This is a genomic window from Leptospira dzoumogneensis (assembly GCF_004770895.1).
Lineage (GTDB): Bacteria > Spirochaetota > Leptospiria > Leptospirales > Leptospiraceae > Leptospira_B > Leptospira_B dzoumogneensis.
The window spans coordinates 113721-336452 of the sequence record NZ_RQHS01000012.1; the positions used below are offsets into that span (position 1 = coordinate 113721).

The 222732-nt window shown below is 40.8% G+C and carries 204 protein-coding genes and 2 pseudogenes (1 of these 206 cut by a window edge); 98 read left to right on the forward strand and 108 right to left on the reverse strand.

Translation table 11 applies throughout. The features are described from left to right. The 14 genes from EHR06_RS08335 to EHR06_RS08400 all read left to right on the forward strand — a co-directional run. Positions 1-1444: the 3' portion of a methylmalonyl-CoA mutase family protein gene (locus EHR06_RS08335; RefSeq protein WP_135756569.1), read on the forward strand. Its footprint begins 434 nt before the window's first position; only the last 1444 of its 1878 coding nucleotides appear in the window; its start codon lies beyond the left edge, outside the window; it ends in the stop codon at positions 1442-1444. Further along, positions 1441-3618, forward strand: coding sequence for a methylmalonyl-CoA mutase (scpA, locus tag EHR06_RS08340; protein WP_135756570.1), 2178 nt, complete (start codon positions 1441-1443; stop codon positions 3616-3618). Before EHR06_RS08335 ends, scpA begins: the two co-directional genes overlap by 4 nt. A 7-nt stretch (positions 3619-3625) precedes the next feature. Continuing rightward, positions 3626-4669, forward strand: a complete 1044-nt coding sequence (meaB, locus tag EHR06_RS08345; protein WP_135756571.1) for a methylmalonyl Co-A mutase-associated GTPase MeaB — start codon at positions 3626-3628, stop codon at positions 4667-4669. Positions 4670-4901: 232 nt separating this feature from the next. Further along, positions 4902-5282 carry an LIC20211 family lipoprotein gene (locus EHR06_RS08350; RefSeq protein ID WP_135756572.1) on the forward strand — a complete coding sequence of 127 codons (381 nt, stop codon included), beginning with the start codon at positions 4902-4904 and terminating at the stop codon, positions 5280-5282. A 12-nt stretch (positions 5283-5294) separates the two neighbouring features. Then, on the forward strand, positions 5295-5702 hold the full coding sequence (locus EHR06_RS08355; RefSeq protein ID WP_135756573.1) for a hypothetical protein: 408 nt from the start codon (positions 5295-5297) through the stop codon (positions 5700-5702). Then, a complete protein-coding gene (locus tag EHR06_RS08360) occupies positions 5699-6040 on the forward strand; it encodes a hypothetical protein (RefSeq protein ID WP_135756574.1) in 342 nt (113 codons plus the stop codon). Before EHR06_RS08355 ends, EHR06_RS08360 begins: the two co-directional genes overlap by 4 nt. Further along, the gene (locus tag EHR06_RS08365) at positions 6037-8583 is read left to right on the forward strand and encodes a TonB-dependent receptor plug domain-containing protein (protein ID WP_135756575.1); all 2547 of its coding nucleotides are present in this window, start codon (positions 6037-6039) and stop codon (positions 8581-8583) included. The genes EHR06_RS08360 and EHR06_RS08365 overlap by 4 nt, the downstream gene beginning before the upstream one ends. Further along, positions 8583-9080, forward strand: coding sequence for a hypothetical protein (locus EHR06_RS08370; protein WP_135756576.1), 498 nt, complete (start codon positions 8583-8585; stop codon positions 9078-9080). The genes EHR06_RS08365 and EHR06_RS08370 overlap by 1 nt, the downstream gene beginning before the upstream one ends. A 78-nt stretch (positions 9081-9158) precedes the next feature. After that, positions 9159-9776 carry a MotA/TolQ/ExbB proton channel family protein gene (locus tag EHR06_RS08375; protein ID WP_135756577.1) on the forward strand — a complete coding sequence of 206 codons (618 nt, stop codon included), beginning with the start codon at positions 9159-9161 and terminating at the stop codon, positions 9774-9776. Between the two features lie 27 nt (positions 9777-9803). Beyond that, complete coding sequence (locus tag EHR06_RS08380; protein WP_100710793.1) at positions 9804-10208, forward strand: ExbD/TolR family protein; 405 nt, start codon at positions 9804-9806, stop codon at positions 10206-10208. A gap of 9 nt (positions 10209-10217) precedes the next feature. Beyond that, positions 10218-10874 (forward strand): energy transducer TonB, encoded by a 657-nt coding sequence (locus EHR06_RS08385; RefSeq protein ID WP_086445817.1) that lies wholly within the window; start codon positions 10218-10220, stop codon positions 10872-10874. Between the two features lie 171 nt (positions 10875-11045). Continuing rightward, complete coding sequence (locus EHR06_RS08390) at positions 11046-11597, forward strand: SCO family protein (RefSeq protein ID WP_244288545.1); 552 nt, start codon at positions 11046-11048, stop codon at positions 11595-11597. Positions 11598-11724: 127 nt separating this feature from the next. Next, positions 11725-12177 (forward strand): LIC_20196 family exoprotein, encoded by a 453-nt coding sequence (locus tag EHR06_RS08395; RefSeq protein WP_135756579.1) that lies wholly within the window; start codon positions 11725-11727, stop codon positions 12175-12177. An 11-nt stretch (positions 12178-12188) separates the two neighbouring features. Next, on the forward strand, positions 12189-14597 hold the full coding sequence (locus EHR06_RS08400; protein WP_135756580.1) for a C1 family peptidase: 2409 nt from the start codon (positions 12189-12191) through the stop codon (positions 14595-14597). A gap of 64 nt (positions 14598-14661) precedes the next feature. Here EHR06_RS08400 and EHR06_RS08405 read toward each other — a convergent pair whose 3' ends face one another. From EHR06_RS08405 to EHR06_RS08430, 6 genes are all read right to left on the reverse strand, one after another. After that, complete coding sequence (locus tag EHR06_RS08405) at positions 14662-16011, reverse strand: EAL domain-containing protein (protein ID WP_135756766.1); 1350 nt, start codon at positions 16009-16011, stop codon at positions 14662-14664. A gap of 79 nt (positions 16012-16090) precedes the next feature. Beyond that, positions 16091-17521, reverse strand: a complete 1431-nt coding sequence (locus tag EHR06_RS08410) for a UTP--glucose-1-phosphate uridylyltransferase (RefSeq protein WP_135756581.1) — start codon at positions 17519-17521, stop codon at positions 16091-16093. Continuing rightward, the gene (locus tag EHR06_RS08415; protein WP_135756582.1) at positions 17509-17916 is read right to left on the reverse strand and encodes a hypothetical protein; all 408 of its coding nucleotides are present in this window, start codon (positions 17914-17916) and stop codon (positions 17509-17511) included. Before EHR06_RS08415 ends, EHR06_RS08410 begins: the two co-directional genes overlap by 13 nt. A 109-nt stretch (positions 17917-18025) precedes the next feature. Next, on the reverse strand, positions 18026-18571 hold the full coding sequence (locus tag EHR06_RS08420; protein ID WP_135756583.1) for a CsgG/HfaB family protein: 546 nt from the start codon (positions 18569-18571) through the stop codon (positions 18026-18028). A gap of 13 nt (positions 18572-18584) precedes the next feature. After that, positions 18585-20726 carry a 7TM diverse intracellular signaling domain-containing protein gene (locus EHR06_RS08425; RefSeq protein ID WP_135756584.1) on the reverse strand — a complete coding sequence of 714 codons (2142 nt, stop codon included), beginning with the start codon at positions 20724-20726 and terminating at the stop codon, positions 18585-18587. A gap of 24 nt (positions 20727-20750) precedes the next feature. Beyond that, positions 20751-21947 carry a TraB/GumN family protein gene (locus tag EHR06_RS08430; RefSeq protein WP_135756585.1) on the reverse strand — a complete coding sequence of 399 codons (1197 nt, stop codon included), beginning with the start codon at positions 21945-21947 and terminating at the stop codon, positions 20751-20753. A 211-nt stretch (positions 21948-22158) separates the two neighbouring features. On the opposite strand from EHR06_RS08430, the gene EHR06_RS08435 reads away from it, so the two are divergent. The 4 genes from EHR06_RS08435 (at position 22159) to EHR06_RS08450 (ending at position 25244) form a co-directional block, all read left to right on the forward strand. Continuing rightward, positions 22159-22665 carry a chemotaxis protein CheD gene (locus tag EHR06_RS08435; protein WP_135756586.1) on the forward strand — a complete coding sequence of 169 codons (507 nt, stop codon included), beginning with the start codon at positions 22159-22161 and terminating at the stop codon, positions 22663-22665. A 4-nt stretch (positions 22666-22669) separates the two neighbouring features. Continuing rightward, complete coding sequence (locus EHR06_RS08440) at positions 22670-23521, forward strand: HDOD domain-containing protein (RefSeq protein WP_135756587.1); 852 nt, start codon at positions 22670-22672, stop codon at positions 23519-23521. Continuing rightward, on the forward strand, positions 23518-24057 hold the full coding sequence (locus tag EHR06_RS08445; protein ID WP_135756588.1) for a shikimate kinase: 540 nt from the start codon (positions 23518-23520) through the stop codon (positions 24055-24057). Before EHR06_RS08440 ends, EHR06_RS08445 begins: the two co-directional genes overlap by 4 nt. Before the next feature lie 293 nt (positions 24058-24350). Continuing rightward, positions 24351-25244, forward strand: coding sequence for a tyrosine-type recombinase/integrase (locus EHR06_RS08450; RefSeq protein ID WP_135756589.1), 894 nt, complete (start codon positions 24351-24353; stop codon positions 25242-25244). Positions 25245-25247: 3 nt separating this feature from the next. Here EHR06_RS08450 and EHR06_RS08455 read toward each other — a convergent pair whose 3' ends face one another. The 7 genes from EHR06_RS08455 to EHR06_RS08485 all read right to left on the reverse strand — a co-directional run bounded on the left by EHR06_RS08455 (position 25248) and on the right by EHR06_RS08485 (position 33353). Then, a complete protein-coding gene (locus tag EHR06_RS08455) occupies positions 25248-26660 on the reverse strand; it encodes an MFS transporter (protein WP_135756590.1) in 1413 nt (470 codons plus the stop codon). A 45-nt stretch (positions 26661-26705) separates the two neighbouring features. Then, entirely contained in the window at positions 26706-27995 is a 1290-nt protein-coding gene (locus tag EHR06_RS08460) for an alanine racemase (protein WP_135756591.1), read from the reverse strand. 45 nt (positions 27996-28040) lie between these two features. Further along, positions 28041-28661, reverse strand: coding sequence for a trimeric intracellular cation channel family protein (locus EHR06_RS08465; protein WP_135756592.1), 621 nt, complete (start codon positions 28659-28661; stop codon positions 28041-28043). 1 nt (position 28662) lies between these two features. Next, positions 28663-29469: an SDR family oxidoreductase gene (locus tag EHR06_RS08470; protein WP_135756593.1), complete on the reverse strand. Its 807-nt coding sequence runs from the start codon at positions 29467-29469 to the stop codon at positions 28663-28665. Between the two features lie 9 nt (positions 29470-29478). Beyond that, a complete protein-coding gene (locus tag EHR06_RS08475; RefSeq protein WP_135756594.1) occupies positions 29479-30585 on the reverse strand; it encodes an MBL fold metallo-hydrolase in 1107 nt (368 codons plus the stop codon). An 82-nt stretch (positions 30586-30667) separates the two neighbouring features. Then, the gene (locus tag EHR06_RS08480; protein WP_135626833.1) at positions 30668-31036 is read right to left on the reverse strand and encodes a hypothetical protein; all 369 of its coding nucleotides are present in this window, start codon (positions 31034-31036) and stop codon (positions 30668-30670) included. A 52-nt stretch (positions 31037-31088) separates the two neighbouring features. After that, entirely contained in the window at positions 31089-33353 is a 2265-nt protein-coding gene (locus tag EHR06_RS08485; protein ID WP_135756595.1) for an adenylate/guanylate cyclase domain-containing protein, read from the reverse strand. 127 nt (positions 33354-33480) lie between these two features. Here EHR06_RS08485 and EHR06_RS08490 point away from each other — a divergent pair, with 127 nt between their 5' ends. Further along, complete coding sequence (locus EHR06_RS08490; RefSeq protein WP_135756596.1) at positions 33481-33960, forward strand: peroxiredoxin; 480 nt, start codon at positions 33481-33483, stop codon at positions 33958-33960. Between the two features lie 3 nt (positions 33961-33963). Next, positions 33964-35730: a M61 family metallopeptidase gene (locus tag EHR06_RS08495; RefSeq protein ID WP_135756597.1), complete on the forward strand. Its 1767-nt coding sequence runs from the start codon at positions 33964-33966 to the stop codon at positions 35728-35730. On the opposite strand, the gene EHR06_RS08500 is transcribed toward EHR06_RS08495, so the two are convergent. Then, a complete protein-coding gene (locus EHR06_RS08500) occupies positions 35717-36433 on the reverse strand; it encodes an SDR family NAD(P)-dependent oxidoreductase (RefSeq protein WP_135756598.1) in 717 nt (238 codons plus the stop codon). The two genes, EHR06_RS08495 and EHR06_RS08500, sit on opposite strands and share 14 nt — an antisense overlap. Before the next feature lie 43 nt (positions 36434-36476). On the opposite strand from EHR06_RS08500, the gene argB reads away from it, so the two are divergent. Beyond that, entirely contained in the window at positions 36477-37349 is an 873-nt protein-coding gene (gene argB / locus EHR06_RS08505) for an acetylglutamate kinase (protein ID WP_135756599.1), read from the forward strand. Positions 37350-37448: 99 nt separating this feature from the next. Next, on the forward strand, positions 37449-39197 hold the full coding sequence (locus EHR06_RS08510) for a GAF domain-containing SpoIIE family protein phosphatase (protein ID WP_135756600.1): 1749 nt from the start codon (positions 37449-37451) through the stop codon (positions 39195-39197). A 70-nt stretch (positions 39198-39267) separates the two neighbouring features. Here EHR06_RS08510 and EHR06_RS08515 read toward each other — a convergent pair whose 3' ends face one another. After that, positions 39268-40563: an ATP-dependent 6-phosphofructokinase gene (locus EHR06_RS08515; protein WP_135756601.1), complete on the reverse strand. Its 1296-nt coding sequence runs from the start codon at positions 40561-40563 to the stop codon at positions 39268-39270. A gap of 219 nt (positions 40564-40782) precedes the next feature. Here EHR06_RS08515 and EHR06_RS08520 point away from each other — a divergent pair, with 219 nt between their 5' ends. Both EHR06_RS08520 and EHR06_RS08525 read left to right on the forward strand, forming a co-directional pair. Beyond that, positions 40783-41721 (forward strand): LIC_20087 family outer membrane protein, encoded by a 939-nt coding sequence (locus EHR06_RS08520; RefSeq protein WP_244288546.1) that lies wholly within the window; start codon positions 40783-40785, stop codon positions 41719-41721. Between the two features lie 67 nt (positions 41722-41788). After that, entirely contained in the window at positions 41789-42412 is a 624-nt protein-coding gene (locus tag EHR06_RS08525; protein WP_135756603.1) for a hypothetical protein, read from the forward strand. 111 nt (positions 42413-42523) lie between these two features. Here EHR06_RS08525 and EHR06_RS08530 read toward each other — a convergent pair whose 3' ends face one another. From EHR06_RS08530 to EHR06_RS08580, 11 genes are all read right to left on the reverse strand, one after another. Next, positions 42524-42838, reverse strand: a complete 315-nt coding sequence (locus EHR06_RS08530) for a hypothetical protein (RefSeq protein WP_135756604.1) — start codon at positions 42836-42838, stop codon at positions 42524-42526. A 6-nt stretch (positions 42839-42844) separates the two neighbouring features. Next, the gene (metH, locus tag EHR06_RS08535) at positions 42845-46582 is read right to left on the reverse strand and encodes a methionine synthase (protein WP_135756605.1); all 3738 of its coding nucleotides are present in this window, start codon (positions 46580-46582) and stop codon (positions 42845-42847) included. Continuing rightward, positions 46579-46878: a DUF362 domain-containing protein gene (locus EHR06_RS08540; protein ID WP_135756606.1), complete on the reverse strand. Its 300-nt coding sequence runs from the start codon at positions 46876-46878 to the stop codon at positions 46579-46581. Before EHR06_RS08540 ends, metH begins: the two co-directional genes overlap by 4 nt. A gap of 16 nt (positions 46879-46894) precedes the next feature. After that, complete coding sequence (gene ahcY, locus EHR06_RS08545; protein ID WP_135756607.1) at positions 46895-48208, reverse strand: adenosylhomocysteinase; 1314 nt, start codon at positions 48206-48208, stop codon at positions 46895-46897. Further along, entirely contained in the window at positions 48208-49248 is a 1041-nt protein-coding gene (locus tag EHR06_RS08550) for an ArsR/SmtB family transcription factor (RefSeq protein WP_135756608.1), read from the reverse strand. Before EHR06_RS08550 ends, ahcY begins: the two co-directional genes overlap by 1 nt. Positions 49249-49360: 112 nt before the next feature. Further along, positions 49361-49891: a DUF1564 family protein gene (locus tag EHR06_RS08555; protein ID WP_135756609.1), complete on the reverse strand. Its 531-nt coding sequence runs from the start codon at positions 49889-49891 to the stop codon at positions 49361-49363. Positions 49892-49966: 75 nt separating this feature from the next. Beyond that, positions 49967-50701 (reverse strand): FecR family protein, encoded by a 735-nt coding sequence (locus tag EHR06_RS08560; protein ID WP_135756610.1) that lies wholly within the window; start codon positions 50699-50701, stop codon positions 49967-49969. Positions 50702-50787: 86 nt separating this feature from the next. After that, positions 50788-51870, reverse strand: coding sequence for a DNA-methyltransferase (locus EHR06_RS08565; RefSeq protein WP_135756611.1), 1083 nt, complete (start codon positions 51868-51870; stop codon positions 50788-50790). A 101-nt stretch (positions 51871-51971) separates the two neighbouring features. After that, positions 51972-52535: a hypothetical protein gene (locus tag EHR06_RS08570; protein ID WP_135756612.1), complete on the reverse strand. Its 564-nt coding sequence runs from the start codon at positions 52533-52535 to the stop codon at positions 51972-51974. A 63-nt stretch (positions 52536-52598) separates the two neighbouring features. Then, positions 52599-53627, reverse strand: a complete 1029-nt coding sequence (locus tag EHR06_RS08575; protein WP_208757765.1) for a FecR domain-containing protein — start codon at positions 53625-53627, stop codon at positions 52599-52601. 24 nt (positions 53628-53651) lie between these two features. Further along, positions 53652-54176 (reverse strand): RNA polymerase sigma factor, encoded by a 525-nt coding sequence (locus EHR06_RS08580; protein ID WP_135756614.1) that lies wholly within the window; start codon positions 54174-54176, stop codon positions 53652-53654. Between the two features lie 544 nt (positions 54177-54720). Here EHR06_RS08580 and EHR06_RS19420 point away from each other — a divergent pair. Beyond that, a pseudogene (locus tag EHR06_RS19420) lies at positions 54721-54921 on the forward strand (hypothetical protein); the annotation flags it as partial. Between the two features lie 52 nt (positions 54922-54973). On the opposite strand, the gene EHR06_RS08590 reads toward EHR06_RS19420, so the two are convergent. The 4 genes from EHR06_RS08590 to EHR06_RS08605 all read right to left on the reverse strand — a co-directional run bounded on the left by EHR06_RS08590 (position 54974) and on the right by EHR06_RS08605 (position 59958). Further along, entirely contained in the window at positions 54974-55252 is a 279-nt protein-coding gene (locus EHR06_RS08590; protein ID WP_100723791.1) for a TIGR04454 family lipoprotein, read from the reverse strand. Between the two features lie 152 nt (positions 55253-55404). After that, positions 55405-57306, reverse strand: a complete 1902-nt coding sequence (locus EHR06_RS08595) for a glycoside hydrolase family 5 protein (protein WP_135756616.1) — start codon at positions 57304-57306, stop codon at positions 55405-55407. A gap of 6 nt (positions 57307-57312) precedes the next feature. After that, positions 57313-58197, reverse strand: a complete 885-nt coding sequence (locus EHR06_RS08600; RefSeq protein WP_008589263.1) for a patatin-like phospholipase family protein — start codon at positions 58195-58197, stop codon at positions 57313-57315. Between the two features lie 540 nt (positions 58198-58737). Beyond that, entirely contained in the window at positions 58738-59958 is a 1221-nt protein-coding gene (locus EHR06_RS08605) for an MFS transporter (RefSeq protein ID WP_135756617.1), read from the reverse strand. A gap of 310 nt (positions 59959-60268) precedes the next feature. On the opposite strand from EHR06_RS08605, the gene EHR06_RS08610 reads away from it, so the two are divergent. Beyond that, positions 60269-61384, forward strand: a complete 1116-nt coding sequence (locus EHR06_RS08610; RefSeq protein WP_135756618.1) for a GGDEF domain-containing protein — start codon at positions 60269-60271, stop codon at positions 61382-61384. Here the strand turns inward: EHR06_RS08610 and EHR06_RS08615 are convergent. From EHR06_RS08615 to EHR06_RS08630, 4 genes are all read right to left on the reverse strand, one after another. Then, positions 61349-62773, reverse strand: a complete 1425-nt coding sequence (locus tag EHR06_RS08615) for a high affinity choline transporter 1 (protein ID WP_135756619.1) — start codon at positions 62771-62773, stop codon at positions 61349-61351. The genes EHR06_RS08610 and EHR06_RS08615 overlap by 36 nt on opposite strands. A gap of 83 nt (positions 62774-62856) precedes the next feature. Next, complete coding sequence (locus tag EHR06_RS08620) at positions 62857-68115, reverse strand: trifunctional serine/threonine-protein kinase/ATP-binding protein/SpoIIE family protein phosphatase (RefSeq protein ID WP_244288547.1); 5259 nt, start codon at positions 68113-68115, stop codon at positions 62857-62859. Positions 68116-68192: 77 nt separating this feature from the next. Further along, positions 68193-68873 carry a transmembrane-type terpene cyclase gene (locus EHR06_RS08625; protein ID WP_135756621.1) on the reverse strand — a complete coding sequence of 227 codons (681 nt, stop codon included), beginning with the start codon at positions 68871-68873 and terminating at the stop codon, positions 68193-68195. 3 nt (positions 68874-68876) lie between these two features. Further along, positions 68877-70001, reverse strand: a complete 1125-nt coding sequence (locus EHR06_RS08630; protein ID WP_135756622.1) for an oxygenase MpaB family protein — start codon at positions 69999-70001, stop codon at positions 68877-68879. Positions 70002-70099: 98 nt separating this feature from the next. On the opposite strand from EHR06_RS08630, the gene EHR06_RS08635 reads away from it, so the two are divergent. Then, entirely contained in the window at positions 70100-71488 is a 1389-nt protein-coding gene (locus tag EHR06_RS08635) for an OmpP1/FadL family transporter (RefSeq protein WP_135756623.1), read from the forward strand. Here EHR06_RS08635 and EHR06_RS08640 read toward each other — a convergent pair. After that, on the reverse strand, positions 71485-71961 hold the full coding sequence (locus EHR06_RS08640) for a hypothetical protein (protein WP_135756624.1): 477 nt from the start codon (positions 71959-71961) through the stop codon (positions 71485-71487). The two genes, EHR06_RS08635 and EHR06_RS08640, sit on opposite strands and share 4 nt — an antisense overlap. Positions 71962-72079: 118 nt before the next feature. Here EHR06_RS08640 and EHR06_RS08645 point away from each other — a divergent pair, with 118 nt between their 5' ends. Further along, the gene (locus tag EHR06_RS08645) at positions 72080-72832 is read left to right on the forward strand and encodes an enoyl-CoA hydratase/isomerase family protein (protein WP_135756625.1); all 753 of its coding nucleotides are present in this window, start codon (positions 72080-72082) and stop codon (positions 72830-72832) included. On the opposite strand, the gene EHR06_RS08650 is transcribed toward EHR06_RS08645, so the two are convergent. The 5 genes from EHR06_RS08650 to EHR06_RS08670 form a co-directional block, all read right to left on the reverse strand. Beyond that, positions 72833-73732, reverse strand: a complete 900-nt coding sequence (locus EHR06_RS08650) for a haloalkane dehalogenase (RefSeq protein WP_135756626.1) — start codon at positions 73730-73732, stop codon at positions 72833-72835. It abuts the gene before it with no gap. A gap of 286 nt (positions 73733-74018) precedes the next feature. Further along, on the reverse strand, positions 74019-74630 hold the full coding sequence (locus tag EHR06_RS08655; RefSeq protein ID WP_135756627.1) for a LuxR C-terminal-related transcriptional regulator: 612 nt from the start codon (positions 74628-74630) through the stop codon (positions 74019-74021). A gap of 3 nt (positions 74631-74633) precedes the next feature. After that, complete coding sequence (locus tag EHR06_RS08660; RefSeq protein ID WP_135756628.1) at positions 74634-75827, reverse strand: sensor histidine kinase; 1194 nt, start codon at positions 75825-75827, stop codon at positions 74634-74636. A 393-nt stretch (positions 75828-76220) separates the two neighbouring features. Beyond that, a complete protein-coding gene (locus EHR06_RS08665; RefSeq protein ID WP_135756629.1) occupies positions 76221-76901 on the reverse strand; it encodes a methyltransferase domain-containing protein in 681 nt (226 codons plus the stop codon). Further along, entirely contained in the window at positions 76898-78229 is a 1332-nt protein-coding gene (locus tag EHR06_RS08670) for a hypothetical protein (RefSeq protein WP_135756630.1), read from the reverse strand. The genes EHR06_RS08665 and EHR06_RS08670 overlap by 4 nt, the downstream gene beginning before the upstream one ends. Positions 78230-78337: 108 nt before the next feature. Here EHR06_RS08670 and EHR06_RS08675 point away from each other — a divergent pair, with 108 nt between their 5' ends. The 6 genes from EHR06_RS08675 to EHR06_RS08700 all read left to right on the forward strand — a co-directional run bounded on the left by EHR06_RS08675 (position 78338) and on the right by EHR06_RS08700 (position 87592). Continuing rightward, positions 78338-80353 carry a protein meaA gene (locus EHR06_RS08675; RefSeq protein ID WP_135756631.1) on the forward strand — a complete coding sequence of 672 codons (2016 nt, stop codon included), beginning with the start codon at positions 78338-78340 and terminating at the stop codon, positions 80351-80353. A 3-nt stretch (positions 80354-80356) separates the two neighbouring features. After that, a complete protein-coding gene (locus tag EHR06_RS08680) occupies positions 80357-81310 on the forward strand; it encodes a P-loop NTPase family protein (protein WP_135756632.1) in 954 nt (317 codons plus the stop codon). A gap of 16 nt (positions 81311-81326) precedes the next feature. After that, positions 81327-83504: a dolichyl-phosphate-mannose--protein mannosyltransferase gene (locus tag EHR06_RS08685; RefSeq protein WP_135756633.1), complete on the forward strand. Its 2178-nt coding sequence runs from the start codon at positions 81327-81329 to the stop codon at positions 83502-83504. A gap of 64 nt (positions 83505-83568) precedes the next feature. Next, entirely contained in the window at positions 83569-85248 is a 1680-nt protein-coding gene (locus tag EHR06_RS08690) for an ArnT family glycosyltransferase (protein WP_135756634.1), read from the forward strand. Positions 85249-85325: 77 nt separating this feature from the next. Beyond that, positions 85326-86558 carry an ankyrin repeat domain-containing protein gene (locus EHR06_RS08695; protein WP_135756635.1) on the forward strand — a complete coding sequence of 411 codons (1233 nt, stop codon included), beginning with the start codon at positions 85326-85328 and terminating at the stop codon, positions 86556-86558. A gap of 227 nt (positions 86559-86785) precedes the next feature. Continuing rightward, a complete protein-coding gene (locus EHR06_RS08700; RefSeq protein WP_135756636.1) occupies positions 86786-87592 on the forward strand; it encodes an acyl-CoA desaturase in 807 nt (268 codons plus the stop codon). 53 nt (positions 87593-87645) lie between these two features. Here EHR06_RS08700 and EHR06_RS08705 read toward each other — a convergent pair whose 3' ends face one another. Continuing rightward, positions 87646-88125 carry a hypothetical protein gene (locus EHR06_RS08705; protein WP_135756637.1) on the reverse strand — a complete coding sequence of 160 codons (480 nt, stop codon included), beginning with the start codon at positions 88123-88125 and terminating at the stop codon, positions 87646-87648. 357 nt (positions 88126-88482) lie between these two features. On the opposite strand from EHR06_RS08705, the gene EHR06_RS08710 reads away from it, so the two are divergent. Genes EHR06_RS08710 through EHR06_RS08720 form a run of 3 tightly spaced genes read left to right on the forward strand, consistent with a single transcriptional unit; the run spans position 88483 to position 92154 of the window. Beyond that, positions 88483-90864 carry a SpoIIE family protein phosphatase gene (locus tag EHR06_RS08710; protein WP_135756638.1) on the forward strand — a complete coding sequence of 794 codons (2382 nt, stop codon included), beginning with the start codon at positions 88483-88485 and terminating at the stop codon, positions 90862-90864. A 47-nt stretch (positions 90865-90911) separates the two neighbouring features. Then, positions 90912-91814, forward strand: a complete 903-nt coding sequence (locus EHR06_RS08715; protein ID WP_135756639.1) for a diacylglycerol kinase catalytic domain-containing protein — start codon at positions 90912-90914, stop codon at positions 91812-91814. After that, positions 91807-92154, forward strand: a complete 348-nt coding sequence (locus EHR06_RS08720) for an STAS domain-containing protein (RefSeq protein ID WP_086445757.1) — start codon at positions 91807-91809, stop codon at positions 92152-92154. Before EHR06_RS08715 ends, EHR06_RS08720 begins: the two co-directional genes overlap by 8 nt. Here the strand turns inward: EHR06_RS08720 and EHR06_RS08725 are convergent. Next, positions 92151-93821 carry a PhoX family protein gene (locus EHR06_RS08725; protein WP_135756640.1) on the reverse strand — a complete coding sequence of 557 codons (1671 nt, stop codon included), beginning with the start codon at positions 93819-93821 and terminating at the stop codon, positions 92151-92153. The two genes, EHR06_RS08720 and EHR06_RS08725, sit on opposite strands and share 4 nt — an antisense overlap. Positions 93822-93930: 109 nt before the next feature. Here EHR06_RS08725 and EHR06_RS08730 point away from each other — a divergent pair, with 109 nt between their 5' ends. Then, complete coding sequence (locus EHR06_RS08730; protein ID WP_135756641.1) at positions 93931-94425, forward strand: hypothetical protein; 495 nt, start codon at positions 93931-93933, stop codon at positions 94423-94425. On the opposite strand, the gene EHR06_RS08735 is transcribed toward EHR06_RS08730, so the two are convergent. From EHR06_RS08735 to EHR06_RS08815, 18 genes and pseudogenes are all read right to left on the reverse strand, one after another. Then, complete coding sequence (locus tag EHR06_RS08735) at positions 94406-94930, reverse strand: hypothetical protein (protein WP_135756642.1); 525 nt, start codon at positions 94928-94930, stop codon at positions 94406-94408. The two genes, EHR06_RS08730 and EHR06_RS08735, sit on opposite strands and share 20 nt — an antisense overlap. Positions 94931-94987: 57 nt before the next feature. Continuing rightward, positions 94988-96817, reverse strand: a complete 1830-nt coding sequence (htpG, locus tag EHR06_RS08740) for a molecular chaperone HtpG (RefSeq protein ID WP_135756643.1) — start codon at positions 96815-96817, stop codon at positions 94988-94990. Next, positions 96814-98412: a BatD family protein gene (locus tag EHR06_RS08745; protein ID WP_135756644.1), complete on the reverse strand. Its 1599-nt coding sequence runs from the start codon at positions 98410-98412 to the stop codon at positions 96814-96816. The genes htpG and EHR06_RS08745 overlap by 4 nt, the downstream gene beginning before the upstream one ends. Further along, positions 98409-99110: a TPR repeat-containing protein BatC gene (gene batC, locus EHR06_RS19370; protein ID WP_341867504.1), complete on the reverse strand. Its 702-nt coding sequence runs from the start codon at positions 99108-99110 to the stop codon at positions 98409-98411. Before batC ends, EHR06_RS08745 begins: the two co-directional genes overlap by 4 nt. Before the next feature lie 9 nt (positions 99111-99119). Further along, positions 99120-100118, reverse strand: a pseudogene (gene batB / locus EHR06_RS19375) (VWA domain-containing protein BatB); the annotation flags it as partial. Further along, the gene (gene batA / locus EHR06_RS08755) at positions 100115-101059 is read right to left on the reverse strand and encodes a VWA domain-containing protein BatA (RefSeq protein WP_135756646.1); all 945 of its coding nucleotides are present in this window, start codon (positions 101057-101059) and stop codon (positions 100115-100117) included. The gene batA and the pseudogene batB, both read right to left, overlap by 4 nt. Beyond that, entirely contained in the window at positions 101056-101958 is a 903-nt protein-coding gene (locus EHR06_RS08760) for an LB_053 family protein (RefSeq protein ID WP_135756647.1), read from the reverse strand. Before EHR06_RS08760 ends, batA begins: the two co-directional genes overlap by 4 nt. Then, positions 101955-102779, reverse strand: coding sequence for a DUF58 domain-containing protein (locus EHR06_RS08765; RefSeq protein WP_135756648.1), 825 nt, complete (start codon positions 102777-102779; stop codon positions 101955-101957). The genes EHR06_RS08760 and EHR06_RS08765 overlap by 4 nt, the downstream gene beginning before the upstream one ends. 14 nt (positions 102780-102793) lie before the next feature. Further along, on the reverse strand, positions 102794-103804 hold the full coding sequence (locus EHR06_RS08770; protein ID WP_100723826.1) for an AAA family ATPase: 1011 nt from the start codon (positions 103802-103804) through the stop codon (positions 102794-102796). 11 nt (positions 103805-103815) lie between these two features. After that, positions 103816-104463, reverse strand: a complete 648-nt coding sequence (locus EHR06_RS08775; protein WP_135756649.1) for an LIC20036 family protein — start codon at positions 104461-104463, stop codon at positions 103816-103818. Between the two features lie 122 nt (positions 104464-104585). Continuing rightward, entirely contained in the window at positions 104586-105872 is a 1287-nt protein-coding gene (locus tag EHR06_RS08780) for an LIC20035 family adhesin (RefSeq protein ID WP_135756650.1), read from the reverse strand. 99 nt (positions 105873-105971) lie between these two features. After that, positions 105972-107060 (reverse strand): DUF1574 domain-containing protein, encoded by a 1089-nt coding sequence (locus tag EHR06_RS08785; RefSeq protein WP_135756651.1) that lies wholly within the window; start codon positions 107058-107060, stop codon positions 105972-105974. A gap of 44 nt (positions 107061-107104) precedes the next feature. Continuing rightward, positions 107105-107470 (reverse strand): PLU-1-like domain protein, encoded by a 366-nt coding sequence (locus EHR06_RS08790; protein ID WP_135756652.1) that lies wholly within the window; start codon positions 107468-107470, stop codon positions 107105-107107. A gap of 153 nt (positions 107471-107623) precedes the next feature. Continuing rightward, positions 107624-108046, reverse strand: a complete 423-nt coding sequence (locus EHR06_RS08795) for an SRPBCC family protein (RefSeq protein ID WP_135756653.1) — start codon at positions 108044-108046, stop codon at positions 107624-107626. 15 nt (positions 108047-108061) lie between these two features. Next, positions 108062-108874, reverse strand: coding sequence for an SDR family oxidoreductase (locus EHR06_RS08800; protein WP_135756654.1), 813 nt, complete (start codon positions 108872-108874; stop codon positions 108062-108064). A gap of 50 nt (positions 108875-108924) precedes the next feature. Next, positions 108925-110211 (reverse strand): NAD(P)/FAD-dependent oxidoreductase, encoded by a 1287-nt coding sequence (locus EHR06_RS08805; protein WP_135756655.1) that lies wholly within the window; start codon positions 110209-110211, stop codon positions 108925-108927. Next, positions 110204-110719, reverse strand: a complete 516-nt coding sequence (locus EHR06_RS08810; RefSeq protein ID WP_135756656.1) for a low molecular weight protein-tyrosine-phosphatase — start codon at positions 110717-110719, stop codon at positions 110204-110206. Before EHR06_RS08810 ends, EHR06_RS08805 begins: the two co-directional genes overlap by 8 nt. A gap of 12 nt (positions 110720-110731) precedes the next feature. Beyond that, positions 110732-111496 carry an SDR family NAD(P)-dependent oxidoreductase gene (locus EHR06_RS08815; protein ID WP_167492283.1) on the reverse strand — a complete coding sequence of 255 codons (765 nt, stop codon included), beginning with the start codon at positions 111494-111496 and terminating at the stop codon, positions 110732-110734. Positions 111497-111631: 135 nt separating this feature from the next. Between EHR06_RS08815 and EHR06_RS08820 the strand changes: the two genes are divergently transcribed. Next, positions 111632-112654, forward strand: coding sequence for a GGDEF domain-containing protein (locus tag EHR06_RS08820; protein ID WP_135756658.1), 1023 nt, complete (start codon positions 111632-111634; stop codon positions 112652-112654). Here EHR06_RS08820 and EHR06_RS08825 read toward each other — a convergent pair whose 3' ends face one another. From EHR06_RS08825 to EHR06_RS08840, 4 genes are all read right to left on the reverse strand, one after another. Then, on the reverse strand, positions 112655-113053 hold the full coding sequence (locus EHR06_RS08825; protein WP_135756659.1) for a cyclic nucleotide-binding domain-containing protein: 399 nt from the start codon (positions 113051-113053) through the stop codon (positions 112655-112657). A 216-nt stretch (positions 113054-113269) separates the two neighbouring features. Continuing rightward, a complete protein-coding gene (locus EHR06_RS08830; protein ID WP_135756660.1) occupies positions 113270-113875 on the reverse strand; it encodes an NADPH-dependent FMN reductase in 606 nt (201 codons plus the stop codon). 106 nt (positions 113876-113981) lie between these two features. After that, complete coding sequence (locus EHR06_RS08835; protein WP_008588776.1) at positions 113982-114683, reverse strand: ParB/RepB/Spo0J family partition protein; 702 nt, start codon at positions 114681-114683, stop codon at positions 113982-113984. After that, positions 114667-115593, reverse strand: a complete 927-nt coding sequence (locus tag EHR06_RS08840; RefSeq protein ID WP_135756661.1) for a ParA family protein — start codon at positions 115591-115593, stop codon at positions 114667-114669. The genes EHR06_RS08835 and EHR06_RS08840 overlap by 17 nt, the downstream gene beginning before the upstream one ends. Positions 115594-115780: 187 nt before the next feature. On the opposite strand from EHR06_RS08840, the gene EHR06_RS08845 reads away from it, so the two are divergent. The 7 genes from EHR06_RS08845 (at position 115781) to EHR06_RS08875 (ending at position 120887) form a co-directional block, all read left to right on the forward strand. Beyond that, positions 115781-116875: a putative porin gene (locus EHR06_RS08845; protein ID WP_135756662.1), complete on the forward strand. Its 1095-nt coding sequence runs from the start codon at positions 115781-115783 to the stop codon at positions 116873-116875. An 18-nt stretch (positions 116876-116893) separates the two neighbouring features. Next, positions 116894-118003 (forward strand): ferrochelatase, encoded by a 1110-nt coding sequence (gene hemH, locus EHR06_RS08850; RefSeq protein WP_135756663.1) that lies wholly within the window; start codon positions 116894-116896, stop codon positions 118001-118003. A 40-nt stretch (positions 118004-118043) separates the two neighbouring features. Then, positions 118044-118262: an antitoxin gene (locus EHR06_RS08855; protein ID WP_135756664.1), complete on the forward strand. Its 219-nt coding sequence runs from the start codon at positions 118044-118046 to the stop codon at positions 118260-118262. Further along, on the forward strand, positions 118252-118689 hold the full coding sequence (locus EHR06_RS08860; protein ID WP_135756665.1) for a PIN domain-containing protein: 438 nt from the start codon (positions 118252-118254) through the stop codon (positions 118687-118689). The genes EHR06_RS08855 and EHR06_RS08860 overlap by 11 nt, the downstream gene beginning before the upstream one ends. Before the next feature lie 162 nt (positions 118690-118851). After that, complete coding sequence (locus EHR06_RS08865) at positions 118852-119208, forward strand: YciI family protein (protein WP_135756666.1); 357 nt, start codon at positions 118852-118854, stop codon at positions 119206-119208. A gap of 25 nt (positions 119209-119233) precedes the next feature. Then, a complete protein-coding gene (locus EHR06_RS08870; RefSeq protein WP_135756667.1) occupies positions 119234-120466 on the forward strand; it encodes an RNA polymerase sigma factor in 1233 nt (410 codons plus the stop codon). Positions 120467-120470: 4 nt separating this feature from the next. Continuing rightward, entirely contained in the window at positions 120471-120887 is a 417-nt protein-coding gene (locus tag EHR06_RS08875) for an SRPBCC family protein (protein WP_135756668.1), read from the forward strand. Here the strand turns inward: EHR06_RS08875 and hemG are convergent, their stop codons facing one another. From hemG to EHR06_RS08935, 11 genes are all read right to left on the reverse strand, one after another. Continuing rightward, positions 120888-122192, reverse strand: a complete 1305-nt coding sequence (hemG, locus tag EHR06_RS08880) for a protoporphyrinogen oxidase (RefSeq protein WP_135756669.1) — start codon at positions 122190-122192, stop codon at positions 120888-120890. It lies immediately after the preceding gene. An 81-nt stretch (positions 122193-122273) separates the two neighbouring features. After that, positions 122274-123239 (reverse strand): LA_0442/LA_0875 N-terminal domain-containing protein, encoded by a 966-nt coding sequence (locus EHR06_RS08885; RefSeq protein ID WP_135756670.1) that lies wholly within the window; start codon positions 123237-123239, stop codon positions 122274-122276. 126 nt (positions 123240-123365) lie between these two features. Continuing rightward, on the reverse strand, positions 123366-124715 hold the full coding sequence (gene hemN / locus EHR06_RS08890) for an oxygen-independent coproporphyrinogen III oxidase (RefSeq protein WP_135756671.1): 1350 nt from the start codon (positions 124713-124715) through the stop codon (positions 123366-123368). Continuing rightward, the gene (locus EHR06_RS08895; protein WP_135756672.1) at positions 124712-125734 is read right to left on the reverse strand and encodes a uroporphyrinogen decarboxylase family protein; all 1023 of its coding nucleotides are present in this window, start codon (positions 125732-125734) and stop codon (positions 124712-124714) included. The genes hemN and EHR06_RS08895 overlap by 4 nt, the downstream gene beginning before the upstream one ends. Continuing rightward, positions 125727-126419: a response regulator transcription factor gene (locus EHR06_RS08900; protein ID WP_135756673.1), complete on the reverse strand. Its 693-nt coding sequence runs from the start codon at positions 126417-126419 to the stop codon at positions 125727-125729. The genes EHR06_RS08895 and EHR06_RS08900 overlap by 8 nt, the downstream gene beginning before the upstream one ends. Further along, a complete protein-coding gene (locus tag EHR06_RS08905; protein WP_135756674.1) occupies positions 126416-127345 on the reverse strand; it encodes a sensor histidine kinase in 930 nt (309 codons plus the stop codon). Before EHR06_RS08905 ends, EHR06_RS08900 begins: the two co-directional genes overlap by 4 nt. After that, entirely contained in the window at positions 127342-128637 is a 1296-nt protein-coding gene (hemL, locus tag EHR06_RS08910; protein ID WP_135756675.1) for a glutamate-1-semialdehyde 2,1-aminomutase, read from the reverse strand. Before hemL ends, EHR06_RS08905 begins: the two co-directional genes overlap by 4 nt. Continuing rightward, the gene (hemB, locus tag EHR06_RS08915; protein WP_135756676.1) at positions 128637-129602 is read right to left on the reverse strand and encodes a porphobilinogen synthase; all 966 of its coding nucleotides are present in this window, start codon (positions 129600-129602) and stop codon (positions 128637-128639) included. Before hemB ends, hemL begins: the two co-directional genes overlap by 1 nt. Next, positions 129599-131164, reverse strand: coding sequence for a hydroxymethylbilane synthase (locus tag EHR06_RS08920; protein ID WP_135756677.1), 1566 nt, complete (start codon positions 131162-131164; stop codon positions 129599-129601). The genes hemB and EHR06_RS08920 overlap by 4 nt, the downstream gene beginning before the upstream one ends. Then, complete coding sequence (locus tag EHR06_RS08925) at positions 131149-132036, reverse strand: glutamyl-tRNA reductase (protein WP_135756678.1); 888 nt, start codon at positions 132034-132036, stop codon at positions 131149-131151. The genes EHR06_RS08920 and EHR06_RS08925 overlap by 16 nt, the downstream gene beginning before the upstream one ends. A 302-nt stretch (positions 132037-132338) precedes the next feature. Further along, positions 132339-133166 carry a Cof-type HAD-IIB family hydrolase gene (locus tag EHR06_RS08935; protein ID WP_208757768.1) on the reverse strand — a complete coding sequence of 276 codons (828 nt, stop codon included), beginning with the start codon at positions 133164-133166 and terminating at the stop codon, positions 132339-132341. A gap of 165 nt (positions 133167-133331) precedes the next feature. On the opposite strand from EHR06_RS08935, the gene EHR06_RS08940 reads away from it, so the two are divergent. Beyond that, positions 133332-134159 carry a 1,4-dihydroxy-6-naphtoate synthase gene (locus EHR06_RS08940; RefSeq protein WP_167492280.1) on the forward strand — a complete coding sequence of 276 codons (828 nt, stop codon included), beginning with the start codon at positions 133332-133334 and terminating at the stop codon, positions 134157-134159. Here EHR06_RS08940 and metF read toward each other — a convergent pair. The 5 genes from metF to EHR06_RS08970 all read right to left on the reverse strand — a co-directional run bounded on the left by metF (position 134156) and on the right by EHR06_RS08970 (position 140454). Beyond that, the gene (gene metF, locus EHR06_RS08945) at positions 134156-135028 is read right to left on the reverse strand and encodes a methylenetetrahydrofolate reductase [NAD(P)H] (RefSeq protein ID WP_135756681.1); all 873 of its coding nucleotides are present in this window, start codon (positions 135026-135028) and stop codon (positions 134156-134158) included. The genes EHR06_RS08940 and metF overlap by 4 nt on opposite strands. A 33-nt stretch (positions 135029-135061) precedes the next feature. After that, a complete protein-coding gene (locus tag EHR06_RS08950; RefSeq protein ID WP_135756682.1) occupies positions 135062-137569 on the reverse strand; it encodes a discoidin domain-containing protein in 2508 nt (835 codons plus the stop codon). Between the two features lie 21 nt (positions 137570-137590). Then, positions 137591-138484, reverse strand: a complete 894-nt coding sequence (locus tag EHR06_RS08955) for a helix-turn-helix domain-containing protein (RefSeq protein ID WP_135756683.1) — start codon at positions 138482-138484, stop codon at positions 137591-137593. Positions 138485-138872: 388 nt separating this feature from the next. Then, positions 138873-139718: a ParB/RepB/Spo0J family partition protein gene (locus EHR06_RS08965; RefSeq protein ID WP_135756685.1), complete on the reverse strand. Its 846-nt coding sequence runs from the start codon at positions 139716-139718 to the stop codon at positions 138873-138875. Next, positions 139702-140454 (reverse strand): ParA family protein, encoded by a 753-nt coding sequence (locus tag EHR06_RS08970; RefSeq protein ID WP_135756686.1) that lies wholly within the window; start codon positions 140452-140454, stop codon positions 139702-139704. The genes EHR06_RS08965 and EHR06_RS08970 overlap by 17 nt, the downstream gene beginning before the upstream one ends. Positions 140455-140714: 260 nt before the next feature. Between EHR06_RS08970 and EHR06_RS08975 the strand changes: the two genes are divergently transcribed. The 6 genes from EHR06_RS08975 (at position 140715) to EHR06_RS09000 (ending at position 147158) form a co-directional block, all read left to right on the forward strand. Continuing rightward, positions 140715-142082 (forward strand): helix-turn-helix domain-containing protein, encoded by a 1368-nt coding sequence (locus EHR06_RS08975; protein WP_244288548.1) that lies wholly within the window; start codon positions 140715-140717, stop codon positions 142080-142082. Between the two features lie 4 nt (positions 142083-142086). Beyond that, positions 142087-143121, forward strand: a complete 1035-nt coding sequence (locus tag EHR06_RS08980) for a hypothetical protein (protein ID WP_135756688.1) — start codon at positions 142087-142089, stop codon at positions 143119-143121. A gap of 95 nt (positions 143122-143216) precedes the next feature. Then, positions 143217-144194: a hypothetical protein gene (locus EHR06_RS08985; RefSeq protein ID WP_244288549.1), complete on the forward strand. Its 978-nt coding sequence runs from the start codon at positions 143217-143219 to the stop codon at positions 144192-144194. Between the two features lie 5 nt (positions 144195-144199). After that, the gene (locus EHR06_RS08990) at positions 144200-144574 is read left to right on the forward strand and encodes a phosphatidylinositol phospholipase (protein ID WP_167492281.1); all 375 of its coding nucleotides are present in this window, start codon (positions 144200-144202) and stop codon (positions 144572-144574) included. Between the two features lie 823 nt (positions 144575-145397). After that, a complete protein-coding gene (locus EHR06_RS08995; RefSeq protein ID WP_086445707.1) occupies positions 145398-145613 on the forward strand; it encodes a hypothetical protein in 216 nt (71 codons plus the stop codon). A gap of 99 nt (positions 145614-145712) precedes the next feature. Next, entirely contained in the window at positions 145713-147158 is a 1446-nt protein-coding gene (locus EHR06_RS09000; RefSeq protein ID WP_135756691.1) for an MBOAT family O-acyltransferase, read from the forward strand. Here the strand turns inward: EHR06_RS09000 and EHR06_RS09005 are convergent. Beyond that, the gene (locus EHR06_RS09005; RefSeq protein WP_135756692.1) at positions 147143-148534 is read right to left on the reverse strand and encodes a hypothetical protein; all 1392 of its coding nucleotides are present in this window, start codon (positions 148532-148534) and stop codon (positions 147143-147145) included. The two genes, EHR06_RS09000 and EHR06_RS09005, sit on opposite strands and share 16 nt — an antisense overlap. Before the next feature lie 267 nt (positions 148535-148801). On the opposite strand from EHR06_RS09005, the gene EHR06_RS09010 reads away from it, so the two are divergent. From EHR06_RS09010 to pyk, 4 genes are all read left to right on the forward strand, one after another. Further along, entirely contained in the window at positions 148802-150256 is a 1455-nt protein-coding gene (locus EHR06_RS09010; RefSeq protein ID WP_244288550.1) for a hypothetical protein, read from the forward strand. A 77-nt stretch (positions 150257-150333) separates the two neighbouring features. Further along, on the forward strand, positions 150334-151380 hold the full coding sequence (gene asd / locus EHR06_RS09015) for an aspartate-semialdehyde dehydrogenase (protein WP_135756694.1): 1047 nt from the start codon (positions 150334-150336) through the stop codon (positions 151378-151380). A 16-nt stretch (positions 151381-151396) separates the two neighbouring features. After that, positions 151397-153367 carry a hypothetical protein gene (locus tag EHR06_RS09020; protein ID WP_135756695.1) on the forward strand — a complete coding sequence of 657 codons (1971 nt, stop codon included), beginning with the start codon at positions 151397-151399 and terminating at the stop codon, positions 153365-153367. A gap of 40 nt (positions 153368-153407) precedes the next feature. After that, complete coding sequence (gene pyk / locus EHR06_RS09025; protein ID WP_100707379.1) at positions 153408-154838, forward strand: pyruvate kinase; 1431 nt, start codon at positions 153408-153410, stop codon at positions 154836-154838. Between the two features lie 18 nt (positions 154839-154856). Here the strand turns inward: pyk and EHR06_RS09030 are convergent, their stop codons facing one another. From EHR06_RS09030 to EHR06_RS09040, 3 genes are read right to left on the reverse strand one after another with little or no spacing between them, the layout of a single operon-like run. Then, positions 154857-155129 carry a hypothetical protein gene (locus tag EHR06_RS09030; RefSeq protein WP_135756696.1) on the reverse strand — a complete coding sequence of 91 codons (273 nt, stop codon included), beginning with the start codon at positions 155127-155129 and terminating at the stop codon, positions 154857-154859. Positions 155130-155151: 22 nt separating this feature from the next. Then, the gene (locus EHR06_RS09035) at positions 155152-155535 is read right to left on the reverse strand and encodes an LBF_4227 family protein (protein WP_135756697.1); all 384 of its coding nucleotides are present in this window, start codon (positions 155533-155535) and stop codon (positions 155152-155154) included. Between the two features lie 13 nt (positions 155536-155548). After that, on the reverse strand, positions 155549-155827 hold the full coding sequence (locus EHR06_RS09040; protein WP_135756698.1) for a DUF883 family protein: 279 nt from the start codon (positions 155825-155827) through the stop codon (positions 155549-155551). 205 nt (positions 155828-156032) lie between these two features. On the opposite strand from EHR06_RS09040, the gene EHR06_RS09045 reads away from it, so the two are divergent. Together EHR06_RS09045 and EHR06_RS19425 are read left to right on the forward strand one after the other, a co-directional pair. After that, positions 156033-156446 (forward strand): TraB/GumN family protein, encoded by a 414-nt coding sequence (locus tag EHR06_RS09045; RefSeq protein WP_086445698.1) that lies wholly within the window; start codon positions 156033-156035, stop codon positions 156444-156446. A gap of 12 nt (positions 156447-156458) precedes the next feature. After that, entirely contained in the window at positions 156459-156764 is a 306-nt protein-coding gene (locus tag EHR06_RS19425; protein ID WP_135756699.1) for a 4a-hydroxytetrahydrobiopterin dehydratase, read from the forward strand. 23 nt (positions 156765-156787) lie between these two features. Here EHR06_RS19425 and EHR06_RS09055 read toward each other — a convergent pair whose 3' ends face one another. Both EHR06_RS09055 and EHR06_RS09060 read right to left on the reverse strand, forming a co-directional pair. Next, the gene (locus tag EHR06_RS09055; protein WP_135756700.1) at positions 156788-157336 is read right to left on the reverse strand and encodes a DUF1564 family protein; all 549 of its coding nucleotides are present in this window, start codon (positions 157334-157336) and stop codon (positions 156788-156790) included. Between the two features lie 155 nt (positions 157337-157491). After that, positions 157492-158217: a response regulator transcription factor gene (locus EHR06_RS09060; RefSeq protein ID WP_008588853.1), complete on the reverse strand. Its 726-nt coding sequence runs from the start codon at positions 158215-158217 to the stop codon at positions 157492-157494. Positions 158218-158443: 226 nt separating this feature from the next. Between EHR06_RS09060 and EHR06_RS09065 the strand changes: the two genes are divergently transcribed. From EHR06_RS09065 to EHR06_RS09090, 4 genes are all read left to right on the forward strand, one after another. After that, positions 158444-158884: a DUF4279 domain-containing protein gene (locus tag EHR06_RS09065; protein ID WP_135756701.1), complete on the forward strand. Its 441-nt coding sequence runs from the start codon at positions 158444-158446 to the stop codon at positions 158882-158884. Positions 158885-159248: 364 nt separating this feature from the next. Continuing rightward, on the forward strand, positions 159249-160193 hold the full coding sequence (gene epmA, locus EHR06_RS09075) for an EF-P lysine aminoacylase EpmA (protein ID WP_135756703.1): 945 nt from the start codon (positions 159249-159251) through the stop codon (positions 160191-160193). A 190-nt stretch (positions 160194-160383) separates the two neighbouring features. Further along, on the forward strand, positions 160384-161382 hold the full coding sequence (locus EHR06_RS09080) for an OmpA family protein (RefSeq protein ID WP_135756704.1): 999 nt from the start codon (positions 160384-160386) through the stop codon (positions 161380-161382). Positions 161383-161571: 189 nt separating this feature from the next. Next, the gene (locus EHR06_RS09090; protein ID WP_135756705.1) at positions 161572-163833 is read left to right on the forward strand and encodes an aconitate hydratase; all 2262 of its coding nucleotides are present in this window, start codon (positions 161572-161574) and stop codon (positions 163831-163833) included. A 46-nt stretch (positions 163834-163879) separates the two neighbouring features. On the opposite strand, the gene EHR06_RS09095 is transcribed toward EHR06_RS09090, so the two are convergent. Next, positions 163880-164563 (reverse strand): TetR/AcrR family transcriptional regulator, encoded by a 684-nt coding sequence (locus tag EHR06_RS09095; protein WP_135756706.1) that lies wholly within the window; start codon positions 164561-164563, stop codon positions 163880-163882. A gap of 192 nt (positions 164564-164755) precedes the next feature. Here EHR06_RS09095 and EHR06_RS09100 point away from each other — a divergent pair, with 192 nt between their 5' ends. Together EHR06_RS09100 and EHR06_RS09105 are read left to right on the forward strand one after the other, a co-directional pair. Next, positions 164756-166453: a phospholipid carrier-dependent glycosyltransferase gene (locus EHR06_RS09100; RefSeq protein WP_135756707.1), complete on the forward strand. Its 1698-nt coding sequence runs from the start codon at positions 164756-164758 to the stop codon at positions 166451-166453. Continuing rightward, positions 166450-166800, forward strand: coding sequence for a Cys-rich protein (locus EHR06_RS09105; RefSeq protein ID WP_135756708.1), 351 nt, complete (start codon positions 166450-166452; stop codon positions 166798-166800). The genes EHR06_RS09100 and EHR06_RS09105 overlap by 4 nt, the downstream gene beginning before the upstream one ends. A gap of 7 nt (positions 166801-166807) precedes the next feature. Here EHR06_RS09105 and EHR06_RS09110 read toward each other — a convergent pair whose 3' ends face one another. Next, positions 166808-167383: a lytic transglycosylase domain-containing protein gene (locus EHR06_RS09110; RefSeq protein ID WP_135756709.1), complete on the reverse strand. Its 576-nt coding sequence runs from the start codon at positions 167381-167383 to the stop codon at positions 166808-166810. Positions 167384-167545: 162 nt separating this feature from the next. Between EHR06_RS09110 and EHR06_RS09115 the strand changes: the two genes are divergently transcribed. Together EHR06_RS09115 and EHR06_RS09120 are read left to right on the forward strand one after the other, a co-directional pair. After that, positions 167546-169846 (forward strand): sensor histidine kinase, encoded by a 2301-nt coding sequence (locus EHR06_RS09115; protein ID WP_135756710.1) that lies wholly within the window; start codon positions 167546-167548, stop codon positions 169844-169846. Continuing rightward, the gene (locus EHR06_RS09120) at positions 169843-170517 is read left to right on the forward strand and encodes an LIC_20245 family lipoprotein (protein ID WP_135756711.1); all 675 of its coding nucleotides are present in this window, start codon (positions 169843-169845) and stop codon (positions 170515-170517) included. The genes EHR06_RS09115 and EHR06_RS09120 overlap by 4 nt, the downstream gene beginning before the upstream one ends. A 2-nt stretch (positions 170518-170519) precedes the next feature. Here the strand turns inward: EHR06_RS09120 and EHR06_RS09125 are convergent, their stop codons facing one another. From EHR06_RS09125 to alr, 4 genes are read right to left on the reverse strand one after another with little or no spacing between them, the layout of a single operon-like run. Beyond that, positions 170520-171284 carry a hypothetical protein gene (locus tag EHR06_RS09125; protein ID WP_135756712.1) on the reverse strand — a complete coding sequence of 255 codons (765 nt, stop codon included), beginning with the start codon at positions 171282-171284 and terminating at the stop codon, positions 170520-170522. Continuing rightward, positions 171281-172180, reverse strand: coding sequence for a hypothetical protein (locus tag EHR06_RS09130; RefSeq protein ID WP_135756713.1), 900 nt, complete (start codon positions 172178-172180; stop codon positions 171281-171283). Before EHR06_RS09130 ends, EHR06_RS09125 begins: the two co-directional genes overlap by 4 nt. Positions 172181-172190: 10 nt before the next feature. Further along, on the reverse strand, positions 172191-173330 hold the full coding sequence (locus EHR06_RS09135) for a 1-acyl-sn-glycerol-3-phosphate acyltransferase (RefSeq protein WP_135756714.1): 1140 nt from the start codon (positions 173328-173330) through the stop codon (positions 172191-172193). 19 nt (positions 173331-173349) lie between these two features. Next, complete coding sequence (alr, locus tag EHR06_RS09140; protein ID WP_135756715.1) at positions 173350-174483, reverse strand: alanine racemase; 1134 nt, start codon at positions 174481-174483, stop codon at positions 173350-173352. A gap of 161 nt (positions 174484-174644) precedes the next feature. Here alr and EHR06_RS09145 point away from each other — a divergent pair, with 161 nt between their 5' ends. Continuing rightward, a complete protein-coding gene (locus tag EHR06_RS09145) occupies positions 174645-175133 on the forward strand; it encodes a DUF2505 family protein (protein WP_135756716.1) in 489 nt (162 codons plus the stop codon). A gap of 225 nt (positions 175134-175358) precedes the next feature. On the opposite strand, the gene EHR06_RS09150 is transcribed toward EHR06_RS09145, so the two are convergent. Next, positions 175359-175769: a hypothetical protein gene (locus EHR06_RS09150; RefSeq protein WP_135756717.1), complete on the reverse strand. Its 411-nt coding sequence runs from the start codon at positions 175767-175769 to the stop codon at positions 175359-175361. Positions 175770-175999: 230 nt separating this feature from the next. Here EHR06_RS09150 and speD point away from each other — a divergent pair, with 230 nt between their 5' ends. The 4 genes from speD (at position 176000) to pyrF (ending at position 179028) form a co-directional block, all read left to right on the forward strand. Beyond that, entirely contained in the window at positions 176000-176386 is a 387-nt protein-coding gene (gene speD / locus EHR06_RS09155; RefSeq protein ID WP_008596834.1) for an adenosylmethionine decarboxylase, read from the forward strand. A 114-nt stretch (positions 176387-176500) separates the two neighbouring features. Continuing rightward, positions 176501-177367, forward strand: coding sequence for an S-adenosylmethionine decarboxylase (locus EHR06_RS09160; RefSeq protein ID WP_135756718.1), 867 nt, complete (start codon positions 176501-176503; stop codon positions 177365-177367). Between the two features lie 9 nt (positions 177368-177376). Further along, entirely contained in the window at positions 177377-178219 is an 843-nt protein-coding gene (speE, locus tag EHR06_RS09165; RefSeq protein WP_135756719.1) for a polyamine aminopropyltransferase, read from the forward strand. After that, on the forward strand, positions 178219-179028 hold the full coding sequence (gene pyrF, locus EHR06_RS09170) for an orotidine-5'-phosphate decarboxylase (RefSeq protein ID WP_135756720.1): 810 nt from the start codon (positions 178219-178221) through the stop codon (positions 179026-179028). Before speE ends, pyrF begins: the two co-directional genes overlap by 1 nt. Here the strand turns inward: pyrF and EHR06_RS09175 are convergent. Together EHR06_RS09175 and EHR06_RS09180 are read right to left on the reverse strand one after the other, a co-directional pair. Next, entirely contained in the window at positions 179025-180281 is a 1257-nt protein-coding gene (locus EHR06_RS09175) for a HAMP domain-containing protein (RefSeq protein WP_135756721.1), read from the reverse strand. The genes pyrF and EHR06_RS09175 overlap by 4 nt on opposite strands. Positions 180282-180390: 109 nt before the next feature. Then, on the reverse strand, positions 180391-181164 hold the full coding sequence (locus EHR06_RS09180; protein ID WP_135756722.1) for a hypothetical protein: 774 nt from the start codon (positions 181162-181164) through the stop codon (positions 180391-180393). Between the two features lie 113 nt (positions 181165-181277). On the opposite strand from EHR06_RS09180, the gene EHR06_RS09185 reads away from it, so the two are divergent. The 7 genes from EHR06_RS09185 (at position 181278) to EHR06_RS09215 (ending at position 187618) form a co-directional block, all read left to right on the forward strand. Beyond that, entirely contained in the window at positions 181278-181724 is a 447-nt protein-coding gene (locus tag EHR06_RS09185; RefSeq protein WP_135756723.1) for a YqaA family protein, read from the forward strand. A gap of 159 nt (positions 181725-181883) precedes the next feature. After that, positions 181884-183203 (forward strand): NAD(P)/FAD-dependent oxidoreductase, encoded by a 1320-nt coding sequence (locus EHR06_RS09190; RefSeq protein WP_135756724.1) that lies wholly within the window; start codon positions 181884-181886, stop codon positions 183201-183203. After that, complete coding sequence (locus EHR06_RS09195; protein ID WP_135756725.1) at positions 183194-183976, forward strand: DUF1365 domain-containing protein; 783 nt, start codon at positions 183194-183196, stop codon at positions 183974-183976. The genes EHR06_RS09190 and EHR06_RS09195 overlap by 10 nt, the downstream gene beginning before the upstream one ends. Continuing rightward, on the forward strand, positions 183963-185258 hold the full coding sequence (locus EHR06_RS09200) for an SAM-dependent methyltransferase (protein WP_135756726.1): 1296 nt from the start codon (positions 183963-183965) through the stop codon (positions 185256-185258). The genes EHR06_RS09195 and EHR06_RS09200 overlap by 14 nt, the downstream gene beginning before the upstream one ends. After that, complete coding sequence (locus tag EHR06_RS09205; protein ID WP_135756727.1) at positions 185255-185737, forward strand: DUF2062 domain-containing protein; 483 nt, start codon at positions 185255-185257, stop codon at positions 185735-185737. The genes EHR06_RS09200 and EHR06_RS09205 overlap by 4 nt, the downstream gene beginning before the upstream one ends. Before the next feature lie 26 nt (positions 185738-185763). Continuing rightward, the gene (locus tag EHR06_RS09210) at positions 185764-186555 is read left to right on the forward strand and encodes a DUF1295 domain-containing protein (RefSeq protein ID WP_135756728.1); all 792 of its coding nucleotides are present in this window, start codon (positions 185764-185766) and stop codon (positions 186553-186555) included. Positions 186556-186586: 31 nt separating this feature from the next. Then, the gene (locus EHR06_RS09215; RefSeq protein ID WP_135756729.1) at positions 186587-187618 is read left to right on the forward strand and encodes an SAM-dependent methyltransferase; all 1032 of its coding nucleotides are present in this window, start codon (positions 186587-186589) and stop codon (positions 187616-187618) included. A gap of 74 nt (positions 187619-187692) precedes the next feature. On the opposite strand, the gene EHR06_RS09220 is transcribed toward EHR06_RS09215, so the two are convergent. Further along, a complete protein-coding gene (locus tag EHR06_RS09220; protein ID WP_135756730.1) occupies positions 187693-188313 on the reverse strand; it encodes a TetR/AcrR family transcriptional regulator in 621 nt (206 codons plus the stop codon). An 85-nt stretch (positions 188314-188398) separates the two neighbouring features. On the opposite strand from EHR06_RS09220, the gene EHR06_RS09225 reads away from it, so the two are divergent. Both EHR06_RS09225 and EHR06_RS09230 read left to right on the forward strand, forming a co-directional pair. Next, on the forward strand, positions 188399-189982 hold the full coding sequence (locus EHR06_RS09225) for a phytoene desaturase family protein (RefSeq protein ID WP_135756731.1): 1584 nt from the start codon (positions 188399-188401) through the stop codon (positions 189980-189982). Between the two features lie 9 nt (positions 189983-189991). After that, complete coding sequence (locus tag EHR06_RS09230) at positions 189992-190747, forward strand: SGNH/GDSL hydrolase family protein (protein WP_135756732.1); 756 nt, start codon at positions 189992-189994, stop codon at positions 190745-190747. 244 nt (positions 190748-190991) lie between these two features. Here the strand turns inward: EHR06_RS09230 and EHR06_RS09235 are convergent, their stop codons facing one another. The 6 genes from EHR06_RS09235 to EHR06_RS09265 all read right to left on the reverse strand — a co-directional run bounded on the left by EHR06_RS09235 (position 190992) and on the right by EHR06_RS09265 (position 195289). Next, entirely contained in the window at positions 190992-191747 is a 756-nt protein-coding gene (locus EHR06_RS09235) for a hypothetical protein (protein ID WP_135756733.1), read from the reverse strand. Between the two features lie 48 nt (positions 191748-191795). Then, positions 191796-192002: a hypothetical protein gene (locus EHR06_RS09240; RefSeq protein ID WP_008589214.1), complete on the reverse strand. Its 207-nt coding sequence runs from the start codon at positions 192000-192002 to the stop codon at positions 191796-191798. Between the two features lie 78 nt (positions 192003-192080). Continuing rightward, positions 192081-192629, reverse strand: coding sequence for a hypothetical protein (locus EHR06_RS09245; RefSeq protein ID WP_135756734.1), 549 nt, complete (start codon positions 192627-192629; stop codon positions 192081-192083). Continuing rightward, on the reverse strand, positions 192613-193722 hold the full coding sequence (locus tag EHR06_RS09250) for a KamA family radical SAM protein (protein ID WP_135756735.1): 1110 nt from the start codon (positions 193720-193722) through the stop codon (positions 192613-192615). The genes EHR06_RS09245 and EHR06_RS09250 overlap by 17 nt, the downstream gene beginning before the upstream one ends. Before the next feature lie 272 nt (positions 193723-193994). Next, complete coding sequence (locus EHR06_RS09260; protein WP_135756736.1) at positions 193995-194315, reverse strand: hypothetical protein; 321 nt, start codon at positions 194313-194315, stop codon at positions 193995-193997. Positions 194316-194380: 65 nt separating this feature from the next. Further along, positions 194381-195289, reverse strand: coding sequence for a phosphate ABC transporter substrate-binding protein (locus EHR06_RS09265; protein WP_135756737.1), 909 nt, complete (start codon positions 195287-195289; stop codon positions 194381-194383). 179 nt (positions 195290-195468) lie between these two features. On the opposite strand from EHR06_RS09265, the gene efp reads away from it, so the two are divergent. The 4 genes from efp (at position 195469) to EHR06_RS09285 (ending at position 197993) form a co-directional block, all read left to right on the forward strand. Beyond that, complete coding sequence (efp, locus tag EHR06_RS09270) at positions 195469-196035, forward strand: elongation factor P (protein WP_100769266.1); 567 nt, start codon at positions 195469-195471, stop codon at positions 196033-196035. 97 nt (positions 196036-196132) lie between these two features. After that, entirely contained in the window at positions 196133-196666 is a 534-nt protein-coding gene (locus EHR06_RS09275; protein WP_135756738.1) for a 1,2-dihydroxy-3-keto-5-methylthiopentene dioxygenase, read from the forward strand. A 3-nt stretch (positions 196667-196669) separates the two neighbouring features. Beyond that, positions 196670-197305, forward strand: a complete 636-nt coding sequence (gene mtnB / locus EHR06_RS09280; protein WP_135756739.1) for a methylthioribulose 1-phosphate dehydratase — start codon at positions 196670-196672, stop codon at positions 197303-197305. Positions 197306-197309: 4 nt separating this feature from the next. After that, entirely contained in the window at positions 197310-197993 is a 684-nt protein-coding gene (locus EHR06_RS09285; protein WP_135756740.1) for an SDR family NAD(P)-dependent oxidoreductase, read from the forward strand. 3 nt (positions 197994-197996) lie between these two features. Here EHR06_RS09285 and EHR06_RS09290 read toward each other — a convergent pair whose 3' ends face one another. The 4 genes from EHR06_RS09290 to EHR06_RS09305 form a co-directional block, all read right to left on the reverse strand. Further along, positions 197997-198992, reverse strand: coding sequence for a response regulator (locus EHR06_RS09290; protein WP_135756741.1), 996 nt, complete (start codon positions 198990-198992; stop codon positions 197997-197999). 1 nt (position 198993) lies between these two features. Further along, entirely contained in the window at positions 198994-201972 is a 2979-nt protein-coding gene (locus EHR06_RS09295; protein WP_135756742.1) for an MHYT domain-containing protein, read from the reverse strand. Between the two features lie 6 nt (positions 201973-201978). Continuing rightward, positions 201979-204498 carry a histidine kinase N-terminal 7TM domain-containing protein gene (locus tag EHR06_RS09300; protein WP_135756743.1) on the reverse strand — a complete coding sequence of 840 codons (2520 nt, stop codon included), beginning with the start codon at positions 204496-204498 and terminating at the stop codon, positions 201979-201981. A gap of 143 nt (positions 204499-204641) precedes the next feature. Further along, on the reverse strand, positions 204642-207098 hold the full coding sequence (locus EHR06_RS09305) for a hybrid sensor histidine kinase/response regulator (protein WP_135756744.1): 2457 nt from the start codon (positions 207096-207098) through the stop codon (positions 204642-204644). A gap of 532 nt (positions 207099-207630) precedes the next feature. Here EHR06_RS09305 and EHR06_RS09310 point away from each other — a divergent pair. From EHR06_RS09310 to EHR06_RS09345, 8 genes are all read left to right on the forward strand, one after another. After that, positions 207631-208668 (forward strand): tyrosine-type recombinase/integrase, encoded by a 1038-nt coding sequence (locus EHR06_RS09310; protein ID WP_135756745.1) that lies wholly within the window; start codon positions 207631-207633, stop codon positions 208666-208668. A gap of 488 nt (positions 208669-209156) precedes the next feature. Then, entirely contained in the window at positions 209157-210224 is a 1068-nt protein-coding gene (locus tag EHR06_RS09315; protein WP_135756746.1) for a hypothetical protein, read from the forward strand. 163 nt (positions 210225-210387) lie between these two features. Then, a complete protein-coding gene (locus EHR06_RS09320) occupies positions 210388-211299 on the forward strand; it encodes a toll/interleukin-1 receptor domain-containing protein (protein ID WP_135756747.1) in 912 nt (303 codons plus the stop codon). Between the two features lie 247 nt (positions 211300-211546). Further along, positions 211547-212974, forward strand: a complete 1428-nt coding sequence (locus EHR06_RS09325; RefSeq protein ID WP_135756748.1) for an SIR2 family protein — start codon at positions 211547-211549, stop codon at positions 212972-212974. A 10-nt stretch (positions 212975-212984) separates the two neighbouring features. Next, a complete protein-coding gene (locus EHR06_RS09330) occupies positions 212985-213575 on the forward strand; it encodes a TIR domain-containing protein (protein ID WP_135756749.1) in 591 nt (196 codons plus the stop codon). A 214-nt stretch (positions 213576-213789) separates the two neighbouring features. Beyond that, a complete protein-coding gene (locus tag EHR06_RS09335) occupies positions 213790-214371 on the forward strand; it encodes a TIR domain-containing protein (RefSeq protein ID WP_135756750.1) in 582 nt (193 codons plus the stop codon). Beyond that, entirely contained in the window at positions 214368-214820 is a 453-nt protein-coding gene (locus tag EHR06_RS09340; RefSeq protein WP_244288552.1) for a hypothetical protein, read from the forward strand. Before EHR06_RS09335 ends, EHR06_RS09340 begins: the two co-directional genes overlap by 4 nt. Before the next feature lie 31 nt (positions 214821-214851). Continuing rightward, complete coding sequence (locus EHR06_RS09345) at positions 214852-215397, forward strand: toll/interleukin-1 receptor domain-containing protein (protein WP_135756751.1); 546 nt, start codon at positions 214852-214854, stop codon at positions 215395-215397. 136 nt (positions 215398-215533) lie between these two features. Here EHR06_RS09345 and EHR06_RS09350 read toward each other — a convergent pair whose 3' ends face one another. Continuing rightward, the gene (locus EHR06_RS09350; RefSeq protein ID WP_244288553.1) at positions 215534-215878 is read right to left on the reverse strand and encodes a helix-turn-helix transcriptional regulator; all 345 of its coding nucleotides are present in this window, start codon (positions 215876-215878) and stop codon (positions 215534-215536) included. A 105-nt stretch (positions 215879-215983) separates the two neighbouring features. Between EHR06_RS09350 and EHR06_RS09355 the strand changes: the two genes are divergently transcribed. The 3 genes from EHR06_RS09355 to EHR06_RS09365 all read left to right on the forward strand — a co-directional run bounded on the left by EHR06_RS09355 (position 215984) and on the right by EHR06_RS09365 (position 220464). Beyond that, positions 215984-216406 (forward strand): helix-turn-helix domain-containing protein, encoded by a 423-nt coding sequence (locus EHR06_RS09355; protein ID WP_135756753.1) that lies wholly within the window; start codon positions 215984-215986, stop codon positions 216404-216406. A gap of 259 nt (positions 216407-216665) precedes the next feature. Further along, positions 216666-217478 carry a Hachiman antiphage defense system protein HamA gene (locus EHR06_RS09360; RefSeq protein WP_135756754.1) on the forward strand — a complete coding sequence of 271 codons (813 nt, stop codon included), beginning with the start codon at positions 216666-216668 and terminating at the stop codon, positions 217476-217478. Next, positions 217468-220464, forward strand: a complete 2997-nt coding sequence (locus EHR06_RS09365; RefSeq protein ID WP_135756755.1) for a DEAD/DEAH box helicase — start codon at positions 217468-217470, stop codon at positions 220462-220464. Before EHR06_RS09360 ends, EHR06_RS09365 begins: the two co-directional genes overlap by 11 nt. Positions 220465-220571: 107 nt before the next feature. On the opposite strand, the gene EHR06_RS09370 is transcribed toward EHR06_RS09365, so the two are convergent. Then, on the reverse strand, positions 220572-220958 hold the full coding sequence (locus EHR06_RS09370; RefSeq protein ID WP_341867505.1) for a helix-turn-helix transcriptional regulator: 387 nt from the start codon (positions 220956-220958) through the stop codon (positions 220572-220574). Between the two features lie 54 nt (positions 220959-221012). Here EHR06_RS09370 and EHR06_RS09375 point away from each other — a divergent pair, with 54 nt between their 5' ends. Together EHR06_RS09375 and EHR06_RS09380 are read left to right on the forward strand one after the other, a co-directional pair. Further along, positions 221013-221231 carry a helix-turn-helix domain-containing protein gene (locus EHR06_RS09375; RefSeq protein WP_135756757.1) on the forward strand — a complete coding sequence of 73 codons (219 nt, stop codon included), beginning with the start codon at positions 221013-221015 and terminating at the stop codon, positions 221229-221231. A 320-nt stretch (positions 221232-221551) separates the two neighbouring features. Further along, complete coding sequence (locus EHR06_RS09380) at positions 221552-222049, forward strand: DUF4468 domain-containing protein (protein WP_135756758.1); 498 nt, start codon at positions 221552-221554, stop codon at positions 222047-222049. Positions 222050-222732: the final 683 nt, after the last annotated feature.

The window sequence follows — 222732 nt, forward strand, 5'->3', positions numbered from 1 at the left end:
TCTTCATTTTGTAGCGGAAGAAAAATCTCCCGAACTTTATTCCTGGCTTCCTAAGAACAAAACTCTTGTGGGAGGACTTGGGTACGATCCATATCGCATCCTTGCAAGACAAGGTCATTCAGGCGGACATGGTCCTGAAACTTTAAAACCGATCTTAACTGAACTTGCAGGTAAATGGAAAAATTTCAGGGCACTTACTGTCCACTCTTCCACATTCAGGGACAGCGGTTCTACAATTGTTCAGGAACTTGCATACACTCTCGCACTCGGTTCAGAATATTTGTATCGTTTGGGGGAATTAGGAATTTCTCCTGAGATAGTAAATTCTCAGACAATTTTCCAATTTACGATCGGTCCTGATTATTTCTTAGAGATCGCGAAGTTTAGAGCGGCAAGAACTCTTTGGGCGGAAATTTTTTCTTCTTATTCTTCCGATAAGGGAGAAGCTTCCCTTCCGTTTATCGAAGCGGAAACCGCAAGATACAATTACGGGATCTATGATCTTCATAATAATATTTTGAGAGGGACCACTGAGGCAATCTCCGCTGCAATCGGCGGCGCAGAAATTATCAATGTTCTTCCGTTCGATCATCTATTACAACCTGCGGATTCTTTCTCTCTTAGGATCGCAAGAAATGTTCAGTTACTTTTGAAACATGAATCTTATTTGGATAAGGTTGCCGATCCTTCTTCCGGTTCTTATTATATAGAAACAATCACCGATCAGATCACTGAACAGGCTTGGAAGCTGTTTACTGAAGTGGAGAAGGACGGCGGATTCTTAGAATGTCTGAAATCAGGTAAGATCCAATCTTCCATTTTAGGATCTAGAAAGAAGAAGGAAGAAAATTACTCTACTCGAAAAGAGATCTTCCTTGGAACGAACCAATATCCGAATTCTAATGATAAGATCCAAAACAAAGATCTGAACAAACATGTCCAGACTTCGGCACTTTCTTCCGCTTCCAACGAACTCAAAGTGACTTCTCTTCCTGAATTTTTTGCAGGAGATGCGATCGAAGAGATCCGTATGAAAACGGAAAATTACGAATCCAAAAATAAAACTTCCGTAAAAGTACTTCTTCTTCCTTTGGGAGACCTAAAAATGAAGAAGGCAAGAGCGATCTTCTCTCTCAACTTTTTAGGATGTGCAGGATTTAATGTAATCGACCCTGGAAGTTATGAAACTTCCGACGAGGCGATCGCAGGCATCCAAAAAGAAAATCCTCAGATGATCGTATTCTGTAGTTCGGATGAGGAAGTTTCCGCTTATGTGAAGGAAGTACTTCCTAAATTAAAATCCAAACCTATTGTTTATGCGGCAGGTTATCCAAAAGATATTCTTTCCGAACTGGAATCCGCGGGTGTGAACGGATTCATCCATGTTCGATCCAATCTATTAGAAACACTTTCCGATCTTCAAAAAAGGCTGGGAATCCAATGAAAAGACCTACATTCTCCCCCAACAGAACTCCGGTAACTGGAGATACTAAATTCGAATCCTGGTCCAAAGAAGCCTTGGACGAATTAGGACTTTCTAAATTAGAAGAAACGATCTGGAATACTCCTGAAAAAGTACCGGTCAAACCTGTGTATGTTCCTAAAGATGTGGAGTCCTTGGAACATTTGGATTACGCAGCAGGAATTCCTCCTTTTTTAAGAGGACCCTACTCTACTATGTATGTCCAACAACCTTGGACCATCCGTCAGTACGCAGGTTTCTCCACTGCAGAAGAATCAAACGCATTCTATCGTAGAAACTTAGCAGCAGGACAAAAAGGTCTTTCTGTTGCATTCGACCTCGCAACTCACAGAGGATACGACTCTGATCATGAAAGAGTTTTAGGAGACGTAGGAAAAGCGGGAGTTGCGATCGATTCTGTTCTGGATATGAAGATACTCTTCGACCAGATCCCTTTGGATCAGATGTCGGTCTCCATGACAATGAATGGAGCCGTAATTCCTACATTAGCTTTTTATATTGTAGCTGCAGAAGAACAAGGAGTAAAACCGGAACAACTTTCAGGTACCATCCAGAATGATATCTTAAAAGAGTTCATGGTAAGGAATACTTATATCTATCCTCCCGAACCTTCCATGAGGATTATCGCGGATATTTTTAAATATACCACCGACTTCATGCCTAAGTTCAACTCCATCTCCATCTCAGGATATCATATGCAGGAAGCGGGAGCTACTGCGGATATAGAACTTGCTTATACTTTGGCAGATGGGTTGGAATACCTACGCACTGGTATCAAAGCAGGAATGGACGTAGATAGTTTTGCACCTCGTCTTTCTTTCTTCTGGGCAATCGGGATGAACCATTTTATGGAAATTGCAAAGATGAGAGCAGGAAGACTTCTCTGGGCAAAACTTGTTAAAACATTTAATCCTAAAAATAGCAAATCTCTCGCTCTTAGAACCCATTGCCAAACTTCAGGTTGGAGTTTAACCGAACAGGATCCTTTCAATAACGTAGGAAGAACTTGTATAGAAGCTCTTGCCGCGGCACTCGGCCATACTCAATCTTTGCATACGAATGCACTCGACGAAGCAATTGCACTTCCTACGGACTTCTCCGCAAGGATCGCAAGAAACACTCAGATCTATTTGCAGGAAGAAACAAATATCCACAGAGTTGTGGATCCTTGGGGTGGTTCCTTCTATATAGAATCTTTAACTTCTCAACTTGCGGAAAGAGCTTGGGAACTGATCCAAGAAGTGGAAAAACTGGGCGGTATTGCAAAAGCGATCGAGACCGGAATTCCAAAAATGAGGATAGAAGAAGCCGCTGCCCGTAAACAGGCAAGGATCGACTCCGGCAGAGATGTGATCGTAGGTATCAACCGTTACCGTCCTTCTAAAGAAAATCCTTTGGATATTTTGGATATCGATAATACAGCGGTGAGAGAATCTCAGATCCGCAAACTAAACGAACTCAAGAAAAACAGAGACAATGCTTCAGTTACGGCCGCATTAGATGCGATCACTGAATGTGCTAAAACTGGAAATGGAAACCTGCTTGCACTTGCGGTAGATGCGGCCAGAAAAAGAGCAACCCTTGGCGAGATCTCTTTCGCTATGGAGAAAGTATTCGGCAGATATAAATCCGTCACTCATATGATCAAAGGAGTGTACTCGGAGGAAATCATGGATGATCCGGATTTCAAAAAGGCAAAAGAACTCTCTGCAAAATTTGCAAAGTTGGAAGGAAGACAGCCTAGGATCATGGTCGCTAAGATGGGACAGGACGGACATGATAGAGGTGCAAAAGTAATCTCCACAAGCTTTGCGGATATGGGATTCGACGTTGATATAGGTCCTCTATTCCAAACTCCTGGAGAAGCAGCAAAACAGGCCATAGAGAACGATGTGCATGTGCTCGGAGTTTCTAGTCTTGCAGCGGGTCATAAAACTTTAGTTCCTCAGGTAATCCAAGAACTCAAAAAACTAGGAAGAGAAGATATCCTAGTCATCGCAGGCGGAGTCATCCCTCAGCAGGATTATGATTATTTGTATAAAGCAGGAGTGAACGGGATTTTCGGACCTGGAACAAAAATCTCCAAAGCAGGCGCAGAAATCCTAGAACTTCTGATCAAGAGTGTAGAAGGTTAATCTTTTTATGCCCGAGACCGAGGGAAAAGAAGAAGCCCAGATCCGAGGCTCTATCAAAAAGAAGAGCCTTCCGGATGCGGAAACTTTTTCCAAAGGAATTCTCTCGGGAGATATAGTTCTATTAAGCAGAGCGATCACTTTAGTAGAGAGTACTCTCCCTTCTCACCAAGAATTGGCAGAAGCTATATTAGAAAAATGTTTACCTCATTCCGGTAAAAGTATCCGAGTTGGGATCACGGGAATTCCGGGTGTAGGTAAAAGTACATTCATCGAAACCTTCGGAAATCATCTGATAGAGCAAGGAAGAAAGATCGCAGTACTTGCGGTAGATCCTACATCACAATTATCTAAAGGATCCATTTTGGGAGACAAGACCAGAATGGAAACTCTCTCCCGTAAAAAAGAAGCATTCATCCGTCCTTCCCCTTCCGGAGATTCATTAGGTGGAGTCGCTCGTAAGACTAGAGAAACCATCTTTTTATGCGAGGCCGCAGGTTTCGATACTATCCTTGTAGAAACTGTCGGAGTTGGACAATCGGAGACAGCCGTTAATTCCATGGTGGATATCTTCCTTCTTCTTTTAATAGCAGGAGCGGGAGACGAATTACAAGGGATCAAACGTGGGATCATGGAAATGGCAGACCTGATCGCGATCACAAAAGCGGATGGTGAAAACATGGCCAGAGCAAATCGTGCAAAAGCGGAAACAATTTCTGCAGTTCATTTTCTTCCTTCTCATGAATCAGGTATTAAAACAGAAGTTAGAACATGCTCGGCGGTTACTGGAGAAGGGATCTCCGAGATCTGGACTGAAATTTTAAACTTCATACAAGCTATCAAAGACAAAGGTTACTTGGATAAAAAAAGAAAAGAACAGGCCAAACATTGGTTACACGAATCCGTTCAATCCATGCTGCTGGATGATTTCTTTTCTAAGCTAGGAAATGATTTCCAAAAGGCAGAAGAACTTGTAACCCAAGGACTGGCAGGCTCTTATCAAACTGCTCGCAGACTTGTGAAGTATTATAAGAACGAAGATACTCAAATTTAAACATCCAACGAAACCAAAGAATCATGGTTTTGTAATATATTCCCCTTCCTAAACGATGTTTGTCCCGACCACATCATAGTGATTCCGGTTCCGAATGGAATTTTTTTTCTTGGAAAATATGTCTTTTGGGAGATTGATGGTGGATACAAAAGATTGAACCTCAATCGCGAAACGCCTCTGTTTTAGCAAGAAATTGACTTAGACCGGAGTCGGTATTGGAAAAGGAAAAAACATGAAAACTCGTATTTCCGGACTAATCTTATCACTTGTATTAGCCGCTTCTATCATCTCTTGCGCTACTACTAGCGCTGGACTTGCAACGAGTACCGTTCCGGTAGCGGATAAAAAGTATAAAGTGATCGCTCCGGTTGAAGGAACAAAATACTGGTACACATTCGATATCGCAATCATCGGAATTCCATTAGGCGAACCTCCTATCGATCGACTATTGGAGGAATTGAAGAAGGAAAAAGAGGCGGATGCTCTAATCAATGTCCGCTACTGGACAGATAGATCCATCTTTATATTCTTAACTGTGAACCGTCTTCATATCTCCGCAGAAGCGATCAAATTCGAAGACGAGATCCCGGATCCTAGGAAGAAAGGCCGTTAATTCCAAGGCGATATGATTCTTCTCAGATCTATCATTCCGTTTTGTTTTTTAATTTTTACGATGTACTCATGCTCAGGCACTTTCAGTAGAGCGGATGTGGGGGGCAGAGTGACTAGTACGAATCTAATCGATTCTGCTACGATCATTCGTTCCAAAGATTACATGGAGTTGGGAGTTTCCAGCGGGGAAAGTTCGGTCTTCTTTTTGTTCGGACTTATCCCGGTAACCAATCCATTAAATTTGGATTATGCACTCAGCGAAGCAGTTCAAAAGATCCCCGGCGGGAAAAGTTTGATCAAAGTAAAATACTGGCACGAGACTCACCTATTTTTCCCTGTAGGAACAATAAGTGTACTAAAAGTAAAAGGCACCGTAATCGGTTCTCCTTCTACAACTCCTAACGAAGCGGGTAAAAAATGAAAACCCGCGTATTCGCTTTCAGCTTCTTTTGTATTCTATTGGTGGATTGTGTTCGGGAAGATACGGTTCCTCAGGGAGATGCAAACAGCCAGATCTATGCCGCAGCGGAATATCTTTCCAAAAAATGCGGAGATCCGATCCCGCAACATTTTCCGGTTGCGATCGGAGATGTGCAAAGAAGGAACCTGGATCTTTGTAGTATCGCGATCACAAAAGCGGACTGTCCTTTCATATCCTATCCGGCAGTCTGTCTTTGGATCTATTATGATAAACCTGCGGGAGAGATCCCTTGGTATTTGAATTTTAAAGATGTATTTGTGGATCCTAAATTGCCATGAAGTTAAAAAAAGTCCTGATCAAAATCGCTTTTCTCGCGGCAATCGCTCCATTGGATGTGTTTGCAGAAGTAACTTTTAAAGCCAGGTTATTCTCCAGACAAAAAAACCAAGGAGAAGCTAAAACCCAGGTTCTGCTTTTTGAGACCAAAAAGATCTATAGGACAGATGCGGAAGGTTATTTCGACGCTGTAGTACCTTCTCCCGGTATTTATACATTCAGAATTTTGAAAGTAGAAGATATGCAGGATATTAAAGGTAACGTAGAAGCTTCCGGCCAAACCGTTACCCTTTATACAGACGCAGGTGCGGATTCTTCCGTTGCATCCCCTAAAGCAAAGGTCCCTAAGGGCACGATCACAGTTGCTGCGGAAAGAGATAAACCTATACTTTCCAGGACAACGATCAAATATGAAGAGATCAAAAGGATGCCCGGAACTTTCGGTGAACCTTTGAGAGCATTGGAAACAATTCCAGGCGTGGTTCCTTCTGCGGCATTTGGCGGCGGCGCAAACAATTATGTGATCAGGGGTTCCGATCCGAACTCGAACTTATATTTAGTGGATGATCTTCCTATTTTGTATCCATTCCACTTCGATGGATTGAGTGCAGTGGTGAACGCAAACCTGATCAAATCAATCGACGTGTATACCGGTGTATTCCCTGCCAACTTCAATAACGCGTTGGGTGGGGTCATTCATATCGATACGGTGGATAAGGTAGACAAGTCTCAGAAGAACCTAATTATCTCCGCTTGGTCCAGTAGTATCAGTTATATGAGCCCTACTTTCGGCGGGAAAGGTTACTTAATCGCTTCTGCCCGAGTGGGATACTTGGATAGATTTGTACAAGGTTTGACTTCCGCTTTAGGCGCTGACTTTCCGGAAGGCTTACGACTTCCAAGATTCGTGGACTCTCAGGTTAAGTTCGTTCATAATTTTAACGAGCACCACCAGGTATCTTTCCATTCCTTCTATTCTAAAGATGATTTTGCAGCCAATCTTCCTGCGAAATACCAGAACGACCCTGCCAATGATGCGACTGCTGCATTTGCAGGTGCAAGTATTTCCTCAGGACAAGGATTCAGGACCCAAGCGTTACGTTATACTTGGAAGCCGATAGATACATTCTCCAATCGAGTAACATTCATCAGTTATGATCCGTTTACCGATTTTAACGTATCATTCGGTTCTATCCAAGGAAAGAACAGGGCCAGCGGCGCATACAACGGTGTACGCCAGGATGCATTCTGGGATCCGAGCAAATATTTCAGCGCTGAGTTCGGAACAGAATACAGATTATTAAATTATTATTCTACCGGTTCCAATATCATACAATCGGATCCGAATAATTTAAGTCCGAACCCTTATGATACCCAAAGTCCTGACTTCACTACTATTCCTACAAATATCACTGCGAAAGGATCCTACTATAACGGTTATCTGACCACTAAGATCCGTTTAGGAAATTTACATATAGAGCCGGGAGCACGTTACGACTATATTCCGTACGTAAACAATAGTGCTTTCGGTCCTAGAGCACAGGCATCTTATAAGTTTGAAGGTATCGGAAAAGGAACCACCATCTTTGGAGGCGGGGGTAATTTCTTCCGCTTCCCTCTGGACACTAAATTTAATAAGGACAGCGGGAACCCTCATTTGGATTTCGAAAAGGTATTCAAGTACGGTGGAGGGATAGAACAACTATTAGAAGGTGATTACCAGATCAAAGGAGAGATCTTTAAACAAGAATACTCCAGCCTGATCGTGGACGATCCTTATATCACAGAGCCTATCGGAACAAATCCTGATCCATATTCCAGGATCGCTCAACCTTTTATCACAAACAAAAAGTTGAACTTCTCTAATAGTGGAACCGGTTGGTCCAGAGGTTATGAATTAGTACTTCGTAAGAACTCCCGCCCGGGAACCAGGAACTGGTTCGGTTGGATTACCTACACTTGGTCCCAAACATTCAGAAATAATAATATATTCACCCCTGACCCTGGTTCCGCACCTTTATCTGCACAAGAGACCCAGATCGCCGCACAGTTTTATAAGAATTCTAAAGAGACATTATACGACTATGACAGGACCCATGTGATCAATATGGTCTTCGGTTGGAGATGGAGCCAGGAGTGGCAATTCGGCGCCAGATGGTCCTACCTGACGAGCAGGCCGTTTACTCCTATTGTAGGGGATGACGGGGGAAGGTTCAGTAACCCTGCAAACGGCCAAACCTATTGGGTGCCTCAATACGCCAATAACCCGGCCCTTGGAGAATATATCAATAGTCGTAGATTAAAGCCTTATCATCGACTTGACATCCGTTTCGATAGATTTTTCAATTATGAATGGGGGTATGTGAATACCTTCCTGGAGATAGTAAACGTATACCTGAGAGAGAACGTGGGTGGAGAAGATTTCGATAATACGAAACCTTACTCTAAAACGAACCCAAGTCCTAGTCCGACATTCGGAACAATTCCTTTGCCGGGCGGTGTGATCATTCCGTTCTTTAACGTAGGTATCGAGGTTAAGTTCTAATGCAAACCCGGAGTTTAGGAAAAGTATATACACATTGGTTCGGATTATTCTCCGCCCTAGTTATATTCTCTTACTGTTCCCAATATTCTCCGGAAGCGTCTAACGAAAGCACACTCGTCTTACAATCTCTCTTAAATTATTCCGCAAATCCATCTGCGGCATGTAAGTCTTCCATTCAAGAAGCGGAAGATTGTTTAAAAACTTCCCAAGATCTAAAAGGAAGCGGAGAAGTCGAAATTTCCGGACTATTCTCCGGAGGAACCGCTAAGAGTTATGAATCTTATTGCCGCCAATTATTGGCGCAAGAGCAGATGTCCGGTTTAAATTCCAAAATCCAAGAATGTGTTTTTAGTTGTAACGAGGCCTATTGGTCCAGGGTCGGATCTGAAAATGATTGCAGCGGAGAAGGTTCCGAACTCATTTCTAATTCCGGAGTAGAGACCCTAAATTGTGTCAGGAATTGCAAAGAACTTTATTCGCCAGAACCAGAACTTTAAGTCCGAAATTTCGGAACAAAAACAGAATGACTGGGATCGTATCAGACAAAAAAACAGAAATTAAGAAGGAACTATAAAATGAGTTTTGAAATTGCTATCGGGTACATGGAAACGGCGATCTTCGTGATCATGGCGATCGCGAGTGTTCTTGCAGTGGCCGTTGTAGTAGAAAGAGCGATCATATTCGTTAAAAATACGAAAGACTCCGCCTTCGTATTACCTGAAATCATCCAAACCGCGAGAAAGGGAGATCTAACTGGCGCTCCTAAATTTTCAGAAAATTATCCGGAGAACGTTTACGCAAGATTTGCGGACTTCTCCTCCGAACATTCCAAAGGTGGAAAAGAAAGCCTGGGCGAACTCATGGAAGGAAAGATGATCGGAGAAAGAGTCGGTTTCGAAACAAGACTTTCTATTTTGAACACATTAGGGAACAACGCTCCATTTATCGGACTATTAGGAACAGTATTCGGAGTAATCAGCGCATTCTATAAATTAGGAACTCTGGGGAACGCAGCAGGAGAAGTGGTAATGAGGACAATTTCACAAGCGTTACTCGCAACTGCTGTCGGTCTTGCCGTAGCGATCCCAGTGGTAATGGCGAATAACTACTTCACTAGAAAATTGAAAATTATCCAAGCTAATCTGGAAATTCTTTCCAAAGAATTTTTAGCAAGTCTGTCCCGAAAAGGTTAAACCGGGATTTCTAGAAAGGAGAGTATAATGGCAGGTCAAAGTTCTTCCGGTGACGGAGAAGAAATCGGCAGTATTAATATTACTCCGATGGTGGACGTAATTTTGGTTCTTTTGGTGATCTTTATGGTTACCGCAAACTTCTTAAAAAAAGAATCCATCAATATCAATCTTCCTAAAGCGGATGCGGTGGATGCGAATCTAGCCAAAACCGTTCAGGTGGCATTATCTAAAGACGGAAAAATTTTCTTAGAAGGAAATGAAACTGATTTTCCAAGACTCGAAGCTCAATTGCAAAGAGAGACTAAGATCCGTCCTAATATGAGGATCACGTTATCCGCCGATTCTTCCCTTCCTTATGGAAAAATAGCGGAGACTATGGGAAAGATCAAAAAGGCCGGCGTGCACCAAATCGCATTATCCGTTAAAAGGTGATCCGGAGAAATGAATCCTACTCTGGAAAAAGTAAAGACTGACGTAATCCAAAAACTCAAAGAACTTTCTCTTTGGGAGATTTGTGTTTACGGATCTCTTGCTTTTCACCTATTTCTGTTCTTAACTTATTACTACATCACTCACAAAGAAAAGGAATTCGTAGATTCCGAACAATTGGAAATGAATGTAGAAGTCGATATCCAAGACATTCCTCCCGAATTGCTCGGAGGAGAAACTTCTCCCACACATAAAGATCCGAACGAATGGGTAGAAGGCGCCAACGAAGAAGGAAAAGATCCAGATCCGAACGAGATCAAAGAGAATGAGATCAGCGGAGAAGGTACCGACAAAGACGGATTCTTATTCGCCTTTTATGGAGATAAGGCCCCTACTCCGATCATCGATTTTTCTTTGAGAGATTATTTTCCTGAGAATGCACGAGCACAAGGGATCTCCGACGCGATGATCTACTTAGAAGTGCAAGTGGATGAGAAAGGAAATCTGATCAATGCAAAGGTGATCAAATCCTCCATTCGTGGATACGGTTTCGAAGAAGCTGCAGTGAAAGTAATTCGATTGGCTCGTTGGAGTCCCGGTTACGCAAAAGGAAGACCCACTCGTATGAACCATAGGGTCCCAGTCCATTTCGAGTTGGACGATAACTAATCCCGACGATCTAAACCGACAAAATATTTCCATATTTTACATACCGGAAATATTTTTCTGAATAAGATTCCTTATATATTCAAATTCATTCCTCAAGAATATAGATGCGGTTTTCTCCCTAGTTTTCGTCCATTGTAATTAGAGATGGAATCCGGAGCTTGGAAATTCTTTTTGACCGGCGTAGCTGCCAGTCTGATCATCATGTTCTTCTTTTCTCATTCCGACCCAGGAATGATCCAAGCGGAGAAAGACGTTCCCCAAGAAATCTTAACTCTTGCGGATAAACAAGAGAATGTTTCAGTTCTATCGGTCTTCTCCGGAAAACAAAACTTTTTGTATTTCGGATCTTTAGACTCTTCCAAAAACGATCTAGAGGAAGTGAAGAAGTTCCTAAACTGGTTTGATAAATCCGGTCCCATCGATTCCCAATTTGTATTTATCAGTTTAACTCCTGAAAAAGACTCATACAAAGATCTAAAAGATAGATTCGGCAAACTAAGTGAGAAGGTAATCTTACTCAAACCTGCAAACTCGAGTGCAGCATTGGAACTTTCCAGAGCATTCGGGATCCAAGCATATATCCAACCTGAAAGTGGAAATATAAAGTATAAGACTGCACTCATCTGGGTGGATGACTCTCCTAAGATCAGAGGGATCTTTCCTAAAATTCCGGAAAAACCGGATTCAATAGATCTGCCTTCCCTGCTTGTACGAGCAAAATAAGTTCCCTAAAACTTTTAAAAATTTCCCGTTTTGTAAATTATTTTCCGGAAGGAAAATCCTTGAAAAAGGTCCCGGATCACCTAGAGTGGAAAGCCGCGTTAACAAATTGTTTCCGGAGTTATTCCAAATGCAAAGACGTTTCGTATCGGTCCTATTCGTACTGATCCTATTATTCATCTCGCCAATTTCAGCATTAACACCACCGCCTAGTCTGGAATCTCAGGTGAATTCTTCCAACTTTATCGCTTTGGCAAAACTTTCCAATGTGAAAGAAAGTAAGATCTCCTCCAATTCCATTTCAGTGACGGCAAATGTGGAAATCCTAAAATCCTTAAAGGGCGGGAAGGAATTCCCACAAAAATTCGATATCGCATTCTTAATATTCCCTGAATTATTCGGGAAATGGCTTAAGGCCGCTCCTCAAGAAGGAGACTATATACTTTTTCTAATTAAGAAAAAAGTAAAAGATAGCAAAGGTGTAGAATCCGAAGTGATCAGTCTATATGAACCTCATCCTTATGCATTCAGAGAATACACCAAACAACTAGAAGAAAATATTTTATCTCTAACTAAGAACTAAAGGACAGATAGATGAAACTAAATTTGCGTTTATTATCCGCTCTATTAATTTTACTCTCCGCGACTGGCTTATTCTCCCAAACACCTCCAGGTCTGGGAATGAAACAAGAACCTGCGGAACTTTTAGCTTCTTTCAAAGAAGCAAATCCGAATAGGATCTCTCATAGAGGACTTTCTTCTTCCGTTGATCTTTCCCAATACATGCCTCCTGTAGGTGACCAAGGACAGCAGAGTTCTTGCGTGGCTTGGTCTACCGCTTATGCCACTAAGTCTTTCCAAGAGTATATGGAGAGAAAAGACAGAGGTTGGAAATTAAGCGATCCTTCCGGAAGTCCGAACTATTCCAATATCTTCTCCCCTGCATTTATCTATAACCAGATCAATGGTGGAAGAGACAACGGTTCTTTGATCTCCGATGCAATGCGTATAGTCGTAGAAAAAGGAGCAGCTCCTTGGTCTTCCATGCCTTATAACGAAAGAGACTATCTCGCCCGTCCTCCTCAAGACGCTTTTAATGTGGCTTCTTCTTATAAAGCGAAAGAATTTTTAAGGATCAGACAAACAGATCCGAACGAACTAAAAAACCAGCTCGCAATTGGAAGACCTGTTGTAGCCGGTATCATTGTTTACGAAAACTTTATGAATTTAAAAGGAAAAGAAATTTATAAAGAAGGAGTCGGCAAAACCTACGGAGGACATGCGATCGCGATCGTAGGTTACGATGACTCCAAAGGTGCATTCAAATTTATCAACTCCTGGTCCACTCGGTGGGGAGATAATGGTTACGGTTATATTGATTACAGATGGTTCACGAAGGTTTGCCAATCCGCATTCGTTCTTGTGGATGATGTAGCTCCTGCAACTACGACTACCACGAACACAACAACCACTACTACACCTTCCACAGATGTAAAACCGGTTCCGCCTGAAAAAGTAAAACCAATAGCTCCAAAAGAGATCGCAGCTACACAAGGCTCTTTTTCTGATAAGGTAATTTTAACTTGGGCGTCCGTTCCACTTGCGATCGGATACGAGATCCACAGAAAGGGCCCCGGAGATTCTTCCTTTTCTAAAGTTGGACTTTCTCAGACGAATGGATTCACAGACGACGGTATCCAAAAGGATGTAGCTTATTCTTATAAGGTCGCCACTCTAACTGACACCGACTCTTCTGATCTATCAGATGGAGAAGCAATCGGTTACGCAAAAACGGAAGAAGCAAAGGCTCCTCCTAAAGTTGTGGGAGTCAAAGCAAGCCAGGGCCAATATCCAAACAAGATCGATCTTGCCTGGGAGCCTATCAGTGGAGTTTCCGATTACTACGTATATAAGTGGAACTCCAACCAGAAAAAATATCTCTCCGTTGGAAGAGTAAAGAATACGAACTACACTGATAATGCTGCCGCTAAGAACGGAGTGACCGAGTTTTATGTAATTGCCGCAATCAATAACGGCAAGACCGGAGATGCCTCCGACGCAGTTTCCGGATTCACTATGAAGGCAGAAGCTAAACCTCCAAAACCTTTCGGGCTTACCGCAACAAAAGGATTATATAATAGTAAAATAGAAGTACAATGGCAGAAGGTTTCAGGAGCTTCTAAATATCTGGTCTATCGTTATGACGTGAGCGGATTATTCGGAGGAGGAGCTTGGTCTAAAGTTGGAGAAGAAGCAAAAGAGGCATTCATTGACGAAAAGTTGAATGGCCAGTATGCATTCTATGCAGTAGCAGCAGTGAATAAGGACGGACAATCCGGACCATTCTCAGATTATGCTTATGGATACATAGATCCGAATAAACATAGAGCGGCAAAACTCCCTACACCTGCAAACTTGAAAGGAGCGCTCGATACCAAAACGGGAAAAATTTCCTTAAAATGGGACTCCGTAAAAGGAGCCAACGAGTACTATGTGTATCGTAAAAAAAGAGGAGCTTCTTCTTGGGATTTCGTATCTGGAACGAATGAAAAAACTACGACCTTCACTGCGGATGTTCCTGAAAAAGAAATTTTGTTCCTCTATTCTGTGACTTCCAAAACGGATCTAGGCGGAGAAAGTGATAAGGCAACTCCTGTTTCCGTGGTCCTTTCCCAAGCAAAACCCGCAAAGGTAATGCGTTCCTTCGGTGGAGATTCTAGTTTAGAAAAATTTAAAGGACCTTGGACAGCTATGTCTTGGGACGGTTCCAAAGGTGTGAACCAAGTTCTTCTGGAAATCGAAAGCCAAGACAACGTGAACTACGTTGTTAAGTTCAATAAACAGAAAATTTTCGAAGGAAGATATGTGGAGAATAGCCCTATCATCGACAAGGAAGGCAAGTTCCGAATTGAGATCGAGAATGCGGGAGATGCTCTGCAGGTGACTCTGAAAGATAATGGGATCATCAACCAGAAGGCGACTCTGAACTTCTTGAAGGAGTAATTTGCGGGGCGGCCCCCACCCAGAACAAGGGTGGGGCACCCTTGTTCTATTGGAATTCCTACAATTAAAACAGATCTACTTCTTTAGCTAGAACGAAAATATTCCCGACTTCTTTCAATCTTTGGGTAAGCTCGGAAGAACTCAGAATTTTTGTGATCGCAGTTTCCGGAAGTTTTTGCATTTCTTTAAAACGTTCCTGGTAATCTTGGATCCAGATCTTTTTGCAGAATAGATTGGCCTGGAAATAATACACTTGGTGGGTGATCAGGAAGTTTAAAGAATCAATATCTTCTAATGCTTCCGCAGTGATGATCGCTTCTCTGTTGTCCGAAAGTCTTCTGCAATAATCTATAAATGCAAGGTTGTCCAAGAACTTGGTCAAATCCTGGTCCGCTTTGAATTTAAAACTGATCGGATCCAGTTTAAATTCTTTGATCATCTCCCCCAGATCCAAAACCACCTGGTGACTCTGACTTTTTACTCCGAAGTCGTCCGCAGCAAAGCTGATCCCGAAATTCCAGAACCTTCTACATACGGACTTGAGAGTCGCCTCTCCTTCTTCGTACGGTTTTTCGATCAGCTCCATACGAACATTTTGAGGATTCAGGTTTTGTTTCAGAAGAAGTTCATGAAAGCGTGTGACCTTCTCATCCGTATCGAATGTATCTATGAGAGTTTGAGGGGAAATATTAAATTTGAGAAGTCCAGGAGAACCGTTGCAGGACATGATCAACTTCTCTAAGATCAGAAGTTCTATCCTGTTCAAGTCCTGATCGTGAGGAATATCTCGGATTAGATCCGCATAGCCTGCGTATGCTTCTCCGCCTACGAAAACCTCTCCACCTTTCATGGAGAATGTATGGTCCCTATGATTATAGTGAATGATCGGCTGGATAACCGCGTCTGCTCGTTCGCTTGCGAAATAATCGTTTACACGATTCAGATAAGTCCAACTCCAACGAACCAGATTGTCCTTTAGATTTTTTAAAGAAGAAGTTTCCAACTCTCTGAAGATCTCTTCCACATAGGAAATAAAATTACATTGGGTCCTTCCGATCCCGAAATCAAAATTGAGAGTTCCGGTTCGGACTGCTTGGTCGTGGAATCTTCCCATGGCTGCATCGAAATTAGCGAGACTGATAGGCCCAGAGTTATCCAGAGGGGCCACACCTATCAGTAGATTCTTTTTATCACCATAGGCATAATATCGAAATAGTTCACGATGAGAAGGTTCTATATCAGAGATCCTTTGAGGGATCAATTGTATGAATTCTACTAGAGAAACTGTGGAAATATTTTGAAATCTGAGGAGGAAGATTGGCTTTCCTCGATTTTCATTGATGAATACCGTCTTAAACTGCTCTAGATCCCCCATGTCAAAGGATCTTAATTTTAAGTTATAAGCATCGGTCATTTCGTTTGCGACATTGATCGGCATAGGGTGGGCCTACATACTCGAAAGCCCGTGGACTGGATTTTAAACGACTGTTGTTTTATGTAAAGCGGAAACGTAAACTATCGTTCGAGATTCGGTCCACACCTAATTCGGACAATTTTCTTTGTCCTGGTCCGGGGTTTACTAATATAACATCTCCTTCTAGAATTACTTTCTTATCAAACAAAATATCTCCTTCTACTTTCAAGGAGGTGCAGCGCACTAAAGAAGGAATGGCTTGTATACGATCGGTAAAATCTCTTACCTTCTTATAATATGTTTCATCTAAGGAGATAACTAATTCTCCGAGTCCCGCCTTCTTTCTTTCTTCCGACATAGTTACGGAGAAGTCCGGATTCAAAGAATATGCATCAGAACGTCTGACTAGATAGTCTTCGCATTTTTTTACCGGGGCAAAACGATCTCTTGGAATGATGAGACCTTTTGTATTGGAGAAATTTTGGATGGCAGATCCCATCGCAGTCTCTAACTGTAGGACTTCCTTCCCTTCTACCTTTTTAGGATTCACGATCAATGATAGTTTGAAAGAACCTTCGAGTAATTTTTCTTTTAATACATCTAATCTGATCCATAGGTTATTAGTGGAGAATGTTCTAAATTTGCCTAAGCCCTCAAATTCATGCATATGATCGGAAGGCACCTGAGCGGTTTCCAGCAGTTGTAAGTTCTTTTTTTCCCCACCTACAACTCTTCTAAAAATCGCTCCTCCTTTTTTATCAGCGAGAGTTTTAGGAGTCATCTCCATGCAGAAGTCCAGATTTTCTTTCAGAATATATTCTAATATTCCAGGATGAACGGTCGCACCTAGATTGTCTCCATTAGAGACGAATGCTACCTTGTATCCGTTCTCTAAAAGTCGATCTAATAGTCCTGTTTCTAAAAGTGTGAACCAAATATCTCCATGACCGGGAGGACACCATTCTTCCGAATTGCCTTTAGAAATTTCCAAAGGTTTCAGTTCCGGAACGACTAATCTTGGCACCTTATGCTGTAAAAAGCTCGTAGGATAATTTTGTGAAAATTTGATCTTTTTGAGTTCTTCTTGGCTTTCATCTTGGGTGCTGAAGCTATCCATCAAGATAAGAGGAACTTCTAAATTATATTTTTGTCGGATGTACTCTACTTGCCTGCAGACCACTTCCAAGAAGCTCATTCCATCCTTGATCTCTATCAAGGATTTAGGTCCGGAAAGCCCCATACTTGTCCCGAGACCTCCGTTCAGCTTGATCACTACCAATTCTTTTAAAAATTTAGGATCTCCCGGATATTCCGATTCGATTTTTTCTAAAGAGATCTCATCTTTGTTAGGGTCCAGGTCCCCTACTTCTTCCCATTTTACGATCCCGGTCTCACCGTTGCGAACTTCTTGGGTCTTAGAAATAAAATCGGAGATGAACTCTTCAGAGAGTCCTTCTCTCGACATTTTTTCTTTGATCAATTTTTCGGATTCTGCTATCAACGGATCCATCTTATAATTCCTTTCGCATCGTACATTTCGTCAAACTCACCCAATTCAATTGTATATTTTTCATCTTTGGAAGAAGGATCATAGATCAGCTTTAGTTTTACTTCTCTTCCGTTATCATTTATTTTTACAGGCTTCTCATTCTGCTCCGCATACAAAGGAAGGAATACTGTATAAGAATAGATGTACACCGATTTTTTTGAATTTTTCCTGTAATACAAAACCCCTTTTTCCGCAAGATCTCGTTTTAGTATTTTTGTATAAGCCACAGGGAAGTTCTTGTTCCAAGTAGCAAGAAGTGTCTTGTCCATCTCGGAATGTTTAGGCACCTCCGAATACAAATTGGTTACGGAAAAAAGAAAAATGCCTAATACCAGGAAACGAAAGAGGACTTTCATAAACTTACAGACAGATTAAGAATCAGTTGGTATTCTTCAAGTAATTACTTAAAAAACAAAGGACCTCTAACTATCACATCCCCTGTTACTTTTAGAAGAAGGATCCGATCTATTTAACGGATTCCTTATATTTGGAATAGGTTTCGTTATCCGAATCAAATACTATATCCGCAGTAGCGCAGATCACTCCTCCCAAGGAAACGATCCTGATATTCAGTAAAAATTCCTGGTCTTGGAAAACAAGCTGGCCTAAAGCCAAATACTCCGCCCCGGAAAGTTTTCCTATGGAGACTATCTGATCGTTCAATACGAGCCCGCTTGCTTGGAAGTCCTGCTCTCCTATAACCCGATTCAATCTATCTCTTTCCAGCAATTGGAATGTTTTAGGATCGAATAATTCCTTTCCAAGCCTATCCGTAACCAACCTTCCTAATTGGGAATTGGTCCCGTCTTCGTTGATTATATTTAAGATGGCGAGCCTTGCAGGAAGTTTCCCGCCTTGCGTTTTGAGAGAAGATAAAAATTGGTATCTAAGTTCGGAGGCAATCGTCGCCACTCCCGCATTCGGGTCCTTTGCTTTCTTTCTGATTTCTCCGGAAGAAACACAGGAACCCAATAATATTATAACTGTCGATAGGAAGATCCGGATTTTCATTTTCCCGCCTATATTAAAAATATTTAACTAATGTGACTTGGTTTCCGGTGCTGTTAAATTTCACCAGATCGAATGTAGCTAAAGTAAGTGTGAGCCCTCGTCCATGGGTGATCCCTTCCGAATTCAATTTTTCCATGCTGCTTTTTTGAAGCCTAGCATGATTAAAACCTTTTCCTTCGTCCGTGATCCTGACACCTATCCTATCTCTGGAAAGTGAATATTCCACTTTTACCTTTTTGGATTTATAATAAGGATCCTTCTGTCTTTCCTGAACGAATCTGAAATAATTTCCTTCCGACATTGCACGAGTTTTTTCCTCGAAGCTGATGTTAAGGTTCCCATGTTCGATTGCATTGATAATCATTTCTCTCAGACAATTTCTCATCGCAGTGATGGTAGAAGGATCCACAAATCTATACAAGTTCGCAGTCATTCTTTGGCTTAAGAGTTCTGCATTTTGAAGATAATTATTTGCAGTGTAGACGGTCTTCTCATCATCCACGTACCGCGACATTAAGTCTTGGTCAGGCTCGTAGGCTCTTCCTAAAATTTCTCTTTGACCCTCGTATTCCAAGATCTGGAACTGAACCTGTAACTCTTTAGGCTCTCTCAAATATTTCTGTAGGAATTCTCCTAAGAACCGAACTGGTTTTCCTTCGGAAGCAAGTTCTTCCAATTTTTCTAATACGTATAATTTCTTGTACGCGTCTTGTAATTCTCCCGCCTTATAGATCAGCTCCATAAAGTTTTTGCCGATCACTTCCTGGGGTTTGAACCCTATATGTTTGGATACGGATCTATTCGCTGCGAGAATATTCCAGTTTTGGTCCAAAGAGAATAAAAAGTCTTCTTCTACTTCGAATAAACTTCTGTATTTTGCTTCCGATTCTTCCGCGTAATTGCGGATATTCCCCAGCTCTTCTACTCTTTGTTTCAATTGATCGGATAATCTTTTGATCCTATCTGCGAGTCCCAAGGATAGAAGGCTCACTTCCATCACGGAACCTACTTGTATTCCCCACAAAGTGAAAAAGTTATTCGGAAGTATCCCGAAGGATTTTAGACCGAATAGAAAACTAAAGAATAAGAAAGAAGACCAGGCGAATAAAAAGTATTTCGCCTCTCTTCTTCCTGCGAACAAACATTGGATCCCGTTAGAGATCAAAAATCCTAATGTAAAGAACATTAGAACCAGACTGCTCATGATTGCGGTCCTATATTCCCAAATGAATAATGTAGAGATCATTCCTCCGAAGCTGAGAGTAAAAAGCAGATAATACAATTTAGAAGTTTTAGGAGTGTATTCGGGAGCGTTCAAAAAGGATCTGCTGAAAGCGCCTGCCGTTAAGATCACCGAAAAAATGGAAAAAGGCAGACTGTAATTTGCCCATAGAACGGAACTTCTCCACAAATATTGAAAGGAAAGCCCGTTCAATGTGAACTGAAAGAGTATATAAGTTAGTATATAAATAACGTAATATAGATAACTTTTATCTTTTGTGGAGAATAACAGAAATAGATTATACACCACCATGATCAGCATGGAGCCGTAATATAATCCGAGCGCAAGCTGCTCGGTGGAAGTATGTTCTATAAATTCGTTTTTGGAAAACGCCAGAAACGGTAACAAAATAGAACTGGAACTTGCGATCCTAAAATAGATCTCTCTTTTAGAACCGGGCTCTTCCGAAAAAGGATACGCAAAATTTCTATGTTCGATCGGGCGAGTACCGAACTCTCTTAGATCTCCCGAATGATTGATCGCAGAATCGGAAACCCTTCCGGCATATAGATCCACAAAATCCAAAAGTGCATAATCTATCTCTAAGATCCAATCTATCGATTTATTCGTTTGGTTTTCAGTCCGAAGACGTACCCAGATCGCAGATTTAGAATATCCTAAACTGTTTTGGGAGATCTTCTCGGATCCACCTTGATCAAAAATTTTTAATACTTCTTTAAAGGATTTTTTACCGGTCTCGTCCTGGTAAACGGAAAGATAAGGAAGAAGAGAAGTGCCGTCCATCTTCTCTTCTAAGAAGAAGCGGTCTTTTTTTTCATAGACCGGACCTTCTCCCCAAATTGGAAAAGAGAAGAAGATCATCAAAAGAAAACTAGAAAAAAATATAGATCGAGTCTTGATTTCCTTTCGCATGGGGCTACAGATCGTACGCAAATTTTAGAAAAAAGCGCCTACAAATTTTAGGATTTTATCAAAAATCTGTTTAGACACTATAAAGGTCCCGATGCTGCTTCCGATCTGAGGAAGCATAAATACTAAGAAGATACGAGTTACCTTATTCTTCCAATATCCGCTGAAAGTTTCCGTATCTTCTCCCAATCTTTCGAAATCTTCTACCAACGGTTTTCTAAACCAGGATTCGGAGAGAGCCGCTACCCAACCCGGTTTGATGATAGGATTAAAGTTCCCGATCGGAGCTGCGATAAATGCGAGAAGAATAGAGACCGGATGTGCAAGCGCGATAATTGCACCTATTGCAGCAAGTGTTCCCTTAACTAAGATCCATCTGATCAAAAATTCCTGGCCTTCTTCTTTTCCACCAAACCAATATAAGGCGGTAAACGCGGAGATTATGATCGCAGGAAATAATAAAGGACGAACTCTATCCCAGAAACCCTTAACAGGCTGGATATCCAGATGATCTATATCCTTATCTTCTACTATATGTTTTACGATACCTTCTAAATGTCCGGCACCTACTACTGCGAAAATTTTCTTACCTACCGCAGCTTGTTGTCTGATCCTTTGCGCTAAGTACGCATCTCTTTCGTCTATGATCACATTTTTGACTGACTGGTATCTGGAAGGAAGTTGAGAGAATAGATCCTTGAGCACGTCATCCGATTTCATCTCTTCTATTTTTTCCGGAGAGATCTCTTCCTTAACGATGAGTGAGCTAACCAAGGTGGAGAATAACATCATTCTGCTCCAGAAGCCCACATTCCACCAAGCTCTTTTGAGAGTGGTGGAAATCTCTCGGTCAACTGGTACGATCTTAGCGTGGATCTTATTTCCTTCTTCGATCGCTTTTCTCATTTCGTCTCCGGGACGAATGTTTCCGTAACCCAGTTTTTTCTGAAAAGAAGAAAGGATTAGGCTGGAAAGAAGGAGCCACATCTTCCTTTCCTTAAACACTTTGAAAATATCCAATTTTTTCCAATGATCCGGATCCTGAACGGATCTCATTCTGGAAGCGCAGAGTTCCACACAGACCGTGTCCGGTTTTTCTTCTTGGATAATTCTGGAAACTTCATCTATACTTTTTTGGCTAATATGAGCCGTTCCCAAAATAGTGATCTGGGAACCGTTTAATTCCAAGGTGCGGATCGGTTCTGAGGAGGCGATTGTTTGCAAGAGGGTCGATTTCCTTTCTTTACATACAGTTTCCTTTACGCTGGATGATATGAAACTCTATTTTTCCAAAAAGAGTGGGAATTCCTACGGGATTTTTAGAAGGTTAAATCGTCACATAATTCGATTCCGGCCCGGAGAAATTTCCGGGAAAAAAGATTTGAAGGAACTTGGATGATCCTAAAATACTACCCGGTTATTACTGACAGAAAGTATGCTCAATAAAGACGTAAAAATTATAAACGTCGGGATCGCGGATATACAGGGAGGCCAGTCCCCTTCCATGATCCGCACCACATTAGGTTCCTGTATCGGAGTCGTTTTCTATTCTCCGGAAAAGAAGGTAGGAGCCATGGCCCATATCATGCTCGCCAAAGATCCTTCCGGAAAAGATTCCTCCAAAAATCCCCATAAGTATGCAGAAACTGCTCTTCCGGAATTGGTAAAAAGAATGGCTGAGTTGGGCTGTAATAAGGGAGATTATTTCGCTCGTCTATTCGGAGGAGCTTCCATGTTCAAGGGAATGAATTCCAGTTTCTTGCAGAACATTGGTGACTTGAATGTGAGTGTCGCAAAAGAATTTTTAGATAAAGAAAAAATAACGTTACTCGTAGAAGATGTCGGGGGCCATGAAGGCAGAACGATTAGTCTCTATTTGGATGATGGCAGGATCCTTTTAAAGAAGGGCGGATTCGAAAAGTACCTTTATAAGGTCAGGTAACGGAATGAAAGAAAAGATAGATCAACTTTTTGAAAACGAAGCCCAGCTTCCTAAAATCTCCTCAGTAGTCAGCAAAGTAATGGAGATGGTAGGAAAACCGGATGTTGTCATCGCGGACCTAGCCAAGGAAATTTCCAAAGATCCTGGACTTACAGCCGCAGTGATCAAACTTTCCAACTCTGCCTATTTTCGCCCTGCTAAACCGGTAAAAACCGTACAAGAATCCTTGATGACTCTTGGAATTAAAACGGTACAAGAGATCGTTCTTCTGAACGAAACCAAAGGTATTCTCAAAAAAGAACTGAAAGGTTATCAGGTAGATGGAGAATCTAATTGGCTTCATTCCTTGATCGTGGCGGAACTTGCTAAAAGGATAGCTGTTCAGAAAAAACTAAAAGTGGATAAGGACGTAGTATTTACTGCGGGACTTCTTCATAATATCGGAAAAGTCATCCTAGCTGAGTTCTTTCCTGCAGTTCTTATGCAATTCAGGACAGAATTACAAACTTACCAAGGACCTTATACGGATCTGGAAGCTAAGTTCTTCGGATACACTCACCAAGAAGCTGGAGCAAAACTTTTGGCTAAATGGAATTTCCCGGAGGAATTGATAGAAGTAGCCAGATATTATACCGAACCTGAAAAGGCCACTCAGTTCCCTGAACTAGTATCTATCATTCATATCGCGAATTGTATCGTGATCTTAGGTGGAATGGGAATTGACATAGGCGGTTTGAAAATTCCACTCTCTTCTAAAGCCTTACAAAACGTAGGTGTGACAGAGGGAGATCTGCAAATGTATTACACTCTTTTACCGGAGATGGCTAAACATATCGAAGAGTTGATCTCGGTTTGAAAAACATCGCCCTGATCGGCCCTAGAGGTGTCGGAAAATCTAAAATCTCCCGTAAACTTTCCAAACTCACAGGCAAGCCTTTAATCTCTACGGACATGATAGCTGTCTACCTGACAGGTGGAGTGTCCATCCCAGACTTCGTAAAATCACATTCGGGAAATTGGAAACCTTTCCGTGATCTAGAATTCCAAATCTTAAAACAAGTTTCAGGCTCTCAAAATCTGATCTTGGATTGCGGCGGCGGGATATTATTCGACCAAGACGAATCAGGTAAGGAGATTGTAAGTGAAAGAAAGACAAATATACTAAAAGAAACTGCATTTGTGATCTCTCTTTCCAGAAAATCTGAATACTTAGTGGAGAAAATCCAGAACGATCCCACTCGCCCTCCTTTAAGTAGCGTTCTTTCTTATAAAACAATTTTGGAATCCAGACTTCCTCAATACAGGGCTCATTCTAATATCCAGATTGCCTTAGATGACCGCAGTACGGAAGAAGTCTGCGAGGAAATCCTACGCAGATCCGGCTGGGTCTAATACAAATAGGGCGTTCTGCCTTTTCCTTAAACGTCCAAATTTATAAGATATTATGAAAATCATAAATATCTTTACGACTTTCTAATGGAATTAGAATCTTCGTTATAACCGGATGAGAAAAATATCATTCTAAAAAGTTCAAACCCGATGTTGGAACTCCAACAAATCGGAGAATTTATTAGTGATACGCGTGTTGGAACTCCTATATCGCGGATCCATAAGATAAATAGGACTTTTAGAACATCCGGATACACAAAATATAAAAATGATACAGTTAGTACTAGAGGTCCGAGATGATAGATACGGAGGTCCCGAAGAAGAATAAGTCTTCCTTCGAGAAACTAGTAAAGGTAATTCGGCAAAGAAATTATAAAAAGGCGACCGAATACACTTACCTAAGATATAATTTGGACTTTCTTTTATTCGCGGATAAGCCCGCGGAAAAAGTAGTTACAAAGGATATTGAAAAGTACATAGAATATTTAAGGAAGAAGAAGGTTTCCTCTTCCACGATCCAGATAAATATCAGTTCTTTAAAAATGTTTTTTGAAGAAGTTCTGGATATGAACGTATTCGAAGACTTCAGAAGACCTGCCAGGGAATATAAAACCCCTAAGGTGCTGAGCCAAAAAGAGATTTCACTTCTGTTGGAGACTGCATCCGAGTCTCCTAGATCCCATCTTCTCTGCGCGTTAGCCTATTATGCAGGACTGCGAGTGGGAGAGATCATTCGTTTGAAATGGGGACAATTCGATCTTTCTAAAAAGACGATCAAAGTGGACTCCCCTATTCCAACTCAAAACAGAACCGTTTTGATGGATTCCGAATTACAAAAGATCTTGAAGAAGTTCGAAAAAGAAGTTGGAACCGAGAAATCCTCCTATTTGTTTCCGGGCAAATACCAAGGTACTCATTTGACTTCCAGGAACGTAGAACGTTTAGTCGGAGATCTGGCAAAGTACGCAGGGATCAAGGCACAGGTGACATTGTTCACTCTCAGACATAGTAGAGCGATCCACCAATTGGCGGAAGGAAAAAGTCTGGAAGATATCAGAGAGTTTTTAGGCCATAAAAGTCTTGCGACCACGGAAAGTTATCTTCCGATCCGCAAGAACCTAAGACCTCAGGTCAGACAAAAACATATCCAAGACGCTTTAAAAGAAATTAAGAAGAAGTACAAGTACTGAGACTTATCCGGCGGAGACGCCGGAACTTCTTCTTTTTTGAATATTCTTTTTTCTTGATAGAAGTTCCTGGATCTTCGCATGGACTTCTGAAGTCAGACCCATTCTAGTAAAGATCAAAGAAGCTAGAACGAATATACTTCCTACTACCGGTCCGAATAGTATTGTCAATCTCCAGCCAAGCTCAGGGTCTTGTGTTTGGGCTCCCGCTTGGTACCCGATCGCTTCCAATAAAAATCCTAAAAATGCAAAACCGATCGCACGTATGATCTTGGTCGCCATCTTCCAAAATCCGAAATAAGCACCTTCTCTCTTTTCTCCCATCAAAAGTTCATCATAGTCCACTACATCCGCTACCAATGAATCAAAAAGTAGAATGGATCCTGCAAATATCCCGCCGAGGAAAGCTGCAGCCAAAGGAGCCTCATAAGATCCTTGGGGCAAGATCGGATATAAAATGATTGTCATAACCCCGAGTAAAAAACTTCCCCAAAACGCCGGGCGCTTTTTACCGAATCTTTTCGCTAAGTACACCCAAAGCGGAATTGATATAGTAAGAAAGAATACGAAAGGAAGAAGGATACGGATCACCACTTGAGAATCCTCAAGCAGCAATCTTTCCTTATAATATAAAAGCCCCAAGGAAGAATTTAAAGTCCTCGCAGCGGTTGCCACTATAAATGCCAAAAGTAAAGGTAGAAAATAACGATTTTTTAATATAAAACCTGCGGATCGTAAGAATGATCGAATATTTGCAGAAACGGAGTTAGGCTCCGATCCTGATCTAAGATACGGAAAATCTCTTCCCTTGGTAAAAATATAAGAAGAATAAGATACAAAACATAATAAAACCCAGATACTCATCGAAGAAAAACTTCTGGAACTAAATCCATCCTCTCCTAAAGAACCCCAAATCGCAGGAAGAAGTAACCCAGCCAATAGACCTAGATTCGCAAAAAATAATCTCCAACCAAAGATCTTATTCCTTTCTCCGGATGTATGACCGATCTCTCCTCCCAAACTAATATGAGGAACTGCGATCATTGTCATGAATGTATTCGTAAGAAAGTAAGCGATTACCAAGTATAAAAATTTGGAAGTTTGGGTTTCCAATCCCGGAGGACTAAAAAGAAAGGTAGCTCCTAACCCTAATAAAAACCCTCCGATCAAAATATAAGGCCTTCTTCTTCCGTTTGTAAAACCGGTTCGATCCGAAATATATCCCATAATAGGATCACTGATCGCGTCCCATAAGATCGCGATCAACATTGCCAAACCGAATAAAGAAGGTTTTAATCCGACTTTAGAAACATAAAAATCCAGAAGATAGATCTGGGCCATGGTTTCCACAGCAGTGATCCCTACTTCTGCGGAAGCATAACCTGCCATAGTACGATTCGAAAGAGTTTGTTCTTTCATTGGATGGGTAGTTTTTCCAAGCGTTACGATAGAGGTTGTTTTATCTTAATTGATAAAAGTTTTCCAAGTCCCGATCAATTTCCCGGAACGGACCAGATGGATCTCTCCCATCTCCGCCATTACCTTCTCACTTTGGGTTGGCCTAAAGAATACATGATCATCCGGTTCTAAAGAAGTAGCCTTGGACCCGTTTAGAATACTTTGGTTGGTGCTTGTCCCAAATAGAGAATTATCTTCCAACCCTTTAGGAGATTCTTTTTTGGCGGAGAATGCTCCTCCATAAATAAAGTAAGTTATCTCTTGGTTTGGATTCCAAAGAGGAAATAGAGAAGATAAAGATTCTAAGAAAGGGATTTTGGTACCTTCTAATTTTTTCAAAACTGGGGTTGCGATAAATACGGCAGGACTATGCTCTTCTAAACTTTCCACATCAAAATCAGTAGGTTTTACAAGAGCGGAACCCAAGGATACATCATTGACTACTCCGGGATTTTTTTGATAGAAGCCGTATGTTTTACTTCCTCCCCCATTGAATACTAATTCTTTTTGGAATAAGTTCGGAAACTTCTCCTTTCCTAATTTTATAAAATTCGAATATTGATCCAAGGAATTCCGGACAGATTTTTCCATGGCAGAGATCTTATCTCCGAAAATGACGGGTACGGAAGCAACATGCGGTTCATAACCCATATATCCGGAGAGGTCCAAATTTTCAGGGTTCGTTTGCAGGAGTTCCAATGCGGACAAAGAATCTTCCGGTTTAGAAAATCCTCCCCTATGCAATCCTATATCGATTTCCAGACTTAGTTTTAATTTTAGATCCTTCTTCTTTGCAAATTCCAAGTATTGTTCTACACGCTGAGAGGTGTCCACCAACCACTGCACATTCTGAAAATTCTCTTTTTTAGTTTTAGAGTATATATTCTCTAAGGCAGCAATGGGCATCGGTTTTCCCAAAAGAATATCAAATTTTTGGAATTCTGGATCATTCAGCAGCATGATGATATCTCCCGAATGGAACACCATCAGTCTTTTGGAGCCTGTTGAGTTTACGATATACTTAAGCAAATCAATGGAAGGCAGAGACTTTACTACAACTCTATAAGATAAGGGAGGTTTGATCTTTTCTTTTAGAAGTTTCAAATTGGAATCCAAACGGTCCAAATCAAGTAATACGATCGGTTTTCCAGGACCATTTTGTTTGAGTTCAGTATTCAGTTCTTTAAAGTAAGAAGTGTAAGAAGCCCCGTTATCTTTGGGTTTTATATAAACAATCAATAAAAGTACGACTGCAAAGATCCAAAGTAATCCATGATTAGACCCTCTTCTATACATCTAGAATATTCCTCCGAAAACCAGATCGGATTTTAGAATATTAGACTATTCAGGCAAACGGAATTTCGGAAGTGATAGATTAAATCGGACAGCGACCATTCGGACTAGTATCACAAGCAAAGCGGAGACTGCAGTATTTAAACTTCCGTTCACTTCGTATTTGTCTAATACAATGTATAGGATTGCGCCTGCCAAACATGCAGTTGCGTAAATTTCTCTTCGGAAGATCATCGGGACTTCGTTGATTAAAGTATCTCGGATCACTCCTCCGAATACCGCGGATACCATTCCTAAGATCGCTGCCGCAAATGGATTTACTCCGCTTAGTAATGAGATCCTAGTTCCGATCACCGTATAAATTCCGATCCCAACAGTATCGAAAAAGAAAATCCCGGTTTTCATTCGGATCAAAAATCTAGGAAATACGAATGTGATCGCAAAACCCGCAAATATCGCCCAAAGAACATTAGAGTCGGATACCCAAGAAACGGGATAATTTCCGAGTGTTATATCCCTTAACGTTCCGCCGCCTATTGCAGTAATGAAGCCGGTGAAAAATACGCTGAATGCGTCCGCGTGATAGGTCTTTTTTTCCGCAGCGGCCAAGGCTCCGGACACCGCAAACACTGTGACCCCGGCCAAATTGAAAAAATAAGAAAGGTCCAACTTAAACCTTTTTATAGACCTTCTGCTTTTTTTTACCTTTACCTATGAGAGAAGGACTGAGTAACGCATTCAAACCAGGAAGAAAACTTCCTACCTTTGCCAAAAATCCTCTGGAACCCGGGATCAGAACTTCCATCGGTTTATTCGGGATCACTTTATTAAAGATGATATCTGTTACTTCTTCCGTTTTGAGATATCTATTTCCGGAGAATGTCATGGAAGCTTCTTCATAATCTTTTTGAAGATCCAGCATCGGTGTTTGGATCGCGTCAGGACAAACTACACTCACAAATACTTTTTTAGGTCTCAATTCTTGGGCGACTGCCAAGGAGAATCCTCTAACTGCAAATTTAGAAGTAGAATAAAGAGAGATCCCCGGGATAGGAGCAACTCCCGCCAATGATGCAATATTTATAATATGGCCCCCGCCTTGAGAGATCATTCGGATAGAAGCTTCTCTAGTTCCGTACATCAAACCTTTAGCATTGATATCTATATGTTTATCAATATCCTTAGGGCTTACATTTTCAATGTATCCAGGCAGAAGATAACCTGCCACATTCATTAGAATATCCAGTTTGCCCCATTTTTTGTAAGCAAGATCCATAACCTTCTTCCATTCGGAAGGAGAAGTCACATCCAATTTCGAAGTTAAAACCCTATTCTTATCAAACTTTTGTTTAGTAACGTAATCTTTCAGAGCTTTTTCATTCAGATTGGTCAGAAGTACATTATGACCTAAAGAGTAAGCCTTCTCTACCAGATTTTTTCCTAAACCGCCGCTTGCACCGGTAATGAGTATGTTCATTTATATTTCCTAATGGGTAATTATATTACCGAATTCTAATTGTCCAAATGAAAAAGTCGGACTTGTTCCCGGGAAAAGCCAAAACCCGCTCATCTCGGAAGAAGGCATAACATTATAAAATTCAGGGTTTCGTAAAGAAGGACCTGCAATCTCTTTTTCCAAGACCATGGAGATATATTGGTCAAGACCTATCTCCAAAGTATTTCCGTTTAAGATCACTTCCATACCTGTGTTTTTAGCATATTTACGCACTCCAGGAATGCGAGACTTGAGCGGATTATAATTATCAGCACTCACTCCATTCTCACTGGTTACAAAAATCCCTTCCGGAGTATTCGCTACCAAACTATGGTTCCCATACGTATGTCCAGGAGTTCTGATCAAGGCCACTCCACCGCCTAGTTCCGTATCAGAATCTAAAAGAACAACTCGATCCATGGAGATCCCACCGGAACCGTTCGGACAATACCAGTCTGATTGGGGAGGAAGAAGTCCTTGGATAGAATTCCATTCCTCTCTCATGACGAGTAACTTCGCGTTCGGAAAATATCCAGGCTGACCATTCGCCCCCAGCCATTTGCGCAGATCCTGAGTATGCAAATGATCGAAAGAAATATAATCCACCTTCTCCGGAGGAAGTCCTACTTGTTTCAAACATTCCTCTACTGTGTTTAGAGTGGGAGCCATGATCTTTCTGCCGATATTTTGAAAAGGCCCGAAACTTTGGGAAAGCCTTTTGAAAAAAGGAGTCTCCGCATTCGCATCCACATCGGATGGAGAAAATAACAGAGTTTTAATTCCTTCCGATGTTTTGTATTGGATGATGAATAATCGATTGATTATATGCAGAAACGGCGTAGGAAGACTGAATGCATTCAACAAAGCGTATTTAGTAGGGTAAGGAACCCGGACTAAATCAAAAGATTTATAATATACTACTTGCGGCCCTGATAAAAATTTATCTCTAAATCTTCTCGCTCTTTTGCGAACATCTTCCAAACGATCCACAGGTGCAGGAAGACTGCGGGAACCTAAAAAATCTTTGATCGGCTTTAGACTTGTGTCTTTTTTGGAAGACTGTTTTTTGACTGACTTGGAAACATTCACCTTTGCCATAAGTTCATCCCTTCACTTTATTTATTCTCCCATTTTCAAAAATGAAAATAGGAGTTTTATCTGGTAAAACTTTAATAAAAACTTAAAACGGTTTGTATAAGGCAAGATACGCGGAGAATGTACCAAGCACCGGAAGACCGAACCAAAGTATTTTTGCAAACTCAGGCTTTTTATAATACGCAGTCAATAATCCGCCAAAGATCAACCAGACCACAATCTTAGCGATCACCCAGCCAGGGAAACTGGTCAACAGTCCTATTCTCGCAAGCATTCCGAAGCCGCCCAATAGTATCAGCGTCATACCAATTCCATGAGCGGAAGCGATCAGTTTTTTAGGAGCGTTCTCTTTTGTGCCTCCTCCTAATACGTGAAGTGCAAGACCACCGTATGCGGAGAATAAGAATAAAATACCAAGGATATGAATGAGTTTGTACACCGGATAAGAAATCATAGGTGATCATTCTTATGATCCTTTGGTCTTATGGAAAGCGAAAAACGATTTTCTACTTTTCTAAAAGATGTTGTACTCCGACCCAATTTCCAACAGGTGGAGACTCTATATATTCTTGGCAGCGTTTTCTGTATAAGATAGCCACTATATCTTCCGGATACACTTTCAAGGCTTGTTCGAAATTTTGGAGTGCTTCCTTGAAATTTCCCACCTTATACAAAATGATGCCTCTGGAGATCAAAGCTAAAGTTGCATCTTTCAGCTTGCGAATATGAGGATCATCTGATTCGTAAATTTCGTATATGATGATTGGCTGGCTTTTTCCTTTAACCACTACTGAGTCCACTTCTCGGATCGCAAGTTCATCCGCAATCGTAAGACTAGACAAAGTTTGCTGAGTAATTAATATATCCGCCTTATATAAATTCGTAAGACTTTCCAAACGAGATGCAACGTTTACCGTGTCACCTATCACAGTTGTATCCAGTCTATGAGAAGAACCTACTGTACCGAGCATTAGGTTCCCGGTATTGATACCGATCCCGATCCGAACACCTTTTACATGTCCGTGATTGCCCTTTACTTCTTCTTCGAGTTCCCGAACCCTTCTTCTCATATCAATGGCTGCAAGGACTGCCCTGTCCGCGGCGGACTTACCTTCCCAATTATTCTCTGAATGGATCACTCTTTCAGCGGAGAATAGAGCGAGGATCGCATCTCCCATAAATTTATCCACAAAGCCCTCGTACTTTTGGATAAGAGGTTCCATTTTTGCCAAATAACCGTTGATAAATTTAAAATTTTCTTCCGGAGTCATCTTCTCCGAGATTGTAGTGAAAGAACGAATGTCTGTGAACAGAACGCTCATTTCACGTAATGCGGAATCTCCCAGATTTACATCCACTGCGGAGTCTTTTCCAAGTACACTTAAGAACTGCATCGGAACGAAGCGGAAGAATGCATTCTTCTGTCTAGCCAATTCTAGTTTTTGATGGCTGAGTTCTATGTTCAATTCTTCCGATTGTTTGTACAGATCGATGAACCTGTTTGCAAGTATGGTGGTTAAGGAAATTACGAATAATAAATACGCAAACTGAGTGAATCTGATCCCCGATTGAAAGAACATAGAATCCAACACATCGTAACCTGAAATGAATACGATGATGAACATGCTGATCGCCATGAGAGAAGCGTCTTTTTTACGCAGATAAACCGCTTTCCCCATAAAATACAATAGATAGATAAGAGAAGGCAGAATGGAGATCTGCCAAGCTCTCAAACTGATCATCAAATATTGGAATGGAGCGAAAAAAGAAAAGAAGAAGATGGAAAAACTCCACCCGGTGATCAGGAGTATCGCCTTATTCGGTAAAGTAGATCCGTAAAAATAATCATGAAGAAAGAGCAAGAATAAAGGGGCAAGCAGGGATACGGAACCATATTCAATTCTTGTAATCCAAGTACTATCCTCTATAAAATCGAATATGATCGTGGATCTACTCAAGGAGTAAACCGCCATAGAAATGGAAAAGATCCCGAAGTATAAATTATATTTGTCCGTTCTTCTTTTGGAAAAAATGAGAAGATGGTATAATCCGAAAAATATATAGATCGTATTTAGACTTAAATTGATCAAGATCCCGATCTTCTTGGAAAAATCGTATTCGATCCCTAAAGTATAATCTCCGTCCAAATAAAATCCAAGATCCACATTCGTTGGTGTAAATATCGGAGAAAGTGCAGGATATTCCTCTTCCGAAAGATGAAGGGCCGGTGCGTCTCCCAACATACGGAATACAAGTCTGTTCTCTCCCGCTTGCAAGAGACTCGAGTCCACCTGCACTTCCATATCTCGGAGAGTTTTTCGGATCCCCATTTTTCCATTCGAGTCCAAATGGATCTCTTTTTGGAGAAGATGTCCGTTCAGATAAATTTCCCAGTTCTCACCTATAAAATTTAAGTAAAGCCGGATCGGGCTCAAGAAAACTTGTGCCTTGGGATCAAAACCTAGATTAAATTTTGTCTGGATGGTGAACTCTTGGATCTTATCGGATACCGGAGTTTTGTAGAGTTGGTTTAGAACGATCGGGAATTTTTCTATTTTTAAATACCCAGATTCTGTTACATCGAAGCCTGATCTAAATTCAGGTTTAAATCCGCGTACGGATTCCCATTCTAATCTTTTTAGATCCAGGTCCTTCCAGCCTAGAATAGGCTCTTCTTCTTGAGAACCCAGAGAGTAAAAAGAGAATAAGAAAAAAGAAATGAAGATTAGAGATCTGAAAGGTAAAGCCGGAAATTTTTGTTTATGCACCATGCGTTATTCGACAGTAGTAATTGGATGAGAAAAACTGCAAGATTTCAACTTTTTTAACGGATTTTTCCTTTTCCCAAAAATGTTTTCGGTAGAAACTATCCGGAAGGGAAAATAGGAGGAAAACTTTATGTCCGACTCATGGGAAGGCAAAAAATTACCGGAAGTAAGTTTATCCAGTTCAGCAGGGAACACAGTAAATCTACCTAAGGATTCGGCAGGTTCCTGGACCTTATTGTATTTTTATCCGAAAGACGATACTCCGGGTTGTACAAAACAAGCCTGCTCTTATAGAGACAACTTAGAAAAGTTCACTCAGGCGGGAGCTAAGGTCTACGGGATCAGTTCGGATTCTTTGGATAGTCATAAACAATTTATTGACAAATTCAATTTGAGTTTCCCTCTTCTATCCGATCCGAAACAAACATTGAGCGGACCTCTAGGAGTTTATGGAGACCAAGAATGGCAAGGCAGAGTTTTTAAGGGACTTTCCAGAGACAGCTTTTTGGTAGGACCGGATGGGACCATCCGCAAAGTATGGAGAAAAGTGGATCCCACTAAAACGGTTGCAGAAACCTTAGAGGAGATCTTAAAAGAGGCCGGTGCCTAAGGCGTGATCGTAAAATACACTCTAGATACATACCAACCGCATAGACATTTATTAAAGGTGGAAATGGAAGTCCACCCAGACAAACAGGAAACATTTCTTTGTATTCCGAATTGGTCCCCGGGCTCTTATAAGATCCGGGATTATTCCAAATCAATCCACCAAGTCCAATTTACTCAGTCCAAACCGGGCTGGAACATAGAACAAACGGATCTAGACACTTGGAAAGTCTCCTCCAAGGGAGAAACATTCAAAATTTCTTATTTAGTGTATGGATTCGAACATACCGTAAGAACCAATTATTTCACCAGTGATTTTATTTTAGTTCATCCTCCTGCAACATTCTTATATCCAAAAGATCGTTTAGATCTAGAACCTGAGGTTAGTTGGAAAAACCTAACACCATTCCGTTTTTGTTATACGGGATTAAAGAAGAAGGAAGGTTCTAAACAAACCTGGAAAGCAAAGAATTTTGACGAATTTTTCGACTCCCCTATTCTTCTTACGAATGAAAAACAGATCACTTTTAGCGCAGAAGGATGCGAATTCGATCTAGTTATTTTAGGAGATATAGAAACAAAAGATAAGAAGAAGATCTCCAAAGATTTGGCAACGATCGTAGAAACACAGATCAAACTCATGGGTGGAACGGAGAATAAGTATTATCTTTTCGTTCTAGACATGAGCGATAATCTATACGGCGGATTGGAACATCTCAATTGTAGTATCAATCAATTCGATCCGAATGGATGGCCTAACCCTGATAATTATAGAACTCTTTTAGAACTTTTATCTCATGAATATTTTCATCATTGGAACGTGAAAAGAATTCGTCCGATCGCTCTTGGACCTTTTGATTACCAAAAACCGAATTTAACTAAAGAATTATGGATCGCAGAAGGAATTACGAGTTTTTTCGATGCATACTTTCTTCTTCTTTGCGGATCTTATACTCCCCAGCAATATTTGAACAAACTTTGGAAGGATATACAAGAGCTGGAAGAATCTTTAGGTGAATCCTGGATGAGCCTAGAAGATTCCAGTTTTACGGCTTGGACTAAATATTATAATCGCCCATTCGATCCGAATTTTTCGAATACCGGCATTTCCTATTATACGAAGGGTGCAATTCTGTCTTTAAGTATACATCTTTATATTCTGAAAGAAACCAAGGGTAGAAAATCCTTGGTGGATATTATGATTGCTTTGAACAAACAGTATCATCAAGAAAAGAAAAGAGGTTTTACCAAAGCTGAATTTTTTCAAACTGCGAAGAAGGTCACAGGCCTGGATCTGAAATTAGAATTCGACACTTATATCACGGAACCAAAACGTATTCCTGTTGAGAATTACTTACATTTGATCGGAGTGGAAAGAACCTCTTCTAAACCTAAAATAGAATCCGGATTTAGGGTGAAAGAAGAAAGAGGAAGAATGATCGTAAGTAAGATCCTTCTTTCCAAATCGGTAAAAGAAACCGATATCAATCTAGGTGATGAATGGATCGCTCTGGATGATAAAAGAATTCTACCGGGAAACTTTAAAGAATTATTAAGTCAGTACCAACCCGGCAAAAAAGCGGACCTTCTTCTTTCCAGAAGAGGGAAAATTCTAAAAAGAAAGATCAAATTCGATTCTTCTCCTTCTGGAAACGAACTATGGATCGATGAAAAAGCGAAAGATTCTGTCAAAGAATTGAGAGAAGTATTTTTACATTTAGGAAAAGAATCTGAAACTTCGAAACCTTCTGCCAAAAAAACTAGATCGAAGTAATTCCTCCGTCCACAGTCCAGTTCGCTCCGTTGATATAACCTGATTCGGAAGAAATTAAAAAAGACACCACTCTTGCAATCTCTTCCGGAGAAGCGATCTTTTTCACAGGTGTCATCTCTATTATCTTTTTACGATGGTCGTCCACCTGATCTTCTTGGATCCCCATCTTGGTTTCCATATAACCTGGACTCACCGCGTTAGAAGTGATCCCATTCTCTCCCCATTCCGCAGCGATAGATTTCATAAAACCTATGATCCCGTGTTTGGAAGAAGAATATGCCACAGACAGCGCACTTCCCTGCACAGACAAAGAAGAAGCTATGTATACGAATCTGCCGAGTCCTTTCTCGCCGAAAACAGGAAGTAACGTTTTTGTAATTTGAAATGCAGATCTAAGATTGATGGAAAAGATCCTGTCCCATTCTTCCAAAGAAACTTCGGTGATCTTATGATAAGGGCCGCCATAACCTGCACAATGTACAAATCCATATATGGAAGAAGGAGTCTCGGATCGTAAACTTTTGCAGGCATTCTCCAGTTCGTTTGAAGAAGTCAGATCTATTTTTTGGAATGTTTCGTTTGGATGAAGTTGGTCCGGAGAAACCAGATCCCAATTTAGGATCTTATATCCAGAATTTCCTAATTCGGAAACAAGAGCGCGGCCTAAGCCTCCGCTTCCTCCGGTGATTAAAATTGTTAACATTTCCGAATCGACGTACAAGTGGGGAACGATTTCCCTGTTTGGTATGGAACATTCCTTTGAGAGGGTCAACAATATTCTGGAGGCCCTTCCCTATATTACGAAATACTCCGGGAAAACTGTGGTCATCAAATATGGCGGAGCCGCAATGGCAAAGGCCGACTTAAAGGAATCTTTTGCAAAAGATATCGTTCTTCTAAAATACGTAGGCATCCATCCGGTAATCGTTCACGGAGGCGGGCCTGAGATCAATAGACTCCTAGATAGTTTAAATATTCCAACCGAGTTCGTTCACGGTCATAGGGTCACTAACGAAGAGACCATGGACGTTGTGGAAATGGTTCTCACCGGAAAAGTAAATAAGCAGATCGTTTCCATGATCAATAAAGAAGGTGGAAATGCTGTGGGTCTTTCCGGAAAAGACGGAAATCTTGCAGTCGCTTCCAAAACAAAGATCGAAATAGATGTGGAAGGAAAAAAATCCGAACTAGTGGATGTAGGTCTTGTGGGTAAGATCGACAAAATAGATCCGACTGTAATTTTATCTCTCCAAGAAAAAGGTTTTATCCCGGTCATTTCTCCAGTCGCCGAATCCGAAACGGGAGAATCTTTGAATATCAACGCAGATACTTTTGCGGGAGAATTGGCGGGAGCTCTCAAGGCGGAGAAGCTCATCCTTCTTACCGACACAAGCGGCATCCTGATCGACGGAAAACTTGTAACAGGTTTGAACAGGGCCTTAGTAAAAGATTATATTCGAAAAGGAGATATCACCGGAGGAATGATCCCTAAAGTAGAATGTTGCCTTTCTGCGATCGACCAAGGAGTAAGAAGGACTCATATTATTGACGGAAGAGTCCCACATTCTATCCTGATCGAAATCTTTACTGACCAAGGGATCGGTTCCTTGATCGAATAAGAGGAAAGTTCCGAATCTCCTTGACAGGAGTTGGATTTGGGCTGGAATAAGCCCTCCCGATTTGAAAATCTCTCAAAAAAAGAAGTATCCCCGGACCAAATGAGTTTCAAACAGCTCTCCTTAGCTCTTATTTCAGACATTACTGCCAGGATCAATTCCACCGATGATCTGGAAGAACTTTTGGGAATTATCATAGAGACCACAAAAGATGTACTCAATACGGAAGGATGTTCCCTTCTACTCTATGATCCGGACGAAGATTGTCTAGTTTTCCAAGTTGCAAAAGGTGATAAGGGAGAATCCCTCACTGAATTAAAAGTCCCTAGAGGAAAAGGGATTGCCGGAATGGTACTAGAAAGTCTAGAACCCGTAATCGTAAACGACGCAGCTAACGATCCTAGAATTTATAGAAACATAGATGATGCAGTCGGGTTCACCACTAAAAACCTGATCTGTGTTCCGATGAAGGCGCAGGGAGAAATCCAAGGAGTTCTGGAAGCGGTTAACTCCTTGGAAAGGCCTGAATTCACAAATAAAGATATTAAAATATTAGAATATCTTTCCGATCTTGCGGCGATCGCGATCAGGAACAGAAGGTTGATCCGTGACTTAAAAGACCGTGCGAGAGAGCTGGATTGTCTCTACCAGATCAGCCAGGCGATCTCTAATATCAGCGAGCTGGATCAGTTCTTAAATCTAACAGTAAACTCAATCTCGGACGTTTTAGGTGCGGAAAGAGTTTCTTTGATCTTCCAAAACCCTAGAACAAAAGCATTCGAACTTTCTAAATCCATCGGTTTCAGTTTAGAAGAAGAATCCCACTTAGTGGATGAATCCCGAGGGATTTTGAACGAAATTTTATCCCAAGGAAAAGCGATCCTAGTACAGGGACAAACGGATATTAATCCGGACCTTCTTACACCCAATCGTTATAAGACCAGATCATTCGTATCCGTTCCGATCCGTCAGGATGGAACGATCATAGGCGTTTTGAATGCTGCGGATAAGATGAGTGGAGATAGTTTTTCCCACCAGGATCTTTCCATCTTAAGCACAATCTCCAATCAGATCGCGGAAGCATATAATAGTCTTTTGGCAAAAAACCAAAAGGAGAAGTTAACATCCATCCGAAGAGACATGCAGATCGCTTCTCAGATACAACTTAACTCTCTTCCTAATATTCCTAAGAAGATGCATCTTTTGGAGATTGAAACTTCTTACACCGCATCCAAGGAGATCGGTGGGGACTTTTATGATCTGATCTATCACAATCCTGACGAAGTGAGTATCTTGATCGCGGACGTTTCCGGAAAAGGGATCGCTGCCGCACTCTTTATGGAATTTTCCAAAACGATTATCGCAGGCGAAGTGGCACGTAACTCTTCCACAAGTATCAGTCTTATGGGAGCAAATCGGATCATCCAGGAGAAGTCCGGTTATTTTATGTTCGTTACTGTGATGCTGACCCGCATCAATATGCTCAAAAAAAGAATTCGTTATTCTAGTGCTGGTCATAACGAGCAGTTATTATATAAAGCTAAGGAGAAGAAGGTACTACTTCTCTCCGGAAAAGGAATGCCTCTAGGGATCAAAGAGTCTGAGATAGAAGAGCATGAGGTGGAATACCAGCCTGGAGATCTTCTAGTTCTGTACACGGATGGTGTGAGCGAGACCACAAATGAAACCGGAGAAATGTATTCTCTGGAAAATCTTGCAAAACTAATAGAAAGAAACGGGGATATGCCCGTAGAAAATCTAAAAGAACTGATCTTGGATACTACTGACGCATTCAGAGGAGAAGCGGATCCTCATGACGATTACACTTTAGTAATGGTCCGACTCAATTAGGATTATATAATTCGATCCTGATACTAAGGCGCCGATATCTATTTGATCTCGGACATCTCCAACTCTTATACTATTCTGCCACCATATGAGCAGGCTGTCCTGTGGAAGCCAATAATGTTCTCCACAAAGTACTCTTAGTAGGCTGAAGTACTTTTCTTTCTTGGATCGCAATGTCTATAGGAAGATGAGTGAACACATTATTCCACATTCCTATTACCAGATCCGTCTTGCCTGCCATAGCCGCATGAACCGCATTCTGCGCTAAAAATCCGCAGAAAATAGAATCCTCAGGGTTCGCAGGAATGGATCGAATGATATAACTTGGATCTATGTATTTCACATTCACTTCTATCTTCTCCGCTTTGAAAAAGTCCTGGATGGAATTCTTGAGATAAACACCTATATCGCCTAACTTTAGATTTCCGGAAGCGTCCCTTTCTTCATTTTTGCCGAAAAACTTTTGTCCTGCTCCTTCTGCTATTATGATCACCGCATGTTTTCTGGTTAAGATCCTTTTTTTCAAAATATCCAAGAAAGCCCCCTTGCCTTGCAGATCGAAATCCACTTCAGGGATCAGACAATAGTTTACGTTTTGAGAAGCGAGAGCCGCGTTCACCGCGATAAAGCCTGAATGTCTTCCCATCAACTTTACGACTCCGATACCGTTTGGTGCACCTTTTGCTTCTACATGAGCGCATTCTACCGCTTCCATCGCTTTGGAGAAGGCGGTGGAAAATCCGAAAGTTTTTTGCACATAATTGATATCGTTATCTATCGTTTTAGGTACCCCGATGACGGAGATCTCTTCTCCTCTTCTGTCTATTTCCTTAACGATCTCTTTGGCTCCTCTTAAAGTACCGTCTCCTCCGATACAGAATAACATCTTAACTCCATACAAAGAGAGCCTATCCACCATATCGGAAGCATTTTGGTTCCCTCTAGAAGAAGCGAGAATAGTACCTCCGTCCCTTCCTATATGAGCCACGTTTTCCGGATTCAACTCCATAGGCTTATGATCAAATTTTTTGACAAGCCCCTGATAACCGTAAGGAAATCCAAGGATCCGTTTGACCCCGTATCTATAATTTAATTCCATTACGATCCCTCGGATCACGTCATTGATCCCTGGACAAAGCCCCCCGCAGGTCACGATCCCGGCAGTCACTTCTTTCGGGTCAAAATAGACCTTCTTTCTGGGACCTGCTTGTTCGAAAAATTCGGCTCCTTCTACTATATATTCCTTCCAGTTTTCTTCCGTTTCGAATACTGTCTTGAAAACCACCTTGGATTCGTCTGCGGTGTAATATTCGTAAGCTGCTGGACTTTCAATTTTGCAAGGTCCGAAATTTCTGATCTTTGTGTTCATTTTTACCGATTCCAAGTAAATTATAGAAGGTCTTATTTTTTGGTAAATATGACGGAATTTTCATTGGCAAGGAAGAATATTCCGTCATATATCAATAAATATAGGATGAGAACCGAGAAGATGACATATGATTCCAAATCTCTTCCTAAACGTAAGCGCTCGTTCTTTAGAAAGACCTTCCCTTCCCTCTTACAGGTGATTTTTCCCTTTGTAGCGAGCTTGTCCGTAATATACGGAGAGAACAGTTCTACTTTTTTCTGGGATTCTTTCGACAACTTTTCCAAAAATACGGCCCTATTTTCCCAAAAGGAAACTTCCGACAGTAAAGTCGAGAAGGAAGAGCATAAGGTCCAATTTTTCTCTTCTCTTACATTCAAATATCCTTATGAAATGAAAGTATTTCAGGAATATATACCGACTGAATCTTCATCCGCATCTTTCAATTCCATTCCCGGACTCCCTAATAAATTACCGAATCAACCTAAGATACTTTTACAAAAGAGAGAATTTTTCGCTCTATATCCTTCACTCGGAAGAGAAGAAGTTTTCGTAATGGCAATGAGCATGAGCCAGAATAAGGACAATAAATCCGAGGCTTATGTAGGAGCTAATACGGAAAGAAGAGCGTTCGATGGATTGACAGATGTAAGAGCTACTTCTTCCGTTATGCCTGGTTTAGGTTCTAATCTATCCAGAGGTTTAGATAACCAAGCAGGGAATTTACTCTTTGGATATTTACTCGGAAGAGCCGGGATCCAAATGGACCTAGGCTGGAGAATGGCGGGAAATAACGTAGGTTTGGCGATCCCTGAGTCTGCAAAATCATCCATCGGGATCAGTTACTCTTTGATCTCTAATTCTAGTAACTTGAATAAGATGGATTTTTTCCTGCAAGTATCCGGGATTAAAAGATTTAATGATAAAAGTCTTTTACAGATCGATACCCCGCAGGCTTTCAGAGGGTGGCAGCAAGGTTACGAATATTACGTAAACCCCGGGTTTTCCATCTCTACAAAGAACTTAAGCTTCGAAGGTCTGGTACGTTTACCTCTCCATCAACCATTCCCAAATACGGACGGATTACTCACTCCGGAAATCCAAGGTATGCTCGGGGTAAAATACAAATTTTCGGATAGTTCCCCTAGTTTACAAAAATAAAGATCAAATTTTTCTAATATAATCTCGCCAACCCTTAGTAAATCTTTCAAGACCAGGAGAAAGGCCTGTGAAAAAAATCAAGTTTCTAATCTTATTCTGCGCCGCCACTGCTGCATTCGCCGACGAAACGGTTTATACCAAAACAGGAAAGAAAATAGTTCTTAAAGAAAACTTTACCTGGCAATATGCACCCGAGCCTAAAGTTGATCCTTCTAAAAAATCGAACTCGGCCAGATCTATCTTAAAAGGAACCGACCAAACAAACCTTCTCAAAAGTAAATCAGGGATATATTCCGTTTTTTATAATCCAACCTTATGGACAAGTATAACCGAAAATCACGAGTTCGCAGAATTTCATTTTGTAAACCAGGCAAGAACCGGGAACGCAATGGTGATCTATGAAGGTTTAGAAATTCCTTTAGAGTCATTTCCTGAATTAGTTTTATTGAATGTGGTTAAAACAGATCCGGATGCAAGGATCATTAATATTGAAGATTGTTCCGTAAACGGAGTCGCAGGAAAGATCGTCACTTATACCGCTCAGATCAAAGGTCTTAGATTTATTTTTTATTCCTTTTTAGCTAGCGGTAATTTCGGTTCCATTCAGTTCTCTACCTTTACTTTGGAAAGTCAGTTCGAAAAAGAGAAGGCGAACTTTGAGAAGGTAATTTCTGGATTTGTTTTGAATTAGAGGTTTGTAGTAACTTCGACGGGATTCGCAATTCAAAGTGCAAGTTTGAGTCGCGGAATTTGGGTTCCAAGCTACGGGATTTGAATTCGGGTCTGAATTTTGTCGAAGATACTACAGGATTTGCATTTTCTGAAAGGAAAGCTGCAGATCTAATTTGTTAATTTGCTCTTTCTTTCTGCCAAATCGCAGAAAAGAAGTAGTTTTACCGGATGTAGTATCTATGACCTCAACCCTAGTCTCCATTACTGGGCAGGCAACTTCTTCACAACTGATCTCGCTTAACTTCAGGAGTAGATCTTCCCTACCCAGTCTCTCCCTGATCTTAGATGCCAGCCAAGGATGGAACGGAAACTCTGTTCCAGGCTCCGATTCATCCTGGTATTCAGAATGAACCGGATTTGTAGTAACTTCGACAAAACGTTTCATTAAAGATTAGACTCTGGAAACCGCCTCTTGGGGATCGTAAGCCAAATTCGGAGAAAGCCATTTTTCCACTTCTGAAACGCTGATCCCTTTCCGGTTTGCATAATCTTGGACCTGGTCCTTATTGATCTTTGCGACTGCAAAATATTTGGAAGCAGGATGAGAGAAATACAAACCGCTCACGGAACTTGCAGGCATCATCGCAAAATGTTCAGTAAGTGTGATTCCAGTATTTTTCTCCGCATCCAATAGATCAAATAACGTTCTCTTTTCAGTATGGTCCGGACTTGCAGGATAACCTGCAGCGGGACGAATGCCCTGATAACGTTCTCGGATCAATTCCTCAGAAGAAAGATTTTCATCGGCCACATAGCCCCAGATCTCCTTTCTGATCTTGAGGTGCATATATTCTGCAAATGCTTCTGCAAAACGATCCCCTAAAGCCTTTGCCATGATGGAATTATAATCATCCAGGCGAGAATCGAAAATGGATGCAAACTCTTCCACTCCATGACCTGCTGTGACCGCAAAACCTCCGATATAATCTGCAATTCCACTTTCTTTAGGAGCGATATAGTCCGCTAAACAGTAATTAGGTTCGTCTTTTTCTTCTTTGCTAATCTGTTGGCGCAGAGTATGGAAAACAGTTTTAACCTTAGCTCTAGTTTCGTCTTCGTAAACTTCTATGTCATCGCCTACACTATTCGCAGGGAAGATACCGATCACTCCTCTGGTCTTGTATCTCTTATTAGAAATAATATCTTCTAATAATTTCTGAGCGTCTTTGAATAATTCTTTGGCTTGTTTACCATAAGTTTCACTTTCCAGAATGGAAGGATAACGTCCTTTTAACTCCCAAGCTTGAAAGAATGGGGACCAGTCTATATAAGGAACCAACTCTTCCAGAGAGATCTCATTATCAAAAACACGAACTCCCGTAAAGTTCGGTTTAGTCACCTTAGTCACATTCCAATCAGTAACGTATCTATTTTCTCGAGCATCTACGATAGAAACAAGTTTACGATCACTTCTTGTATTGAAGTAAATTTCTCTTTGGATCTTCTGCTCTTCTTTGATCTGCTTTATGTAATCCGGTTTTAAAGAAGGATTCAAAAGTTTTCCAACAACATTTACTACCCTAGAAGCATCCAAAACATGGACCACGGGTTGATCATACTTCTCCGAAATTTTTACGGAAGTGTGGGCCGAACTTGTAGTAGCTCCTCCGATCAATAGAGGAATATCGAAACCCGTTCTTTTCATCTCGGAAGCCACATGAACCATCTCATCTAGAGAAGGAGTGATTAGACCGGACAAACCGATGATGTCTACATTCTCCTTTTTTGCTTCTTCTAGGATCTTTTCGCAGGGGACCATCACTCCTAGATCTATCACTTCGTAGTTATTACATGCAAGAACTACTGCCACGATATTCTTACCGATATCGTGAACATCTCCTTTCACCGTAGCGATCAGGAATTTTTGTTTTTTGGAAGCCTGAGCTTGTTTGCGGTTCTCTTCTTCCATAAAAGGTAGAAGATACGCCACAGACTTTTTCATCACCCTTGCACTTTTGACTACCTGAGGAAGGAACATTTTTCCGGATCCAAACAGATCGCCTACAACTCTCATTCCGTCCATCAAAGGACCTTCGATCACTTGTAACGGTTGATCGTATTTGAGTCTTGCTTCTTCAGTGTCTTGTTCTATGTATTCTACAATTCCTTTTACGAGAGAATATTCTAATCTTTGCTCTACTGTTCCTTCTCTCCAGGCTTCTTCTTTCTTTTCCGCCTTCTCACCTGACTTAAAGGATTCTGCAAAGTCGATCAACCTTTCGGTCGCATCTGATCTTCTGTTTAAGAGGACGTCTTCTACTCTTTCCAAAAGATCTTTAGGAATTTCTTCATAAACCGCAAGCATACCTGCGTTTACGATCGCCATATCCATTCCAGCTTTGATCGCATAATATAAGAAGGCGGAGTGCATTGCTTCTCTTACAGGATTATTTCCGCGGAAAGAAAAGGAGATATTACTTAAACCGCCGCTGATCTTTGCACCCGGGCAAACAACTTTGATCTCCTTGATCGCTTCTATAAAATCGACCGCGTAGTTATTATGCTCTTCGATCCCCGTCCCTACAGTTAGAATGTTCGGATCGAAAATGATATCGAACGGAGAGAAACCTGCCTTCTCCACTAAAAGATCATAAGCTCTTTTGCAAATACGGACCTTGTCGTCTTTAGTAGCGGCCTGGCCTTGTTCATCAAAGGCCATTACGATGACAGAGGCACCGTACATCTTGATCGTTTTTGCCTGTTGTAAGAACTTCTCTTCACCTTCTTTTAAGGAAATGGAGTTTACGATCGGCTTTCCTTGGATACATTTCAATCCGGTTTCCAAAACGGACCATTTGGAACTGTCGACCATGAAAGGAACCTTTGCTATATCAGGTTCCACTGCGATCAAATTCAAGAATTCTTTCATGGAGGCTTCTCCATCTAAAAGAGCCTCGTCGAAGTTTATATCTATTACGTTAGCGCCTGCTTCTACCTGTTGTAAAGCGACCGATACCGCTTCTTCAAAGTTTCCTTCTAAGATCAACTTTTTGAATTTAGGAGAACCGGTTACGTTAGTTCTTTCTCCAATCAAGACGAAACCGGTTGCTTCATCTATATTCAAAGGTTCTAATCCGGATAATCTGGTTTTTCCCTCAATCTCCGGTATAACCCTTGGCTTTTTGCCTTGGACAGCTTTGGCTCCTTCTTTAATGTGAGCGGGAGTAGTTCCGCAGCATCCACCAGCAATGTTCAACCAACCTTGGCTGGAAAAATCGTTTAAAAAATTCCCGAATTCTTCCGGAGTTTGGTCATATCCACCGAACGCGTTAGGCAACCCAGCATTCGGATAACAACTGATATAACAACCTGAGATCCTGGATAATTCTTCTATATAGGGCCTCATCTCTCCTGCACCCAAGGCACAGTTGATCCCTACTGAAAGAGGATTTGCGTGATAGATGGAATTGTAGAATGCCTCGATCGTCTGTCCTGATAGAGTTCTTCCGGAAGCGTCAGTGATCGTTACAGAAAGAGACACTGGAATTCGTACATTCAAATCTTTGAATACGTTCTCGATCGCAACGATGATCGCTTTTAGATTTAAAGTATCTATATTCGTTTCGGAAAGAAGAATATCGACTCCTTCTTCCACCAGCGCTCTTACTTGCTCGTAAAATGTTTCTACCAGTTCATCGAAAGTTACTGCACGGAATGCAGGATTATTCACATCCGGAGAAAGAGAAGCCGTTCTTGTCGTAGGACCGATGGATCCTGCGAGGAATAAAGGCTGGTCAGGACGAGTTTTGGAAAATCTCTCCATTGCTGCACGAGCAACCTTCACCGCTTTTCTATTCAATTCATCTACATAAGCTTCCGCATTATAATCTGCTTGAGAAATCCGGTTAGAGCTAAATGTATTCGTTTCTAAAATATTCGCCCCTGCTTCCAAAAACTTATAATGTATTTCTTCGATCACCTCTGGTTTAGTGATTACTAGAAGATCATTATTCCCCTTAAGCGCAGAAGGATGATCTTTAAGGCGTTCATCTCGGAAGTCTTCTTCTCCCAAACCATATCTTTGGATCATGGTCCCCATTGCGCCGTCAAGAACTAGTATCCTTTCTTCCAATAACTTCAGAAGTTCTTGTGCCTTGGGGTTTGTATATGTGGGAAATTTATGTTTCATAATTCTTTAATATTGCAGTGTTTATCTAATAGAGGTTTTTTAAGATCGTTGATCATCGGCAGCGTTTTCGATTCTTTTGCGTTCAAAACGATCCAATCTTTCCATATTACCGGCACCTCATCCTCCGGGAAGATGGCATTCACCGGACATTCCCTCAAACAATCATTACAATTGATGCAAATGTCCGGATCTATGACTAAGTAATCCTTTCCTTCTCGGAAAGCTTCCACAGGACAGGCAGCAGCACAGTAAGTAATTTTACACCCTACGCAGGGTTCGGTTACTACGTATGCCACATCCTCTCCTTATCGATTAATAGCGGTAATGTTCCGGTTTGAACGGACCTTCTACCGGTACTCCGATATACTCAGCTTGTTTAGCGTTTAATGTGGTTAGGCGAACTCCTAATTGCTCCAAATGTAACGCTGCAACTTTCTCATCTAATTTTTTAGGCAATCTATAGACGCCGATCTCGTATTTATTGTTCCAAAGTTCTATCTGAGCCAATACTTGGTTCGTGAAAGAACAAGACATTACGAAAGATGGGTGACCAGTTGCACAACCTAAGTTCACTAAACGACCTTCTGCAAGAACGATAATGGATCTACCATTCTCGAAAGTATATTTGTCCACCTGAGGTTTGATTTCCTTCTTCACCACGCCTTTCTCAGCATTCAATCTGGACATTTGGATCTCAGTGTCGAAGTGTCCGATATTGCAAAGAATCGCGCCGTCTTTCATTGCTTTCATGTGTTCAAGGGAAATTATGTCGTCGTTTCCGGTCGCAGTTACTACAATATCCACGAATTCAATCGCGTCTTCTACCCTTAGAACTTGGTATCCTTCCATTACTGCCTGAAGAGCGCAGATTGGATCGATTTCAGTAACGATCACTCTAGCGCCGAAATTGCGTAAAGAAGCAGCAGAACCCTTTCCAACGTCTCCGTATCCGCAAACAAGAGCTACTTTTCCAGCAAGCATCACGTCGGTTGCACGTTTGATACCGTCTGCTAAGGATTCTCTACAACCGTATAAGTTGTCGAATTTAGACTTAGTAACGGAATCGTTCACGTTGATCGCAGGAAGTTTCAATTCTCCTTTTTTGAGAAGTTTTTCAAGACCTTTTACTCCTGTAGTAGTTTCTTCAGAAACTCCTTTGATCTCCGCGAGAAGTTGAGGATATTTCTCGTGAACATACATGGTGAGGTCACCACCGTCGTCCAGGATCATGTTCGGGCCTTTTCCACCGTCAAAGAAGATAGTCTGCTCTACACACCACCAATATTCTTCTTCCGTTTCACCTTTCCAAGCAAATACAGGAACTCCGGTTTTTGCGATAGCAGCTGCTGCATGGTCTTGGGTGGAGAAGATATTGCAAGAAGACCAACGAACTTCTGCTCCAAGCTCAGTCAGAGTTTCAATCAGAACTGCAGTTTGGATGGTCATATGAAGGGAGCCCGCGATACGCGCACCTTTCAGAGGTTGTTTCCCCTTATATTCTTTGCGTAAGGACATCAGACCCGGCATTTCTTTTTCAGCCAGAATGATTTCTTCGCGACCCCAGTCCGCGAGAGAAATGTCTTTAACCTTATATTTTAAACCTTTTTCTTGTATTGTAGCGGACATTAAAGTCCTCCTCTTTTCTTAGCTTTAATTATTAATACTTTGAAGTATTTCTGAGATTCTACTTCTTCTATGGATTCAAGACTGAAACCGGTATGGTTCAGCCAATCTGTGAGAAGTTCCGACTCGAATCCGAGCCATAAGTCGGCGAAATTATCGCGCATGATTTCTTGGTTATGTTTTTTGAGATCTACGATGATGAAAGTGCCGTCGTCCTTTAGAACTTTATGTATTTCTTTCATAGCCTGAGGTGGATTGGAAAGGTGGTGTAGGACCATCGAAGCTACGACAGAATCTGCAGATTGCACCAGGTTCTCAGGCAAAGTTTCAATTTCGGATGTAAACAATTGGACTTGGGAATTATTTAAAAAGGAACTCTTTGCCTCTTTAATCATCTTTTCAGAAGAATCGATCCCGATAACTTCCTGACTCTTCATTAATAAATAAGGGATTAAACCACCAGGACCGCACCCAAGGTCTAAGATCCGACTAGAATGTTCAGGAAGTAAATCCAGGATCTTATTCCGATATAAAACCGGATCTAAAACATCACTTTGAATGCTTTCCCAATTTTGGGCAACATCATCGAAGTATTTTGATCTTTTCAGATCTCTCTGTTTAAGAATATCCTTAGTCTTAACTAAATCTTGTTCCGAATGAGGAAGACTCTTTTCAAAATCCAAAAGAAGAGTATGAAATCTGGCAGAAAAATCCTGCGCATCGTCATTCGAAACCTTAGGGCTATAATATACCCAAGAGCCTTCGCGTTGAGATGTCAAAAATCCAGCATCTGCCAGAATTTTTAAATGCCTAGAGATCCTAGATTGCCCCATATCCAGAACTTCTGTTATCTCCTGAACATTTAGAGGAGCTATCGAGAGTATTCGAAGAACCCGAATGCGGGTTTCATCGGATAATGCCTTTATCGCGAGCAGAATATCTCGATCCTGAAAAACCCCTTTTGTTGTAGAAGGAGCAACGAGAATTGAATCTGAGTAAGTTCCGACAGATTCCCTTTCTAAAGACATATCCTTTAGCGACATTTCGAGAGCCTTTCCACAAGATATCAAGATATCTTGATTTCTTCAAGTAAAAATTATCATATATGCAGGCATAATTATGTCTTATCGCTTGTCTCCAACAACGGCAGGAAAACTAACTCCACTTTGGAGACCCCCTCTCGAGAGTGAATTTCCGAGGCAATGCCACTAAAATGATCCGAACCTCTCGGGTCCCTAAGTTCAAAACACGACGAATTTCTATAACCCTTGAAGTCGGCGGTTTTCGATTTCGCCAAAAGTGAGAAAGAATTCTTTCATCCACTTCAAGTGATTCCCAATGAATCATTAACACAATTATATAATTCATCGAAACACCGTGCGCAAGAGCCACATTCCTCAACTCTTGGTAATTTTCTTCTTTCGGACGATAACTGTGGCGAATGAGATGTTGGCCTTTCGCTTGAAAGGAAGTTCGGAGTGGATTTCTTCCCATATATCTTTGAGACTGAAGCAGTAGACCATACTTCTCTTGTAAGCGTCTCAAGTATCGAGGAAAGTTTCGCTTGCAATCAACTGGAACTTTTCTCCAAAGCCTTTCCGGAATTAACGCCGTAGAAGGATATGGATTCTTAATTATCTTCGTCTTTCGTTTAAGTTTATCATTTTGGAAAACGGTAGAGTTCATACCCTCCTCGTTTCCCGAATTTGAATTAGTGCGTGAGGATTTTTTAATTTGTCGAAGTTACTACAGTCGGATAAATTATATATCCTGCTTTGTTTGATTTAATAATTCCTGGTTCTGAAGTTTTTGATCTCGAAGAATTTTGTAATTTTCTTCCATGATCTTCTTAAAGCCATCTAAAATCTTCATTTTCTCGCGCATAAATTCTTCTAAAGGCTGCTTCAGAAGACCTTGAGGAGATATAACAGCCTCTTCATCCCGTTTTAGGGGAAAGTTCTTTCCATTTTCTGTCGTAACTCCGACTTCTCCTTCTTTCACAAAAATTCCATTTGGTACATCGGAATCTTCGTGATCAGGATTTTCTTTGCGTTGAACTTCATTTTCTTCACAAATTACAAATTGTGTTCCTCTAACGCCAGCGTTGTAAGAAGGCGCAGTGATTGTAAAATCTTCTTTCTTAGATCCTTTATCTACCCGAGCAAATACCTTACCGGAAACCAGTTCTAATTTTGATTTATTCGACTTTTTGTCGGAACTCAGCTCAGCAATTTTAACTTTCGTAAAAGCCGCAATGCGAACAACAACGGAGGGACCAATCTGGAGATCGACTTTCCCCTCCTTCGTTTCAAGTTCATCCTGTTTTTTTAAGATTGAATTTTTCTTGAGACTTACCTTTTTCCCATCCTGGATTCCGGAAACGTCTCCCACGATGAAAAGTACGATAGCAATTTCTTCTTCGGCGAATAAAGAAGAAGGCAAAGAAATTAAAGTAGAGAAAATGATGAAAGCAAATACGATTACTCGGTTCTTCATACGAGGGTTTTTCCTATAACACTAATTTATTCAATAAAGCTGTAGTAGGATCTACTAGATTTATTAGAATATCAACAATTTGAAACTTACTTTTTGGAAGAATTTTGCAGATTAAACGGAGAATAACGAGCTTTCAAGGCAAAATGTTCGCTTTCAAGCAAAGAATCTACTGATTCAAAGCTCAATTCTGTCTCCTGAGATGTAATTACGGGAAATCCATAGTATTTATTCTTATGTGAAATCTCCTTCTTCTGTTTTTTCCGATCCGAAATGAAATCAAGGTGACTTTGTAATCTGTTTTGTAGGATCTTCGACGAAACATTGACTGCTGCAAGTAGCTTCTTTCTTGCGATTTCGAGAATTCCTTTATCTACATCATATCCAATGCTATTTCTAGAGGAAAGAAGAGCCGCTAATGATGTAGTCCCCGTTCCTAAAAATGGGTCTAAGATTATATCACCCTTTATGGAAAACATATTCACCAACCGATAGGCAAAATCCAAAGGAAATGCCGCAGTCCTTTCGCGCGAAGCTCCGACATCTTTAAAAATCTGCCTCTCTCCCTTTAAGTCCCAGACATCAGAAAACCAAACATTTCTTTCTTCCCAGAAGAAGGCGCTATTTCGTCGGATCTCCGTCTCAGATTTAGAATACTTTCTCAGCCCTCCTTTACGAAGGATCAGAATATACTCATGCTCATAGGTAACGTAGGCACCGACCGGATACATTCCGGAACCCATAAACTTGGTTGGGGAATTAGTTTGCTTTCTCCAAAGAATATCTGGCAAAGAAGTAAAACCGAAGTTACGACAAGCCTGCAAGATCCTAGAGTGATTCGAAAATAGGCTGAATTCTCCTCCGATACTTCGAGTAGCATCTCCTATATTTACGAGCAGTATTCCGCCCTCCTTCAAGACTCGAAAACATTCGCCCCAGACCTTGTCCAATTGCAAATGCATTGCCTCGAAGGCTTCATTTCCCAAGCTTTTGGCAAGGGCAGCCTTGGTATTTTTGTCCCAACTTTTGAAGAGGTCGTCCCACATTTCTACCATGGGGTAAGGGGGCGAAGTTAATACGAGGTCAACGCTTTCATCCGAAAGCTTGCCCATTTTTCTCGAATCGGAATTATATAATAGATGAGAAGTTTCCGGAACGAGTATATCCTTCATACACGTTCCGCATGTTTCAAGAGCGCTCTAAATTGGCTATTCAAATTTAGAAAGCTATGTAAGAAGATGGATATGTCGAAGATACGACAAAATCCCCACTATTAATTCTTCTTACCGTGAATCTTTTTGTCGATCAACTCATTCAGAAGATCTGCAAGATCCTGAAACTCATCCCCACTTCGGATTCTGATCTTGTCTACGTCTTTGCCTTCCAGCAGCAATTTTAGATTCTTCTTAATATTATAGATCGGCCCGGCCATCTTATGGGAATAGACCAAGACAAAGATCGCGGAAAGAAGAAGATATAACATAGAGAATAGTAAAATTCCTTTAAATTGGATGGAAAAAAGATCCAAGCCATGATCGTAGTCCGGAAGAGCAAGCTCCTTCTCCACAAACTTGTCCTTCTCTTCTCCGTTAACAATCTCAAATCCCTTTTGGTATACTTTAACAGTGTCCTGGCGAAGTCTGAAAACGACTCCTTTGTCGTATTTGGTAGAATGGATCCAAAATAAAAATCCGAGAGTAAGAAGTAACCCGAAGATGAACAATAAAGAGAAATTTAAGAAGAATCTTAATTGAAAATCTTTATCGATCAGATAATTGGCAAGATGTCTTTTATAACGAGGGGTCTTTGCGGGGGGTGTTGCGGTTTCTTCAGACATGGGAATTGGCCTTCTTTGGTAGAATTTCTTTAAAATTCTCCACATGTCAAAAATATTTCGATTTTAACGAAGTTGAATCACCTCCATAACTGAATCTCTTTGGATTTTTATTTCCTTCTCAAGAGTTTGCAAATACATAAAATTTTCGTCCATGTCGACGATCACACCTTCTAACGTCTCACCGTTGGAAAGTATCACCCTCTCCAATCTTTGGTATTCGTTAAATAGATCATCCTTATTGGAGAAAGATTTTTCAGAACTCCTTGCAATCTCATCTACATGAAGCTCTGAAAATTTAGATCCAAGGTCCTTTTGCTCTGCAGAAGATAGGAAAGTTCTTTGAAAACCTTTCGCCTCTAAGCGTATTTTTTGGCCTGGTTGCAAAACTTGCTCTCCGCGGTTTGGTTCGCTGATACTCTTTGCAGCTACCCTTCCTTCTAAAACGGAGACAATAGTTCCTTCTTTCAGACTTTCTCTGACTTCGAATTTTGTCCCTCTGACTTCTACCAAACCAGTTTCAGTTACGATCCTGAATTCATCTTTTTTGAGGTTCTTGTGCAAATGAACCAGAATGCTTCCATTACGAAGTCTGAAAGATTGTTTTCCTTCTTTCATGATCTCAAGTTCTGTGGATCCCTCCAAGATCATACCTTCTCCCTTAGCAATATTCAGGAAAAGTTTGGAGCCTGGTTCGGTTTTTAAGATCTGGCCGGAGCCCACAGATTCGCCTTCGTTTAATGCCAAAAGTTTTTCGGAATCAGGGGAGAATAAGTATCCTTTTCCGATAATTTTAGCCACGGATATTCCGAACTCGGTCTTTACCGGAGGCGTATTAGGATTTTGTAAAATAAGAAAGCCGAATGCTCCGATCAAGATCGCAGCAGCAGAAGCAATAGTATATAATAACGGTTTCTTAAAGCTGATAACTTTAGAAGATTGGGCTTTTTCGTAAATTTCCTCGAATGATATATTAGAAGGAGGACTCGCCCAAGTTTTGGAAAGCATATCAGACAATTTATCGATAGAAGAACTATATTCGTTCTTCTCACCTTCGATTGCCTTCCTTATTTTATGTTCGAAATTTTCGTCCATTCTTCCCTTCAAAGCTCTTCTGTATTATTCCATCGGCAGAATTTGTTTGTTTTTTGCGATCTCTAAGAGTTTCCCTGTCGCTTTCACAACCAATCTTGATGCAGTTGCAATCGAGATCCCCATGATATCCGCAATATCAGCCAACGTGTATTTTTCTATATTCTTTAATACTAAAGCGTATCTTTCTCCTTCTTCTAAGTCGCTCAAACAATCCATCAATCTGGATTCCAAATCGGAAAGTTCAGTTTTTCTTTCGAAACTTTGCCCTTCTTCTCTATAAGTTCCCATGTCGTCCGTTCCGGATTCTTTCACCGTGGAAAACTTTTTGGCATAGTTAATCGATCGATTTCTCGCGATCGTGTATAACAACTTTAGGGCTTGTTCTTTGTTTAAGTCGGAATTGGAATACTTCTTAAAAAAATTAAGAAAAGTATCCTGCATGAGGTCAGAGGCGGTTTCTGGATTTCCGGTATACTTATACAAGAAATCAAAAATTCTCCCGTTGGATTCCCGATACAGGGTTTCCATAAAATCTTTTCGGGACGCCATTACACAAAGATTCCAACTCGAAACGCTTAATTCAAGTAATTTCCGGCGGCTGTTCTAAACTATACCCTTTTCTCCTCTTCGCGAATGGGCTTTGATAGAGATAACATATCGGGTCCGACTTTTTTACATGAAGGAGAAAAATTTGTAGGAAGGTTTACATTTTTTCTGCTCTCCGATTTTAGAAAAGGAGAAGAAGGTTCACTTTGAAAGTGGATCGGGCTGAGTTTGGGGAAAATACGTTTTCTTGAAAAGGTGGAATGAGGATTTTGTAGTAACTTCGACAATAGAAGATCCGATCTTCGTTTTCAGTCGAAGATACTACACTTATCTAAATACACTAATTCAGTATGAGACATAATTTTAAACCCCCAATCGCTCCAGATCCTCCCAAATTGGACCGATAAAATTCATATCCCTTCTTAAGACCCCTGTTAGAATGAGTCGAACCCTTCAAGTCTTAGTCTTTTTTGTAGTAACTTCGACCATCCTATACACACCATATCTCCACCCATCTCCAGAACTCTCTTTTCCTAACGAAACTCCTGAATCAAAACCTCTCTTAAGAGTTCTTCCCGCTTTCAGGAAAGAAGAATGTGACTGGGCGATTCGCTGGGACGTATGTCTGCGATGCGTTTCGAGTAGATATAGGTATGCACAAAGGATACATTTTTATCCTTCCGGAGTATATAGAGAACATGGATGTTATTCTGAGGAGAAAGGTTTCTTTTTGATAAAAGAAGACTAAGATGAGGAAAGAGAGAAAGAGCCGGAGTGTTCCGGCCCTTTGTCATTAGAAATTACTTCTTACAAGTAGCAAGAGCTGCAAGTGATTTAGAAGATTTTAAACAAGTAAGATCATATTTACCAGTCATACACTCTTTGAGTAGATGGCCGGAAATTTGACCTTGCATAGCTTTCAGTTTTTCTGCCTGCTCAGGAGTTTGACCAACTGCAAGGTTGGAAATCAATTCGTTTACAACTGGATCACATTCTGCTTGGCTCACTTTCGCTCCGCCGCAAGAAATAAGACCTGCAAAGATTAGAATCGTAAGGATCGAAAAAAACGTGTTTTTCATGCAAAGACCTCTGCGAATTTTTAATTCTATGTCGCTAATATTAGCCCGAGTCGAATCTCTAACTAGATAAGATCGAAAATTTCCAAAACCTTGGAGAATTCCGACAGTTTAACGACGAAGGCCATTCTAACGATTCCCATTCTATAGAAAAGTTATTTTTTAGTCGGGAAGATAGTTATGCCGTAATAGGAAACGGACTTTTCTCCCTTGAAGGTCAGTATTCTTTTTTTGGAGTCGTACTTCCAAGTTCCCGCGTTCACCAATACTTCGAAACCTTTTCCGTAATGTATTTCAGGAAGAAAGATCTCTGCTACTGGAATTTCATCTCCTTCTTTTCGGAAAGAATATTTGAACATGGATTTTTCCATATCAAAACTGATCGCTTCCGGATTTCCCTTGGTTCGTATCGGATAAGGTCTGGAGAATGCGCGTACTGCCCTTCCCCCATCTTCATCTATACTTTTAGGAGTGTCCAAAGAATAGAGTGAAAGATCTTCTTCATTCCATCTATCTCCTAAACTGTGGGTATTATCAGGAGTGTAATTCCATAGAGTGTAATGTACGAAATTTTTCTCGATAGAAGTTATGATACGATCCAGAGAAGCTTCTAAGTGAGAATAATTTTTTGTTCGGAACGCCAAACGTCCGTTCATATCCATCGGGATCCCGGTTTCTCCGATCACTGTAGGACAGTTGTTCATCTTCTTGATGGAAACTTCTTTGATCATTCGGATCGTATCTTCGTAGGCCTTCTTTACATTCTGCTTTCCGAATATTGGGATTTGTTTGAAGATATGAACTCCGAACCAAGGAATAAAACGTTTGAACATCAAGACGGAGACATCGTACCAATGAGTCGCGTTGATTACAGTTCCTTCTCCCTTTTTTGGTTTTTCGTCCCAGTCCAATTCTAAACTTCCCGGATCCGACTCCACAAAGATGGAGAATTTTTTCTGAACGGATTGAATCCTAGTTTTGAATCTTTTTATAAATGGAAGCATGAATTCAGGGTAGAATTCTATCTTTCTTCCCCTATACTTATTAAAATAATCGGGGCGAAGCAACATTGGAGCGCCATTCGGATCGTAATCCCAAACTCCATGTTGTCTCCAAATACAATGTTTTCCTTCCTGCCAAAGAGGAACCGACTTAGTATTTAATTTCGTTTTTCCTAAATTAAATCCCGTAAATCCGAGCATATACGCATTATTTGCTCGCACTGTTCTTCCTTCGGATAAGAACATTTCTTGGAAAGGAGAAGTAGTTAGAAGTTTTCCGAAACCAAGCCCTGAAAATTCCCCTATATTCTTTTTACCGATCCATCCGGGAGAAGGTTCGTTCAAAGAATCGAATCCTAATACGTTCTTGTATTTTGCAACCTTCTTCGCGATTCTACACATTGCTTCTATATAATGATCTTGTAAAAAGGTCTCTACATTCTTTCCATGAATGGAAAGTTTAGGTGCGAATGTTTTTCCCCCAAAGAACAGAGTGAACATTGTAGCGCAGGCATATTTCTGATAGTTTAAAGGCCAGGACATTCTTCTGTAATTCCTGCCTTGAAAATGATGAACGATTACAGTATCGGAATCTTTAATATTCTCGATATTCATTCCGACTTCTTCCAAAGTCCAACCGGGAGCGCCGTCTCCGCCGGTGAATCTGGACCAAACATCCTGGTGAGGATCTATAAAAACGTAGAATCCTTTTTTGTCGGCGAGTGCCACCATTCTTTCAATATAATCTAAATAAGCCTGATCGTACTTTCCAGGACCTGCGTGTTCCACTGCTTCCCAAGTAACAAGAAAACGAAGAAAGTTAAATCCCCACTTTCTCAGTCGATCCAAATGTTCTGCGGCTTCTTTCTCTTCTAAAGGCCTTCCTACGAAAGAAACTTTTCTATGATCATGAAAACTTAATGATTGATCGAAATGTGTGGTCCCATCCGGTTTAAAAGGAAGTTTGGTGCTCCCTGAAAGATTTACCCCTCTCAATTGGAGAATGTATCCTTCCGAATCTATAAAATTGCCGTCTTCTACCTTGATTTCCAGCATTGGATCTTAATCTTCCCCGAATTGGATTTTAGCGTCTTCGTATCCGCGGCTGATCAGATAGTCCGCTTGCACTTGAGAGAAATTTAATATACTTCCGAAACCGAGAGAAGTCCTCGGTCCGATCACTCTGATCTTATAATCCGTTTTTTCAGGTTCGGAGAAGGACAATAATGATTTGGTGAATCCCTTCTTCTTATTATCCTTTTGCTTTTTTTGGTATTGCAGATTTGCCATGATGGTCTGAAAGGATCCTATCAAAGAAAGTTCGAACACTCTCTCGAGTCCGTCCCTTCTGTTCCTTGGAAGTCCCATATTCACTCCTCCCACAGGAGACAACAATACTACTACTATCTCTTTTGCACCTCTTTCCACCGCCGGAAGAATAGGAACATTCGCCATCACTCCCCCATCCCAATGTGGTTTTCCATCCACATACTGCCAGGGAAAGATAAGAGGTATGGCAGAAGAAGCCATCACATGTTCTATATCAATGTCCTTGTTCCCAAAAAAAACGAGTTCTGCAGTTAGAATGTTCACCGCAGTGATGATGATCTCCATCGGATTTTTTCGCATATTACGAAAATCTAATTGAGAATAGAGTAAATACTTTAAGGGAGTTGTGTCCGCAAGAGGTGAAAATCGGCGGAAGATCAGGTCCAGAAAATCGTTCCAGATGGAATATTTCATTACCTTCTGGATTTCGATGGATTTCCAAAGATCTATGATCCTGGCCGCATCCATTCCGCAACCTAATGCGGAGGCGGTAATCGCGCCCACGGAAGTTCCGCAGACTACATCCGGTTTGAATCCGATTTCTTCTAAATATTTTAGGACCCCGGCATGATATGCGCCTCGAGCGCCTCCACCGGATAATACCAAAGCCCGCTTCATTCCAAATATGATCCTGCCGGAGTCAGTCTTAGGTTCCTCAGGTAAATTTCAAGACGGAATATTGATTTGGAAGTTTGTAGTATCTTCGACAATTTTCGCGCGAGTTCGTCTGAGCGCAGATATCACTAGCTAATATGAACCTAGAATTGGAGAGAAGTGATTGGGATTTTAGAATTAGCGTCGAAGTTACTACAGATCTCGCATCCGAGGATCCCCCGACTTCGGCAACATATAAAAAGGAGGAAATTAAAACCTTCTGAGTGTCTGCGTCTAGCTATGCTAAATGCCCGAAAGTGACCAATTCTCGGAACTCAGAAAGGCCAGTGGTCTGATGGTATTGCAATAGGTCCAAGAGGGCCTTTTTGCAGGGGCCTGGGCTATTGCTCAGCCACCTCACAGGTCATTTTCTTGCTGCAACTGTCGCTACTCAACTAAACCACCTCCTTTAACGTGTGGCCAGACCATATTCTGTCGCATTAAAAAGTCAAGAAATGTCCGTATTTTTTTACGGATTTCAGAAACAAGTTTCCTAAACGTAACTTAGGAAACTATTTTCACCTTTCTGGATAGATAGAGAGCGAGAAGATTAAAACCGACAGCGAAATAGCCTACTATATCAAATCTTTCGAAAGTTCCATTCGGCAATTGGATCAAGATCGCTCCCGCGAGAAGTGCTCCGATACCTGTGGCAACACTCTGCAAGCTTGAATTCACAGACATAAAACTTCCTCTGACCTCAGGTCGAATAGCAGAAGTTAGCATCGCCATAGATGGAATTACCCGACCGGATACTAGGACCATGAAAACTGTCGTAACTCCGAGGGCCATATACACCGGTAGATCCTTAGGCAAATGAGTAATCGCAAGAATGGGAAATAGGGCGAGAAGAACTAGGATCAGAAAAACCTTATGTTTCCCGAACTTATCCGACAGGAACCCTACGATCCAGGAAGAAACAAAAGTACAAATCCCTCCGATCTCGTAGATATGAGAAACCTGGGTCTTGGAGAAACCCATATTCCTTTCCATGAAGACAGCTATCGAAGTTACGACAGTAAATCCTCCCAAGATCACGCTCATAAAAAACGCCAGAGCCACCAAGTGATCCCTCTTAGAAAGCACACTGATAAGCTGACTGAAATCCGCTACCTTCTGCTTTTCCAATTTAGAAGGAAGGCTAGGCAAATATAAGATAGCAAGAACCAGGATCGGAAGGCCTAAAACCACGATAAAAGCAAATGTATAATTCCAACCGGAGGTCATCGCGATTCGGATGCCGGAAGGAACTCCCAAAACGGAAGCAGCGGAGAATGCGCCCATCACTCCTCCCATCGCCTTCCCTCTCTTCTCTATCGGGAAAACATCACCAATGATAGAAAGGATAACCCCGCTGACCATTCCTCCGAAAATTCCTGCAATGACCCTAGCTAAAAGAAGAAATGAATACGTATTAGCGACCGCACAAAGCGCAGTTCCTATCAAAAATCCTACATATAAAAAGATAGCGGCAGACTTACGATTAAAACGATCTATAAAGTTCGCTCCGATCAAAGCAGCAATCGCAGCGGCAAAAGAATAAGAAGAAAGAACTAAGGAAAACATCGCAGTATCGATCTGGAACTGCTTCAAAAAATAATCCTGAAGCGGGAACATGATCATAAAATCCATGATATTCGTGAATTGGATGCTAGCAAGAAGCAGGATCAGGAACAATTCATGACGAACTATTTTTGTTTTAGGAAGTGAAGCTACGGATTCCATATACTTGCCAGGGTTTTTTAGCCGAGTTATAAAGAGATAATTTTTTAAAAGATCCGCATTTTACCTATATAAAATTGTTCTTACAAAGTTTGGGAACTAAATGATCCGAACAAATTATCTAGAACTCAGTTCAAGAAATTTCTAAAATTCTAAGAAGCTTACTTTAATGAAGATTTGGATGACGAATCGGCACCCAACTTTCTTTCCTAACTAGGTAAATAATTTTCCGATTTTTGATGCTCGGATTTTTCACTTCCTTTCGGCAAAGCGTATAAACCTAAATCTTCTTCCGTCTATCTGAGTATCCGCTATGAAACTCAAAAGATATCTTTCGGAAGACTTTTCTTATTCAAGATCCGGAGAGATCCGAAAACTTCGGACCCTAGACAATGACAAATCCGTCAGAATTCTAAGCGTTTTCGCGTTGTTTATCTCCGGTATTCTTCTCACTCAGAATATACTTTCTCCGGGAACTCCGAGCGGTGGACAGCTGCAATTCCTATACGGTTTGAGTTTCGGAAGTTCCGCTTTATTTTCAGGTTTGATGCTCGCGGCCCTCACATTGAAGGACATAAAAGGTAAAAAACTTTCTTACTTTGCCATGATAGGTTATGTGGGGATACTCACATTCACCACTACTTTTGCCACTTTGGTGGATCAATACCATACTTCCGATTATTCCGCTTTCTGTTTCGGATTACTTATGCTGCCTCTATTTCTAAGAGCAAGTTTTGCGACTTATCTTGCCATCGTTTCCATAAACGTCCTTTTCTTTTCATTAGGTTATTCTTATATGATAGAAAAAGAGCTCAGTTCTTCCGTAGTAACTCCCATCATCGCCTTCTCCATTGCAAGTATGGGAGCCGCGATCAACGTAGAAGGTACTAGACTAAAAAGTAACCTTCTACAATTACAATTGGAGGAATCCAATAAGAACCTAAAAGAGTTATCTCATAAAGATTCATTAACAGGGCTTTTCAATAGAAGACATTTAATGGAATCCTTAAGCACTCTTTTAGCCGCGTCCAAAAGATATGATTTTCCATTATCGATACTTCTACTCGATCTAGACCATTTCAAAAAGGCAAACGATTCCTTGGGACACCAAGTAGGAGACAAACTACTTGCAGCGATAGGAAGATTATTGTCCGGGCTGGTGAGGGACTGCGACGTAGCAGCTCGTTATGGTGGGGAGGAATTCTGTGTAGTACTTTCCAATACGAATATAGAAGGCGCAAAATTCGTGGCGGAAAGGATCAGAGCCAGAATTGAGACCGAAACCTTCGAAGAAATTCCTTGGACAATTACCGTGAGCATAGGTGTAGCTTCAAGAGAAGGTGATGAAACTCCGGAGGACTTTCTAAAAGCTTCCGATAAGAAGTTATACGAATCAAAGGCCGCCGGAAGGAACAGAGTCTCCGCTTAATTCAGGCTCGGATTCAAATAAAGAAATTTTAATATATCTTCCTAAATATTGCCCCAGAAAACTCACTCCCAGAGCGGGGATCGTAGGCGGTAACCATTCCGGTCCGAAAAATTTCAAGCCTAACCAAACGATCATCCCGGAGAACATAGCATAAACCGCACCGGTTGCATTTGCCTCTTTCCAGAAAATAGCGGCCACCAAAGGAACAAAAAGAGAAACTAAACTAATGGAAGAAGAATCGGCGACCAACTGATAAATATTCGTCTCACTCAATGCCATTCCTGTAGAAACGATTGTCACGATCAATACGGAAGAACGCATCACTCTCAATAACAATTTTTCGGAAGGATTTTTCAAAGTAGGACGGATCAAATTCTCCCCCAAAACGGAAGCAGGGGCCAAAATTGCTCCGGAGGCAGTACTTAAGATCGCGGAAAGTAAAGCACCGAAAAATAAGATCTGTATAAATAAAGTAGAATGTACTAATACTACATGAGGGAGTATCATCTGATTGTCTCCGGCTGCGATCTCAGGATACACTCTTCTGGCAAAATATCCTGCGAGCAAAGGAAGAAATGCAACAGTCAGATACATTCCCCCTCCCAAAAAGGAAGAATATACTGCAACCTTTTCGGATTTAGAAGACATCACTCTTTGGAAAATATCCTGCTGAGGGATAGAACCCAATCCTATCGTCATCCAGGCTGCAATATATGCAAGGACCGCTTCCGTTTCTAATGGAGGGAAGAAGGAGAAAAATCCAGGCTTCGCAGTTGCGATAACTGTTTCAAATCCTCCCGCCTTATCTTGCAGATCCCACACCAAAACTAAAAGCCCTACTATGATCAATATAGTCTGTAAAAAATCAGTAATAGAGATCGCCCACATTCCTCCGATATATGTGTAGATCAATACGACAACGGATGCCAAAAGTATTCCCACGTATATATCGAATCCGAATAAAGAATGGATCACAATTCCCATCGCGACTAATTGAGCCGCGATCCAGCCGAAATAAGAAGGGATCATAAATAATGCGGAAAGAAATTCCACCTTGCGGCCAAAACGATTTTTGTATAAGTCACCGAAGGTGAGAATATTCATCCTATACAACGGCTTAGCGAAGAATATCCCGACCAAGAAAAGACAAAGTGCTGCTCCGAAAGGATCTTCTATCACGGCTAAGATCCCGCCATCCACAAACTTGGAAGAGGCTCCCATCAAAGTTTCCGAACCGAACCAAGTGGCAAATAAAGCGGAAGATGCGAGTACAAGTGGAAGTCTTCTTCCTGCTAACACGTAGTCTTGGGAACTATTGACATATCTAGAGGCAAATGCCCCGATCAGAATGGTAACAAAGATATATAGAATTACGAAAAGGCCGAGCAACTCAGAATGTCCTAATAGAAAACTTCTTAATTGTGAATTTGAAATTCAGAGAATCAAAACGCAAGCGATAATAAGAAAGACGTTCAATCTATGTCCAAGATCAAAAGAGTAATATCATCTTGGATAGAACTTTTAGAAATAAAATTTTGGAGATCGGAGAGTATCCGTTCTGCCTGGATCTGAGGTTCGAATTGAGCATTGGCTCGAATGGAATGCAAAAATCTTTCCTCTCCGTATTCTAATTTGTCCTCATCGAACTGCTCATAAATCCCGTCCGAAAAAAGAAAGATCCTGGCTCCGGATTCTATTTTATATTCTTCGGTTCTATAAGGATAATCTTTTACAAACCCTAAGATAGCTCCCGTCTTAGGCATTTCTTCCGTTTGATAAGAACGTACTAAAAATTGTGAGATATGACCTGCGGATGCAAAATATACTTTTTTCTCCGAAAGATCTACATCGCAGATCGCTCCGGTAAAATAGAGTGTTTTGTATTTATTTAAAATGGAATTATTTAAACCGGAAAGTATTTCTCCCGGCTTTTCCAAAGAGGATTTTAAACTTTCGTATTCTCCCTTGATTGCCATCGTAACCAGCGCCGCTTGGACTCCGTGACCTGTCGCATCCGCTAAGAAAAATCTATATCTCCCATTGCTTAATCTGCATATATCGTAGAAGTCCCCTCCTACCTCATCCATTGGAAGATAATTAACGGAATATCTCATGCCGGGAATACTTTTTAGTTCCGGAAGAATACTTCTCTGGATCTTCTGGGAATACAACATGTCCTTTCGGATAATGGAAAGAGATCTGGCTAGTTCTTCAGTCCGTTCATTTACTTTTCTTTCCAGCTCCGAATTCATACGGGTAATATCTTCATACAATTTCGCATTCTCTAATGAAATTGCGGCCTGAGCGGAAAGTATCTCCAGGATCTCCAATCTATGTTCGTCGAAGATCCCGGCAGTAAGTCGATTTTCTAAATAAAGGACGCATAATGTTCTTCCTTGTTTTGTGATCGGCATACATAACAAAGACTTAGGTTTACTTCTTTTAATATAAGGATTCACCGAATAAAAAGAATCCTTCGCTGCATCTGAGATCAAAACCTTCTGTCCGGAACGAAAACAGAAATATACTACTTCTAATGGAAGAAGATGTCCTGCTTCGTCCAAGGAGATCGGTTTAGGCAAAAATCCAGGCTCTTCTATATCCGAGCCTGCCATCAAAAATAACTCTTTGTTTTGAGGAAGAATTAAGAAACCTCTGGTGGCCGCAGCATTCTCCATGATAGTCCGGATCAGTTGTCGTAATAATTCCCCTAACTCGATCACTCCCGAAATACTTTGAGAAGCCTTTAGCACTGTCCTTAAATCCAGGCTAAAAGATGTGGAAAGCATAGAATCCGCCAGAATTTTTTCCACAGAACGTTTTGGTGTCCCCTGAGGGCGAAGCAATTCTCCGTACTCATCCCTGAGTAAGTTCACGATGGATTTGGCTCCCCAAGATCCATAAAGTCTAACCGCATTCTGCATTAAAAATTTTCCGTAGGAGGTCCTACCCTGCGTTATACTCCATTCTGCTACGTGTTGGTATACGACCGCTTTTCTAAAATCGTTCGGTTCTGACTCGACTTGCTGCACCGCCATATCAAAGTATTTGGATGCGTTCTCATTTCTTCCTGCGTAATCTTCGTAAAGCCCTGCCAATACAAAATAGAATAATTGGAAACTAGGCGGATAGATCCTTGACCAAAGTTTAAATAAATATAAAGAATATCTAAAGAAAAACTTTTCGGTTATCTTTAACTTCTTCTTACGTAATTTCAAAAGTCCTAAAGATCTATAAAATCTATATTCGGAATAGATGAACATGATCCTGGATTTTTCCAGATCCGGATGATACTTTTTGAAAATTCTCTCCGCTTCTAAATAATAACCGGATAAATAAGCGATAGACCCGAATAAAGTAGCATACCAAGAATTAGCGGTTCCATTTCCTGCAGATCCCAAAACCTTAGACTCGAATTCCTGGTCGGCGTATAAATTGTCCTTATATCGTATAGTTTCAGTAGATTTTCCTTCTAAACGGTCCAGATAAGAATCGGAAGAATGCAAAAGGATCATCAGAATATCGTAATTTAGTTTAGAACCTCTTTCTAAATTTTCTTTGATCTTCTCTCTATAGGAAATTGAATTTTCTGCGGAGTATAACTGGTTCGTATTTTGGGAGAAAAGTGCAAACGCGGCCCATAGATAATCTCCATACTGCATACATTTATGAAATGCTTCTTCCGTATAATCCACTATGGAACGGAAAGGATACATAAAATAATCCAGAAGAATTGTCCGGCCGAAGACGAATCTTCCATAGAGTTCATCTGATTTGAATTTTTTTAATATTTTTTCCGCCAAAGTCCAATATCTCATGGACTGCTGAAAATTCCCATTGATGGAAAGAAGAATGGAGCCGAATCCTGCGTAACCGAAAAAACTAAATGGAGCGTTTCCTTCTTTTAAAGTAAGATTGATCAGCTTTAAATAAATATAAGCCATCACCTTCATATCCATATGTTTTCCATAGTTTAGAAGGTTGACTAAGATGTTTAAAGCTTCCGTTTTATACGGATCTTTACTATCCTTTGCATTTACTAATTTTTCGGGAGATCTTCCTCTGCTGTAAAAGACCATCTTCAGCACTTCACCAAGTACTGCCAAAATCCCCGGCTTCTCCTTAAAACCTATTCCAAGAGATTGTAATGCCTTGATCCCGATCTTGGATGCGGAATCCAGATCGTTATAGACGTTCATCACTTCTAATTGCATCAGATAAACATCCGCTTTTTCGGACGGGCTATTGAGTTTGGAAAGTAGATCGGATACTATCTTCTCCGCTTCTTCTCTTCTGGATAAATAATATGCTGATTCAGCGAGTGACTTTAAGATATGGATCGCATTCTTTCTATCTTTCTGCCAATAAGAGTCTTTAAGCTGAGAAGCAAGTAAACTGAAAAAAGAATAAGAAGATTCGTAAGCAGCACCTGATTTTGCGGAGTTCCCCGCGAGTATCGTATAATGGAAGAAGTCCTCATTCTCCTGCCCATTCGTGTACAATTCCCTGGAGCGCAGCAGATGATTTGCGATATCTAGGATCTGTTCGGATCCACCTGAGGATTTTTCGCGTTCTATTAGTAATTTTGCAAGTGTATTATGGATCCTTGCTTTTTCCGCAGAGTCAGTTGCGTCCAAAATACTTTGGATCATTCTATCATGAGAAAAATGGAACTGCACATTCGAAAGAGAAGAATACATTCCGGATTCTTCTATCTTTCTTTGAGAAATATACTGAAGGGCCGGGAATAACATATTTCCGGATTCTCTGTAAAATACGATCCCTTCTCTAATTGCCTCTCGAATTCCTCTAGACAAAACCCCGGGCCTTGTCTTGAAAAAATCGTACATATCTTTTAGATCGAATTTTGCACCGATACAGGCCCCTACTCTCAAAACCTCCAGAGTTTCATCCGGAAGTTTTCCCACCTTATCCAAGAACAGATCCAGAACGTTATCCGTAACCGTTCTCTGTAAAAGCATATCCCAGTCTACTCTATGATAAGCAGTTTTCGGATCGAAACTCAGACATCCCTCTTCATATAAGGATCTCAGGAATTGATGCAAAAATAAAGGATTTCCCCCCGTTTTAGAGACCAGAACTTCTGCGAGCCTATTCGCATCTTCTGCAGAAACATGGATACTATCGGATACGTATTTAAAAACGCTGTGCTCATTTAGAGGAGTAAGGCGTATCTCTCTTAGATCCAAGCCTGGAGAGCCTTGTTTTACATTCACATTCGGAAAGAAATCCGCATCTTCAGAACGACTGGTAAGAACGAATAATAACCCTTCCCAATCCTCGCTGCTCAATATGAATTCGAGCAATGCAATAGAAGCGGAATCCGCCCATTGCAGATCATCCACTAGAATGATCGCAGGGTTTTTTCGATCAAAACAAAGAGTTAAGAACCTAAGGGCGACCGCAAATAGGATCTTTTCGTCCTTCTGCCTCTTATTTGTTTTTACAGGTATTTCTATTCCTAAAGTTTTTCCCAGATCCGGCAGGAATTGTGTTAGGATCTCTATATTGTCCCCTAGAGTTTCCTTTATAAAATTCTTAAGTAGAATGATCTCTTCTTCTTTTTTCTGAAGTATCCTTCTTAAAAGATCATCCATGATCTGGCGAAATGCATAATAAGGGATCTCCTTCTTGTCTTCTTCGAATTTTCCCCGCAATAGAACTACGGAGTATATATCCAAATAAGTGATCGCATCTTCTACTAGAGCCGTTTTACCGGTACCGGATTTGCCTCCGATGAATACAGCGGACCTTCTTCCGTTAGTTACGTTCACTATCCCGGATTCGATCTCTTTTCTTTCCCTGTCCCTATCGTAGATACGAGGCGAATCCCTAAAACCTACTTTTCTTTCGTAAACACCAGGAACAAACTCGGATAATTTACGTTTGGACTTTAAAGAATCTTTAATACTCTTTAGATCATGTATCAGATTTTCCAAAGAGAAATATCTTTCTTCCGGCATCTTAGAGAGTAATTTGTCCACCAAAGTAGAGATCGCACTAGGAACATCTTCTCTCCTCTTTACTAAAGAGACAGGAGATCTTGCGATATGATAATGGACCATCTCCAAAGGATCTTCCGTCTCAAACGGAGGGGTCCCGGAGATCATTTTATAGAATAATGCGCCTAAAGAATATGCGTCGGATCTAAAATCGACAGGACGATTCAGCCTCCCGGTATTTTCGGGAGAACAATAAGGTAAAATATCGAATGTATATCTAAGAGGCGCATAACTTCCTTTCTCGGAAAGAAGAAGAGAAGCTCCGCCTAACCAGGCAAGCTTTGTCTCTCCAGTATCCGGATTATAGAAAAAAGCTCTTGGAGAAATTTGATTATGAACGATCCCGAAAGAATGTAATTTTGCGAGATTTTCCGTGATCGCTAATGCTATCTCTAAAAAAGTTTCTAGAGAAATTGATCCCGCTAAACTTTGGTGCAGAAGTTTAGAAGGGATATTTTCATACACCAAACAGATACCGTCCGAATTTTCGAACATGTCTTCCGGTTTGAGAATGCCAGGATCACTGACCAGTTTACCCAATTCGAATTCATTCAGAAAATACACCGAAGAGGTTTCCTTCCCCTCCGGTCTTTGTACTCGAATGATCTTGGGCTCTCTGGTCCTGCCGAATTTTCCTCTATATGTTTGGGAAAAACTGTCCTCGTACAGCAACTCCCCTAATTCATAAGGAACTCTGTCTGTGGACAAATCCTGCGTAGTTTCCAATTTTATCTTTTTCGAAACCTATGCGGCCCCGAAACCCCACCCGAACTAAATTTTAAAGTTCACACTCTAGAGGGCGAATACTTTTGGCGCGTAAAGATCCAAACATAATAAATGTCCGCTATTGTTCCGAGCCCGCTCAATGTTTGAACAAAGTATTGCTCCGGAAAGTATAGAAAGATGAAGATCGTAAAGAATCCGTTACCTAAAAACTTCGCCCAAGAGACAGGATAGGAGAACATGTTCGGATCTCCAGTTTTCAAGAAAAGGATAGGATACATTACCGAAATGATCAAACTCAAGATATAAGCGGAGTTAGATCCGGTAAAAAGATCATAACCTCCTTTATAGAAAGTATAGATCAATAATCCCCAAGACACCACCAAAATGCCTAAAAGGAATTTATATCCTTTGTCCGAGATTGGCAAGGAAATTTGTTTTTTACCGAATCGTATAACTTGATAGAAAATCACTATGTCCAATACGAATCCAAGCCTATAGCCCCAAAGTAATATCGCGCCCATGGGCTCTTTAAAGAAGAAACCCCATAGTAATTCCCAGATAATATTCCCGCAGGCGATAAAAACGGGCATCTCTACGAATTTTTTCTTAAACGGTTCTATTAGAAGAACTGCATACATATAAGCCCAAAAAACCACGCCTAGTAGCAGGCAAATATTCTCAATAAGCGTATAACGTCCGAAATACTCCGGATCCGTTGCCAATGTCTGCCAAAAACTCATCCTTTATAGTCTCCAATTCTCTCTTAATGAAGGCGGGATCCAGAACCTGGCTTTTTTTCCGCCGTAATAAAAATGATCCATAGAAAAAAGAAGTTTGGAAGCAAAATAAGCGACTAACTTTCCGAAGCCCTCATCATCATCCACATGAGAGTCTATATCCTTAAATATCCTTTCCATAAAATAACCCAAAGGATTTCTAGGAGGCCATCCTAAACCGAGCACTTCGCTTGTTTTTTGTCCCATATATGTTTGCAGAAAAAATAATGGAAGATTATCGAATAAATTTCCCGGGAGCATATACTCCATAAAGTCCAACAAAGATTTTGCAAGTATCTTGCCTGCATCCGAAGGTTTTTGCTGGTCATTAAATATCGACTCGCCTAAAGAATGTGCCGTATCGTATCCTTCCGGACAAAGTTCAGGTTTTACCCCGATAAAATATCCTACTACTCTCCATAAATGAATGTATGCGTCTTTTTCTTCCTGACTGAGTTTTAAAGAGGACTGACCGAGACCTTCTATCACTAAACTGGAAAAAGACTGTAGAGTACCCGCCATATCTTCTTGGTTGATCGGTTGTCCCCAAGCAGGATCCCAATCTTTCCCCTTACTCAGAAAATAACGTATGGATGCATGCATTAATCTTACTTTTTGGGCGGTGCGGATCCCTTTTCCTTGAGGCCCAAGTCCATTTTCTTGAGCGACGGAGATCACGAACTGTGTCGTTTCCATGAGCCTTCGGTTGACTCCGTCTATCACTCCATTCTGTTCTATTAATCTTCCGGTTTTGTAAAGTACCTGTGCGCCATCTCCGCAAGAATACGCCATGGGAAGAGACTTAACACAAAGCATCATTAAGATCTGAGGACCGTAAATGGTGAATAGCTGCTCTCCTTTTGCGATCTTATTTTTATCCGCCCAAGAAGGAAGATCTTCCGTTTCATAAAAATATTTTTCAAGATAGTCCGGTAAGCCTGCAGGAATTGGATCCGAGTTCCTAGAAAGCGCGTCAAAAAAGAGCATCGTCTTTTCTCTATCAAAAGCGGATTCAGTAAAATATTTTGTGACTATTTCGTCCGCCAATGGATCAGTTTCTTTTCGTAATGCGCGTAACTCATTCGAATTCATTCTAAAACCTTACCTCGTCTCAGGAATGCGCCAGTTTTATATTTTGAATTTTAAAAAGAAAGCACTTGTAAAAAAAACCGTAACGAATTCCTTGAAGCATGCTTTTTCGATCTAGAGTTCGTAAAAAATCCTCCCTGTTTTTCTTAGCTATAATTTCTTTCCTTGCTCCCAAGTTAGAAGCTGTTGGACTTTTTCAACCTTCTCATAATGCGAGATACGGAGGTATGGGAGGAGTAAATTTAGCGATCGGGGGATCTCCTATGGATATAGGGACCAATCCAGCTAACTTAAGTCTCAAAAATCGCAAAGAGTTGGAATTCGGAGTTTCTTTACCGTACATCCGTACAGTATACAAAGATAAATTCTCGGATCCGGACCCAAATCTCTCTTACGAAAACTCCGAATCCTATAACGTGCTCGCCCCTCTTCCATATTTTGCGATCCGAATTCCAATCAACGAAAAATGGACATATGGAGGAGGAATTTATATACCAGGCGGCGGAAATGGAGAAGTTTCCGGACTCACAAGGATCACACCTAACGACCAAAGTTTGAACGATTGGTCAGGGATGAAACTTCCGAGTCCAGTAGGAGATTCCAGAAGAATACAAGAAAGTTATTCCTCCACTTTTTATCTGGTCAAATCCACTCATGCGCTCTCTTATAAGATCGGCGGACTCTCTATAGCTTTAGGAATAGAAGGAATTTATTCCAGACAGATCGCTTACCAAAAGTTTCATGATATCACGGGAAATATTGAAGTCCCCGGCCAAGGTTTTGACTATAAAAGTAAAAATGCATATGCGCTCGGCGGGATTTTCGGAACCACTTACCAGATCACAGATACATTAAAGATCGCTTATTCTTACCAAACTTCCGCAAAAATCCCTTTGGATGGAAGTATGCAAGTGGGTTCTTATCCCAGCAGGACGGGAGTTTCTGGAACATTTGCAGTTCCGGAAAGACATGGATTAGGTTTTTCTTATGGAACGGATACATTCAAGATCGGGGTGGATGCATTATATTATAATTATGCTTCTTATACTTCTACTTATAAACAAACATTGGCAGCCCCCGTGTTCCCGACTGCATTCGGACAAACGAATGTGATCCCTCAGAATTTAGGGTATCATGATTCATGGGCATTAGGGATCGGAGGAGAATGGATCGTAAACGATTGGACTTGGAGACTAGGTGCAAGGCATAACTCCGGAGTTTTAAGATCGGAAGGCACCAATGCACTCCAAGCCGGTATCATGGTCCAAGATCTGGTCTCCGGTGGATTCGGATATTCCACCGGAAAATGGAAATTCGATTTTACACTTCTATATTATCTTCCGGTGAGAGTTTATAATGGAGGTTCCGCAGATTGGAACTTCAACCATGCAGCATTTTCGAAAGAGGATATCCGAGTAAACGAATTCAAACATTCATTAAGATCGGATATCCCTGCGATATTATTAGGAGCGAGCTACTCATTTGATTAAGATCTTTGTATAGAGTCTTCCTTTACAAAAAGAACGGAACTTGCCAAAAGGCAAAATGCGATCAGATCAAAACTGAACGCGCCTACTTGGCCGAATTGCCATGCCGATCTTATACTATTCCAATGTTCCGGGATCGTATGAGTGACAGTCCATTCTTTGATTTGAGAAGAAGCGGGGGCCACAAAAAAGAACCAAACTCCTAAAGAGAAAATAAAGGAGAAGGCGCTCAAGATCGTATAACGAAAAGACCTTGTACCTTTAGAAAGATAAGCGATCGTAAAAATAAGAAGAATGGAACCTATCTGCACGATAGGACCTATAATCGCAAAATATTTATATAAACTAGTTTGCACTTGAAAATATAGTTCTGCTTCCCAATACAATTTGGGCGCAGCCTCCATCACATGTGCAAATCTCATTCCAAGAGTTAGTGCAGCTAAAATTAAAGCAAAAAATCGGATCTTAGATAACATAGCGGGTTCCTTTCATTTCCTTTAGCTTCTACTCCGAACTAAAAAGGTTACCGAATTCGCGCAAAAAAAGGATCCATTTTCATTTGAATTTTAAAAATAAACCTTATTAAATCTTTTCATGGATTATAAACATCTGAGTATAGAGAACCGGAACGGATTACTAATTGTACTTTTAAACCGTCCTGAATCCAATAATGCATTAAACATAAGGATCAGAGACGAATTAGAATCGATTTTTTCAGAATCCAAAAAAGACCCTAAGGTCAGGGGGATACTCTTAGGAGCAAATGGCAAAAACTTTTGCAGCGGTTACGATCTAGAAGAAGTAGTCGAAACAAAACTAGGATCTTTCAAGCACCGTATTTTAGAATATCATTATGAACTATATTCTTTTCCAAAACCTCTAGTTTGTGTACTAAAAGGTTTTTGTTCCGCAGGAGGATTCGATCTAGCGCTTTCCGGGGATTATATTCTGGCAGAAAAGAAAACATTCTTATTCCGGCCGGAAATCCGTTTCGGAGGCCCTCCTTTGATCACTACTTTAGCTCGAAAAGTAGGCCCAACAAAAGCATTATCTTTGACATTACTTGGAGAACCTCTCCGTTCCCAAGACGCATTAGAATTAGGGATCATAGATGAAATCGTTACAGAAGGCGATTCAATTGCGAAAGGCCTAAAAGTATTGGAAAAACTCTCTCAATGGGATCCTAAACTCATCAAAGCGGAAAAAGAAATATCGAATAATTTTTTCCAAGGAAACTTGTATGAGAACTTAAAAAAGGAATTCGATCTATTCAAAGAATTTTTAGAAAATCCGAACTTTCTAAAAATAGTTACAGAATATGCAAAATCTATAAAACAGAAAGTATGACTATGGATTGTTTTGGATAAACTCGGAAAGAAGTTCTGCAAGCAGCTCACCCTTTTCTTCCTGAAGAAAATGTCCTGCTCCTTGGATTACTGTGTGTTTTTGTCCTTTTGCACCCGGGATAGTCCTTCGAAAGAATATATCTCCACCTTTTGTGATTGGATCCGAATCACTGAACATAGTTATAAAAGGTTTTTTGAAATTCTTATAGAACATCCAAGCCTGGCGATTCCTTTCCGTTTCAGGATTATCGGGAGTTATCGGCACAAGAGTCGGAAATTTTCTTGCTCCTGCTTTATAAGATTCATCCGGATAAGGGGAATCATAAGCATGGATGATATCGGGACTTAATTTACTCACACATCCGTTTTGGATGATCTTTCCCACGGGAAGTTTACTTACTTCTTGGGAGAAACGAAGCCATTTTAAAAAATCTTCTTTAGGAGGAATATCTCCAGTAGGCAGAAAAGTATTCGCAGCACATACTCTTGCAAAGCGAGAATCCAATTCCGCTACCGCTCTTAAACCTAATAAACCTCCCCAGTCTTGGCAGAAGAGAGTAATATTTTGCAGATCTAAAGCAACAATTAGATTTTTCAGCCAGTCAACATGATTCTTATACGTATAAGTTTTCAGATCCGTCGGTTTATCCGATTTTCCGAAACCGATCAGGTCGGGTGCTATCACTCTATAACCTTTTTCTGATAAAGGAGGTATCATCTTCCTATAAAGATAAGACCAACTCGGTTCTCCATGTAATAATAAAACCGTTTCTTTTGCATTTTTAGGACCCTCGTCCACATAATGCATTTTGAATTCTCCTACGGAAATATAATTAGGAGAAAAAGGATAATCCTTTAAATTGGAAAAACATTCGGAAGGAGTTTCTAAATAAGTTTGCATACCAAATCTATCGGAACGGATGTATCCGTGTAAGGACCCAGATCATAGATCTTTAAGAAATCTTGTCAAACTTCTTCCCAAAAAAGTAAGCTAAGCCGAATTTTCTGATTTTAAAAACTTAGAAAATAAGCACAGAAAGCCACGATTTACACTTCTTTAGTTCTATTCGGTTTATTCTTATTAGTTTTATGCCAAACAGCTTGTTTGAGTTCCTTAAAACCGGGAGAATGGCTGGATCTGCAAAAAGATCCGATTTCCGAAGCTTGGTGGGAGAAGGTAAAATAATCTAAGAAAATTTTCTTACCAATTCCAATCTGGAATTCACATGCAGTTTTCTGAATATACTTTTGATCTGGACCCTTACCGTTCCTTCTTTAGTACCTAAGGAGGCTGCAATTTCTTTGGTTCTTTTGCCGTCTACGATCATATCCAACACTTTCTTTTCCCGATTGGATAACACTTCCACTTCCTTTTGGGTAGTTTTACGGAAAGAGTGGATGACTCTTGCGGCAAGTCCCGGAGAAAGTATCCCTCCCCCTTCTAAAAGTATTTCCGCTTTTTCTTGGATATCTCCTACATCTTTTTTTAATATGTATCCGATCGCCCCCGCTTTTAGGGCCTTGAATAATGCCTCTTCCGATTCAAATGCGGATAAAATTGCGTAACCTGTTTTGGAATCCGCGGAGTATCTTTCTAAAATAAAATCCAATCCACTTTTGCCGGGAAGATCTATATCTACGAATACTAAGTCATAAGGAACATCCCTTTCTTTAGGAAACTCCTCGGCGGAATTATAAACTTCTACCTTAGTAACTCTATTCATTTTTTTTAATCTTTCTTTGCACTGGCTCGCAAATGCAGGATCGTCTTCTAAGATCGCAATTTTATATAATTTCACGAATCAAATTCTCCGTAACTGACGGATCGGGATCTCCAGGAACCCTTTGAAGTCACGATTTTCTAGATTTTCTTTCCATTCTCCGTTGATTGCGGAAGTTCTGAATCGGATGGTCTTATTTCCTTTGGAGCCTATTCTCATCTCTTGGAAATTTGTGCGAGTTCGAATGGATATTTCTATGGAATCTTTTTTAGGAGAGAAGATCCAATGCGAAGTTCCGGAACCATATTTTAGATCGTTGGAACATATCTCCGTTACTATTCCTAAAATTTGTTCCGCCTTTTCCGTATCTATATGAAAGTCATCTTCTCCTTCTCGAGTAAATCTGACTTTTCTTCCGGCGTTACCGTACCTTCTCAATAATAATACCCTTATTCCACTCCAGATATCTTCTGAGATCAGTTTAACATCCGCCATACTTGCGGTGATCTCTCTGATCCCCTTAAAAATATCTTCGGATAATTTTTCCAACTGCAGGAGTGCGTCCGTATCTCCGTTCTTATAACCCTGGATAGAACGAACTAATAAATTTAGATCCGTAACTTTAGCTCCTAGATAATCATGAAGATCCCTAGTGATTGCTTCTCTTTCGTCATATAATCTTTCCTGAAGTTTTTTAGTCTTCTTTAGATATTCAGTTCTGTATCCATACCACCAAGTATTACATAAACAGATAAACAATTGGAGTGCGCTCATATTGCTGATCTGCACCCATAAGGTCCTGTCCGAAAAATATCCGCTTCCTTCCGGAAAGATCCTAAGAATATAAAATGCAACTACGGAAAAAGAATAGATTGTATAGAAAATCGGTCTTCCGTTAAAGAATAGACTCACCAAAAAGAGGATCACTTGGTTCGTGATCCACATATTATTATCGTAAAAATAATATTCGTTGTCGTGGAATTGTGTCTCTACTTCCAAAAGTAATAAAATGAAGAGTCCACCGAATACGATCAGGTTCTTTCTGAAATAATTTTTGGAGTAAAACCGGATCACTCCCAGACTGAACAAACAAATAAAAGCAGAGATCAGATCCAAATAGAGTAAAAGAAAATTGGATCGAACGTATTCTAAGATCGCTCCCCATATGGTGATCGCACATACGATCCCGAAAAAATAAGAGGCGATCCTGTAATTTTGGGAATAAAATTCTTCCCTTGCAAATCTATCTGTTTCCTTTTCTTTCACTATTTCCATATTCGCTTCAGGCTAACTTGCAGACATCGTTTGGAACATGATATCTATCGGAGAATAAAACTCTATTCGAATATTTATCTCTCTTAGCCTTTTAGCGACATAGAATCCAATTTTTGTTTTCTCTCAAACCGATCTAACTTTTCCCCTTCTCTACCTCAAGGGGTATTGCTCATTTCGGACTTAGCACTTAAGTTATACGTCAATGTTTTTCCTTTTTGGCCCCAAAGGGAGAATCTCACTTCTTCTTCAAGAGAAGTACATAATAAAAACTTAATGTTTAAAAAGATCAGGAAACTAAGATGAAAACCAAACTAATATTGATCGGCTTGCCGTGAATATCAGCGCGGCCCGGATAACTGGAGCCACAAGAGATGTAAACTCCATCACAGATAGTCAATCGTCCACGAACAGCTCGTCACAAAACGGGCTGTCTTTCGTGATCCTGCTTTCCAGAAGATTGAATGCAACTCTTCTGAAATAAGGGCGGATTAGTTTTTCGTAATACTTTTTGGATCTTTGGTGGGCATAAGGATCCGTAAAGTAGATCTCCTTCTTCATTCTTGCGTAATCGTTCTTTGTAGGGACAGTAAAATAGAGATAATTTACGATCTTATGCAGTTTTTCAAAAACCTTAGGAAGATGTTTATCTTCTATATACTGAACTACCGAATTACAAATACCAAGAGTGAATGGAGGAAGATGAATATGTTTCAGTTCCAGATCCTGGATAGTAGAATGTAGAAAAGATAGATTATAAGAACGGATCCATTTTTGTTTTGCGATCGCATCTATCATTTCTTCGGAAGGGTCCACCGCAAATATACGATTCGGTTGGAATATTTTTACGAATTCTTTTAAAAGTAATGCCTTACCGAAACCGAAGTCAGCAATACTTCTGGGATGGACCTGCATCAGATCAAAAACGGACTTTATGTATTTTGCATGTTCTTTCGCGTTGAAAGAAGCATCCACATCCTTCCCGCTTCCATAGATCTCATCCCAATAGGAAGTTTCGAATGGTAGACCGTTGGCTCCGTAAGCGATATAATCGGAGTCTTGCGGCTTTTTACTCATACATCAGGAGCCTTGGAAGAAGAAAGCCAAGAAATGAAAAATGCTTTCAGATCATCATATCCTTTTTGATCGGAAAGTTCCGACCTGGCTTCGATAGATCTGGCCTTTAAGGTTTTTAAACTAGGATCAGTTTGTATTCTTTTCCATAAGAATCCATTGATCAGCACTCTTTCTCCGGATAAAAACAGATAGGGAGTATTCTTCGCTTTTACTTCTCTTTGTAAAAGTTTTCTGTCTACCGCCCAAACTTCGGATAAAAGAATATAATCTTTTTCTCTTATTTCAGGATAAGAAGTAAAATGTGTTTTTTGTTTAGAAGTAAAATATAAATAAGCGGAAGTTTCCGGAGAAACATAGATTCTTTCGTCCTGATCTACGATCAATCTTCCTCTTAAAGATATTACATCTTTAGCAAGAGAGCTTAACTTTATTTTATCCACACCTAAAACAGGACGGATCGTAAAATATCCGGAAACCGCAATCAAAGCAAAGATCCCGATAGAAGCTGGGAGTGAATTCAATTCCTTTTCGGAACGAAGTAAAAAAACGCCTACAAACAGTATTAGAATAAAAGAACCGAATCCTAAAAGGTATTTCCAAACGGATTGGCCCATGAACCCGAAAGAATGGGCGCCGTAAAAATTAAGATTTCCTAATAGAATAATTCCCAGCACAAGAACGGAAAGATAACCGAATAAGAAAAGTTTAGGAAGGTTTCTTCTTTTGAAAAATACGGATTGCTGCTTCTTCTTCTCTCTGATCCCAACCGTCCCGGCCTTGATCACAAAGATAGTAAATCCTATCAGGAAAAAAGTGAAATGAGAGAAAAATCCAAGAACCGTACAGGAGACTAAGATCAAAAGATCCACTACCGTTTCCATTCTAAAGGAAAGAAATAGTACGAGCAGGAATGAAAAGGCGACTAATTCTCCCAACATATTCAGAGGAACTAGATAAGAGAACGGATTGATCGCAGCAATATAACAGAACAAATAATGATTCAGTTTCCAGCTCTCTCTTTCCATGATATATGCGCAAAGATGAATGCCTAAACTCAGGAAAAATGCTCCGAAAGAGAGATAAGCAGGTATATAATTCAAACCAAAGATCGATTTCCAAAAGGATAAGAGCAAAAATGGAAGAGGTTCTCTGAAGGAGAAAAATTTTCCGTCTTCTGAAAGAGAACGTAATTCCGCCAATGTTCGGAAACTTTCTCCGTTGGACGGGTCACCGTGCCAAGAATAGAGAAGGGTCAGAAGACCGGTGAGAAACAGCGTCGAGAGTGAAATGAGCGCGGGGTTTGCTTTTCTGTTTCTTTCCAAGTCCATGCGGCGGAATTCTTCTCCTACGGATTTCGGAGCTACGTTAAAAATTTAGGTGAAATTATACCAACACATTTTGAACTAAACTAAGAGGCATATTCCGAGGGCAAGAAGATGGAAAAAAAAGACCATATCCTTTACGATAAGACCGGAAATCCCAGCAAAGAGCCGGCTTGGATTTTCAGAACTTACGCGGGTCATACAAACGCAAAGGAGTCCAACGAACTCTTTAGAAAAAACCTGGCAAAGGGTCAAACAGGCCTTTCCATCGCCTTTGATCTTCCCACACAATGCGGTTATAGCTCAGATCACGCAATCGCAAGACCGGAAATCGGAAAAGTAGGAGTTCCAATCAACACATTGGAGGACTTCCGGATCCTATTCGATCAGATCCCGATCGAAGAAATGAACACTTCCATGACCATCAACGGGACATCCATGTGGCTTCTTTCCCTTTATGTGGCGTTAGCCGAAGAAAGAGGAGAAGACGTTTCCAAGCTACAAGGAACCACTCAAAACGACATAATCAAAGAATATCTGGCTCGCGGGACCTACATTTTCCCTCCGGAACATTCCATCCGTATCATCGTGGACATGTACGAATATTGTTTGAAAAGAATTCCGAAATGGAACCCATCCAATATTTGTTCTTACCATTTGCAAGAAGCGGGAGCAACTCCTGTGCAAGAACTGGCATTCGCACTCGCAACAGGAATGGCAATCCTAGACGCAGTGAAAGAAAGGAACTGTTTCACTCACGAAGAATTCGAGCAATGCGTCGGTAGGATCTCCTTCTTCGTAAACGCAGGTATCAGATTCATCGAAGAAATGTGTAAGATGCGCGCATTCTCCGATATGTGGGAAGAGATCACAAAAGGAATTTATCAAGTAAAAAGTGAGAAGTACCGCAGATTTCGCTACGGAGTCCAAGTAAACTCACTCGGATTAACGGAAGAACAACCTGAAAACAACGCATGGAGAATTTTGATCGAAGCTTTAGGAGTTACCTTAAGCAGAGACGCAAGATGCCGCGCACTCCAACTTCCTGCATGGAACGAGGCACTTTCACTTCCTCGTCCTTGGGACCAGCAATGGTCACTTCGTTTACAACAAGTACTTGCATATGAAACGGATCTTCTCGAATATCCGGATCTATTCGAAGGTTCCAGAGTCGTGGAAAGTAAAGTAAAAGATCTGATCGAGAACGCAAATAAAGAGATCCAAAAGATCAAAGAAATGGGCGGAGCAATCAAAGCGATCGAGAACGGGTACATGAAAGCCCAGCTCGTAAAATCCCAAGCGGAAAGACTCGCAAAGATCAATAACGACGAACTTATCATCGTAGGAAAGAACAAATGGAAAGAAGGGATCCCCTCCCCTCTTACCAACGATCCTGACGGAGGGATTTTCAAAGTAGATCCTAAATCCGCAGAACAAACTCTCAAAGTACTCTCCGATGTAAAAGCAAGAAGAGATGCGAAGAAGGTTGCGGAATCTCTAGCAAGATTAGAAGACGATGCTAAAAACGGAAAGAACCTAATGTTCGCTTCCGTAGAATGTGCTAAGGCTCTTGTGACTACTGGAGAATGGGCGGATACACTCAGAAAAATATTCGGAGAATATCGTCCATCCACCGGAGTAGAAGGACAAAAACTCAATTTGGAATCCGACAAAGTATCCAATGTCAGGAACAAAGTGGAGAAGTTCCAAAAAGCAACCGGAGCAAGACCTAAGATCGTAGTAGGCAAACCCGGGTTAGACGGCCATTCCAACGGTGCAGAAATGATCGCGGTATCCGCAAAACATGCGGGATTCGACGTGATCTATTCAGGCATCAGATTAACTCCGGAAGAAATCGTACAATCCGCAGTCGAAGAAAACGCAAATGTGATCGGAGTATCCATACTTTCCGGATCTCATGTGGAACTTGCAGAACAAATATTCGCAGAATTAAAACATTATAAAGCGGATATACCTGTGGTCTTCGGAGGGATTATTCCTCAACCTGATTTCGAAAAATTACATTCCATCGGAGTGAAGGCAATCTTCACTCCTAAAGATTATGATCTGATGGATGTAATGGATCGTATCATAGACATCGTAACCGAGAAAATTCCAGCTTCCGTTTAAGGCATGACCGTACGGTTTGCAGAAAAGGAACTCAAAGAACTGATCCAAGAAGCTTCTCAAGGGGAAAAATATCCTCTTGCGAAGCTGATCAGCGAACTGGAAAAACCGGATTCATTCGAATTTCGTAAAGTTCTATTCAAAGAATTAGAGAACTCAGGCTTTAACGGAAATAGATCCGTAACCATAGGGTTTACTGGAACTCCTGGAGCAGGAAAGTCCTCTCTATTAGGAGAGATCTCCACCAACTTCTTACAAACGGTCCCGGACAAAAAAATGGCAGTAGTCGCCATAGATCCATCTTCTCATATCAGTGGAGGTTCTTTACTTGGGGATAGAACCAGGCTTTCTCTACCGGTAAGAGAGAAGAGGATTTTTTTCAGATCCCAACCCAGCCAATTGGAATTGGGAGGTTTAAATCCTTATACCTATCATGTGATCCGATTGCTTCGTTGTTTTTTCGATTTTATATTCGTGGAAACAGTAGGGATCGGCCAAAACGAGATAGAAGTCTCCAAATTGGCGGATATTTCCTTCTTGGTCATGGTTCCTTTGGGAGGAGACCAGATCCAATTCATGAAAAGCGGGATCATGGAAGTCCCGGATGCATTCATATTAAACAAATGTGATGAAGAAAATCTTGCCAGAGCAAGTTATCATACTCTTTCCACTACTCTTGAGTTTTTACGTGATATTGTCCCAGGTGGGAGTATTCCACCCATTTTTCTGACCAGTGTAAAAACTAAAAAAGGGATCCAAGAACTTTTAGATTTTATTTTGAAAAGTAAACCTCATACTAAAAGATCTACGGAAACTAAAGTCCAGATCGAAAAATGGATCAAGACCGAGTATGGGAATTTCGGATTGAAGGCCCTATCTCAAACTCATTTCGACCCCAATGGCTCTTTCGAAGAAGTAGAAACTTCTGCTAAAACCGAAATCGAAAAAAGATATAAATAAAGGCGTTCATTCAGCTATGCTAGCAATTTTCAATTCCCTGTTTATCGGCATCGTATTCATTTCATCTTCTTTCACAAATCAGATCCTTTCCGGTTTTTCTAGGCACTTGGCTTGGGTAGGTTTTGGGTTAGGAATCGGTTTTTTGTCCTACTTTTTCCATAAGAACAGATGGAAAGACCAATCTATCAAAGATTTAATATCCCAGGTGATCATTTCCGCGTTAACCGGAATATACATTGCACTTTATTTTTTCTCGCCAACAGTCTATGGGACTTTGTTCAAAAACTTTAAAACTTTCTACATTCTCATTTTACTTTCTGTTTCTATTGGAGTTTCCTATAACAAAACAAAAAAGGTCAGGGATATCTGGAAAAACTTTTCCAAGTTAGGGCCTTTAACTTTATTCTTATTACTATTTACTATCCCAACTTCAGTAACTAGACTTTATTCGAGTGAAGACTCTCACGGAACTAAATTAATCCCCTTCAGTTTGGAAAAAGACGGAAATCTGGATCTTTCAGAATTTTTCATAAACCTCCCCGTCATTCCAGCGTCCGAGTGGACCCCGGACAAAGAAGTCTTAGATGTACCTTCTCAACTGCCCTCCGGTGATTATATAGAACATCCTTTCTTTCTCACTGTTTACGACGGAAAATTACTAAGTGCTTTTCCTTTATTACCAGGTTTGTACAATTCAATCGTTTATTTTTCCTTAAAATTGATCGGAGTAGAGATACGTACTCCTGATACGATCAATCTATCCAGCTCTGGCCCTAAAATGCACGCTATCGAAGATTTTATTTATCTAGAAAAGTTTTCTTCCTCTTTTCTTTTTGTGATCACTTCTATTTTACTTTTTAAAGCGATTTCCAAAACAGCCTCAGCGAGAACCTCACTTCTGATCACTCTACTTTATTCTTTTGGAACAACACATTTCTCGAATACTTCCCAAACTTTATGGCAACATGGATTCGTAGAATTCTTAACCGTCGCAAGCATCTTTCTTTTTCTCTCTAAAGATATTTTCGCCCCTGCTAAAACTTTTCTTCTTGGGATGATATTAGGATCTTTCTTTTTTGTAAGACCTCCTTCCATCATAATCGCAGGCCTTTTCGGTCCGGTATTTTTTTGGAGACTTCGTCATCTCTACATAAAAGAGAAGATTAAACTTCTTATTATCTCCGCTACAGGTATACTCATACCACTTTGCTCCCTAGGACTTCTGAATTATTTGGAATATGGGCATATAATGGGTGGATATTATCTCATGGAGAAATCTTTTGCACTATCCGGAATGCCCAACAGATTCATAGGAGATCTATGGGAAGGAGTCGGTGGACTATTGATCAGCCCCGGATTCGGTTTATTCGTATTCTCTCCTATCGTGTTACTATCCTTTTTAGGATTTTTTCTAATCAGAAAAAAAATCGGATTTTTGATACTACCTACTATACTCTCTACCCTTGTCTACCTATACATCTATGGAAAACATTTCATATGGTGGGGAGGGGTCTCTTATGCTACTAGATTCCTAAGCGATCTTATGCCTTTTTTTGCAGTCCTACTTCTGCCAGCAGTAACTATTTCTTATAAAAGGACTCTATTAAAAGTTCTACTTATATTATTCTCTATAATTTCCATTTGGGCACATACATCCGCAATGTATTCGGATGCTCCTTTTATAGAATGGCAAGCCTGCAAAAGATTGCCAATCCGCGAAAAAGCCTGGAGATGGGAAAGAGTCCCATATACAATGCCTTTCAAGTCTTATTATCCATATATAACAGGAAAACTTGATATAGAAATGATCCATGAATGCCAACTAGGAGCAGCCGCAGGATCGATAGAAAATAGGACAGCTTTCAAATTTAATAATAATTCGGTTCTATTAGGTACCGAAAAGATTGTACCGGATATAAATACATATTTCAGATCAGGGCATTATTGTGCTAAAATCTTTTCTGAAACCGAGAACGGCCAAAACTTTTCAGGTGAGACTCTTCAGATCTTAATTACTCAAAAAGATAAGATATTCCTGAGCCAAAGTTTGGACCCTGAATTTTTCAAAAATAATAAATCCGAAATTGAATTCGATATCACAAAATCGGGCAAAACTAAAATTTCAATTCTCAAAAAAGGGGAAAAACCCGTCATATTCGCAGGCCTGACTCTTATAAAAGGGAATTGCGAGTAATATTCGGAATGCCAAAGGAGAAGTGTAAATGACAAGTTCTTGGACAAAAAGCCGAATCGATTTTTTGAAAGATAAATTACTTAAAGCGAATACAACTATCGAGTCTTGGGATCCTTCTTTCTCAAATATACTGATTCCATGTTCTATTTTCCTGTTTGGTTTTTTTTATAATTTACATTTTGCTTTGATCGGATTTCAACCTTTAGATGGTTCAATCGTATTCGACGGCGGATGGAGGATATTGAACGGACAGATACCCTTCAAAGATTTTTCCGCTCCGGCGGGGACCACCCCTTCGCTCATCCAGGCTTTCTTTTTCTCGATTTTCGGAGTGAATTGGATCTCTTATTTAGTTCACTCTTCTTTATTTAACGGGCTGTTAGGTGTGATCTCTTATCTCTGGTTCCGGAAAGAAGGAGGTAATGTATTCTTATCGACTCTCCTCTCTTTTTTATCCGTGATCCTATTTTATCCGCCTATAGGTTTTCCGTTTATCGAAACTCATTCTTTTTTCTTTTCAATATTAGCGTTATTTCTAACAAGCTTAGCGGTACAAAACGTTAGATCCATATATATAGCCGGGATTTTTGTTTCATTCTTTTTAGGGTTTTTAAGCAAACAAATACCCGCCGCATTGCTTATATTCGGTATCCCTATATTAATGATCCGCTTACAGAGTAACGATCTTAAAAAATTCTTACTTTATAGCATAGTAACGATCCTTGGTATATCCACATTCGTTCTTCTTATAAACTTAATTTTCGGAATAGATTGGAAAGAAGAGTTCTTCTATTTATTCCAAATCACTTTAGGCACGGGGCAAGATCGATTTTCAGGGATCCAGGCGCTTGCTCAACAGAACGGAAATGCCGGCACAAGTATAGGCTCTTTACTTTTCATAATAAAGTTCCTTTTTGATTTTATTTTGATATTCGATCCTTCTAAATATTCGGTAAAACTGTTTAACTTTCTAATAATTTCCGTATGTATAATTCTTTATACCGCTTGGAAGACAAGGAACGAACAAAATGATCAGATAAGTAGAAAAAAATATTTATCTCAAATAATTTTAGGAGGTTTGTTCTTTTTTTCCGCCGTTTTCTATTCGATGGTCAGCAAAAACCAGCCGCAAATCGGATTTATTCAGTTTTTCTTTTTCTTTGCATTCATTTGTTTAGCTAATACGAATACTACAAAGTATCCTTTCTATTTTATATTTCTGATTTTAGCCTTCTTAATAACCCGTGAATTCCATTCCAATGTAAATCGTACTCGTATGGCAAATGATATGATATACGAGCATTCTGAAACAAAGATCTCTTTAGGATATCTTGATCTTAGATGGAAATTGCCGGCTATTTATGAGAAAAAAATCTCATATTCCGATTATAACTCTTTTTTAAATTTTTCCCAAAAGAACCCGGAGAATATCTTATATCTGGGTGATATGACTATCCTCTTAGGTCTATCCGGAAAACAATCCTTCTTTCCTGCTCTTTGGTTTCACACCGACCTTACGATCCCTTCCGATAAATTTAAGGAACATCATGAAACATTTCAATCCAGGGTCATTGAGAACATTTTAAAACATAAGATTAAATATATTGTATTCGAAGGTGAAATAGAAAATTTTTCGGAAATGTGTAACTTAAAGGTTTTAGATCGTTTAGGAACATTCATCTCCAAGAATGAAAAAGAAAGATTTAAAATCGGTAATTTGCCTGCGATCCGGATCTTAGATTAAATTCTTTCTATAATTTTCATCCGAATACACACTACTTCCGTCTTGACATCCGGTAAAACCCATATAGGGTTTTGCGGATGAAATTTATTGATAAATCCTATCCATTAAGATGTTTAGTCCTTTTACTAGTTTCTTTCAATTTACAGCCTCTCACAGCACAACAGGTCCATCCTAAAGCTGCAATCGGTGAAAATTTCTCCGGGATCAAAAAAAGAGCGGAACTCCCCTCGCCTACAGTTTCCGGTTCAGGTTTAAAAGCGGTAGCCATAGTCGGAGAAGTAGATGGGAATGAAGGCCCAAAGACTAGAGAATACGTAAATAATATCAAAGGACTCGTAAAAGTCCTAAAAGACAGGGGAGTTTCCGTCTCTGAATTTTATCCTCCGAATAACCCTTGGTCCGGAATTAAAGAAGCATCACAAAATGCGAATATACTTTTGTATGCCGGACATGGGGTAGGTACTAATTTGGATCAACCTCCTTATGACCAAAAATCCGTAGGCGGATTTTATTTGGGAAAAGAATTCGTTTCTAATGAACAAATTTCATCCGGTTTAAAACCTGCACCAGGGGCAGTCGTTCTACTTTTAGGAGCTTGTTTCACTGCCGGAAATATGGCTTACGATATGGGAGTGATCCGGGACGAAGAAACTAAGAAGAGGATCTCCATGTATTCTTCTCCTTTTTTGGAGACCGGATTCAAAGGTTATTATGCGACTTGGGCGCCTTGGACTGCTCAGGCAATACTTGCATTATTATTTACTAATAAAAACTATGGGGATATTTATTTCAGCCAGACAAATTCTCAAGAAGTGACTAAAATTTCTCATCCTCGTACTTCCGGATCTTCTTTGTATTATCATACTAAACCTCCGGCTTCCAAGCCTGTTTATGATTACGCATTTGCAGGAGATCCTTCCAGTGTGATCAAATCCGAAAATTCCAATACGGATACGGAAACTAAAATTTCGGAAGAAGAGAGGCTAAAACAAAATCGGATCCTTATCTCCAGTTTATACGATAAGAACGAAAACAAATCCTTGGAATCTTTAGACAAAGGTGCGGATCCAAATGCAGATTATTTGGGTTGGAAACCGATCCATCTTGCGATCGTATTCGATCTTCCGAATGTAGTGAAAGAACTGGTTCGTAAAAAAGCTTCTATCAATGTTCAGGCAGAAGGTTATACTCCTTTATCCATGGCTCTTGCTTATGAGCGTAAAGAGATCGCCGAGTTTTTGGAAAAAGAAGGCGGAACAAGAAGCAGGGCCGCATTTAAAAAACCGAATATTCCGAATTTAAAAAAATAGAAGGATCTTTATTATACGAGGCATCTTTTGTCTTCCCGCGACAGGGATACGCAGGGCTGTCTGTGTTCATTCAATCTGATGGTGTCTATTATAAATTTGGCTTCTTTTTAGGTAGAACCATTCTAATGAGACCATAATCGCCAATATTTCCCAATTTCCCCCTCACATTTTTTGCAACCTACCCCTCCAAAATGACTCGTATCATTTAGAAAAAAAGGGAGCCCTCCATGGCAATCATTCTAAGTTTTTTTGCGGCACACTGGATTTTAGCCGCTTTCGTTCAATCGTTCTATTTACATCGTTATTCTGCCCACCAGATGTTCAAATTGAACCGTTTCTGGGAAAAGTTCTTCTATTTCTTTACTTTCTTCGTGCAAGGTTCTTCTTTCCTGAACCCGAGAGCATATGCAATTCTTCACAGAAGACACCACGCCTACAGTGACACAGCAAAAGATCCTCATTCTCCTGTAGCTTCTAAAGGATTTTTAGATATGATGTGGACCACTGCAGTCGTTTACGAAAATATTTTAGATCGTAAAGAAGAAGTGGAGAAGGAGTTCAAAGGTAATTATCCTGAGATCCCTTGGTTCGATCGTTTTGCCGATTCTTGGTTTGTTCGTTTATTCTTCGGAACCGGCTACACTCTATTTTATATGGCGTTCGTTCCTGCAGACGCAGTTTGGTTATATGCTTTATTACCGATCCATTATCTAATGGGCCCGACTCACGGAGCAGTTGTGAACTGGTGTGGACATATGTACGGTTACCGCAACCATGCAAAAAATCCGGACAATTCCAAAAACACTCTTCCGGTTGATTTCTTGATCATGGGAGAATTGTACCAAAACAATCACCACGCTCACCCGAACTCTCCAAACTTCGCATTCCGTTGGTTCGAGTTGGATCTTACTTACCAAGTGATGAAGGTACTACATTTTATGGGGATCATCACCATCCAGAGAGCTGTGTGGACCGAAAAAGGAAGAAAAGAACTTTCCGGTACGGCACCTTCTCCTTTGGCTGATGTAGCTTAAGATTTTATAATATAGTGAGTTTTTGTAAGCCGCTTGGGAACAGGCGGCTTTTTTTATTCTTCTCGGATCCTGTCCAAGTCCCCTCTCATCTCTTTGTCGTATTCTTCCATTAAGAGAGGATAAAATTCCGAGCTTAATTCTATTTTTCCGTTCAATACCAATTGGAATAATTCGCGTACCAATTCTTCTTTTTCGAATCCTGTGCAGATCCATTCCAGAAGTTCCAATGCTAGATCCAGCCGACCTTCTGCTTGGATTGTTTTGCGGAAAATTTCTAGCACTTCTTTTTCTTTTCCAGCTTCTAGGAAACTTCTGAGTTCGACAGGCATACTTTGTAATAGAAGCTGCTTTTTTGCGTTCGGGGTAAAAAGGAATTCCGGCCGGCCTGGCGGCAGATGTGAGTGAATTGCCTTATTTATTTCTTCTTTAGAATGCCCTAAGGAAACTAGGGTCCTACCCAGAACCTCTCCCAATACGAAGTCTTCTAACGGGTGAAACGGAAATCCCTGTTTTTTAGGTTCCTGATCTTCCATCTTGTTAGGGTTCCTAACACTTGGTCTGCGGTCAAGTTTAAGGAAGAGGCACAGAGTTAATAAAGCCGCTGCGTTTATTCTCACGCAGAGCCGCGGAGCCGCAAAGTTTTAGGACCACTGATCCAAAATCTCCTCTGCGTGCCACTTCCCTGCGTCTCTACTAATCTCTGCGCCTTCATTACCGACTAACCGCTTATTAGGCGGAATATTTTTGTAACCTGAATTTCACGAAACCTTAGTACGAATGGGATCTTCCCAGTGTAAGTTTTGGGTCTCTTTTTTTAAAGAAGAGAAAAAGGCTAAAAATACAAAGCGCGCCTTCCCGATCTTAGGGAGATTCCATTTCCGGAACAATTTATGAGTTTTAGACAAAAAATTTTTCTCATTCTGGGAGCAAGTCAGCTTCTATTAGTACTCATTCTTGCGATCACATTCATCCAAATGATCGACCAAGTTAAAAATGAACCTCAGGACAAGAGAGCATTAGACCGCTCCCTGGAGTTCAGAAAGGAACTCAAACATAAGGAAGAAGTGATCCGACTTCTTCTCAAAGAAATAGAAAGGAACCAAAAGACTCTTTCTATTTTAGAGAATGGTTTGGGGAACAGAGGTATCCTCCAAGGAAACTTGGAATATATCAAAGGGATCATGACACAGTATGGTCTTTCTATCTTCGAGATCCATGATAGAACAGGACATGTTTATTTCAGATTCCATAGGCCGGCCGATTACGGTGACGATAAATCAGGGCAGAAGATCGTGCAGGAAGCTCTGCAGGGAAGGATCGCTTCTACCCTAGAGATCGGTCATAGCGGTCTAGGTCTTAGGGTCACTGCCCCTCTTAAGAACGGCGGGATCATGATGGTGGGCCAGGTTGTGGATGATAAGTTTATCCAAACCATCACCGGTTCCGAGGACGTTCACCTTGCTATCTATGAAAAAGAAAAACTGATCTCATTTTCGGACACTACAATCTCTAAATATTTAGGAGATAGAAAACCTAAGGACCTAGTAGGAATTTCCAGATTCACCTTAGAAGGCAGACATTATTATCTCACTCAGGTCCCTTACGAAAACCAAGGATTAAGTAATCTTAAATTAGATTTCGTTCTTTTGATAGATGAGACTGAACTTTACGAATCCACCCGGAATCTTTGGTTGTATTGCGGACTCATCGCTTTTGTGGTTTTCGGCGGGATCCTATTCGCATCTTATCGATTCTCCAGAGATATTATAGACGCCGTTAAGGCTCTTAACTTCGCGATGCAAAACCCTAACGAGGACGAATCCAAAATTGTGGATCTAAATCGTTCCGACGAATTGGGTGAAATGGCGGAAGTATTCATTGAAATGAAAAAGGATCTTTTGGACCACCAAATGTTCTTGGAAAAGAAGGTGGAAGAGAAAACCAAAGAATTACAGGAAACCCTGGATGATCTTCGTGCCTTAAAAGAAAAACAAGATGGGGATTATTATCTGACTTCCCTACTACTTCGTCCACTTGCTACTACTAAGTATGAAAGTCCTAATACTAAGATCAGCGGTATCTTAAGACAAAAGAAAACCTTCGTATTTAGAAAGAGAGAAGCAGATATAGGTGGAGACCTGGTTTCTATCAGCGAGATCACTCTATACGGTAAAAAATATCTGGCCATCATGAACTCCGACGCAATGGGTAAATCCATCCAAGGAGCAGGTGGCGCACTTGTAATGGGAACCGTATTCAAGGCGATCGTAACAAGGACCCAACTTTCCAGAAGTAACCAAAAGAAAACTCCTGAAAAATGGCTCAAAGACTGTTACACCGAATTACAGAATGTATTCGTTACATTCGACGGTACGATGCTTGTTTCCGCGTTACTCTGTCTTCTGGACGAAGAAACAGGAGCATTATATTCTATTAATGCAGAACATCCTAATATGGTGCTATATAGGGATGCGAAAGCGGGTTTCTTGGATTCAGACTTCCCTATCCGCAAATTAGGCTTTTCCGAAAACACTACGGAACCTTTAGTAAGAGTGGATAAGCTCGAAGCGGGAGACAGGATCTTCTTAGGATCCGACGGAAGAGACGATATTCTTCTTTACGATCCGAATTCTCCGGAACCTGTGATGAACGAGGATGAGTTCTTATTCTTAAGATTTGTAGAACTTTCAGGCGGGAATCTAGAAGATCTAGAAAGATTGATCACTGCTGCAGGAGAAGTTTCCGACGATCTAAGTCTTTTGAGCATAGGTTATAAAGAAGCTGAAGTTTCCTCAACCCGTACAAAAGCTACCTCGGAAGAATATAACAGACTTTTGCAGATCGGTATCAAAGAATACAAGAAAGGGAATACCGAAAAGACCAAGGAAGTTTTTGCACAAGCATTAGAGATAGACGATTCCGATCCTGCTCTTTATAAACAAATGGCAAGGATCTGCATCAACGCAAAAGAATTCGAAGAAGGTGCAAAATATACGGAGGCTTATCTTTCTAGGATCCCATTCGACAACGAGTATATCTTCTATCTTTCCTATTGCCTTAGAAAGACCAAGGATTACTGGAAGTCTTTGGAATTCTCAGAAAAACTCAGATCCAGAGAACCCGAAAATATTAGAAACCTAAAACATTTGGTGGCTCTATACAGACTTACCGGAAATCGAATGAAGTTCAGGGCTACCATGTCCGTTCTGAAATTGATCCTGGCGGGCTCGGATCCTAAGGCAAATAATTCTTCGGAACCTGCATTGGTTTGATTTTTTTCGTTTTCTAGGAGACCTAGATCCGTCCAAATTGGTAATCCATGTCGGCGGAAATGCGAAAAAAGATCCAATCTGTTCTTGTAGTTATCAAAAGAACAAAGTACGAATTAGATCTGGAGAGTTACGGCTCTCTGGATGAATTTAAAAGAGTAGCAGAGATCCAAAACGATTCCTTCTCTCGGATCTACAATTCCCATCTCAGGCAGATCCAAAGCAGAGAAGAATTAAAACGTACTTTCCCGAACGGAAAGTTTATCTTTAGAGAAGAATTAGAAAATATAGATATTGCGGGTTACGATCTGGTGATTGCGTTAGGCGGGGATAACCATTTCACTTACGTAGCACATCATGCCTTGGACAATTTAGTTCTGGGATGTAATTCGGATCCTGAAACTTCAGTAGGTGCACTTCTATCCTTTCATACCTCCGACATCTCGAAGGCAGTTTCCAATAATTGGGAAAATATACTCATAGAAGAATGGCCTAGGATCAATGTTAGGATAGAATATCCGAACGGCCAAGCCATCGAGACATTCCAAGGGATCAGCGAAATTTCTATCCGAAATAATAGTCCCGATCTAACCAGCAGATTCCTGATCTCTCATGATCAAGTCTCGGAAGAACAGAAATGTTCGGGCCTTCTGGTGTATACCGGAGCGGGTTCTACCGGTTGGGTTATGTCTTGCGAAAATAAAGACGTAAGCTTTGACAAGCAGGAGCCCTATTTCAAAGTGTACTGTAGAGAGTTACGTAAGAAGGAAAGTTTCCAGTACAAGCTGGATCACTTTACGGTTCGCAACTCTTTCCGTCTAATATCAGAAATGCGCGGAGGGATCTCGATCGATTCCTTGGCGGAACGTATTTACGATTTCCCTCCCGGGGCCAAAGCGGACTTTTCCGTTTCTCCGGAAAGATTGCGGGTGGTGGTGCAAAAACATGGATAGTTTAAAAATTCTAGAACAGGATGCCGGCAAAGAGATCAGAGTATATTTGGTTTCCGGCCGACTAGACGAATCCACCTTCCCTCTATTTAAGGAAAAAGTATTGGATGTATCTCATGCAAACAATACTGTATTAAACTTATCCGATCTTAAATATGTTTCTAGTTCAGGTATTCGTGCAATCTTCGAATTAAAGAACAGACTTACCAGCGAAGGTAAAAAATTACTTCTCACAGAAGCAGGAGAGAAGGTCATACAGATCTTCAATCTATTAGGTCTTTGGAAACCTTTCGCTCACTTCGAAAAAGAAGAAGACGCAATCGCTGCCTGTCTTAAAAACTAAGTCCTTCTGATCGCAACCACTCCCGGTCTAGGTATGTCCCCTTTCGTTCTAGCAGGCCAACGACTTGTAGGAACATCATAATCCTTTGTATCTTCTCCAGGATGTTGCACGGATAAGAACAAAAACTCTTCGTCAGGTGTGAACCAAGGGCCTGTAAGTTCCGCACCGATCGGAGCGGATGCAAATTGGAATGCTTTTCCTGCATCTTCTCCGCTTGTAGGAATAAAGAACATACCGTTATTCCCGAATTTTTTGAAGATGGATTTTCCGAGCAGACGAGTCGTCATATCAGTCACCATCCAAAGATTTCCGGAAGAATCAAAAGCCAAATTATCAGGAGAAGAAAATCCACTCTTCCCTCCCCCGGCAACAAACACTTCGAATTCAAAACGGACCGATTCGGCATCCGAATTTTCTTCTTTGATACGAACGATTTGTCCGTAAAAATTTCCATGAGAATCATTATTGGTAAAAGATACAAAAACAGATTTATCTAATGGATGAACTTCCAGATCTTCGGGTCTATCCATCGGAGTTCCGCCCGCGGTTTTTGCAGCATCTCTGCAGGAAACCAAAACATCCGCTTGAGTTTTAAATTTAGGATTTCCTTCCTTATCTTTTGCGTTTTTTAGATTCGGATTTTTTTCCAGATCTAACGGGACCCATACACATTTTTCGAAATTACCTACGTATAAAGTCCCTTGTTCTAAAAGTTCGGAATTCGATTTTCCTTTTTTAGGATCATAATTTTTTTCGGAGACGAATTTATAAACGCATTGGTCCTTGGAATCATCTCCCATATACGCGACTAACTTTCCGGAAGGAGAAACCGTTAATGCTGCGTTCTCATGGGAAAACCTTCCGAGTGCAGTATGTTTTATCGGTGTGGAAGAAGGATCAAAAGGGTCCACTTCTATGATCCAACCGTATTCTTTGGAGTCTTCTAATTTACAATCTTCGACCACCATTTCGTAGTTCTCTTCGCAGGATAGAACAGTATTCCATAATGTTTGCCCGCCCGAACAATTGGCAAATGTTCCATACACTTTTGTTTTACCTGAGATCGCATCCGAACCTGCTGCGGGACCTTTTAGTTGGAATTCCGACCTTCCGTGTATCCTTCTTCCGTATTTTGATTCAGGATCTAATACCCAAGAGCCTTTGGATTTACGGAGTCCAATTACTGAGCCGCCTAATGAATACAGATATTTTTCGATTTGTTCGGTAGTTCTATTATTCTGGCCTTTTTGGTTATAATCGTAACCGGTTACATAATATTCCAATTCGTTTAAGTATTCGTGATTTGTCCAAAGAAGTGCTGAGTTTGGATCATTCGGAAATTGGAAGAAGCAGTTAAAATCAGCGGCATAACCGAAAGTATCTCCCTTTGTGTTGATCTTATCTCCATACACAGCGATCAAATCGTATGTAAAACCTGCCGCTAAGATCAGATCATCCCGCGTATTAGGTTTTAGAGGTTTAAAATTGCTTCCTGGGATTTTGGAAGAATTCGCTTTCTGGTTTTTTGGAGAAGAAGGATGTGTAGAATGTACTTTTTTAGAAGGATCTTTTGCAGGTTCCGAAAACAGATCCAAGGTCCGGGCCGCAGTCAAGGCAAGCATTCCCTTTCCCATATATTTCAAAAAGTCTGATCTAGATACCTTCATATCCTAAAAATATTGCACCTGACTCTTTGGACCATTCGTTTTTTCTTCCTACAGAAAAAGGAAACTTGGTTGTAATAATCCCTATCAAAAAAGATGATAAAGACTGAGAATGAAAACGAACTCTACCCCATTCTATAAGATCCTTTTTATCATGGGCTGGATTTCTCTTGCGTTCTTTCTTCCTCTTTCCGTCGCAGTTTATTGGGAAAATAAAAGTTTAGAATCGATCTATAAAAATTTATCTCTTCCAGGAAATAAAGAGTTCGGTGTCCTAGTCGAGAATACAAAACTCAATAAGTTAGGTAGAACCGTAAATGTATACACCTACTTAGTGCCGGACGAACAAGGCAAAAAACACGAAGTCACCGAAGAAGTGGACCAAACCACTAACAGAAGAATGAGAGTGGGAGATACAGTTCAGGTACGCACTTTAGTTTGGAATAGTTTCGGAAAAACAAAGATCCTAGGAAGGATCGTGGGAAACACTGCCCCACCTCCCGGTTTCGGTTTTATGCAGAACTTTTTATTATTCGGGATCTTGTTCTCTTTAGGACTGGTTCTAGTCAGCCTTTATTTCAGAACGTTTAAGGCTGAGGTAGAGTAGAATTAAAAGCGTTCTCTTTTTTAAAGATCAACTGCACCTGATAAGGCTCTTGGATATATCTGGCGGGATTCATCTCGTACGAAATAAAGCAGTAATATTTTTCGTAAACGATCACGAACATATAATCTTTAAATCTTAGATACTGCATTTGTTTTCTGATCCCTCTCACCCAAATGGAATCTTCAAACACACGCTCGTATCTTACTGAGTTCGCGTTTATTTTTTTAAGTTCTTCCGGAGTCATCTTTTCCGGATCTCTTTTTCTCAACTCAAGTTTTAAGGAACGGATCAAGTTGTATTCCAACTTCTCCTTTTCCAAAACATCCAAGTTAGGAAGTGTTTTAAAATAATATTCGTAATATTCCTTATCTAAGGACCTGCCGTCCTTATGCACCTCACCTTCCTCCTCGGAGGATGGTTTGGCCTTGCTCGGCTCTTGAGAATGTAAACCGGCAGAGGTCAGTAAAATCAGTGCTGTTAAAATCGGGAAAATCGGTGTCCGCATACCGGTACCATTAAAGATATCGGTACGATCTCCGATTTCCCTCCTTTTTTTTCGGAATTAATCCGAGGAAAGATCTTCCAATAGATCCCTTTGGCGGCGTATCATATCGCTCAATTCATCCTCTCCGATCAACTTAGCGCCTAACAGAGCCAGATCGTACACGGAACGGGCTAATTTCTCCGCCTTCTCCGGACGAACACCTTTAGAAAGACCAAGTATATTTTTGACCAATTTGGATTGGCGGTTCAGAAGAAGAGTATGGTTCTTCAGGAAATCGCCGGGCTTTTGTCCATACATCTGGCCCATTTCCGCCAAACGTCTTAGATGTTCGGGCAGAAGGATCACTGCAGGTATGTCCTCGGACTTCAAAGCCTCTGTTTTGATCTCCACGCCTTCTTTTACAATCGCCTTAGCGAAAATTTCTTTCAACCGATCTTCGGTAGTCTTATTATCTTGGTCCGCAAGATCAGGACTTGCGTCCTTATCCAAAACTTGATCGGCAAGTTCAGAATCCACTCTTTGGAATTTCCAATCCGGATTTTTGCCTTCTAAAAACTGCAGAAAATGATTATCTATACGAGAATCCACAAGCAAAGCTTCCAATCCTTGGGATTTAAGAAGGTCCATATATACTGAAGAAAGTTCCGCTTCTCCCGCATAATATACTTTGCCTGAGTTCTTTTCCTTATTTCTTTCCACATATTCTTCTAATTTCGTCAAATCACCGTTAGATGATCGGAAGAAGATCAGATCTTTAGCTGACTCATAAAATTTCTCGTCAGTCATCATTCCATACTTAACGAATAGAGAGAGTTCATCCCAGTTTTTACGGAATTCATCCGGATTTTTGGTCCATTCTTCCTGAAGTTTATCTGAAACTTTTTTAACGATATGAGAAGAGATCTTTTTTACCAAAGGATCATTTTGCAGATAAGATCTGGAAACGTTCAGAGGAAGATCCGGAATATCCAGAGTTCCTTGTAGAACAGTTAAAAATTGAGGCACTAGCTCCTTTGCTTCGTCGGAAACAAACACATGATTACAATAGAGTTTGATCCCCATTCGATTCGCATCTAGTTCATGTTTGAGCCTTGGGAAATACAGTATCCCTTGCAGCCTAAAAGGATAATCCACATTTAAGTGAACATGAAATAGAGGTTCTCCTGCAAAAGGAAATAGATACTGATAGAACTCATCATACTGTTCCTTTTTGACGGAAGAAGGTTGTTCGCTCCATAATGGGGTCTGTTTATTCGCCTTCTCCTCTTTTACATAGATCGGAACAGGAAGAAAGTCGCAATATTTGCGAACTAGTTCTTTCAGTTTCCAAGAATCCAAATATTCTCCGGAGTCACCGTCTAGATACAAACTGATCTTTGTACCTCTTTCGGACCTATCACCAGGTCTTAAGGAAAACTCGGTGCCTGATTCACTTTCCCAAATGACGGGAGTGCTCCCCTTTTTGTAGGACTTGGTCTCTATTTTTACCTTAGAAGAAACCATAAAGCTGGAATAGAATCCCAAACCGAAATGTCCGATGATCTCGGGTTTGTCCCCTTCCGATTGGTATTTTTTTACGAATTCTTCCGCGCCGGAAAATGCGATCTGATTGATATAACGATTCACTTCTTCGTCGGTCATTCCGATCCCGTTGTCCTGAATAGTTAAGATCCTGGTCTCTTGGTTAAAGTCCAGATCGATGCGATAATCGGTCCCTCCATCGAATTCCTCGTTCAAGGAGATCTTTTTAAGTTTAGCGATCGCGTCGCATGCGTTGGAAACCAACTCTCTCAAGAATATATCTTTTTCAGAATATAACCATTTTTTAATTATAGGAAAAATATTCTCCGTTTCTACGGAGATCCTGCCTTTTACTTCTTCGCTCATTCGGATTCCTCCTCTTTCAATTTATCAGACAACCAACTCGAGATCCTGATCAGATTCGCTTTGGAAGAAGGTCCCAGACTTTTATAGGTTTCGGTCAATGGTACCGTATCGGACTTCCAACCTGCGAGAAGGCTCGCTTCCTCCTCAGGCAATCCTTTGGTCATCACAGAATGTTTCAAAACAAAACCTCTTTTGGAACCTATCCAGAGGTCAAGTCGTTTCAATACTGCTTCCGCTCGGTACTTTTTACGAAGTGTCACAACAATAAAAGCAGCGGCTCCTATAAAGATAGAAGAAAGAAGAATAGACACTAACACGGAAGATCCGCCCTTACTTCCTGTCGTATCCTCGGTCTCGATTTTCTGTTTGGGCCTTGGAGGTCCGATCTCCAAGCCGGGAAAACGAAGAGAAGCGGATTCATATCTTCCGGAACCAGGATTGAAAAAAGTAAATTTCAGATCTTCCGGTTTCCAAATTCCTTCTTTTTTAGGAAGTACGGAATAATGATAAGAATGATTTAGATAAAATCCGAATTCTCCAGGACCAAGCTCCCTGAAATCTCTTTGCTGCCTAGTTTGTAAAAAAGTAATCTCAGGATAACAAACCGGATCGCATACACTCAATAAAGGATCTTTAATAGAAGAAAGGTTCCCATTCCCTGAAATAGTCAGCTTGAATTGGAAAGGTTCTCCTAAAAAAGCGGCCTTAGGATATTCTTCTAAACCTATTTTAAAATTTCCCACCGCTCCTTTAAATTCGGATGGAGAAGGAGAAGGTAGATCTTTTACGAAAATTTTACTCGGGATCGTCTTAATACTTCTCATATGAAAGAATGACTGTTGTCTTCCTTCCAAATGGAATACTGTGGAGCCTAATGAGTATTCTCCTTTTTTCAAAGGAGTTAGTATAAAGGTTTCCTTATTATAAACCGCAGTTTCGAATTCCAACCCTTCATAAATCACCTGCTCCGGGATCAAAAGATTTATCCCGGAAAGTGCTTCACTTCTGAAATAAGGGAACTCGATGGAGCTGGAAAAATCCCGATCAATATAAGGACGTATCGCGTTTCTATAATATAAGGTGAAAAATCCTAGGATAGGTTCTCCTACCCAAACCTGGTCTTTGTTCGTTCTAAATAGTACCTTTAAGTCTCCATCCTCGGGACCTTCCGTTTCTTCGCTGAAAAAGTATCGATTTGAAAAAAATCCGGAAGACTTATTTGCAGTGGAACTTCTGGGAGAAATTTCCAAAGCCATCATTCCTGATTCTATTTTTTGTCCGTCTACCTCTACTTCTATTTCCGGAACGGAAAAACGCCCGGGCGTCGATACGGTAAGCCTGTACTTAATTAGTTTTTTGCGATATACTTTGAAGTTTACTATTGTGGTATTCTCTTCCGTGCCCCAATAAACTGCCTTGATCCCTTGCCCATTAAACTCTTTTTCTATTAAACGGACCTGAGCGCCGCCTTCCGTTTCTAAAATGATAAATACCGCATCTCCCAGATCTGCTCTGGTTTGGCTGAGATAAAATTTGGGACCTTGTGCGAATAAAGGAAAAGCTCCCAATAATAAAAGTAGAAGGAAACGTTTCACCAGAACACCTCTTTGTTCCGAGAGCCTGGACTTCTTCTTTTTACTGAATCCAGATCCATGGATTCCATGATCCGATCCAATTCGTCTTCCATCTTGGATTTGTTTTTATCCTTCTGGTCCTTTCCTGCTCCGGACTTGGATTGTTTCTCCGCCTTCTCCTTTCCTTTGGAACCTTGTTTAGAAGAGGAAGACTTGTCTTCTTTTTCCTCGGACGTACTCTCTTTATTTTCCGAGCCATCTTTTCCTTCCGGAGGAGGAAGTTTACGCAGCCATTCCAAGTTCTTTTTAGCCGATTCTAAATTAGGATTTTCTTTTAGAGATCTAAGATAATGTTCCGCCGCTTTTTTGCGATCTCCTAATTTTAAATAAGAATTTCCTAAATTAAAATGGGATTGTGCCCTGAGTTCCGAATCCTTTGAATCCGCGGACTTTTCGAAATGACGGATCGCCTTGTCCAGATTCCCGGACTTGTATTCACAATCCCCCCGATTGAATTCCAATCTAGGATCTTCCGGAAAGTACGGGTCCGCTTCCTTGTATCTTTCCAAAGAATTTTTATAATCACCTTGTTCGTAGGAATTCCTGCCTTCTTTGATCCGATTCCCTCCCGGATCTAACTCGAAGGAATAAATATCTCTTCCCCAAAGTGAAAAGAGAAGTAAAAGAACAGGAGCGGCTTTTTTAGATAGTCTTACCAAAAACTTTCCCCAGAACTCTATTACAAAAAAATCAAATAACAAAAGCAGAAGCGCAGGTATCAAAAATTTTTTGGCTCCTTCTGCCCTTCGTAAATTACGAATTCTTTGTCCCGTGTTTTTTTCCATGGAGCCTATCCAGGATTTTATATCAGAGATCTCGGGACTTTCAGAATCTAAAGATAAAAATCTACCCTCGTTTGCGGATGCGAGTTCTTTTAGAAATCCCGGGTTGGATTTAGAGATAATTACACCCGGAGAATTTTCATAAGGAGCTAAGGATCCGTCTTTGGTTAAAAATCCATACACTCTGGAACCATCTTCAGAATATCCTATGGGGCCCCCTGTTGGAGTTCCTACAGACCAGACCCAAACCTCTGCGGGAAATTTTACGATACCTGGAGAATCCAAATCTTCTCCATCGGAGATCAAAACTAAAATACGATTTCGCAGTACCTGATTGGAATTCAAAACTTCTTCCGCTTTTTTGAATGCGGATTTCAGATCTGTTCCTCTATCTCCCACTATATCCACATCAAGGCCTCTTACATACTCCGAAAATGCGCGAGTATCCGAAGTCATGGGACAATACACAAACGGAGAAGCGGCAAAAACGATCATACCGAACCTGTTCCCATTCAGCTGAGGAAGAAGTCTCAGTATTGTTTCTTTAGCCCTTGTTATTCGAGAAGGACGAGTATCCACAGATTGCATAGAAAGACTTACATCCACCAAGAATAGAAAGTCCACACCCTTAGAGACTTCCTCTTCCTTAGACTTGCTAGATTCGGTTCTTTGGTAGGCAAAATAAGAAAGATAGAATACGAAAGAGAGTAACAAGATCCTTGCGAGTACTATATAAAAAGGCGGGACCTTGGATTCTCTTTGTAAGCCGGGATATGTTTTTTTCCAACGGCTCCAATAAAAATAGAATACAAGCTTAAATAAAGAATAAGCGAAAAAGATCAGTCCAAGTGAGATCCAAAAAGATTCTAAAAAAGTTTCGCTCATACGTAATACCGAAACACCCAAGAACGAACAAGTAGATCCAAGCCCAATAAGGCCAGCGCATAGGTCAGAAAAATTAAGGACTCCGATTCTCTCACTTCTTCCGGGGGAAGGATCAAAAGATCTTTTTCTAAGGAATCGATCGAAGCCAAAACTTCTCTCAACTCGCTTATATCTTCCGCTCTATAAAATACTCCTCCCGTTCTCTTGGAAAGTATATCCAAAATTTCGAAATTCACCTCGTAAGATTGATCCTCTTTTCCTATGCCTATGGAATAAATTTTAACTCCGACACCCTTTGCGATCTCTGTAGCTGTCACCGGATCTATACGTCCGGTATTGGAAGCTCCGTCCGTTATGAGCACGATCACTTTTGATTTTGCAGGAGACCTGCGTAATCTATAACAGGAAAGAATAAGTGCATCACCGATGGCAGTTCCTTGCTCCGGAACAGTTTCTTCTTCAGCTTGGCTTAAAATTTCCTCTAAAACTTCTCTGTCGCTTGTCAAAGGAGATTGTAGATAGGCCCCTCCTGCAAATACTACCAGGCCCAAGCGATCATTTTCTCTTTTTCTAATAAACTCTTTGAGTAATTTTTTAGAGACCCCTAGACGAGTCTCGGGTAAGAAGTCCCTGCTTTTAGACATGGATCCTGATACATCTAATGCGAGAATGATATCCACTCCCTTGGTCTCATCCGGAAGGAATCTATATCTTTTTCCGGGACCTGCAACCGAGATCACGAATAATGTCAACGCGATAGGACGGATCAAAGGTGCGAGTGAGGATAAAAAACGTTTTAAGGAGAAGACCTCAGATCGGACCTTTCCAGGTATTCTGAGTTCCATTCCGAGTGCAGGCTCATTTTTCCAATAGGAATAGAATGTCCAGATCCAGATCGGAATAATTAGAAAAAGATAATATGGAGACTCCCATTCCGTCATTTGGAAAGCGCCTCCTTCCAATAATCCCAGGCTCTCAATGCCTCGGAAGAAGAGATTTCAACTTCTTCTCCAGAATATTGGGCCCTGCGAAAGGTATTCTCCCAATTTCTGATATCCTCTTCTTCCAATCCGAAAGAATCGTATATACGTTGGAATAATTCCGCCTCTGTGAGATGTGCAAACGGGGCATTCATCTTTTTGGACATATTCTCTCGGATATAACCGGAAAGAACTCTATAAAAGACCCTGGCGAATACGGGAGGAGTATTGATGATCTCGTCCAATTTACTTTCGTATATTAGAATTTTCTGAACCCAAGGATCCGCTTCTACAAGTGCGTCCATGGTCCTTTTGGATGCTGTTTGGTTCAGATACCAAGCGTAGAAGATCCCTAAACCCAATGCAGCCAGACCCGCAAGGATTGCCGCCAACTTCCAGCCGTATTTTCCGGAAAATTCCAGAGGCGGCAGGATCTCCTCCGGAGTTTTATCCTTCTCCCCTATGGAAGAACGAACAGTGAGAGCCGCTTCCGAATGAAATTCTTTCCCGTCCTTATCTTTCCAAACAAGAGGCAGATAAAATTTTCCGGAAGTATAATAAGAAACGATCAACTTGATCTTTGTATCCGAAATTTCGGAAGAGATTACCTCGAATAAAGGAAGATCCGGAGAGTCAGGATCGGGATACATTCCTTTGGAAGGAAGCTCGGGACTCTGTATCTCTCCTTGTTGGAATTCCAACAAATATTCCGCCTGGTCTCCGATCCCTACTTCTTTAGGTTCCCAGTCTTCTTTCCAAGCAAATGCAGGTGCGGCAAAGAACAACAGGAACAAGTAGAATATATAGTAGAAAAATTGAATACGATCCAAGGATCTTAGACGGCAAACCCCCGCCTTCATGACATACTTCTCCAATATTCCAAAAGTTTGTTCGGGTCCGTATCTTTTCCTTCTAGTTCCAAACATCTGGACTTAAATAAAAATTCCAGATTCTTTCGAATACTTCCGCCTACAGGTGAAGGAATAGCGCCTGTTTCAGGATCTTTTAGAAGAAAGGATTGGAAAAAACCTCTGGGAGCACCTTCTTCCAAACGATCCTTAAATCGGATCGCATGTAGGGTATGAAATCTTCTAAGGCCTGTAAGTTTTTTTAAAGAAGGAAGTCCGTGAAAATCGGAAAGTATATAAGAATCGGTGTATCTTCTTATCCTGTTTTTTAAAAGTATGAACGGAAGTTTAGGATCCGTTCTTAGTTTTCGATGAGGGTAAGAACGGACTTTTTCAAGAGAAGAAAGTGCCTCTTCCGTGTTCCGGATATATCCTGTTTCCCATTCCAATCGATCCGAATAGAGCAAAATTTTAGCGAGGTTCCCTTTTCGTACATAAAGTAAAACTAATAGAGCTAAGACCTGAAAAGCGTTTTCCGCTTTGGTCCATTCCGAACTGCTCCAATCCATGGACTCCGAAACATCCAGGAAAAAAACTCCCAACCTTTCTTTCTCTTCGTAGAATTCTCTTACGTGTAATTCTCCGAATCTAGAAGTTACGTTCCAATCGATCAGTCTTGTATCGTCACCGACAGCATAAGGGCGGACATCTTTGAAGTCCACTCCCCTGCCCTTTCTGGAACTCGCGGCCGTACCTTGTCTATTCCGAAGAGAAAATCCTCTCTCCTTAAAATCCAAAAGTTGGATCAGGTTTTGGTATTCTTTACGGAACATTTTAGTCGATTAGATCAAAGCACCTGGGTTGCGTCCGAAACGATCCGGACCACCGACTCGATGCCCACATCCTCGGAGATCGCTTCGAAAGTAAGTAAAATCCTATGGCGAAGTATCTCGGGAAGGACCGCCTTTACATCCTCCGGAGCCACATAATCCCTTCCTTCCCATAAAGCTTTTGCTTTGGATGCTTTGAGTAGACTCAAACTCGCTCTGGGAGAAGCTCCATGTTTTACATAAGGAAGAAGATCCGGTACTGTCTTTTCTTCCGGACGAGTATTTCGCACTAAACGAACTATATAACTTTTTAATTTAGGCTCTACATGGACCCTGTCCACAAGTGAGGAGATCTTTAGAACGTCCTTAGCAGTTGCAGTTTTCTTAATACGTTTTGGACCGGCCGCAAGTTTACCATGCTGCTCAAGGATCGCAAGTTCCTCGTCCATATCAGGATAATCTACAAGGACCTTCATAAAAAAACGGTCCATTTGAGCTTCAGGCAGTGGATACGTTCCGTCTTGATCGATCGGGTTCTCTGTTGCCAGCACCAAAAAAGGCCTCTCCAAAGGAAAAGTATTCTCTCCTATGGTGACTGTTCTTTCTTCCATACATTCTAAAAGAGCGGATTGTACTTTTGCTGGAGCCCTATTGATCTCGTCCGCAAGTAAAACTCCTGTGAAGATCGGTCCTTTGCGTGTGGTGAATTCTCCATTTTTAGGATTGAATACGACCGTTCCGATCAAGTCCGCAGGAAGAAGGTCAGGTGTGAACTGCACTCGTTTAAAATCCAGGTCTAACGCGGATGATAAAGATTTTGCCAGAAGTGTTTTTGCAAGTCCCGGCATTCCTTCCAACAAAACGTGACCTTGGCAGGCCAAAGAAATAAGCAGATTTTTAACTACTGCTTCTTGGCCTGTGATCTCTCCGGTCAGTTCCTGGCGGATCCGATCCAATGTATCCTTTGCAAAATGAATATCGGATTCGGATAAAGGTGTATTCTCGCGATCTTTTGCGATGGATTCCATATTACTTCCTATTAACGTTCCGCAAGCCAACGGCCGGAACTATTCGTGCCTTGGTAAGCTCCCTGGATCTTTTTACCGTCCAAGTCTCCGGTATACGTTTGTGTAAAAGGAACATTACTTCCTATCTCGGAACATCTTACCCCTGCGCAGGATCTCACAAATCGGATCGACTTGCCGGTCACTCTAATTCCGGTTAGGGTCTCGTTTGATCCTTTTCCCCAATTCGTAAAACGTAAAGTGGCAGCTATTCCTCCTGTCTTTCGAGGGAAAATACTCAGCACGCCTTTATGAGTTCCGATCTGTATTTTATAAGTCCCTACAAATGATTTTTCAGAGTCACTCAAAGGTACCTGGTTCGGATTTAAACTTTGTGCATCCTCTAAAAATTCTATCTTCTCTACCGTTTCGAGAGGAATCGAAAAATCGGGGTCTTGGAGTATTACATTTTTAGAATTTAAGGAAACTAAGGTCCCTTCCGTAAAGGAACCGCTATAGGTTACCTTTGCCTGGCGGTTTACCGAACTACATCCTCGGACAAAATATCCGAGTAAGAAGAACAAAGGAGCAGCGACCAGTATCCCTAGGCTGATTTTTTTGAGATCGTTATTTGTGATAATTTTTTCCAAGGCGAGGATTCCCTTTTCCCATTCTGCATCCATGTTGGAATTCCTACACGGATCGGAGAAGAATTTTCTAAATTGAGAAAAGCCTTTCTAAATATTATAAGCCCGGAGGTAACCCCCGAGCCTTTTTACTTAAGAGCGAGACATTAGGCTAAAGATCACTTACAGCCTTGCAGTTCTCCCATTTTAGGATTTTCCCTACCGTTCACGTAATATTTTTTACCCTGAGGCGTGGTCCAACAATCGTTTTTTTGGTTTGTTCCAGGCATAATCGGCCCTTGACCGATCTTTGCTCCGGACTCATCATACTCGACCGCAGTACCGTTCGCAGCGATTTCAAAGGACTTCTTGCCGTTTTTATAATATGCAAACGGGAAATCGGGCTTGTATTTGGCCTTCAGTTCGTCCGTTTTTTCATCCATCAATAATAGGTCGAAAAGAAGTTTTCCTTTACCTAGGATTGTTCCGTCCTTATCGTATACTTCTGCGGAGCTCATCATCATTTCGTTCATCATAGTTCCTTTATACGCAGGATTTCCGGTGCTCCAATAGAAGGTCCAATCTCCCTTACGAGTATGATCTCTTTGCCCTTCCGCAAAAACCTTTCCGTTTTTATAATATTCTTTCCAAGCGCCTATTCTAAGGGATTTTCTATCCGCACCCGCGCCTTTTGGAGCATAGTTACCTTCGGACTGAGGGGATCCGTTGTCGTAATAGTTTTTCCAATAACCCGTTTTTAGATCGTCCGAATTGTTTCCTTCGGAAGAGATTGTGTTCCCGTCTTTATGATAATTCGTTTCTTTGCCGCTTTTTTTGCCGTCTTTGAATTCGATTACGGATTTTTTAGCTCCATCTTCGTTATAATAATCTTTCCAGGTCCCTACTTTTTTATCGTCCGCGTAAGTTCCTTCGTCGCTTAAGATACCCTTATCTGTTTTAGACCAGTAAGGTCCATTCTTCTTGTCAGCTTTATAGATCGTGCTTTCAAGTTGGGTCCCGTCTTTCGCGAGTTTTTTCTCTTCACCTTCTTTTACTCCGGCAACATAAGGAGTCTCTCTTAAAGTTTCTCCTGTTTCGTATAATGTCTTCCAGATACCTTCTCTTTTATCGTCCTTGTAATCACCTACACGGACAAGAACGGAGAATTTATTTTTTTGAAGATCTTCCTTCTCCACATATTCTTTCCAGGAACCGTTACGTTTTAGTTTTTTGATCTGATCGGGAGTTAATGCGCCGGCTTGGTCCGGAGTACAAGGTTTACCGGAACAGTCCAGGTTTACCGGACCTTCTGCCTTTAAATTGAATGTTTCTTTGAATTTTTCTATTCTGATATTCGGCTCTAAAATTTGGAACTCGGCATTTTTGCCCTTGTTCTCAACGACACTCGCAGAAGAACAACCGATCAAAAGAGAAATTGAAACCGCTGTGGAGATAATTTTTTTCATGGGTTCGCCTTATGGGGAAAATCTAACGAAGCAAAATTAAGGCAGACAATTCCTCTCGTCAACCTCCTTTCCCCGGCGAATTATATAGAAAGAAGCGGATTACTCTCCGGAATATCTCATTCTTAAAAAGCGTAAGAATGGGCGGTAACAGTCCACTGCCATATGACCGCTGTCCGCAAAAGTATTACAATCGTAGTCGGATACTTCTGCCATATCAATGATCGGGATGCCGAACTTTTGGTTGATCGGACGAATCCGTTCCCACCAAGGAGCCGGGATATTCAGTTCTTTTAGAAGATTTTCCAATGGAAGAGAAACTTCAGGGCGGACAACGACGGTAGGAACACCTTCCGCTTTCACTCTATCCAGGATCTTTTCGTAAAAGGAGAATTGCATTTCGGAAGGGGAATATTTAGGATAGATCCAGCCGATTGTGCGGAATGAACTTGCTTCTAATTTGCCGAAATCCTTCTCCATAAAACCGCCTGCAGGAGAGATCGCATTCCCCTTATCATTATGCAGAGATTCGATAGTCAGCTTTTTGATCAGATCCGCTTTCTCGAATTTTTTACTGGTTAAGTGAGCATAAACATTAGTGATATAAGGTTTATTCTTACTCACTCCGAAGAAATAGTTCCCCAGATAATAGTTCACATTCTCCTTACCTAGATCCCAGGCATTGGAAAGAACGAATCTAAGATCGAAACTATTCGCTAAATTCGATTTTTTGAATGTAGTGCTATTTGCATTGAATTGGAAAGGATCCGCTTCCAAAACCAGAAAGTCCGGTTTTACACCCGCTTCGAATAATCTTTCTAAAAAATATAGATAATATGCGGGAGTGGTTACTGCAGAAGAAAGATTGTATACTTCCCAGTCAGGATAGAAGTCCAGGATCTCTTGGTTCTTGAAGTATAACATCCTGGAAGATCCCATAAGAAGTACCAATTTTTTGTCGGACTTCTTCTCGGCGTTCTTACCGAACTTAGAGATCATCTCTTTTAATAAGTCTTGTTTAACGTCGTAATAGATATAGGTTAATTCTACTTTCACGTAGTCTCGAACCTTATCCAAAAAGAAAATTTTATCTATAGCAAATATGAATACGAAAAGAAGTACGGGATAAAATAGAAAAGGATGGGAGAAAAAATTAATTTTTTCTTCTGGTTTAAGCTCGTTCTCGGACACGAACTCAAGACTCCCCGGCTGACCGGGGATGTCAATAGATTATATCAAGCAGTTGCGAGAGTTTCGGTAGCTCTGCGGCGTTTTTGAAGATCTGCCAACCATTCTTCGGTCGTTTTGCAATATCCTACCAAACGTTTTACATGTATACGACGCTCCGGATCCAAGATCTCTCTAGCTTCACGAACGATCTCTTCTACTATTTTGATATGAAAGGAAAAGTGGCTGGTGAATAAGTTAAAGTATTCTTTGTCTGTGGCGAGCCAATCTGTGGATTGGATCTCATTTAAGAAGTTTTCCATCTTAGAGATATCTGTATCGAATTCGGACTCATAAGGAGAGTTTAAGATCGAAATCGTATCCGTGATATCCGTAAGACTTTGAAAATAAGGATCTAGTTCTGGAAAGTTCACTGTTATACCGCCTTGAAAAGCAGCTCGCAGCCTTTGGTCTCTTATGGAGAAAAGACCGCGAACACCCTATAATCGGGGCTCTAATGTCATCTTTTTTTAAGGACCCGAGAGTTCAAGTGGAAAATAAAAACTTAATCCGACACTAAAGAGATATTAGTTCTTCCTGAGGTACTGCAATAAATGCATACTTTCTTCGTCCCAGCCTTCGGAAGCAGCTTCTATCCAATAGTCGAATTTTTCTCCCAAAGGATATCCTGAATTGGTGAGTTTCAGAAGAGTAGAATCATCTCCTTCTTTTTCGAACTCCAGCTTAAGTTCTATATCACCTGCCGGATGATCCTGCCATTGTAATATCAACTCTTGGAAAGGAACGATCTTTTTATAAATACCTGTAGAAGTAAGTTCTCCTTCGGGACCTAGGTTCCAAGTCCAAGAGAAAGTACCGCCTAGCTTAGGACGTCCCGTTACCTTATCCGCCAGCCAATGGATCAACTCCTCATTGACAGTAACGGCACTCCAAACTTTTTCCAAAGGAAAATCATATTTGAATTCTTTAATAATGCTTCTAGTTTCCATATAGACTTAAGTCCTTTAATGAAAGTCCTTATAAAGTTTTTTATATAATATCTTTTCCAAGAAAGAAGGAGAAATATTCCTCATCCATTTCATGAAGAATCCGCTTTTATCCATCACCACAAGTCTTGAGTTCGGATCTTCGATAGAAAGTATCATCTTCTCTGCAACTTCTTTCGGAGTTTTACTTTTGCCCGAATAATGGGATTCTCCCAATACCTGGCCGTCCCCGTCTATACCATTCGCTCTTAGATTTGTTTTGGTATAAGGAGGACAGAATATGATAAATCTAAGACCTTCTTCCGAAAGTTCTATACGAGCGGATTCCATAACGGCATGTAACGCAGATTTAGAAGAAGAATAAGCGCTTCTTGCAGGGACTCCATACAGCCCGCTGACTGTGGATGTGACCATGACTGCCCCCTTATTCTTTTTCAAAAAAGGAAGAAGTCTCATCGTAAGGAAAACAGGACCGAAAAAGTTCACATCAAACGCCTTACGAAACGCTTCTATCTGAGTTTGATCGAATCTAGAATGAGCGGTTATACCTGCGTTATTAAAAAGAACGTCTATACCATCCGCAAGTTTTGCCAGCTTAGCAACCGCTTTGTTGATCTCTTTTTCAGAAGAAAGATCCGCCTGGATATGGAAAATTTCCGCAGGTCGTTTTTCCTTCTTCTTAGAAATTTTACGAACCAGCTCCGGCTCTGATCTGGAAAGATTGATAATCTTGCAAGGGATCTGGGATAAACTTTCTAATAAAGCTTCTCCTATTCCGGAAGAACCTCCCGTTATTACGATTGTTTTGCCTTTCCAAAGATCAGTTCGCATCGGGCTTATTCTTTTATTATGTACGACCTATTCAAGGATTATTTTCGGCTTTAATTCGGCGTAGAAGACCCGTTGGAACTGGAATCAATCTCGTCCTGGATCAATCTTGCCTCTGCGCGAAATGTAATATAAGACCAAACCCAAGTGATAAAGATGGAGATCTTATTTTTGAATCCTACTTGATAGAAGATATGGATGAATAACCAAACAACCCACCCGAAAAATCCTCTCAATCTGAAATTACCGACCTGAGCAACTGCGTCCTGTCTTCCGATAGTCGCCATACTTCCCTTGTCCAAATAGTGGAAAGGTTTTCTTTTTTTAGATTTCAGATCTCCTCTGATAAGAGAAGCAACATATCTTCCTTGCTGCATCGCAACCGGAGAAACTCCAGGCAAAGGTCTTTCTAAACCTTTGGAATAATTCGCAATATCACCTATCACGAAAACTTCAGGATGGCCTTCCACATTACAGAACTCATCCACCATCACTCTTCCCATTCTGTCCGTAGGAACTCCTAAGGAAGCTCCGATAGAATTTGCCTGCACTCCCGCAGCCCAGATCACTGTAGAAGAAGCGATTGTTCTACCTTCTATCTTGACTCCGTTCTGGTCTATCTCCAGGACCTTGGTTCCTGTTAGAACTTCTACTCCCCTCTTCTCTAAACGGATCTTTGCAAACTCGCTTAACTTGGGAGCAAATGCCGCAAGAAGTCTAGGAGAAGCCTCTATCAGAGTGATCTTTGCTAAAGCAGGATCGATCGTGTGGAATTCGTTTCTAACGATCTCATGAGAAAGTTCCGCGATGGAACCTGCAAGTTCCACACCTGTAGGGCCTCCGCCAATGATCACATAATTCAAATGTTTTTTGGCAACTTCAGGATCGCCCGCAAGTTCTGCCTGCTCGAAAGAAGTCAAAATTTTAGTTCTGATAGAAAGAGCATCTTTCAGGGATTTTAATCCTATGGAATATTTTTTCCAATGGTCATTCCCGAAATAACCGGATTTGGCACCTGCGGCCAATATTAGATAATCATAATCTTCGGAATGCCCCTGGAAGATTACTTTTTTAGCCTGGATATCTATCTTCTCCACTTCTCCCAAATAAACTGTTACGTTCTTTTTGTCCCCGATAAGGGATCTAGTAGGGATTGCGATGTCGGCAGGACTCAATACTGCGGTGGCTACTTGGTATAATAAAGGCTGGAACAAATGGTGGTTTTTTTTATCTATAGCGATGATCTCCAAATCTTCTTCTTTGGATAATTTTTTGATCGCCTGCAATCCCCCGAAACCTACTCCGATTACTACTACTTTCTTTTTTTCACCCTTAGGCATTCTTTACTCCATTTTTACTCAAAACGTATTCCAGAAACCCTTCCGAAGCTTCGGAAACGATCTGGTGGACTTCTTCGAAGTCCTTTAAAGTCCCATAATATGGATCAGGCACCTCGGAATCTTTTCCTTGGCCCTTTTGGAACTTTCTGAACAAATGAATTTTTTTTCTTTCTTCTTCATTCGAAGCGAGTATTCCCAGATCCTTATTATTGGATCTGTCCATCGCCAAAATAAAATCGTAATATTCAAAATCGGATCTTTTAAATTGTCTCGCCTTATGAGTAAGCTCTATTCCTTTCTTACGGGCTGTTTGTCTGGTCCTCGGATCCGCCAATTCTCCGATATGATAACGAGAAGTTCCGCAGGAATCCACTTCGAAAAGAGAAGTAAGCCCTCTCTTCTCCAATAGATCCACGAACGCACCTTCTGCAGCGGGAGATCTGCAGATATTACCCAAACATACAAAGAGAACCTTGCAGATATTCGAAGAGTCTGGAGTTCCTACCATATCCAAAAACCTTTATCTAGGCCCGATCTTCTCCCATAAAAACTCAGGAAGAGATCTCATCAAAGCTCCGATCAATGCCCAAGGGAACCAAGGAACAGTAGCGGATCGAACTCCTGACTCTATCCTATTGTAAATTTTTTTAGCGCCTTTTTCTGCGGAAACAAGAAAAGGACGGGTTTCTAACTTTTGATTGATAGGAGTATCTATAAATCCTGGATGAATAACAGTTACCTTTATTCCGAATTTTCGGACTTCTCCCCTCAACGCTTCTAGATAAGTAGAAACTGCCGCCTTAGAAGTAGAATAACTTGCCGAGCCAGGAAGACCTCTAAAAGAAGCGACGGAAGAAATCCCTACGATCTGCCCGCTTTTCTGTTCTCTAAAGACGGGTTGTAAAGAGGAGATACCCGCCATAAGTCCGATCAAATTCGTATCGATCACCTTCTTGTCCGCTTCGAAACTTTTTTGCCCGAAAGAAGAGTTGGTAGAAATTCCGGCGTTCGCAATGAACAAATCCACTCCACCAAGATCCTTAGCAAGTTTAGGAAGGACTTTAAAATTATCCGCTGATTCCGAAACATCCAGGGAAGCTAGAACCACCTTACCACCTTTATTAAAAGAGCGGATCTCTTTTGCAATATCCTCTAAAACATTTTTCCTTCTAGAAGTGATCGCCAGATCATGCCCGGCCTTCCCATATAATAGGGCAAGCTCTCGACCGATACCTGAGCTAGCTCCTGTGATAATAACTTTTTTCTTATGAGGACCTTTGGACATAGATGAAACCGCCAAGTAATTCATTAAATTGGTTTACCCCTAGGGTGGAAAAGAATTATTTTACCAGTATTCCATACCAAACCGGAAAGTTAGGAGTTCCTACCAAGGACCTTGGACTTATAACCCCGAACCAAAATGCGAAATCTACAAGAAGAACTAAAAGAAAAAGAAGAGGAAATCCAAAAACTCAAGGAACTATTGGAGCTCTACGAAAGAGTTTCCAAACTGGGAGAAGTAGAATTACTCACTGCGGAGCAGACCCTCAACGCTCATGAAACCACGGCAAATCTAGCCAGAAACGAACTCATAGAAATGAGGGACAGGTTCAAGGGTCTAGGCCAGATCAACTCGGAAAGAAAAAACGCAATCTTAGAGATAGTAAACGATAAGGAAGCCCCGCTCCCGAGCCTCGCGAATAAATTCGAAGAGATGGGAAAGAAGGACGATTACTTTTACTCCGACTTCTTCAGAATTATCGCAAACCTGGACCTGCCTGAATCCGAAGCAAGATCTCTCTGGAAAGAGATCTACGCACATGCAGAATCATTAAGCAAACAATTGGGCAGAAGTATGAACTTCGTGGTTGCCCTCCTAGATTATATTTATCTAAAAAACCGACTGATCGAAAATCCTAAGATAGTAGACATTTACTCCTTCGAAGAGATCATCCTAAACGCAGTCATAGACGAAGGAACAGGGATCTATAATAGAAGATATTTCAACCTGGTCCTGAACAAAGAGATCACCAGAAGTAAAAGATATAAAAGAAGTTTCTGCCTATTCCTATTCGACCTGGACAATTTTAAGAAGATCAACGATACCAAAGGACATTCTTTCGGGGACGATATATTAAAACTGGTGGCAGGAACACTGATGTATGCCTTCCGCACAGAAGACATCAGTTGCAGGGTCGGAGGAGAAGAATTCGCAGTCATTCTACCGGAAACCAGCAAAGAAAACGCAAAAGTGGCGATCGAAAGATTCAGGACCTATTTGAGAAATTCTTCCAAAAACGATTTCGGGATAGAAGTCACAGTGTCCGGAGGAGTAGCAGAATATCCGACAGACTCGGACGAAAGCAATAGGCTCTACTCTCTCACAGACGCAAAACTTTACGAAGCAAAAGCTGCCGGAAAAGACCGTATTACGTATACCTGATCAGGTATCTCCGATCTGATATTCGATTTCTTTTGTAGTAATTTCGTTCAGTTTAGAGATCAGAAGTTCGTTGGTATTCGCCAAACGATCCGCCAAAATCCTCACCATCTTGGCGGCAAACTCAGGATTCGCAAGAAGGTATCTTTCCAATTGTTGTTTGGATTCCACCGCGACCATTTCGGTATCCATAACCGCCCTTGCAGTAGCAGTCCTAGGTTTGGCCCTGAACAAAGCCATCTCACCGAAAAAATCTCCCTTCTTCATCAATGCCAAACGAGTGGCTGAGTTTTTATGAGTAAAAAATATTTCAACAGTCCCAGAGGTGATGATATACATCGAGTTGTTCAACTCGCCTTCTCTGAAAATAATTTGGCCGGCCTGGATATTAATTTTATTCATGAATTCCTAACTTTCGATTTAGACCGAAACATCTAAAGATCCGGTCCGTCTTATCTGACTTCGAAACTTTTCGTTTCCTAACTGACGGATCAATCCGACAGCTCTCAGAATATATCATCGGGTTAGAAAAGACAATCTTTGAGCCAATTCCTGGGGGAAGGAACTCCCCTCCCCTGCTTGGCCTTATAAGTAGGGCCTGCTGAGAATTATGTCACATTAAGACATTCCATTCTTAAATCTAGGATCCTGGACCACACCTGACTCACGGATCTCAGACAACACATCCGCATAAGCAACTAGGATCTTCAAAGCGAAGCCGCTTCTCTCCCTGATAAAACTATCTTCCGGAGAAACAGGCTCTCCTCCATTGATCAGATGTTCCACATCTCTGAAGATCAACTGCTCCGGAATATAGCAGATCTTTGTATTTTTATAACTGCTCGCTCTCATCTCATTGATAGGAAAAGCACCACCTCTACCGGAAGAGACGGAAACAAGTAGCCCGGGCTTATGGCCCAACTGAACAAGACCTGCATGAAGGAAAAAATTCTTAATAGCGGGGCTTGCCATACCGCCGTACTCGGGAGTGATAATCACAAAACCTTCGGAACTTTTCAAATTCTCATCGATAGGTTTCCAAAAACCTGTCCAAACTTGGTTGTCTCCGGTCTGAGTAGAATCATATAGAGGAAGAGGATTTTTGCCCAGGTCCAATGTCCAAGTTTCAACGGACATTTCTTTTAATTTAGAATTTAAAAATTCTCCTACTTTAGAGGATTGAGATTCTTTCTGTTGGGAGCCAACTATGATTCCAATTTTCATTCTATTCCTTTATTAGAAACCTAGTGCGGATAAAAAATCCGACAAAACGGTAGTATGAGAACAGGATCAGGAGCCTCTACTTTTCTCCAACGAGAAAAAAACAGTATTAGCTCAATCCATACTTTTTCTTTAGGTTAGAAAGTTCTCTTAAGAAGGATTCTCTATTCTTAACGGTCAGAGGTTTAAGATCCAGTGTAACCCTTTCACCGGGTTTGCGGGGTGAAATCGTTTCACCCCCCCGGCCTTCTTTCTTTTTCAGGAGGGTTTCCAGGTTTTTGACGGAAAGATCGCTTCCACTTTTAAGCAATTCCGAAACTGATTTTTGATCCAGCCTTGCAATAGAGCTTAACTGTTTTACATATCTTTCGGTATAACCTAGGATCTTACCGACTTCTTCAGCGGTTTTTTTTCTTTCTTTCCTTAGGAATTGGATCGCTCTTCCTACTTCCCAAGGATTTAAACTTTTACGTTTTTCGTTCTCCGCCAAGGCAATCTCGTAACATCTGTCCTCGGAAGCCTCGGTCTCCACAACCGGAATGGATTTCCAGCCGATCAGTTTTGCCGCCTGGAACCTTCTTTCTCCGGCTACGATCTGGAACTTCTTACCTAATTTACGGACAACGATCGGCTCTATCAAACCCAGACGTTTCATGGACTCCACAAGATCGCTCACATCTTCTTTTCCAAAAACCCTAGGTTGTTCCGGATTAGTGATAATATCAGAAAGAAGAATTTCTTTTTTGAGAGATTCGTCCCCGCCGAAAGCTGTTAATAGATCCAGCCCTGCAAAATCAGATCTTTTTGCCATTTGCTCTCCTCATTACTTCTTCCGCCAAGGTAGAAAACATCTGCATCGCTTTGGGATCATATTCGGATAAAAGTTTACGTTTTGCCTGGGACTGAGGGATCGCTTCTCTCCTGTACACAACAGAATCAAATACCGGGAAATATTTCCGAACAGTTTCAGCAAGACCGGAAAGCGCTCTCGAATCCTCATACTGATTTAACACTGCACCCAAAAGCCCTAGACCTGGATTTGCTTTTTTACGGATCTTCTCAATTGTACCGTGAAGATCTTTCAGACCTTGTACACTAAAAGCGCGAGTCTGGATCGGAACCAAAACAAGATCAGCCGCGATCAAAGCATTCTCCAGGATCAAACCCAAAGAAGGAGGACAATCTATAATAATATATTCGTAAGAAGACCGGATCGGCAGAAGCGCCTCTTTTAAAAGATCAAAATCATCTCTCTCATAAGGAGTCGTAAAATTCGCCAAATGAATGGAAGAAGGAACCAGATCCAAACCGGGAGCCAGGTTCACAATAATTTCGGAAATATCTACTTTAGATTCTTCTTTATAACCTAAGCTATGAAAGACTGATTTATCCGCCTGGCCGACGTAAAGCTGAGTGATATTTGCCTGAGCATCCCAATCCAGAAGTAAAACTTTTTTGCCTGCCTTTGCCAATGCTTCCGCAAGACAGATAGAAACCGTGGTTTTACCTTCTCCACCTTTTTGATTGGAGACTGCGATGATCACAGATTCGTAGGAATGTTTTGTTTTTTTGGAGAAGTACTTATCCAAAACTTCGGTCTTATACTTGCCCTTATTGTCTTTGGGCAGGGACCATTTTTCCGCCTTCTCCAGAAACTCATCTTCCGAACTTAAAACGTATTCGGAGAGGACTTCTTCCACACTTAAAACTCTGGCTTTCACTTCAGACCTTGCCCTGATAATAGATCAAACTTTAAGACCCAATTTGTCAAGAAAACCTATGTCTCATATTGATTTAAGAGCGAAAAAACCGAATTGAAACGATAGGGGAGGGGAGAATGTTAAGGTCTCTTCTCGGAAAAGGAATTCACAGGGGGATGAAATCATTTCACCCCTATTCTAGGATGAAATGAAAATTCAAATTCGAATTATAACCATACTATTCTGCCTATTTGCCGTGACCAAACTAACTGCACAGGAACCTGAATCTCCCAAAGAGATAAGACCAGAGACAAAACTTCCGGGGACCGCGGCGCCCCAAACAAAAATCCAGGCCCTTCTATCCGAATTAATGACCAGAAGTTCCATCACAGGTCTTGTAGGAGAAAACGGAGGCCAACATATTTTCGAATCAGGCACAAAGTTCCCGAATCTTTCAGGACTTAAAGCAGGATCCAGGATCACATATAACAGAGAATTCGAATACGGCGGGATCGGTTTAAAACATTGGTGGGAAACTTGGGAGATCAACCTGGAGTACAGGACCACTTTTAAGAACCAAAGAACAGGAGAGGGCAGGGACGAGGACTTCTTTTTAGGAAGTGTAAGCCGGGAGAAAGGCACCAAGATAGATTTAGCGAACACAAGTTTTTACGATACACCTTATACATTCACAGGCACCCAGAACTTTGCGGATGGAAGAGGAAAACTGAAAATGAAAGACGATAGGATCGGTTTTCTTGGCAGAAAATATTTCTCCAGCGCAAATCCTGATCCCAGAAAACCGGGCTTAGGCATTTATCTTACCGGCGGCGCTTATTATACATATTATAAATATTATCTATACGATGTGACACAATGGATCGCAACTGCACCCGTGACTTACGGTCCGATCGGGATCGGGCTCAGTTATTCCATCTCTACTTGGGAGGTTCCATTCGGATTCGGGTATAGATATTCCAATGGGACGTGGATGTACGAAGCGAGCATTTCCGGAAATGTTTGGTATTCACATTTTAGGGATTATCATTACCAAAGAAATTTAAACTTCATAGGAGATTCTTCCGGCTTCGGGATAGAAACGAATTTAGGAGCAGGATATATCCTCCCCTCTTGGTTATTTTTCGTAAAATTAACTGAGCACAGATTATACGGAGAAGGAAGTTTCCAGACCCAAGGCGGCTTAAGCAGAGAAGACATCATTTCCAATTATTCCGGAAGATATAGAAATTATCTGAGTACGAAACAATTCTCCTTGGAATTTCAAGTAAGTCATTTTTTATAAGAGCTTAGAGAGAAATTTTTGAAAAATAAACTTCTATTGATCAACTTAGGCGGACCTAGAAACGCCGAAGAAATCCCGAAATTTTTAAAAGATCTATTCGAAGATCCATTAGTATTCGATCTTCCACTCCCTGAATTTTTAAGGATCAGACTCGCTAGAAAGATCGCAGAGACCAGAGCCAAAAAGGTAGAAGAGACTTATGCTTCCATGGGATTCGGAGGAGGCTCCCCTCTTGTCTCTGAAACTGAAAAACAAGCAGAAGGTCTAAAAAAACTTTTAGAAGAGTCCGGAGAAAAATGGGATATTAAGACGGCGATGTGCTGCGGATATCCGGATATCAGAGAGCTTCCTTCCGAATGGACAGATCCAAAAGAAGGAGTGGTACTTCTTCCCTTATTCCCTCATTTTTCAAGATCCACAGTTCTTTCCACAGCAATGCTTATGGAAAAACAATTAGGCTACTGTCCTGCTTCCAGTCCACTTTGGGTAAGACCATTCTCGGACAGAAAAGAATATTTAGAGTCGATTCGAGACCTGATCCTTGATTTTTTCCAAGGCAAACTTTCTGAAAAAGATTTTTTACATATCAAACAAGAACCGATCCATGACTGGCAAAACTTGGATATAGTATTTAGCGCTCATGGGATCCCTCTTCGTCTGATCAATAAAGGCGACGTATATACAAAAGAGATCGAAGAGAACGTGCAAGCACTCACCTCTCTTTTAAGAGAAAAAGGTTACCAAGGACAAATACATCTATCTTATCAGAGCAGGGTAGGGCCAAGCAAATGGACCACTCCAAACACTCTAGACAAGATCCAAGAATTAGGACAAAAAGGAACCAAAAGGATCGCAGTATATCCGATCAGTTTTATCAGCGATCACTTAGAAACATTAGAAGAGATCGGAGTTCAGATTAGAGACCACGCCCTCCAGAATGGGATCTCCGAATATTATAGAATCCCTGCACCGGGAACATATCCTGCATTCTTAGAGGCACTGGCAAAGTTCGTATTCGAGGCAAAATATTCAGCGCAAAAAGGAGCGGCTTTAAGTTGTATCTGCAAAACTTCCGGAGGCTGGAACCCTAAAAAAGAAAAAATAGAATGCAATTGTTTAGAAAATTAATCTTGACATTTGCACAGAAATCGTGCAAATTTAAAGTACTATGAAAAATGTCACATTCAGGATAGACGAAAACCTGATCCAAAAAGCCAGGGCAAAAGCGATCGATCTAAACAAATCGCTGAATGAACTTTTTGTAGAGTGGCTTACCACATTCTCTAACGATAATCGAGAATCCTTGGATTATAAAAAATACATCGGCAAATACTCTCATATCAGGATCAAAGAAAAATATTCCAGAGATCAGATGAATGATCGATAGGATATTCTTAGATACGAATATCCTATTGTATCAATTCGGTGAAGATGAGCAAAAACGGTCCCAGGCGATCGATATCGTAGATCGGGCCGTAAAAACCGATAACTATGTTATCAGTTACCAAGTGATCCAAGAATTTTCGAACGTTGCTTTGAGTGAAAAGAAAAAATACTTTTCCGTTCCAGAATTGAAAAGTTATCTCCAAGACATTCTGATCCCGCTTTGTAAATTCTATCCTTCTGCTGATTTTTATTTGGAAGGTCTGCGGATTAAGAACAAATATAAATACGGCTTTTATGACAGCCTCATTCTGGCGGCAGCGATAAGACTCGGATGTACTCAGATCTATTCGGAAGATCTGCAAACAGGTCAAAAATTAGAAGGATTGCAGATCATAAATCCTTTCAAGGCAATATCCAAAAAGAAATAAGATCGTCTGTCTTTTTCGAATACCGGTCTGTAGGAACTCCAACAAGGTGACCAAAAGAGTTTTATATTTCGGCTCAGAGCCCAAATTTTCCCTAAGTCCCTGTCCAATTTTCCAAAACTCAATTGATATATAGATGAAAACCTAGTTCCATAGGAGGGAAATATGGACGAATACTTAATCTTAATGCGACTGGATCTGATCACAAAGGATGCACAACCTTCTCCGGAACAAATGCAAACATACATGAAAATGTACCAGGACTGGGTGGGAGGGATCGCCGCTCAGAATAAATTCGTAGGCGGAACAGGATTATCAACCGAAGGAAAGGTAATCAAATCCGGACAGATCATGACAGACGGGCCATTTGCAGAAACGAAAGAATCCATAGCAGGATTTATTACCATCAAGGCTAAAAATTTCGAAGAAGCTGCCAATATCGCTAAAGCCTGTCCCATCCTAAACGGCCCGGGGAATAGTGTAGAGGTGAGAAAGGTCGTAGGCGTAGATAATACACATTAACCGAAACACTTATCTCGCACAAATTATGCAAAGCTCGGAGATATTACCTCATTTATTCAGAAATGAATATACTAAAATTGTCTCCGTACTTTGCAAACATATAGGTTTCGAGAGATTAGAAACCGCAGAAGAGATCGCAAGCGAAACTTTCTTAACCGCAGCCGAAACTTGGGGGATCAAAGGAACCCCGCAAAACCCGACAGCTTGGTTATATGCAGTCGCAAAGAACAAAGCCAAAAATTATCTGCAAAAAAACTCGGTATTTCAAAACAAGATCCTTCCAGAGCTCACTAAATCACAGCAGGAACCTACCGGATCTGAGATAGACCTTTCTCCAGAAAATATATACGATAGCCAACTCAGAATGATGTTTGCAGTATGCCATCCTTCTATTTCTTCCGAAGCACAGGTCGGACTTTCTCTTAGGATTTTATGCGGATTCGGGATAGAAGAGATTGCAGATGCCTTCTTAACCAATAAGGAAACCATCAACAAGAGACTCTTTAGGGCCAAAGAAAAATTAAGAGAAGAAAAGATCGCAATCCAACTGCCCGGAGCGGAAGAAATTGAAGATCGACTGGATCCTGTACTTTCTACGATCTATTTATTATTCAACGAAGGTTATTATTCTATCAGTCAGAACAAAACCTTACGTAAAGATCTTTGCCTGGAAGCCATCCGTCTATGCAGCATGCTCGTGGAAAATAAGATCACCGATAAACCCCAAGTATATGCTCTTCTTGCATTGATGTGTTTTCATACTTCCAGATTCGAAGCAAGACAAGACGAGAATGGAGAACAAATACTTTACCAAGATCAAGACACAGATCTTTGGAATCATGATCTGATCGTTAAGGGAGAAATTTTCCTAAACAAAGCCGCCAGCGGGATTAGGCTCACAAAGTATCATTTAGAAGCTGGAATTGCATACTGGCATACCCGAAAGGAAGATACGAAAGAAAAATGGGAAAATATTTTGCAATTATACAATCGTCTACTTCAATTACAATATTCTCCTATTGCAGCTTTGAACAGAACATACGCCCTTTCTAAAGCAAATGGAAAAGAAGAAGCGATCTTGGAAGCGGAAAAATTAAACCTAAAAGATAATCATTTTTATTTTGCTCTTTTGGGAGAATTATATTTAGATATAAATAGATTTAAGTCGGAGGAGAATTTTCGCAAAGCTCTTTCACTTGCAAAAACTTCTCACGACAAGATCAGTATCCAGAAAAAGATCGATCAATTTTCAAAGTAAACAAATGCTCAAGACAAAGAACACAAAACATATCAGCGTCACTATCCCGGTAGCCCAAAAGACAGCGTACGAATATCTTTCCGAACCTAAAAATTTTCCGGAGTGGGCATCCGGTTTATGCAAATCCATTTCTCCATTAGAAAATGGAGAATGGTCTATCGACTCTCCTATGGGAAAACTGACCGCAAAATTTACGGACAAAAATCCGTACGGGATCTTGGACCATTATGTGATATTTAGTCCTGAAAATATTTCTTATAACCCTCTTAGGATCATAGAGAATGAAGAGGGGAGTGAGCTGGTATTTACATTATTCCAAACGGAAGGAATGACTCCTGAAAAATTCGAAGAGGATTCCAACTGGATCAAAAAAGATCTAGAAGAACTTAAAGGAATTTTAATAAAAAAGTTCTCCCGCTGATCAGGCCGAAAGATCAGGATTATATAGGAAGAAGGCCCGTTCTAGAATGGATTTTAAACCGATCCCGTTCCTAAAATTCCCTTCTACTCTTACTTCAGGAGGAAGAACTCTGTCCAAATCCCGATTGAACGCGTGAAGCTGAGGCCCATACACTGGAAGTGCATCTTTCCAAACAGTCACATAATGGTTCAAAGGGATCCCGCTTTCGGAGAATAATTTTTTACGATCTTCTTCCACTATGGAGATGATCTCTTCTTCCGTTTTGGAGGAAATTTCTCGATCTCCCGCACCACCCATGATAAATGTTTCGGAATGTATTCCGTCGGAGGTCCTACCGGAGAATATAAAATCGTTAAATAAGATCCCTCTGGACCTGATCCCTAATTCGGAAGAAAAACTTTTATGATCTTTAGGGAATAATACTCCGAATCCTTTTTTACCATTTAATATGGAATCCTTTCCGAAACGGGTCACACTTACGATCGGTAATGTATCCAACATTCCTTGGTAGGATTTGAATTCTTTATATTCTGATTTTAAAAGTTTTAGTGCTGTCCCTAGATTTGTCGCGATAGTGATCTTGGACTTAGGATAAGCCGCTCTTAATTCTTTTAAGCTGGAAATATCCTGATTATACTTGATCTTTCCTTGAGAAGATACTCTCGCTTCTAAAGCTCCGAGCAAAGTCCCGATCCCGCCTTTAAAACTTACCGTCCCTCTTCTTCCCGGAAGAAGTTTAGGTTTTCCTTTTCTGGAATTTCGAAGATGTAAGATATTTTTCCAAAGCGGGGCTTGTTCCGGTAAAAATTTTCCGAGAACAAGTTCTGCAGACATCGCATCCAGATCCCCCGCATAAATTCCGCCTAACGCAGGTTCCAGGATTTTACTGAGAGTTTTTTCTCCCAGTACTCTTTTGCCCCATTGGTAAATGGATTCTCCGGGAAGAGGCTGGGCAGGTACGGTTAATACCGAGAACGCCAAAGAGATTATTTCGAGAACGGAAAGAGGCATTCTTCTCATCTTTCCGTCTGAAAATATATAACGTTTTTTAGATGAAGGATTGGAGATTAGGATATCCAATCCTAAGCGGGAAGCGAGACTTTCCAATTCCCAACAATTTAAGATCCCGTTTGCCGCTCTTTCTACGATCCCGTATTCAGTGCGGACGGAACGGATGAGACCGCCCGAACTTTCTTTTTTTTCCAGCACTAATACGGACTCACCCTTCTCTAAGGAAAGGAATGCATGCAGAAGGCCGGTAAAGCCTGCGCCGATTACTATATGATCCGGAACCCATTTCGCCACGGATACAAAGTAATGGGATGGAAACTATTGGCAATAAAATCCTAGATTTTCTTTCAAAAGGAAGAAAAGTTTTTATCAAGATCAGAAATCGAATCTGTAACCCATTGTATATTTGGTTTCCATTCCGGAGAAGGTCCCGTTGCCGGAAAATCCACTTCCTGCTCCAACACTGGAAGGCACCGCTGAAATTACCATTCCCTTGCTTTGGCCGTCTGAGAACTGGACCACCGATTTGACGGAATTTGCAAAAAAATACGAATCAACGAGATTTATAAGATATATCACACCTAACACGTATAAGGTGCCTTGGTATTCTCTGAAGTTTTTATCCGCTTCATTTCTTTTTAACTGAACCTGGCTGGATTGATTCGCAAAATATGCATCAATTGGAGATAAAGAAGGGGTAGCTGCCGCCTGGGCTTGTCCGATCGCGGCAAGTGTCAAACTTTCTCTCGTATATGGATTTCCAAGATCTCCATATTCTTTCACGGAAGTTCTATATACCCTGAATTTATCATACGCAACAAATGCGGTCATCGCAAACAGAGTAGGGAAGAGGATGGACTGGAACTTTCTATCCGTATAATATTGACCCCAGCCTGGTACTGCTGCGGATCTCATGAGTGCGTTTAAAGGACGTTTCGCCTCTTGTTTGCGAAGTTCCTCCATGCGGCGGGCTTCTTCTTCGGCCGCTGCTTGTTTTTTTAGATCTTCTTCTTTTTGTTTCTCTTCTTCCAGATGTCTCTCGGCAGCTTCTTTATCTTCTAGTTCCTTTTTGTCCGCTGCGAGTTTGTCTTCTTCCTCTTTGCGGATCTTCTCCTCTTCGTCGTCGTTTATGTCTTGGAAAAGTATTTTAAGGATCAGGTCTTTATCTACTTTACGTTTTCCTGATTCTGTTTGGAGAAGAACGGAATGTTGGTTTTGAGTGATGATATCTCCTTTTACTTTTCCACCTTCTCTCAATAGAATGGTAACAGGAAAGATGCCGACAGGAGCAAAAACGATCAATAGGATCGGTATAATTTTTTTTAAATGCAAAGATAACATTTCAAAAACGAAAAAGTGTTACGCCACTAAAGTCCCTAAAGTATTGGACGAAAAGAAATTAATTTCCAAATGAGTCCTTTCTAAAGGAAGAAACAGCTATTGGACCCGAATATTTCAGAAAGAGAGTCAAATAGACTGAGAAAATACCTTGGTTTCAGGACTTTTTCTTCTCAAACGCATGTCCAAACCTGTGCATGCATTCCTTAAGAAAGGCTTTCCCAGATCCGTTAAAACAAGGGTTTTTCCTTTCCACTCTATTAAATTATCGTCTTCCATACTGGCCAAATAGAGGCGAACCTCATCAAAAATCGGACCCGGAACCTCTACTTTACCCAAAGTAGAAAGTTTTAGAATGAGTTCTCTTTGGAGCAAATCTTCAGAATTCAATTTATGTCCCCTGAGTATCGCTTGTCCGTTTTCCGAAATTCTTCTTTGGTATTTTTTCAGGATCTTTTCGTTCTGATAGAAACAATCCCAACTATCCGAAATTGCAGACACGCCTAAACCTAAGAGTAGGTCGGTGGACTTGGTGGTATAACCCATAAAATTGCGGTGAAGATTTCCGTCTTGATAAGCGGTGTATAATGAATCGGATTCTAAAGCAAAATGGTCCATTCCAATTTCTTTATATCCTGCGCTCAGGAAAAGTTCCCTTCCGATCTCATAAAGTTCTCTTTTCTCTTCTCCCTTAGGAAGATCATCTTCGGTAAATAATCTTTGTGCAGCCTTGATCCAAGGAACGTGAGCATAACTGTAGAATGCGATACGATCCGGTCTAAGTTCCAAAGTTTTACGGATCGTTTCCTTCATACTCTCTTTGGTTTGTTTAGGAAGTCCATAGATCAGATCGAAATTTACGGAATGATATCCTAATTTGCGAGAACCTTGTGTAATTGCTTCAGTCAATTCATAAGGTTGGATACGATTTACTAATCTTTGCACTTCCGGATCGAAGTCCTGGACACCTAAGCTGATCCTTCTGAATCCATATTTTGCTAAAACTTCCAATTGTGAAAGCCTGGTCCTTCTCGGATCCACTTCTAAGGAGAATTCGGGAGAATCCGCTACATTCCAAGAATCTAAAATAGGTTTTAAGAGACTTTCCAGATTAGATTCGGAAAGATAAGTAGGAGATCCACCGCCCAAATGTAATTCTCTCAGCTCACGCTTAGTCAACTCAGGAAGTTCTTCTTGGTATTTCCTGAATTCTTGTAGAACTGTTTCTATATAAGGATCTTCTACAGAATGGTTTTTGGTAATAGAAGTATTACATCCGCAAAATGAGCAGAGAGTTTCGCAGAATGGAATATGAAGGTATAATGCTACGGAAGAATCATCCGGAACCAACCTTCTGCGAAGCGCATCTATCCATTCTTCCCTGGTAGGATTATCTTCCCAATAGGGCACAGTAGGATAACTGGTATACCTAGGCGCCGGAACATCGTATTTTCTAATTAGATCGGATTTGGAACTCATACGAATGCCTCACGTATCGTACTTACGAAAGTTCTAATATTCGCTTCCGGGGTTTTTGGAAGGACTCCATGCCCTAAACCGCAGACCCATCCTGCTCTTTTTTCGGGGACCAGATCCAAAAACGGCCTGATCCAACGATTTAAATATTTCTTAAATTCCCCAGGCTCCATAAATAATAATGCCTGATCGAAATTTCCCTGCACAAAATGAGATCCGTTTCCCAAAAAGCCGACGATGTCCGTTCTATGATCCATTCCGAATCCGGTCAGACCGGAAACTTCTCTAAGGGATTGTAAAGACCCAGGTGCAAGATTTTTAGCATAATAACCGATCTTACCCGGAAATGCTTCCACCAAAACCTTGATCGTAGGTAAAATTGCTTCTTGGAAAAATACAGGAGAAGCGTCTCCCGCGGCCGTATCAAAGATCATTACGATCTCTGCGCCGCCTTCCAATTGTAAGCGTATATTCTCTTTTAATAAAGCCAGCATCTTCTCGTAGAAACCTTCTCTCAGCTCCGCAGAAACTTTAGGAAGTATTAGATTTCCATCATGTTTCCCTTGAGTGGCATAACAGAATAATGTCCAAGGTCCTCCTATAAATCCGATCAAGGATTTATCCTTAGGAATCCTCTTTCTGGTGCGGATCACGGCCTCTTTCTGGAATCCCATAAATTCCACCGCTTGCTCCAAAGGATAAAACTTATTCAGATCTTCTAATGTGGAAAGATGCCATCCTAGTTTCGGGCCTTCATCTCCGAAACGTAGTCCCATTCCGAATGCTTCTAAAGGGAAAAGAATATCGGAAAATAAAATTGCGGTATCAAAATCAAAATCATCCACAGGACCGAAAGCGACTTCCGCAGCAAGTTCGGGAACTTTGCATAATTCTTCGAAAGAATGTTTTTTTCTTAAATTTTGGTAATGCCAATGATATCGGCCCGCCTGGCGCATCATCCAGATCGGAGGAGTTGTTTGGGGCTCTAACTTAAGCGCTGCTTGGAATCTAGTATTAGACATTTTTTAAGTCTCCAATCCATTGGTAACCGACTCCTCTCACGGAACGGATCGCATCTTCGCCTTTGTCTCCGAAGGCTTGGCGTAATCTAACAATGGAATTATCTATAGTTCTATTTGTAGGGAATTTTTCCTCTCCCCAAAGGCGGTCTAGGATCTCGTCACGGCTAACCGTTCTTCCTCTTTCCTCCACTAAAAAGTTCAAGAGAGCGCAGTCTCTTTTGGAAAGATGGATCTCTTCTTTGGATGGAGTATGGATACAATATCCGTAAAAATCCAGAAGATAACCTTCGTATGAATATTTAGCCTGTTTTATGGAATGTTTATGAGATTCTAATACATGTTTGACCCTAATCAACAATTCCTTTAAGTGGAACGGCTTAGGTATAAATTCTTCTGCGCCAAGTTCGAAACCTCTCAAACGTTCGGGCGCTCCCGAATGTGCGGTTAAAAATAAAAATGGAGGACAATCTTTTCTGGATTTTAATTCTTCCGCTAACTCGAATCCGTCTCCGTCAGGCAGACGAACATCTAAAAGAATAAGATCGGGTTTGGAATCCGCAGCCAAAACTTTTGCGGACTGAGCGGAAACGGTCCAAACCATTTCGTATCCTTCTTTCTCCAAACGTTCTTTTAAGGTTTCACCTAAAGAGCGGTCGTCTTCCACTAATAATAATTTCGCTTTCATACGCCGCTTCTCCTTTGAGAAGAATAAGAGGGTAGAATAAGCTCTGCCGAAAATCCTCCCGACTCTGAATTTCGAACGGAGAAGTTCCCGCCCATTCTTCCGGCCAATTTTTCAGCGATATACAACCCGACTCCGGTGCCGCTTGTGCTCGTATGTCTTAAGAATAATCTTCCTAATAATTTAAAATCACCGGAGAATCCCTTACCGTTGTCTTCGAATTTGAATTTGATCTTATCTCCGGAAACAGGTTCGGAAAGGATTTTTACCTGAGTGGCTCCTCCATGCTGCACGGAGTTTTCCAAAAGATTTCTAAAAATACTTTCGAGTGCTCTTCTATCCGCTAACACTTTGGTTTCTTTCCATTCCGTCCGAATGTCCAACTCGGACCATTCTTCTCTTAGACTTTCTTCCCAGTGTCGAAGGTCCAACTCTTCTAAATATAATCCTTCGGATCTCATGAGGCTTGCCAGATACAATGCCTTGTTCATCTGGGATTCGATCCGATCCGAGTCTTTTAATAATCTATGAAGAAGTTTATCTTTTCCCGCATCCACACCTTCTTCCAGCAGACTTTCCGCTTGCAGCCTAAGACTCGCCAAAGGTGTTTTCATTTCATGAGTGACTGTGGAGAAAAAATCGTGGATGAGTTTATTTCTTTTTTCTTCCCTAAATGTAAGCCATATTAATGTGGCGCCGCCGCTTACTAATAAGAATAGGAAGAAGGTCCCTTCCATTTTGATCATGGCACTTTGTCTTTCTAATTTTTCTAAAAAATCTATATCGATCCGAGATCCTAGGCGGGAGGCGAGTTCGGTCGCCATTCTATTCTGTCTTAATCCTAAAAAAAGCCACCAGACCCCGAGAGACACGGTGGTCAAAACCCAGACCACCGATAAAACAATCTTTTTAGAATCGAAGACCTTCATACTTTCAATTTTTTTAATGCGAAATCCGCTTTCTCCAATGTCTCGGAAAGTATTTTATCAGAATGAGCATAACTCAAAAAACCGACCTCATAACCGGAAGGAGCCAGATAGATCCCTTCCGCAAGAAGTGCGTGGAAAACTTTTGCAAAACCTTCCTTATGACCCGAAGGGATCTTATCCACGGTACGAATAGAGGAGGGGGACTTTTTATGGAACCAAAACAAAGAAGAATATACACTGGAATCCCAATCTCCCTCCGGATCCCTCTCCCTTAAAATGGAAACCATTCCGGAAACAAAAGATTTGGTACGGTTTTCCAAAATATTCCATACATTCTCTTTTTCACATTTTTGGATGGTAGAAAGACCTGCCCTCATTCCAAAAGGACTAGCACTTAATGTTCCTGCCTGGTATACAGGCCCCTGAGGAGCAACCAGATCCAAAAGTTCAGCCTTTCCAGCGTAAGCTCCGACTGGAAATCCTCCTCCAATGATCTTTCCGTAAGTTACTAGATCAGGCGCGATTCCCAATTCTCCGCTCATTCCTTTTAGGCCTACCCGAAATCCACTGATCACCTCGTCGAAAAGTACAAGGCTTCCGTGTTTTCTGGCGATCTCTACGATCTTGGATAAGTATTCTTTTCTTTGTATTAATAAACCGTAATTTGCAGGCAGAGGTTCTATGACTAATGCAGCGATACTTTTGCCTTCCTTTGCAAAAAGTTCCTCTACCGCTTTCTCATCGTCCAAAGGTAAAACTAAAGTATTTTTGATCAATTCAGAGCCGATACCTGCGCTATCGGAAGAAGATTCTCCCGCAAGTCCGGAGCCTGCCTTTACAAGCAATGCGTCCAAATGACCATGATAACATCCGTCGAATTTAAGGATCTTATCCCTGCCGGTTGCAGCACGGGCCACACGTAATGCGCTCATTACTGCTTCCGTCCCGCTGTTCACGAATCTGATCTTTTCCACCCAAGGAATTCTGGACACGATCCATTCTGCAAGTTCCAAGGAATAAGGTTCTGCAGCTCCGAAACTCCAAGCAAGTTCCGCAGTTTCGGATACGATCTTTTGGACATCTTCGTCTCTATGTCCCAAGATCAATGGCCCGAAGCTTAAACAATAATCTATATATTCTTTTCCGGAAACATCCGTAAGTTTTGCACCTTTTCCCGATTGGAAGAATACAGGGTCTCCTCCTACGGAACGAAAGGATCTAACGGGAGAATGTACTCCACCCGGTGCTACTTTTTTTGCTCTTTCAAAAAGTTCCTTGGAACTTGGAAACATCAGCCTAAAATCTCCTTTCCTCTTCTTGCAGCATAAGTGATCAGATAAGATGCGCCCGCTCTGGAAAACACCTGCCATGTTTCTTTAAGAGCATCTTCAAATTTGCAAAATCCATTTTCCGCAAGTAACGCAATGGAGGCATATTCTCCGCTTACTTGATAAGCGCCCACAGGCAATCCGGTTTGTTCTTTGATCGGTAAAATGAGATCGATGGAAGTGATGCCAGGCTTAACCATCAGAAGATCTGCGCCTTCTTCCGTGTCTCTGATAGAAGAAAGAATAGAATCTTCCCTATTTCTTACATCGATTTGGTAAGAAGAACGATCTCCATGACCGGGAGCGGACTCTGCTGCTTCTCTGAATGGACCATAAAAATGGCTCTTGAATTTCGTAGAATAACTCATGATCGGAACATGTTGGAAACCGTTGGAGTCCAGGATATTTCTGTGACTTCTGATCCTTCCATCCATCATATCGGAAGGGGAGATACCATCTGCACCCGATTCCGCATAACAAAGAGCTAACTCTGAAAGTCTTTTGACGGAACTTACATTGTCTATTCTACCCTTAGGATCCAAAAGCCCACAATGACCATGAGTGGTCAAAGAGCAAAGACAAGTATCTACCCAGAGAAATGCTTCCGGGAATTTGGATTTAATATTACCAATTACGTTTTTATAAAACGATTTCGGGATAGAATCATCCGACTTTTTTTCCGGAACCAAAAATAAAAGAAAATGTTCCACGCCATTTTTCAGATCAGATTCCACTTGAGACAAAATGGAATCTTGGCTGTCCCGGAATACTCCAGGCAAAGAGGACATTTTTTCCGGAGATTTCAAACTTTCCGCCGCAAAGATGGGCTGGACCAGTTTTTTAGGATTCAAACTCTCCGAAGAGACCAAATTTCTGAGCGGAGCATTGAGTCTATTTCTTCTCAGGCCCAACAAACTCTCGAAACTCATACAGCACCTCTTTTTGTAAGAAAATCCGGAATATGACCCTTGCAGGCTCTTTCCCAAGATTCAAAATTAGGGAACGCGAAAATTTTCGCAGAATCACCTAATGTTTTTCTAATATATTTATACGTGGCTCCGGTCCCGCAAGAATGAATTTTAGATCCTATTTCCGGATTTTTTTTATAAGCCCTGTCAAATTGAGAAGCGCTCATCCAGAAAAAATGAGAATATCCGGAAAGATCAGGCTGTTCGGATTCAAAGTCCACTTTGTAAGTTACGAACCTTCTCCACACACCTTCAATGATATCACTCTCTTCATGAGTGAGCTTTATGAAATCGGGATTAGATTCGTAAAAGCTTACGATATTTTTGGCGTCTTCTTCACCCAAACCGTCAGTGGAGCCGTTCACCCAAACATCTCTGGATGCTAATTTTTCCCAGGTTTTTGCGCCTGCTACGATAAAGACAGTCTCCGCTCCCGGCAATTCCCAATCCTTAGGCAAAGAATCCGCGCGAGAAACAAACCAAAACTTTTCTTTCGGAATAGAAGCCTGCTGCACAGGAGAACGTTTCATTCTGAAACCCTGTCTTGGTTTCGGAAATACAAGATCTAAAGAAGAAGGGATCGGCAATTCTTCTCCCTTCCAACGATCAAACGCATCTAACTCGGAACCGGAATCGGTTTTGCCTCGAACGAACAGAAAATCAGCAGGTCCGCCTAAGATCACGGAAACTCCGATCTTTTGGTGGCAGCCCCCGCCGAAATAAGAAAGGATCTTCCTTTCTTCCAAGACTGCTTCTTCTTCCTTTCGGTTCAAAAGTGGGAGTAATAATTTTTTAGTCCTTTCGTCACCTTTTCTGATCTCAGCAGCAAGCGCACCCTGCGCAGGTGCATTCGGATTTTTTGATAAAGGAAGGACCATAAACAGTTCGTTTGCAATAGAAGTCCTGATCTCTTTTCTAAGTTCTGAATATTCTTCCGTAGTTGAAAAAGAAAAATTTTCGGAAAGAAGGCGATCTATCGCAGCCTTTGCAACCACAAGACCGGAAACCTCAGGATCGGATTTCCATTTGCGGAGCCTGGTCTGCACATTTCCTCTTACAGGATGAAAACTGATCGGTAAATTTTGGAGACGAGAGGGGAGTGCAGTCGGAAGAAATGCGGAAAGATTATACTCTCTTCTTGGACTGGAAGAATGGATCTTAATTTCTTTAGGAGGATTTTCGTAAGAAGATCTTTTAAATAGAAGAACATCTCTCTGATCCGCACGAGGAAGCACCATTAAAATTTCAGTGCCTTCGTGGCCTTCCAGATCCAGGTCCTTAAAGGAGTGAACGACTACATCCACATTTCCTTGAACAAGTTCCTTGGTTAAGTCTTGGGTGAATACACCTCTACTTCCCATCTTCCAAAGTGGAGTGTTTAGATCCTGATCACCGCTTGCTTCCTTGAAAAAAAGTCGGAGGTCCAACTCGGGATACAATTTACGCAATTGATCTTGTACGAGGCAGGTCTGTAATTTTGCGAGGGAACTTTTTCGGGAACCGATTCTTAGAACGTCGGACAAGGTAGGTCATCCCAACCGAATACAAATTGATGAGCTTCCAGTTCTCTTTCTTCCAAAAGCTCGTCTAAAACGGATTTTAATTCTTCCTTCACTTTTCTAGTTCTTTCTTCCGTTTCTTTCAAGGAAGAAAGCATTTCTGCAAAGGAAATATATACGATATCTGAGGGCCAGGATCCTTCCAAAGGCTCTTCTCTAAAATCTAAAACCAGATTTCCCGGAGCCAATTTATCCATCCAAGTAGAAAGGTCCATAGGTGCTGCGATCACCCAAGCCTCTCCTTCAGGAGACCAGTCTTCCATCAGATGAGAAGAAGCACCGGAAACGGAAGATAAAAATTCCAAACGATTTGGATTACGTCCTACGATCTTAGTTTTTCTATTAGAATGAGAAAGCCAAGGAAGGATTTTTTCAGCAAGTTGTCCTGTTCCGAAAAGTACAATCTCTTTAGGAGGATTTGCCGCTTCGGATAAATATTTATCCGCCAAGCCGCCGTAAGATTGTTCTCCTAAATTTTGTAAATAACCGGAGCGGAGAGTCCTGCAGTCTTCGATCAGATTGTCTCTGAGTTTTGCGAGATAATCCCCGAAAGCAAGATCGGGTAATTCTTGGAATCTTTGTCTGAACTGAGAGAGGACTTCCGTCTCTCCAAACAATTTAGATTTTAAACCGGAAATAATTTCGAGTAGAAGTCTATACGCTTCGTAACCGGATTTACTTTCCCAATGAGAAGGAAGATTTTCCGGATGAGGATGTATTCTGGAATCTGAAACAAGAACAGTACGCATACAAGTCTTCCAAGAAAACGCGTCGGGAAGAGCAAACAAATCCCTGTCGGAAGATTCAGAGTGAAAAACTTGTAATGTGGACCACATCTATCTTCGATCATACCTAATTCAGGGCCTTATTTGTCAAAATACTGTCAGAGAGATCCGAAAAATATTCCTCTTGCAAGTGTTGAGAACGATTTTCAAAATGACTTATGGTTTGGGACATAGGCTTCCAAGATAAAATTGTTTATCTCGTAGTAGGCTCTGCAGCGGTTTATTTGGGCTTTCCGCTCGTTTCTTCCATTAAAAGTTTATTTAGCAAAACCCAAACTAAGGAGACAAGTTTCGGTTGTTACGAAGCCGCCTGCTCCTCTTGCGAAGTAAAGATTGATAAAAATCAAAAAGTCTTATCTAAACGAAAGCACGGATAATTCCAAAAGAGTCATCGCGATCCCATCTTCATTATTCGAATATTTGGTAATATAAGAAGCGCCTTCTTTCAAAACAGGCACTGCATTTTTCATCGCGAATCCATATCCGGAAGAAAAAAGCATTTCCCTATCATTCAATTCGTCTCCGAAAGAGATGACTCCAGACTCGTCTAAACCCGAAATTTTTAAATAAGATTGGATGGCAGTCCACTTGGAAACTCCCTTCTCCAATACTTCTAAACAATAAGATACTCCCGGAATTTTTGTGATTACGGTCCTATATTCCGAGGACTCGGGCAAGGATAGAAGTTCCTTTTCCAATTCGATCAATTCTTCCTTCATTAAAGAAAGATAACATATCACAAGCGCACGATCGGAAGAATGTCCCGGAAGATCAGAAACCACCTTGGTTCTTGCAATATCTCCGCCCGAATAATTATGATATCTTTCATCCGTGATCGGAGACTCTAATAAGATATCGATCCCTTCTTCGAAGCGGTCCACATGGAGAAGAGGAGAATGGCCCTTCTTCTTTCCTAAAGATAAAACCGCGAATGCCGCTTTTTCGGAAATATACGTCTCTGAAATTCTACGACCATCGGGAGAACTGCGAAGCACCTGCCCATTATTGGCCACCACGATTACATTTCCTCGGAACTCCTGAGCATACGGAAGAGCGGAAGAGAACCTTCTGCCCGTAGCGATAATCAATCCGACTCCCTGATCCAATGCGGATTGCAGAACATAATGATTCAAACTGGAAATAGAAGCGCGGGAATCCAGAAGTGTTCCATCCAGATCCATTGCAATCGTATGAAAGGGGAGAAGCCCGTCCAATTTTGGGAATTTGTGAGAGTTCGAAATAATATCCAAGTGCGCCACGATTCTTTTCCAATAGACCCGAGGGCAGGAGTTCCTTCCACCTCCTTTTTTCGTTTCCAAAAGAATCAAAACTGATTGCCTGGAAGAATGGAACTCAGTCTGGCATATTCTCCCTGTCCGAACGACACATTCATCTTCTATCATTTAATCTCCGGAAAGACCAAGTCGCCTTTTTCTATCAAAGAAGAACTCTACGATGTGGAACAACTGAACCAATTCGCGGATAAAGGAAAATTCCAAGCCACGAAAATTTCATTCGCAGCCCTGTTCCATGTGGCGGATAAATATTCTCTTTTGGACAGCGGATCCGCGCTTGGTAGGAACTGCGGCCCGATCATCGTAAAAAAAGAAGGCTCCTCGGTAGGAACTCCTAATGGAAAAAAAATTTTGGTCCCGGGACTTTGGACCACTGCAAACTTACTTACACATCTGTATTTAAAAGGGGATTTTACACCCGTTCCCACAAGATACGATCTGATCTTAGATAAGGTGAAAAACGGAGAAGCTGACTTCGGAATAGTCATCCACGAAGAAAGATTCACTTACGAAAAAAGAGGACTCGCTAAAGTAGAAGATCTAGGAGAATGGTGGGAAGGAATAACCGGAGCACATATTCCACTGGGATGTATCGCGATCCGTAGAGATCTTCCTTCCCAAACAAAACATGACCTGGATTCGGCGATTAAAGAAAGTCTTTCTCTGGCTTACCAAAACAGAGAAAGTATGTACGATTATATTTTAAAACATTCTCAAACCACAACCAGAGAAGTGGCGGATGCACATATAGATCTGTATGTGAATGAATTTTCTAAAAGTTTAGGAAAAGAAGGAGAAAGGGCAATCCGCTTATTACAGCAGAAGGCCCTCGAAACAGGATTACTTCCTCCGGAAAAAGAGAAGGAACTATTTCTTTAATTTTTCAGTTCTCTGACTATATCCAAACTCGCAGGAGATTGGTTTAAAGTATAAAGATGGATTCCGGGAGCTCCCATTTTGACCAACTCACGGCACTGATTTACGGAGAAATCGATACTCCTTTTGTAAAATTCTTCCGGGATCTCTTTTACTTCTTCCAGATCGGAAACTAGTTTTTCAGGAAATTCACAGGCAGCCATTGCCTTAAATCTTTCAATCTGAGCAAAAGAAGTGATCGGCATGATCCCTGGAATCACAGGCACAGAGATCCCTTTTTGGCGGATCAGATTTAAGAAAGATTCGAAATTAGAATTTTTAAAAAATAATTGAGACACCAGGTAAGAAGCACCCGAGTCTACTTTACGTTTTAGATTATCCACATCGGATTCCAAACTTGCAGCTTCCGGATGTTTTTCAGGATAACAGGCGGCGCCCATACAAAAATCAAAACCTTCTTGTTTGATAAAAGAGATCAGTTCGTTTGCGTATCCGAATCCACCTTCTACCTTTTTGAAAGCATCTTCTCCTTTAGGAGGATCTCCCCTGAGCGCCATCAGGTTTTCGATACCTGATTCTCTGATCTGTTTTAGAATGACTCGGATCTCGTCCTTATTTCCGCCCACGCAGGTAAAATGAGCAGCAGCCGGAAGAGAAAATTTTTTAGCCAATTCGGAAGTAATACGGATCGTTTTATCTCTGGTGGAACCTCCCGCTCCGTAGGTCACAGTGATATAACCCGGATCCACTTTGGATAATTCTTCCACAGCTTCGAATAATTTCACTTCTCCTTCCGGAGTTTTAGGTGGGAAAAACTCGAAAGAGTACACAGGCTCTTTAGCCGTTTTATAAATTTCTAATATCTTTTTCATTCTAACCTTTCCCCTCAAAAAAAGGGGAATTTTTCAACTGCAGCAGAGAAGGACTTGGATAGGCCCTCTGCCGTTTCTTTGTAAGCCCAGAGATTTTGCCACAAGCGCTCCAGGTTTTAAATTTTCAGGAGCAACTCTGACCGCATGGCCTCCGGTAAGACCAGAACATAATAAGTCGCCAGGTTGTACAGGATAAGATTGGGCCTCTACATTCGCAAGTACCACGCCCGCGATTGCAACCAGCCACTGTCCTTCCGCCTGGGGTTTATCTCCCAAAACTAATGCCGCGGATTTTACTGCGACACCTACTATATTGGTAGCGTTTGGTTGCCTGGATTTATGAAGTTTACCATCTTCTCCCATTGCAAGAAGATCTCCTTCCGCAATCACATCGGAAGACTGCACAGGGAAAAATTTAGCGATACAATCCGTACCTTTTCCTGTTTGAAGATATACCGTTCCTAAGAAATCAGAATCACCTTCAGCCAAGATCGCTTTGCCCGAACCTGTTTCGTTCAGACTCGGGATCCCTTTTCCACTCGCATACAAAGCATGGCCGGATCTAGAATGGAACCATCCACCGAATCCTCTTTTGGCAAGACCCAAAATACCGGCGGATTCTTTTTCTCCGGAAGCGCTATCACCGCGAACTCCGAATTTTTCACCGAAGCCTAGGATCCCGGAGAATCTACCGGAACCTACGATACCTGCTCCTTTTTCGCTCTCATTTCTTGCATAAGCGAGTCCTGCATTTTCAGGAGGAGGGGAGATATTCGCATAAGGAGCTTCTACAGAACCTTTTAATCTCAAATATCCGGTATGAGAACTGAAATCATGCTCTTTAGGAGCGTAATCATGGGTGTGAGAAAGAGGCTGTCTCGCATCCGACAATCTAGGATCATCGGAAGAAACCACATGACCAGGGATGGATTTTCCTTTAGGAGCAACCGTTACGATCCCTGGATATTCGGTGCTCGCGTTACGCAATCTTTCGTCGTCGCCTTGAACAACCGCGCCTTCTTTTGTTTCCCCGGAACGAGCCAGTTTCACGATCCCGTAAGATTGAGGAGTGGAAATTTTTAATCTTTTATCATTTCCCTGTACTGCAGCATCCGCAGACTCTTCTCCATTGGAAGCGAATCTTAAAATACCAGGACTTTCCGTAGTAGCATGTCTTAGCCTAGGATCATCGGAAGTGACCACTTTTCCTGGACTTGCGTCACCAGGTGGAGCCAACTGCACCAAACCGAATTTTTGGTTGGTCGCATGTTTTAAACGATCGTCATTTCCCTGAACGACAGTACCTTCTTTGGTCTCACCATTCTCCGCAAGTTCCACGATACCAAAACTTTGGGTAGAAGAAGGTTTTAAACGATCATCATTCCCTTGCACGACTCTATCTGCCCGATTTTCGCCGTTCGCAGCTAAGCGCACCAGGCCATAAGAAGCCTCGGTAGAATGTTTTAATCTTCTGTCATTCCCTTGTACAACAACACCTTCTTTGTCTTCTCCATCGGAAGCAAGTTCTACGATACCTTTATACTCCGTAGAGCCGTCTCTCAACCTTCTGTCATTTGCCTGAACTGCGGCACCTTCGGAAGTTTCTCCGTCAATTGCGAGTCGGACCAAACCTGATCTTAAAACAGTAGCATAGGGGAGAGGTTCCGCAGTAGGCTTATGAGTCAGCTCGCTTAAGTAGGGAGCCGCATATAATTCCACTTCGACTATACTTGTAGAATATTTTTCTTTGTTCTGGATCTTACGAGGGCGGGAAACGAATTTCAAAAAACGAATATTCGTAGGTAAAAATCTCCACTGGTACCAAGTTCCCAATTCGGATAAGAATTGGTTCTCTTCCAAAAGCTGATTCCAGGTCAGATCGTCTTCGCTGTAATATACGGTAAAAGTTTCCGGAAAATGTAAATGACCATCTTTCGGCGAAAGAACTCTCAGTTCATTCACCCTGCTGATCGAACCAAGATCCATTAAGAAAAATTCTTCCTTAGGTTGATTGGATTCCGCAGAAGACCAACCGTAATCAGGCCTTTCATCGATCAGATTTTCTTTTACCCAGAATCTATCTTTTTCGGAACTCACTTCTAATTTAGTGACTCCCGAGATCCCGACTTCTAAAGCTCCGATAGAAACTTTAAATTTGGCTCCTTCTTTTTCGGAAACCTTACTGACCAATTTTAGAAAGTTGGCTCGGACCAAGGAGAAGTTCCATTGTCCCACTTTCTTATTCAATCTTCTGAAACCGGTTTCTTGCAGGATCGGCTCCCAAACTTTTCCATCCAAAGAAATTTCGAATTTAAAAGAGTCAGGGAAGAATGTGCCGGATTGTTCCGATTGATGTAACTTGATCTGATTAAAACTAGAGCCTGGATTTAAAACTAATGTTAAGACCCCGACACCCGGATGGTCCAACTGCTCGGAATAAGAGCGAAGCCCTCCTTCCTTAAATTCGAACGTACCTTTGGTCTTGATTTCGTTTACTTTAACTTGTCGAGGATGGCTGATCCGGATGGATTCTTCATTCATAAGAGCTTTGCGTAGTCCTTTTTATACATGTATCCGGTTTTCTTCGGCTTTTGCAGAAAATATAACCAGTATCGAGGGGTGGATTTTGTCTGTGAAGTACTTTGTAATGATCATCCTAAGTGTCTCAGGAAGCGGATCCTTCACCAAAAGAGTCTTACCGTCCGGTTCTACCTGAAGTTTCTCCAATACTTCCACGCTGCTTCTAGAAAGATTCCCCTTACACCATTCTAGAAATCCGTTCCAAGAAGCTTCTTTTCCTGAAGAATGTCCCGGGCCTTGAGACTGGACGGGGGAGGTATGCTCAAAATTCGGCCGTCTGGTTCCGGACAGATTTTTGCAAATACCTCGAATATAATGTAAATTATCTCCTAGTCCTTGTGCCTTCGCAATTTCCGTTGCTTCGGACAGGATACCATCTCCGTAACGTTCTCTTAAAGAATCTAAACTCAAATCTTTCTTTTCCAAACTAGGTTTTTGGTTTTGGGTATTATGGATGGTTATATTTATATTGTTTGGGTTTCCAGTTTGACCCCCCTCGGGGCTACCCGCCAACACCCCTGGGGCCGATCCCAGTCCACCTCCGGGGTTTCCAAAAATAACCCCCTGGGGTGGAATTCTGGAACCGGGGTAATTGAAGCAAAAATAATAAGTGGAGTTCTTATGCCCGGTCCCAGGAACAAATTGAAGAAGGCCTGCTCTTACTAGGTCTTTTTTTCCTTCGTTGATTGATTTTTTAGTTTTTAAGCCGGTGAGCCGGATCAAGCTTTCGTTACTAGGCCAGACTGGCTTAAAAGTCTGGTCACTAAATTTAAGCAGGACGAGATAAAGAGTCTTTGCGGCTGGGGATAAAGTGGCCCAAACCCCGGAATCGATGATGTCCGAGAGGAATTTTATATATGGAAAATGCTCGCCCATACCTTGGATCCTCTTTTGCCCCCGGGGGCAAAAAAATTAATTTTAAGCAAAAAGGTTCGAAGGTAGTTGACATTTATCCGACATAAGGTTACTTATGTCTCATCCAACAACATTCCTTCGGGAAGGTCCGGCCCCTGGGCAAACCAGGGGAGTTTTTTTATCTCAGACCGACGGCAATGTTTCTTCCTTCTCTCTTCCGGGTTGGGAGAAAGTACTACATTTCCGTTTAGAATATTATGTCACATATTGGGGCTTTTTTCTGCTCCGTCAACTCATTCCCGATTTTTTCAGCCCAAGTCCAATAAAATCTTTTGCTAAGTACATGTTTGTACTATTTTATTTCGTTTAACAATAAATGTTATCCGATTTTGTTTTTGGGTTTAGGAGTTTATTTCCCGAATTTTTTAGAAATTTCTTTCTTAACGAATTTATGGAGTTCTGAAAGAAAATTTTCATCTTCGGTAGAAATGATGACGCTTGTACCTTTTTTTACGATCTTATAAGGGTAGGGAGAAGCTACAGATTTTTCGGATCCAATTTTAGTTCCGATCTGCCCTGGGGAAAATAATCCTCCTTCTTCCGCTCTGTTGAAAGTTTTTGCGTCTTTTACTGTTTTTAATTCGCCTGAATTGAATTTTTCTAGAAAATCTTTTAGGGTACCTTTTTTGGCAGCGGAGGCCGCTTGTACTAAAAGGTTTTTGGATTCTATTCCTGCGTCTTTACAAACCTTCAGGTCTTCTTTGGAAAGAGAGGAAATTCCTAAAAGTTCAGTCATATAACTTCTACTTTTTCCGAATAGGTTTCCTAGTTCCAGGTCAGTATAAGAGAAAGAAGTTTTGAGATGGGTCATTGCCTCTATCTCTTCATAAGGAGATAAATTTTCTCTTTGAAGGTTTTCTATAATTGCTAGGCGGAAAGTTTCCTTTGCGTCCTTGTCTAAAATTTTACATTCTACTTCCGGCCATTTGAGAAGGCTAGCCGCATGGAATCTTCTCTCTCCGGCGATGATGGTGTAAAATTCCTCATCCGCTTTTTTGGTGACTAGGATAGGCTGGAGAAGTCCGTCCTTGTCCAAACTCTGGGCAAGTTCTTCTACACCTTTTTTTCTCTCTTGTCTTGGCTGGCTTTCGGAAGGACGGATCTTGTCCAGGCGGATCTTGCGGATCGTGCCTTCTAATTTTTCCGCCTGGAAAACATCTGCGAGAGAGCCTAGTCTTTTACTTTTTGAGCTCATTCAAAAATTCCTCAATAAAGCCTTCGTATTCCTGAGCCTGGCGGCTGGATTTATTGTACTCATAGACTGATTTTCTTGCCAGGTGAGATTCTCCCACTGCCACACCGTCCGAGATACTATTATCAAAAATTCTGAAATATTTCGTAAGGACCGGAATGATCGTTTTAGTAAGAAGTGTTTGAGGTTTGAGTTGGGTGACCAGTGCTCCCATAATTTCCAGGCTAGGGTTGATCCTTTTTTTAATGCTAGTAATTGTTTGTTGGAGTCCCAAAATTCCATCCACGGAAAACTTTTCCGCCTGGAGAGGAATGATCACATAGTTGGAAGCAACAAGTGCGTTGATGGTAAAAATAGAAAGGCTAGGCGGGCAATCGATCACGCAAAAATCCATTTCCTTTTCGAGGTCAGCAAGAGCGTCTCTCAAAATATAAGGCGCGTCTACGATGGCTGCAATTGTTTCCGCTTCCGCAAGGGTCAGGCGAGAAGGAGCGATGTTCAAATTTTCCACTTCTGTCTTCACCATAACTTCTCTAATCTTCGCTTTGGATTGGAAAATATTATGCATGGATTTTTCTAACCCTTCCGGATTTAGGAAAATCCCTGTAGAATTTGCCTGAGGATCTATGTCGATCAGCAGAGTTTTTTTACCTCTTCTGGCGAGACCCCAGGCTAAATTCAGGGAGGTAGTGGTTTTACCTTCTCCTCCCTTTTGGTTTGCGATAGATACTACAATCATTCTGTTCCCTTGTATCTCAATTGTCGGATGTCCGACATCCCGTCCTTATATCTACCTTCAGAAATCGAGAGAATAAAGAGAGGAATTTAAACAAAAATAAAAATTAAAAAGTCAACTTCGGGACCGAAGCCAACACTATATTTCCATGTAAGAAGAAGGGGAGGAGCATTCAAACTAATTCTTAAAATTTCTAAAAATTGCAGAAAAATCAGACCCAAATGTCGGACGTCCGACATTCGAAAGAAAGTACGGGTACATGGTTGACACCATGCTTAATTTTAAACATTTTCCCTTCTATGCTATCCGCTCCGGAAGAATTTATATGGGGGAATCCAAATCCTAAAGAACTTAGGATATTGCTGCCTCTTGCATTTCCGGAATGTTTAAGATTAATCGATGGCCTGGCTGGACTCGCCACTTTGGTCTCCGAATCGGATCCTTCTTCCTTGGAGGAGGCGGGTTCCTGGGGATATGGGGAAGATGGATTCTTCTATCCTTTCCTAACCAAGGGTTCTCAGATCAGAAGCCGTTTAGAAGGAAGCAAATCTCCATTCTTCTTGTCCAGATCGGAAGAAGTGGAACTGTTCCGAGACGATTCCCTGGGATGTTTATTGTCCCCGGTTTTGTTAGATGGAAGAATGTTCGGATTTTTCCTGATAGAGCTTCCAAACCGGGCGGAAGAAAAACAAATTTTACTCTTACATTTACTCTGCCAGAAGGTGGCCCGGCTTTTGAAAAAAGAATCGGAACCTTCTACCGTTTATAAACTTTCCGAGGACACAAATTCAGATCCATTGGGGGAGCTGATTTTCAGATTGGGGAATGGCAAAAATTCCCAGCTAGAAAAATTCAAAGAATCCGGGAGCATTTGTATTTCCGGTCCTGCGTCTTCCGGAAAAAAAACTCTAGCAAAATGGATCCAAAAAAGGGAGTTTCCAGGCAGGCCGATTTTGACTGTTTCCATCCTCCCGGAACAGGCATCCAAATTAGAAAAAGCACTGGTCGATTGGGAAAAAATGGCCGAGTCTGGGACTTTAATTTTAGAAAATTCGCAGAACTATTCTTTGGCCCAACAAAGGATCTTGTTCGAATATTCTCAGAGAAAGTCGGGAAAATCCCGTCTCATTTTTTTAGAAAACCCAGGCAAAAAATCAACGGAAGAGTTTTTATATTTTCGTTCTCTTTTAGCCGAAAATAAGTTAGAATTACCTGCCTGGAAAGACTGGGCGAAATCGGATAAAATTGCGGTAGTCCGGCCGATTTTCAGGGAGGTCTGCGAGCTGCATGGCCGTCCTGATTTGGCACTTTCCGAGGACGCGATTGAATCTTTGGTAGGAGGGAGTTCCTGCCAAAATTTAGAAGATCTTCGGAATGCGATTGAAGAGGCAGTTTTAAATTCCGGCTCGGGAGAGATCCGAAATTCGGACCTTAAAAAAGAAGGTTCAAAAGGGATTTCTCTTCCGGATCCGGAGGATCTGGATTTGCGAAAAGCTGTGGAAGCCGTGGAGCGCCAAAAAATTCTTTTGGCGGATAAATTGTTCGGCGGCAACCAAATACGAATGGCAAAGGCCTTGGGAATTTCCAGGGGATCCTTGCAGTATAAATTAAAAAACCTAGGTTTGGGTTAAAATTTTGGAATTAGATTCCTTATACGAAGAAAGAAAAACTCCGGCCGGATATTTGGTAAAAGTCCGCCTGGGAAAAATGACATACGTAGTTTTTACCTCCAAGGGACCGGAGGTTCCAAAAGGAGCCAGAAACCAATCCATCGTGGTTCCGGTTCCGCGGATCGCATTTTTAGGAGAGGATTTTGACCTCTCCCATTTTAGGTTAGGGGAGCTGAGTTTCGTAAACGTAAAGCAGGGAAAACTTGTGATCCCATATCAGCATTCCACTTCCGGAAATGAAGTCCGGACCATCTTCCTAAACAGCGGAAGTGAATGTGATATTTTGCCGGTAATCATCTACCATTATGAGCGAGTGGATAGCCTGCTCAGAGCCAGGGAAGAAGGAGTGGAGATGCACCATCTGGTCTTGGACGAGGAGTTCCCGCGCCAGGAATTAGTGGCCCTGAAAATCAGGTTCCCTTCCTTAAACATGCTCATCATCAAAAGAAAGGTAGCTCAAAAAATCGGGGCAGTGGGGGAAAAACCGTCCCCTGGAAAAGAGGAACTAGAAAAAAGCCTCCGGGAAGAATCCAGCATCGTGGACTTTAATAAGGTCCGAGCTACTGATTTATTGGAGAAGGGTAACCTGAATATGCACTCCAAAAATCCGGTCTTCCTTGCTAGGATCCATCTTCGAAAAATGGAGCTGGAAAAGGTAAAACAGCTTCTTTTAGAATTCACTCTGAAGTCGGAAGAGGTCGCGTTCATCCGGACCTTCTTAGATGTGATGATCCGAAACGATGATAATAAAGAAGAGCTGAAAGGATGGGCTCCTAAATTAAGAAATTTGGATGAAGGTTTCAGGCTCGCCGGCTTAATTTTAGAAACCAAAGAAAAAGAATTCGAAGCGGAACTAGACAAAGGTTTCTCCAAAGATATCGCGAGCATGGTCTATGCACTTTTGGAAAAAGAACAAGACAGAGCAGAGAATAAAGAGCAGGAAATTGTGCTCTGGGAATGGAAGCTCCGAGCCAAGAGACTATTCCGAAAGACCGCCTAAATTCCTAGAAAAACGGTAAAAAAAGCTTCCATTTCCCCCAAAAATGGTTAAAAATGGGCTATACTGCCATGTTTTTTCGAATGAGACATAATTTTTTGGCACAGTTTTTGCTTATTGTCGCTCTGGCTTTGGGCTCTAACTCTGCCTTCGCAGAAGAGGTTTCCGATATGGGACCTTCTTCTCAAAATATGTCCGAGGCAGAAGAATCTATTTCGGAAGAACTAAAATTTATCTACCAAGAAGAAGTGGATCAAATTCTCTCCGAAGGAATTTCTTATTCGGAAGAAGAAAGATTATCCGACTTTCCGGATCTAGATTTTCTTTTAGCTGATGATGGTGTTCCTACCAGAGTCGCAAAAGTTTCTGCAGATCAAAAAGTAGAGAAGGGGAAAGGTCCTAACTCGGAACTTGGGATCCAGAATCGGAAATCAACCTCCGAAATTTTTTCGGTCTCTTCGGATCTTTCTAAAAACTGCCTGCTTGGTCTGAGTGTTTTATTGCCGAACTTGAAAGTCGGATACGGAGTTGGTCAGGAGTTCCTACCAAGGGCTCAGATCCAAGAGCGAACTCGAAGCCAAGAGGCAGCTTCAGTCGGAGGGGATCCTTATGCGGACTCTCTGTCCCTATGTGCGAATGTATTTTCTCTATATTTAGGTGGGGAAGGCTCCGCTGCTGAGCCAGTCTGTTCTGCTGAAAATCAGCAAAATTCTCTCTTAGGGCCTGGAGTTCCTACCATGAGTGGATGGGTTTTAGGGAAAACCACGGAGAATGCGCTTGGAAGCGGATTGGGCTCGGAATTCGATCAAATACAGGGCATTGTTCTGGTTTCTGAGAAATTCTCCCAAAACCGGACCTTCTCCTATGCGAATCTAAGCCAATGGGTAGAAGGAGGGCAGTCCCCACCGGTTCGTGCCGCTGGACAGAAAGTCGCGGGAGAATTCTCTGCAGAGAGATCGGAATCCCGAACCCTGAATCAAGAACTGAAATCATCACTCGAAAAGGTGTTATCTAAGGCCGGACAAGACTCGTATAAATTTTCTTCTGGTCGTCCGACCCCAGAAATTCTAACTTAACAAATATGGCCGTGAAGATCAAACGAACCTCTTTTCAGAGGCTTCTGAATGCGATGAAGAAAGTCACTAGCGAGGTGAACGATCACGAAATTCTTCGCAGATTAGAAACTCTCATGGTCACTAGCAAAGAAGATCTGAACCAAACTGTGGTCCGCTCTCTTTTAGAAAATCCTTTAGACTTCGATCCCAAATCTGTGCCTGAACCTTACGCACAGTACGTTAGACATTTCGTATATATGGTGAAACGAAATAAGAAAATGGGATTGGATGTGAACTTCGATGCAAGCGCTATCGAATCAAAAAAAGATAAGAAGAAGTTAGCTGCCCCTAAAAAATCCGCTCCGGCCAAAAAACAAGCCCCCGCTCGCAAAAGAGCCTAAAATCTGAAAACTTCCCTGTGCTGCGCACAGGGCCAAAATCTACTTTCCGCAAAAGGGCAATATCTGTCATTAAATGCCGGTCTATGGGCGAATGTTCGCATAAATGGGCAATTCTTGCCCAAAAATCGACTTTAGGCGCCTATAATCTGGCGTTTGCATAAGTGCCTAATCATAAGCAGTGAAATTAGGTATTTGCCAATTGAAATATGATGAGCTGGAGAAGGGGGGCATAGGCGAACTGGCGCAAAACGATAAGGAATATTGCCCTTGGAGAGGTGCTATATTTCCTTGCAGGAATGGCTTTGGAGATGTCGGATAATCGGCGGTTTGTAAGCTCATGGGCGTAAATTCGCCTATCCTGCCGCTACTTGGCGCTGCCCAAAAATGAGCGTTTAATTCTGTGACTTATGGGCGGTTGATTGTGAGTGGGGGCGGGAATTGAGATGGAACAGCTAAAAAATCGTCAAATCACCCTTAGGAATAACCGTAAGACAGTGGGGAATTTCCGCGTTTTCGCCTCAATATTCGCTTACAAGTTTAGTTTGGTAGATTTCAGGCCTTTTTGATCAAGAAAGCCTTGTCCTATTCTGACCAAACTGTCCATCCCTGGGCGGCAATAAGGGAGTTCCTGCCATTCTTCGCTTTATATCAACTGCGCTGGAAAGCGGGCTTAACGACTCTCCTTGTGGCACTATAAATAGATAGAATCCTCCTTTTTACTGACATAAAGTCATGTGTATCAAATTTACACCCCCATGAGGTTTTGGCAGGCCCGTATTGCTTTCTTCTTGCGGAAGGAGGAAGGTTCATAGATCCTCTTCCAATGGCCGAAGTAATCAAATTAAGGGTAAAATGCCATGCCTGCTCAAATTTAATCGAAGGTTCCGCTAAATATGGCGGAGGGCATTACGTTCCAGAAGGCGTAAACTTCGAATTTGTAGCTATTGGGAAAGTGGAGACTCCAAAGGGAAAGAGAGTGAAGGCGGAAATTACTGCGGATTGCCCGAACTGCGGAGTTCGGTGTAAATGGACAATATGATTCGCTTTTTATTAGTCTTATTAATGATTAAAAATAATCTAAATTATGATTATAATTGATCTTTCTTTTCTATTTTTAACTAATGCTTAAATTTAAGTAATGAATTTTGCCACTCCTCTTTTTTTATTCTTCTTTTTGCTTATATTTGGGCTAAGATGGATTCTTCCTAGACTGAAATTTCTTCCAGAATGGGCTCCCAAACCATTTTTATTGGCGGGAAGCTATTTCTTTTATATGGCTTGGAATCCTAAGTTTGGGCTTCTTCTTTTTGGGACTACTATCCTGGATTATTGGATCGGTAGAAAGATGGATCAAAAGGAAGGAAGGTCTCGTGCAATCTTACTTTCTATTTCATTGGTTTTAAATCTAAGCGTTTTAGCGTTTTTTAAATATTTCATTTTCTTTATGCAGTCCGGAAATGCCGTTTTTTCGGCATTTGGGCTAAATTTAAGTCTTCCTGTATGGCGCATTGTGCTTCCTGTAGGGATCTCTTTTTACACTTTTCAGTCCCTAAGTTACACGATTGATGTGTTTCGAAGGGAAATTTTGCCTGAGAAAAATTTTTGGAACTACGCGCTCTTTCTATCCTTTTTCCCTCAGTTGGTTGCGGGACCTATCGTTCCGGCGAAGACCTTTTTACCTCAACTTAAGACTTGGGTAACATGGAAGGAACTCCCTCTTAGAGAAGGTCTCGTTTTAGTTTTGATCGGCGTATGGAAGAAGGTGGTGATTGCGGATCAACTTTCCATTTTGCCGGATTCTTTTTATCGTTCTCCTTTGGAATTTTCGAGTGCCTATGCCTGGGCAGCGGTTTTTGCGTATTCTCTTCAGATCTATTGTGATTTTAGCGGATATACCGATATTGCTTTGGGTTCCGCTCTTCTTCTCGGTTTTAGGCTGACTGAAAATTTTAGGATGCCTTATCTTGCTTCCGGGTTTTCCGATTTTTGGAGAAGATGGCATATCTCTCTTTCTTCTTGGCTTCGGAACTATTTATACATTCCTTTGGGCGGGAATCGTAAATCCGAGCCGAGGACTTATATTAATCTATTCTTAACCATGCTTTTGGGCGGTTTATGGCATGGTGCCAGTTGGAATTTTGTGGTTTGGGGTGGATTTCACGGTATTTTCTTAGGTCTGGAAAGATTGGGGAAAAAATTTTGGCCCGGTTCCTTCTCCCCTGAAAACAAATCCGGGATTTTAGGAAGATTCTCTTATAGGATTTTTGTGATCTTAGCTGTGGTTCTTTGTTGGGTGTTTTTCAGATCTCCGAATTGGAAGACCACAGGGATCGTTTTCGAAAAACTTTTCGGGTTTTCGAGCGGCGCGGATCCGGCACTTTCTTCTTTGCGTATTTTGTTTATCGCATTCTTTTTATTTTTTGCAGCGACCTGGATCGGAAATCGTGACGAGAAATACGGAAGCTTTCGCAAATTTTATGAAGGTTTACATCCGGTTCTTTTTGGGATACTGGTGGGAGTTGGACTTTTATTGGGAGCCGTATTCTCTTCCGAGTCACAACCGTTTATTTATTTTGTTTTTTGAACCGGTCTCTGCAGATAATCTCTGATCTTCTCTGTTTCTTCGTAGATCCAAATTTTTCCGTTTCCGGATCCACAATTTAAAACTCGAGTAGGTTCTCCATAGAATGATTTGATCCTGGATTCTCCGAGCCCTTCCGGCAATATTGCGATCGGACCTTCCGGTGGGAATAGGAACCATTCTTTATTGGAAACCGAATATGATCCTTCTAATGTGCTAAAATCTATCGGATAAGCGAGGACTCTTTTTTCGGAGTATGTGAGGATTCGTCTGGCTTTTCGAGGTTCTGAAAGTATGAATACGAATGGATCTTTTTCTTTCCATTCATCTACACAGATGGTTTCAGGCGGTCGGATGGATTCCCATGGATCTCTGAATTGTCCGGCTCCTTCTCCAACTACCGCAAATATCCCAAGTCCGAATATCAGTCCTAAAAATGCGAAATTTCTGGAATGGCTTAGATAGTTTTGGTTTTTGACAGAAGGTAAAATCCCGAATAATACAGGGACCATTACGATTGCAGGGAGGCTGTATTTTAATGAATTTTGGCCGGAATACAGCCCGAGTAAGGGCGGTAAAATACAAAGACTTAGCTGGAAATATCCTAAAAATCCGTAACTATGCCCGGATTCTTTTCCTTTTCTTAAACATAAAATTCCGCCCAGGATCGCAAATGCGAGAAAGATCCCTGGAAGTTTTAGGCTCAGTACTGTGGTGAATAAATCGCTCCACCAATGTGAGATCGATTCGAGCGTGGAGAGTTTATTGGGTGAATTGATCGCTAAAAATATTTTTATGAATGAATGAAGTCCCAGCCCGATTAAGCCTGTGGCAAAAAATCGGATGGAGATTAGAGGGAAAGAAACTCCCCAACGACCGTACCTTCTTGCCCAAGCAAGTAAAGTGGGCAGATATAATTCTAAAATTAAGATCCTATCTGAAACTGTGAGCAGGGAAAGCAGAGGGAAGATGGAATATTTTGGGACCTTCTCCCTTTTTAAATAAGGCCAGATCCAGAGACTTGTGAGAAACGCGCTTATATGTACGGATGGAAAATATAAAAAGTACAATAACGGAAATTTTTCAGCGATCAGAAATAGGAAAGATAATGTGAGTAAGCTGAATACGTAACTTTGGAGCCTTGGCATTTTTGGCTCCATTGCACGGATGAATTTTCCTAAAAGATATGCGAGTAATGTGGTTTGGAAGATCGCGTAGAGTGTTAATGTCCTAAAAACATTCTCGGTGATATATCCGAATATAAAAACGATCGGCAGGTCCGGAAAAAAATAAGGTGTGGGAGCGAATGACCAGGCCCTTAAGGAACCTCCGTCCCGGAGCACGTCGATCAACACGGAAGGAAGATATAGGGCTTCCATGTTCCAGAAAATTTCTTTAGGCGCAGTAAATAGGGAGAATATAAGTGAGGCCAGGAAAATAATTATAGAAGTCCAGAGCCAAACCACTTGGGAATCCTGGCTAATGCCTCATCCTAGGTAAAGTAGAAAACGAAACAATTTCTGGACAAAGAGGCAATTACTTTCAGTTTATGTAGTGTGTCCCGTTCCAAGTTAACTATCTTATTTTCCGTTATTATCTCGGTTATTTTTTTGGATTTCTTCTTGTTCCGATACTCGTTTTGGCTCTTGCCTAACGAATCTTCCTGGGGAGCGGACTATTTTTATAATTTTTTACACGAGTATAAAACTTTCGAAAAAATTTCGAAGCAGAAATTCCGCGTTTTAGTAATAGGTTCCAGCGTTACGGGTTATTCTATTAACCCTAAAGACTTAGAGAAGGAACTTCGTAAGGTCACCGAGAAAGATCTAGATATAATTTTTTTGTCTTATGCGGGTATGCCTCCCTTGGATGCGTACTTGATGAAGGATCAATTCCTTAGTTTATCTCCGGATCTCATTGTGTATCCTGTGAACTTTGTGGATTGGAGATTGTATAGGGCCTATGTTTTAGATCCTAAGAACGGTAAGAACGAAACCGCAGAAGAATCCAAACTCATTCTGGATGCTCTGGACTTTTATGATGCTCCCCAGTCCAAGATCATTTTTCCTTTGGAAACTCTCTTGGAATTTTGGGATTTAATAGGATTGGAGAAGGGCGCGGAATATTTGGCTGCTTCTATCTTTGGTTCTTATCGTTATAAGGAAATTTATTGGAAAATTTCTTCTTCTCTTTATGAACATCGATTTGGTAGGAACACCAGCTTCAGAGAATATAACGGTGTGGACATTCCGGAGAAGGTGACTTTCAGAGGCTGGACTGGAAAAGTTTTTTCTTTCCGACCTAAACCTTATATGGCCCGAAAAGGTTTTTATATCCAGGTAGTGGAAGAAGTTCTGAAGGATGGGAAGTTAACCCTGGACTTGGAAAATTCTTCTCATACTATTAAGCAGACATTTGAGTTCAAGAGTCCCGGTTGGAAAAAAATTCTTTTAGATCCTAGGTTTTTGGAACAAGGGGAGAAGGATTACTGGATCCGGGCAGAAGTTTCCAATACTTGGATCCCTTATTTTGCGGGACCGGAGCATAAGGATTGGGCTCGAGATATTCTTGGGGTTAGACTACAGCAGATTTTCGGAAAAGAAGACGATCTTTCTCTTTTGGACAGAAGGCCGGTGAGAGAAGAAAGGACGGAAGACCTACGCTTTCTAGGGATGTCCGATAAGGAATACGAGGAATATTTTTACTTTAGACTTCTTACAGACCTAAAAAAAAGACCAGGTTTACAGTACATTCAGGTATTAGCGGACTCTAAGAAGAAGATCGCAAAAGAAAAGTTCCGGCCCATTCTTCATTTTCGTTATATGAAGAAGTTACTTTCTTTTTTTAAAGAGAAGGATTTACCATTCCTCTTAATAAACAATCCTGAAAACCCGGTCAGTCTTTCCTGGTACGGGGATTCTGAATGGTATAAAGAGCATTTGTCTTATCTAAAAGAGATCAGCGGGGGCGGAGACAATTTTGTGGATCTAAGTAAAGCGCTGCCTTCGACTGATTTTTGGGACTTCCATCATCTTACGTATGGAGGGACTCAAAAGATGAATTCTAAGTATGCTTCTCTCATATCTAAATTTGTCGAATGACAGTCCATGGTCTTGGAAAAAAATAGAGAAAAACAATCAAATGCAGACTTTAAGTCTGAGAGCGGTAAATAAGTTCTATGAGCAAAATTAACGTAGCTGTTTTGGGAGCCACCGGCTCCGTCGGGCAAAGGTTTATCCAACTTTTGGAAAACCATCCTTATTTTCAGGTAACCCATCTGTGCGCATCCGAGAATAGCGCAGGCAAAACATATGCGGATATTATGAAGAAGCGTTGGAAGATCTCGGGAGATATTCCTAAATACGCTCGTGACATAATGATCACATTGCCGGATCCAAAAGTGACTCCTGGAGTTAAATTGGCTTTTTCCGGTTTGGACGCTTCTATCGCGGGAGAGGTGGAAACTTCCTTTGCCGAAGCCGGTATCCATATTATTTCCAATTCTAAAAATCATAGAATGGCGGAGAATGTTCCTCTTCTCTCTGCGGAAGTGAACGCGAACCATTTGGATGTGCTCTCCAGCCAAAAAACTCCGGGCAAGATCATCACTAACTCCAATTGTACGATCATGGGAGTGACCATTTCTCTTAAACCTCTGTACGAAAAGTTCGGTATAGAGTCCGTTATGTTATTCTCCATGCAGGCGATCTCCGGAGCAGGTTATCCGGGAGTTCCTACCATGGATATTTTGGGGAACGTAGTTCCTTTTATAGGCGGAGAAGAAGATAAGGCTGAGATCGAGCCTCTGAAATGTCTTGGAAAGACAGAAGGTGGAAAGATCGTAAATGCGGATTTTAAAATTTCCGCACATTGTAATCGGGTCCCGGTTTTCGACGGACATACGGTTTGTGTTTCCGTGAAATTCAAGAAGAAGCCAACCGAATCCGAAATTTTAGAAGCCTGGTCTTCATTTAAAGGCGAACCTCAAGAATTAAAGTTGCCTCTCGCTCCGGATTTTCCGATTCTTTATCGTCAAGAAGAAGACAGACCCCAGCCTCGTCTAGACCTGGAAACAGGTAGAGGAATGACTACCGTAGTGGGAAGACTCAGACCGGATCCGATTTTAGATTGGAAATATGTTGTCCTAAGTCATAATACGGTCCGTGGGGCTGCCGGTGCCGCGATTTTAAACGCGGAATTGATGTATCGGAAAAACCTACTCTAGTCGAAGAGGATGACTCATGCTGGATCCCCAATCTCCGGAACTCAAGGTAGCGGATTATAACTCGGCCTTACAGTTAACCCAAGCTTTAGAGGCCAGAGGGGATTTCCAGTATAAGGGAATTCATAAATTAGTACTGATCATCGGCGATTGGACTGAAAAGTTCGTTGCGAATAAAATTCTTCCCAGCACGGAACAGCTCTCAAGAGAGCTAACCTTGGATAAGGAAAGGGTAAGCGCCTATCTAAAAGAGATGAGCGCTCGCCATAATCCGCCCATCGTAAAAAAGATCTGTATGGTGGATTATAATCCTACCGGAGATTCTTCCGATGGAAGGATCGCTTCTTTTCTAAGATTGATCACTGTATTTGCCAGACCTTCTCAAACGGATGCGGGTTCTAGCCATAGATATGTGGACGGAGTGAACCAAACTTCTTTCAGTTCCATCCAAAGATGGGTAAAGGAGAAGAGGCAATTCCCCGGGAAAGAAGGTTTCCAGAAATGGATCTACGACTGCATTGATAATAATAAATTAAGTGAGACCTATGCTTCTTCTGAGATCGGGAATTTGTTCCAGGATAATTTTGATGTTACTCCTGTTTTAAAACAAACCACGATCAATATCCACTTAAAGCCTGTGCTCAAAAAGTTAGTGGATTCTAGAATTCTGTATTTTTATAGAAATGAGAATGCTCTCAGTCCTGGGAACCGTTCCGTTTTTTATTATAATGTCCAAGATGAGATCATTGCAAGACTGGATACTTATAAAAAATATCTGAATGAAAGAATTATTCCGGAACTGCAAAGAATAGGTGTACTTGGCAATTTTTCGGAACAAGATCTCCAAAATACCCGCTCTATTGCGGGACAGGTCCTTCCTTTTTTAAGTCCTGCATACGGTGACCAAAAAACTGCAGTTGAGGAACTTCTTGCTCTCATCCACTTCGAAGAAGAGGAGAAGGAGAAAAAGGAAAAAGAAGAGAAGAAGGCAAAACTTTCCGAGTTACTCGACTATATTAAATCCGCAAATCGTTTGGTGGATCTGAATTATCTTCGCTTCCGAGGAGAACCTATCGAAGAAGAAGTTAAAAATTTGATCGTCAATCATGATATGATCTTGAGCGCCGATTTCGCGGATAAGAAAGGCCTTTATGTTTTTGTTCTTCATAAGGATTGTATCAACGGCGCGGTAGAAACTGCAAAAAGGGTTTTTACAGCCACAGGAAACGATAGCGAAATACGTGTTTTAGCAAAAATGAATATCCGGGACATGATGGAGTCTCGGGAGGCGAGCTCTCAATTTGAAAAATTGGAATATTCTTCTCTTTTTAAATATCTTCCATTTATCACCAGATTTTTCAGATCTCTCTTCGGGAATAATGTAGTTCATAGATTCGAGGCGGAAGAGATCAGAGCCAGACTTGCTGCGGAGCAGAATAAAAAGGTTTTAGAAGCTCGTACAAAAGCGGCCCAGGAAGAAAAGGTAAAACTTGCAGAAAGAAGAGTAAAAGACAGAGAAGCTGTCGAGGCGACTGCAAAGGCAAGAGCTGCGGCAGCAGTTGCAAATTCAGAGTCGAATTCTCCTGCAAGAAGTTCCGGGCTCAGCTCGGAGCAAGAGGCTGAAATCAAACGAAATCTTTCTGCGGTTTTAGATGTGATAGACCATGCTTGGGGCCAGGATGAACTTCCGGATAGAGAATATCTCTTACAGGCTTTAGGCGGGGATATGGACGAAAATACTCTGATCAACTTCCTGAAAAAGAATGCAAAAAAGGAAATCCATTCCTTTATGGTTAGAAATCAGGAAGAGCAGTATTCTTTTCCGATCCTTATCTCTAGAAGGTTCTTGAAAAAGAACGGTAAGGCCTTGCTGGATAAGGCGAAGAGGATCGTAGATGAGCAGAAAAACGCGGGTATGCCTGAGCAGGAAAAGTTCGATTTTTATATTTCTTTCGAGGATTTTCTGAACAGAACCCTTCCTAAAATCTGAGCTCGGATCATTAGAGCAATTTTAATAAAACCGAATATACATGAAGAATGAATTAGTTAATTTCAGAAAAACTAAAATTATCTGCACGATCGGCCCTGCAACCGCCGACAAAAAAATGATCCAATCCCTTGCCGAAGCGGGGATGAATATCGCAAGATTGAACATGTCCCACGGGAATCACGATTTTCACAGATCCGTGATCCGAGCGATTAAGTCTTTGAACAAAGACGTATTAAAACATCCGATCGCAATTTTATTGGATACTCAAGGTCCTGAGATCCGCACTGGGGATCTGCAAGTAGATCATTTGGATCTGAAAGTGGGGGAATCTTTTACATTCCATATCATTCCTGGAGAAGAGTCCGAGGAACAATCCGTTTTCGTAAATTATCGAGATATCGTAAAAGATCTTAAGATTGGAGACAGGGTCACCGTAGACAACGGACTCATTAATCTTGTGGTAGAAGAGATCCAAGAAACTGCTTTGAAATGTAAGGTAGTCGACGGTGGTAAATTAGGTTCTCGTAAACATATCAATCTTCCAGGTATTCGCGTAAACTTACCTTCCATCACTCAGAAAGACCAAAAGGATATTCTTTTTGGTTTGGAAGAAGATGTGGATTTTATCGCGCTTTCATTCGTTCGTTCTGCGGAAGATATCCACCAACTTCGCAAGATCATAGAAGAAAATAACGGTCATACGGATATTATCGCTAAGATAGAAGACCAAGAAGCAGTGAAAAACATGGTAGAGATCGTGGAAGCTGCTGATGGTGTGATGGTAGCAAGAGGCGATCTTGGAGTAGAACTTCCGATCGAGGAACTTCCTCTGATCCAACGTGCTATTATCCGAGAATGTGCGATCAAAGGAAAACGAGTGATCGTCGCAACTCACCTTTTGGAATCCATGATCAATAATCCTTCTCCCACTCGAGCGGAAGTGACTGACGTTGCCAACGCGGTATTTGAAGAAGCGGATGCGATCATGTTATCCGGTGAAACCGCTGCCGGGAAATTCCCGGTTCGTTGTGTGGATATGCTTCACAAGATCTCGGAAAGAGTGGAGAAGGCGCCGGGGTTGGGCTATGTTTTGGAAAGAGTTCCTTCCAACAAGAAGGAAGAAATGGCCAGATCAGCGGCTATGCTCTCCGATTCTATCAAATCGCCCGCAATTATAGTGATTACCAGGAGAGGAACTACCGCCTTGAATGTGGCTTCCTTCCATCCTAGGTTCCCGCTCATCTATGCTTTTACAAATATGACCACGGTCAGACGTAAACTTTGGCTGACCCGAAGTGTAATTCCTTATCGGATCGATTTTTCCAGTGACCCTGAGAAGACGATTAAGCTTGCAATCGAGACTTTGAAGTCAAGCGGTCGAGTGAAGGACGGGGATCAGGTGGTGATTTTATCGGATATTATTGCAGGTGCGGATCGGGTAGAGACGATTCAGATCCGGGAAGTGAAGTGAAGTGGTAGGAACTCCAGATTACTCTGAAGTGTCCTCAACCTCTTGGTTCAGCAATTTTAGGACCCAATCCTGAAGACCGAGGCTTTGGAAAGCCTCGATTATCATTCCTGTATAGCTAATCGAAGATTGTAATCTCTCGAAACTCAGTCGAACCTGCAGTTTTTTGATCTGTAGATAGAGTTGGAGTTCTTCCTTACTCATTTGGGAAGGGTCTTTCCAGGGGGTATAGTCTTCTCCGGAAAGAGGATTCAGGGAGAAGATTTGATTTTCTTTGTTTTTAGACTTACTCATTGGGCGGGAGTTCCTTCCACTCTTATGCTTTAAGTTTTCGAATAAGAGCGAAAACACCTAACAAGGAAATAAAAAGGCAAAGGCCTCCAGTTCCCAAGGCCGCAGGTAACGGATCTCCTCCAAATTGCCTTTGTAAATAGAGGAAAAAGGCGGCCAGAAAGAATATTACACTTAAACTAATGAAGAAAAGAGCGATCCGGAAGAAAATATAGGCTTGGATGCCTATTATAATCTTCTCAGTTGCGATTTTTTTTGCGTAAAGAAGAAGAGTTTCGAAATATTCTGCGATTGAATTGATAAAAGCGAGCAGGTGTTCCTTCAGTTCGAAACTTGAAAATGAAGTTCCATCCTGCTTTTCGGTATTTTCGTGAGGAATTTCTTCTGAATCCGTTCTTTTAGCGGCCAATGGATGTTCCGTATTATTTTCTTCGACCGATAAGCATACCGATCATTACACCTATCCCGACTCCAACTCCTAGTCCGATCAAAGTTGCTTTCTGAGGATTTTCTTTGATATAAGTTCCAGTTTGATCGATGATCTGTTTAGCCTTCTCGCTGGTCTCGCCAGTAACTTGTTTTAATTTTTCTTTTAGATCAGATACGTGTTCCAAGTATTCCTCCCGGGCCTTACCTGTAATTTTTTTGGCCTTATCTTTTAAAATTTGGAGTTCTTCGCTTAGATCATCACCTTTAGACATAAGAACGCCCTCCAGATACTTTTATGTTAATATAGCTAATCAATTTCAAGAATTTTACATCTTGAAATCATTCAATCGCAAAAATTAAGGACTTTAAATTTGACAGTAGGGATAAATAAGTCGATATATTAGGTCTAACCGACAAACGGATAGAAATTGAAGCGAAAACCATTCCGGTCAATACAAGGTAAAAAGGGGATGGCACATGAATTTATTATCTAAAATAGCTAAGATAAGAAGAACTCAAAGACAAAGAATATACAATAGAGCATATCGCCAAGCTCTGAAGCATTTGAAGCGAGAGTTCAAGGCGGAAGCGGATCGTCACGCTCAAGCAGAGAAAGAATTAGAGAAATATTATCGTAAAGATGTGGATAGCGAGGCAAAAAAGACCCGCAAGAAAATCCAAGAGTTAGAGAACTACAAACTTCTTCTTGAAAGAAAGGAAATGGAGATAGAATCTAAACTAGCTTTTCTAAACGATCAATTGCACAAGATCGAAGAGCTAAAAGCAAGAATGGATGGGGCCGTCAACTTAATGGCGCGTGCAGGATCTCTTTCAAATGGTGCAATCGATGATGCGGAAAAGATCAAGCAAGCCTTGAAAAAAGTGCTCTGATTCTAAGTTTTTATGGGCAATTCTCCGGTTCTCCTTTCAATCGAGCAAATTAGGAAGGAACTCCCGACCACTTGGGAAGTAATAACTGCGGACGCAGTGCCAAAAATTGTTAGAGTATATAAATTATCTCAATACCTAGATGGAATTAAAGTCATAACGGCACTTGCAAATATAGCCAATGACATGGATCACCATCCAGAAATCCTTCTTTCGTATAGTTCTGTTAGAGTGGAACTATATACCCATAGTTTAAATGGATTGTCTAGCTTTGATTTGCAATTTGCTATCTCCGCCGAAAATCTCTTAGGTAATCTTTAATTTATTAGTAATGATTTGAGTCTTTAAGCGATTTTTGGCCCGGGAGGATCTTTTCTTTTTACTCTAAAGTCAGATTTAGCTATTTGATATTCTAAGATCCATAGTTCTCGAAAAAAGATCTTTGAATCAAAGTTTGCATGTATCGATGCTTTTACTTGCCAGATTATTTTTTCTGAATTTGAGAAGCCTTTGGATTTATATTCTTCCAAAAGTAGCACGAATAAATAGCACATTGAAACTCCATGACTAATAGCGAGGCTTCTAAGTTGAGTCCAGTCCTCTGATCTTGGCCTGAAGTTAAACTTTATATATCTATTCTCTTTCGATCTTCCTCGAATGTTTTGATATTTAGTATAGATGGATTCAGAATTAAGACGTTTGTTCAAATGAAAACTTCTTCGCTGGCTTGAAAGTGTCTTTTTTAGTAAATAGTTAATGCCTCGTTTCCGAACATATTTTGCGAGATGTGGTGGAATCAGCAGCGTAGAGACATTACGTTTCTTTTTAATTATATTTCCTAAAGTTATGTTTTGGGAGAAGGAACGGTGAAAGGTGGGTTTTATTTTTTCCATAGAAGAGGCGGGTCTCGGAATGGAAAAAGAGAGCGAACTTTTTGCGGAAATTGTGAATTATATTAACAACGGACTTATTTTGGGAAGGAACTCCTCAAAAATCCGTCCTTAAAATAGTTTAAGAACGGATTCTCAATAATCTGATGACGAAAAACCTAATCTATAATTACGATTCCCTCATAGTTATCAGTAAATCTATAACCAATTCCCCAGATTGTTTCAATCCATTCAGGCTGAGCGGAATTCTTTTCCAGTTTTGAACGAATTCTCTTGATATGAGAGTCAATCATTCTCTCAAATCCGTCCCATTCCATTCCCCAAACTGCTTCTAAGATCATTTCTCTTGAGAACACTTTGCCGGGAGAAGTTGCCATAAGCTGTAAAATATCAAATTCTTTTCGGGAGATGTTGATCACCTGATCTTTCAAAGTAACCCTGCGTCGAACTGGATCGATTTTCAAAGATCCTCTAATAATTTCTCCGCCACTTCCTATGTTCGGCTTAATTCCCGCTTTTTTATCCCATCTGCGGAAGAATACATCCACTCTGGTTTTTAATTCTCTTACGGAGAAAGGTTTTGTGATATAATCATCTGCGCCTAACTCGAGTCCCATGATTCGATCTATTTCTTCATTTCGAGCAGTTACTATAAAAATAGGTGTATTCTCATCAGATCTTCGGACTGTTCGACATACGTCCATTCCGTCAATATCAGGTAAGGAAAGATCTAAAATTAAGAGGTCGGGGTGGTTTGCCTTATAGTATTTAAGGCCCTCTTCGCCAGAAGTTTGAATTGTAGTTCGGTAATGAGCTGAATCCAACGACTTTCGTATTAAATTCCCGATGTCCGGATCATCTTCAATTACCAGAATATTCTTCATAAGTGCCTCAGGTGTATTGGATGTTAAATTTAACCTCATTACAACATATTATTCCCACCAAAAATGTAACATAGCAAAAAATGGGATTTTAAATGTATTGATTGGAAAACAAAAAATCGAAAAATGCTATATGTTTGGCGTTTTTGAAGGGTTTGCTGTTTATCTTTAATGGCATTTCCAGAGAATTCTTATTTCTTAATGTGAAAAATCTGAATTTGGGCAATTTATGAAATACAGTAATCCTTCCTTCCCTCGGAGTTGGGCTCTTATTGCAGTTTCGGAGCCTGGATTGGATGTTCACGAGGTAACTAGGACCCTTGGAATCCGACCTGACTTATCGGTGAATAAAGGAGTTCCTGCCATCTCCGGAAAATCGGTTACTTCTTCCTTATGGCAGATTCACTCGAAAAGAGACGCAAGTGCCCCCTTAGAAGATCATATCCAAGAATTATTGGAAAAAATAGCCCCTCGTCGCAAAGAATTCCAAAGTTTTTGCGAAAAACATAATGTCGTACTTTATTGCTCTGTTGAATTCAATAATGGTAATTTAGAAGAAACAGCGCTAAGCGCTCGCACTCTTTTGTTGCTCGGAAATCTTGGATTAAAATTATCCTTCCACGCGTGGAATGTTCCGGAAAGAAGGAGAAGGTCAGAGGATCAGGATTAATTCTTCTAAAGAAAAGGTTTTAATGTATTTTCGGATCGGAGGTCTCGGTTTGGAAAGAATTAACACTCGATTCTTTTCTCGCAGATCCAAGGCATATTTGATCAGTTTCTCTATTACTGGGAATGGCAAAGTCTCGAATTTTGATATTTCCAATTTTACGTGCCGATTTGTTTCATAAAAGGCCATCGCTAAAACTGAATTTAATTCTCCCAAGACCTGATCATTCACTTCCGAAAGAAGAGGTTCAATCTCTACGGCCTTGGACTTTTTTCTTATTTCAAAGTAACTGTATTTTCGGCTATACTCCACAGTAGTTTCCCTTTCTAAAGGATTAGTTTGCCATTTTGAGCGTTCATATTCAAAGATGAAGTTGAATAACTTAGAAATATTGTCATTTCGATCCAGATTTTTGCATGCTACGAGAACTTTTTTTCATGAAAAAGGATTCCTCGAGATTGATACTCCATCGTTGAAAAAAATCCCTGGGATGGAACCATATTTGGATCCATTTATGGTAGGATCTCCTTCGGGGGTAGAGAAAGGCTATTTGATTACTTCTCCGGAATATTCTCTTAAACAAGCACTATCTTTAGGAGCAGAAAAGGTATACGAGATTGCACATACCTTTCGCTCAGGGGAGAAAGGGAGTTCCTACCATACTGCAGAGTTCCTCATGCTGGAATTTTATCAAACTGGTGCCAATTTACACCAAGCAATGGACCTTCTCGAAGAATTGATTCGATGGGTTGCTAATAAGCTAAGCCTTCCTCTTCCGGAAAAACCATTCCAAAGAAAGTCAGTGAAGGAACTCCTTTCCAATTGGGCAGGCATAGATTGGGATAGAAACTCCTTAGAACGAAAAATAGCTGAATTATCCCTGACAAATCTCTCTTTTGATTCCATGGAATATGAAGACTGCTTCTTTTTAATATTCTTAAACTTACTAGAACCAAACTTCACTTCGGAATTTCAATTCATATATGACTATCCTCCAGAAATGGCTGCTCTTTCTCGAATCGAAAATGGAGTGGCGAAAAGGTTCGAATTATATTTCGGAAAAATAGAATTAGCTAACGCATTTTACGAACTTTTGGACCCGATAGAACAGAGATCTCGTTTTGAAAAAGAGCAAGTGTTGAGAAGAAAGTTGGGGAAGGAAGTCTTTCCAGTTCACGAGGAGTTCCTTCAGGCATTAGAAAGAGGCATTCCAGAATGTTCCGGAATTTCAATAGGATTGGATCGTCTTCTAATGGTACTTTTGGGAAGGAACTCCCTCTCAGAAGTTAGCCCGTATTGGCGAGAAATTTGAAAACGGCGTGATTTTATTCTCCTCTGACTTCATTTAGAATTAAGAAAGCATCATAGAAGGTTCGATAATGAATATAGGCCTCGCAAAACTTTAGTTGCACGGATCATCTATTAATTTAACTTAAGATTTGATTTGCCCTGAAAAGGGTTCTTCGATCGAAAAATCCTGGCCTTTAGTGCGGACGGAGAATATGACTAAGAAGCAGAATTATTACGTCACTATAAAAGGCAAAAAATATGATCGAGGCCTGATTGAGTTAGCGGAGAAGGCTACCTCAGGCAAAAAAGACGGCCGTATTTCAATTGCGGATGCAAAGAAACTTCTTAACGCCGTGAAGGATAATAATACCTATACGGACATCGAAAAGAAAACGATGGAATATGTTCGTGAGAATTTCCAATTTACTGCAAAAGCAGACGAGTGGTTTCGTACTGAAATTCGCAAATGGGCCGCTGAAAAATCTTCTCATACTCCAACCAAATCTTCTCCACAAGAGGAATACACTTCTCACGATGAAGCGATTAGTCTTATGAGTTCTCAACATTCTGAACCTTATAGAGGTTATATCCCGACTCCTTCTGCAGGCCAGACGAAAAAACAGAATAGCATTCCTGTTTTGGTCCTTTCTCTCATTATTCTTGGCGGCTTCGGAATTGGGATCTATTATGCATTCCGAAACGACGGAAAGAAGTCCGTTAGTCATGCAGAAGAAGTTAAAGAAAGTAAACCTAAGCAAGTGGTAGAGGAGAAAAAGGAAACTTCTGCCTCTTCGGAAAAGGGAAGTATTTTCGGCTTCTTCTCTCAGAAACATGAACCTGCGAATTTTTCCGGAAAAGACGCAGAGCTTGCTTCTAAAATCCAATCTTCTCCGATCCTTTTCGATAAGAATGATATAAAAATTCCTCAATCCCAAAGAAAGATCTTGGATTCTCTTACCTTTCTTCTCAGAAAGCATTCAGATGCAAAGGCAGTTCTTATTGGACATGCTTCTTCTGAAGGAACCGAAGAGGTGAATCAAAAAGTTTCCCAACTCAGAGTAGAGATGGTCAGAGATTATTTAATGGGGAATGGTTTGGAAACTTCTCGGTTCATTTTGGAAGCGAAAGGTTCTCAAGTAGTTTCTTCTTCCGAAGGAAAGGGACAAAGTCCGGAAAAAAATAGACGAGTGGATATCCAAATCGTCAAGTGAAAGGGGAGTTATCTCCCTTTTCTTTTCTCGTCTAGTTTCTGGTAGGAACTCCCGGCACTTCTCCACATTCTTTCGTCTAATCTAATAGTAAACGGATATTCCGTATTCTTAAAATTGTCCTTTTGGCGGAAAAATCCTATACAAGCACCCCGACCCTAAGAGACGATGAAACCATCATCGGAGATGACAATGGCATTTGATATAGATATGATTCGTGCCCGGTATGAAAAACTCGGGACCCTGGTTAAAAAAGCCAGAGAAGTGGTCGGCAGACCTCTCACTCTGACCGAAAAAATTCTTTATTCTCACCTTTGGGAAGGAACTCCTTCCTCCAATTTCGAAAGAGGAAAATCTTACGTTGATTTTGCCCCGGACCGCGTTGCAATGCAAGACGCAACCGCGCAGATGGCCTTATTACAATTCATGTCCGCAGGTAGAAGTAAGGTAGCAGTTCCTTCCACAGTACACTGCGATCACTTGATTACTGCAAAAACCGGTTCCTCTGCGGACTTAGCGACTGCCTCTACCGAAAACAAAGAAGTTTACGACTTTCTTTCTTCCGTTTCCAACAAATATGGGATCGGGTTCTGGAAACCAGGAGCTGGAATTATCCACCAAGTAGTATTAGAAAATTATGCATTCCCTGGAGGAATGATGATCGGAACGGATTCTCACACTGTGAACGCAGGTGGTTTGGGAATGGTTGCGATCGGAGTCGGTGGAGCGGACGCTTGTGATGTTATGGCCGGTCTTCCTTGGGAGCTTAAATGGCCGAAACTGATCGGAGTGAAGCTAACCGGGAAATTGAATGGTTGGACTTCTGCAAAAGACGTTATTTTAAAAGTAGCGGGAATTCTTACTGTAAAAGGTGGAACAGGTGCGATCGTAGAATACTTCGGTGAAGGATCTACTTCCCTTTCCTGTACCGGAAAAGGAACCATAGCCAATATGGGAGCCGAAATCGGAGCAACTACCTCTACTTTCTCCTATGACGAGTCTATGGAAAGATATCTTCGCTCTACGAATAGAGGTGATATCGCTGATTTAGCGAATGGGGTGAAGGAACACCTCACAGCAGACCCAGAAGTATACGCAAATCCTGACAAATTTTTCGACCAAGTTATCGAGATCAACCTTTCCGAGTTGGAACCTCACTTGAACGGACCTTTCACTCCTGACTTAGCGACTCCTATTTCTAAAATGAAAGAAGAAGCTAAGAAGAACGGATGGCCTACAAAAGTAGAAGTAGGTCTGATCGGTTCTTGCACAAACTCTTCTTATGAGGATATTGCACGTGCAGCTTCCCTTGCTAACCAAGCGGCGGAAAAATCTCTAAAGCCTAAGGCTGAGTTTACGATTACTCCCGGTTCCGAGCTGGTTCGTTTTACGATTGAAAGAGATGGGTTTATTAAAGTTTTCGAAAAGATCGGAGCGAAAGTTTTTGCGAACGCTTGCGGTCCTTGTATCGGAATGTGGTCTAGGGTAGGAGCGGATAAGAAGGAGAAGAACACAATCGTTCACTCTTTCAATCGTAACTTCCAATCTAGGAATGATGGGAACCCTAACACTTTTGCATTTGTGGCTTCTCCGGAGCTTGTGACTGCGCTCGCAATCGCTGGAGATCTTACTTTCGATCCGAACAATGACACTCTTACCAATGAAAAAGGGGAGAAGGTTAAATTAGATCCTCCGAATGGAGACGAGCTTCCTAAGAAAGGATTCGATGTAAATGATCCTGGTTACCAAGCTCCTGCGGCCGACGGTTCTAATGTGCAAGTGGCCGTGGATCCTAAATCCAATCGTTTACAGTTGCTTGCTCCTTTCGCTAAATGGGAAGGCACTGATCTAAAAGGACTCAACCTTCTGATAAAAGTAAAAGGAAAATGTACGACTGACCATATCTCTATGGCGGGTCCTTGGTTGAAGTTCAGAGGACATTTGGATAATATCTCCAATAACCTTCTGATCGGAGCTACAAACATCTTCAACGAAAAGATCAACAGCGTGAAGAACCAGCTAGACGGTTCTTATGACGAGGTTCCTAAAGTCCAGCGCCAGTACAAAGCTCAAGGGATCGGCTCGATTGTAATCGGAGACGAAAACTACGGAGAAGGTTCTTCCAGAGAGCATGCCGCTATGGAGCCTAGATTCTTAGGAGTAAGAGCGGTTCTGGTAAAATCATTCGCTCGTATCCATGAGACAAACTTGAAAAAGCAAGGTATGCTTGCTTTAACATTTGCGGATAAAGCTGATTACGATAAGATTAAGGAAGACGATAAGATCGATATTATCGGACTTACTTCTTTTAAAGAAGGAACTCCTCTTACTTTAGCTTTACATCATAAAGACGGAAGTAAGGAAGAGTTCCAAGTAAACCACACTTACAATGCTCAGCAGATTGAATGGTTTAAGGCGGGAAGCGCTTTGAATCTGATCGGCGGCAAAAAGTAAAAATTTTCCGATGAAAGCCGAGGCCTTTTTAATGGTCTCGGCTTTTTTATTTAGAGTCCGGTTTTAGGCCCTTCTGCAGGATCCTGACCATTTCTTTGATAGTAGCTTTGATTTCCGATTCCGGAATTTTATAAACCACCTGAGCCATAAATCCTAACGCGAAGGTCAAAGAAGAAATCCCGAATGCGACCGACTTTAGATCCGCTTTAGGATCTATCTCTCCTCCCTTCTTAAATTTTTCCAACTCATGGATCATTTCAGGAAGAGCTTTTGTATAAATTTTAGTTTGGATAATTCTACTAACGTCCGGATCTAATATGATCCTGCTGACTGCAACTTTCATAAAGTCGGAATAATGTTTGAAATCGGAACATCTTTCTGTAATGGACTCGACCAAAGCCTCATCTAAATGAAGTTGTTTGTCATCTATTTCTTTTTTCCCTGTAGCTGAATCGCCAAGGTCGTCGGTTCGAGTTAGGATTGCTTCTAAAAGCCCCTTCTTCCCGCCGAAATAACGCATAATAAGAGCCTCGTTAGCCCCCGCAGTCTTGGCGATATCCTTTGTAGTCGCCGCGTCATATCCTTTTTTGGCAAAAACTTGTATCCCCGCTTTCATTAAAGCGGTCTCAGTTGCTTTACGGTCTCTTTTTTTGGGACCTTTGTGAGAGCTATGAGCACCCGCTTTGGATACCTTAGTTTTTTTGACCTTTTTTTTAGGGGTTCGAACCATCTAACTGCCTATATGGGATGTATCCCGACCTTCGACTAATCAGCCAAGCGCATTTTTACTTTTTGATCCACTTTACTCTTGCTTGTTCCGTTTATTTTTACAATATGGTGATAAGTAAGTAAATGATTACATGCGGATTTTTTGATCCATCCAGATCGGGACTCCGCAAAAAAGGGAACTTTCTTCAAATTTATGGTTTGGAATTCGTTTTTAAAAAAAAGCTTAAATGGAGATAGAATATTCGTTTCTCTGCTCATTTTGTTAAACGTATTCCTTCTTCTTCCTGGATCCGGAGGGAATGCTATCCTAACCCAAGGCGATGAAGCGATGCATATCGCTACGATCCGAGAAAGTTTAGCCTCTTCTTCCTATCTTTTTCCTAAATTTGAAGGCGTTTTAAATCTCTACAAGCCGCCAGCTCTGTTTTGGCTCGGAATTTTTTCGGATAGTCTTTTTGGTGTCAGCTTTTTTGCGGAAAGATTTCCTTCCTTTTTACTTTTTTTCGGATCCTCTGTTTTAATTTACTTAGGGATTAGAAGAGCAGGTGGAAGTTCTAAACTAGCGTTCACAATTTCCGCTGCTTATACTCTCACTCTCGGAGTGTTCAAATTTTCCCGTTTGGTGATGATGGAATCTTTACTGACCTTCTTCATTATCTTAGTCTCTGTTACTATCTTAGAATTCAGGCTCTCTAAAAATAGGATTTGGTTATTACTAGGCGGCTTATTCTCTGGGATTGCAATTCTAATCAAAGGTCCCGTATTCCAAGTATATAGCGGGATCATTTTAGGTTCCTATTCCATTATTGGGATATTCCTTCTTCACTCAAATGGGGGATGGGCAGGCAAAAAAAGAATTTGGAAGGAACTCCTTTCCCATATCATCTTCCATTCTTCTTCTTTGATCGTTCCGGTAATTTGGATCCTAGTCCTTCTTTCCTATTCAGAATTAGGAAAAGAATTCTTAACGATCTTCTTATTCACTGAGAATCTCGGTAAATTCTCAGCGGCCACGGCTAACCAGTCCGAATGGATCATTCCGATTGGATTTTTACTCTATAGTTTCCCTTTTAGCGCGGCGGTTTTTTCAGGATTCTATTCTAAATTATTCCAAAAGCCAAAGTCTTTAAGAGAAGTGGTCGGGAGTTCCTACCTTTGGGCAATTCTTGCAATCTGTTTGGTCCACTTGGCACCGAACCGTAAGGATTTTTATTATCTTCTTCCTTTGATCCCTTTAGCTTTCTTGGGAATCGGATTATTCTTCATTCGAAAAAAGGAATACCAATCCTCGAAACTTCTTTCTTTGAACTATTTCTTCTGTTTTGGGATCAGTGTATTGGTCTTGGCTGCAATGTGGGCTTTCGGAATTCTTCTGGGCCAAAATATCTGGGCGGAATTGATATTCACAGCATTCTTACTTTTGATTTTACTATGGGGAAGAAGGATCCGAGCAGAAAGGTCAGGAGTTCCTTCCACCACTGCTCTAAACCTCGTGCTTGCAGCAGGCTTACTCTCTTATATTCAATTTTCCATTCTTCCTAGAGTGAATTTGAGTGAGGTTCCGGAAAATGGACCATTCACAAGTGCAAAACAGATCTGCATAGTTTCCGAAAATCCTTGGACCGCACTTACTTTTAGAAATGCACTTCCTGGCGCTGAGATCATTCACTCTGTTCCGGGTGCAGATCGAAATTGTGTAGATGGCGCTAGATATTTGGTCTTCTTCCAAGAACCGATCCCTATTCCGTCGGGGTACCAGCTTCTCCAGACACAAACTGTTTGGAAAAGAGACGTTACCCTGAAGGAACTCCTGAGCCCGACTCAGGGAAAAGAATACGTATACTTTTATGAGCCTTCTCGGAATAAGAATTCCGAATTGGAGAGTCGATGAGCCCAATCCCTTTCAGAAAAATTTTCCCCTATCTTCCCATTTTCGTTTTGGGCCTGGCCGTGGGCACATTTATCGCCTTCAAATATTCCAGAGGGACTGTAGTCCAGTCCGGCATGGAGTGGGAAGGGAAAGAGATTTGCCTGGATTATTGTGATAATCTTGCGAAATGTACTAAGAAAGAATATCCCCAAACTTCAGAGGACCAATTGTATAAGGTGGAAAATTCCTGCCTAAGAGGTTGCAGAAAACATTTCGATAAGATGCAGATATGTCTCCAGCCGGAGAAGATGGCAAGCTGCTCCGAATTGACTTCCTGTCTGTTCGGAGAATTAAAAAAGTATTATTAAAACTTTCTTAATATTCTCCCTTCCAGAAACGATTCACCTTTTTTACGTAATCTTTCGTTTCCTTATAAGGAGGGATCCCGTCGTATTTTTGGACCGCGCCCGGCCCGGCATTATAAGCCGCGATCGCCATGTCCGAATTTCCGAACTTCTTCATCATGTCCGCGAGGAATTTGGTCCCGCCTGCGATGTTCTCTTCCGGATCAAAAGGGTTTTCCACTCCTAAAATATCCGCGGTGCCGGGCATGAGCTGCATCAAGCCGATTGCGCCCTTAGAAGAAACCGCATTCGGTTTGAAATTGGACTCCGCCTTGATCACTGATTTGACCAGATTCGGATCCAGATGATTTTTATTAGATTCCCTTTCTATAATACTGCTTAGATCTTTTGGAGTAGGATCGTTTTCCTGAGAGAAAATTCCCTTCATTTTGGAGTCCAGCTCTTGGGAAAATTCGGACTCTATCTTTTTAGGTGTAGGATCTCCGTCCTGAACCGGAGGTTTCGGTTGAAATCTCTCCGTAATTCCCTGGATTTCCTCCATTCTGGAGACAATTCTGCGATAAGATTCTAGATCATCTAACTTCATAAAGGCCTCTGGAGTTCCTACCTAAGCCGAAAAGGCTAATCTTAACATCCTTATTATGTCTCTCGGCTAAAATCACCAATCCCCTGAGTCTTTTTTACAGGTTTTAGAAAGGAAATCCAAGGGTTTCTTGAAAAAACCCGGCGCCTAAGAACGATAGACCGCGTGATAGAAATAGAGATAGTCACAACACCAAGGCTCACAGCTTTCCCCGTCTTCTTGGCTTTCAGTAGAGGATACTTCGAAGAAGAAGATGTACTCGTCAGAGTCCGAGCGCTCAAAAGTTACGAGGCAGTTCTTGCTCACTTGAGAGAAGGCAGGGCAGAAGCAGGAGAAATTCCTTTCACTGCATGGGCTCATCAGCAGCTCAAAAAAACTTCTCCTAATTGGACTTTTTATAGAGGGATCATTTTATCTTGTTTGGTGCATGGATTTTATTCCGCATCTTATATGGAAGCGGAGTCCATTCGAGATTCCTATCATAGTTTTTTACCGATCTTACATCCTTATTCCTTAGATAGATTCGTTGCAGAGGAATTTTTCCGTTCCGAAAACTACCATCGTAGAAAACCGGTACCTTATCTTACCACAAGGCCTACGTTACTCGCTCATGAATTCATTCGTGCGGAGTGTTTGGGTGCGGCCGCGTCCTTACAAGAGTATCCGTTTTTTGGGGAGAAGGGTTACTGCCTCACAGTAGAGAACGAGATCCCTCCTTATTACCTGCCTACAAATATGCTCGTGTTTACAGGAAGATTCGCTTCCAAGTTTCCGGAAGAAGCAAACAGAGTTTCCAGAGCGATCAAAAAGGCAATGGAAGATCTGGCAAATCATGTAGCTTACGAAGGAGATTCATTCGTTGCGGATTGGGTAGGCCCTTGTCCTTGGAAGCCCGGAGAACTGGATGGATTTTATAGAAGACCGGTCCCTGAACTTGGAAAAATTTTATCCGGAATGCCTTCATTCGAAGACGTACGTTTCGTGATGGAAATGTACGGAAAAACTTTCCCAGGATTGGATGGAGGAAAGAAGATCTTAGAAAATCTGGCTCATTCAGTAGCAGACAATCCTTTTCCTAAATTTCCTTCTTCGATCAAACAGACAAATTCGAAACTTTATAACGGCTATTATTCAAACGGAAAAACAAAATTCGGAAATATCGTAAAGGATATCTCTCCGCTCAGGAGTTTGGTCTCCGAAATGAAAGAATTGGCTCTTTCTCTCTTTTTAGGAAGAAGAGAAGTTTCCCTGGATACACAACTTCCTAAAAGCCCGTACCTTTTCATACGTTCCACTGTGAACGCAATATTAGATTATTTGAATCAAGAGATCCGGGATATCGAGGAGAAGAACAAAAGGCTTTCCGAGGATAATTACCTCTTAGAGACCAGACTGGATATAAGCGATCTAAAACGCCAAACTACCGAAGAAAGATACCGTTATATGTTCGAGTTTGCGACAGATGCGATGATCATCGTGAACGCCGACACAAGAATGATCGTGGATGCGAACAGAAGATTCAGAGAAGTATCCGGATACCAAACTTCCGAGATCAAAAACATCAGACTTGCAAGGGTTCTTCCTGATATTTTGGAACAAACGGAACTAAAATCTCCGGGAGGGAAGGACCAAAATATGACTTTCATTCCGGAAGCGGGTTTGATCTTAAAGGACGGCACCAAGTTTTCAGTGGGCCTAAGTGTAACCGGTTTTAGTGCGGAAACGAAAAGATTTTACCAGATCCAAGTAAACGATAACGCATTAATTCTCGAATCCGAAAAGATCAAACACGAGTTCATATCCAATATATCCCATGAGCTTAGATCTCCTATGACGAATATCCAAGGATATTTCGACCTTCTATTTGCGGATGAGCAGCTTCCTTTGAACGAAGACCAAAAGGGAATGACAGATGTGATCCGTAAGAATGTAAGAAGGTTGAATTTCCTGATAGATAACCTTCTACAATTGGAAAAGAAAGACTCTCAAACTTCGGAAGAGATGTACGAAATTTTCGATCCGTTAACAGTGATCGAAGAAGTTCTTTATATCAATTCTCCTTCCGCATCCGAAAGCGGACTAACGGTGACCACTAATCTTTCTGAAAATCTAAAACTAAAAGGTGTAAGATTCGAATTCTCTCAGATCATTACGAATTTTTTCGTGAATGCGATAAAATATACTGAAAAAGGAGGGATCGATGTCTCTCTTAAAAAACTTTCGGATAAAAAAGTAGAGGTTCGATTTACGGATACAGGGATCGGAATAGATCCTAAATATAAAGAACTGATCTTCGAAAGATTTTTTAGAATACCGGACCAAAGGAACAGAACAGTGGGCGGTACCGGGCTTGGACTTTCTATCAGCCGGACCTTGATCAATAAAATGGGAGGAGAAGTCATCATAGAGCCGAACCAAAAAGGTGGCAGTATTTTTAAGGTGATTTTACCTTTGTATTCTGAATGAATCAAAAAAGAACGTATCTAATTTTATCCATACTTATCGTTTCTTTGATCGGGATTTTTTATCTTCTATTCCCGGGAACTTCTACAAAAGAAAACACAAGTTACCAAGGCGGACTTTCCGAGGAGACACTGACTAGACAGGAAAACTCATTATTCGAAGGAGGATCCTTTTTAGATTTTTCAGGACATGTAGAAGAGACAGCCTCCGGCCCCGTTGCAGTTGTTGAAGAACCTGGCTCTAAACCTAGTAAAACAAAATCTTATCTGGAAAGTTTAAGCCCGGAAGAAAGAGCCAAATTATACGAGCAAATGTATGAGAGGTTCAAACCTCTCACCGAAAAATTCCCGAACAATTCTCTCATTCCTAAAAAACTCTCCGAAGAAGAGTTAGCTAAGAAAAAAGAGAATGAGGATCATTATTATAGGGTCCAAAGAGAAATTTTAGAAAGAAAAGACGTACCTAAAGAAGAAATGTCCTTCTATCTAAATGCAAAACTAAAACGATCCGACGATATGCTTGAGATCCTGAAATACGGGATGGAGAATTACCAAAAATTAGTCGGGGAAAATCCTAAAAATGCCAATCTAGAATATGAGAAACTTCTAAAGGAAAGATTGGATGGAATTTCTAAGAGCAGAGAAGAAGTGATCTCTGCCCAAAAAGAGAACTAGTCTTAAACGTTTTTACGTTTCCTTTTGGAACTTCTTTTGTTTTGAGGGACTTTCGTTTTTTTAGCCGCCGGTTTTTTGACCGAAGGTAACTTCATTTTATTTAAAGTATGAACTAAATTTACAAGTTCTTCCGGATTCAAAACGGATAAAATGGAAATTACCTTCTGAAAACCTACCTGTTGTAAAAGATTTACGGCGTTTTTAGTTCCTAAACCTTTTAATAAAGCCGGGATTTCCGAGATGGATCTTTTACGGATCCATTCCGCACATTCTTCAGGAGTTAAGGCTTTAGTTAATGGAACAAAGTCCTTAACCGGCAATGCCTTGGTCAATTCCAGAAAAGGATCTATACCAATCGAATTCAAATAAGCAATCGAAGAATCGGGCCCGATATTCGTTAAGATCTCTACGATCGTTTTAGAACCTATCGTATGATTGATCTTAGAAACATCTAAAGGAGAAATGGATTCCGCCAAAAATTTCAGATCTTTAAGACCTAGATGTTTTACATAATATACCAGATCGGATGGAACCGTGTTCTGGATCAGATCCACAAGAGTTGTTTCTTGGATGGACTGTAAAAGAGTTACGATTTCCTGTTCGCTTAGGTTTTGGCTTAAGAATAAAAGTTTTTTATGATCCACCTTCTCCGAAATGGAAAACAACGCTTCGTAACCTAGGTTACGGAATAGCTGGAAGGACTTTTGAGGTCCTAATTTATCCAGGTATTCTAATGCGTTTTGGATGGTGGAGATTACCTTCTTCATCCCAAAATATCCGAGAGCAGATCTAAGACCAAAGGAGAAAGTGATCTTTTGGCATGGACCTTTCTAATATTAGACGCTGCATCTTCTGAGATTTTGCTGATCCACAGATCCAATTCAGGTTCTGAAAGACCTATAAACTCTTTCAAGGTTTCTTTTCTATAATGGTTCAGCAATGTATCTCTACTCACAGAGTATAAATTTTCCATTGCCTTGGCGACTTTTTCATCACTCGCGATCGCTCTTCTGATCCTGTCTGTTCCTGCACCGAATCTGGAAGTTTCTAATCTTCCCAGATCATTAAAACCTGTTTGGAAAAGAATTTTCAAAGTATTTCGGATCACTGTTTGGATCTCTTGAGTTCCGGAACCTATGGAAACAAAGTCCGCGATCCTTTCCGTAAATGTAGGCAATAAAGAAGATAAAAATTGAGAGATTTGTTTTTCCAGACCTGCCGCTTGGAAAACTCCATGCAAAGGATTTATCTTTTTATGAAATTCATTCAGTACTTTCTCCAAACCTTGGGAGAAGATCGCCTGAACTTCCGGCTGATTCAAAATTCCTAGGATCAGATTTTTAGAAGGAGCGGCCTGAGTTCCCGCTATAAATTCTACGATAGAATCCATAGATTCTTCCGAAAGAAATTCATCCGCAGAAGTGTAGGGGAATGCTTTCTCTATTGGAAATTCTTCCGCTAAAACTTTTAATTTTTCTTCCGGAAGACGGACCAGTCCCAAAGCGGAAGGAGAGATGGAAAGATCTTCCGGAAAAATTTCCTCTAAGCTGGATCTAAATAAAAAATGTAGACTTTTACGTATGCTGTTTTCCAAAACTCCGGGTTTGGTAATCCAGCTCTCTACCCTAGTTTTACGGGAAACAAATCTTTTCCAAAATGCCAAAAGTTACTCCTCAGGCGTTGATCGTGGACCAAACCGTATCCAGTTTAGGAAGATGATACGTGAGTTGGTTTCTATGATATAAGACCAAATTTTTCTTCTTTAAATTATGTAGATCTTTTGGGATCTGAAATAATTTTTCCAAGAAAACTATATCGTTTCCTTCTAATTTTAGGAACCCGCCTTTTTTGGCTTTCTCTAAAAAAGAATCGAATGCGAGTTTTAGCGCATCTGTTTTGAATTTTTCGGAAATATAAATTTCAGGGTGAGTGTTCTTGATCTTCTCCGCTAAAGAGATAAGAAGTGAAAATAATTTTTCCTTACTTTCTTTCACTTTCCCTTCGAATTTTAAGATCATATAAGAGGCTAAATTTCCTGCGGTAATAGTATATCCGCTTCCCAATCTTTCTTTTACTATACTGGAAACTTGGTCCGCGTCCGCATTTTCCGGAATAGGGAATTGTTCTCCATAACCGATATGAAGTTCCGATTTTTTAGAAGAGAAATAGTCGTAAGTCAAAGTGAAGGATGTAAAATTCAAATTTTTGAATTTAGTTCTAAGGAAATAGACTCCTTTTTTCACTTGGGCCATGTAACCGTCTTGGTTGAAAACTCCTTCCGGAAATAGGAAAAGATTTCTTCCTTCCGAGATCCTGTCGGAAAGATAGCCCCATTCTTGGTCTACCATATCTCTTAAGAGTCCCTTTTTCAAAAGTTCTCTCGCATTATCCCTGAAAGGTCTTTTGATCGGAACACAACCTATATAGTCCATATATTTAGGAATGAGTCCTGATTTATCTATGAGTAAGAAGATCAGTTTGAGAAGTCCTTTAGGTTTGAACTCATTCACTAAAAAATCTTTTCCTAATATATCTTCTCTAGCTGGGATAGCGAATTTGATAGAAGGATGAATATGAGGATAAACCGCTGCAAGCGCCGGAACATCTCCTTCCCAAACATGGTTGGCCATAAGAATGGAAGGATAGGGGGCTTCTAAAATTTTTTTAGGATTATTCGCGGGGAAATGTTCCTCGAAAGCATCGAATAGTATCCCTCTCGCCTTGAAAACGATCTCTATCATGAAGCTATATGTTTTAGTCGTATATACAGGTTGTATTTGTTTTGAAGTTTCTTTTTCAGTAACTGGATCCATGCAGGTTCCTCTTCTCTTCTTATTCTGCTATTTTTTTAGGGACCGACTCGCTGATCCGAGTGGTAACTTCATAATTGATCGTATAAGTCCAATTTGCATGATCGTCTGCGGAGATTTCTTCTTCTCCATCTTTGCCTAGGATTGTTACCACGTCTCCGATCTCCGCTCCCGGAATATGTGTTATATCCAACATGGTCATATTCATACAGATCCTTCCCAGGATCTTTGCTCTTTTTCCTTTTACGAGCATTACTCCGTTATTGGAAAGTTTACGATCCAGTCCTTCGTAATAACCGACAGGCACAACTGCGATCCTAGTCGGTGCGCTTGTTTGGTAGGTAGAACCATAACCTACAAAACTATCTTCCGGAACAGTTTTGATATGAACAATTCTGGTCTTCCAAGAAAGAACAGGGGAAAGATTAAAATCTTTTTTACCGCTTAGATGCAAAGAAAGTCTAGTCTGCAAACTCGGCCATAGACCGTAGAGTGAGATCCCCACACGGACCAGATCATAATGAGCTTCCGGGAATAACATGGTAGAAGCGGAAGCGCATGCATGTTTCACTAAATTTTTGAATCCGAATTTTTCGGCGAGAAGGACCGCTTCCGAGAAAGCCTTCATCTGCTCTTTAGAATATTTCTGCTCTAATACATCTTCCGTGCTTGCAAAATGGGTTGCGATCCCATCCAGTCTCAGACCTGCTGATTTGATCTCTGAAAGTGTTCTTTCCAGATCAGCACCGAAAAATCCCAGGCGGGCCATTCCTGTATCCACCTTCAAATGGATCTGGGGAGAAGGTTTACAATTTGTTAAAATTCTAACTTCTTCCGTGCGAGATACTATGATCCAAAAATTCGGATCCGAAACTTCGGAGGTCCTTTCTGCAAGGCCGGGAACTTCTCCCATGATCAAGATCTTAAACTCGGGATATTTTGCGCGGAGAAGTTTTGCTTCTTCCAAAGAATTGACCCCGAAAAGATCTGCTCCTGCTTGGTGAGCAAGTTCAGCTGTTTCTAAAAGTCCGTGACCATATGCGTTTGATTTAATGACTGCAGTGAGTAAGGTATTAGGGGAAAGAAGAGCGCGAAAATTTTTCAGGTTCGCTGAGATCGCCGCTCTGGAAAGTTCTATCCAAGTTCTGTCTTTCATTCTTTGAAATTAGCGCAGGATCTAGTCATGAGCCTCTTTTACGGCCAGCCTGTCATTCGGATTTTTCCTTTCGACCGGAAGGAAAAAAGGGTTTCCCGAGCAAGGAAATACGAACAGACTGCCCGGGAAACGGCTAAACAAATCCTTAAGGATTCCCCCGGATGAAACAATATAAAGTAGTACAAACTTTCCCAGTTCCCCTCCAAGATCTACTCAGAGCTAGAGAAGATAGATACAAATATTTAGATAGATTCCCCGAATTAAAAAACGTGGAATTATTAGAGGAAAGAAAAGAGGGAAACAAAGTTTACCAAAAAAGAAAGGTAAAGTTAGCCGAATCCCTGCCAAAGGTGCTTGCTACACTTCTTTCGGATCCTTCTCTTCTGGAAGATTCAGTTTTCGATATCTCTACAAACACCCACGAGTTTACGATCGCTCCTCCTGGAAACGACTCGATCGTCACCATCAAGGGATTCTCCGTATATAAAGAGATCAGCCCTCTTGAATCGGAGAGAAGTTACGAAGTTAAAGTAAGTTCCGGAGTATTCTTAATGGGTTCCGTGATCGAAACAGTGATCGAAGAGATCCATAGGCATTCTTTGGAGAAGGACAAAAACTCCATCTCCGAATTCCTGAAAAAGTCAGACTGAGATTTGAATAGCGGTTCTATAAACTTTGCGTCTTGGCGTCTCTGCGTGAGAGAAAAAAGAACGAGAGTTTGCGGTAACGGGAGTTATTGATTTACTATCGCGGCAGCGATGCGTAGGGCTTGTCCCGCCGAAGGTGGGATGAGGCGGACTCGCCGAACCCGAAGCAGCGCGATCGGAGCGATAGCGACGAGCCGCCCAAGTCCTTTCAGATCTTTGTCGAAGTTACTACAAATTTAGATCTAATTTGCTCGGTATTCCAGGCTTCGCTAACAAAAGCTCTTCTCCCAGATTCAAAACTCCCCAAGCCGGCCTGGATTCTTGTATCACTGGCAGTATTTCCGAGAATCTATCGTCGGAGAGGATGGTTTCATAGTCAGGATCATCTTCTTCCAATTGTAATATACTCCAACCCAAAGAATCTAATTCCTCTAGGAGTGTGGTACTTACGCCACAGTCTCCGCAGGCTTTTGGAGTTAAGATAAGTATGATCCCTTTTTTTTCATTCTTCTCCGCGTTAGAGATCGCTTCCTGTTTGGAATGAAAAACAAAAGAAGAAGTTTTTAAGAAGCCAAACTTCTCTCTGTTAGTATAAATCAGCGTACCTAAAATAACCCAAAAAACCCCGAAAAAGCTCAAAAGGACCCATTTTTGAATTCGTATATTTTTGATGTTCTTACTCCTTCTGGAATTCTACAGCTAGACTCGTCAGAAAATTCTAATCTTATATCTTTGTAGGATCTTCCGATCTTAGAAAAAGCTGTACAGAAAAAATAAATATAAATTTACGTAGAGAGTTGACAAAAAAACATAGTCATACGCATGCTCGGTTACTAAACCAAAACCGGTTCGGAGGTGTCAGGCAGTAGATGAACGCATTGGGAAAGCACGTAATTGCAGAGTTTTATGAGTGTGATTACGAGACCATCAACAATCACGAATTGGTAGAAGATATCATGTTGAAGGCAGTCGACCTCTCCGGCGCCACCACAGTTAAATCTGTTTTTCATAGATTTAGTCCTTTTGGTGTGAGCGGTGTGGTTGTCGTGAGCGAATCCCATTTCGCCATACATACCTGGCCAGAATACGGTTATTGCGCTATCGACGTCTTCACTTGCGGAGACTTGATCGATAATCAGGCAGCTTTGGAATATCTCAAGGAACGCTTCGGCTCAAAGAGCATCTCCGTAGTGGAAATGAAGCGCGGTTTGTTGAAACTTGGCGTAGACCTACCTCACAAACCAGTTGGGAAATAAGTATCTTCTCTCCGGCAGAGCCGGAAACACCCTAATTGATAAAGACGAGTTCCCCTCTCCGGGAGGAAGGGTCGACTTCACTTATTTTCAGACTTTAAGGAGAGGTATCAGAGTATGAGCCTAAAGATCCAAGACCAACTTAAAATTGTTAATCGTTTTTCTTATCTAAGAAACAGTATCGAAATCGCTACTACCGACAAGGGCGAAGCTTTCCTTTTCACAAAGGAAACTATCTCTGCGGGAGAAGTAGTAGCAGTTTGGGGAGGAAAGGCAGTTCATAAAAATGAGCTAGCTGGAATTTCCGGACTTTCTTCTCCTCATAGAGTTCATAAGGACTTCTATCTGGTTTCTCCTTTGCATGATGACGGAATCGACTCCGTTCATTATATCCGTCAATCTGCGGATGCAAACTGCGGTTTTCAGGGAGATATTACTCTGGTTGCACTTCGTGATATCGAAGCCGGCCAAGAGATCACTTATCATCCTGCGATGAAAAACCCAGAACTTGCATGGGCTCGCAACGAAGAGGCAGAAATCGTCCGTAAACGTTTCAACGGAAGTTTCCCTACTTATATCCAGTCCAAGATCGAATCCGATCCTGAATTGAAAGTATACGAGCCTTTCAAAGACGGAGCTTGGGGACTTCTTACCTCCATCGACCTGGAAAACTGTGATGCGGCTCTTATCCGTGATGCGGACGCAATTAAACAATACGTTGTGGAACTATGCGATCTGATCGAGATGAAACGTTTCGGTGAGACCCAAGTAGTTTACTTCGGAGAAGACGATCGTGTAGCTGGATATTCCATGGTGCAGTTGATCGAGACTTCTTGTATCTCCGCTCACTTCGCAAACGATACCAATACTTCTTATATCGATATCTTCTCTTGTAAAGGATACGATCCTAAAGTTGCGGCTGAGTTTACTCGCAAATTTTTCAAAGGCGCCGCAATGCGTCTTACAGTAACAAACCGCTTCTAAGAGGTTAGATTGGAACTTTGGTTAGACGAGGCCCTCGAGTTACCTAACGGAAGGGCGCTCAAAATTAAAGTGAAGGAGTTCCTGCATACTCGCAAGACTCCTTTTCAAAAAATAGACGTATTCGAATCCCAAGGTTTCGGCCGCATGTTCACTCTGGACGGAGTGGTCATGATGACCGAGGCGGACGAGTTCGCGTATCATGAAATGATCGCTCACGTTCCTATGATGAGCCATCCGAATCCTGAAAAAGTTTTAGTGATCGGTGGCGGGGACGGAGGAACCGTTCGTGAGATCCTAAAACACCCTTCCGTAAAAGAAGTACATCTTTGCGAGATAGACAAAGGTGTTGTGGATGTTTGTTACGAGTATTTCCCTGAGATCGCAAATGCGATGAAAGACCCAAGGGTCAAACATGCATACGAAGACGGAGCAAAATACGTTCAGGACTATAAGGAATATTTCGACGTGATCTGCGTGGATTCTTCCGATCCTGTCGGCCCTGCGGAAGTTTTATTCAAAAGACCTTTCTATGAGACAATGGCTGCTTCCTTGAAACAAGGAGGGATCTGTACCACTCAAGGAGAGAGTTTTTACTATCACGGAAAAGTAATAAAGGAATTATTCCAATTCATTCCTCAGGTATTCGATCACTGCGGATATTACTTTACGGTAGTCCCTACTTATCCTTCCGGAATTATAGGTTTCACTTACTGCTCTAAAGGACCCGATCCTTATAAAGTAGAACCGGATCCTAAAAGAGTTCCGAAAGGTTTAAAATATTACTCTGCCGAGATGCATAAGGCTGCGTTTACTCTTCCTCCTTTTGCGCAAGAGTACATCGTAAGAAAGTAATGGATTTCTATTCCAAATTCGTAAAAAGAAGGGAGATATTAAACTCCCTTCTTTGCGTTGGAATCGATCCCGATGTCACCAAACTTCCTTCCCATTTAGAAAAATTCCCGGACAAGCTGTACGTATTCTCCAGAGAGATAGTAGATGCTACCGCAGAATATGCAGTCGCCTATAAACCGAATATTGCATTCTTTGAAGCATTCGGTTCCAAAGGAATAGAACAGTTCGAAAAGCTGATCTCTCATATCAAAACAAATCATCCAGAGATCCCGATCGTTGCGGACGCAAAAAGGGGAGACTTAGACAATACTGCAAGACAGTACGCTAAGTTCTTTTTTAAAGAACTGGGAGTGGATTCTCTTACTCTTTCTCCTTATATGGGCTCTGATACGATCAAACCGTTCATAGAGGACGATTCCAGAATGGTGTTCCTGCTTTGTTTGACCTCCAACCCGGATTCCGCGGAACTCCAACAGAAAACATTCTCCGAAACTGGCAGGACCTTATATAGAGAAGTGGCAGCTCTGAGCGAAAAATTCCCTGCTAAAAATGTGGGTCTTGTAGTAGGAGCCACTCATCCAAAAGAATTATTAGAAATTCGTAAAGCTCATCCGGATCGAATCTTTCTGATCCCGGGTTATGGAGCCCAAGGCGCTTCTTTAGAAGAAGTGATTTCCGTATGTGGAAAAAATTCCTTGGTCAATTCTTCCAGAAGTATCATCTTTTCTTCCTCCGGTACTGATTTTGCGGAAAAAGCAGGAAAAGCAGCAGCTTCCGTTACGGAGCAGATGAGAAAGTTGCTAGGCTAAAAAACTTTTCTATTAATCTGCAAATCTCTTAGTCCCTTACGGATCAAATAGGGGAGTAAAAGGATCAAAAAGATAGAAGAAGAAATTAAGATCAAAGCAATAGCCGAAACGATAGAATGGATCATCTTACTATAAGATTCATAAGGATAACCTATTTCGTAGATCCTTCCTTCCGAATAGAATGTGTACCAAATAATGTATACCGGCTTATTCTCCGGGAGAGAAAGTACTCTGTACATTCTTTTAGAAATAGGCATTAGATCGTTTCTATCCGAAGAATCGGATCTAGATGGATTGTTTGTATTCGAACTGGAGATCAGATACAATACATCCTTGGGAAGAATATTACCTCTGCCTAGTTTTAGATTCTCCCTTAGGTTCTCAATTTCTGTTTTTCTTGCCTCGTCATAATGGCTTTCGATCAATACAAAACTGATCCGAGCAACCACACAAAGAAGGATCAGTACAGTTGCTAAAGAAACTCCCAGTATCTTGATCATAAAGGAAGAAGGTTCCGGAAAATAATTCAAATACAGAACCGTATAGAAGAAGAGCTGCAAACTTGTGGCGGAAGTTAATATAAGTTGAAAATTGGAAAAAGAAAGATAACCCCATCCGTAAAATGTATAAGTAAGTGAGAATAATGCATGAAGTAAGATTGCCAGTCCGAAATTGCGGGACATTCTTAATTCCCTTTTTTTCTCTGCTCTTGAATCTGTATCTAACTCAAGAGTAAGTTCTTTTCTTAAATGTATATTCTGTCTTAGAATAACGATCAAGATCCAAATAAATGTCAGAAAATGGATAGAGCCCATAGGAGCCGTGGATTCAGGCTCCTGAAATTCGAACATTTGGATGCTGAAGTTAAAAGAAACTTCAGAGTTAATATTCTTAAATACATAGAATAAGAACCCGAACATTCCTGCGAGAAATATTGTTAGTAATGCAATTCTGGATTCTTTTTTACGATCTATTCCAAAAAAGGAATATATAAAATATAAAAGCCCCAAGTTGGAGAAGGAAGTATATAACGCGATCAGGAAACAAGCAGGTTTGGATAGGGAAGGAATGAACAAAGAAGTCCGGATTAGAAATCCGAAATTCAAAGCTAAAACGAACGACAGATAAGCTATTAGTATCCAGGCATGTTTCGTTTTGCTTTTTAATTTTAATAAGGAGACAATTAGGAAAACAGTGAAAATTGTCCCTGAAATATAACCTATAGAATGGTAGGAAAACTGTAAGATGTCCATACGAAGCAGGCTAATACCGCTTGCTTCGTATTGTTTTCAGGTATTTGTCGAGGTAAAACGAAAAATTAAGTCATTCCCCCATAAAATGTAAGAGGATTCTAGATAGATCTTAAGGATTCTCTTCTATAGGTTTATCTTCTTCCGTTTTAGAAGGAGTAATTTCTTCTTTTTTACTCTCTTCTCGTTTAGGCTCTTCTTCTTTCTGTTTTACAGGGGGAACTTCCTTGTTATCGGAAGCGGAGGCGGATCCGAAATAATATCCGAATCCGAAAATCCCGGAACCCTCTCCGTAGATATACTTTTCACCTTGAAAATGGCGATTGATAGAGGCACCTTCTAATTCTAAAAACAAAAAGCTTCGCTCGAAATTCATCCGGACACCGAGTTTACCGTAAGCTCTTAATGTGGATTGTTTTGCGCCTAAGTCTGCGATACCGAATCCTGCTCCTATATATGGATCGAATTTAGATCCGGGACGAAAATGGAATGTGGGTCCTAAATCTAAGAACGTTTTGGAGAATGTGATCTTATCGATCATTGCGGCAGCAGCAAAATAATATCCGAAATTATCAAAAGTTGGGGCGGAAAGTATCATTGCGGAAGACATTTCCGTAGAGCGGTCCTGAGGAATGAAATAACCGCTGCGATTGATCCCGAGTTCAAAACCTAAATTTCTAGGATTGTATTCGAATCCCGCTCTATACGTTTCGGATCTGCCTGCAAGACCGTATTGGTATTCTGCCTGTCCTGTTCCGACTCCTATCTTTGCTGTGAAAGGGGAGATTTGAGTGCCCCCTCCAATTATGGTAAAAGGTTCTGCAAATAAGGAAAATGGAAGAAGGGAGAAAATACAAACTACAAATAGGGATATTATTTTTTTCAAGGTTAGGCGCTCTTGTATTAAAATCGTCTTACTTTACATATCCGATCCAAGGCCTAAAGGGGTCATTTGAAATTGGATTTATACTGAAAAAAATCTAGGACTGGGAGGGCCCGTTGGGATATTCAAAATTTTTGTCGGAACTCCTAGAGGCCTATGCAGGTCCCGGATTGACCCTAATTTCTTTTGGGGCCGCTACCTTGCTTCCTTTTAGTTCTGAGGCGGCACTTATGGGAGCGATCTGGTCCGGACTTTCTCCAGGTGAAGCAGTGTTTTGGGCTTCGATCGGGAACTGTGCAGCATGTGCATTCAATTATGGTTTGGGTTATTGGTTCGGGAAAAAGATAGAAGCAAGGATCTCCAAATCCAAAACCTACTCAGGCTGGGCAGAAAGAATGTCCAGATGGGGATACTGGGCATTGGGATTTTCTTTTCTACCGTTCGTGGGAGATCCGATCACGGTGCTTTCCGGCTTCTTCCGTCAGAAGTTTTGGATCTTTGCCTTGGTAGTATTTTCTCTTAGGATCTTAAGATACGTGGCTCTTGCGTACGGATTCGGCTAATTTGTTTTACTAAAACTACGAATTTCCTTTTAATGGCCGAGCTTTGGAAAAATTTTTCCAAACCCTAAACGTATAAACCAAGTCTATAAAAAGCCTTCTTAAGACTATCTTCAAGAAGGAACTCCAATAATACAAAATCAGAAAGGAAGAAGGAAATTTTTGAAAAAGAATTCTCCCCTCAAGAAGAAGTCCTCAAAGACCTCTAACCGAAAAAAGGAAAAACTTGCAATCGTAGGTTCCGGTATTGCCGGGATGGGCTGTGCTTATTTTTTAAGGGATCATTATGACATTACTGTTTTTGAGAAAGCAGACTATGTTGGAGGTCATACGAATACCGTATTCATACCGGAAGAAGACAAGAAGATCCCGATAGACACCGGATTTATAGTATTCAATCATGTTACTTATCCAAACCTAAAACGTTTTTTCGAAGAATTAAAAGTTCCCACAAAAATGACCAGTATGTCATTCAGTGTGCAGCATGTTCCGGATAATCTGGAGTTTTGCGGTTCGGGACTGAACGGTCTATTTGCCCAAAGAAAGAATATATTCAATTTTCGTTTTTTACGTTTGCTCTTGAATATCAATCGTTTCAACGATGAATCTCCTAAAATATTACAAGATCCTAAATACAAAGATTATTCTCTGCATAGATATATAAAAGAAGAAGGGTATCATCCTGATCTTTTGACATACTATCTTGTGCCGATGAGTTCCGCGGTTTGGTCTACTCCGGAAGATCTGATGTTGGAATTCCCCGCTTACTCATTGGTCCGATTCTTCCTGAATCATGGATTCTTGGGACTGAATACACAACACCAATGGTATACAGTGGATGGAGGCTCTATCGAGTATGTAAAAAGACTTCTTTCTTCCAATCGAGATCGATTTCATACCAACTCGCCAGTCTTAGGTGTAGAAGTTACTCCAACCGGAAAGGCCAAACTTATATTAAAAGGTAAGAAGTCAGAAGTATTCGATAAGGTAATACTTGCCTGCCATGCAGACAGTTCCTTATCTATTTTGAAAAAGCCTACATCTTTGCAGAAAGAATTATTATCTCAGTTTGTGTATCAGGAGAATATTGCAACCTTACATACGGATGATTCCGTAATGCCGAATACAAAGTCCACTTGGTCTTCTTGGAATTATAGAATGGACCGGATCCAAGGCCGGATCAGACCTCATACGATCTATTGGATGAACAGTTTACAGGGAGTGTCCAAGAAGAAGGATTATTTTTTATCCATAGGAGATCCAGGACTTGTAGATCCTAAAAAGATCTTGAAAAGGATTAAATACGAACATCCTCTTTTTCATGTCGGTTCTTTAAAAGCTCAAGGCAGATTATCCGAACTGAATCGAAAGGGGCCTATCTATTTCTGCGGCAGTTATTTTAGATATGGATTCCATGAGGATGCATTTTGGTCCGCTAAAGAATTATCGGAGACCTTGCTCGGAAGGAAGGTATGGGACTAAATTCCAAGATAGTCGAAGCCAGGGTAATGCATGATCGAAAGATCCCTAAACCGAATCGATTCAATTACGGGATCTTTACATTCCAATTGGACCTGGACGAACTTGATATAGTAAACGATCGTTTATGGATGCTTGGAAATAATAAGTTTCGGGTATTTTCTTTTAAAGATAAGGATCATTTAAACTTCGGAAAAGAAGGGTTAAAAGAAAATTTTTTAGAGTACTTAAGACAGGAAGGAGTCAAAGAGAAGGTAGAAAAGGTAACGCTAATCACCAACCTAAGAGTATTCGGCTACGTCTTTAATCCGGTATCATTTTATTTTGCCGAGGATAAAGATGGAAATCCAATATGTGCCGTTGCCGAGGTTGGAAATACATTCGGAGAAATGAAGTTATTCTTCCTTGGAAAAGGATCCTTTGATCAAAAAGGATTTAAAAAGAAAGAAGGGAAGTTCTTCTATGTGTCTCCGTTCGTAAGTTTGGACTCAGAGTTCGAATTTTATTTAAATCCTCCCCAAGGCGGAAGGATCAACTTAAGGATAGACGCTTTCGAAAATGGAGAAAGGGTCATGGTGACAACTTATACCGGAAAGGTTTTAGATCTAACGGATCTGAACCTAATCCGGATGTTTATCAAATATCCTTTCGTAACTTTGAGAGTGATCGGGCTAATTCATTGGCAGGCCTTTCTTCTTTACCTGAAAAAACTTCCTTTCATTCGAAAAAATGAAGGGTTAGACAAACAAAGAGGATTGCATCTTGGAAGGCGATAATATTGTAAAAGTAGAACCGTTGGAAAGTGCAGGTTCCGAGGCCGGAACTTTAGGTTTTTATGAAAAGATTTTTTTCTCCGCTTTATCGGGAATGCAAAGAGGATCTTTGCGTATCCTTTTTCCGGATGGTGGACAAAGATATTTAGGAAATCCGAATTCTTCCGATCCACCTGAGTTTCACCATGCGATCCTACAAGTGAAAGACAGAAAGTTTTTTAAAAAGTTGGTATTGTACGGAGATATCGGGCTAGCGGAATCTTATATGGACGGTGATTGGGACACGGATGATATTCGTGCGATCATCTGTTGGTTCTTATTAAATATAGAAAGTACACCTTCAGTTAGCGGTTCTAAGAAAAACTTTCTGCATCTTGCGTTCATGAATTTGGGAAATCGACTTCTTCATATATTCCGAAACAATTCGATCCGTGGGAGTAAGAAAAATATTTCGGAACATTATGATCTAGGAAATGATTTTTATAAAAAATTCTTAGACCCTACAATGACTTATTCCTGCGCTTATTTCGCAGATCAGACAAAATCTTTGGAAGAAGCTCAGATTGCTAAGATAGAAAATTTGTGTAAGAAATTAAAACTAAAGGCTTCCGATCATCTTTTAGAGATCGGAACAGGCTGGGGTGCATTCTCCACCTATGCCGCTAAAAAATACGGATGCAAAGTGACTTCTTACACGATCTCGGAAGAACAATACAAATTTGCAAAAGTTAAGATTTCCTCGATGGGCTTAGAAGAAAAGATAGAAGTCCGACTGGAAGATTATAGAAAAGTGCAGGGCTCTTACGATAAGATCGTGACTGTAGAAATGTTAGAAGCAGTAGGCCACGAATATTTCGAGGACTTCTTTGCAATGTGTCATAGGGTTTTGAAAAAAGACGGACTTATGGCCCACCAGATCATCACTTGCCCGGACTCTAGATATGAGTCATTCAGAAAGGGAGTGGATTTTATCCAAAAACATATTTTCCCAGGGTCACTTTTGCCTTCTATTGCGAGGATCAATGAAGCGATCAATAAGACAGGCGATATGTTCCTTCATGAGCTGGAAGATATAGGCAGATATTACGATCAGACTCTAATGTCCTGGCAGAATGGATTCGAAGAAAATCTTCCCGACATCAGAAGTATGGGTTATGACGAATCCTTTCTGCGTAAATGGAGATATTATTTTTCGTATTGCGCTGCAGCCTTCCATATGAGAAATATCAGCGTGGTGCAGGTAGTGTATACCAGACCGAATAATCTCGGATTAAATTCTCAGTGACAAAATTGGAAAACCAAGAATCGAAACCTTCTTTTTTAGCCAAAGCTAAAGCAAGGATCTTAGAAGAATTAAAGACCGGAACTAGTCCGGAAAAGATCGCATTATCTTTAGCAATCGGTGGAGCGATAGGGATCTTTCCTTTGATCGGGACTACGATGGCATTATGCGCCTTTTTAGGTTTTGTTCTAAGATTAAATCCTGTCTCCATTCAGATCGCAAATTATGCGATGTATCCATTTCAAGTTTTTCTAATTATCCCTTTTTTAAAATTAGGTGCTCATTTATCGGGCACGGAACTGGATCTGACTTGGGCGTACAGACTCGTAGAAGGGGATAGTTCTCAAGTATGGGAAGGGCTTTCTCATTCCGCAGGGTATGCTGTTCTTGGCTGGACCTGTATGGTGCCTGTTCCTGCAGTGGTTTCCTATTTTTTATTATTAATCCTGGTCAAAAAGGCGAATCAGATCGTTCGCAAATAAAATCCATGTATATCGGAGCATTCTAAATGTACGAAAAAGCAGTGTCCTTAATGTTCAGCGCTTGGGTAGTCGTATTTTTTTTGATGAGTCTACTTTGGTTGATCGGCAAGTTGATCAAAAACTATTCGATCGTAGATGTTGGATGGGGACTTTGTATTTCCACGGTTGCAATCGTATATTTTATACTAGGCGACGCTTTTTCGGTAAGAAAGGCGATCTTCGCTTTTATGGCAACAGTTTGGGGTTGGAGACTTTCTTATTTTATATTCACTACAAGAGTTCTGACCGGACATGAAGACGCAAGATACACTGAATTTCGTAAAGAATACGGAGATCAGGTGGATCGAAAGTTTTTCACCAATGTATTTCAGTTCCAAGGAGTACTTGGAACGATCTTAAGTCTTCCCTTTCTTTTTCCTGCTATGAATCCTTCCATCCAAACTCATCCTCTAGAAGTGATAGGACTTTGTGTTTTTGCAATTGGACTTTGGGGAGAATCGGTTGCAGATTTTCAATTAGCTGAATTTAAATTAGATCCTGCAAATAAAGGAAAAGTCTGCGATATTGGGCTTTGGAAATACAGCAGGCATCCGAATTATTTTTTTGAATGGGTGATTTGGATCTCTTTCGGCTTGGTCTCTCTTGCTTCTCCCTGGGGATGGATAGGCCTTATATCTCCTTTAGTAATGTTCATACTTTTAACTAAGATCACAGGTATACCTTTGAATGAGATCGGACAATTAAGATCCAAAGGAAATCTATACTCGGAATACAAGTCCAGGACCAGTGCATTCTTCCCTTGGTTTCCCAAAAAGTAGATCTCAAATTTAGAATATAGGAAAACTTACTATGAGCCTGATCTATACTCTAATGGAAAAAGATATTTTCCCGGATTGGATGATCCGATTTAGGATACGCCAGCTTCTTCGCCTCAGGCTCCGTATGGAAGATAAAGGGAGCCTGGAAAAAAATCAGGAACATCTGATCCAATACGTAAATTTTTTAAAACAATCTCCGATTGCGATCGATACCCAAGCGGCAAATGAACAGCACTACGAAGTCCCTTCTTCTTTTTTCAAATTAGTGATGGGGAAGTATATGAAGTACAGTTCGGGCTATTGGACTTCTCCGGATATTGGAATAGACGAATCTGAACGAGCAATGTTGGATCTGACCTGTAAAAGAGCAGAACTCGAAAATGGGATGAATGTTTTGGATCTGGGTTGCGGCTGGGGATCTCTTTCTCTTTACGTAGCGGAGAAGTATCCGAAATGTAAGGTAACAGGAGTTTCTAATTCCAAAAGCCAAAAGAAATTCATAGATTCGGAAGCCAGGAAAAGAGGTTTAAAAAACCTGAATATTGTGACCGCCGATATGAATGTATTTAAGACGAATCTTAAGTTTGATCGTATCATCTCTATAGAAATGTTAGAACATATGAAAAACTACGAAGTTCTATTTACAAAACTATCGGGTTTTTTAAAACCTAAGGGAAAATTTTTCGTACATATATTCACTCATAAAAAATTCGCTTATCCATTCGAAGTTGTGGATGATACGGATTGGATGGCGAAATATTTTTTTACGGGAGGGCAGATGCCTTCCCATGATCTATTCTTATATTTCCAAAAGGATTTTCGGATCCGTAACCAATGGGTGGTAAACGGTAAAAATTACGCTCTTACTTCGGAAGCTTGGCTTTCCAATATGTATAAGAACAAGGAAGAAGTCCTAGGAATTTTAGGGGAAACCTACGGAAAGGAACAAGCAGTGAAATGGTTTGTTTATTGGAAAACTTTCTTCATGGCATGCGCGGAACTTTGGAAATACAAAAACGGAGAAGAATGGATCGTATCTCATTATCTTTTCGATAAAAGATAGAAGAAACATTAGTCCTAACTTTTTCTAAGAACTACTAAAGTCGGAACCGCGTAATTCTACGGTTTAATTTATAATTATGCCTTTAGACCTGTATATAAGAATTGAATTAAGTCCTTAGTGATCTTTCTCGCCTGTTTAATTTCGATAGATCGGAACATCATCTGTTGTCCTGATAATAATACTGCAACTCCATGAGCCATTGTCCAAGCGGATGTGGCAGCTTTTTCCGCATTTCCTTCCGGGATTAGCCCTGCTTTTTGACAATCTTTGATGATATCCACAATGATCTGAAAAGTTTCATCCTCCGTTTTGATCAAAGAATCGTACTTTAAATGGCTTTCGATCTGGTTGCCATACATGATCCTAAATAGATCAGGATTTTCTAATGCGAATTCTACATAAGAAACCCCGGATTCTCGGAAGAGGAGCAAAGGCCTTCTTTTATATTTTGCCCTCAGCCTCTTTTGTCTTTCCGCTAGGATCTTAAATCCTTCTTCTGCGATGTCAGCGTATAAGGATTCTAAATCCGGATAATGTCTATAAGGAGCGGATTGGCTGACTCCGGCCAGGGTTGCGGCTTTTCTGAGACTTAAGGCCTTATAACCTTCTTCTTTTAAGATCTTTATGGAAGCGTCCAATAAGGCTCTTTTTAGGTCTCCGTGGTGGTATGAATTTTTTTCTTGGGAATTTTTCATGTTGACATGTATTACATTAAAGGTTGTGATTATAAAACTGAATGTGTTCAGTGTTCACATTGAATGCGAATAAGAGGTTTTGTCAATGAATATTGATCAAGTAGGAAACGAATTCGATATTATATTTATAGGTTCCGGTATGGGAACCCTAACCACAGCAAGTCTTTTGGCCCAATCAGCGGGTAAGAAGGTTTTGGTACTGGAAAAACATTTTCAACCGGGAGGTTTTACTCACGAGTTCCAGAGAAAACAGGGAAAATACCATTGGGATGTGGGAATTCACTATGTGGGTGATATGCATGAAGGCGGGCTTTGTAAGAAGATCTCCGATAAAATTACTCGTGGGCAACTCGTCTGGAAAAGAATGAAAGATCCTTTCGAACGTTTGGTTTTCCCTACTCGAAATTTTGATATTTATGGAGATCCGGAAAAGTTCAGATCGGATCTGATCAGTCAATTTCCAGAAGAAGAGGAAGCTATCGAAAGATATTTGAAGGATATAAGAAAAGTTTCGGTCCTTTTTGGAAAAGCGATCATGATGAGACTTTCTCCTCCACCTTTGGATTCTCTGGTTGGTATACTGGGAGAAGGAAATGTAGTAACTCTCAAAGATTATTTCGATAAAAATTTCAAGAGTGAGGATTTGAAAGGGATCCTTGCGGCACAATGGGGGGATTACGGTCTTCCTCCTTCTAAAGTTGCTTTCGCGATGCATGCTACATTGGTGCAGCATTATATTAACGGAGGTTATTATCCGGTGGGGGGTGCCGGTAAAATTTTCGATACGATAGAGCCAATCTTACAAGAAAATGGCGGCGCAGTCCTATCTTCCGTAGAAGCAAAAGAGATCCTGATCAAGGATGGAAAGGTAGTAGGAGTTAAAGCAAAAGCATTGAGGGGAGAAGGTCATGAGCGTGATTTTTTTGCTCCGGTGGTGATCTCATGCGCGGGAGCTTATCCTACTTATACAAAATTGATCCCGGATTCCTATCCTATATCTTTCAGAAAAGATCTAAAAGATTTTTATAATAGAGAAAGAATGACCACAAGTATTTGCCTCTATCTAGGTCTTTCCGAAAGTCCTGCAAAATTCGGATTTAGCGGGGAGAACTATTGGATTTTCGCTTCTCCTGATCATGATAAGAATTTTTCCGAAAGGAATGATTGGCTTTCAGAAAGCGATGAGATCCCGAATCTATATCTTTCTTTCCCGAGTTTAAAAAATCCGGAAGCTAAGTCCCATACAATGGATGTGATCACATTTACGGATTATTCCAATTTTGCGGAATGGAAAGACGAACCTTGGAAGAAGAGGGGAGAAGAGTATAAAGACTTCAAGGAGAAGATCATAAATCGGATCCTGACCACATTGGAGTCCAGATTTCCAGGTCTTACTAAGCTGGTTGAATTTGCGGAACTTTCTACTCCGATCACAAATGAACATTTTACTTCTCATCCGGACGGAGCCATCTACGGTTTGGCCTGTGTGCCTGAAAGATATAAGAAGGAAAAATGTCCTTGGTTTGATGTTAGAACTCCGGTTGAAGGCCTGTATTTAACAGGTGCGGATGCAGCTTCTCCAGGAATTGCAGGCGCGATGATGGGTGGTTTAGCTGCTGCTTTAGCGGTGACTGGGAATGCAAATCTACTGAGAGAATTAAGAAATTAGAAAATTCTAATGAGAGAGATCCCATTTTATACCACGAGCCTTCTTTTGTCCCCTCTACTTTTATGGCAGGGGTTGAAGGCTCGTAAAACAATCCCTCGTTTACCGGAAGCTACCGGCCCTGACTTTGGGGAATTTCCAGGCTCTAGCCCATTCCATCTTTTGGTTTTGGGAGAATCTACCGTTGCAGGTGTAGGAATTCCAGACTATAAAAGTTCTTTGACCGGCCAAATCGCTTCTTCTCTTGGAAGCAGAAGCGGCAGGAAGGTCTTTTGGAAAGCGATAGGAGAAAGTGGGATCACTTTAGAAGAAGCAAAACAGAAATTTAGATCTCGTTTGCCCGAATCTTTTCCGGATGCGATCGTTCTTGCTTTGGGTGCAAACGATGTTGTGAAATTGAACTCTCAAAAAAAATGGTCTGATGATCTGCAGGATTTGATCGATGTATGTAGATCTAAATATCCGAATGTTCCGGTATTTATTGCAGGAGTTCCACCTCTTGGGATTTTTCCTGCCTTACCTAAGGCTATGAGATTTGTTTTAGGTTGGAAGGCTAGGCTTTTGGACCAGGCTTCTTCTTATCTTTCTGCAAAACTAGAAAATGTATTTCATATTCCGATGAGAAAGATCGGATCACTTTCTCCGGAAGGGATTTTTTGCTCTGATGGATTTCATCCTTCGATAGAAGGTTGTTCTATATGGGGAGAAGAAATTGCTGATTCGATTTTGGCTGTAGCAGTAAACGATTTTTCTAAGAAAAATTTGTAGGAGCTCCTACAAGATCAGGCCGGAAATAAAGATTGCGAGAATGATGTTTTTGTGATATAGAAATTTTCGAAGTTCCCACGAGCCTCTCCCCCCTCCCAAAGCTAGGGCGGGGGCCGGTTTACAAAATTTGCTTCGATCAAATTTAGTTTGTCCGTTTAGGTGGCCGACTCGTTTGACTTTCAGTCACCGACTCAGCAAAGCTGGTCGTCTTCTCGCTACGCTCCGAAGGGGCGGGGGCGCACTTTCAATAATTCAGTTTTAAAATTCGGATCTCTTTTTCTTCGAAGCGGAGAGTTTCTTTGAGTTGGTTGAATCTTTCCACGGAGAAAGGAGACTCTGGAGAACGTAGTTCTTTTTTCAATTTTAGAACTTCTTCATATAGCGATAGCAGTTCCAAAGTGTTTCCCTTGGCTTCTTTTGAATAAAGAGCACGGAACATAGGCCCGATCCTTGAAGGGATATCCGAGTTTACGATTTCCGCAACCCCGAGATCTTCGATATGTCGGAACATCCAGTTTTGGAGATAGACTGTGAGTAGTCTTTCCATCCGGACCACATCTTCCTTAGTATTCCGTGGAACGATCCCTTTATAGAATCTATAACGTTTTCTTAAATATTTGCCGGCGGTGTTTCCGTCGATAGGCTCTGATTTAAGTTTGTCCCATTCTTCTTTGATGACAGGAAAATATTCCGAGCCGAAATATGGTTCGCCCAATTCGCAGATATGAATGGCTCCCGGGTCGTAACTTCTCATTCTGGTGCGGAATCCATCCCAGTCTGCTGCGAGTAAGTTTACCTGTCCCTGGCTTTGGAGCGGTTCCATAGCTCGGTTGATCTCTCGGATAAAATTTCCTTTGAGCTGATCGGAAGGATCTGCGAGTACTAGAAAGTTGAAGTCGGAGGATTCGTCTCCTTCTCCTCTTTGTCTGGAACCGAAAAATATGAGTTCGAATGGTTTTAGGGAGGAGACGCTGGATAGATTTTCTTTAATTCGTTCCATGGCTTAAGAATCGTTTCGGTCTCTATCTTAGGAATATTAGAAGATGTACTATTCGAAAAACAAACGCATCCTGGAAAGGTTTTCCAAAATGGCTTTGTAGGCCCGATCTCTATCTTCCGGATCTCCGAAGGGCAGCGATTTTACGTGGTTGAAGTCATGGTAGGTGATCTCTATGGAGTTTGCCGCCATGTTCTTTTTGATCGAGGAGATATAGTCTAGATTAATGACCTCGGTATCCCCCAATTTTAACCACATTCTATCTTATCCCCGGGATCTCTTCTCCCCGCCGGATAACATACTTTCCGGATCAAAATCGGTCAAGAAAATACGCTCTTAAAACGCTTTTATTCCCCGGCTTACGAATTCATGGAATTCTTTTCCTAATTCCGCAGTGCCCAATCCCTTTTTGTTTTCCAATTGGGTTTCGAATACGAATATGAACGCCTCTTTTTGCCATTCCCAACGGACGTAACATTTTTCCGCTCCGGATCCTTTGGTGCAGCCTGAAAATACTGTGGCCCTGGAATTTTCCCCGATTGGGAAATATTGGAATTGTCTGGAATTGAATTTTGCCTGGTCCGTTTCGGATACCAATTGTCTGAAATCGTTGGAATTATCCTCAGTGTATGAGGAGGCCCGAAAACTTTCGAAATTGGAATTCGTGTCGGATATTTTACATTCGTAGAATAGTCCCCTGGCGAATAATCTTCCTGAGTTGAGTAAAACGGAATGTCCGCCTGTATAATATACTACGTCGTAATTGAGTCGAAGTGCCGACGGATTTTCAGCTACGACCGAGGTCGGATTCTCCTGATGGCTTTTACATTCTGAGAGGACAAGCGCGAATATGAATAGAATGAGAATTCTAAAAACCGATCTCATATAGATCTCCTTTATAATTTCGGAATACATAAGAAGAAGTTTTGGTTTCTTCCAGATAATTCGCAGGTAGAGGGACTTTTCCTCCTCCACCGGTTAGATCCACTACGTACAATGGAACGCTTAGTCCGCTGATACTTCCTCGGATCTGTTTCATAAGTTCCACACCTTCTTCTATAGGGACCCTGAAATGAGAAGATCCGAATACCTCGTCGCATTGGTGCAAATAATATGGTTTGATCCCGATTTTAGTGAGTCCGTAGAATAAATCTGTCAAAGCTACTACAGAATTATTGATCCCTTTCAACAGCACAGCCTGGTTTAGAACTGTCACTGCTCCTTCTTTCACTAACATCCCGATCCTTTCTTTTACAAGGTCTGTAAGTTCCTTGGAATGGTTGAAATGTGTGACCAAATAGATCGGGAAATGTTTTTTTAAGACCTGACAAAGTTCCGACGTAATCCTCATCGGAAGTGTAACCGGGTATCTGGTATGAATACGAACCTGATTGATATGCGGAATAGATTTTAATTCGCCTAAAAGATAATCCAGTTTGGAATCGCTAAGATTCAAAGGATCTCCTCCGGAAAGGATCACTTCTTTGATCTCGGTATGTTCTCTAAAATAGCGTAATGCGTCTTTCCAGTCTTCCGCACCTGGAGTTCCTGCAGATTGGGATACCTTTCTTTTTCGGGTGCAGAATCTACAATATACCGCGCATACATGAGATAGATACCAAAGCGCCCTGTCAGGATAACGATGAGTTACTCCTTTGACCGGCATATAGGATTCTTCTGCCAATGGATCTCTTCTGTCCCAGGCTCTTGTATGTAGTTCTTCTTTTCTTGGTAAAACTTGTAATCGAATAGGACAGTTTGGATCTTCCGGGTCCGCTAGGTTTAGATAATAAGGAGTGGCGGAGAAGCTGAACACTTCAGAGCAGGCGAGTAATGCTTCTTTTTCTTCGGAACTGATCCGGATATAATTTTCCAGTTCGGATCCGTCTTTGATCCGATTTTGGATCTGCCATTTCCAATCCAACCATTCCGATTCGGAAACTTTCTTTTGTTTTGGATGTGATGAAACGAGTTCCAAGAAGTCCTCTTACTGATGGATTCTCATGCCTGCAATTCCAGTCAACCGAGTATCCGTATAAAAAAGAAGGAAACCAAACATAGGTTTCCATTCGAGTTTTTTATTTATATAACCTCGAGGAGAATGCCCATCTATTAAAGTTGGAGACTTAGGAGAAGGATGAGCTAGATTTCCCGTTTTCTATTTTTGCCGAAGCGGAATTTTTGCCCGAAACCGCAGTCATGCTTTTTACGGGGAAAAGTCCTCCCGAGGACTTACAGAATGAAAACCGGTCAGACCGGAGGGGGAAGGAAAAGATAACGATATGCTAGGGTGTGAAAGTAAAAATTGCGGCCCGAATCGTTCGGAAGAAGACTACTCTTTGATCCGGAAGCTGTTTGGGAGAATTTGGTGATTAATCCGATGACTGCATCGTCTGCACTCGAGGAGAATAAGGAAGGAAGTCCTTGGTCGTCACTGTCCCTAAAAGATTGGGTTCTTGATTTTTTTTGGAAGGAATAACTTTTGACGCTGCTATAATCTCTGGCTACGACCTCACTGAAGAGGGCGAGCACCATGAATAAGATCAGAGGTAAAAGCCAAAGCCGCTTCATATCTATCTAACCTTAGACGGAACAAAACGGCTTTCGCAACCTTTTTTCGGAGAGAAAATCGGAATTTATGGTTTGATCGCTTCTACTTCTACAGTACTTAAAGTACTTCTTAAATAGCCGCTTTTCAGCACCATAGTCTGTCCTTCTTCCGAAGTGATATATGTAATGAACTCATCAATTTTTTTACCTCTATCGGAGAGATAGAATAAGTACAATCCCCTAGAGAGTTTGTATTTTCTTTCGGAAACATTCTGGATGCTTGGCTCTACATAAGGGTCCTTTCCGGTTTTGGAATAAGGAATCGCTTTCACTTTTCCTTTGTTTTGGATCTGAGCGCTTCCCATTCCCATAAATCCAACGGATGCGGTATCTTTCTCGATCAGATCTGCCATCTCATCGTTATCCGCAACCACTTTGGAATCATTAGTGAATTCTTTCTTTTTAGAAGTTTGGTATTCTTTTTCTCCCAAGTCTCTTTGTCTTAAGATATGAGTTTCGAAATAAGCGGCAGTTCCACTCTTATCGTTCCTAAGAACCACATGGATCGGTCCGGGCTTTCCACCTACTTGGGACCAATCTTTTATATCTCCGGAGAATATTTTGGAGATCTGCTCTAATGTAAGTTTAGAAACAGTATTAGCAGGGTTCACTACTATTGCAATCCCATCGTAACCGATCAGTACATTCTCAAATCTTCCTTTTCTTTGGAACTGGGTTTGTTCTTCCGGAGTTAATGGTCTGGAAGAAGCGGCTATATCCGTCTTGGCTTCGAATAATTTTTCGATCCCTTCGAAAGAACCTCCTCCTTGGACGGTCACTTCAATATTCGGATTCTTCTTTGCGTATCCAGCCGCTACCACGTTCAATAGGGTATGCATGGTTTCGGAGCCTGTGATCAGTAAGGGTTCTTTTTTGCAATTGGCAACCGTTAGCACGGTAAACATAAGGAGTAAGAGCGTTAATTTTTGTTTCATCGAGTCTTTGGTTCTCCGGAAATCTTTTCCAAAGGGGGATTCTCCTTCTGTAAGGCGAAAAGTCGAACGGATTTTGGTCCTGAAATATTACAATTAACGAAGGTACCCGGAGTACATCGCTTGACACCCCGCCTTCTTACAAGGATATAGAAGTAGCGTATTTTTTATTTAGGTCGTTTATGAACTTAGGCATTACTGAAGTTAGAAAAGGAATGGTTCTCAAGGTAGAAGGAGAACTTTATTCCGTTGTAAAAAGCGAATTCGTGAATCCGGGAAAAGGTTCCGCCTTTATCCGCACAAAATTAAAGAACTTGGTCCGTAGTAGCTCCATCGAAAGGACTTTCAAGGCTGCGGAAAAATTAGAATCCGTAGAATTGGAAAAGAGACAGATGACCATCTGTTATTCCGAGGGCGATGATATCATCTTCATGGACACGAATGACTTCGAACAGCTTCCGGTTTCTAAAGAATATCTGGAGGACATCCTTCCTTTCTTAAAAGAAGAGACCGCGATGGAAGTTTCCTTCTACGAAGGCAAACCGATCGGAGTGACTCCTCCAAACTTTGCGATCCTGGAAGTAACTTATGCGGAAGAGGGTCTAAAAGGTGATACCTCCGGAACCGCTCTCAAAAGAGTAACTGTAGAGACAGGCGGAGAGATCAACGTACCTATTTTTATCAAACAAGGAGATTCTATCCGGATCGACTTGAGAGATCTTACCTACGTAGAACGGGTAAATAAATAAGGGTTTTGTAAAGCGGCCTTATATACAAAAGGGGCTGCTAACTACCGCTTGAGGGTGCGGAGCTAAAAAAGGGACACCACCTAAAGGAGGAACGCTAATGGCGACTATTATCCAAAAACCGGGACTACCGGAAATCAAAGACAATACTGAAGTTAAATCTTTTCTGAATAAAAGAGGGATCGAATACGATCATTGGCCGGTCCCTAGTACCTCTAATTCTCTTACGGATAAATTAACTCTAGTAGATGATGAGAAAGAAGCTCTTCTCAAAAATTTGGACAATCGTTTCGAGACCTTAAAAGAAAAAGAAGGTTATCAGTCCAGAGATCTGATCGTTCTTCATCCGCAAGTTCCCGGCTTGAACGAGATGTTGGCTAAATTTGATAAAGTGCATTATCATACGGACGACGAAGTTCGTTATATAGTGGATGGTTCCGGAATTTTCGGATTCGCTCTCTCTGGCGAAAAGTTTTTAGTAAAAGTGGAGAAGGACGATTTCATCTCCGTTCCTAAGAACACAAATCATTGGTTCACTCTAGATGAGAACAAAAGGATCAAAGCAGTCCGTTATTTCCAAGACATGAGCGGCTGGGTTCCTAATTACGTAGAAGAAACTACGGCTCTAGTTTAAAGAATGTCCCAAAAAAAGATCCTGACTCGCCTCGCCGAGTCGGGAGTACTATATCATTCTAAAGGATGGATGCCTGGAACTGCAGGTAATCTTTCCATCAAGGACGAAAAAGATCCTAACGTGTTCTGGGTAAGCGGGAGCGGTTTGGATAAGAACAAACTGACTCGAAAAGATTTTCTTCCTGTAGAGATCCAATCCGGAAAAGTATTAGAAGGTTGGAAAGGTAGAGAAGGTCTTAAACCTTCCGCTGAAACTTCTATCCACAGAGCGGTTTACAAAGCGTTTCCTGAAATGGGATGTTCTCTTCATGTTCATACTCCCGAATCCAATCTGATCGAGATAGGAGTTTCCAAAGAGAATCCGATCGAAGATCTTCCTCTTCTTCCTTTAGAGATCATCAAGGCATTCGGTATTTGGGATGAGAATCCGAATGTTGCTGTTCCGGTCCTATATAATTATCCAAAGGTCCAAGATATCTCGGATCATCTGGAAAAACATCTCATTGAAACAAAACCCAGAGTCCCGTTTTGTATTATAGAAAAACATGGGATCACTGTTTGGGGAAAAGATCTGATCCAGGCGAATCGACATTTAGAAGCCGCAGATTTTTTACTAAAAGTGCGGGCGATGTCCAAGTAAGAACATGGGACCCAAGAATATCCTGGTAGTCGGGGCCGGATCCGGGATCGGCAGATCATTATTAGAAAAACTGAATGCGAATCCGGAATATTTTCCGATCGGGATCTCCAGACGCGGAGTTCCTTTGGAGGAAAATTTAGAAAGAGGGTTAAATTATCTATGCGATCTGGGAGAGCAAAACCGGATCCTAGAATTCACTTCTTCACTTTTGAAAATTTGGAAAGAGATCCATGCGATCTATTTCGCTTCCGGGGACGGTCTATTCTTAAAGATAGAAGATCTGGAATGGGAAGATCTGCAAAAACATCTGACTCTAAACTTAAGCGCTCCTATTTTACTGACTTCTAAACTTCTAGCTTCTATGAAGAATGGATCTCTTCTCTGTTATATTTCTTCTACCGCCGGGAAGCTTGGATTTCCGGAATCTTCTCCTTATTGCGCTTCTAAACATGGTCTGGCCGGTTTTGCAAAAGCGATCCGGGAAGAAGTAAAAGATCGCGGGATAAGAGTGACTACGGTGTATGCAGGAGCGATAGACACTCCTATCTGGGATGGAAGAGAAGGTTTTAAAAGAGAAGATATGATCCCGGCAAAGGATGCTGCAGTCTTTCTGGAAAGTTTGTATTCTTTTCCCGCGAGTTTCAACCAGGACGAGATACTTTTTCTGCCGCCCAAAGGTGTGCTTTAAATTTTAGGTTTCCGCCCAGCGTTCTCGGATCTTTAAAAGTTCAGGCATCAGATTCAAAAAGACCGGAACAAGTCCCGGATCAAAATGAGATCCGGCACCTTTACGGATATGATTGACCGCGTCTTCTATACTCCATGCTTTTTTATAAGGTCTTTCCGTGGTAAGTGCATCGAATACGTCCGCAATGGTTACGATCCTTGCTTCGATAGGGATGGTATCTCCTTTGATCCCGTTCGGATAACCGCTTCCATCCCATTTTTCATGGTGGTTCAAAGCGATACTTTTCGCCATTTGTAATAGGGAAGAATCATGATCTCCTATGATCTCCGCACCTATAGTGGGATGGGTTTTCATGATATCCCATTCTTCAGGATCTAATTTACCGGGTTTTTGTAATATACTATCAGGGATCCCGATTTTACCTATATCGTGCATGGGAGAAGCATGTAATATCTTCTCTGCGGTATCTTCGGAATGACCCAAGGCTTCCGTAAGTGTTTTAGAATAATGGCTCATCCGGATCACATGTAGACCGGTTTCGTTGTCTTTGTATTCAGCTGCGAGCCCCAATCTTTGGATGATCTGAAGCCTAGTCTCTCTTAGTTCCTCATTTCGGACCAAAGAAAGATGTGTTTTAACTCTTGCCTTAACGATCGCAGGACTTACAGGTTTTGTAATATAGTCCACGGCTCCGGCTTCAAAACCGTCAGCCTCGTCTTCTTCTTCCGCCATTGCTGTCACGAATATCACAGGTATTCTAGAAGTGGAGGATTCATTTCTGAGTTTTTTACAGGTTTCATGCCCTGTCATTCCGGGCATCATCACGTCCAAAAGGATCAGATTCGGTTTTTCGGAGATTGCGAGCTCTATAGCCTTGATACCGTCCTTTGCGAAAAACAATCTATAATCTTCTTGTAATATTTGTTTGAGTACCTGCAGGTTTGCCGCTTCATCGTCTACGACTAAAATTTTAGGTCTGTCATCCAGAAGTGGGCTCATTCTATTTTCCGATGTCCAATCCGAGTTGGGTGCTGAATTTTTTAAGAAGAGTGTACGCCTCTTCGAATTCGAATTGTTCTATTTTAGAACTAAAAAGTTTAAAATCGGAATTTTCCACTTTGGTCCGGATCAGATCCGAAAATTCTTCTAAAGATTTTTCTTCTATCGAGCCTCTTTGAAAAGATTCGGATAGTTCTTTCGCAAGAATGGAAGCTTTTTTAGGATCCCATTCCACTTCTTTCCAGAAAGGATCGATTTCCTGATCTGCGATCATTTCGGAATAACCTAATACTCTTGCGATCTCAGCGATCATCTGATCCATCTCCACAGGTTTGGAAACGAATCCATCCATCCCGGCCGCACTCGCCGCATTTTTATCTTCTTCAAAAACGCTGGCGGTCAATGCCAAAATAGGGGTCCTGGAAACCTTCTCCTGGATTTCATGCATCCGTATGACCTTAGTCGCTTGGCGGCCGTCCAATCCAGGCATCTGTACGTCCATTAGAACCAGATCGAAAGATCCGGTCGTGACTTTTTTTACCGCGTCCTCTCCGTTATACGATGATTCAACCTGGTGTCCAAGGTTCTGGAGAAGAAGGCTTACTAGTTCCGTATTTTTTTCCACATCGTCCACTACTAAGATCTTTAAAGGAGGAAGTTTGATCCCTGTTTGTATCTTGTTCTCTTGTCTAGGTTTTCCTTCTTCTAAAGGAAGAAGTACATGGAATGTACTTCCTTTGCCGAGAGAACTCTCCGCCCAGATCTTTCCACCCATCAATTCCGTTAGCTGTTTACAGATCGTAGTTCCGAGTCCTGTTCCGCCAAAACGTCTAGTTGTGGAAATATCCGCCTGAGTGAACGGTTCGAAAATTTTATCCAATCGATCCGCTTGGATCCCGATCCCGGTATCTTGGACGGCAAAATGAAGTTTTCCTTCTTCTCTTTTTACTTTTAAACTGACCTTTCCTTTGTCAGTGAATTTGACCGCGTTTCCGATCAGATTCATCAGGATCTGTCTGATCCTTAAAGAATCTCCTTTATAAAATTCAGGAAGATCCGATTCTTGGACCACTTCGAATTCCAGATTTTTCTTTCTGGCACCGATCCCTAAGGTGGATTTTAATTCTGCGATCAATTTGAAAAGGGAGAAGTCCATTTCTTCCAATTCCACCGCTCCTTTTTCCAACTTCGCGGTGTTTAAAATATCATTCAAAAGTCTTAATAAAGATTTCGCGGAACTTTTGACGGTTTCCAAGTGGGTCCTATGATTTTTTTCCAATTGGTCGGAAAGAAGAACTTCCGTAAACCCTAGTATTGCGTTCATCGGAGTTCGGATCTCATGGCTCATATTCGCTAAAAAAGAAGTTTTAGTGATCGCAGCGAGTTCCGCTTTTTCTTTTTCCTTACGTAGAGCTTCCTCTATTCTTCTTCTTTCGGTGATATCTAAAATAACCCCGTCTATGAAGATTGCTTCTCCGTTCCCGCCGTAAACTCCACATCCATTGTCCCAAAGCCATCTGATCTCTCCGTTTTGGTGGATGACCCTATATTCTAAAGTAAATGCTCTTTTTCCCGCGACTGCAGCATCTACTATGGACTCTACCATTTTAATATCTTCAGGATGAACAACGTCTTTAAAAGATCGGATAGAGTTTGAGCTTACAAAATCTTGGATGGGATAGCCTAGAATAGATTCCGTAGAATCACTCATGAATAACATATTCCATTCATTATTCGGAAGGCATCTATATGTGATACCCGGGATATTTTCGATCATGGAACGCACTTGTTGTTCACTTTGTTTTAATGCGTTCTCTATCATTTTTCTTTCGCTGATATCGGTTACAAAACCGACGAATAGATCTTCTCCGGAAAGTTTTCCATGACCTATGGCCAAACGAATCGGAAAGTCGGATCCGTCTTTTCTAACGCCGATAACTTCTCTGCTGCTTCCTATAATTTTAGCGAAGCCCGCACTCAACATCGTCTTGGAATTTTTATCTTTTATGCTATAGTAAGGATCCGGCATTAACTCTCTGATATTTTTACCGATCACCTCACCGTTTTCATAACCGAAGATCAACTCTGCAGAACGGTTGAATTCTCTGATCTTACCTTCGGCATCCATCGTGATCACTCCATCCACAGCGGTGGTGATGATCGTCCTAAGTCTGGATTCGCTGACTCTTAAGTTATTTACTAGATCTCGGTATCTCAAGAACCAGTTGACTGCAAATGCAAACAGAGTGAATGCGATCGTGATAAGGGAAACTGAAAGTGCTAAGAAAGTAGAGTCCGTAGTCTGAGGGGTAAGGGTAGTGTTTTCTCCTATGAATCTTGCAGCTTCCATTCCGGTATAATGCATTCCGGAAATAGCGGATCCCATAGTGATCGCAGAAATGATGGAAGGCCAAAGAGTGCCTAACTTCATATTTTCTAGACCGAATCGTACCCAAAGAGAGAGTATCGCAAGAACGACCGCAACTACGATGGATAGTGCAAAAAACCATGGATCATAACGTAAGTAAGGACCCGTCTCCACGGCCGCCATTCCTGTATAATGCATAGCTCCTATCCCGGAACCTACAAGAACGCCGCCTAACACTAGTTCTGTACCTGAAATTTTAGGCCTATTCACGAACGACAATGCGATCGTAGAGGCGAGAAGACTCGGAAAGATGGATAGGATAGTCAGGCTCTTATCATACTGAACCGTCGTGCATAGTTCAAAAGAAAGCATCCCGATAAAATGCATGGACCAAACCCCGCAGCCTAAGGCTATGCTCGCAGCGGAAGAGATCAGATATTTTGTGACGGGCGGAGAAGATTCCGGAACTTTTTGTCCAACGATCTGCAAAGCGATATAGGAAGCGAATATCGCCATTAAAACGGAAAGAACAACCAGCCAAGGGTTATACGTTGCCGTAAGAAGTTTAGTGGAAGAATTATAAATGAAAAAATTATCTAAAAATGCGATCACAAAAACTCAGACCTCGAAAGGAAGCCCCACATAAAATATAGTATTCCCGGGAGAAGAATCAAACCAGATCCTTCCTTTATGTTTTTCTACAATTCGCTTTGCTATATCTAAACCGAGTCCTGAACCTTCTCCCAAAGGTTTGGTGGTGAAGAATGCATCGAACACTTGGTCTTTCACTCCTGCAGGGATCCCGGGTCCCTTGTCTTGGATAGAAACTATCACCTCGTTCCCTTGTAAGGAAGCGCTAATCCCGATCGAACCTTTGTACGACATCGCCTGGACGGAATTCATGATCAAATTTGTCCATAAATGCATTAAATCATCCGGAAAGCCTAAAAACTCGGGGACACCGTCCAGGTTAGTCGAAACTTCCACACCATGTTTGAATAGATTCTGGTACAGTGTCAGAACGGTATCTATATTTTCCTTTAAAGAAAATTTTCTTTTCTTATGGGAGGACTCGAAATGTGCAAAACTTCTGAGTGCATATACAATTTTTGCGGAACGATCCACCGCCGTTTTGATCGTATCCACACATTGTTCCGGACCTAAAAGGTTTAAAAAGAAGGGGAGAAGTTCCCTTGTATTCTGATTTTTTAATATTCTTTCGAAATTTTTCCAGGAAGAAGCGATCCCGAAATCGACGAAAAATTCTGCAGTTTCCTCAGGGAAAAGAATATCCGCGGATTTCATCTCCGTTTTGATCTCCGCAAGTACCCTTCTTCTTTCCAGACCGATCAATATCTCTTTGGAAGAAACCCCCAAAGAGATCAACTCTTTGTAGGAGTTCCAATCCTCGTCGGATAAAGAAGAGAGAAGAGGGAGGATGGAACGTAATTCATTTCTGATCTTTTCTAGATAAGATAGAATATTAAAACCCGCCGCCTGGATCGCACCTATAGGATTATTGATCTCATGAGCGATCCCTGCCGCTAATTGGCCTAGATCCGCGAGCTTGGAAGCCTGGATTAACTTTGCCTGGGTCCTTTTCAAACTTTGGAGAGCTTCTTCCAGGTCGAATTTTTGGGATTCTATGATCTCTTTTTGGGCCAGGATCTCTTCATTCGCTCTTTGTAATGTTTCTATCCTGAATTCCGCTTCTTTTAAACCCGTGGCGTCTGTCCCTGTGGATATCACATATTGTAAATGGCCGTTCCGATCCCTGACTTCTTTATGCTCCCAAAGAGTTCTTCTGGATTTTCCTTCCTTGGTCCTAAGAAGTACACTTGTATGTTTTGGGAACTTCTTCTTTGCAAAACGTTGTTCGAAAACTTTTGCAATCGTTTTACTTTCTTCCGCAAATAGTTCCGTTTCCCAAAAAACTTTTCCTTCCAGTTCCATTAGATCGAATCCAGTGGTTTGCAGGCAGGCTCTATTCAATAAAATTAATTTACCATCTCCATCCAAAACGAGGAATAGGATGCTGGTGGAGTCTAAAATACTCTGAAGGATATCCCTTCTTTCCGAAAGTTTTCTTTCCGAGATCGCCCTCTGTGTCACATCTCTCAATACTACGATCGTGAAATGAGAACCTTCCGCTCTTTGGGAACGAACGGAAACATCATAATATTTGCCATGATTCGTTTTCCATTCGGTATTCGTCTTTCTGTTGGAATGACATTCTTCCACAAGAACGTTCAGATCCGGGAGAAATTCGGAAAGTTTGGAATCTTGTCTCAATCTTGCTATCCCGAGCATATTTAGAGCGGAAACATTACAATCCAGAAGGAATCCGGAAGAGTTCATTACAAAAACTGCATCTTGTATATATTCGAAAACCTGATTCCTTGCAAGAGGGATCAGGTTTAAGATCCTGAAATAAAAAAGACCGTACATCCAAACGATCAAAGCGAAACTTGCAGCTAAAGGGAAAATATCCAGCTTTGGATGGATAAAAGGAATAAAACTGCCCGCGGTCATCACCTGACTGCCGAAAGGAAGAGTGACCCCGATCATAAATACCAGGCAGCGTACCCTATGGAATGCTCTCTGGGTCCAGATCCCATATAATAAAATTATAATACAAAGCGAGAATATGAAGATGGAATTGATTACATAGACCTGCATCCAAGGCCCATATTCGTAGATTAAAGCCAGCCAGGGAGCGGAGGGATCGAATCTAAGAGAAGGGCGGATCCATTCTTTTGCTCCGAACCAAACTACAATTTCAGTACATAGAGGAATGAATGAAAAAAGAAAAATGCTGATCGGGTGAATGAATCTGCTTAAATTCGCTACCCTTAAACAAAGAAAGGGAAGTGAAACGATCAGAAGGTCAGGACCTATAAATTGGAAATTGTCCCAAAAAATAATACTCTCGGGCCTTGTGCTGACTATCTCCCAAAAATATCCGAAACTATACAGGATCATTCCAAGACATACCAGAATGAATTCAGGCGCTCCGGAGGTTTGTCTATTTTTGAATCCTAATCTAAGAGAAAGAATGGAAAGAAAGAGGCTGAATAAGGGAAGGATCGCGTAAGGAGTCCATTTGAACCAGGATAAAGATTGGACTTCCGTTCCCATGCAAACTAATTTTGAACGCCACCCCTTCGGCTCAAGGAGAAAGTTTCTAAGCTTAAAATATAAGACGTATTAGCCGGATCGATCCAACTTTCTATGAGGAAATTTATCTCTTAAGTAAAGAAATTATAGAGTTTATTGTGTATTCAATTGTGAAAACCGACCGCGGTTCCTGCTTTTTCTCCCAAGGTAAAGAAGAAGGACGCACCTTCTCCCAGTTTACCTTCTGCCCAAACCGAACCCTTGTATCGCGTAACGATCCTATGTACGATCGCGAGACCTACTCCAGTACCTGAGAATTCGTCCTGTCTATGCAGTCTTTGGAAAACACCGAAGAGTCGACTGTAATATTTCATATCGAAGCCGGCGCCATTATCTTTTACGAAGAACGTTTTTCCTTTTTCAGTATTCGTAACTCCAATCTCCACCTTAGGTTTTTCCTTTTTAGCGGAATATTTTACCGCATTGGAGATCAGATTTTGGAACACGTAAGACATCATGTCCCTGTCCGTGGTTACTTTTGCAAGCGGATGGATTATGATTTCGGCATGATGTTCCGTTTGATCTTTGATCAAGCTCACTACATTTTCTGCGACTTCCGTGAGATCGAAGGTGGAATCCTTAAGTTCCTTTTTACCTACTTTAGAGAATTCTAATAAATTATCGATCAGGTTCTCCATTCTTTTTGTGGATTCGACGAGCACATTCAAGAATCGGACTCCTTCAGGATCCAGAACGGAGCTGTGATCTTCTATGATCATCTGGGTATAACCTTGGATCGCTCTTAAAGGCGCTCTCAAGTCATGGGAAACCGAATAGGAGAATGCTTCCAACTCCGCATTCGCAAATTCTAATTCGAAATTTTTCTGTTCTAAAGCTTCTAAATTACTTTTTCTATCTTCTGCAATTGCGAGAAGGGACTTCACTCTTACGATCAATTCTTCCGGATGGAAAGGTTTGCATAGGTATTCGTCCGCCTTTGCCTCCCAGCCTTTTAACATCGCCTCTCTATGGGTTAATGCGGTAAGAAGGACCACGATCGTTTTGGAAATTTTAGGATCCGCCTTGATCTCTTTACAAAGTTGGACCCCGTCCATCTCAGGCATCATCACATCCGAAAGAACTAAGTCTGGTTCCCAGAAATATACTAATTTCAGACCTTCTCTTCCGTTCCTAGCAGACTTAACTCGGTACAAAGGAGAAAGAAGAGAATAAATATAACTAGCAAGATCCTCATTGTCTTCGCAGATCAGAACTTTCGGTTTATCGGAAAGATCTGCGCCTTCTTTATTCGATATTTCTAAATTAGAATATTGGGGAGAATGGGAGAAAATTTTGGAAGAAGGTTCCTTCTCCCCTGAATCCGCTTTTTGAGCCGGAATTTTAACACTAAATTTGCTTCCTGAGTTCAGTTTGCTGGTAACTTCTACAGAACCGCCCAAAAGTTCCGAGAAATCTTTTACCATTGAAAGACCAAGTCCTGTTCCGCCGTATCTTCTGGTAGATGAACCCTCTGCCTGTTGGAACTTTTTGAAGATGATCTTTTGGTCTTCTTCCGAGATCCCGATCCCGGAATCTTGAACGGAAAGAAGAAGTTGGTTTTCGGAATATTTGAGAATGACTGAGATATTCCCATCTTTAGGAGTGAATTTTAAAGCATTAGAGAGAAGATTAAAGAAGATCCTTTCGAACAAATAACGATCTATCAAAACATTCAGGTCGGAAGAAGGAAGTTCCTTTTGGATCTGTATATTCTTCTCTAAAGCGCTCGGCTCGAAATCTTTTAGGATTGTATGAACTAAATTACTAATATTAGTAGGCTCAAGTTCTACCTTCATCTTTCCCGCTTCAAATTTAGAAAAATCTAATAGACTATTCACCATCTGAAGAAGTCTGACTGAATTATTATGTACCGTTCCCAACATCTGAATATTGCCGGAAGAAAGATTGGATCCTTTATCGGAAAGAATGGATTCTACGGGAGCTAGGATCAAACTAAGAGGAGTTCTAAGTTCATGGGAAATATTTGCAAAAAATTCATTTTTGATCTTTTCAGTCTCTCTCAAACTTTTATTTGCAGACTGTAATTCCTGAGAACGTCGGATTATCTCTGTTTCCATCTCTTCGGTTCTAGAACGAAGAGCTTCAGTCATCTCGGTTTGTTGTTCTCCTCTTTGTTTTAAAAGAACGAACTCAGTGATATCTTCCGCTTTATGGATGATGTATTCTACCTTTCCTTGTTTGTTCAGGACAGGCACGTTCAAAGGACTCCAATACTTGACTGTAAATCCGCCACCTTCTTCTTTTGGAAGTTGGATATCGTATTTTTGGACCGCCATGGTATCCTGGGCTTTGGTTTCCAAAACACGAAGAAGAGAACTATGAAGATTGCTTACGCCGGTTGCTTCCGGATCGTCAGGATTATCCGGAAAAACTTCGAAAATTCCCCTGCCTAAAATTTTATCTCTTTCAGTCCGAGTGGCCCTAAGATAGCCATCACTCACCGCTATTATTTTGAGCTCTGGAGAAAGTACCAGATACAAACCAGGAACCGATTCGAAAAGAACACGAAAGTCAGGGTTTGAAGCGGAAGAATGATCCATCTGTTTTGCCTAATATAGATATGAAACGAACTCGAAATCGAGAGAATTCATTTCAAAATTAATGAATATGGAAAAAATAGAATATCTAATTTCCTAAAAAGTTCCATTAGAATCCACTCCGTTTCTAAAGCATCCAGGCAGTTTTGTCATTCAAGAATTAGCCTTTGAGTGATGAAGTTGTTACAGTATACTTCCAAAAAATTTCCCAAAAGATATGAGCGGCAATCTTAAGTTCTGTTGAGCGATGTCGGATCTCCTACAAAATTTTTCTTAACCTTGATCAATAAATTTGTCTCGAAAAGACGCATAACGGATATTTTTCGCGGAAGGTTCCTGAAATTTCGGAATTTGCTGGTAATAAGTCGAAATACGAATAAAAAAGGCAAAACTCTACCAGAAGCGTCAAATGAGGTCCGGCGATTTCTTTTCTATAGGATTTTTTTTGTTTCAGTGGGACTGAAGGGGCGGAGCTATATTCTAAAATCCAAATAATTTACTATACAAATATTTAGTATTCTTTTATGATCCTCTCATGCCCCAAAAAGTCAAAATTTGGAAACATTGGGAGAATGGACACTGCTTCAGCGCCATTTCGTTTTCTTATGACACAGAACTCTTCCAAAAATTCTCAAGAATGCCTGAAGCAGTTTGGAATCGCGCGGAAAGGTTTTGGAAAATTCCATATTCTGAATCTTTTCTGACCGAATTTGTTTCTACTCATAGGGAGAAGATAGAAGCAGATCCTGACATTCTTCTAATTCCACTCGAAACAGAGGTACTAAGGCGCAATTATAGCAAAAAAACCCTAAAGTCTTATTTTCTTTATAACAGGGCCTTTTTAAGATCGATCCAAAAAAATCCGTATTCAGTGACCGAATCCGATCTAAAGATATATTTGGATCGAATTTTATACGAAAAGAATTTAGCCGCTACTTCCATCAGATCAGCTCTACAATCTTTCAGGTTTTATTATAATATTGTAATAGGCACAAATTTTTTAGCCTCCTATTCTCCTCCAAAAAGAGAGAACAAGATCCCAGAATCCTTATCCAGAAAAGAAGTTACCCGGATCATAGAATCGAATTCCAATCCTAAGCATAGACTTCTATTAAAACTTTGTTATGGATCCGGACTAAGAGTAGGGGAACTCGTAAAGCTGAAAGGATATGACTTAGACTGGGACAAAAAATCGATCCGTATCCGGCAGGGTAAAGGGAAGAAGGACCGCTTCAGTCTTTTACCAAATAGCTGCAAAAAAGACCTCGCGATTTTACTCGAGCGCCAGGGAAGAAGTTCCTGGATTTTCACAGGCCAAATTCCCGGCAAGAACCTAAGCGTCAGAACTGCGGAAAAGATATTCACTAACGCTAAGGAAAAAGCAGGCATCAAAAAGGATGTTTCGATCCACGACCTGAGACATGCATTCGCTATCCACTTGTTGGAATCAGGCACCTCGATCAAAATGATCCAAAGATTGCTTGGCCATGTATCGGTAAAAACCACGGAAATCTACGCTAGAATTGTTGACCCGATGGTTTCTAAGATCAAAAGTCCTCTGGACGATCTCTGATTTTACGAACATTCGCCTATGCAGTGATGCATAGACGCAACAACGGAGAGTTGGAGTTATCCGACATTCCAGCCAAAATTAGTTTTTTGTTTGTTTTTTAATTTTGAAGTTTTTGTTCGTTAAACTCGAGCATCTGGTAATTTGCAAATAAATTAGCTGCTTTTTCTTAATAGCCGCCATATTTTGAAGTGCATCTTTCGATTCCGGCTTTTCACTCCGTGTGGTCTGTGGTGTTTGATGATAGCGTAGAGAGGCGGACAGAGTTCGTCTTAGTAAATCCTTCAGCTCCGTAGGGTCTGAATTTTTTTAGTAATAGTGGCTGAAACGTCGGATAACTTCCGGTGCCTCCGCGCCGCTCGGAGATCGCTTCGCGACTCGCTCGCTTGGCCTTCGGCACATTCGCTTCCGTCACTTCGTTTGCAAAGCAAACTCGTGCCGTTGCGAACGTCGGAGCACCTTGGTCGTTATGCGACAGTCTTTAAAAATATATGAAATCCGAAGAAAACTTCATTAAGTTGATCATTGATATATTAACCGAGAACCAATATAAGGTTAGGAAAATAGATCATATTGATCTAATAATTGAAACTGATTTAGAGGATGTAAAGAGTTCAATATTTGTAGAAGTGAAATTTACCAGCCATTCTACAATGGGCTACTATAATATTCTGGAAATTGCTAACTCAGTATCTAATAGATTCGATATATATGCGAATTCGTTTACTAATCCTATTCCTTTTAAAGGAGTGATCATAGTTTCTGCCATTGTAGATGATGAAGGTATTAAAGAAGTCGATAAAAAATATAAAATAAAAGTTTTAGATGTACGGTCTTTATATGATTTTACCGCCATTCGGCCTCTTCACAGAAAGCAATTAGAACGGTATTTATTTGAAAATGTTTTAGACTATTCTATTCCCCGAATTCGCTACCCTCTATTATACGAAGAGTTAAAGCCATCGAATACTTTTACAGCGCAAATCCAGGCTTTTAATGCGAAAAGTACTAAACCTGATAAAAAGAAAGGAGAAGTTCTTTGTGAAGGGCTTCAATTGATTAAGCCCGGCTTTGATGAGTTTAAAAAATATGAAAATCATGTTATAGAAATTTTAAAATACCTTTTCGAAAACGATTTGGTCGATTGGTCTCCTCAAACAAAGACTGACAGTGGACTCAATATATTTGATTTAATTGTTAGGGTTACTAACAAATCCTATTTTTGGTCGGAACTAACATCAGATTTTCATAGTAAGTATGTGGTGTTTGAGTTTAAAAATTATTCGAAGTCGCTGTCGCCGGGGCAGATTTATTCTACAGAGCGCTACTTGTATAAACAAGCATTAAGAAATGTAGGAATAATAATTTGTCGAAAAAACCCTGGAATTAATGCAATCATAGCTGCAAAAGGGGTCCTTAAGGAGTCAGGAAAATTGCTATTATTTTTTACCGACTTAGATCTGTGCAATATGTTACATGCAAAAGATCGTAATGAAGAATTAGATAGTTATTTATTTGCAAAGTTAAATGACTTTCTTATTACTATTGATAGAAATTAAAGACCGTCGCATAACTATCGGTGCTTCCGCGTCGCTCGAGATTGCTTCGCAACTCTCGCTTGGGCTACGCCACATTCGCGTCCGTCACTTCGTTTGCATGCGCAAACTCGTGCCGTTGCGAACGTCGGAACACCTTGGTCGTTAGCCGCCATGGAGATTAAATATGCCTGTATTCATTAGTTACTCTAGAACGGATCATGATTTTGTTGATCGTCTTGCGAAAAATTTAGTAAGCGAGCGGGTTCATGTTTGGTTAGATCGATGGGAAATGAAAGTTGGTGATTCTTTGATTGATAAGATTCAATCAGCAATAAAATCATCAGATTATTTATGCGTTGTACTCTCAAAAGCATCCGTTTCATCAGATTGGTGTAAAAAAGAGTTAAATTCTGCTCTAATGCGCGAACTTGAAGAAAAGCGGGTAGTGGTCTTGCCTGTTTTATTAGAAGATTGTGAAATACCTATCTTTCTTAAAGAGAAATTCTATGCTGATTTCCGAAATTCATTTCAATCTGGTTTTCAAGACCTTAGAAACGCCTTAGCCCACGCTGCCACTTCTTCCTTAGGCCGATTTGAATCTAATGATTCGAATACGGATTGGGGCATTGATTGGGGTCTATTTAATAAAAAATTCTTCTTTGTACGTGTAACAGCGGTTCATATGTACAGTAACTACCCATTCACCTTACTTGCAGAAATACAGCTAACATGTAATGACAAAGCTACTGAACGTAATCATTATTTTGAAAAAGCGGGACTTGGCTGGTTCCATCGTGAAACGATTCTTGCAATTCTTTGGGAATTTAAAGAAATTAGGAATTTACGAATTCTAATTGAAGATAATTTGCCTAAACAAGTCATTACCGTATTTAAAGACGCGAATTCAAAACAAGAAATTACTATTACCTTATCTGTTCGTAGACTTGGAATGGACACTGGGCAGGAAACACTTTATGATTTTGATTTTTTAATTGATGGTGTTCGTGATGATCGGGTAAATCGTGTTCAACAACCCACTGAAGAAGAAAAGAATAAAATAATCGAATTAATCAAAAAGAATCCCCACGGCGGCTAACTAACGGTGCTTCCGCTTCGTTCGTGGATCGCTAACGCGACCACTCACTCGGGCTACGCCACATTTTGCATTGTCACTGCGCTTGCAGTGGCAAGCTCGTGCCAAACGCAAAACGTCGGAACACCTTGGTCGTTATCTGCCATGCCGTGCCCCTTCCATTATAGCGCCTGCCGTCCGTGGCAGGCTGCTATTTTCACTATACAAGTAAGAGAATAGTTTAAAATATTATGACTATAATAGGCAATATATGAAAGAAATGTATATCAGTGAAATTGCAAAAGAGCTAAGTGAAGAAAACTTAGCTCTTTTTTGTGGTGCTGGATTTTCTATGTCTTCGGGTTTTGTATCGTGGAAAGAATTAATGAGGCCTATTGCGAAAGAGATTCAGTTAGATATAGAAAAAGAAACAGATATGGTCGCAATTGCCCAATATCACGTAAATGCAAATGCTTCGAATCGACACAAGCTTAATCAATTGTTGATCGATGAATTTTCTAAGAATGCGAAGCTAACTGAAAATCATGCGATTATTGCTCGATTTCCTGTGCAAGAATATTGGACAACAAATTATGATAAGTTAATAGAAACAGCATTAGAAAAGCAAGGCCGAATCCCAGATGTTAAATCTACTGTTGAACAACTTGCTTATACAAAACCAAAACGAGATGCAGTTGTTTATAAGATGCATGGAGATATTGGATCACCAGATAAAGCTGTTCTTACTAAAGATGATTATGAGTCATATCATATAAAGTATAGACAATTTATTATAGCTTTGGCGGGATCTTTAGTCTCTCGCACTTTTTTATTTATTGGTTTTAGCTTTAAAGATCCAAATCTTGATTATATTCTCGGCCGGATACGAGTTGCATATAACTCAAATCAAAGAAGGCATTTTTGCTTTATTAAAGAAATTAATAAAGACGATTACACAGATGAAAAAGAATACGAATACGATAGAATTAAATTCGAACTATTTGTATCTGATTTAGGTAGATTCAATATCAAAGCAATAAGAATAACTGACTATTCAGAGATAACTAAAACACTTAAGCAAGTGGAAAGTTTATACAAACGTAAAACAATTTTTATCTCTGGTGCGGCAAGCGATTATGGGGTGCGAAAAAAAGATGATGCGTTAATCTTTATACATAATTTATCAAAAACCTTAGTTCAGAAGGGATATAAAATAGTTTCTGGTTTTGGTCTTGGCGTGGGTAGCTCTGTAATTACTGGTGCGTTGGAAGAAATATATCTAAATCCTAATCAGAGTTCTAACGACCAACTATTACTAAGACCATTCCCGCAAGACGTAACCGGATCAATTGATAAAAACACATTGTGGAAAAAGTATAGAGAAGATTTGTGCCTATATTCAGGGATTGCAATTTTTCTTTTTGGAAATAAATTAGAATCTGGCAATATTATAAATTCAAATGGAATGGTAACCGAATTTGAAATAGCGTTCGAAAAAGGATTGTTTTTGATCCCAATTGGTTCCACAGGTTTTATCGCAGAAGAAATCTGGAATAAGATTAATTCAAATTTCGATAGATATGCTTACAACACAGCCAGCCTCGTTTCGAATTTTAAAATGCTCAATGATAAATCTAAGTCAGACCATGAAATTATTGAAGTTGTAATGGACATACTAAAGGAAGTAATCAATAAATAGGAGTAGCACGATGGCGAGAAGAACATATTTTGCATTTCATTACCAAAATGATATATGGAGAGTTAACCAAATAAGAAAAAGTTGGATTACAAAAGAAGATATTCAAGATGCTGGATTTTATGATGCTTCATTGTGGGAAGAAGCTAAAAAGACAAGTGATGTTGGTATAAAACGAATGATTAATTCTGGTCTAGGTAATACTTCTGTAACAGCAATTTTGATTGGTACCGAAACAAGTAATAGACGTTGGGTTCGTTATGAAATAATTAAAAGCTTTGAAAAGAGTAATGGCTTGTTAGGGATTTATATTCATAATCAAGAAAATCAAGAGAAAAAGAAAGCAACTAAAGGTAGCAATCCGTTTGAATGCTTAGGTGTTAAAATCACTGACAAAGGTAAGAAAGTTCTATTCTACGAATTGAAGAATTCAAAATGGATAGAGTTTGCTGATTTGCCTTCAAAAGCTTCAAACTATGATGAGAAGTACGATGGGAAATTTTATCGTTTATCTGAGTTTGGATATAAGTTATATGATTGGATAGATAACGATGGTTATAATAACTTAAGTTCATGGGTTGAAGAGGCTGCAAGTAAAAAATAATATTTGAAATTAACGTTCGTATCGATTCTCTTCGAATCGGCTCATTCGAACCTTACTCGATCGAGGTCCAAAACTTCCGCTTAACTTGTTTCGATGGTTTTCATCAAAACAGCTTCATAGACTTTACTCGGACTTTCCATACCAGGCTTGAATTATTTTCGTGCCTGCATTATTCATTCACTTTCAAAAATAATTATTAGGTATATAAGATCAAATGGCTAAGCGCGTTTTTTTTAGTTTTCACTATAAGGATGTTCAAGATTTCAGAGCAAATGTTGTAAGGCAACATTGGTTAACAAAACCAGATAGAGAAGCTGCTGGCTTTTATGACGCATCAATTTGGGAAAGTGCAAAGAAGCAAGGATCAGTCGCGCTTAAAAGACTTATAAACCAGGGTTTAGATAATACCTCCGTGACTTGTGTTCTTATAGGAACAGAAACTTATGACAGACCTTGGGTTCGTTATGAACTACTGAAAAGTTTTAAAAAAGGAAACTCAATAGTTGGTGTACATATAAATTCAATAAAAGGAAAGGATGGATACACAAAGTATCAAGGCGTTAACCCGTTAGAATTTATTGGAGTAACTTTTTCTAAGACAGGGAAAACCGCTACACTTTGGGAGAAGAAAGGAGGAGATTGGGTTGAGTATAATGAAATTGATGGTAGCGCGTCTTATAACGTCAACGTAGGCGAAGATTACTGGGGGAATGGATACAATTTAAGCCGTTGGTATAAGGTATACGATTGGGTGAGTGACGACGGATACAAAAATTTTGCGGATTGGATAGAATGATGAGGTCAAAAATTAATAATCAAATTATAGAAGAATCGTCACCTTCTGTTCAATCACATTTGCAAATTTTACAAACAGTTATAGAAAGAATGGCGACTAATAGTTCTTCTTGTAAAGCTTGGTGTATTTCAATTGTTTCAGCTGTTCTAGTAATTGTTGCAGATAAAGGAAAGCCTGAGTTTTCATATATAGCACTTATTCCAACGTTATTATTTCTTGCGTTGGATGCATATTATTTGGCTTTAGAAAAAGGATTTCGAAATACCTATAATGATTTTGTGCAAAAGATTCATGATAGAGCAATAAAAGTTTCAGACCTTTATACGATAGTCCCGCATGGTAGTTTAAATCAACATCAAATTAAAGCTCTGCAGTCTTTTTCAATATGGGGGTTCTATTTGTCTCTATCGATTCTGATTTTTGTGACGAAACTAATAATTATATCGTAATTATGAATCTGACTATAAGGTGCAAATTGATATGGCTTACTTAACAGAAGCGCAACTTCTTTCATTTCGCGAGATTTATCGTGAAAAGAATCAAAATAGAATTTTTAAAGAACAAAGAAAGCAATCTGCAGATGTGACAATATTTTTATCGCATAGCCATTTGGACAAAAAACTTGTTGAAGGTTTAATATCATATCTTGCGCAATTTGGCTTAAACATTTACGTTGACTGGCAAGATTCAAATATGCCAAGAGTGACGAATCGCGATACTGCAACCTTGATTAAAGAAAAAATTAAGGATTTAAATTTGTTTTGGATTTTAGCAACTAAGAATGCTATGAATTCTAAGTGGGTTCCTTGGGAAACCGGAATAGGCGACCTAGCAAAGAATGGTAATGTGTATATTATTCCAGTATCCGATAATGATGGAAAATTTCATGGAAGTGAATACTTACAACTATATCGAAGAATTGAAATTGCCAATGACGATCAATTGGCCTCATTTAGGCCAAATCAAAATAGTGGCGGTATCTATCTCAAAGAGGTAATGAAAAGTAGAGGGAGTTTCTTATATTGATACAATATTATAGTATTTGCTTGTCCCGGTTCAAACGAACTGGTTCACCCGAACGCTTCGCGATCGGGGCGCAAAATCTCCATTAAACTCGCTTCGATGGCCCTCGTTAAAACTGCTTCGCAGATTTTACTCGGGCTTAATCAATCTGCTCAACAAGATTACTTTTGATAAAGGCTGAATAGAAATAGATAGTTGGTTTTCCATAAAGCCTATATAAAATCAAAAATTCATCCATAAATAATCGCCTTTGTCCTAATTCAATCTTTGAAATATGACTTCTGCTTCGTTTTAATTTCTTTGCTACTTCAGCTTGAGTTAGCCCAGCTTCCTTTCTTGCAGTTTTCAAGGCTCTGTAGAAGTATTCTTTCTCTTTCTTAGAAACTTTCCATTGCGGAAGGACACTAGCTAAGGACTTAACTTCTAAATCTGCCTGCTTTTGGGCTCCTGAGCGCTTTAAATGCTCCTTTTTTCTGCTTTTCACCCTGGAGCTGGCCTGGATTCTCCTATATACACCTGTTGAATGCATAAATCAAATATATTCATAATGAATATATTTGTCAAACTGTATTTTTATTGTATATATAGAATGGCTAGCGAAAATTCAGTAAAACTAATCGGCGAGAAGATCAAGGCACTATTCGAATCTGCAGGAATTAGCCAACGTCAAGTAGCCCAAAAACTGAATTTAACACCTGGTGGACTAAACAGTAAAATAACTGGAAGGATTGAATCCTTTGCACCATCTTTTCTCTATTTTCTAAATTCAGAATTTGGTGCAGACTTAAACTGGTTGATGGATGATAGTCAGCCTGTGACTCCCGTCGTTTATACGAAAGGGGTTACTCGCAAAGTGAAAGATGACGATCAACTATTTAACCAAATGAAAAACACCGAAGGTGTTAAAGATATTATCAAAAACCTATTAGATCTTTCTCCACAAGAGAGAAACACTTTTAAGGATCTAATTACTCAGTATTCAAGTCTTAAGAAAAACTTAAAGAAAAGTTAGAGGCGTATTCCCTAACCGGCTACGCCTTCCGTGGCTTCGCTCGGTTAGACATTTGGGGCGCGGCACAGCAGATAACTAAAAATTGTCGCTGCGCTGCGGGGTCGTTTTACGACCCTTGCTTGGGCTTCGCCAAATTCCGCTTTGTCACTCGTCTTGCGTAAGCAAGCCTCGCGCCAAGTCCTTCGGACGCGCGGAACTTCGACAATCATCCTTCGTTATCTGCCATGCCGCGCCACTTCATTTATAGCGCCTGCCCTCCATGGCAGGCAAAAATATTTATTATAAAAAACTAACAATGGACATTCATAAGAAATTTACTAGAAAGATAATCAATGATTATATTCGATTCGAAATTGATCAATCAGAATGGTTTAATATAAAAGATTATATAAAGTCTTATGGTAAAGAATTTTATTTAAAAGAAGATGAGTTACAGCGCTTCTCTCAAAAATCGATAGAAGAAAGAAAAAGGTATTTAGCTGACAATGTTTTACCTTCTAAAGGAAAAATAAAGTCAGGAGACTTCGGAGAAATATTCTCTTTCTTATTTATACAAAGTGAATATACTGCTAAAAAGATTGATTTGTACGGACCAAAAAAATGGAGATGGAAGGACTATCCAGACTCTCCGGCTCCGTTCTCTGACGTAATATTTTTATTTGCGAAAGATCCAACGAACCCTCACAGTAATGATTTAGCTATCTGTATCGAATCTAAGATGAGTGCTACGAGGCCGCGAAAGAAAAAAAACCGAATTCAAGATGCATTAGACGGAGCCGAAAAGGATCGATTTACCCGTCTTGCGCAGACAATTAGCTGGATAGAAACTAAATATGAACGTGAAAATATCCAATCAGATCTACCTCTAGTACGAAGATTCAAGGACCCTGTCAATTATCCATATAAACAAGAATATTACGCAATCGCTATATTCGACATCAGTTACATTGACTCGGAGATTAGTAAGGGGTATGCAAAGCCATCAAATGAAATAAAACTTTACCTCCTTTCAATTAATGACCTTAAGAGACTCTATGAAACTTATTTTCGAGAATTAATCGATGAAGCTTGAAATATCGAGTAAACTTTCGAACTGGATCGCGCAATCTGCTTCTTATCAATCTTACATTGATTTTTCAATTGAAGAAGACTCGATCGCAGGCTACACGATAGTAAAGAAATATCCTGATTTTTATGTTTCACTATATCATCTGGCCATTGATCTTTTCAAAGGCAAATACACCGAAATTAATTCCAAAGAGATAATTGCGATCGCACGTGGAATGGAAACTTTTACAATTGTAGGGGGAAATTCCTTTTCAGGAATAAATATTTATGAAGTTTATTTGATGACTGCAAGTTTGCGTCTTTTAGCGGGATTTTCTGCAACTTCTAGCTTGATTGTAAAAGGATTGATATTCGAAAACTTTATAGGAAAAGAACAGTTACAGTTCGTTCTTTCAATATTGAGCAGGAATATATTTCCAAAAAATGAATTTTCAAAAAGTATTTCTCGATTTCTTAATTCTGGAGAATTTTCTGTTCTTGATCAAATTACGCAAGATTTGGAGACCAAATCCGAAGAAGGTCTAAGCACTAACCCTCAAGCTTACTCTGAAAGCATTCTTGCTAAGTCAATTTTCGAGTATTTTAAAAAAAACACACTCTGGAGTGCCTTGTTAACAATCGAAAATAATACGAAGTTTTGGAAGAAGTACGTAAAAGAGAATATTGAAAAACGTATTTGGTATTTCTTTCCTTCGCAACTTGAGGCAATAGAAAAAGGAATAGTAGCGTCAGAAAAAACGTTCGCAATGCAAATGCCAACGAGTGCTGGGAAAACCGCATTATGTGAACTTGTTATTTATTACCATGCAAAAAAAAATCCATTATCAAAAATTGTTTTCCTTGCTCCTTTCCGATCTTTAGCCTCTGAACTTCGACACAGTTTGGCAAAAAAGTTACAAAGGTATGGGCTTAGAGTAAAAACATTATATGGAGGTTCGGTGTCGACTACTACTGAGAAAAACTCAATAGATACTTCAAATTTGCTTATCGTTACTCCTGAAAAGATGATGGCAATTGAAGACATATTTCCAGAAGTTCTGAATAACGTTGATCTTGTAATCTGTGATGAAGGACATTTGCTTGATGATAAAAATAGAGGATTTGATTACGAATTATTTCTCACTCGACTAAAGATTCTCAAAAAAGAAAATATTAGATTCATTTATCTGTCGGCAATTGTTCCGAATATTGAGGATGTCAACAATTGGCTCGGTGGGTCATCCGAAACGATAGTTCGCTCAAATTTTCGTCCGACTCTTTTTGATTACGCCACTGTTCAGCTTTCTGAAGAAGATGAAGAAGGTTTCGTTTTACACTTCAATCCTAAAGATAAGAGACCGAAACGATATGAACTATATAATTTCTTACGAAAATCAGATTATCAATTTATAAACCCAAAAACACAGCGTGAAAATACTTATAAATTTTGGGATTCTTCGAAAAAACGCCTTTCTGCTGCATGCGCTTTGAAATCACTTTCAGCTGGGACTGTAGCATTATTTGCTCCGACTAAATTCGATAATGGTGTTTCTGGATTATGTTTTGAAATCATTGATCAAGTCAGATTAATCAATGATTATGGAATCAAGAACAATGATCCATTTGATTTTATTGACAAAGAATATATTACCGTAGTGCGCGAATATGCTGCACATATATTCTCTGAGGATTATTTGCTTGTTCAGTGTCTTAAGATGGGATTTTGCTTTCACCATGGATCATTGCCGCAGTTTGTTCGGGAAATTCTAGAGCATTGTATTCGTGATGAGAAAATACGATTGGTAGTTTGTACAAACACATTAGCTGAGGGTGTGAATTTGCCGCTGAAAACAATGGTGATACATACGACAAAAAGGCAATATGATAGAAGTTGGCATACGCTTTCTAATAGAGAAATTAAGAATTTACTCGGAAGAGTCGGTAGGGCAGGAAAAGAAAAAAATGGAGTTGTTATTATTCCCCATCAAGAGGATCTTGAACCCATCTATCAAGCTTCTAATGATATAAGTATCCACTCAGTTAAGGGATATCTATATAAAGTAATAGAAAGCATTACTAAAACTATTTCGGATAGAAATTTAATATTAACTAATGATATAATAGAAAACCAAAAAGAACAATTTTTAAAGCTTATTGATTCGATCGATTCGGCTATTCTTGATTTAATTGGCAATGATATTGATCTGTCTTCTTTGGATGAAATTGCCTCGCGACTTGTTGAAAATACTTTTTCGTACGTTCAATCTAATGAACGGCAAAGAGGTATATTTAAACATTTAATTCAGCTTCGCTCGGAAAAAATAAAAAGCAGTGTGTCAAATGAATCTTTTCCGAAGATTAAGAAAAGTGGATCAAGCTTACGTCTTTACCTTAGCATATTAGAAAATGCAGACTTGGATAATGAAATATGGCTTAAAAAGATTGATCCTATTAATGAAGAATGGATTGAATTTTTATTTAGCCATTTAGAATATATTTCTTCAATTAAGGAGACTGTGGAGGAAGGGGAATTTCGTTATATTGAAACATTAGAAAGGCTTAAAGAGATTACGTGCTCATGGCTTAAGGGAATGACTTATGGTGAAATCTCAGAAACTTATAATCTTTCTGTGGATCAATGTCTGGATATCGTAAATAATCTTATTTCCTATCAACTAGTTAACGTATTTTCTACTATTATTAGAGTGAAAGAACAAAACCTTCAACAAGATCAAATTATTGATGAAACGATTTCTTCTTGGCCTTTACTTTTGCAGTTAGGCTTTAGTAGGTATCTAATGTTAAAATTACATTCCATTGGATTTGCCGATAGAATTGGAATAATCGCTCTTTCAAATTATCTTGAATCTTCTTTTGATATATCAGGTAAAGATGAGGGAGAAATCGAAACAATATTGAGAGAAAATCTGACAACAATTCTTCAAGAATTAGAAGTAATACTACCAAAACTCTCAATATTAGAAATTGAAAATAGCTTAAGTGAAAAATAGGAAGGAATAATTATACTTTGCTTGCTCCGTTTTTGATTAACGAGTCAATACGAACGCTACGCGATCGAGACGCATCATCTTCACTTAACTCGTTCTAATTGCCCTCGTTAAAACTGCGTAGCAGATTTTACTCGGGCTCTCTTCTGTGATTTAATAACTTCGTTAGTCGTAAATACTGAGTAAAAGAAGAAAGGGGATTTCTTGTAAATCTTCATAAACTTTAAAAACTCATCCATGTACAATCTACTTTTCCCGGATTCTATCTTTGAAACCTGACTTCTGCTCCTTTTGATCATCTTTGCGACCTGTGCTTGAGTAAGATTAGCTTCTATTCTCGCAACCTTTAGTTGATGATAGAATGCTTTCTTTTCTTCCTCGGAAATTCTCCTAATGATCTCCGATTTAGGCTGTTTTCGGACAATACGTTTAGACTTGTTTTTAGATTTTTCCGTCATAAAGGAACCATTTTGAACAGAGATTCGTAAAGAATACATGCCCCACGGTATACTGCGTTCACTTTTTGTCAACCATGCCGCATTATACCGTGTGTGGATTTCGAAGAATTTTTATCAAAAGTCGGAAAGAATATTCAAAAAATACGAAAGGAAAAAGGACTTACTCAGGAAAATATGGATGAAGGCGATTACGCCGTTCCTGTAAGAACTTTACAAGATATTGAAGCGGGCAGGGCTAATTTCACTGCTAACTCAATTTTCAAGCTTTCTAAACGATTAAAGGTTAAGCCCAAAGATTTATTGGATATCTGATCGCAATTCTATTGGCGGTTCCTAACCGGCTCAGCCCTCCATGGCTACGCTCGGTTAGACATCCGGGGCGCGCGGCACGGCAGATAACTAAAAATTGTCGCGGCGCTTCGGGATTGCTTCGCAACCCTTGCTTGGGCTTCGCCAAATTCCGCTTTGTCACTCGTCTTGCATATGCAAGCCTCGCGCCAAGTCCTTCGGACGCGCGGAACTTCGACAATTACTGGTCGTTAGGCGTAATAACCCAAACTGAAAATTATTAAAAATAATTTGACATGTGCATAATGAATATTCTATATCAGGATATTTTGTAGGAGATAATAATGAAAATTTTTGGAGCCATTCTTCCGTTAATTCTAGTGTCGTGTGTAACTTTAGCCCCGAAGCAATTAAGAGAAACATCTCGTATAGTTGAAACAAACGTAAAAAAGGATGAAGCTTATGATCGGGCTTTAATCTGGTTTGCTAAGAATTTGAATAATGCAAATTGGGCTGTTCAAATAAAAGATAAAGTAAATGGAAGAATAGTTTCGAATATTAAATATACCTGCGATAATATCAGCTTAACGCAAACCGCTTTGGGAAATCGAAATAATATCGATTTTACCGTAGATGTCACTACGAAAGACAAAAAGGTAAGAATAATATTTGAAAACATTGTATACTCAGTATGGAACATTAGAGCTGGAGAAACGGTTCATGGTCCTACAGACGAAGAAGATGTTAAAGAAATTGACGAAAAATGTCTTAAAGATATCCGGCAAGACCTCCTAAATGCTATTAATGGTACTGCCCATAATACAAGGTCTAATGATTTTTAAATATTTTCCTGAGTATCCGAAAAAGGAAGTTTAGAAAATCTACTTTTTTAGTTGGGTTACTCCGCCTAACTGTCGGTGCTTCCGCTACGCTTCGAGATCGCTTCGCGACTCTCGCTCGGGCTACGCCACATTTTGCATTGTCACTGCGCTTGCGGTGGCAAGCTCGTGCCAAACGCAAAACGTCGGAACACCTTGGTCGTTATCCGACATTCCAGCCAAAATTAGTTTTTTGTTTGTTTTTTAATTTTGAAGTTTTTGTTCGTTAAACTCGAGCATCTGGTAATTTGCAAATAAATTAGCTGCTTTTTCTTAATAGCCGCCATATTTTGAAGTGCATCTTTCGATTTCGGCTTTTCATTCCGTGTGGTCTGTGGTGTTTGATGATAGCGTAGAGAGGCGGACAGAGTTCGTCTTAGTAAATCCTTCAGCTCCGTAGGGTCTGAATTTTTTTAGTAATAGTGGCTGAAACGTCGGATAACTTCCGGTGCCTCCGCGCCGCTCGGAGATCGCTTCGCGACTCACTCGCTTGGCCTTCGGCACATTCGCTTCCGTCACTGCGCTTGCTTACGCAAGCTCGTGCCGTTGCGAACGTCGGAACACCTTGGTCGTTAGGCGTAATAACGCTTTCAATTTACGAAACTACAATAAATATAGTTCAAGGAGGAAGAATGAGAAAATCTATA

Coding starts and splice junctions, on each gene's coding strand:
- scpA (WP_135756570.1), top strand. CDS start 1,441: ATGAAAAGACCTACATTCTCCCCCAACAGAACTCCGGTAACTGGAGAT.
- meaB (WP_135756571.1), top strand. CDS start 3,626: ATGCCCGAGACCGAGGGAAAAGAAGAAGCCCAGATCCGAGGCTCTATC.
- EHR06_RS08350 (WP_135756572.1), top strand. CDS start 4,902: ATGAAAACTCGTATTTCCGGACTAATCTTATCACTTGTATTAGCCGCT.
- EHR06_RS08355 (WP_135756573.1), top strand. CDS start 5,295: ATGATTCTTCTCAGATCTATCATTCCGTTTTGTTTTTTAATTTTTACG.
- EHR06_RS08360 (WP_135756574.1), top strand. CDS start 5,699: ATGAAAACCCGCGTATTCGCTTTCAGCTTCTTTTGTATTCTATTGGTG.
- EHR06_RS08365 (WP_135756575.1), top strand. CDS start 6,037: ATGAAGTTAAAAAAAGTCCTGATCAAAATCGCTTTTCTCGCGGCAATC.
- EHR06_RS08370 (WP_135756576.1), top strand. CDS start 8,583: ATGCAAACCCGGAGTTTAGGAAAAGTATATACACATTGGTTCGGATTA.
- EHR06_RS08375 (WP_135756577.1), top strand. CDS start 9,159: ATGAGTTTTGAAATTGCTATCGGGTACATGGAAACGGCGATCTTCGTG.
- EHR06_RS08380 (WP_100710793.1), top strand. CDS start 9,804: ATGGCAGGTCAAAGTTCTTCCGGTGACGGAGAAGAAATCGGCAGTATT.
- EHR06_RS08385 (WP_086445817.1), top strand. CDS start 10,218: ATGAATCCTACTCTGGAAAAAGTAAAGACTGACGTAATCCAAAAACTC.
- EHR06_RS08395 (WP_135756579.1), top strand. CDS start 11,725: ATGCAAAGACGTTTCGTATCGGTCCTATTCGTACTGATCCTATTATTC.
- EHR06_RS08400 (WP_135756580.1), top strand. CDS start 12,189: ATGAAACTAAATTTGCGTTTATTATCCGCTCTATTAATTTTACTCTCC.
- EHR06_RS08405 (WP_135756766.1), bottom strand. CDS start 16,011: ATGACCGATGCTTATAACTTAAAATTAAGATCCTTTGACATGGGGGAT.
- EHR06_RS08410 (WP_135756581.1), bottom strand. CDS start 17,521: ATGGATCCGTTGATAGCAGAATCCGAAAAATTGATCAAAGAAAAAATG.
- EHR06_RS08415 (WP_135756582.1), bottom strand. CDS start 17,916: ATGAAAGTCCTCTTTCGTTTCCTGGTATTAGGCATTTTTCTTTTTTCC.
- EHR06_RS08420 (WP_135756583.1), bottom strand. CDS start 18,571: ATGAAAATCCGGATCTTCCTATCGACAGTTATAATATTATTGGGTTCC.
- EHR06_RS08425 (WP_135756584.1), bottom strand. CDS start 20,726: ATGCGAAAGGAAATCAAGACTCGATCTATATTTTTTTCTAGTTTTCTT.
- EHR06_RS08435 (WP_135756586.1), top strand. CDS start 22,159: ATGCTCAATAAAGACGTAAAAATTATAAACGTCGGGATCGCGGATATA.
- EHR06_RS08440 (WP_135756587.1), top strand. CDS start 22,670: ATGAAAGAAAAGATAGATCAACTTTTTGAAAACGAAGCCCAGCTTCCT.
- EHR06_RS08450 (WP_135756589.1), top strand. CDS start 24,351: ATGATAGATACGGAGGTCCCGAAGAAGAATAAGTCTTCCTTCGAGAAA.
- EHR06_RS08455 (WP_135756590.1), bottom strand. CDS start 26,660: ATGAAAGAACAAACTCTTTCGAATCGTACTATGGCAGGTTATGCTTCC.
- EHR06_RS08460 (WP_135756591.1), bottom strand. CDS start 27,995: ATGTATAGAAGAGGGTCTAATCATGGATTACTTTGGATCTTTGCAGTC.
- EHR06_RS08470 (WP_135756593.1), bottom strand. CDS start 29,469: ATGAACATACTCATTACCGGTGCAAGCGGCGGTTTAGGAAAAAATCTG.
- EHR06_RS08475 (WP_135756594.1), bottom strand. CDS start 30,585: ATGGCAAAGGTGAATGTTTCCAAGTCAGTCAAAAAACAGTCTTCCAAA.
- EHR06_RS08480 (WP_135626833.1), bottom strand. CDS start 31,036: ATGATTTCTTATCCGGTGTACAAACTCATTCATATCCTTGGTATTTTA.
- EHR06_RS08485 (WP_135756595.1), bottom strand. CDS start 33,353: ATGGTGCATAAACAAAAATTTCCGGCTTTACCTTTCAGATCTCTAATC.
- EHR06_RS08490 (WP_135756596.1), top strand. CDS start 33,481: ATGTCCGACTCATGGGAAGGCAAAAAATTACCGGAAGTAAGTTTATCC.
- EHR06_RS08500 (WP_135756598.1), bottom strand. CDS start 36,433: ATGTTAACAATTTTAATCACCGGAGGAAGCGGAGGCTTAGGCCGCGCT.
- argB (WP_135756599.1), top strand. CDS start 36,477: ATGGAACATTCCTTTGAGAGGGTCAACAATATTCTGGAGGCCCTTCCC.
- EHR06_RS08510 (WP_135756600.1), top strand. CDS start 37,449: ATGAGTTTCAAACAGCTCTCCTTAGCTCTTATTTCAGACATTACTGCC.
- EHR06_RS08515 (WP_135756601.1), bottom strand. CDS start 40,563: ATGAACACAAAGATCAGAAATTTCGGACCTTGCAAAATTGAAAGTCCA.
- EHR06_RS08530 (WP_135756604.1), bottom strand. CDS start 42,838: ATGAAACGTTTTGTCGAAGTTACTACAAATCCGGTTCATTCTGAATAC.
- metH (WP_135756605.1), bottom strand. CDS start 46,582: ATGAAACATAAATTTCCCACATATACAAACCCCAAGGCACAAGAACTT.
- ahcY (WP_135756607.1), bottom strand. CDS start 48,208: ATGTCCGCTACAATACAAGAAAAAGGTTTAAAATATAAGGTTAAAGAC.
- EHR06_RS08550 (WP_135756608.1), bottom strand. CDS start 49,248: ATGTCGCTAAAGGATATGTCTTTAGAAAGGGAATCTGTCGGAACTTAC.
- EHR06_RS08555 (WP_135756609.1), bottom strand. CDS start 49,891: ATGAACTCTACCGTTTTCCAAAATGATAAACTTAAACGAAAGACGAAG.
- EHR06_RS08560 (WP_135756610.1), bottom strand. CDS start 50,701: ATGAAGAACCGAGTAATCGTATTTGCTTTCATCATTTTCTCTACTTTA.
- EHR06_RS08565 (WP_135756611.1), bottom strand. CDS start 51,870: ATGAAGGATATACTCGTTCCGGAAACTTCTCATCTATTATATAATTCC.
- EHR06_RS08570 (WP_135756612.1), bottom strand. CDS start 52,535: ATGTCTGAAGAAACCGCAACACCCCCCGCAAAGACCCCTCGTTATAAA.
- EHR06_RS08575 (WP_208757765.1), bottom strand. CDS start 53,627: ATGGACGAAAATTTCGAACATAAAATAAGGAAGGCAATCGAAGGTGAG.
- EHR06_RS08580 (WP_135756614.1), bottom strand. CDS start 54,176: ATGGCGTCCCGAAAAGATTTTATGGAAACCCTGTATCGGGAATCCAAC.
- EHR06_RS08590 (WP_100723791.1), bottom strand. CDS start 55,252: ATGAAAAACACGTTTTTTTCGATCCTTACGATTCTAATCTTTGCAGGT.
- EHR06_RS08595 (WP_135756616.1), bottom strand. CDS start 57,306: ATGCTGGAAATCAAGGTAGAAGACGGCAATTTTATAGATTCGGAAGGA.
- EHR06_RS08600 (WP_008589263.1), bottom strand. CDS start 58,197: ATGAAGCGGGCTTTGGTATTATCCGGTGGAGGCGCTCGAGGCGCATAT.
- EHR06_RS08605 (WP_135756617.1), bottom strand. CDS start 59,958: ATGGAATCCGTAGCTTCACTTCCTAAAACAAAAATAGTTCGTCATGAA.
- EHR06_RS08610 (WP_135756618.1), top strand. CDS start 60,269: ATGAAACTCAAAAGATATCTTTCGGAAGACTTTTCTTATTCAAGATCC.
- EHR06_RS08625 (WP_135756621.1), bottom strand. CDS start 68,873: ATGAGTTTTTGGCAGACATTGGCAACGGATCCGGAGTATTTCGGACGT.
- EHR06_RS08630 (WP_135756622.1), bottom strand. CDS start 70,001: ATGAATTCGAATGAGTTACGCGCATTACGAAAAGAAACTGATCCATTG.
- EHR06_RS08635 (WP_135756623.1), top strand. CDS start 70,100: ATGCTTTTTCGATCTAGAGTTCGTAAAAAATCCTCCCTGTTTTTCTTA.
- EHR06_RS08640 (WP_135756624.1), bottom strand. CDS start 71,961: ATGTTATCTAAGATCCGATTTTTTGCTTTAATTTTAGCTGCACTAACT.
- EHR06_RS08645 (WP_135756625.1), top strand. CDS start 72,080: ATGGATTATAAACATCTGAGTATAGAGAACCGGAACGGATTACTAATT.
- EHR06_RS08650 (WP_135756626.1), bottom strand. CDS start 73,732: ATGCAAACTTATTTAGAAACTCCTTCCGAATGTTTTTCCAATTTAAAG.
- EHR06_RS08660 (WP_135756628.1), bottom strand. CDS start 75,827: ATGGAAATAGTGAAAGAAAAGGAAACAGATAGATTTGCAAGGGAAGAA.
- EHR06_RS08665 (WP_135756629.1), bottom strand. CDS start 76,901: ATGAGTAAAAAGCCGCAAGACTCCGATTATATCGCTTACGGAGCCAAC.
- EHR06_RS08670 (WP_135756630.1), bottom strand. CDS start 78,229: ATGGACTTGGAAAGAAACAGAAAAGCAAACCCCGCGCTCATTTCACTC.
- EHR06_RS08675 (WP_135756631.1), top strand. CDS start 78,338: ATGGAAAAAAAAGACCATATCCTTTACGATAAGACCGGAAATCCCAGC.
- EHR06_RS08680 (WP_135756632.1), top strand. CDS start 80,357: ATGACCGTACGGTTTGCAGAAAAGGAACTCAAAGAACTGATCCAAGAA.
- EHR06_RS08685 (WP_135756633.1), top strand. CDS start 81,327: ATGCTAGCAATTTTCAATTCCCTGTTTATCGGCATCGTATTCATTTCA.
- EHR06_RS08695 (WP_135756635.1), top strand. CDS start 85,326: ATGAAATTTATTGATAAATCCTATCCATTAAGATGTTTAGTCCTTTTA.
- EHR06_RS08700 (WP_135756636.1), top strand. CDS start 86,786: ATGGCAATCATTCTAAGTTTTTTTGCGGCACACTGGATTTTAGCCGCT.
- EHR06_RS08705 (WP_135756637.1), bottom strand. CDS start 88,125: ATGGAAGATCAGGAACCTAAAAAACAGGGATTTCCGTTTCACCCGTTA.
- EHR06_RS08710 (WP_135756638.1), top strand. CDS start 88,483: ATGAGTTTTAGACAAAAAATTTTTCTCATTCTGGGAGCAAGTCAGCTT.
- EHR06_RS08715 (WP_135756639.1), top strand. CDS start 90,912: ATGTCGGCGGAAATGCGAAAAAAGATCCAATCTGTTCTTGTAGTTATC.
- EHR06_RS08720 (WP_086445757.1), top strand. CDS start 91,807: ATGGATAGTTTAAAAATTCTAGAACAGGATGCCGGCAAAGAGATCAGA.
- EHR06_RS08725 (WP_135756640.1), bottom strand. CDS start 93,821: ATGAAGGTATCTAGATCAGACTTTTTGAAATATATGGGAAAGGGAATG.
- EHR06_RS08730 (WP_135756641.1), top strand. CDS start 93,931: ATGAAAACGAACTCTACCCCATTCTATAAGATCCTTTTTATCATGGGC.
- EHR06_RS08735 (WP_135756642.1), bottom strand. CDS start 94,930: ATGCGGACACCGATTTTCCCGATTTTAACAGCACTGATTTTACTGACC.
- htpG (WP_135756643.1), bottom strand. CDS start 96,817: ATGAGCGAAGAAGTAAAAGGCAGGATCTCCGTAGAAACGGAGAATATT.
- batA (WP_135756646.1), bottom strand. CDS start 101,059: ATGACGGAATGGGAGTCTCCATATTATCTTTTTCTAATTATTCCGATC.
- EHR06_RS08760 (WP_135756647.1), bottom strand. CDS start 101,958: ATGAAGGCGGGGGTTTGCCGTCTAAGATCCTTGGATCGTATTCAATTT.
- EHR06_RS08765 (WP_135756648.1), bottom strand. CDS start 102,779: ATGTTCCGTAAAGAATACCAAAACCTGATCCAACTTTTGGATTTTAAG.
- EHR06_RS08770 (WP_100723826.1), bottom strand. CDS start 103,804: ATGGAATCCATCGCAAAAGATCGCGAGAATACACCTTTATCCGAATCC.
- EHR06_RS08775 (WP_135756649.1), bottom strand. CDS start 104,463: ATGGATGCAGAATGGGAAAAGGGAATCCTCGCCTTGGAAAAAATTATC.
- EHR06_RS08780 (WP_135756650.1), bottom strand. CDS start 105,872: ATGAAAAAAATTATCTCCACAGCGGTTTCAATTTCTCTTTTGATCGGT.
- EHR06_RS08795 (WP_135756653.1), bottom strand. CDS start 108,046: ATGGAAACTAGAAGCATTATTAAAGAATTCAAATATGATTTTCCTTTG.
- EHR06_RS08800 (WP_135756654.1), bottom strand. CDS start 108,874: ATGCGAACTGATCTTTGGAAAGGCAAAACAATCGTAATAACGGGAGGT.
- EHR06_RS08805 (WP_135756655.1), bottom strand. CDS start 110,211: ATGCCTAAGGGTGAAAAAAAGAAAGTAGTAGTAATCGGAGTAGGTTTC.
- EHR06_RS08810 (WP_135756656.1), bottom strand. CDS start 110,719: ATGGTAGGAACTCCAGACTCTTCGAATATCTGCAAGGTTCTCTTTGTA.
- EHR06_RS08815 (WP_167492283.1), bottom strand. CDS start 111,496: ATGTCCAAAGGTCCTCATAAGAAAAAAGTTATTATCACAGGAGCTAGC.
- EHR06_RS08820 (WP_135756658.1), top strand. CDS start 111,632: ATGCGAAATCTACAAGAAGAACTAAAAGAAAAAGAAGAGGAAATCCAA.
- EHR06_RS08825 (WP_135756659.1), bottom strand. CDS start 113,053: ATGAATAAAATTAATATCCAGGCCGGCCAAATTATTTTCAGAGAAGGC.
- EHR06_RS08830 (WP_135756660.1), bottom strand. CDS start 113,875: ATGAAAATTGGAATCATAGTTGGCTCCCAACAGAAAGAATCTCAATCC.
- EHR06_RS08835 (WP_008588776.1), bottom strand. CDS start 114,683: ATGGCAAAAAGATCTGATTTTGCAGGGCTGGATCTATTAACAGCTTTC.
- EHR06_RS08845 (WP_135756662.1), top strand. CDS start 115,781: ATGAAAATTCAAATTCGAATTATAACCATACTATTCTGCCTATTTGCC.
- EHR06_RS08855 (WP_135756664.1), top strand. CDS start 118,044: ATGAAAAATGTCACATTCAGGATAGACGAAAACCTGATCCAAAAAGCC.
- EHR06_RS08860 (WP_135756665.1), top strand. CDS start 118,252: ATGATCGATAGGATATTCTTAGATACGAATATCCTATTGTATCAATTC.
- EHR06_RS08865 (WP_135756666.1), top strand. CDS start 118,852: ATGGACGAATACTTAATCTTAATGCGACTGGATCTGATCACAAAGGAT.
- EHR06_RS08870 (WP_135756667.1), top strand. CDS start 119,234: ATGCAAAGCTCGGAGATATTACCTCATTTATTCAGAAATGAATATACT.
- EHR06_RS08875 (WP_135756668.1), top strand. CDS start 120,471: ATGCTCAAGACAAAGAACACAAAACATATCAGCGTCACTATCCCGGTA.
- EHR06_RS08885 (WP_135756670.1), bottom strand. CDS start 123,239: ATGTTATCTTTGCATTTAAAAAAAATTATACCGATCCTATTGATCGTT.
- hemN (WP_135756671.1), bottom strand. CDS start 124,715: ATGAGTTCCAAATCCGATCTAATTAGAAAATACGATGTTCCGGCGCCT.
- EHR06_RS08895 (WP_135756672.1), bottom strand. CDS start 125,734: ATGTCTAATACTAGATTCCAAGCAGCGCTTAAGTTAGAGCCCCAAACA.
- EHR06_RS08900 (WP_135756673.1), bottom strand. CDS start 126,419: ATGAAAGCGAAATTATTATTAGTGGAAGACGACCGCTCTTTAGGTGAA.
- EHR06_RS08905 (WP_135756674.1), bottom strand. CDS start 127,345: ATGAAGGTCTTCGATTCTAAAAAGATTGTTTTATCGGTGGTCTGGGTT.
- hemL (WP_135756675.1), bottom strand. CDS start 128,637: ATGTTTCCAAGTTCCAAGGAACTTTTTGAAAGAGCAAAAAAAGTAGCA.
- hemB (WP_135756676.1), bottom strand. CDS start 129,602: ATGAGTTTCGAGAGTTTGTTGGGCCTGAGAAGAAATAGACTCAATGCT.
- EHR06_RS08925 (WP_135756678.1), bottom strand. CDS start 132,036: ATGTGGTCCACATTACAAGTTTTTCACTCTGAATCTTCCGACAGGGAT.
- EHR06_RS08935 (WP_208757768.1), bottom strand. CDS start 133,166: ATGGATCTGGATGGAACACTTCTGGATTCCCGCGCTTCTATTTCCAGT.
- EHR06_RS08940 (WP_167492280.1), top strand. CDS start 133,332: ATGGAACTCAGTCTGGCATATTCTCCCTGTCCGAACGACACATTCATC.
- metF (WP_135756681.1), bottom strand. CDS start 135,028: ATGAAAAAGATATTAGAAATTTATAAAACGGCTAAAGAGCCTGTGTAC.
- EHR06_RS08950 (WP_135756682.1), bottom strand. CDS start 137,569: ATGAATGAAGAATCCATCCGGATCAGCCATCCTCGACAAGTTAAAGTA.
- EHR06_RS08955 (WP_135756683.1), bottom strand. CDS start 138,484: ATGGGCGAGCATTTTCCATATATAAAATTCCTCTCGGACATCATCGAT.
- EHR06_RS08965 (WP_135756685.1), bottom strand. CDS start 139,718: ATGAGCTCAAAAAGTAAAAGACTAGGCTCTCTCGCAGATGTTTTCCAG.
- EHR06_RS08970 (WP_135756686.1), bottom strand. CDS start 140,454: ATGATTGTAGTATCTATCGCAAACCAAAAGGGAGGAGAAGGTAAAACC.
- EHR06_RS08990 (WP_167492281.1), top strand. CDS start 144,200: ATGGCCGTGAAGATCAAACGAACCTCTTTTCAGAGGCTTCTGAATGCG.
- EHR06_RS08995 (WP_086445707.1), top strand. CDS start 145,398: ATGGCCGAAGTAATCAAATTAAGGGTAAAATGCCATGCCTGCTCAAAT.
- EHR06_RS09000 (WP_135756691.1), top strand. CDS start 145,713: ATGAATTTTGCCACTCCTCTTTTTTTATTCTTCTTTTTGCTTATATTT.
- EHR06_RS09005 (WP_135756692.1), bottom strand. CDS start 148,534: ATGGAAGCCCTATATCTTCCTTCCGTGTTGATCGACGTGCTCCGGGAC.
- asd (WP_135756694.1), top strand. CDS start 150,334: ATGAGCAAAATTAACGTAGCTGTTTTGGGAGCCACCGGCTCCGTCGGG.
- EHR06_RS09020 (WP_135756695.1), top strand. CDS start 151,397: ATGCTGGATCCCCAATCTCCGGAACTCAAGGTAGCGGATTATAACTCG.
- pyk (WP_100707379.1), top strand. CDS start 153,408: ATGAAGAATGAATTAGTTAATTTCAGAAAAACTAAAATTATCTGCACG.
- EHR06_RS09030 (WP_135756696.1), bottom strand. CDS start 155,129: ATGAGTAAGTCTAAAAACAAAGAAAATCAAATCTTCTCCCTGAATCCT.
- EHR06_RS09040 (WP_135756698.1), bottom strand. CDS start 155,827: ATGTCTAAAGGTGATGATCTAAGCGAAGAACTCCAAATTTTAAAAGAT.
- EHR06_RS09045 (WP_086445698.1), top strand. CDS start 156,033: ATGAATTTATTATCTAAAATAGCTAAGATAAGAAGAACTCAAAGACAA.
- EHR06_RS19425 (WP_135756699.1), top strand. CDS start 156,459: ATGGGCAATTCTCCGGTTCTCCTTTCAATCGAGCAAATTAGGAAGGAA.
- EHR06_RS09055 (WP_135756700.1), bottom strand. CDS start 157,336: ATGGAAAAAATAAAACCCACCTTTCACCGTTCCTTCTCCCAAAACATA.
- EHR06_RS09060 (WP_008588853.1), bottom strand. CDS start 158,217: ATGAAGAATATTCTGGTAATTGAAGATGATCCGGACATCGGGAATTTA.
- EHR06_RS09065 (WP_135756701.1), top strand. CDS start 158,444: ATGAAATACAGTAATCCTTCCTTCCCTCGGAGTTGGGCTCTTATTGCA.
- epmA (WP_135756703.1), top strand. CDS start 159,249: ATGAAGTTGAATAACTTAGAAATATTGTCATTTCGATCCAGATTTTTG.
- EHR06_RS09080 (WP_135756704.1), top strand. CDS start 160,384: ATGACTAAGAAGCAGAATTATTACGTCACTATAAAAGGCAAAAAATAT.
- EHR06_RS09090 (WP_135756705.1), top strand. CDS start 161,572: ATGGCATTTGATATAGATATGATTCGTGCCCGGTATGAAAAACTCGGG.
- EHR06_RS09095 (WP_135756706.1), bottom strand. CDS start 164,563: ATGGTTCGAACCCCTAAAAAAAAGGTCAAAAAAACTAAGGTATCCAAA.
- EHR06_RS09100 (WP_135756707.1), top strand. CDS start 164,756: ATGGTTTGGAATTCGTTTTTAAAAAAAAGCTTAAATGGAGATAGAATA.
- EHR06_RS09105 (WP_135756708.1), top strand. CDS start 166,450: ATGAGCCCAATCCCTTTCAGAAAAATTTTCCCCTATCTTCCCATTTTC.
- EHR06_RS09110 (WP_135756709.1), bottom strand. CDS start 167,383: ATGAAGTTAGATGATCTAGAATCTTATCGCAGAATTGTCTCCAGAATG.
- EHR06_RS09120 (WP_135756711.1), top strand. CDS start 169,843: ATGAATCAAAAAAGAACGTATCTAATTTTATCCATACTTATCGTTTCT.
- EHR06_RS09125 (WP_135756712.1), bottom strand. CDS start 171,284: ATGAAGAAGGTAATCTCCACCATCCAAAACGCATTAGAATACCTGGAT.
- EHR06_RS09135 (WP_135756714.1), bottom strand. CDS start 173,330: ATGGATCCAGTTACTGAAAAAGAAACTTCAAAACAAATACAACCTGTA.
- alr (WP_135756715.1), bottom strand. CDS start 174,483: ATGAAAGACAGAACTTGGATAGAACTTTCCAGAGCGGCGATCTCAGCG.
- EHR06_RS09145 (WP_135756716.1), top strand. CDS start 174,645: ATGAAACAATATAAAGTAGTACAAACTTTCCCAGTTCCCCTCCAAGAT.
- speD (WP_008596834.1), top strand. CDS start 176,000: ATGAACGCATTGGGAAAGCACGTAATTGCAGAGTTTTATGAGTGTGAT.
- EHR06_RS09160 (WP_135756718.1), top strand. CDS start 176,501: ATGAGCCTAAAGATCCAAGACCAACTTAAAATTGTTAATCGTTTTTCT.
- pyrF (WP_135756720.1), top strand. CDS start 178,219: ATGGATTTCTATTCCAAATTCGTAAAAAGAAGGGAGATATTAAACTCC.
- EHR06_RS09175 (WP_135756721.1), bottom strand. CDS start 180,281: ATGGACATCTTACAGTTTTCCTACCATTCTATAGGTTATATTTCAGGG.
- EHR06_RS09195 (WP_135756725.1), top strand. CDS start 183,194: ATGGGACTAAATTCCAAGATAGTCGAAGCCAGGGTAATGCATGATCGA.
- EHR06_RS09210 (WP_135756728.1), top strand. CDS start 185,764: ATGTACGAAAAAGCAGTGTCCTTAATGTTCAGCGCTTGGGTAGTCGTA.
- EHR06_RS09215 (WP_135756729.1), top strand. CDS start 186,587: ATGAGCCTGATCTATACTCTAATGGAAAAAGATATTTTCCCGGATTGG.
- EHR06_RS09220 (WP_135756730.1), bottom strand. CDS start 188,313: ATGAAAAATTCCCAAGAAAAAAATTCATACCACCACGGAGACCTAAAA.
- EHR06_RS09225 (WP_135756731.1), top strand. CDS start 188,399: ATGAATATTGATCAAGTAGGAAACGAATTCGATATTATATTTATAGGT.
- EHR06_RS09230 (WP_135756732.1), top strand. CDS start 189,992: ATGAGAGAGATCCCATTTTATACCACGAGCCTTCTTTTGTCCCCTCTA.
- EHR06_RS09235 (WP_135756733.1), bottom strand. CDS start 191,747: ATGGAACGAATTAAAGAAAATCTATCCAGCGTCTCCTCCCTAAAACCA.
- EHR06_RS09240 (WP_008589214.1), bottom strand. CDS start 192,002: ATGTGGTTAAAATTGGGGGATACCGAGGTCATTAATCTAGACTATATC.
- EHR06_RS09245 (WP_135756734.1), bottom strand. CDS start 192,629: ATGAGATCGGTTTTTAGAATTCTCATTCTATTCATATTCGCGCTTGTC.
- EHR06_RS09260 (WP_135756736.1), bottom strand. CDS start 194,315: ATGAAGCGGCTTTGGCTTTTACCTCTGATCTTATTCATGGTGCTCGCC.
- EHR06_RS09265 (WP_135756737.1), bottom strand. CDS start 195,289: ATGAAACAAAAATTAACGCTCTTACTCCTTATGTTTACCGTGCTAACG.
- efp (WP_100769266.1), top strand. CDS start 195,469: ATGAACTTAGGCATTACTGAAGTTAGAAAAGGAATGGTTCTCAAGGTA.
- EHR06_RS09275 (WP_135756738.1), top strand. CDS start 196,133: ATGGCGACTATTATCCAAAAACCGGGACTACCGGAAATCAAAGACAAT.
- mtnB (WP_135756739.1), top strand. CDS start 196,670: ATGTCCCAAAAAAAGATCCTGACTCGCCTCGCCGAGTCGGGAGTACTA.
- EHR06_RS09285 (WP_135756740.1), top strand. CDS start 197,310: ATGGGACCCAAGAATATCCTGGTAGTCGGGGCCGGATCCGGGATCGGC.
- EHR06_RS09290 (WP_135756741.1), bottom strand. CDS start 198,992: ATGAGCCCACTTCTGGATGACAGACCTAAAATTTTAGTCGTAGACGAT.
- EHR06_RS09300 (WP_135756743.1), bottom strand. CDS start 204,498: ATGGGAACGGAAGTCCAATCTTTATCCTGGTTCAAATGGACTCCTTAC.
- EHR06_RS09305 (WP_135756744.1), bottom strand. CDS start 207,098: ATGGATCATTCTTCCGCTTCAAACCCTGACTTTCGTGTTCTTTTCGAA.
- EHR06_RS09310 (WP_135756745.1), top strand. CDS start 207,631: ATGCCCCAAAAAGTCAAAATTTGGAAACATTGGGAGAATGGACACTGC.
- EHR06_RS09315 (WP_135756746.1), top strand. CDS start 209,157: ATGAAATCCGAAGAAAACTTCATTAAGTTGATCATTGATATATTAACC.
- EHR06_RS09320 (WP_135756747.1), top strand. CDS start 210,388: ATGCCTGTATTCATTAGTTACTCTAGAACGGATCATGATTTTGTTGAT.
- EHR06_RS09325 (WP_135756748.1), top strand. CDS start 211,547: ATGAAAGAAATGTATATCAGTGAAATTGCAAAAGAGCTAAGTGAAGAA.
- EHR06_RS09330 (WP_135756749.1), top strand. CDS start 212,985: ATGGCGAGAAGAACATATTTTGCATTTCATTACCAAAATGATATATGG.
- EHR06_RS09335 (WP_135756750.1), top strand. CDS start 213,790: ATGGCTAAGCGCGTTTTTTTTAGTTTTCACTATAAGGATGTTCAAGAT.
- EHR06_RS09340 (WP_244288552.1), top strand. CDS start 214,368: ATGATGAGGTCAAAAATTAATAATCAAATTATAGAAGAATCGTCACCT.
- EHR06_RS09345 (WP_135756751.1), top strand. CDS start 214,852: ATGGCTTACTTAACAGAAGCGCAACTTCTTTCATTTCGCGAGATTTAT.
- EHR06_RS09355 (WP_135756753.1), top strand. CDS start 215,984: ATGGCTAGCGAAAATTCAGTAAAACTAATCGGCGAGAAGATCAAGGCA.
- EHR06_RS09360 (WP_135756754.1), top strand. CDS start 216,666: ATGGCAGGCAAAAATATTTATTATAAAAAACTAACAATGGACATTCAT.
- EHR06_RS09365 (WP_135756755.1), top strand. CDS start 217,468: ATGAAGCTTGAAATATCGAGTAAACTTTCGAACTGGATCGCGCAATCT.
- EHR06_RS09370 (WP_341867505.1), bottom strand. CDS start 220,958: ATGTATTCTTTACGAATCTCTGTTCAAAATGGTTCCTTTATGACGGAA.
- EHR06_RS09380 (WP_135756758.1), top strand. CDS start 221,552: ATGAAAATTTTTGGAGCCATTCTTCCGTTAATTCTAGTGTCGTGTGTA.